Genomic DNA, 172394 nt, shown 5'->3' with positions numbered 1-172394 from the left:
CTTCCCATCCCGAACAGGACCGTGAAACGACTCCACGCCGATGATAGTGCGGATTGCCCGTGTGAAAGTAGGTCATCGTCAGGCTCCTCATGCTGTAACGACTGAACCCCGGTCTCTCGACACGAGAACCGGGGTTCTGGCGTTTACGCCCTCGTTCCGGGGCGTCATACGGTCGGACTGAAACGCTCAATCCGGCGGCCTCCGGAGCCGTTCACGTGCGTCCTTCAGCGCGTCCCGATGCGCAGCGCGCCCGCGTAACCCGTCAGCTCCAGATACGCCCGCCCGGCATCCACACCTGCGCGGCTTACCCGCTCCGCTCCTTCCCAGTACACCGCACCGGTTGACTGCCGTGAATCGAGTTCCTGATCGTCCATGAGCGGATTGAGCTGCCACGTCAACGCGCCGGTCCTGACCACCATCGCGACCGGATACGACGCGCCCGTATGCGGCGAGCGCCATGTGCGAACGGGCGTGAAGTCGACCTGATCCGGACCAAACGTCGTTACCTGTCCATCGGGCCTGCGAAGCGTCGCGTGTGCCCATAGTGCACGTCCATCGCGGCGACGCACCCTGAATGCCATCAGCGCCGAGCCATCCGTCAGATTGGCTCCGAGCCAATCCCACCCGATCGCATCGGCGTCGAGCAACGTGCTCGACCATTCGTGATCCAACCACGCAGTGCCCGTCACGATCGTATCGCGGACGCTTCCACCCGCGGCAGGACGCATCACGCTGCCTGTCACGCGCAATTGCGGTTCGCTGTAGTAATAGCTTGCCTGCTCGGGCCGCGGTCCTTTGCGCGAATAGCCTCGCTCGCCCTGGATCAACGGAGTTTGCGTCGGCGTCAACACGAGATGTAGCGAGAATCCGCTCGCGTCGGCGCTGACGTCGTAGTGGCCGTCTGCGGCACGAATGATCTTCCACGCGTCGAGTTTGACGTCGGTATTGGCCGGCTTCGCATATGCGAGCCCGAATCCCTGGCGAGCGATGCGCTGATCGTGAACGAGATGTCCGAGCGCCGGGTCGCTCAACGCGGCGTGCGCGATGATCAGTTGCGAAGGTGCGAAAGCGCTCGGATCGGCAGGATCGTGACCCGTCGCCGAACGGAAGAACGTGATCTGAAATCCGAGCGGCTGATTGTCGGGCGTGTTGAGCCAGCCGGTCGCGTACCACCACTCGGTGCGAAAAGCCGGATGCGCGCCGCTGTCCAGCGGCAACGAGATCGGATGATCCGGTGTGACTGCGGCAAATGTCGCAGACGCGGAAGCCGATAAATCACCACTGCCGGCAAACGCGGAAGACGCAGCGGCCACGCCGAGACAAAGCCCGCTTCGCAGAAGCAGGCGAGACCATCGCCACCGTGAGTCGGTCCTGCACGCCATAGCGAGGGACGCTCCGAAGAGCGTTGCATGCGCACACCGCGTCACGCGAAGCACAGTCGCCAGCGGCGCCGCACACCGCACGCGTCCGATTCGCGCCGCGTATCCACGCAGCGCAATACAAAGCCCGCCAGCCACGTCGAAACGCAGCGCCGTCTTCTGAGCCGGCGGCTTTCCCCACTCACACGCGCTTCGCCGGGAAACGGCCGGCCGCGTGCGCGTAATTCTCGCAGCCCGCATTACCAGTCCTCCTTCACCGCGCGCACCGCGTCCACCGACACCGCGCCGCGGCCAGCCACCACCGCCGTCGTGCACGACAAAACCAGCATCACCCACGCGACTGTGCCGAGCACGATCCACGGCACGTGCAGCGACATGCTCCAATGGAATGACTGCGGATTGACGACGAAGACGAGAATGAGGCTGATCGCAAAACCGAGCGCGAAGCCGAGCGCAATCCCGCAACCTGTAAGCAGGCCGCCTTCTGACGCGAGGATCGCGAGGATCTGCGCGCGCGTCACGCCGACGTGCCGCAGCACGCCGAACTCTCGAGCACGCGCAAGCGTCTGCGCGGAAAACGTTGCGGCGACACCGAACAGCCCGATCACGATGGCGACCGCTTCGAGCAGATAAGTGACCGCGAAACTCCGGTCGAAAATCACCAGCGTGTGCGCGCGGATCTCGCCAGGTTGTGATAACTCCAGCGACGCGCCGAAAGGCAGCGCGCGCAATCCATCGATGACGCGTTCGACACTCATGCCCGGCTCGACAGTCACGGCAACGTCGGTTGCGCTGATGTCGCCGGTCAGCCGCCGATAGTCGGCGAGCCGTATCTGGATGGCGCCGCTCTGACGCGCGTAATCGCGCCAGACGCCTGCCACGACGAACACCTCGCCGTGCGCGCCGAGCGGCAACCGCACGCGTTGGCCCACCCGATATCCATACAGATCGACCATTGCTTCGGACACCCAAACAAGTATTTCGCCGGCGTGAAATGCGGAAGGCGGCAGCGCCGCGCCGGTCATCTGCAGATTCGCACCCGGATCCGCTGCGTCGATTTCGCGTGCGAGCAGGGCGATGTCCGGCCGTGCAGGGTCGAGAGTCAGATGCGTGATGCGCGCGAACGCGGCGCTCCGGATGCCGGGAACCGCCGCAATCCGTGCCTGTTCGTCAGGCCGCAAGCCGCCGCTGTCTCCGCTATTGCCGCTCGACGCCACGCGTACGTACAAATTCGCGGAAAGCAGATGCGTGAGCCAATCGTCTACGGACACCCGGAAGCTCGCCACCATGATGGCCATCGCGACGATCAGCGCGAAGCTCGACAGCACGCCGCCCATTGCGATCGACGCCTGGCCCGGCGCATTCGCGAGACGCGCGATCGCGAGTGTGCCCGCGGCGCCGATGTGGCGTCGCGTGCCGTATGCCCGACTCGCCGCGCCGAATATCAACGCGGTGACGCGCGGCATCAATGCTATGCCGCCGACCAGCAGCAACGCGACGGCGAGATAGCCGGCAATCGGCGTATCGAACCACGCCGGCAAGCGTGTGAGAACGACGGCGGCGAGCAGGCAGCTGAGCGCAGGCCACGGCGTCGCGAGCCGCGCCAACGCGCCTTCTTCAGCGCCCGCTTTGAGTGCCGCAGCCGGATGCGCACGCGCCGCATCGACAGCGGGTGCAATGCTGCCCAATACCGAAACCGCGACGCCGAGCGCCAGAAACAGCACGCTAGCCAGCGGCTCGAAACCGACCTGCGGCTGCACGCCGGGAAAATAGCCGCCGCCCAGATCGCTGCCGAAAAAGCGCAGCGCGCCGCTTGCCATCGCATAGCCGAGCGCAAGGCCGCACAGCGAGCCGAGCAGACCGAGCAACGCGCCTTCCAGCAGAATCTGACGCAATAGCTGAGCGCGTGTGAGTCCGAGCACACGCAGCATCGCGAACTGCGAACGGCGTCGCACGACACTCAATGCCTGCGTCGAAAACACGAGGAATGCGCCCGTGAAAAGCGCTACGAGCGCGAGCACATTCATGTTGATCCGATAGGCGCGCGACAGGCGGTCGGTGCGGCTTCCCGTGTCGCGCGACTCGGAGATGACCCACGTATTGCCGAGCCGCGCCTGCAGATCGCGTTTGAAGCGCTCCCGGTCGACGCCGCGCTCGAGCTGCACGTCCACGCGCGACAGCTTGCCTACCTTGCCGAACTTCCACTGCGCGGCGGCGATATCCATGACGGCGAGTCGCTGACCTGGCCGCGTTCTCACAAGGCTGCCCGCGACGCGCAGACGCACGCTCGACGTGCCGCTTCGCAGCGTCACGGCGTCGCCGGTTTTAACGTTCAGCCATTGCTGTGCGGCCGTCGACAGAAACACCGCATTGGAGGCGAGCGTATCGAACGGCCGATCCTGCGACGGCACGCCGGTCAGATCGGGCGTGATCCGGCTTGCCTTGAAGACGTCGATACCGAGCACGGGCAGTGCATTTTCGCGGCCCGGCACCACGACATCGAGCGCGAGCACGGGGTTCGCGAGCGCCACGCCCGGTTCGTTGGACAGGCGCGGATAGATCGACTCGTCGACGAACGGCTGTGCGCCGCGCACCTGCAGATCCGCTTCGCCGGACAGGCTGCGCGCGGCTGCGGAAAATTCGTTGAAGGCCGCGCTGTTGATGAGTTGTACTGCGTAACCGAGTGCGACGCCGAGCGCGATCGTTGCAATGGCAACCAGGGCTCGCCCCCGATGGCTGCGCCATTCGGCTCCAAGCAGCCAGCGCGCGAGAACGCGGTGTCCTGCGATGCGCGGCGGTGGGCGAAGGTCAGCGGGCATCGTCGGTCGAGCGGGCGGGGGACGCATGCGCAAGCGGGCCGCCGGCTTGTGCGAATTTCGTCGACGCGGCATGCAGCCCGCCGTCGCTCAGGACCATGACACGGTCGGCTACGGCGGCCGCGGCTTCCGAATGCGTGACCATGATCGTGGCCGCGCCGGTCGCCTTGCTTTGCGCGCGAAAGAGACCCAGCACGTCGTGCGCGGTCGCGGGGTCGAGATTGCCGGTTGGTTCGTCGGCGAGAATCAGCGTAGGGCGATGCACGAGCGCACGAGCGATCGCGACGCGCTGCAGTTCGCCGCCGGAGAGTTCGCGCGGAAAGTCGTCGCCGCGGCTGCCCAGGCCGACCGCGGCGAGCATGTCGAGCGCGCTGGCGGTCGGCAGATCGTTGAGCAGCAGCGGCAGCGCGACGTTCTGCGCGAGCGTCAGATGCGGCAGCACGTGAAAGGCCTGGAACACGAAGCCGAGCTTTTGCCGGCGCAGGCGCGTCGCCGCGTTGTCGTCAAGTTGATCGACTGCGCGGCCGTCGATCATGACGCTGCCGCTATCCGCGCGGTCGAGACCGGCAATCAGGTTGAGCAGCGTCGATTTACCGACGCCCGAATCGCCCATGATCGCGACGAACTCGCCGGGCGCGAGCGTGAAATCGAGCTGCGCGAGCACGATGCGGCCGGTGCCGTACCGTTTGCTTAGTCCACGGCATTCGAGTGCGGGAACGGCGATATCGTCACGAGGCGCCATGCGAGGAGGTCCGGAAGAGGTGACCAGAGAACGGAGTTGGCCGGGCGAATTGAGTGTGCCTCGCCGCGCGAATTTGTGCAGCAGCTCGCGTGAAATGCATCGCGTTATGAAAGGAGAATGGAAGTTCCACGCCTCGCCAGACGAGCGATCAGGCCGCCTGCACATCGAGCCGCGCCTCACGTTCTCCGTGGCGCTCGCAGGGCGATTCAGAGTTTCGGCACAAAATTTTTTTTGCCCGCTATTGGCAAAAATTTTTATCTCCGGTGCCGAATCGCCATCATGAAGCGTCAGGGTGCGAGCACGATCTATTCCAGCTGAGCGGACCCTAAAAAAGCAGACGCTTAAAAGTTGTCAATTCACTGCCAATTGCCAGCTTTTGCCGTGAAGTTTTCCGGACCTTCCGGTTGATCTGTAACAATGTGCAAACGCACATTTTTATGCAATTTGCAAGAGTCGACCCCACAACAATATATTGCCGCGCGGATTTCCGCGCTGTTGCGCTGCAAAATTATTCTTATCTTGGTAATCTCCCACCCTTGGTCATTCGGCTACGGGTAAACGTGTAGCGGAAAACCCCGTTCGCACGCCAATTTCAGCGAACTCCAGCTTACATATCCATTTCATCGCCCGCTGTTTTGTAGGGCGTTGACGCGGCGTTTTGTACTTCAAGTTTTGACAGAGCACATGCCATTGCCTCTCCTAAGTCTTCTCATCTGGATCCCCATCGTCGCCGGGTTCGTGGTTTTGCGCGCCGGGTCCGACGCGGCGCGTAACCGCACGCGCTGGCTCGCGCTGATCGGCGCAGTCGCGGGTTTCCTGCCGGTGATTCCTCTGGTGGCGAATTTCCGCAACGACGTGACGTCGATGCAGTTCGTCGAAAACGTCCGCTGGTCGCCGACGTTCGATATCGCATGGCATGTGGGCGTGGACGGGATTTCGCTGTGGCTCGTCGCGCTGACCGCGCTCACGACCATCATCATCGTGATCGCGTCGTGGGAGTCGATCACGCAGCGCACCGCGCAGTACTTCGGCGCGTTCCTGATGCTGTCGGGTTTCATGCAGGGCGTGTTCACGTCGCTCGACGGCATGATGTTCTTCGTCGCGTTCGAGGCGACGCTGATTCCGCTGTATCTGCTGATCGGCACCTACGGGCATAAGAACCGTTCGTATGCGGCCGTGAAGTTCTTCTTCGTGTCGTTTCTCGGCTCGCTGATGATGCTGATGTCGCTGCTCTATCTGTATAGCCAGACGCACAGCTTCGACCTCGCGGTGTGGCGCGAGACGAATCTTGGCATGGTGCCGCAGTCGCTGATTTTCCTCGGCTTCCTCGCCGCGTTCGGCGTGAAGGTGCCGATGTGGCCGCTCCATACGTGGCTGCCCGACGTGCACCTCGATGGTCCGACCGGCGCCGCCGTGATGATCGGCATGCTGAAGATCGGCGGCTATGGCCTGTTGCGTTTCGCATTGCCGATCGCCCCCGAGGCGAGCCACTTCTTCGCGCCGATGATGATTACGCTCTCGCTCGTCGCCGTGATCTATTCGAGCCTGCTCGCACTCGTGCAAACCGACATGCGCCGCCTGCTCGCGTATTCGACGGTCGCGCACATGGGCCTCGTCACGCTCGGTCTTTTCGTCTTCAACCGCTTCGGCCAGTCCGGCGCGATCGTGCAGATGATCTCGTACGGCGTCGTGTCCGGCGCGATGCTGCTGTGCACCGGCATGCTCTACGACCGCACGAAGACCGCGTCGATCGCCGAGTACGGCGGCGTCGCCAATACGATGCCGCGCTTTGCCGCATTCGTGATGCTGTTCTCGATGGCGAACATCGGCTTGCCGGGCACCTCGGGTTTCGTCGGCGAATTCATGGTGCTGATGGGCGCGATCCGCTTCAACTTCTGGATCGGCGCCATTGCCGCGACCACGCTGATCCTGAGCGCGGCCTACACGCTGTGGATGTACAAGCGCGTGATTTTCGGCGCGATCGCCAACGCGCGCGTCGCGAAGCTCAAGGATCTCGGCAAGCGCGAGTTCGTGCTGCTCGGTGCAATGTCGCTGCTCGTGCTCGCAATCGGTCTCGATCCGAAGCCGTTCACCGACGCGATCGATCCGTCGGTCGGCACGCTGCTCGCTCAGTCCGAACGTTCTTCACTTCCTTCGGATTCCGTACCGGCGGACAGTAACGAACACCTGCAAGCCGCGGCGCCGGCACCGGCCGCTACCGCGCTACACACCCCGGGCTAAAAGAACGAAGCGCAGAACCGTTGCCGCCTCCGCACTCGGGGATGCGGCAACGCTCGTGCGCTTTTGCGCATTGCTATTCATTCCTTTTGCAGAGAACACACGCGGTGCAATTCATCGAACTCGCTTCGAGTCCAGTGCATTGTCAGTGCTTTTTTTCAGGGGACTTTGCGATGCGTCAACGTTTCGGTGCTTCGTTCCGGAGCATCGCAAATGACGCTTGCAGATGGGTGTGCGGCAACGTGTCGCACAGCGTCGCGACGCAATAGATCGTTGCTAAATCGAGTGTTTATCGACACTCGGCGCGCCCCTATTATGCGAGCGCTTATTTATGGAGAGCCGTCGAATGACGTTCGTTGAAGTCGTAAAAAAGAGGCAGTGGATATGAAGGGACGGGCTCTGCGAGGGTCGGCAAGCTTACTTTCCGCCGCTCTCATGTTGCTGCTCTCGGGTTGCAGCAACCTCGATATTCTGAATCCGAAGGGGAGTGTGGGGCTCGCGGAGCGTGATCTGATCGCGACGTCCACGTGGGCCATGCTGATCGTGGTGATTCCGGTCATCGCGCTGACGCTGCTGTTCGCATGGCGTTACCGCGCATCGAACAGGAACGCCGAATACCGTCCGGGATGGACGCATTCGACCGCGATCGAAATCGCCATCTGGACGATTCCGACGCTGATCATTCTGTTCCTCGCCGTGTTGACGTGGAAGAGCACGCATGAGCTCGATCCGTATCGTCCGCTCGAGTCGCAGGTCAAGCCGATCAACGTCGAAGTCGTCGCGCTCGACTGGAAGTGGCTGTTCATCTATCCGGATCTCGGCATCGCCTCGGTGAACCAGCTCGCGTTCCCGGTCGGCACGCCGGTGAACTTCCGGATCACGTCGGACACGGTGATGAATTCGTTCTTCATCCCGCAACTCGGCGGCCAGATCTACGCGATGGCGGGCATGCAGACGCGCCTGCACCTGATCGCCGATCACGCCGGCGACTACGCGGGCCTCGCGGCGAACTTCAGCGGCAAGGGCTTCTCGGACATGAAGTTTCGCGCGCTCGCCACCTCGCCCGAGGACTTCAACGCATGGGTTGCGAAGGTGCGCGCGTCGTCGGACCGGCTCGACATGGACCGCTACCACGCGGTGTCCACGCCGAGCGAGAAGGACCCGGTGCGGTACTTCTCGACGGTCGATCCGAAGCTCTTCAACAACATCATTGCCCGATACAACAACGGCAACGTCCTCGACAACATGAAGGACGCCAACTGTACGCCCAAGGGGTAACGCATGTTCGGAAAACTCACGCTCGATGCGATTCCGTATCACGAGCCAATCATCGTTACCGCGGGCGCCGGCATGATGCTCGCCGCGCTGGCTGTGCTCGGCGGGATCACGTATTTCGGCAAATGGCGCTACCTGTGGAGCGAATGGCTGACGTCCGTCGACCATAAGAAGATCGGCGTCATGTACATCGTCGTTGCATTCATCATGCTGCTGCGCGGCTTCGCCGACGCGATCATGATGCGTATGCAACTGGCGCTGTCGTACCTGAGCCCAGGCTTTCTACCGCCGCATCACTACGACCAGATCTTCACCGCGCACGGCGTCATCATGATTTTCTTCATGGCGATGACGTTCATGGTCGGTCTGATGAACCTCGTCGTGCCGCTGCAGATCGGCGCGCGCGACGTCGCGTTCCCGTTCATCAACTCGCTGAGCTTCTGGATGACGGCGGTCAGCGCGATCCTGATCAACATCTCTCTGGTGATCGGTGAATTCGGGCAGACCGGCTGGCTCGCCTATCCGCCGCTGTCCGAACTGAAGTTCAGCCCCGGTGTCGGCGTCGACTACTACCTGTGGAGCTTGCAGCTCTCCGGTATCGGCACCTTGCTGACCGGTGTGAACTTCTTCGTGACGATCGTGAAGATGCGCGCGCCGGGCATGTCGTTCATGAAGATGCCAGTGTTTACGTGGACCGCGCTGTGCACGAACGTGCTGATCATGGCGTCGTTCCCGATCCTGACCGTGACGCTCGCGCTGCTTGGTCTGGACCGTTACCTCGGCATGCACTTCTTCACGAACGAAGCCGGCGGCAACGCGATGCTGTACCTGAACCTGATCTGGGCATGGGGTCACCCCGAGGTGTACATCCTGATCCTGCCGGCGTTCGGTATCTTCTCGGAAGTCGTCGCGACGTTTGCGAAGAAGCCGCTGTTCGGCTACAAGACGATGGTGTGGGCGACCTGCGCGATCATGGTGCTGTCGTTCCTCGTGTGGCTGCACCACTTCTTCACGATGGGTTCGGGTGCTGACGTCAATGCGTTCTTCGGTATCGCGACGATGGTGATTGCGATCCCGACCGGCGTCAAAGTGTTCAACTGGCTCTTCACGATCTACAAGGGCCGTCTGCAATTCACGACGCCGATTCTGTGGACCCTCGGCTTCATGGTCACGTTCACGATCGGCGGTATGACCGGCGTGATGATGGCGATTCCGGGTGCGGACTTCGTGCTGCATAACAGCCTGTTCCTGATCGCTCACTTCCACAACGTGATTATCGGTGGCGTGCTGTTCGGCTATCTGGCCGGCTTCAACTACTGGTTCCCGAAGGCATTCGGCTTCAAGCTCAACGAGAAGCTCGGCAAGGCCGCATTCTGGTTCTGGCAGATCGGCTTCTGGGTCGCGTTCACGCCGCTGTATGTGCTCGGCTTCATGGGCATGACGCGTCGTCTGAATCACTACGACAATCCGGCATGGCATCCGTGGCTGATCGCCGCAGCGTTCGGCGCGGTGCTGATCGCCATCGGCATCGCGTTCCAGTTGCTGCAACTGTACGTCAGCATCCGCGACCGCAATCTGCCGGAAAACCGCGACCTCACGGGCGATCCGTGGGACGGTCATACGCTCGAATGGGCGACGAGCTCGCCGCCGCCGGCGTACAACTTCGCGCACATTCCGACCGTTCGCAAGCTGGATGCATTCTCCGACATGAAGTCGCGCAAGGGTGCGCAAACCGTGCCGCAGTATCGCGACATTCACATGCCATCGAATACGTCCGCGGGTCTGCTGGTGGGTCTGTTCTCGCTGGTGCTCGGTTTTGCAGGCGTGTGGCACATCTGGTGGCTTGCGATCGTCGGCTTCGTCGGCGCGATCGCCACCGTGATCGTCTACAGCTTCCAGGACAACGAGGGCTATTACATTCCGGCCGACACTGTCGCGCTGATCGAAGAGAAACGCAGCGGCGGCGCTGGTGCCGTGGCCGGTGTCGGCGCGGTTGCCGATGCTCAGGTCGCGCTGGAGGTGGACTGATGTTACAGAAGACTATTGCGATTGAACCGCAACTCGCGCCGGACCACGTGCCGTCGCACTCGGTATTCGGTTTCTGGTTGTACCTGATGACCGACTGCATCATCTTCGCGGCGCTGTTTGCGGTGTTCGCGGTGATGAGTCATCAGTTCGCGGGTGGCCCGAGTGGCAAGGATCTGTTCGAGATTCCGGGCGTTGCGCTCGAAACGGCGATGCTGCTGCTTTCCAGTATCACGTATGGTTTCGCGATGCTCGGCGCGCACAAGAACCGTAAGGGCGTGCTGCTCGGCTGGCTCGGTGTGACGTTTCTGCTGGGCCTCGCGTTCCTCGTGCTGGAAATGCGCGAGTTCTCGCACCTGATCGCCGAAGGCGCGGGTCCGAGCCGCAGCGCGTTCCTGTCGTCGTTCTTCACGCTGGTCGGCACGCACGGTCTGCACGTGACGTTCGGCCTGATCTGGATGGTCGTGTTGTCGATCCAGGTGATGCGTCATCGCGACCTGACCGAGCGCGACATGATTCGCCTCACGTGCCTGAGTCTTTTCTGGCACTTTCTCGACGTCGTGTGGATCGGCGTCTTCACCTTTGTCTATCTTGCGAGCGTGATCTAAATGGACCATAGCCATAGCGCCCATGGCGCACACTCGGGTGAAGGCCACGGCAGCTTCGGCAGCTATACGACGGGCTTCGTGCTGTCCGTCATTCTGACCGCCGCGGCGTTCGCGATCGTCATGACGGGAACGTTGACGGGGCAGAGCGCGCTGTTCGCCATCGCGGGTCTCGCGTTCGTGCAGATCATCGTGCATCTGGTGTTCTTCCTGCATATGAACGCGTCGTCGGAGCAACGCTGGAATGTGATGGCGTTTGCGTTTACTGTGTTGACTGCGGTTATTGTGGTTGGCGGGACGTTGTGGGTTATGCATAACGTTAGTATGCATATGATGTCGCGGTAGGTGGATAACGCGTTAGCGTTTTAGCCCGTTAGAAAAAGCCCCGCGGGACCGAGGTCCTTGCGGGGCTTTTTTCCTCCGACGCCGCCAGGTGCGCTCGTCTGCCGCGCGGGTGCGATGTTCTTCAGGCGTGCCGCGTCACTCCTCGGTAGAAAAGCCAGTACGGTTTTCATGGCGTAGATGACGATCAGCGTGTCGATACACTTTTTATCGGTGCTCGCTGTGTCCGAAGATATCACGGACGCCACCGTTCAGTGTTCGAGAAGATGTTGGATTTCACATTTGAAGGTTCGACTCCGCAACTTCGAGGTGCGAGCCACTTCGTGACGGAACAGATGTGCGGTACCCTGACATGCGAGGCGAAGTCTAGTACGCGCGCAGGCCCGACGAACAATGTGGCCAATTGCCGCCGGTCTTGCCAGCCCAACGCGCGGCGCCTGCATGTGAAGGACGGCCCGTCGTGATGCGCTCGCGCCGCGATCATCGTCGGGGTACATTGCAAGCGATAGATTCGACGCGCGGAATTCGATGCATGTGATGACATGTCGAGAGTACGCAATTCCTGGATGATCGCAGTTCGATCGCGGCCTCAGCTAGAACTTGCGTCGGCCAGTCGCCTGGCGTAATTGAGCGGCAGCAGGTCAGTGACGCAGGCATCTAACGGGCGCTGGGGCAATTCGGTCAGAACCTGCAGCAATGTGGCGGGCCGGCAGTCCGTCTGATACGCTGACTGTGTGCGTCGCCTTCATTTGCTCGGCGATCACAAAAGGACATGATCAATGTCATCAGTGACCTTGACGCGGCATAATCCGGGAGTCGGCATAACTGAGTAGGAAATCAGATGCGTCCATGTACTATCGACAGAGCTATGATGGCCGTTGGCACGCGATAGCATTGGAATACTGTATAACCAGGAGAATCAGCAGCTCGGCTAAGATGAAGCCAGTGTAATCTGGAACATCGGCAAGATAGTACAAGGAGGATCTCCAATGACTGCTTTACTTGACTGGTTCGCAGCGGCAAGGTGGCGCATGTCCCTGTCTCACTGCCTTGAAGGATTGCTGGTCCACGTGCCTGTCGGGCTGTTATTCAACTTCCGAATTGGGGCGCTTGCCGTAATCATCTGGTATTGGTCGCGCAAGAAACTCGAGTGTGAACTCGAGACTTTGGATGATGAGGAGGCGCTCGCTTTTGAGTCACATGCTTATACCTGGGCGATCGGTTGGCTCCCATGGCACTGGGACGCCTACAAAGTACTGGATTTGGTCTTGCCGACGCTGTCTGCGATGTTGATCGCCATGGCCATGCATGGCTACAGAGGGCCGCTATCGGTAATTTAGCGGTAATCCATGCGTGTAATGCCGAAGAGAAAATTCGTGCTGAAAGAAGAACTTATCACGTGGTACAGGGTTTCGGGCGAAGGTATCAGTCGCGAACTATTCAACCAGACGCAGGTGGCGCTTCCCTGCGAGTGCAGGGAGTATGGCTGCTTTGGATGGATACCGATTCGTGCCCACAGTGAAACTGTAGGCACCCAACGAAAGCTCCCGCGCTAGCCTTAAAGATATGGCTAGATAGCTTCAGCGTAGCCGGTGAACCGTACTGTGCAATTCCGGCTTGCTGCGTCCGTTATAGCATCGTGATGTCTCTGAAATTAACAGCTTCAAATGCACGCGGAATGCCGATATTGTGAGCGCATCCGTGCATCACATCAGCGGCTCGTAGACGGTGACAGCAAAGCTCCAGAGGCATGAGTTCCAACCGTTCCAATCGCTGAACAAATCATCTTCGTCTAATTGAATTCCATATTTCTTTTTGAACTTACTTCTTTCATACGCCTCGAGCATTGCCGTCTTTCTTTCCGGCGACACATTGAATCGATACGCCGCCTTTTGCACAGGAATATCGATCAACCCTAGTCGCTCCACCAGATCGGATCTGACTTTGTCTCGACCTATCCTCGGATCCTCGATGTTCTTCCACTCCTTCGGCATAGACACTGTGATGTCCAGCATATCGTGGGTCAGGAACGGGAAAAAAACATCCTGAAAAACATCCGCCATTCTGTGAATACTTTCCCCCCTTGTATTGAAAAAGCTACGGGCATAAAGCCATTTGTCGTAAGGAACAGAATATGTTTCCTGAGCACCCGACAGTAGCACGTATTCTCTGGGATCAAGATCGCCCCAGAAGTCAAGCTGATACGTATACGGATTCCAGCCCTCGCATGGAATATCGAGCCGTCCGATGTTGTAGACGTCAGGCTGGCTATCGTCTACAAAGGAAACATTGGTCCAGCCGTTCGCGGCCATGATCTCGCGGAAAGAATTCACCTCAAAACTGCACCAGCAATGAAACAACACGTTATCAAACGACATTTTTCCTTGGCGCTTCAGGCGTGCCATGGTTCCAGAAATAATCCGACTATCTGATCCCGAGGAATGTGCCATCAGATACTTCTTTGCAGGATCCATGCGCAAGAGCACCTTCTCAAGTGTATTTTCCAGTTCTTCCAGATAACTCTCGTACGGTCCAGAATACGCGGGAATCCGTGTTGGCAGAACGTCAGCGCAATATTCTTCCGGTGCTGCTCTCCATATTTCTTTGAATGGTGTCTCGATTGTGTTCCTATAGCTCTTGTCCAGGAAAGACTCGTTAAACGTCAAGGTTTCTTGTGCCTTAGCCAACAAATGAAAGTTATCTGAAAAAAATTCATTTCGGTCTTTAAAAACACATCTATTAAAAAATATGTCTGTTTTTAACTTTGAGCGATAAAGATATTTCATAAAGAACCGTGGTTGAAAATAGTGTGCGCGGCGTAACGATGGGACAGAAGAGGGCGGTAGCGATTGAGGGAGGATGTACCTGAGGCGACGCCCTCAGACAATCGGATGCGCCGAGCGTAGCCAAACATACTGACGAAGCGAACGGAAGTCAAACGGCTCACGCAGAAATCAACGGAATGCGGGGCTTGGACAGGCTCATCAAGAAGGAGAGCGCAAAGCTCACCGTACAGTAAGGAAGAAAATAGTAACTCATGTTCTATCTATCAAATAACTGTGCATAGACACCCGACTTTTTCGCAGACGGAATCGGCGGCCGTTCACATGGTTTTTGCGGTTTATGGAGGTTGTACTGGTCGACGTTCCGTTGGATGTTGAAAATCAATTGACGCACACGCTCTCGAATGATCCCCGACAAATTGCCTTTTTGGGTGATCAAGCCGAACCAGCGCTCGGCTTGATTGACCCAAATTGAGCACGTCAGTATGAAGTGCATGTGACAACGAGCCAGTCTGGCCATGCCTTGACCTTCAGATGCTTGTGGGTCGAATAGTTGTCGACGATGACGCGGCTCGCATTGAGGAATGACTTCGCCGGTCGCAGCGTTGAGAGCAGCAAACGGCGTCGTTGTTCCGTAGCGAACGTAATCGTGCGTGACATCCTCGACGTAACCAAGTCCCATCTACAACAAAGGTGAGGCACGCTTCGGTGCCTGGCATTGGCTCTCTTCATCGACACATAGCACCAATGCGTTGGTCGAAGGGCTCAGGTACGTGCCGACGATGATGTGTGTACCTTCATGATAGAGAACGAGTCGTTGGGCAGCTTAAGCTCTCTGTACGATGAGCTTGCACACCGAACAAGGCGAAGTGGCAGGTAAAGGAGCTCTTCGATATTCCCGTTCCGTTGGCCGCTGCACGCCGGCTCCAATGCGTCGAACCCGGAGGCGTTTCACGCAAAACCTTGCTGAGCAACTCTATAACGGCCTCATCGTCATACGTGCCGGGGCGGCCAGTTTTCGCTTTACCTGCGCTACGAGAATGCGGGCGTGAGCATCGGCGCGCCCACCATCACCTGCAACCACGACAGCGCGGACAGGCGCCGCACGATCATTGAAGACAGCCTCTAGAAGGCGACCTGTTGGCCGTGCAGAAGTTCGCGGGTGCCTATGTGATCGGCGTCTTGCACACCATCAGCCGTATACGATGGTGGGCACAAATGCTGGTTCGCTGATCGTGGTGGGTTATGGCGACGGCGAGAGCTTCATCGCCTCGGACGCGCTCGCCATCGCGGCAGTGCGGAGCTATCAGCTACCTCGAGGAAGGCGACGTGTTCAGGAACATCGACAGCATCCTGGTTCTCGCCTGCGACACGAGCTATTACGCGGGTCTCACAGCGAAGTACTGGTTCGGATCGATAGCAAAGATCCGCACCGATGTCGAAACCGTGAGTGAATACCACTATCTTGAGTCGGTGTCTAGTCCGCGCGTTCGTCGTGACGATCTCGCAGTCGGGCGAAACCACCGACACGCTCGTTGCGCTCAAGTATGCGCAGTCGCTCGGCATGACGCGCGCGCGATGTGCGGCGTGGCAACGAGCGCGATGGTGAGCCTCACGGAACTCGGGTTCCCCACGCACGCGGGGCGTGAAATCGGAGGGACCTCGACGAAGACGTTCACCACGCAGTTCGTTGGCCTCTTCATCCTCGCCGTGACGCTCGGCAAGCTGCGCGACAGCGTGAATGTGGAACAGGAAGCCGCGTACCTGAAGCCGCTGCGCTACCTGCCGGTTGCGCTCAACGGCGTGCTCGGACTGGAGCCGCAGATCATCGCTTGGTCGGAGGAATTCGCGCGCAAGGAAGGCGCGTTCTTCCTCGGGCGCGGGCTGAGTCGTTGCGGTGTGTTCCAGCCATACCGCTAGCTCACTGCGTGCAAACGGGCTGGCGCCTCATAGGAAGGAATTAGGCTTTAACCTATTTCGCTTGATAGCGGGTGCCATTCCGGCGAATCTATAGCATGCACCGGCGCAACGGCACGGCACCCTCGGGCAAGTGCGAATTTGACGCGTTCAGATCGTTGCCGAGCACTGGATGGCGCTGTCAACAAGAAGAAGTTGCGGCCCGCTGAATCGGTAAGGTATTCGCCTGCCAACAATTGTCGCGATTTGAAGTATTTTTCGTTTCGTCTGAAGATAGCAAAGGTTTGCGGCGCAAGCGCGGTTAAGAGAATATCAGGCGCTACCTTAAAGATAATCCCTGTGGATCGGCCAGATACTCCATTGATTTTCAGTAGAAAAAGCCTGCAAATGACCTGATTCCGCAAAGCAGGACAGCTGAAGGTGCATGCCTTCTGCAGCAGACTAATATAGACGACGAAGGCAGGAAGAAATCTTTGCTCCTCACGCGATGGCGGCGATTGGGCTTGAAATAATTGGTAATTGCCATCTGTTGCGAAGGTGCGACTCTCAAAAAGATTGTCAATTGTAATGGCCTGAAAGAATTCTCTTGCGGTATCATTGCGCCGGCACGCTACCGGCTTGCCATTTCACCCCTTTCAGTGCGCCTGTTGGCTCTGCACTGGTCGTGTTGCGCTGAATTTATTGTTCCCCACGCCGATCGGAGGCCGTGAAGGGAAGGGGCGGTGTTGCACGCGCGGATTTTGCGACTTCAAAGCTTTGATCGGCGCAAATCGATGTTGGCGGTAGTTGTAGGCGCTCTGACCTCGCATTTTTTCAATGGTGGTCTGCGCGTCCTATTTCGCGGGCGGTTGCTGCAAAAGAAGCAAATAACTCTATTTACAGACCATGCAAAAACAACATCGCTTGAAATCGGGGGGCGAGTGAGCACGATTGAGCCACGTGCAATCGTTATCACGGGCGGGAGTGCCGGACTCGGGCGTGCACTGGCCTTAAGTTATTGCGCGCCTGGTATCACACTGGGATTAATCGGAAGAAACGCTGAACGTCTTGAGGCCGTCGCTGCGGAATGTCGCGCGCGCGGCGCCGAAACCATGGTCGGTTGCATGGACGTTCGTAATGCAGCGGCGCTCGAGGCGTGGATTTTCGATTTCGACGCGCGACACCCAATCGACTTGCTGATCGCCAATGCCGGCGTTGCCAGCACGCTCCGCTCATCTGACGACTGGGAAGGCGCTGGTCGTACTGCCGAAGTCGTCGATATCAATCTCTACGGTGCCTTGCACGCGGTGCTGCCTGCCATCGAGCGTATGCGCAATCGGCGGCGCGGCCAGATCGCGATTGTCAGTTCGCTCGCTGGATTGAGGGGGATGGCAATCTCGCCGGCCTATTGTGTGAGCAAGGCCGCGCTCGTCGCGTACTGCGATTCCGTGCGTCCCGTTCTCGCACGCGACCATATCGGCATTTCAGTCGTGATGCCCGGCTTCGTGCGAACTGCGATGAGCGACGTTTTTCCTGGCAACAAGCCCTTCATGTGGAGCGCCGAAAAGGCCGCCTTGTTTATCAAGAGACGCCTGACCCGGCGCCGCGTGGAAATCGCTTTCCCTTTCAGTTTGACGCTCGGCCTCAAGTTGTTGCGTCTGCTGCCAGCGACTGTCGCCGACGCAATCCTCGGTCTCCTGTTTCAGATCCCTCGTCGGAATATGTGAAGTGCTGCCCGGTTTTACAGTCGCGGCCGCGATGGTCGCATGCTCCTTCGCCGTTGAATCGATCGCTGTCACGAGATCGTCGCTCCGTCGACCGCCAGTTGCGCTGATGCTGCATCTGGCGGCGCTCGCTGTCGTGACGGCGGGTTGCATCGCACTGACGGGGCGGCCGCTATTTTCGGCGGGCGTCGCGCTCGTGTTGATTGGCTTGCTCGCGGTCGTCGGCAACGCCAAATATGCCTCGTTGCGAGAACCGCTGGTCTTCAGCGACCTGAGCCTTTTCAGCCAGGTCTTCTCGCATCCACGGCTGTATTTGCCGTTTCTTGGTTTTGGCAAGCTCGCCATGGTGCTCATCGGCATAGCGGCTGCGGTGGGGGCGTTCATTGCCGAAAGTCCCGCGACATTGAGGCAGCGATGTGCAGAGGCCGTCGTTACGTTGATTTGTCTACCCGTGTGCATCGCGCTTTCCCGTCGCTTGCCGCTCACGCTGCAACCTTTTTCGGACCAACGTCAATTCGGTTTTTTCTCCGCGTTCGTTGCCTATTTGATCAACGGGTTGAGCGGCGCGCAATGGCGCGCGTTCACTCGCGCCGCCAGTGCCAGCCCGTTTTCGGCCGGTCGTCCAGACGTCCATCCGGACGTCATCGTCGTTCAGAGCGAGTCGTATTTCGACGCTCGCCGGCTTGACGACTGCGTGTCTGGCGCGCCCTATGCGCATTTCGATCGTGCAAAACGCGAGTCGTTCGAACAGGGCGAATTGGCGGTGCCGGCCTGGGGCGCAAATACGATGCGCAGCGAATTCGCAATGCTCACGGGCTTGACGTCTCCTGAGCTCGGTTACGCGCGCTTTTACCCGTACATGTTCGTGCGCCGGGCGTGCGCGTCACTGGCGGGTTATTTCAGTCGCGGTGGATATCACACGGTGGCCGTGCACCCGTACCACGCGAACTTCTTTGGCCGTCGCCGGGCATTCGCGCACATGTATTTCGACCGCTTTCTGGACATTGAGCATTTCGAAAATGCGTCTCGTGTGGGGCCATACGTCGGGGATCTCGCGGTGGCGGACAAGCTCATCGCTCTCCTGCAGACCGGTGATGACAAACCGCTGTTTGCGTTTGCGATCACGATGGAAAATCACGGACCTTTGCATCTGGAGACGGTTTCCCGCGGGGAATGCACCTCGCGGCATACGCTCGGAGACGACGCGCGCTGGCGCGATCTGACCGCGTACCTTCGGCATGTGGAAAACGCAGACGCGATGATCGGCAGGTTGACCGGTTATCTGCGCGAGCGTGATCGGCCGACGGTCCTGTGTTTTTATGGCGATCACGTTCCTGCTATGTCTTCCGTATTCGATGCACTCGAAACAGAACCGACTCACAGTGATTACTTTATTTGGCGCAATTTCGGGCGTGACATCGGCACGCGCCGAGACGTTGGCATCGAGACCCTCGGTTCCACGATACAGCGCGCGATGATGCATGCGGATGGTGTCGACACCGATTCGCGAAACGAGTTGCAGCAGATGCCGGCATGAAGATGGAAAGGAAAATCGCAATTATCGGGATGGCATGTCGCTTTCCCGGCGGAGTAACTGGGCCCGAAGATTTCTGGCAACTGCTGTGCGACGAGCGCGACGCAGTGACCGTCGTGCCGCCCGATCGATTCGGCACGTCGTTCTACCAGCATCCGTCCAAAAAGGAGCCGGGGAAGAGCTACACGTTCTCGGCGGGCGTACTCGATAACGTAGCCGGTTTCGATGCCGCGTTCTTTGGTGTTTCGCCGCGCGAGGCGAGCCAGATGGACCCGCAACAGCGCCTCCTGCTCGAACTCGCATGGGAAGCGTTCGAGGACGCTGGCGTGCGTCCGGCCGCGATGCGTGGTCGCGACTGCGGCGTGTACGTCGGCGCCGCGAGCATGGACTATGGCAACCGCAGCATGGACGACCTGAACTGGATCGATCCGTACTCGGCTACGGGCAACACGCTCAGCATTGCGTCCAATCGCGTTTCCTATCTGTTCGATCTGCGCGGCCCGAGCATGTCGGTGGACACCGCCTGCTCGTCGTCGATCGTCGCGTTGCATCAAGCCGTGCAGGCACTGCAGTCGGGCGAAACCGAAATGGCGCTCGCGGGCGGCGTCAATCTGCTGCTCCATCCGTTTGGCTTCGTGAGCTTCTCGAAGGCGTCGATGCTGTCGCCGCGCGGCCGCTGCCGCGCATTCGACGCGACCGGCGACGGTTATGTGCGCGCCGAGGGCGGCGCTTTTGTGCTGCTCAAGCCGCTCGAGCGCGCGCTCGCGGACGGCGACACCATTCACGCCGTCATCGCCGGCTCGGGCGTGAACTCCAACGGCCATTCGCACGGCGGCATCAGTGTGCCGACGACGACCATGCAGGCCGAACTGCTGCGCTCGGTCTACCGCCGAGCGGGCATCGATCCGCGTTCGCTCGCCTATCTGGAAGCCCACGGCACGGGTACCGCAGTCGGCGACCCAATCGAGGCGCGCGCGCTGATAGAAGCGGTTGCGAGTGGCCGCCCGGCCGACGATCCACTTCTGATCGGCTCGGTCAAGACCAACGTCGGGCACCTCGAAACCGCCTCGGGCATGGCCGGTCTCTTCAAGGCGATCCTCTGTCTGAAGCACGGTGCGGTGCCGCGCTCGCTCCATTTCGAAACGCCTAATCCTGCGATCGATTTCGAAGGCGGTCGCCTGCGCGTCGTCGATCGCTTTACGCCGCTCTCGCGCCGCGAAGGCGTGCCGCTGACGATTGGCGTCAACTCGTTCGGCTTCGGCGGCACCAATGCACACGTCGTGCTCGCCGAGGCGGTGCGCCCAGCCGCGCCCGCAGCGCCTGTCATGGCCAGCATGCCGGACGCGGTCTTGCCGCCGCTCGTCCTCACGGCGCGCTCGCCGGCTGCGCTTGCCGCACTCGCCGCACGCTACCACGCGCGCCTGCAGAACTGCGCTGACTGGGCAGTGCTCGCAGCCAGCGCCGCGCGCCGCCGTGAATGGCTTGAACAGCGCGTGGTCATTGCGCCACCGGATCTGCAAGCGGGCCGCGCCGCACTTCTGATGCTCGCGGATTCGTCCGATCAGACGCTGCCGGCATACGTCGCACGCGGCCAGTCCGTGACGGCCGCCAAAGTGGCGTTCGTCTACGCTGGCAACGGCTGCCAGTGGGCCGGCATGGGCAAGCAACTCTATACTGAAGACGCCGTGTTCCGCGCGGCGCTCGACGAAGTCGACGCGCTCTGGCGTGCCGACGGCAGCGACTCGCTCGTCGACGTGCTGCGCGCCGGCGCGAGCGCCGAATGGCTCGCCGCAACGGAGAACGCGCAGCCGCTGCTCTTCGCGATCCAGGTCGGCATCACGCGCGCACTCGAAGCGCGCGGCATCGGTTTCGATGCGGCGGTCGGTCATAGCGTTGGTGAAATCGCGGCCGCGTGGGCATCGGGCGCGCTGACGCTCGCCGAGGCCGTGCGTGTGATCCGCGTTCGCAGCAGCGCGCAGGGCCTGACGCGCGGCAGCGGCAAGATGGCTGCGGCGGGTATTGGCGAAGCCGAGGCGCGGGAGTTGATCGCGCGCCTTGGTCTCGCGGAGACGGTCGAACTGGCCGGCACCAACAGCCCCGAAGCCGTCACGCTCGCCGGGTCGCTCGAAGGGCTCGAAGCGATCGGCGCTTCGCTCGCCGCGAACGGCAGCTTCTTCCAGTTGCTCGATCTCGATTACGCGTTCCACAGCAGCCGCATGGACGCCATCGAGCCAGTCGTGCGCGCCGGTCTCGCCGATCTGGCGCCGCGAGAGGGCACGAAGCGCTATGTCTCGACCGTCACGGGCGATACGCTTTCCGGCACCGCGCTCGACGCAGGCTACTGGTGGCGCAACATCCGCGAGCCGGTGCGTTTTGGTGAAGCACTCACGCGTCTCGCCGATACAGGCGTGCGCATGTTCATCGAAATCGCGCCGCACTCGATTCTGCGCCACTACGTCAAGCAGACGCTCGCGAGCCTGAATCTCGCTGGTGCCGTTGTGCCCACGCTCAAGCGTCATCACGACAGCGCGCAGATGCTCGCGCATTCGATGCTATCGGCGGTCGCGCACGGCGCGCACGTCGATCTCGACCGCTTCGTACCAGTGGTATCGCACGGCTCACATGCGGCGCTGCCGACCTACCCGTGGCAGCGCGAACGCCACTGGCAGACGGCCACCATCGAGGGCTACAACCTCGTGAATCGCCGCGTCGATCATCCGCTGCTCGGCTACCGTCTGCACGAGCATGCGTTCGCTTGGGAAAACCAGCTCGATCCGCAGCGCGTACCGATGCTCGCCGATCATGTCGTCGATGGCGGCGTTGCCTTCCCGGGCGCAGGCTACGTGGAAATGGCGCTGGCTGCTGCGCGCGTGTTCTTTCGCACGTCGGACGTCGCGTTCGAGAACCTCGAGATCCGCATGCCGGTCGTGTTCCAGCCGCAGCACGCGAAGCTGTTCCGCTTCGTGATCGATGCGCGCACTGCGTCGTTCACGATCGAGACGCGCGACCGGATGACCGACGGTCCGTGGAATCTCAACGTGACGGGGCGCCTGCTCGAAAGCGGCAGCACGCTAGGCGTGCAAAGCACGGCCGACGAGTCGGTGCTTGCGCGCCTCGAAGCGAGCCCCGCGGTGCGCGGCGATGCCCTCTACGCAAGCACGACCGCTATCGGTCTGAACTACGGTCCGGCGTTTCGCTGGGTGCGCAAGGTGCAGGTGCAAGGCGACGACGCGCTCGCCGACTTCGAAGTGCCGCAGGCGCTTGGCGATGCGCAGGCGTTGGATGGCTGGCTGCTGCATCCTGCACTGATGGACAGCGGTTTTCATCCGCTCTTCGCCGTGCTCGGTCAGGCTGGCGCCGCGCCAGGCGACGTGCGTGCCGCGTTCGTGCCGGTGCAGATCGGCCGCGTCGACTTTCTGCGCGGCGAGTCGGTGCGCCGCGTGCTCGCGCGCGTGCAGCGCCGCAGTCCGCATTCGATAGTCGCATCGTTCGAATTCCTCGACGCCAACAGTGCGATCGTCGCGCGCCTTTCAGCGTGCCGTTTCCGCCGCGTCGACCTCACTGGCCGACGCCACGCCGCACCGGCACGCTTTGCCTACGTACTCGAAGCGCGTCCGCTGCCTGAGGGTTTCACAGCCGCCGCGCTGCCCGCGCCAGCTACGCTCGTCGGACGCGGGAGCGCGCGTCTCGCCTCGCATGAGGACAGCATGCAGCGTGCGCGCCACTTGACCGAAACGCTGCCGTTGCTCGACGTGCTCGCGGGCCTGTACGCGTTGAACGCGCTAGATGCGATCGACGCGTTCGCGCAGCCGAGGTTGCCCGCTCTCGCCAATGCGCCACTGCTCGCGCGCCTTGCGCAGATCGTCGTGGAAGACGGTCTCGCCCGTTTCGAGGGCGAACGTCTCGTGCGCGATGACGCCGCCTGCGCGGCGATGCCCGCGCTCGACGCGCTGTGGCGCGACGTGCTGGCGAATTCGCCGGCGCATGTCGCCGAACTGACGCTGCTTGCACACGTCGGTGCGGCGTTGCCGCGCGTGCTCCGCGACGGAGCATCCGGTGCCGCTGCGCCCGCGGTGCTCTCGCCGACGGGGTGCAGCCTCGTCGAGCAGTTTTTCGATGCCTCGCCCACGTGGTCGCATGCCCGCGCGATGCTCGCTGCCTGCGCGAAGGAAGCGCTGGCAGCGTGGCCGCGCACTCGCCGCCTGCGCGTGTTGGAAATCGGCGCGACGAGTGGCGAAGTGCTCCAGCCGCTCGACATCGATATGCCGGCGTCGCAGTGCGAGCACGTGCTTGCGGGCACGCACCAGCAGCTCGCCGCGCTCGATGCGCAAGCGTACGCCCATGTTCAGACGCTGCTGCTCGGCGAAAACGAACCGCTTTTCACCTATTGCCGTGACGCTGCGCCGTTCGACGTGATCGTCGTCAACCGCATGATCGGCGAACAGGCCGATCCGCTCGCTGCACTGCAGGCGATTGCCGAACGGCTCGCGCCGAGCGGGATAGTCGTGCTCGCCGATGCGCGCCGCAGCCGTTTCGCCGACATCGTCTTCGGCGTGGCGGGCCACGAGGTCGCCGCAGAGGCCTACGGCGCGCTCGCGCCGGCCGCACTTCAATCGCTTTGCGAGCGCGCCGGTCTGAAGGACGTCGCACGTTACACAGAGCAGGGCCTCGATCTCGAAGGTGCGCCGACGCTGATGGTCGCGCGCAAGCCCGCCTCTGTGCAGCAGATGCAACCCGGTTCAGCCGACGTACAGCCCTGGCTGATCGTGCAGACCGGCAACGACGCGTTCGGCCCCGCGCTCGCACAGGAACTTGCGCGTCATGGCTGTCAGGTCGAATCGACGGGCATACGCGAAGCGGCCGCGTGGCTCGAACGCAAGAACACGCACGCGCAGATCGTGTTCGTCGCGCCGCTCGTACGACTCGACGACGCCAGCGGCGCTGACGTGATGCACGCGCAGCAGGGCGGTGCGCTCGCGCTCGCCACGCTCGCACGCGAACTCGACGCAGCCGGCGTGGCCGCACAGGCGAGCCTGTGCGTGGTGACACGCGGTGGCGCGCCGTTCGGTCAAGGCGCGGCCACAGCGGCGCAGCCCGACCAGGCGAGCCTATGGGGTCTCGGTCGCGTGATGGCGAACGAATATCCAGCGCTTGCGCTGCGCCTCATCGACGTGGCGTGCGCCGATGGCGAGGCCCTATCGCAACTGGTGCACGCGCTCACGCACGACGACGGCGAGGAAGAGGTGCTGCTCACGACGCAGGGCCGCTACGTGCCGCGCATGCTGCCGGCGCAAACAGCCGAACGGCAGATTCCCCGCGACGAATCCATGGCTGAGCAGGTGGCGGACCCTGTGCCTGCCGTGCTGGCGTTCGATATGCCTGGCTCGCTGCGCAATCTCGAATGGTTCGCTTTGCCCACGCGCGAATTGAATCCTGGCGAAGTCGAGATCGCGCCGATGGCGACCGGCCTGAACTTTCGCGATGTCATGTATTCGATGGGCCTGCTCTCCGACGAGGCGGTCGAGTCCGGCTTTGCAGGCGCGACGATTGGCATGGAACTCTCGGGCCGTATCGTGCGCGTCGGCGCTGACGTCAAAGGTTGGGCGCCCGGCGACGCGGTGCTCGGTTTCGCGCCGGCTTCGTTCGCCACGCACGTGGTCACACGTGCGAGCGCGGTCGCGCGCAAGCCCGAAACGATTTCCTTCGAGGCAGCCGCTACGATTCCCACCACGTTCTTCACCGCGTACTACGCACTGTGCGAACTCGCACGACTGCGCCGCGGCGAGCGCGTGCTCGTTCACGGTGGTGCAGGGGGTGTCGGCATCGCGGCGATCCAGATCGCTCGTCATCTCGGCGCGGAAGTGTTCGCCACCGCTGGCACCGACGAGAAGCGCGAGTTCGTGCGCTTGCTCGGCGTCAATCACGTGTTCGACTCGCGCAGCCTCACGTTCGCCGACGACGTGCGCGCCTGCACGAACGGCGAGGGCGTCGACATCGTGCTCAACTCGCTCGCGGGCGAGGCGATGGTGCGCGGCATCGACACGCTGCGTCCGTTCGGCCGCTTCCTCGAACTCGGCAAGCGCGACTTCTACGAGAACAGCCAGATCGGCCTGCGGCCGTTCCGCAACAACATCAGCTATTTCGGCATCGATGCCGACCAGCTCATGGGCGCGCTGCCTGAGCTCACCACGCGCCTCTTCGAGGAAGTGATGGCGCTCTTCGCGAACGGCGTGCTGCACCCGCTGCCGTATCGCGCTTTCCCCGCCGCACGCGCGGAGGAGGCGTTCCGTTACATGCAGCAGGCGCGCCAGATCGGCAAGGTGCTCGTCACTTATGCGTCGGGCACGCCCGGGCCCACGCGTGGCGCTGCGCAGCTCGCGCTGCGCCTCGACCCGGAGGCGGCGTATCTGATCGTCGGCGGCACGGGTGGTCTCGGTTACGCGAGCGCGCGCTGGATGATCGCGCGCGGCGCGCGTCATCTCACGCTCGCGAGCCGCCGCGGCGAGCTCGACGCGGCGAAGCTGCAGCAACTTGAACGCTGGCGTGCCGAGCACGGCGTGACCGTGACGGTAACGGCCTGCGACGTGACCGACGCGGCGGCGCTCGATCGTCTGGTCGACACCATCGAGGCGCGCGGAACGCCGCTCAAGGGCGTGCTGCACTCGGCGATGCGCATCGACGATGGCCTGCTGCGCAACATCGACGACGCGCGCATGCTCGCCGTGCTCGAACCGAAAGTTGCGGGCGCATGGAATCTACACCGCGCAACGCAGCGCTGCGCGCTCGACTTCTTCGTGCTGTATTCGTCGGCCACGACTTATCTCGGCAATCCGGGCCAAGGTGCGTACGTGGCGGCCAACAGCTTCCTCGAAGCGCTGGTCGCGCATCGCCGCGCGGCCGGGCAGCACGCCGCCTTCATGGCGTGGGGGCCGATCGAGGACGTCGGCTTCCTCGCGCGCAACAGCGCGACGCGTGAAGCGCTGCAGGCGCGCATCGGCGGTGCTTCGATCACCTCCGGCGAGGCGATGGCGGCACTCGAGCGCGCTCTGGCAAGCGGTGCGGCCGGCGAGGCCGTGGTGCGCCTGGACTGGGCAGCGATCGCGCGCGGCATGCCCGCAGCGCAGGCGCGCCGCTACATGGCGCTGCAAGGCGGCGCAACCGAGACGACGAGCGACGACGGCGCGCTGCTCGAACAGCTGCGCGCGCTACCCAGGGCCGAAGCCGTCGCGCTGGTCGAGACCGCGCTGCGCGGCCACATCGCGCGCATCCTGCACATGTCGCCGGAGCGCGTCGTGCTCGACCGCTCAGTACTCGATCTCGGCATGGATTCGCTGATGGGCATGGAGCTCGGTATGGCGGTGGAGGAATCGTTCGGCGTGAAGCTGTCGATCATGGCAATCGCCGAAGGGGCGACGGTGCACACGCTCGCCGTACGCATCGTCGACATGCTCGATGACGAGAGCGGCAAGAACGCGCTCGGAACGAAGGGCACGGTGAATGACGCGAACGAGGAAATCGCGGCGCTGGCCGAGCGACACGCGCTCGACGAAAAGGAGGCGCGCGCGCTGCTCGAACGCAGTCGAAACAACGGCAGCAACGATCAGGATCAACAGGGAGACGAGCCATGTCAGTCGACGCCGGCGTTTGCGGAGTGAAGCTGCCCGCGGGCTGGCAGGCGAGCGAAGGCACGCTGGCGCGCCCGCTCGAACTGTCGGGGCGCGGCTTGCACACCGGGCAGCGGGTGAACGTGCGCATCCTGCCCGTCGCGACCGCGACAGGCGCGGGCGAGCGGCACGGCATCGTGTTTCGCCGCACTCACAAGGGCCGAGCGCTGGGTACGGTGGCTGCCGATCCGTCGCTGCGCCGGGGCCAACCGCTCTGCACGATGCTGCACGGGAACGATGGCCTCGGCGTGCGCACGGTCGAGCACCTGCTTGCCTCGCTGCTCGCGTGCGAGATCGATCACGCGATCGTCGAACTCGACGCCGAAGAGGTGCCGATTCTCGACGGTAGCGCGCAGCCGTGGATCGACGCGATCCTGGCGTGCGGGCGCATCGCGCTGCCGCAACCAAAGCGCTTTTTGCGGGTGCTCAAAAGTGTGAGCGTCGCCGACGGAGAAGGTGAAGCGCGTCGTGAGATGCGTGTCGAGCCTGCCGACGACTATGCGCTCAGCGTGCATAACAACGACCTCAAGGGGTTCGGCGACATGGAGTGGCACGGCGTGCTCACGCCGCGCGCCTTCGCCGACGAAATCGCGTCGTCGCGCTCGTATGGGCAGATCAAATGGGCTGTGCCCGCGATCGTCGTCGGCTATCTCCGCGGCTGGCCCATTCTGCGTGGCGCACGGCTGTCATGCACGGCGGCGATCATCGGCAAGCGGGTCGTCGGCGGACTGCGTCAGCCCGACGAGTTCGTCCGGCATCGCGTGCTGGATCTGGTCGGCGATCTCGCGCTCGCAGGCGCGCCGTTGCTGGGCCACGTGAGCGCGCGGCGGCCGACACATGAAATGAACTACCGGCTGCTTGCCGCGTTGCTCGGTACACGAGGCGCGTGCGAGTGGGTTGAGGCGCACGCGTAAGGCAGGGTACATGGGACTCGGAGAAACACTACGGCAGCAGTTGGCAGCCAAAGCACTGAAGCGGCAACTGGAGCGCGCGACTGATGCGGCTGCGGCGCCGGGCGTGCCTGACGGCCAGGCCGCGCAGGCGCTGTCCGCGCGCAGCCGCTTCGAAGCGATGCCGCAATTCCAGCAGGTCAAGCTGATGCGCGAGATGGGCGAGACACTGCGCGTAGAGTCGCCGTTCTTTCGCGTACACGATGGCGTTGCGGGTGCGACGACGCAGATCGGCGGTCGCGAGTACATCAATTTCGCGAACTACAGTTATCTCGGACTGGCGGGCGATCCGACTATCGCGGCGCGTGCCAAGGCGGCTATCGATCGTTACGGCACGTCGGCTTCGGCGAGCCGCATCGTCGCCGGCGAGCGGCCTGTGCATCGCGAGCTTGAACGAGCACTCGCCGCCTTCTACGAAACGGACGACTGTGTTGCGTTCGTGAGCGGCAATGCCACGAACGTCACCGTGATCGGCGCGCTGTTCGGACCGGGCGACCTGATCGTTCACGACGCGCTCGCGCACAACAGCATCGTGCAGGGTGCGCAGCTGAGCGGTGCGAAGCGCCTGAGTTTCGCTCACAACGACTGGCAGGCGCTTGACGAACTGCTCACGCGAGTGCGCCGTGAATACCGCAACGTGTTAGTCGCGATTGAGGGCCTCTACAGCATGGACGGTGATCTTCCCGATCTGCAGCGTTTTTGCGAGGTAAAGGAGCGACACGGTGCGTTCCTGCTGGTCGACGAAGCACATTCGCTCGGTGTGCTCGGCGCGACGGGCAGAGGCATTCGCGAGCACTGTGGCGTGACATCGGACCGCGTTGATCTGTGGATGGGTACGATGAGCAAGACGCTGGCGGGTTGCGGCGGCTTCATCGCCGGATGTCAGCCGCTCGCCGACATACTGCGCCATCTCGCGCCCGGGTTTCTGTACAGCGTGGGGCTGGCGCCGGCGCTTGCCGAGGCTTCGCTCGCAGCGCTGGAATGCTTGCTCGCGCAACCTGAGCGTGTCGCGCAACTGCAAGCGCGCGGTCGCCAGTTCTTGAGCGAGGCGCGCGCGGCCGGACTCGATACGGGGACGAGTGCCGGCTACGCGGTCGTGCCCATCATCACAGGCAGTTCTTTGAAGGCTGCGCAGTGGGCGAATACGCTATTCGAAGATGGCATAAACGTACAGCCGATTTTTTATCCGGCCGTCGAGGAGAAAGCAGCGCGCTTGCGCTTTTTCATTTGCTCGACGCATGAGCCGGAGCAGATCAGCCAAACGGTTGCGGCGGTGGCAAGGCTCGTGGGGCGGTGAACACTTAAGTGCGATGTATTGGTTATTTTCTGCAGCGATAGTGTCGTCTATGTAAAGGCGCAAATGTTTGCGAACACCGTTTTGACTGTATTCAAATTTCAACAGGGCTAAGAAAAGTTATCTTATGCGATAAATACTGGCTAAAATGTTCACTGTCTTAGAACGTTGTCAAACGCACCGACGATGATGGTCTGCGATAAGAGGACACACGCTTGCACGAATTGCAGCGTGGATCCGTTGTGGGCAGAAGGTCGTTCGCTGCGTGCCGTGTACTGAGGGGCGAAAACGCGACCCTGCATCATCACGACAATTCGATTCGGACCCAACCAGATCGCAAGATTGAAACAACAATTGCAGGAGCGCCCAGCCGAAGTGATTGGCGCGACCGCTTGGTCGACGAGAACCGCCGGTGGATTTATTTCCATTCTTAACAAGAGTTGATCGGCTGACGTTCCAGAATGATTATTAAATGATGCGCTCACCGGGGCGAGGTCGCGAAACGCAATGAATGATCGGCTGTGGCCGTGCATTTTCAGCATCGTGACTGGTCCGATTGGAAGGCAGCGCCAGATTCAGGTTTTACGGGTCATGAAAAAGAATTTTTTTGCAATTTGCCTTCCTGCAGTTTTGACCCTTACAGGGTGCGGAACATTTCCTGACTGGATCCCGACTTCAGGAGCGAGTCGTCAGCAGGTTCTGGAGCAGCACGACTCGGGACGGATCAAAGGCATTCAGGTGGTGGACGTCAACGATGTGCTGGCGCGAGAACTCGCAAAGGCGAAACAGCGGGGACAGTTCTCGGACATCTTTACGAGCAAGGCGGGCAACAATTACGGTGTCGGTCCTGGTGATGTGCTCGAAGTGACGATCTGGGAAACACCGCCCGCGATGCTGTTCGGCTCGACGGCACCCGTACCGTTGCCGTCGCTCAGCTCAGGCGTGGCGACCAGCGTGACATTGCCCACGCAAATGGTCGCCGCCGATGGCACCATCACGATTCCATTTGCGGGCCGCGTCAGCGTGGCGGGCCGCACTACGGAGCAGATCGAGGCCATCATCGTCAGCCACCTCAAAGGCAAGGCGAACCAGCCGCAAGTGCTCGTGACAGTGGCGAAAAACAATGCTTCGAATGTCACGATCGTGGGCGAAGTCAATACCAGCTCCATGATGCCGCTCACGCCGAAGGGCGAGCGTCTGCTGGACGCACTCGCGTTTGCGGGCGGATTGAAGCAGCCGGTCAGCCATATGGCCGTGCAACTCTCGCGGGGGAATACGACGGACGCAATGCCGCTTGACTCGGTGATTCGCGATCCGAAGCAAAACGTGCTGCTTGAACCTGGCGACGTGGTGACGGCGCTTTTCCAGCCGCTGACCTTTTCAGTGCTCGGCGCGACGGGCAAGAACGCCGAGATTCCGTTCGAAGCTCAGGGCATCTCGCTGGCTCAGGCGCTGGCTCGCTCTGGTGGATTGAACGATAACCGCGCGGACGCACGCGCCATCTTCGTGTTCCGTTTTGAGGACGCGAAGTTAGTGAAAAACATGGATCCGTCGGTCAAACCCAGCAACGATAAAGTGCCAGTAGTGTACGAGGTCAATTTGCGCGATCCGGCGGCGTTTTTTGTGACGCAGAATTTCCCGATTGAGAATCATGACTTGATCTATGTCTCGAACTCGCCTGGAGCGGAGTTTAGAAAGTTCCTTTCGTTTCTCGCATTGGTGGCGAATCCGGCTTTGACTTTTACTAACGATTTCAGTAATTAATCATGACCGGGAGAAGTCGTACACCCCTAGAAGTAACGATCTCCGTCTGGTGGGCGATGTTCTTGCGAGAGGCATTGGATCGCCTATTTGAGGCGCGTGCAGCGTGGCTGTGGCTCTTGTTAGAGCCTATCGTCTATATCGCATTGCATGCGTTTGGATTCGAGACGTTCCGAATTCACCAAGTGGGAGGGCTGGCGATCAACATGTGGATCGTCGCTGGGTTCATCGGATTTCTGCTTTGGCGCCGAACTTGGATGCAGGTTTTGCACGGGGTTGATTGCAACAAGGCGTTTTTTGCTTACCGACAGGTTAAGCCATTCGATGCAGCAATCGTCCGGGCTGTACTGGAAATATTTTTGATGGTGCCGGTTTCGATTGTCATGTTTTCGATAGTACTCGGGTTTGGCCACGGGATGACGCAGAATACGCAAAATCCCATCTGGTTGCCGCAGGATCCGTTACTGGTAATCGCAAGCGTTCTAGGGCTATGGTTGTTGGGACTGGGGTTTGGCCTCGTTACTTCAGTCCTAATGAGTTATGTTAGGGAGGTTGATCACATCTTCAAGATGCTGTATTTGCCACTCTATTACATCTCAGGTGCTCTAATGCCAATTTCGATGTACATTCCACTTCCGTATCAGTATATTTTTGTGGCGAACCCAATTGTCAATGGGGTCGAAATGATGCGACTTGGCTTTTTACCGGAATACCATGTGCTCAAGGGGGTGAGTCTCGAATACCTATACGCTTGGGCACTGGGTCTTCTGTTGCTCGGGTTGGCGCTTTATAAACGGTTTTCCCGAAAGCTGGTGATGCTGTGATACTGATTGAGAACGTCCACAAACGTTACACGACTGAGCATGGGGTCGGAGAGTGGGTGCTGCGCGGCGTCGATATGGCGATTCCATCGAAGCAAAGCGTTGCGCTGATCGGAAAAAATGGTGCGGGCAAATCTACTCTACTTCGGATTATTGGCGGCATCGATTTTCCAACGAAAGGGCGCGTAGAGCGACGTTGCAGGGTGTCTTGGCCAATGGGGGCGGGTGGCCTGGAGGGGACACTGACGGGGAAACAAAATGCAAAATTTGTGTGCCGGGCACATGGTCACCAGAATGAGCTTACGGATCGTCTTGCATTTATCCAGGATTTCGCCGAATTGGGCGATGCATTCAATGCTCCTGTGAGGACGTATTCCTCTGGTATGCGATCGCGTCTGCAATTTGCCTTGTCATTGGCCTTCAATTTTGACGTTTATATCTCGGATGAGGTGACTTCTGCCGGCGATGCCAGGTTTAGAAAAAAAGCACACGATGCATTCAAAAACATGGCGAATCGGGCAAGTGTGATTATGGTGTCGCATGACGAGACGACGCTCAAGCAGTTCTGTCAATCTGCCATATGGATCGATGGCGGGCGGGCTCATTGGTTCGATAAAATCGATGACGCATTGAAAGTGTATAAGGATAAGATTTTGTCATGAGCGAAACATCGATAAGTAGCGCTGATTTTGCGAATCGCGTGAGTGGATTTTATGGGGTGTCGAAGAAGTGGATATTTTCGGTTAAAGTCTTTCGTCTTATTGTTAGGCTAATTGTCGTTTACGCGATTTTGTCTATACCATATTGGTTGTTTTTTTCCTCCAATCGATATGTTTCTAGTGCAACCGTCGTTCTGCAGAGCACGGACCAGCTAGGTGGTTCGGGTGGAAGCTCGCCTATTGGAATTGCCAGTATTGCGGGAATCGGTAGCCAGAATAGCGGCGATCAGCTTTTGTTAAGTTCATATCTTTTGTCGCTCGATATGCTCAACAAGCTCGACGCTGCTTTCGACCTGCGTTCCCACTACAGTAACTGGCACAAGGATCCCTTCTCGCGGATGTGGTTCAAGGACGAGCCAATCGAGTGGTTTTATAAATATTGGCTATCTCGTGTCGATGTCGAGTACGATGATTACAATGGTGTGCTAGATATTACAGTTCAGGCCTATGATCCTGAAACTGCGCAAAAAATCGTGCAATTTATGATTCGCGAGGGTCAGGCACATATGAACTTGATAGGACATCAAATCGCGCAGTCACAAGTCGATTTTTTGACGAAACAGGTGGCGCTCACACATGATCGCCTTTTGGAAAGTACGAGAAACCTGATTGACTTCCAGAATCGTCAGGGTTTGGTTGCCCCGCAAGCTACCGCTGAAAATCTCAATGCAATTATCGCCAACCTTGAGACACAGAAAACGGCTATCCAGACACAACTGGCATCTTTACCTGCCACGTTGAATCCAAATCAACCTACTGTAGTGATGCTCAAAAAGAATCTCAGCGCAATTGAGGGACAGATTTCTCAGAAGCGCGCTGAATTGGCGTCTCCCTCAAGAAGAACACTCAACTACACCGTCGAAGAATTTCAGCGTCTGCAAATGCAGGTCAGCTTTACAGGGGATTTATACAAGACGGCGCTCTCGGCGTTAGAGCAAGGTCGCATGAATGCCGCACGTACGCTCAAGATGGTGTCGATTCTGCAAGCTCCGACTCTGCCGGGCTATCCGATGGAGCCTACACGCTTCTACAACGCGTTCGTTACCTTGCTAGTGGCGCTAGCGACGATCGGTGTTGTGAAATTGGTCGAAAGTATCGTCCTTGATCACGTGGATTGAGAGCGGAATGAAGACCCTGATTATCGCGCGCTGGCGATTTGTTCACGTCATCGCCGGAAGAAGCTAATGGCAGGCTCGAGCGTGCTGCCTGGCTGTCATATCGCCCCAGACGGACCGCGCTAGGCAATTCGTTGCATGAAGAAAGTAGCGGTTCGAATATTCATGTAATGGGTAACGCGGTCATTGGTGCGCTGCTGGATACAGTCTCAAGTGTGCGCATCTGCTTGACGTTGAGATTGCCGATGCTTCGATTTCGCGGGCAGCAAATCCCTGCCGTGACTGCAAGGTTACCCCGCGGACTCGCAATGTTTTGATGAAAGCATGTTAGATACAATATCAATAATTGGGCTAGGTTACATTGGCTTACCTACTGCAACGTTGTTCGCGTCGCGCAGGCATCGGGTGATCGGTGTCGATGTTTCCCCGTATGTCGTTGATACCATTAATCGGGGAGGTGTTCACATCGAAGAACCTGAACTGGATATTCTGGTTCAGGCGGCGGTTGGTTCTGGGTATCTGCGGGCGACGATGCGACCTGAGCCAGCCGACGCTTTTGTCATCGCTGTGCCGACACCATTGACGGAGGATCAGAAGCCCGATGTGAGTTACATCGAGGCTGCCGCGCAGTCAATTGCACCAGTGCTGGCGGAAGGTAATCTGGTCATTCTGGAATCTACATCGCCAGTGGGCACGACCGGGCAACTCGCGCAATGGCTGGCGGAACTCCGACCGGATCTCACGTTTCCCCAGCAGACCGGGGATAACTCTGACATTCGCATTGCTTACTGCCCCGAACGCGTTCTACCTGGGCGCATCGTGCATGAATTGGTCGCGAACGATCGCATAGTCGGTGGAATGACGCTGAAGTGTTCAGAAGCAGCAAGTGCGCTTTATAAATTATTTGTTCAGGGTGAATGTGTGGTCACGCAGGTGCGCGTGGCAGAAATGTGCAAGCTGGCTGAAAACAGTTTTCGAGACGTAAACATCGCCTTGGCGAATGAACTTTCGATGATTTGTGACGGGCAGGGCATCGATGTATGGGAATTGATCCGTCTTGCTAACCGGCATCCGCGCGTTAACATTCTGCAGCCGGGCTGCGGGGTGGGGGGGCATTGCATTGCCATCGATCCTTGGTTCATCGTGCATGGTGCGCCGGATGATGCAAAGCTGATCCGTTCCGCGCGTGAGGTCAATGACGCCAAGCCGGCTTGGGTGATTCGAAAGGTTGAGCGGGCGGTTACCACACTTGCCACGTTGAATATTGCGTCTGAAGACATCCGTATTGCGTGCTTGGGTGTTACCTACAAAGCAGATGTCGATGACCTGCGCGAAAGTCCGGCGCTAAAAATTGCCTTGGCTCTAGCGGATCGCCGCGAGGGGAGAGTCGCAATTGTCGAGCCCAACCTGCAAACATTGCCCGAGGAGCTGACAAGCTCGGAAGTAATTCTGATGTCCCCAGACGAAGCTGTCGCTTGGGCACACATACTCGTTTTGCTCGTCGATCACGCTGAATTCAAGTGTATGGAGTTCGGGCTCAATAACGGACAGGTACTCATCGATACCCGTGGCATCTGGAAAGACAAGAAATGACGAAAAACCAGAATAATCCGGCTAATTTCGAATCCCGTCTCAATGAGATGGAAGAGAAAAATGAACGGCTGCTTCTTCAACTCCACCGAGTTCAGGAAGAACTGGAGCATTACTACTTGACGAGCCAGGATGTCGAAAAGGGGCAGCCAACGAGTTCGCAAAGTGGCAGCGCGCTTGGTAAAGCTTGGATTGATGACGAGATCATCGATGTCCTGGCAGAAGGCCAGCGTTTGCGCGTTCTGGTAGAGATGCAGCGCAAAGTCCACGAAATTCAAGCGCAAAATTCCCTGAACGCTAGGTTGGGGAGCATCTTGATCGAAGGCGTGGATACGCCGGCCTCACTGCTCTCGATGCCGGGCAAGCTCGGAAAAATCTGGAGGGAGTCGACACGGAAAACGCCGCCTGACTCGCTGGGCGGGAAAGGGTTCGACAAGGCCATAGAGGTGTACCGCGAAGGTGGCTTTGACGCAGTCGCAAAGCTACTGGCCAAGGTTTCGATCTCACCAGCAATGCAGGCCAATGCCTATACGGTATTAGCTCGGCAATTGATGAACAGCGATCGCGCCAATACGGCCGAAGCCGCGCGTCGTGCGCACGCGCTTGATCCGAAGCCCTACCGGTTGAAATGGCTCGCCTTCAGACTTCACGAGGCGGGCAACATCATCGAGGCGGAGGCCGTGCTGGATATCCTGTCGCCGGATACACAATTCAGCGATTCTGAAGCTCGCCAGGCCAATCAGTTGCGTTACGAGGCAAAGCATGTCCGTCAACGAGAGGCAAGGGAGAAGTCTGCCTTTGCCGAACGTCGTGCCGAGGTCGAGCGGCAGTTGAACAGTCTGACAAGAGAACGAGATGTGCAATCGAAGCTGGCGGAGGAGCGCGGCCGGGAAGTGGCAGCGCTGAAGCAGGCGATGGTGCAACTGGAGCAGGAAAAGACGGCGCTGGCAGAACGGCAGGACGAGGCGGCAAAGCTGGCGGAAGAGCGCGGCCAGGAAGTGGCAGCGCTGAAGCAGGCCGCAGTGCAACTGGAGCAGGAAAAGACGGCGCTGGCGGAACGGCAGGACGAGACGGCGAGGCTGGCGGAAGAGCGCGACCAGGAAGTGGCAGCGCTGAAGCAGGCGATGGTGCAACTGGAGCAGGAAAAGACGGCGCTGGCGGAACGGCAGGACGAGACGGCGAGGCTGGCGGAAGAGCGCGACCAGGAAGTGGCAGCGCTGAAGCAGGCGAAGGTGCAACTGGAGCAGGAAAAGACGGCGCTGGCGGAACGGCAGGACGAGACGGCGAGGCTGGCGGAAGAGCGCGACCAGGAAGTGGCAGCGCTGAAGCAGGCGATGGTGCAACTGGAGCAGGAAAAGACGGCGCTGGCGGAACGGCAGGACGAGACGGCGAGGCTGGCGGAAGAGCGCGACCAGGAAGTGGCAGCGCTGAAGCAGGCGAAGGCGCAAGTGGAGCAGGAAAAGACGGCGCTGGCGGAACGGCAGGACGAGGCGGCGAGGCTGGCGGAAGAGCGCGGCCAGGAAGTGGCGGCGCTGAAGCAGGCCGCAGTGCAACTGGAGCAGGAAAAGACGGCGCTGGCGGAACGGCAGGACGAGGCGGCGAGGCTGGCGGAAGAGCGCGGCCAGGAAGTGGCGGCGCTGAAGCAGGCCGCAGTGCAACTGGAGCAGGAAAAGACGGCGCTGGCGGAACGGCAGGACGAGACGGCGAGGCTGGCGGAAGAGCGCGGCCAGGAAGTGGCGGCGCTGAAGCAGGCCGCAGTGCAACTGGAGCAGGAAAAGACGGCGCTGGCGGAACGGCAGGACGAGACGGCGAGGCTGGCGGAAGAGCGCGGCCAGGAAGTGGCAGCGCTGAAGCAGGCCGCAGTGCAACTGGAGCAGGAAAAGACGGCGCTGGCGGAACGGCAGGACGAGACGGCGAGGCTGGCGGAAGAGCGCGGCCAGGAAGTGGCAGCGCTGAAGCAGGCCGCAGTGCAACTGGAGCAGGAAAAGACGGCGCTGGCAGAGCGGCAGGACGAGGCGGCAAAGCTGGCGGAAGAGCGCGGTCAGGAAGTGGCGGCGCTGAAGCAGGCCGCAGTGCAACTGGAGCAGGAAAAGACGGCGCTGGCGGAACGGCAGGACGAGGCGGCAAAGCTGGTGGAAGAGCGCGGCCAGGAAGTGGCAGCGCTGAAGCAGGCCGCAGTGCAAGTGGAGCAGGAAAAGACGGCGCTGGCAGAGCGGCAGGACGAGGCGGCAAAGCTGGCGGAAGAGCGCGGTCAGGAAGTGGCGGCGCTGAAGCAGGCCGCAGTGCAACTGGAGCAGGAAAAGACGGCGCTGGCGGGGCGGCAGGAAGAGACGGCGAAGCTGGCATCAGATCGCTCAAAACAAGTAGGCGACTTGCAGCAGCAGATGAACAGCCGTCAGGCCAAAGAAGCTGAGCTTACGGCGCGTCAGCAACTGATGCATGAGGAACTGGTCAGGGCCGAGGCACAGCTTGACCTGATCAAGGACATGCTGTTTAGGGAACAGAGTCTATGAAGTTAGAGAACCTGGTCTATGAAGGCATCTTCGAAAACTACTCGCCGACGCAAGGTCTTTGCCAGGAATGCGGTCATGGTTATTGAACTGCAGTTGGAATCGGTCGTCGTTCCCTATGACGAGAACTTGCTGGAGCGCGCTCGCACTCAGTGGCAGTTTGGCGATTGGGAGAGGCTCTCGAAAATCGATAAAGAGATGCTCCGGCATCATCCGGAACGGGCTAGGCTAGCCATGCTTGTTGCGGCTAGCCATCTTCAAATCGACAACAACATCCTGGCGAGGCAGTTTCTGCAGCTTGCCCGTGAATGGGGTTGTAGCAAGAAGCTCATTGCGCAAATTCTTACCGCGGGCGCCTTGAACAGTCTTGGGCGCGCTGCTGTGTTGGCGGGCGATATGCCCCGCGCACTTAGGCACTTTGAGTCCTCAATTCAGGCAGGCACCCCTGGTGCAGACACGCGCCTGATCGCCATGGCGCGTTCGTCCGAACAGCTTGCGCAAGTCCAGAGGTTGAATACTTGCGCCGCGCATAATGCGACAACTTCGCAAGATGTGCACGTAACGCAAGTAGATAGCAAAGCTGATAATTCAGTGCGAGCCGTTGAATCGGTTCAAAAATCGGAAATTTATAACAAGGCCTTCTACGACGAACAGAGGCATGGCAGTGAGTCATCTGCAAGAGAGGTCCTGCCCGCCTTATTTCGCTACTTCAAACCACGCACAATGATAGATATTGGATGTGGCGTTGGAACATGGGTAAAGGTGGCAAAAGAACTCGGGGTCGAGTTTGTTTTGGGTGTCGATGGCAGCTATGCAATTGCAGGACTCGTTATACCCGAGGCCTCGTTCGTTCCACACGACTTAGGTCAGCCTTTGGGAAATCTTGGACGCTTTGATCTTGCAATGAGTCTGGAGGTTGCTGAACATCTTGATGCTAGTCGGGCGGATGGATTTGTAGCTGATCTGTGCGGCTTGTCCGATGCGATCCTATTTTCAGCGGCTATTCCTCATCAGGGAGGGGCAGATCATCGAAACGAAAATTGGCCGGAATATTGGGCGACAAAATTCGAGAAGCATGGATACGTACCATTAGATTTTCTACGTGAAATTTTGTGGACGAACAGCAAAGTCGAGTGGTGGTATCGTCAAAATGTTCTCGTATTTGTACGTGAGGTCGTACTGGAGAAAGTATTCGGCAGGATGGAGCGGGCTCCTTCGCAATATCTGACAAGAATTCACCCAGATTTGCTCATCAAGCGGGCTACTAGGCGCTGATCCTGATATTGACCTCAGTTTCGAGCTCTCTGAATTCAAAAAATGACAGATGAGTCGCTTAATTTTTTGATTTTGCGACTGTAGACAAAAATCGACATATCACGTAACCAACGCTATGCAATGTTCAATCAATCGATACCCGACCAAATCGATGATGCCGGCCCTCCCATTTGATAAAGTTATCGTTTCGCTGACAACCATTGCGTCTCGCGAACAGTCACTTCGTGAGACGGTCGCTTCTCTAGTCGAGCAGGAGACAAAGTATCCATACGAGGTTCGTATTCATGTTTCGCGCGATGCGTATCTGTTGGACACAGGTTTCGCCTGCGAACCCACATGGGTTTCGTCTCTTTCTCTTGGTAGTAAATGCACAGGAATCAACGTAGTTTTCACACCGAACACCGGACCTTACCGAAAGCTGTTGCCCGTGCTCGAAGAGGCGTTCAGCACAGGTAGCGACCCGGTGATCGTTACCTGTGACGACGACACGATCTATCCCGACGACTGGCTTGATCGCATCATCGACGTGTACCTGACATGTCGTTGCATTGTAGCCTATCGAGGGCACACGATTGCCTTGACGGAAAGCGGTGACTTTGCGCCTTACACCAGGTGGATCACCGAACCTAAACCATTGCTTTCGCTTCGGAATCTGCCGACCGGAAAGGATGGCGTTTTGTACCGCGCCAGCATGTTTAACACCGCCGTGCACGATATCGAGGTGGCAATGAAATATGCCCCGACATCGGATGATCTCTGGTTTAGATGGCACACAATAGGTAGTTTCATCCCGTGCCGGATCATCAATACCCAAAATGACAAATTCCGTAGCACTACATCGTTTCAGGACGAGGTATCACTGTGGGAGCGTTTCAATAGCTCGGGTGGCAACGACAAAGCCGTAACGGCACTGGAAGAAATATTTGCGCAGCGAACGGGTGAAGCTAATATTTCGCGGCTTCGTGCTGTAATTGCGGAAGCTTCGCGGCTGTCGAAAATTGATGGAGTAGAAGCTTACGCACCGAACACCGCATACATCGACCAGGCATTGAACACGGCCAAACGAGAAAGGTCGTTCGAACGTCTCTTTAATGCCCCGGACGGATTGAGGCGCATCTCGGCCGAAACGTATGAGTTTCTTCAGATTGGTCTCGGACTCAGCTTGCAGAGACGTGGTATCCCCGCCAAGGCTCTTCCATATCGCAAGTTGATCATGGGTGTGAAGACCTGGAACCGTGTTGACTACGTGCGCGAGTTTGTAGAGACATTTATCAGCACACGCAACCCACGCTATGACTGGACGTTGATCATTGCTGATGACGGGTCGACAGACGGCACGCTAGAGTACCTGCGCAACCTTCAGTCTCCGGTACCCATTCGTGTTATCGAGAACCAATCGGCCTACGCTTGCGGCCAGTTCAACTCGATCAATGATGTCGCCGTGGAACTGGGCTTTGACGTTTGCTTCCATGCTGACGACGACATCATCTTCGTCAAGCCTGGTTGGGATGATCTCTACCTTAACGCAATGGAGCGCAGTGGTTTCCAGCACCTAGTCTACAAGAACCATGAGCAGCACCTCGAGCTGACCCGGCGCCAGCGGGATGCTAATTTCCAGCTGCCGCCGGAGCAGATCGATGCTAGCGGCACCTGTAGTTCCATTGTCGACGCTGAATCGTGCGGCGGTGCGTTCTACACGGTCACACCGGAAGTGCTCAATCGGGTGGGATATGCAGATGAGATCAATTTCCCGATTCGTGGCCAGTGGCACATCGACTTCACGATGCGTTGCGTACGGGCAGGCTTCAACGGAAGTGCTCACCTGTATGACGCTAGGGGCAGTAACGACTACATCACATCGTGGGAGTCGCGCGAGGGCTATCGCTGCAGTCTGCCGTGGAACGACCAGTACAAAAAGACGAAGAATGAAGCCGAACTTGCGCGCCGCTGGGCGGTGGTGCGTGAGCCGCACCGAATCTATGTGCCCCAGAGAACGAGCAAGCGGAAAGTGAATGGACACGCGTCGCCGGGACTCCCGCGCGGGTTTATACATCTCAACGATGTGTTCGATCGTGTCTACGTCATCAACCTGAAGCGCCGGCCTGACCGGTTGGCGGCGTTCTCGCGGCAAGCTCGTGCATTAGGGATCGAGTTCGTCGCCTTTGAGGCCGTCGATGGCTCCCGGGCAGATCTCGCTCGTACGTACGCGGATTATGTGGCGGGCGGTGTGGTTAAACCCGACGGCGAACGACAGATTCAGTTCTCGCGACAGTTCTATCTCGACCGCTCATTCACCGAGGCCGACCGTGTCGCGTACCTGGAGCGCAACGGCAAGAAGGCCGTGGCCTCGCAGGGTGCCCGAGGTTACCTCGAGACCTACATTGCCATCCTTAAACATGCCCTTGGGAATGGTTACGAGCGAGTGATGATCTTCGACGACGATGCATTGTTTCACCGTGACTTCGTCGTCAGGTTCTCGGTCACGGCCTCCCGTTTGCCGGCCGACTGGCGGGTCTTCATGTTGGGTGCAATGCAATTTAATTGGGATCCTACATGGGTGAAGTTCGTCGGCGACGATCTCTATCACTGCATGGGTAGCAGTGTGGCCTCGCACGCCGTGGGACTCACGCGACCCGCTATGGAGGAACTGCTACAGCACAGCCTGAGACGGGACATGCCACTGGATATCGGCGCGCTTTCGTATCTGCAACGAGAACATGCTCACGAGTGTTTCGTGGCCTACCCAAACCTCGTGATCCAGGAAAGTACCGAGTCGGACATCAACACATCCTCGCACCTGGACGAGGGCAATCACAAGAGCAACAGATTTCGCTGGACACTCGAGGATTTTGAATGGACAAAACAGCTAATAGAACAGTAGCCATGCGCGCCTGCTTGTGGGCGCTACTGGCTTTTTGCAGCCTGCCGGCTCGGGCTTTCGTCTGCCCTGTTCCGCCCCCGACGATCGTAACCGTGACGGGCATCGACTTTTACATCGACAACAAACACTCGGTGATCGATCCGCGACTCGAACAGCGAAGCGTGGAAATGAACAAGCCGTTGCGCGATGCGATGTACGAACTCGGCGAGATGGCCGACGGAACGGGACGAGCACGTGATCCGATGTCCGCGGATTGCGCGTTGGGGTGGTTGAGGCAATGGGCTCGCGATGGCGCTTTCACGAAGCTCGGCCGCGGCGGCACCGTGGAACGCGCGGTGGCGGTGGCCAGTGCTAGCGACGCCTACTGCACGGTACTCCGTCGCATGGACGTGTCTGCCGAGGACCGTGCGCTCATCGGCGGGTGGTTCGTTGGGTTGGCCCGGTCGCTTGTCGAACTGGAGAACTCAGTGCGGCCCGGTGAGCAGCAAAACAACGTTACCTTCTGGTCGGCGCTGGCTGTGCACAACATTGGCACGCTACAACACGATGAGCATCTGAAGCGTTGGGCCGGGGAGGTCTATCAACGCGGACTAGACTCAATCAACGCCGACGGCTTTTTCGCGAATGAGATAAAGCGCGGCAGACAGGCATTGCGCTACCAGTGGTTCGCGCTGGCCCCGCTGGTCGTCATGTATGTGGTCTCGGGGGATGACGACGGTTTGCGCAGCAGCGACGACACGGCACGGCTGCGTAAGGCGTTGGCCGCGGCGCAGGCGTCGCTGGTCGATGTGGGGCCGATCAGCCGGGACGCCGGAACCAATGTCGATGCGGCCGGAATTCGCGACTACACGCTGACGCGTACGACCGCGCGGCTGTCACGCTGCGTGAGCCCCTCTTTCGCGGCGATGAATCTGGACGTGCCGCCGGACCGCGATATTGCCCGTGACTGGCGATTGGCGTCGGCATTCGCGTATCCGACCTGTGTCGATGTCGCCAGATGGGGTGACCCTGAGGGGAGGCATGGCCGCGCAAATTAGGACATTGGAATAAGGCAGTATGACTTTCCGTTAGGCAGGTGTATATCGCCGGGCGTTCTATTGGCGAATACATTGTGCTGTACAACCGGAAGCGGCCCATTCGACTTTGATGGATCAGACGCTGGATGAGGCATACTTCGCGACGCTGCCTGCGATCAAATCGGCAGCATGGTTGCCTCGGACGTTTAACTAAAAATCTTGGAAAACTGACCCAACAAGTGAGCTCTCCTCTATTGGGTTATGGAGAGAAACGCCGAGGGGACCTGAGGCTTGCAGAGAATAGAAGGAAATGAAATGCGGGAGCAGTGCGTTGCTGTAATTGGTTTGGGATATGTTGGCTTGCCGCTTGTCGTTGAGTTCGGTAAGAGAGTCAAGACGATCGGGTTCGATATCGATGCTTCAAAGGTGGAGTCTTGCCGTCGCGGCGTGGATCCGTCGCGCGAGTTGAGCGAAGCGCAACTTCAGGCGAGTCTCCACGCCGTCTATACGGATGAGCCTGCGGCTTTGGCAGAGGCCGACGTGATCATCATCGCAGTACCGACGCCCGTGGACGATGCGAATACACCCGATTTCGGGCCGCTGGTCGGGGCTTCTGCCGCTGCGGGGCAGCACATGAAGCAGGGAGCCGTCGTGGTATATGAATCGACGGTGTATCCCGGAGCTACCGAGGAGATGTGTATCCCGGTGCTGGAGCGCGAGTCCGGACGCAAATGGAAGAAGGATTTTTTCGTTGGCTATAGTCCGGAACGCATCAATCCAGGTGATCGGGACCGCACGCTGACGAAAATCGTCAAGATTGTTTCTGGCGATACCCCGGAGACACTGTCCACGGTGGCGACCTTGTACGAGTCGATCATCGAACCAGGCGTTTTTCGGGCCAGTTCCATCAAGGCCGCCGAGGCTGCCAAGGTCATCGAGAACACTCAACGAGATCTCAATATCGCGCTGATGAACGAACTCGCACTCATCTTCAACAGGTTGGGCATCGATACCAACGAGGTGCTGGATGCGGCAGGCACCAAGTGGAATTTCTTGAAGTTCAGGCCTGGGTTGGTGGGTGGGCACTGCATTGGAGTGGACCCCTACTATCTAACGCATAAGGCGGAGGTCGTGGGGTATCACCCGCAGGTGATTCTTGCGGGGCGACGAATTAACGACAGCATGGGGAAATACATTGCCGAGCAGACCGTCAAAAACATTATCGCAACCGGAATGTTGGTCAAGGGGGCGCGAGTCAACGTCCTAGGGCTGACATTCAAGGAGAATTGTGCTGATCTTCGTAACAGCAAGGTCGTCGACGTGATTCGTGAACTCCAGAGTTACGGGGTGGAAGTTCATGTTACGGATCCGCACGCTGATCCTGATGAGGCGTTAGATGAATACAACGTCTCCTTGAAACGCCTGGAGAACCTGCCACAGGCCAATGCGGTTGTTGCAGCCGTTTCTCATCAGGAATATACGCGTCTTTCGCCGGCCGACATCGAGCGGCTACTGGTGCCGCGGGGTGTTTTTGTCGACGTAAAGTCGGTTTTCGATGCCGCGAGGTTGCGGGAGTCGAGCTTTACTGTTTGGCGGCTGTAATTTTGAACACCGTCCTTTTCCTTTGCACAAATGGTGCCGGACTAGGCCACATGAACCGTTGCCTGTCCTACGCGCGGCAAATGCGCAGTCGGGTGAAGCCAGTGTTCTTCTCGTTGGCAGCAGCGATCGAGATCATCGAAGAGATGGGTTTCGATGCGGACTATTTCGTCTCTTCCAACTGGTCGCGCGCGAGTTCACGGGACTGGAATCGCGAGTTGTGTGTACGCTTGGGAATGATGCTGGAGCGGGTGGCACCGGAGGTAGTGGTCTTCGATGGAACTTGGCCTTACCAAGGCTTTATCGCGGCGTGCGAGAGGTACGGGAAGGCAAAGCTGGTGTGGTCGAACCGAGGCTTGTATCGGGCGGGCAAGGAAAAGTCATTTTCCAGACGCGATATCTTCAGCCTGATTGTGCGGCCAGGCGAGGTGGGTGATTCGTTTGCCGTCGAAGATGGTGAGTTCGCCCGGGCGCAGGTTCGTGTGCCGCCTGTCTGCATTCTGGACGAAGACGAGTTGCTTGACCGGGAGCAGGCTCGAAGTGCTCTCGGGCTGCCCCTGGCAGGGCGCTATGCGTTGTTTTCCCTCGGTGCTGGGAACATCAATGACGTGGAGAGCGTGGCGGCGGGTTTGATCCGGCAATTGCAGGATGCGGGCTTCGAGATTGTCTGGGCCAGGAATCCGATATCGGTGAAAGAAGTTGTATTGCCAGATGGGATTCGCTCGATTTCGGCTTATCCGCTTGTGCGTTATATGCGCGCCTTCGATGTTTTTGTCGGTGCGGCGGGGTACAACACTTGTTGCGAGGTGGTGCAAACCCAGGTTCCGTCGCTTTTAGTGCCGAATACGAGTGCGACACTAGACGACCAGCTTCGCCGCGCGCAATTAGTAGCCGGGCATGCGCCGGTGGTGGTCTCGCCGTGTACGAATGAAACCGAGCTTCAGGCGGCTGTTGTGGCTGTCTTGGATCTCGTAGCACTGGCAGGGATGCGCCAGTGTCCAGTACCGATGAATGGTGCTGAGATGGCAGCCGAGGAAATGTTAACGCTGATAGATGGCGGACGGCGATGATCAACAGGGATGAGTTGCTGTCCGTGCGCTGCCAATGGAAGGCTCTGGCGCGTGCCTTCGACCGCCGGACCACATTGCGTTACCGACTGGTGCCATATGGATGGCGCGAGACGCTCCTCGCTAGGCTTGCCGATGCGCAGGCGCTACTGGGCATTAAGCACGGGTTTGTTCCGCAGGGCGGGTGGCCGGTGGCGCTGAAGCATGCCGAGCGATCCGAGGAGGGCACAGTGGTTGTGCTTTGGGCGCTTGGGAGCACGCGCGAGACTATTTACCAGGTATGTGATGAGATCGCCCGATTGGAGGGGATGTCGGCACAGTTCACCCCCGTGTTGCTTACGGACGTGGCCGATTTCGCATACTATGCGCGGCTGGGGTGGTTGGTGGAGTACTTGCCGAACTGGACAGGCCCGGCCGCGCGCCACCGTGAGCAGAAGCTGGCCTACCTTGCGTGGCGCTATCGGCATGCGTTGGTTGTACCACTCTCGGCCGCTGTCGCTACTCTGTTGGAATGGGGCGCGGTGCCATGAAAGGAAGTCGCTATGCCGTGGTAACTGTGGATACGAAGGCGCAGCCCAAGCGCGCGCCGGATGATCACGTCAAGCGGCTGATGTGGGGCGAACACGAACGCGGAATGGCAGGGATCCGCGAAAAGGCTGATATCGGGGACGAGGCGAGAATGACGCAGAGTGGGAATCGGCATGAAATTCCTGCTCGATTCTCTTCAGATTTTGCCGACCGAATCGTGGTTGGCCTTCACCCGTTCGGTCACGGCGCGGGCGCTGGAATTCGGGGTGCGGAGGGCGACGACGCCGTACACGCCGGAACCGAGAGGCCTGCTGTACGTGGCCGCCAGCACCTTGTCTTATCACACCAGTGGCTACATGTCCTGCACCCATGAGGTCATTGATGCCCTGGCGGCGGCAAGAGTGCGACTGCGAGCTGCTGAAAATATCGTACTCGGAAAAGAACTGGAGCTCTATTTTGATGTTGCTTTCAAGGTGCGATAAAGAACTGGAGCGGCACTGAAGTTTATAGCGTGATTGAAGAGCAACGGTTGTGAAAAATTCTTTTAGAAGTAATTTATCAGGTATCTATGATGAACATCGCGGCTAAGCTATCACACTTTAGAGACGCGGGGAAACTTGATGCTGCGCCTATTTCAATTCATGATATTGAATGCCATGGGATTAGAAGGCAGTGTGCGGGCAATCTGAATTACTGCTACTTCGAAGATGGTGCACAGTTGAGCTCGCCGGTAATCGCTTCATCTCGTTGCTCATTCATCGGAGCATATAGTTATATGAATGATGGCGGTTATATGCGAGAGAATGTGTTCATAGGGCGGTATTGCAGCATTGGGAGAAGAGTAACTATAGGAGCCGGGATGCACTCGACTACTGGCCTAAGCAGCTCACCGGCAATTAGAAATGGCACCGCACGGCCATACAATGAGGAAGAACGGAAGTTTCTGCTGGGGGAGAGGGAAGTCCGAAGTCGCTTCACAGTCGTTGATAACGATGTTTGGGTTGGCGACGGCGCAATTATTATGCCTGGCGTGTATGTTGGCGTTGGGGCTGTCGTTGGGGCAAACGCAGTTGTTACAAAGGATATTCCGCCTTATGGAATAGCTGTTGGAGCGCCGGCTCGTGTAATCAAATTGAGATTCCCTTCGGATGTTATTAATGGTTTGTTGCGATCTGAATGGTGGGAGCTTACACCAGATTGCCTTCAGCAGCTTCCTACCGGCAACGTGTTTGAGTTTGTTGAGTCAGTTATGGATTGCGACCACCTCGAACGCCAGAGTTTTGATACATATATATTGACAAACCCTTGAGGTAACTCTTTGGGAAACTTGGGCGAATATTTGCCCCGTCGGGATTTGTTAGCGGAGTATCTACCGGAACTGAGTGGCGATGGGCGTTCTTATCGAGAATGAAAGTGCGCCCTTCTGGCATGGCGTTGTCGCACTGCCAGCATCGATCCGCCGGCAGCGGAGTTGGTGAGTGAGGGCGAGTGGAAAGTTTTACTGGAAATGTACAGTCTATGATCGGAAAGAATCGTTATGCCCTGTTGACGGTGGATACTGAGGCACTGCCCAGGCGCGCGGCGGACGATCACGTTACGCGGCTTATGTGGGGGAGGCACGAGAAAGGCCAGGCCGGTATTGCGGAGATGGCCGCAATCGGTGATGAGTTCGGCGTCAAGCACGTTTTCTTTGTCGATGCGTGCGGGGCCTATTCCCGGCTGGATGAGACGCGCGAGGTGATGCGCTGGCTTGATGCGGCGGGGCAGGATGTTCAATTGCATACTCATCCGGAGTATTTGCCTGATGCCTTTTGGGACGAACATGGACTGGCCCGGCATCCGAAGCACATGAATCAATATGCGGAAGATAGTCGAGCCGAACTTGTGATCAAGCATTTCGGCACCCTACTTTCGGAGTGCACCGGCAAGCCCGTGCTTGCGCACCGGGGAGGATCGTTCCGCTGGAATGCCGGCACGATTCGAGCGCTCAAGGTTGCGGGCATCCAGCTGTCGTTCAATAATTCGATGAGTGCCGTGCATGTGGGGCAATGCGTCTACAGCGAACCCACGAATCTCCCGTTTCTCTGGTCCAACGGTGTGATTGAGGTGCCCACGACTGAGAAAAGAATCAAGTCCAAGGTGGGCAAGAAGGAGTGGTGGGCCCGCCTGACGTATCCGGAATCCTCCTATTTCCGGGTTCGTCCTTGGTGGAGAAAATCGCTGTTCGATGTTTTTAGCGGCAGTCCCGAATTGTCGGTTTTCCTATTGCATTCTTGGTCCCTGTTGTATTGGGACGAGCAGCGCCATGCCACATACCGGGACGATCAGCGCTTGGAAGGATATAGAAAACTGCTGTTCCGCCTGACCAAGGACTACGACGTTATCACTACTACGGACTTTCTGGACCTCCATGCACGGGGCAAGATTAAGACAACGCATACGGTCGAGCTTGCCCGAGCGGAATTGGCTGCGTACAAGTAGGCAAAAGCGTCCCGACCAATCCTATTCAACGCCTGGCGGCTGAACTTCGGTTGCTGGCTGCCCGTTCGCTCGCTTGAACGCAATGCGGGGCAACGTGCCGACGGAATCGCAATGCATACATCGTGCCGCTGGACCGTAGGACTGGCGAGCGAGCTGGAGTGGAAGGCGTTGCTTAAATTGAACTGATAATGATGTACAAGAATCGTTATGCGATGTTGACGGTCGATACGGAGGCGCTCCCCAAGCGCGCGCCGCACGATCACGTCAAGCGGCTCATGTGGGGCGTGCACGACCGCGGTACCGCGGGGATTCGTGAGATGGCCGAGATCGGCGATGAGTTCGGCGTCAAGCATGTGTACTTCGTCGATCAATGCGGCCCCTGGTCGTATCTCGACGAAACGCGCGAGGTCGTACGTTGGCTCGACTCGGTCGGGCAGGACGTGCAACTGCACACGCATCCCGAGTATTTGCCCGATTCGTTCTGGGCTGAGCACGGGTTGGATCGCCGGCCCCAATACATGAACCAATATACCGACGATGCGCGCGCCGAATTCGTCATCAAGTATTTTGGCGATCTGATTTCCGAGCAGACGGGCAAGCCGGTGCTTGCGCATCGTGCAGGTTCATTTCGGTGGAATGCGTGCACGATACGTGCGCTGGAAGCTGCAGGCATACCGTTGTCGTTCAATAACTCGATGTGCGCCGTGCACGCAACTCAATGCTTGTTCAGTGAGCCCACGAACCATCCGTTTGCCTGGTCCAATGGCGTGATCGAAGTACCGATGACGGAGAAGAAGATCCTGCCGAAGGTCGGCAAGGACGAGTGGTGGGCGCGCCTCACGTACCCGGAATCACCGTATTTCCGGTTTCGTCCGTGGTGGGGAAAGCTGCTTTTCGACGCATTCAGCGGCAGTCCGATGTTCTCGATTTTCCTGCTGCATTCGTGGTCGCTGCTCTACTGGGACGAAAAGGGCTACGCGACGTATCGCGATGACCAGCGCGTCGAGGGCTACCGCAAGCTGGTGTCACGTCTGACGAAAGACTACGATGTGATCACGACCGCCGAGTTTCTCGATCTGCACGCGCGCGGCCGCATCAAGACGGCGAAGACGGTCGATCTCGCTCATGCGGAGATCAAGCCGCAGGGGAAAGCGCGAGCATGAGCGGCCTACTCAATTCTCTGCAGACGTTCGTGACCGAGCCCTACCTCGGTTTCAGCCGATGGCTCACCGTCCGGGCGCTGGAGCACAAACTGAAACGCTCCGCGAATACACGGGCGTTCCAGGCGGGTTCGCCGAACCTGCTTTACGTGGCCGCAAGCGCATTGCCGTACCACACGAGCGGTTACACCACGCGCACGCACGAAATCATCCGTGCAATGCGATCGGCTGGCGGCAGCGTGCATGCGTTGACGCGTCCGGGCTATCCGTTTGATCGCGTCGACCGTTTGCGCGATGCCGAGGGCGACGAAACACAGGTTGGAGAAGTGCGCTATCGGCACGTAGCCGGACCGGCCAACAACCGTCCGGTGCTGCTTTATGCAATGCAAGCCGCACGCGTGCTGGCGCAGTGGGCGAAGCAGCATCGAGTGTCGGTGATTCACGCGGCGTCGAATCACGTCAATGCGTTGCCCGCACTGTTGGCCGCGCGGCAATTGGGCATCCCTTTCCAATACGAAATGCGTGGCTTGTGGGAACTCACGCGCATTTCGCGTCTGCCGCATTTCGAGGGACGTCAAGGGTTCAGGCAAGGTCTGGAATTGGAAGGCCTGGTCGCACAGCACGCGGACCGTGTCTTCGTGATTTCGGAGCAACTGGGTCGCTTCGCTCGTGAGCGCTGGGGCATTGCGGAAGAACGGATGTTTCTGCTGCCCAATTGCGTGGAGCCCGAGCGGTTTGCAATGATCACGCCACGCGAACTCGAACCGAACACGATAGGCTACGCGGGTTCGTTGATGGGCTACGAAGGCCTCGATACGCTGATCGACGCGGTGGCGCAACTACGTGCACGCGGCGCGCAGCCGAACGTGATGATCATCGGCGACGGCGAAGCGCGTGCGGCGCTTGAAGCGCAGGTGCAGCGCCTCGGCTTGTCGGAGCAGATCCGCTTTTTGGGCCGCACGTCGCCACAACAGGCGCATGAGGCGTTGAGCCGTTGCGCGCTCGTGTGCATTCCGCGCAAACCGTTCAAGGTTTGCGAGATCGTGCCGCCCATCAAGCTCGTCGAGGCGATGGCGATGGGTAAACCGGTCATCGTGCCCGACCTGCCGGTGTTCCGCGACGAAATGGGCGCACGCCCCGCAGGCTGGTTCTTCAACGCGGGCGACGCGGCGGATCTCGCGCGCGTGATCGAAACGGCATTGGCCGATCGCACGGCGCTCGCCGCGCTCGGCGAGCGAGCAAAAGAATACGCGACCACGCGGCGTTGCTGGCGCGATTTTGTCATCGAGGCACTACCCAAGAGTGCGGGGTGAGGGGAATGGTTGGCAGAGTCATTAGAAGGCTGGGTTCACTGGTCTACGACTATCCGAAAGTATCGGAAGATGTCGAACGGGCCGGCCGCTTTGGCCGGCTGAAGATTGCGCTCGTCACGGACTATTTCACGGCAGACTGTCTATCCGCCGAATGCCGTGTGCGCGTGATGACGCCGTCGAATTACCGCGACGTCATCGGCTACTGGAAGCCGGACCTGGTGCTCGCCGAATCGGCCTTTCACGGCGTGAATGGAAGCTGGCGCTATGAACTGGCGAAGCAGCCAAAAATGCTTCGCCTCACGAAGCCAAAGGCGATTTTTCATCTGGTCGATTTCGCGCGCAAGGCCGGAATTCCCACGGTGTTCTGGAACAAGGACGACGGTCCGTTCTTCGAAGCGTTCATCGACGTGGCGAAGGCGTTCGATTACGTCTTCACGACAGACGAAGAATGCCTCGAACGCTATCGCCGGCAAGTGCCCGCGCATGTGCCTGTGAATACGCTGGTTATGCCGTTTCAGCCGGCTTTTCACAGCTTCACAGGCTTCAATTTCACGCGCAACGAAGTCTGTTTTACGGGCAGTTATTACCGCCGTATTCTGAATGAGCGGCGCCGTTTTCTCGACATGGTGTTCGAGATCTGCGAGCACAACCAGATGCCACTCAATGTGTTCGACCGGAACCACGACCGGCTATCGCGCCATCTCGAGTTCCGCTTTCCGAAGACGAGCCAGATGCGCCTGCACGGCAAGGTGCCGCACCGCGAGACAGCGAACGTCTACAAGTCGCACGTGGTTTCTCTCAACGTGAATTCGGTCACGAGTTCAGAAACCATGTTTTCTCGCCGCCTGCTTGAGATTCTGGCGTGCGGGGGCATTGCGGTAACGAACCCGAGCCGTGCCGTGGATCGCTATTTCCGCGATTTCTGCCACGTTGTGAATACTTACGAAGAGACGCGTGATCTGTTAGCACGACTGCGTCACGGACCGTCGCAGGATGATCTCGATCGTGCCGAAGCCGGTGCGAAATATGTGCGAGAGAACCACACCTGGGCACAGAGGTTAGAGCAAATCAGTGCGGTCGTGAAGTTGTGAGGAGTTGATCGCTATGCCAACGTTGCTGTCCTGGTTTTGCCAGGCAATATTCCTCGTTGTAGTCGTCTACTTCGCGCTGTACGTGCTCCTTGAACTGCGGGTCTTTCTGATTTCGCGAAAAGTGGAGCGACGCAAACTGACCGAGCTCGCGCATTCGGCGGACGAAGCCGACATCGAGCGCTGGCCGTCAGTGAGCGTACTGCTGCCCATCTACAACGAATCCGAGGTGGTGGAGCGGTTGATCGACGCCGCTTGTCGCCTGCGTTATCCGTCGCAATTGCTCGAAATTCTGGTGCTGGACGATTCGTCGGACGGCACCACCGAACTCGCGCGCCGGAAAGTCGAGCATTACGCTGCGCAGGATTTCGATATTCGTCTGCTCAGGCGGCGCGACCGCAAGGGCTACAAGGCCGGCAATCTGGTCAACGGCATTCAGCAGTCGCGTGGAGAATTCTTCGCAATTTTCGATGCGGATTTCGTGCCACCCGACAACTTTCTACTGAAGACCGTTCCTTGTTTCAGAGATCCCAAACTGGGATTTCTGCAAACGGGCATCGGTTACGAAAATCGCGACGTGTCATTTCTCACGCGCTTCCAGGCGATGGAGATGGGCCATCAACAATACGTGACGGTCGGCCTGAGCGAAGATGGCGACATGGCATCGCTTAGCGGCAGTTCGTGCGTATGGCGCAAGGTGTGCGTTGATGCGCTGGGTGGCTGGAATGCATCGACGGTGACAGAAGATGTCGACCTCGGCTACCGCGCACAATTCGGCGACTGGAAGTACGCTTATTTGCGCGACGTGGTGTCGATGTCGGTGCTGCCCGAGACCATCAGCGCATATCGCATTCAGCGCGAGCGTTGGGGGCGTGGCCTGATTCATAGCGCCTTCAAGCACCTCAAGCAGATGCTGCTGCAGCGTATGCCGTTGATGAAGCGCATGCATGCGATTTCCGTAATGTTTTCCTCGGTGCTGCTTGCGTCGATTTATGTGCTGATATTGCTGAGTTTGCCGCTCATGTACCTCGTGCATTTCGACAGCGTGGGCATGCAGTGGGGGGCGCTCGCATTCTTCAGCCTCGTTGCGCTTTGGGGTATGGAAAACGCATTTGCCGCACGCAGGGGAGCGCGATTCAATAGCAAGCCGAATGCCCTGAAAGCACTGTGGGATACCTACCGATATATCGCGATGTTCCTGCCGATGGCTTGGTATTACTTCGTCGGCGGTGTGCGCGCATTGCTTGGCGTGCACGGCGATTTTCACCGCACGCCGAAGGGCAAGGACGGCTATCGCGCCATCGTGCCGCGTATCAACTCCGTGTTGCTCGCGGGCGAGATTTTCACGTTCCTCTATTCGGCACTAGCGGTTTGGGTGGGGTTTCAACACGGGAATTACTTCCTCATTCCACTGGACGTGACCGTGTGCGTCGGCTTCGGGATGGTGATCTACTGGTCGTGGCAGGAGAGACAGGCGCATAAGCGCGTGTAGGCAGGCGAAAATCCCATATTACTACGGTTGCCGTGGCGCAAAGTCGCTGCCATCGAATCAGGATATCGAGCATGACGATGAATTCCGTCTCCGCAAATACGAAACCGGACACGGCGCAGGAACTTGCGACCGCATCTCCCTGCTTGTCGTTTCGCCCGGCGCGTGCGAGTGATGCGACTGCGTGCGCACCGCTCGTGTTCGCCTCGGGCGAGCACGAGTTCGAGTTTTTTATCGGTGTACCGGCTCATCAATGCATTGCGTTTCTGGAGCACGCGTTTGCGCTCTCTGGCGGACGCTTTTCGTGGCGGCGCCACGAAGTTGCCGTCGATGCGCGTGGCCGGATCGTAGCCGTTCTCGCGGCCCACGACGGCCGCCGCATACTGAGTGACGACCCGCACGTCGTCTGGACGCTGCTGCGCTACTTTGGCCCGCTGCGCGCGGTACCGATGCTGTTGCGCGGCCTCGTGCTCGAAACCGAGCTGCCGAAGCCAAAGCGCGCGCAGACGCTTGTTGCGCATTGTGCGACGCTAGCCGAAGCGCGCGGCACGGGCGTTTTTTCCGCGTTGTTCAAACATGCAATCCGCAGTGAGGTCGCACACCAGCACGGCCTTGAGACGGCAGACCGCGAGATAGTGCTTGACGTGCTCGTGAGCAATTCGCGTGCGGCAGCGCTTTATCACCGACTAGGCTTCGTCGATTTGCCGCGCCGCAAGCCGCGTTCGCCGCGTCTGCCCACGGAACTGGAATCGGTGCGTATGCGCTTCGATGCGGGCGCACATGCTGCGCCCGCATCGAAGCGCGACCCGAAGTCAAAGCCGTCTACGACGACATCAAAGCGCCCCACCAAGTCGACGACGTGAACAACTTCTGGAGGTACATCGCGGAGCATCCTCCGACGCTCGCTCGCAGGTGGGAGTCAGAAGGACGTGATGGCTCCCGACGCGCTCGATCTACTGATGAAGGAACTGCTATATGTCACGATCAGCGTGACGAACAACTGTGGCTGCGTCGCGAGCCATACGGCCGCGGCAAGACGTCGACATGACCGACGAGATGTTCGGTGAATTGCTCGCAGTCGTTGGAATGGCGAACGAAACGACCCGGTTCGCGGTCGGATATCGTGTACCGATCGATCCGGCTTTCGAATAAACGCATGAAATGCGCGATGCAGCCAGGTCACACCAACCCTGGCCGCATGCCAGATTGCGCCGTTCAGCGAAGCGGCGCGAGGCGTCGCTCTACAGCGGCACGATGTGGCCAGGCTGCGGATGGCAGACCGGGGTGTAGACCGGCCCGCAGCCGAAGTGCACCGGCGGGCAGGGGTTGTAGTGCGGCGGGTAGCAAACCGGCGGCTTGCTACCCTGGCATGACGGCGAGCTTTCGCGCGTGAAGCACGAGCTGCCGCCGCGCATGGACTGTGCAACGGCGTGGTCGAGTTCGTCGCAGCGCGACAGGTCGGTGAGGGTCAAGGTGGTCATGATGAATCTCCGGCAACGTTGGCTGGGTATCGAGCGCGCCAATGCTTTGCGCTCGGGCGTTCCAGCTGCACGCAACATGCCATGCGGCGCAATTCAACGCCCGTGCCGGTTCGAGCGTTGATCGACTGCATCTGCGCACCCGCAAACTGATCGCCGTCGGCCAACTTGCGGCAGGCCGGTGTCGTTCAACCGCCAACACGTCGGCGCGATCAGCGCGTGACCCATCCTGCGAGCAATGCGGGCAACTCGGCCATCTCCCGGAATACGTGCACCGCCCCCGCACCATGCAACGCGGTCGCGCTGCTGTGCCCAAGCTCCACCGGGCAATAACCAAACACAGTCGCGCCAGCCGCGACACCCGCGGTGGCGCCCGTCACCGTGTCCTCGATCACCGCACAGCGTTTCGGATCCACGCCAAGCCCCGCGGCCGCGGCGAGATAGACATCAGGAAACGGCTTGCTGCGCGGCGTTTCGTGACCGCTGTAGATGCGCCCCGCAAAGCAGTCGAGAATGCCGGCCTTTGCGAGCTGCAATTCGACCTTGACGCGGTCCGCACCCGATGCGACCGCAATGCGTCCGTCGAGCGTCCGATGCAGCGCGCGCACTGCGGCGGGCGCGCCGTCGATCGCCTGTAACTCGTTATCGAGCGCCGCGTTGCGCCGCGCGCGAAACTGCTTGAGCCAGTCGGCGGTGATCGCGAAGCCGGTGCGCGCCTCGATCAGCGGGGCTTCGTCTCTGACGGTCTTGCCGACGAAAATGCGCATCGTCTCTTCGACACTCAGGTGCCAGCCCAGCTCGCCGAGCATCTCGGTGAGCACGCGGTTCGTGATGGGTTCGGAGTCGACAAGCACGCCGTCGCAGTCGAAGAGCACGGCATCGAAGGGAAAATCGGCCATTGGGCAGGTAGGAATAAAGGTCAGGAAGCCACCAAGAATACCTCAGCGGCTCACGCGACGGATTTCTGCCGCTGCTGCGTTAAAGAGAAAACGGGGCCGTTCCTGGCCCCGGCCTCTCAGGGAGATACCGACATGACCTCGAACCGGACGGTCCGTCTGATGAATGCCACGCTCGCCGCCGCGTTGTGCTGCGCCGCCACGTTGACGGCCGCGCCCGCCTTCGCCGAAGTGATCATCGCGCCCATGGCGCCGCCGCCACCGCGCGTCGAAGTCGTACCCGCGCCGCGTGCGGGCTATGTGTGGGATCAGGGCCGCTGGCGCTGGGCGCACGGCCGTTACGTGTGGGCGCCGGGGCACTGGCAGCCGGTTCGCGTCGGCTATCACTGGGTGCCCGGGCATTGGGCGCAGCGCGGTCCAAGCTGGCGCTGGGTCGAAGGGCATTGGGCCTGAGCCGCGCATGAGTGACGCGTGTGCCGCGTATTCGAACAACGTGCTGCGCGTTTGCCGACGCGAAGCCTCATTCAGTCACCGAACCAGGTTTGCGATGAAAACGCTCGTGATGATTCTGCTGGCCGTCTCGCTCGCCGGCTGTGTGGTGTACCCGGCGCGGCCGGCCTATTACCGGCCGGCGGTCGTCGTATATTGATCGGGTTGGCGGTACAAGGAGCGGCGGCAAGTGAATGACCTTCATCCCGTGAGACGGTCCACGCAGGTACGCGTCAGGTCGCGATGGAGCCCCTCGCCTTGAGCGAAGCCCCACACGATCCCGATGCCGAGCTGGTCGCGCAGGTCGGCCGCGAGGAACCCGGCGCGGTTCGCTCGCTCGTCGCGCGCAAGCTGCCGCGGCTGCTCGCGCTCGCCACGCGCATGCTCGGCGATCGCATGGAGGCGGAGGATGTCGCGCAGGAGGTGTTCGTGCGAATCTGGAAACAGGCGGCGCGCTGGCGTGAGGGCGAAGCGAAATTCGACACGTGGATGCATCGCGTCGCGCTCAATCTTTGCTACGACCGTCTGCGCGGCCAGCGCGAAGACCCGTGCGACGAGTTGCCCGACACGGCCGATCCCGCCGCGCCGCCCGAGGCCCGGCTCGAAGTGCGCGCCGAACACGCGCGGGTTCGCGCGGCGCTCGCCGCATTGCCGGCACGCCAGCGCGAGGCGCTCGTGCTGACCTATTACCAGGAGATGTCGAACATCGACGCAGCGGCCCTGATGGGCGTCAGCGTCGATGCGCTGGAAAGTCTGCTGGCCCGTGCGCGCCGCAATCTGCGCGCTCAACTGGCCGGCAGCGGCCTTACTAAGGACAACTAATGACGCCCGAAAGATTTCATCAGATCGTTGCGGCGTACGGCGCCGATGCGCGCCGCTGGCCGCCGCACGAACGCGCGGCGGCGCAGGCGTGGGCGCAGTCGCATCGTGCCGAAACCGACGCCGCGCTTACGGACGCGGCCGGTATCGACGCGTGGCTCGCCGCCGACGAGGTCGAGCCGCCCAGTCCCGATCTGCAGCGGCGCATCGTCGAGCGCGCGCCGGTGCGCCGGCCGCTCGCGCGCGGGCGCTGGTGGTGGTCCGGCGCGGCGGTCGCCGGCGTCGGGCTGCTCGGCGGCGTGGCCGGCGCATTCGCGGTGTCGTTCTTCGTGCTGACCGAAAACGCGCCGGTCATTCATGAATCTTCTTATCTGACTTCGAGCTTCGGTGGCACGGCCGCCGATTGGAGCGGCGAATGAACGGACGGTCGTGGAAATTTGCGCTGCTGGGCTCGGTCATGCTCAACGTGTTCCTGCTCGGCGCGATTGCGGGCGGCGCGTATCAATGGTTCGCGGCGCATGGCGCAGGCCAGCCGGCGGTGGCACAACAGCGCGCGCTGCGCTTTGCCGCCGAACCGTTGCCGGCCGAGCGGCAGCAGGCCTTTATCGAAGGTCTGAAAAACGCGCGCCGCGAAGGGCGGCAGTATGCGCGCGAGGGCCGTGAGGGACGTCGCGAGGTGTTGCGTCTGCTGGCGGCGCCGCAGTTCGATCGCGCGGCGCTCGATGCCGCGCTCGCGCGCACGCGCGCGGCAGACAGCAGCCTACGTGCGCTGGTGGAGGCGAGCGTCGCGGATTTTGCGGCGACGCTCTCGCCCGAAGAACGGGTCGAGTTTGCCGACAGCCTCAAGCTGCGCGGACAGTGGCGCGAAGCGCAGCCTGTACCGAACGCGAAGAACCGGGCAAACGACAAGAGTCAGACGAATGCGCCGGCGAGTGTTCCGGCCAATGCGGCGCCGGCCGACGCGGCATCGGACGACTGAAAAAAACGTGGATTGCCGCGACGGATTGCAACGCTTCGATCGTTTAACGGACATGCAGAGGTATCCAACGCCGACGAGGATCGCATGACCTACTCACCGAACCTGAATGCGGCGGCGGTCGCACTGAACCGCTTCGGTCTCGGCGCGCGCGCTGACGACGCGCCGCCCGCCGATCCGAAAGGCTGGCTAATCGCGCAGTTCGAGCAGTATCAGCCGCGGCCGGCTGCGTGGGCGAGCCAGCCCGATTCGGTGGCGTTGTCGACGGAACTCATGCAACTGCGCATGCAGATCAATCAGCAGGTGAAGCGCAACGCGGGCGAGGGGACCACTATCGCCAGTCACGCAGGCAACCCGGCAGCCGATAACACCGGCAATTTTGCAGGCAACAACGCAGCCAACCGCGCGGCCACGAACCCGGCCGCGAGCCAGAGCGAAGCCCAGAGCAGCGACCCCACTGCGAAGCAAGCCGAACGCAAGGCGCTGCGCGCCGAAATACTCGGTCTGTACCGATCATCGGTGAATGCGCGCGTCGCGAGCGCACTGACCACCTCGACGCCTTTCGTCGAGCGGCTCGTGCATTTCTGGGCGAACCACTTCGCGGTGTCGACGGAAAAGCCCGGCGTCGCCGTACTCGCCGGTTCGTTCGAAGCGGAAGCGATCCGCCCGCACGTGCTCGGCCGTTTCGAGGACATGCTGGTGGCCGTCGAGCGTCACCCGGCGATGCAACTGTTTCTCGACCAGACCCGCTCGGTCGGACCGGACAGCATGGCCGCGCTGCGCGCCGCGCAACGCAACCCGGAAAACAAACGCGGGCTCAACGAGAATCTCGCGCGCGAGATCATGGAGCTGCATACGCTCGGCGTGCGCAGCGGCTATAGCCAGGACGACGTGACCGAATTCGCCCGCGCGCTGACCGGCTGGACCCTCGCCGGCAATCCGGCCCGCGCGGGCGCGAATGCAGTGAGCAATGCCAATGCCAATGCCAATGCCAATGCTATTGCCAATGCCGGTCGCCGCGCACCCGGGCAGGACGCCGAGCCCGGCAGCTTCGTGTTTCGTCCGGCGCTGCACGAGCCCGGCGCGCGCACGATCATGGGACGCCGCTACGACGAGCCCGGCGAGCAGCAGGCACTCGCGATCCTGATCGATCTCGCGAATTCGCCGGCCACCGCGCAGCATGTCGGCACGAAGCTCGCCCGTCATTTCGTCGCCGATAATCCGCCGCCCGGCGTGAGCGAGCGTCTCGCCGCCGCGTTCGAGCGCAGCGGCGGTGATCTGCCGACCGTTTATCGCGCGCTGATCGACATGCCGGAGGCCTGGGCGCCGCAGGCGGTGAAGTTCAAGACGCCGTGGGAGTGGACCATTTCGTCGATGCGCGGACTCGGCTGGCAAGACCTCGGCAATCTGCAGAGCGCGCCGATTTTCACGCAGCTCGGCCAGCCCGTGTGGCGCCCGGGTTCGCCCGCGGGCTACGACGATATCGCCGCGAGCTGGGCCGCGCCCGATGCGCTCGTGCGCCGCGTCGAAGTCGCGCAACGTTTCGCGGCGCGTGTCGGCGACCGGCTCGATGCGCGCACGCTCGGTCACACGCTGCTCGCGGGCTCGCTCAGCGAGCCGACGGCGAGCGCCGTGTCGCGCGCGGAAAGCGCATCGACGGCGATCGCGCTGTTGCTCGTGTCGCCCGATTTTCAACGGAGATGAACGCCATGCTGTCACGCCGTCAATTTCTCGGCGTCGCCGCCGCCGGTGCCGGCGCGATGCTCGTCTCGCCGTGCATTGTGTTCGCGCACGTCGCGACCGATCGCCGCTTCGTGTTCGTGATCCAGCGCGGCGCGGCCGATGGTCTGAACATCGTCGTGCCGTACGCGGAACCGGCTTATGCGACGTTGCGCGGCGCGCTCGCGATCGACACGTCGAATGCGCCGCGTCTGAACGGCACGTTCGCGCTGCATCCGTCGCTCGCGCAGATCGCGAAGATGTATGCGGACCGCGAGGCGCTGTTCGTGCACGCGGTGGCTTCGCCGTATCGCGACCGCTCGCACTTCGACGGACAGAACGTGCTCGAGACCGGCGGTACGTCGCCGTATCAGATGAAGGACGGTTGGCTCAACCGGCTCGCCGCGCAATTGCCGGCTACGCGCGAAACCGCGATCGCGTTCGCGCCGACCGTGCCGATGGCACTGCGCGGCCCGGCGGCGGTCACGTCCTATGCGCCGTCGGCCTTGCCGCAGGCGCCCGACGATCTGCTCGCGCGCGTCTCGCAACTCTACGAACAGGACGCGCAGTTGCGCCCGCTTTGGGAATCGGCGATGGCCGCGCGCGGTCTCGCCGGCGACGCGGGCGCGCGTCAGGACCCGGCGAGCCTCGGCAAGCTCGCGGCGAGTTTTCTGTCGCGCGACGACGGTCCGCGCATCGCGATGATCGAAACCGGCGGCTGGGACACGCACAGCGCGCAGAACGCGCGCCTCGCGAATCAGTTGAAGGCGCTCGACACGATGCTCGCCGCGTTGCGCGACGGTATGGGCGCGTCGTGGAGCAAGACCACGGTGCTCGTCGCGACCGAATTCGGCAGGACCGCCGCCGCGAACGGCACGGGTGGCACCGATCACGGCACCGGGTCGGTCGCGATGCTGCTGGGCGGTTCGGTACGGGGTGGCCGCGTGATCGCGGACTGGCCGGGGCTCGCGCCGCATCAGTTGTACGAGGCGCGCGATCTGAAGCCGACCGCGTCGCTCGATGCGCTGATTGCGGGCGCGGCCGGTGAAAGTCTCGGGCTCGACCCGGAGCGTACCGCGGCCGCGCTGTTCGGACGAACGATGGCGGCGCGGCCGCTGACCGGTGTGGTGCGCGCCTGATGAGGCAGCGGCTGCAATCGCCGCGTCTATTCAGCCAGAACTGAAGCAGTGCGAAATATTTGGCGTGCCGATTGTGCCGATTGTGCCGATTGTGCAGGTTCTGCAACGAACGCATGGGCTGGCGTGTCGATCGCCGCGGCGAGCAACCTGACTTGCCCGCGCTGCGGCAAATGAATCAGCATGCCGACCTCGCTGCGCACACACTCGCCGCCACCGCCTGCGACGCATGCACCGAACGCTCGCCGACACGATGATAGCGGCGGCCGTAGTAGATCAACGCATCGCCCTCGGTCTGCGTGCGCGCGGCCTTCACCGCGCAGAAGAACACCGTGTGCGTGCCGACTTCGGTAACTGATTCGATCTCGCAGTCGAGCGAGGCGAGCGCGTTGCGCAGCACCGGCGCGCCGGTCGCGAGGCTGTCCCATTGCGCGGCGGCGAAGCGTTCATCGATCGCGAGCGCGCTCGTTGCGAAGTGCGCCGCGAGCGCCTGCTGTTCCGCGCTCAGCACGTTCACGCACAGCTTGCCGTTCTCGCGGAATGCCGCGTTGTTGCGGCTGCTGCGGTTGATGCAGACGAGCAGGGTAGGCGGCTCGTCGGTCACGCCGCAGACGGCCGACGCGGTGCAGCCCGCGAGACCCGCCGCGCCGTCGCTCGTGATGATGTTGACGGCCGCGCCAAGACCGGCCATGGCGTCGCGAAACGTGTTCTTGTCAACCATAGGTGCCTCTTCTGAAAAGTCCTGCCGCCGCCGGATCGTGATACGAGTGATACGAGTAATGCGGGTGATACGAGCGATGCGGGCGCTGCAAGCCGCGCGCATCATGCGCATGGCTCGCATGACGCCAGCGGCACGAATCGAAAGCGCCGAAAACCTGCGTCGCGGCGTTAGCCTCGCGCATCGTCAATCGGCGCCGCCGCGCAGGCCGGCGAGCGGAAGCGCGCCGCCGTGTGGTTTTCCGGCAGACGAGCATGACCGAACAGCTTTTCACGCAACGTGCCGTCGCGATACGCGCGCTTGTACGCGCCGCGTTCCTGCAGCAGCGGCACGACCAGTTCGATGAAATCGTCGAAGCATTCGGGCACGACGGTGCGCGACAGATTGAAACCGTCCACGCCGGTTTCCTCGGTCCATGCGATCAGCTCGTTCGCGATTTTTTCGGCCGAACCGACGAGCGGCTGCTGACGGCTGCCGAGCACCATCTGTTCGAGCAGCTTGCGTTTGGTCCATTGCGGACCGGCGGCGCGTGTCATCGCTTCGACGTTCGACACGATCGCCTGGCTCTTGCCGGTTTCGATCGGCTCGTCGAGGTCGTAGCGCGCGAAGTCGATGCCAAGCGACGCCGCCGCATGCACGAGCGCGGCCTCCGAACTCACGTAACGCCGGTACTCCTCGTACTTGTCCTCGGCCTCGCGATCGGTGCGGCCGGTAATCACGGTCTGGCCGAGCAGCACCTTGATGTCGTCGGCGCGGCGGCCGCCCGCGACCGCGTGCGCGCGGATGTCGTCGACGATCGCCTTGACCGCGGGCTTCGCCTGGCCGTTCACGAACACGCATTCCGCGTGTGCCGCCGCGAACTGCTTGCCGCGCGCGGAGGAGCCGGCCTGGTAGAGCACCGGCGTGCGTTGCGGCGACGGTTCGGCGAGATGCATCGCGTCGACGCGGTACTGCTTGCCGTGGTGATGGATCACGTGGACTTTCGACGCGTCCGCATAGACGCCGCGCGCCTTGTCGCGCAGCACCGCGCCGTCTTCCCAGCTGCACTCCCACAGCTTGTAGACGAGCTCCATGTATTCGTCGGCGAGGTCGTAGCGGTCGTCGTGCGCCATCTGGCCGGTGAGGCCGATCGCGCGCGAGGCGCTGTCCAGATAGCCGGTCACGATGTTCCAGCCGACCCGGCCGCGCGTCAGATGATCGAGCGTCGACATGCGCCGCGCGAACAGATACGGCTGCTCGACCGACAGATTCGACGTGACGCCGAACGACAGATGCCGCGTGACAGCGGCCATCGCCGGAATCAGCAGCGTCGGATCGTTGACAGGCACCTGCACGGCGCCGCGGATCGCCGCATCGGGGTTGCCGCCGTAGACGTCGTAGACGCCCACCACGTCGGCGAAAAAGATGCCGTCGAACAGGCCCGCTTCGAGCTTGCGCGCATAGTCGGTCCAGTACTGCAGGTCCGTGTAGCGCGCGGACTGGTCGCGCGGATGGGTCCATAGGCCTTGCTGGATGTGGCCTACGCAGTTCATGTCAAATGCGTTGAGAACGATTTCCTTCGGCATGGTGTGTTCCGGCTGGGATGGGCGAGTTCGAGCGGTGGTTCAGTCTCGTTGCGAACGGGATTCGGACGATGGGTCGAAAGACCTTGCCGTGTCCATTCGTTCAATATAGTGGACGAAAAATTACTATGCAAGACATTGTTGGCGGATGGGGTTGCTGGCTTGCTGGTGGGAGTCGGGCTGGACTGTGCATCGGGCTGGTTCGGCGCGGCAAGGGGGAATCAAGGCATTGCAATTCTCGAAAATAGTTCTTGAAACCCCATTCTTGATTACATACCATCTCAATGAGTTTCGATAAGGAAGGGTGACCATGCGACCGTCCGTTGCGCTTGACATGAAACGAAGCGCGGTGCGCGAAGCGGCAGGCCGCTTCCGTATCGCGAATCCGCGCGTCTTCGGCTCGGTGCTGCATGGCACCGACCAGGACGGCAGCGATCTCGATCTGCTGGTCGATGCACTGCCGGGTGCCACGCTGTTCGACCTGGGCGGTCTGCAAGACGAACTGGAATTACTGCTTGGTGTCCATGTCGATCTGCTGACTCCGGCGGATCTGCCGCCGAAGTTCAGGGCCAAGGTGCTCGCGGAGGCACAGCCGGTATGAGCGAGAGCCGCTTGTCCGACTACCTCGGCCACATGCAGCAGGCTGCGACGGATGCGGTCAGCTTCGTGGAAAACATGGGGCAAAACGGCTTCCTCGAGGACAAGCGTACTCAGCAAGCCGTCATCATGAGCCTCATCATCATCGGTGAAGCGGCCACGAAGGTGATGGATGGCTACGCCGACTTCACTCACGCGCATCCCGAGGTGCCTTGGCGCAGCATGCGCGGCATGCGCAATCGCATCGCCCACGGCTACTTCGACATCAACCTCGAGGTGGTGTGGAACACTGGATTCAAATCATGTTGATCGGCTATGCCCGTGTCTCGGCGCAAGACCCAAACCTCGAATTGCAACGCAAAGCCCTGGCCAACGCTGGATGTCAGAACGTCTTCGAGGACAAGGTGAGCGGCACGCGTGCCGATCGTCCCGGCTTGGCCTGTGCCCTTGAATTACTGCGCGAGGGAGACACCCTGGTCGTCTGGAAACTGGATCGGCTGGGCCGTAGCGTCAAGCAACTGATCGATCTGGTCAGCGAGTTGCATAAGCTGGGTGCCCAGTTCAAGAGCCTCACCGACGCTATCGACACCGGTACACGGTCGGGCAGGTTCTTCTTTCACGTTATGGCCAGCCTGGCCGAGATGGAGCGCGAGCTGACCGTCGAGCGCACCCGCGCCGGGCTCGAGGTCGCCCGACAACTCGGCCGCAAGGGCGGACGCAAGCCCAAGATGACCGACAGCAAAATCGAGTCAGCCAAAAAGCTGTTGGCCAGTGGCGTGCCGCCCAAGGACGTGGCCAAAAACCTCGGCGTGTCCATTCCGACGCTTTACCGCTGGCTGCCGGCCTCCGCTCATGCTTAGCGTACTTTGCGATCCGTTTTCTGAGACGATCCCCTCGAGACCCGCTGGTCCATCGCCCATTCACGCACGATGCGCATGAACGGCGGCTGGCGGCGCCAACGCATCGATATAATCTGGCGGAACTCACTTTGTTGCGATGACCTAACCATGTCCGAATCCTCCGCCATCGATCTGACCCAGGCGATTTCCGCGCGCGTGAAGACCGAGCGCGAGGCGCGCAACTGGTCGTTGAGCGAACTGGCGGAGCGCTCCGGCGTGTCGAAGGCGATGATCAGCAAGATCGAGCGCGGCGAGGCGAGTCCCACGGCGACTGTGCTCGGGCGGCTGTCGGGCGCGTTCGGGCTAACGTTGTCGACCTTGCTCGCGCTCGCCGAGCAGACCGGCGAGCGGCTCGTGCGCCATGCCGATCAGGCGCTCTGGCAGGATCCGGAAACCGGCTATACGCGCCGGCGCGTTTCGCCGCCCACGGGTGGCGTGCTCGAATTGCTCGAGATCGAACTGCCGCCGGGTGTGAAGGTGCCTTATCCGTCGGATGCCTTCGTGTTTCAGCATCAGCAGATCTGGGTGATGCAAGGAGTACTGACTTTCCGCGAGGGCTCGCAGACGTACCGGCTCGAAGCGGGGGATTGTCTGCAGCTTGGTGCGCCGGTCGAGTGCGAGTTCTTCAATGCCGGCGATGAGGTGTGCCGTTATGTCGTCGGGCTGGTGCGGCGCTGAGCGTCACAGATAGCAGGACGGCGGTCGGCGCCGCGTGCCGCGAGGCTCGCAACGCTAACCGCCGTCAGTTGATCAAAGGACGCTTGAACAGAACGGTTCGAATGACGAAAACCGTTGCCTGGCGCTCAACCCCCACCGCCGTTTCCACCGCCGCCGCCGGAGCGCACGCCGAGCGTGATGCGGTTAGCCACCGACGTCACGCCGGGAACGCCTTTCGCTACGTCGGCCGCCTGCTGGATCTGTCCGCCTTGGGGCACCGATCCGGTCAGTGTGACCGCGCCGCCGCGCGCCCGCACGAACACGTTCGACACATTGAAGCCCGGCGTTCTCGCGAGCGCGCGCCGTACTTCGCGGCCCAGCTTGCGATCCGCCTGACGCGTCGCTTTGGCATTCGTGGCCGGCGCCGCCGCGTTGTTGGCGGGGGCCATGGCGTCGCTCGCCTGGGCATAGGCGCTGGATGCGGTTGCCACACACAATGCAATACCAAGCGCTTTCAAAAGGTTGACTGTTTTCACGTTTTCACCATCCTCGAGGAGTTGATGTCGCTTCGTTGCATCTGAAAAGAACGGTGCGCTTTCGAGCAGGTCTTGACTCTGGGAACCGCCTGTCTTGTATAGGGATGTCGCTGCGGCGTTTCCGGCGCGCTTAAACAATACTCCAGCCAACGCGCCCATGCTAAAAAAATAGGGGTTGGGGTGATGTAACAAATATACAGACCCCGCTAGGGAAAACACCTGGATCGATATAGCAACGCCCCTCGCCATCAACGCTTCCAATCCCACAATCTGCGATTTGCCTGTAAGCTGGAGTTAGCGGGTGCGTGAAAAAGCGCAATCCGGCTTGGTGAACCACGATTCGCAGATGGGCTTCAGCACTATTGCCAACTCTCCAGAGGGGATATCAGTTATGAAGAGCTTCGCCATTAAACGGATCATGCTTGGAATCTCGGTCGCCGCACTGCTGGCCGGCAACATTCCACTTGCAGTCGCGCAGAACGACGCCACCGCTCAGCCGGACACGAGCACCGCGAAGCCGACCAAGGCCGAGCGCAAGGCGGCCCGCAAACAGGCTCGCGCGAAGAAGAACGCCGAGCTGAAGAAGCTCGAAGACGCGGGCTACCAACCGTCGCAAAACGATCCGAATTATCCGAACAAGCTTCAGCAGGCCGAGAAGAAGGCCGGGGTCGGCGCGGGCGCGAGTCAGTAGCGCCAAGATAGACCGCCCGGCGCGCTCGTCCTGACCCAGGGGCGCCGGGTGTTATCAATCTCTTCGCTCATCCGTCATATCACACCACGCATTTCACGCATACCACGCATATCACGCGATATTCGCGTTGAACCCGCGAACCGCATCCTCCACTGTCTTCGCATTGCCGCTCGAATGAGGATGCGAACGGTAGCGTTTCTCGCTCATCCCATGCTTTAGGGCCTTTCCGATCCGGAGGCCTGAATCGGTTACGCTTTGCCGTCAGCAACGCAGCCCGCCGGGCACAAGATCATGGCAACAAAGCATGAAGTGAAGCGCTACAAGGCGAATCTCTCCGACGAACTCCACAGTGCCGCTCTCTACGAGACGCTCGCGAATGTCGAAAAGGACGAGACCCGCAAGCAGGTCTATCACGATCTCGCCCAGTCCGAGCACAGTCACGCGCAGACCTGGGCCGACAAACTCAGGGCGAACGGCGTCGAGCCGAAGGGCGAAGGCCGTGCGCTAAAAACGCGTCTCATGAAGGGGCTCGTGCGCCTGTTCGGCGCGGACTTCGTGCTGCCCACGCTCGCCGCCGCCGAGTACGCCGACCGCAACAAATATCAGGGCCAACAGGACGCGGGGCGCATGTCGGCCGATGAGCGTCATCACGCGGCCGTGGTGCAGGCGCTCGCGCGCGACGGCGATGCGCATCTGCCGCCGGGCGCGCGCATCGCCGCGGCGGAGTCGTGGCACAAGGGCGCCGCGTCGGGCAATGATCTGCGCGCGGCCGTTCTCGGCGCGAACGACGGTCTCGTGTCGAACTTCTGCCTGATCATGGGCGTGGCGGGCGCGGGCACCGGCAACAAGGCGATCCTGCTGACGGGGCTTGCCGGGCTCATCGCGGGTGCATGCTCGATGGCGCTCGGCGAATGGCTGTCGGTCACGAATGCGCGTGAACTCGCAAGCACGCAGATCGCGAAGGAGGCCGAAGAGATCGACGAGCAGCCCGAAGCGGAGGAGCACGAGCTTGCGCTGATCTACCGCGCGAAAGGGCTCGACGCCAATGAGGCAAAACGCGTGGCCTCGCAGATGATGCGCGACAAGGACAAGGCGCTCGACACGCTCACGCGGGAAGAACTCGGACTCGACCCGGCGGAGTTGGGCGGCAATCCGTGGTCGGCGGCGGGGGTGTCGTTCTGTCTTTTCTCGGCCGGCGCGATTTTTCCGGTGATGCCGTTTCTCTGGACTCACGGCGTCAGCGCGATCGTGCAGTGCGTCGTGCTGAGCATGCTTGCGCTCGCGTCGATCGGCGTGTTTACGTCGTTGTTCAACGGACGCAGCGCGGGCTTTTCCGCGTTGCGCCAGATCGTCATCGGCCTGATCGCGGCGGCGTTTACGTTCGGCGTCGGGCGGCTGCTGGGCGTATCGATTTCCTGAACACGCGAAGCAGGTTCGCGCCGGATGCGCATGCTCAAATGGCCCGCGCCCGCCCCGGAAACGTTTCGTCGTAAATCAGTTCATGCCGCGCTTGCGCTGCCACCGTGCCGCGCTGCTCGCGATACATGATCGGCGGCAGGCCGAACTGCTTGCGGAATTCGCGGCCCAGATGCGATGCGTCGGAAAAGCCGCAACTCGATGCGATATCGGCGACGGTCTTGTCCGAACTCGTCAGCAGCCATGCGGCTGTGCGCAGACGCACCTGCTTTGCGTAAGCCTGCGGCGCCTTGCCGGTCTGCGCCTTGAAGAGCCGCTCGAGCTGACGCGGCGACAGATCGAGCGGCAACGGGCGTCCCACGTGCTGCTCCATCAACAGAATCGCGCGCTTGATCTTCGGATGCGTGGCCGGAGCGAGACCCGGCGGATGCGGCTGCGGCGCGTCGTCCTTGTGCAGCTCGTCGACGAGCAGGATGCGCAGCGCCTTTTGCACCGTCGCGGTTTCGAAGTGACGCAGCAGGATCGCGGCGGCCACGTCGATCGACGCGCGGCCGCCCGAGCAGGTGATGCGCCGCCGGTCGATCACGAACATGCGGTCGGCGACGAGCGCTTCTTCATTCACCGATGGAAAGCGCTCGATGAAATCCCAGTAATGAAACCAGCTCACGCAGATGCGGTGGCCGCCGAGCACGCCCGCGCGCATCAGCGAGAACACGCCGGTGCAGATGCCGACGAGCGTTGCCTCGCTCGCGGCGGCGCGGCGGATGAACGCGAGCGTCGTCTCGCTCGCGGCCGGCCCCGCGTGCAGCAGCCCGCCGACCACGACGATGTAGTCGAACGGCTCGGCGCACTCGAAGGTTTCCCACGGCGCGATTTCGATGCCGCAACTCGCACGCACCGGCGCGAGGGTTTCCCCGATCACGCTCCACGAGCAGCGCACGGGCTTGCTGAAATCGCCTTCGTCGGCGGACAGGCGCAGTAAATCGACGAAACCCGAGAACGCCGTCAGCGTGAAGTTCGGCAGCAGGATGATGCCGAAGCGGATGCGCTGCTTCGAGGGGCTGTCGGGCGATTGCAGGGGATGCGGCTCTGCGGGGTTCATGCGCGCGGCGGGTCGGCGAAAGGGAATGGAAATGGAAACGGAAAAGAAAACGTAAGTTAAAGCGGTGGCAGCAAGCATAGCACCGCGGACCCGGCGGACCGGTGGCCAGAATTGCGGTGTCCGCCTGAAAATACACCGACTGCGACACCGCACCGCGGCGCTACATCGTGGCACTGCACGCGACGCGCAGCGCACAACCATAGTCCGTTCCAGAGCCCGCTTGACGCAGCCATCCCATTGCGATGCCGTTTTTATTCTATCGATCCCGCTTGCGGTACGGTGCAATATCGGCACGCCGCCGCGACAGCCCGATCGGAGCGCCGCGGCGCGCGAACCACAACACCGCCTGGGACACACGATGAGCCGCTATTCGATATTCAGCCTGCTGCGCAACGGGATGTCGTATCACGAGAACTGGGAGCGGCAGTGGAAAAGCCCCGCGCCCAAGAGCGAATACGACGTCGTGATCGTCGGCGGTGGCGGACATGGTCTCGCGACCGCGTATTACCTCGCGAAAGAGCACGGCGTGCGCAATGTCGCGGTGCTCGAGAAGGGCTGGATCGGCGGCGGCAATACCGCGCGCAATACGACCATCGTGCGCTCGAATTATTTGTGGGACGAATCGGCCGCGCTCTACGAAAAAGCGATGAAGCTGTGGGAAGGGCTCGCGCAGGATCTGAACTACAACGTGATGTTCAGCCAGCGTGGCGTCATCAATCTCGCGCATACGCTGCAGGAAGTGCGCGACACGCAGCGCCGCGTGAACGCGAACCGCCTGAACGGTGTCGATGCCGAATTCCTTACGCCCGCGCAGATCAAGGAGATCGAGCCGGCGATCAATCTGCATAGCCGCTATCCGGTGCTCGGCGCGTCGATCCAGCGGCGCGGCGGCGTCGCGCGGCACGACGCGGTGGCCTGGGGCTTCGCGCGCGGCGCGGACCAGGCGGGCGTCGATATCGTGCAGAACTGCCAGGTCGTCGGCATTCGCCGCGACGGCGGCCAGGTGAGCGGCGTCGATACGACGAGGGGTTTTATCCGCGCGAAGAAAGTCGCGGTGGTCGCGGCGGGCAATACGTCGACACTCGCCGACATGGCCGGCGTGCGCCTGCCGCTCGAGAGCCATCCGTTGCAGGCGCTCGTCTCGGAGCCGATCAAGCCGGTCGTCAATACGGTCGTGATGTCGAATGCGGTGCACGCGTATATCAGCCAGTCCGACAAGGGCGATCTCGTGATCGGTGCGGGCATCGATCAGTACACCGGGTTCGGACAGCGCGGCAGCTTCCAGATCATCGAAGGCACGCTCGCGGCGATCGTCGAAATGTTCCCGGTGTTTTCCCGCGTGCGGATGAACCGGCAGTGGGGCGGCATCGTCGACGTATCGCCGGACGCGTGCCCGATCATCAGCAAGACCGATGTGAAGGGACTTTATTTCAACTGCGGCTGGGGCACGGGTGGTTTCAAGGCGACGCCCGGCTCCGGCTGGGTCTACGCGTACACGATCGCGAGGGACGAACCGCATCCGCTGAACGCGCCGTTTTCGCTCGAGCGTTTCTATACCGGCCATCTGATCGACGAGCACGGCGCGGCCGCCGTCGCTCACTGATGCTGCGCGCTAAACGACAAAGCGACAAAGCGACAAAGGAGCCTCTCATGTTGTTGATCGAATGCCCGTGGTGCGGTCCGCGCGCCGAAACCGAATTTTCCTGCGGCGGCGAAGCGGATATCGCGCGCCCGTACGACGCCGACAGGATCACCGACAAGGAATGGGGCGACTACCTGTTCATGCGCAAGAACCTGCGCGGCGTGCATCGCGAGCAGTGGCTGCATGCGCAAGGGTGCCGCCGCTGGTTCAAGGCGCAGCGCGACACCGTGAGCTACGCGTTCCTCGGGTACGAGACGTTCGAGCGTCCGTTGCCCTCGCTGGATAGTCACACTCCCGGCAACGCCGGCAACGAAGAGGGCAAACCATCATGAGCCAGAAAAACCGGCTCCCGAACGGTGGCCGCATCGATCGTGCAGTTGCGCTGAACTTCACGTTCAACGGCGTCGAATATCAGGGCTATCAGGGCGATACGCTCGCGTCCGCGTTGCTCGCGAACGGTGTGCATTTCGTTGCGCGCAGCTGGAAATATCACCGGCCGCGCGGCATCGTCACCGCGGGTGTCGAAGAGCCGAATGCGGTCGTGCAGCTCGAAACCGGCGCGTACACGGTGCCGAACGCGCGAGCCACGGAAATCGAGCTGTATCAGGGGCTCGTTGCGACGAGCGTGAACGCGAAGCCGAGCATCGAGAAAGATCGCTTGGCGATCAATCAGAAGATCGCGCGCTTCATTCCGGCGGGCTTCTACTACAAGACTTTCATGTGGCCGCGCAAATGGTGGCCGAAATACGAGGAAGCGATTCGCGACGCGGCCGGTCTCGGCACCGCGCCGCAACAGCGCGATGCGGACCGCTACGACAAGTGCTTCGCGCATTGCGACGTGCTGGTGGTCGGCGGCGGTCCGGGCGGGCTCGCGGCTGCGCATGCGGCGGCATTGTCCGGCGCGCGCGTGATGCTCGTCGACGATCAGCCCGAACTCGGCGGCTCGTTGCTGTCGTGCCGCGCGGAAATCGATGGCAAGCCCGCGCTGCAATGGGTGCGCAAAATCGAGGACGAACTGCGCCTGAGGCCCGACGTGAAGATCCTGAGCCGCAGCACCGCGTTCGGCTATCAGGACCACAATCTCGTCACGGTCACGCAGCGCCTCAGCGATCATGTGCCTCTCTCGCAGCGCAAAGGCACGCGCGAACTGCTCTGGAAGATTCGCGCGAAACGCGTGATTCTCGCCACGGGCGCTCACGAGCGGCCGATCGTGTTCGGCAACAACGACCTGCCTGGCGTGATGCTCGCGTCGGCGGTGTCGACCTATCTGCATCGCTATGCGGTGCTGCCCGGCCGCAACGCGGTCGTGTTCACGAACAACGACGACGGCTATCAATGCGCGCTCGACCTGAAGGCGGCCGGCGCCCAGGTGCGCGTGATCGATCCGCGCGAGGGTGAATCGACGGGCACGTTGCCCACGCTTGCGCGGCGCGGCGGTATCGAAGTGATGCGCGGCGCGGTCGTGACGGCGGCGCACGGCAAGCTGCGCGTCGCGTCGGTGGAGATAGCGCCGTACGCGAACGGGCAAACCGGCGCGCGGCAGCGCGAGCTGCCGTGCGACCTGCTCGCGATGTCGGGCGGCTGGAGCCCGGTGCTGCATCTGTTTGCGCAGTCGGGCGGCAAGGCGCAGTGGCACGCAGACAAGGCCTGCTTCGTGCCGGGAAACAGCATGCAGGCGGAGGCGAGCGTCGGCGCGTGCGCGGGTGACTTCTCACTGGGTCACGGCTTACGCTGCGCCGTCGATGCGGGTGTCGAAGCGGCGCGCGCGACCGGATATACCGTCGCGCGGCCGTATCCGCTGCGGGTGAGAGAACTGGCCGAGGCGAAGATGCTGCCGCTATGGCTCGTCGGCGGACGCGAAATGGCGACGCGCGGGCCGAAGCAGTTCGTCGATTTCCAGAACGACGTGTCGGCGGCGGATATTTTCCTTGCCGCGCGCGAAGGCTTCGAATCGGTCGAGCACGTGAAGCGCTACACCGCGATGGGCTTCGGCACTGACCAGGGCAAGCTCGGCAACATCAACGGCATGGCGATTCTCGCGCAGGCGCTCGGCAAGACGATTGCCGAGACCGGCACGACCACGTTCCGGCCGAACTACACGCCGGTTTCGTTCGGCACGTTCGCGGGCCGCGAACTCGGCGAATTTCTCGACCCGGTGCGCAAGACCGCGCTGCACGAGTGGCATGTCGAAAACGGCGCGTTATTCGAGGACGTCGGCAACTGGAAACGTCCGTGGTATTACCCGAAGGCGGGCGAGGACATGCGGGCTGCGCTCGCGCGCGAATCGCTCGCGGTGCGCACGAGCGTCGGCATACTCGACGCGTCGACGCTTGGCAAGATCGACATTCAGGGCCCCGATGCCGCGAAGCTGCTGAACTGGGTCTATACGAATCCGTGGAGCAAGCTCGAAGTCGGCAAATGCCGCTATGGTCTGATGCTCGACGAAAACGGCATGATCTTCGACGACGGCGTGACCGTGCGCCTCGCCGAGCAGCACTACCTGATGTCGACCACGACCGGCGGCGCGGCGCGCGTGCTCACGTGGCTCGAACGCTGGCTGCAGACGGAATGGCCGGATATGCGCGTGCGGCTCGCGTCGGTGACGGACCATTGGGCCACGTTCGCGGTGGCCGGGCCGATGAGCCGCAAGGTGCTGCAAAAAGTTTGCGACGACATCGACTTCGCAAATGCCGCGTTTCCGTTCATGAGCTATCGCGAAGGCACCGTCGCGGGCGTGGCGGCGCGCGTGATGCGCATCAGCTTCTCGGGCGAACTCGCGTATGAGGTCAACGTGCCCGCGAACGTCGGGCGCGCGGTGTGGCAGGCGCTGATCGACGCGGGCGCGGAGTTCGATATCACGCCGTACGGCACTGAAACGATGCACGTGCTGCGCGCGGAGAAGGGCTACATCATCGTCGGGCAGGATACGGACGGCTCGATGACGCCATACGACATCGGCATGGGCGGTCTCGTCGCGAAGTCGAAGGACTTTCTCGGCAAGCGTTCGCTGAGCCGTTCGGACACGGCGAAGGCAGGGCGCAAGCAACTGGTCGGGCTATTGAGCGACGATGCGTCGTTCGTGATACCCGAGGGCTCGCAGATCGTCGCTGGCCCGTTCGAGGGCGATACCGCGCCGATGCTCGGTCACGTCACGTCGAGCTATTTCAGCCCGATCCTGAAGCGCTCGATTGCGATGGCCGTCGTGAAGGGCGGCCTCGACAGGATGGGCGAAACGGTCACGGTCGTATTTGGGAACGGCAAGAGCGGTAAGCAGATTGCGGCGAAGATCGCGAGTCCGATGTTCTACGACAGCGAAGGAGCACGTCAGCATGTGGAGTGAAGTAGGCGCAATGGTGTCGATCACGGACCGCGCGAGCGGCGGACGTACAGATGTGTGGAATGAATCGCCGCTAGCCGGCGCGGACGCGTTGATCCGGCAGCATCAGGCGAGCGCGTCCGCCGCATTCAGGCTCGGCGAGCGGCCGTTTCTCGAACTCGTGAACGTGCGCGGCGATACGCGTGACGCGGCATTCATGCGCGCGGTCGAAAGCGTGGCCGGCTGCCAGCCGCCGGAGAAAGCGAACACCGTTGCGCGCGGCGACGGTTACGACATGCTGTGGCTCGGGCCGGACGAATGGCTCGCGTGTTCGGCCGCCGCGCACGACGCGAAGCGCGCCGCGCCGCTGCAAGCGAAGCTCGGTGCGGCGTTCGCGGGCGTGTTCGCATCAGCGGTCGATGTCGGCAGCGGCTATACGGTGCTCGAAATCAGCGGCACGCACACGCGCGAGGTGCTCGCGCGCGGCTGTCCGCTTGATTTGCATCCGAGATTATTCGGCGTGGGGCAGTGCGCGCAGAGCCACTATTTCAAGGCATCGATAATCTTGCTGCCCACTGGCCCGGACAGTTTCGACATCGTCGTGCGCCGCAGCTTCGCGGACTACTTCGCGAGGCTCATGCTCGATGCCGCCGAAAGCGTCGTGAGGATCCGATAGGCGGCGCTCACACGCGCCTCGATCGGAAAATTGCGGTTGCCGAGGATCACGATGCCCACGCGCTGCTGCGGCACGAACGCGACATACGAGCCGAAGCCGTTGGTCGAACCGGTCTTGTTGATCCAGACGTCCTGTTGTGGTGGCAGCGGCGGTTTGATTTCGGTGGCAGGCGTCGCGTTGAGAGCGATCTCCGAGCTATTGCCAGCCCGCAATGTCTTCAGTGCGACGGGGTACGGATACTGTTCCCAGATCAGATCCTGAGTCAGCACGCTGGCCTGGAAGTAGCCGGTATGCGTCGCGGTGATCGCGTGCTGGAGCTTGTCGTCGATTGCGATCATGTTCATGTTCGCCTGCACGAAGCGCAGAACGTCCGCGGCGGTCGACTTGACGCCGTAAGCTTCGGCGGAGAGCACGCCGCCTGCCAGGCGTATCGGCGCGCCGTCTCTCGTATAGCCCTGCGCGTAGTCTGGCATTTTCGTGGCGGGAACGTTGATATAGCTGTTCTTCATGCCGAGCGCGGGAAACATGCGCTGCTCGATCAATGCGGTGAAGTCCTGCCCCATGCTCTTCGCGGTAATCATCCCGAGCGTGCCGATGCTGGGATTCGAGTAGGTGCGGTAAGTGCCGGGGGCGTGCGCGGGTTGCCAGTCTTTGAAGTACTGGAGCAATTGCGCGTCGTTATGGATCTCGTCCGGCACCTGAAGCGGCAGGCCGCCAGGCGTATGCGTGCCGAGATTCAGCAGACTGACCTTGCCGAAAGGGCTGCCGCGCAGCGTGGGCAGGTACTGGTCCGTGCTGTCGGATAGCGAAAGTTTTCCGTCCAGCTGTGCATAGGATGCGAGTGTCGCCGTGAACGTCTTGCTGACCGAGCCGAGTTCGAACAACGTATCACGCGTGACCGGCTTGCCGGTTTGCGTCGACGCCACGCCATAGTTGAACACGTAGGGCTTGCCGGCCACGATCACACCGACCGCCATGCCGGCGATGTGGTACTTCGCCATCAGGGGCTGGATGGCGGCGTCAACGGTGGACTTGATCTGGGCGGGTGCGGCGTTGGCTGTCTGATTGGCAGCGTGGCTCGCGGGCGAGAGCGCACACAGCGTGAACATGGCGAATGCAGCGGTGGTGATGAGGCGGAGCGCCTTGGGCTTCATGGGCAACGGTCCTTGAGCGTGTGTCTGCGGATTGAGGAGGCCGCAGTATCCAGCTTTTGGCGGACCGCTGACAAGCGAGGATTAGTTGGGTGAGGGTAAAGAAAATGTTGTGGGCGAGGGCGATGTGGAAAACCGGCAGCCCGTTTTCATTCGCGATTTCTGCACGCAGGCTTCGGCGTGACAGCGACGAAGCTTCATGCCCCATTCCTGCCGAGCCGGTAAGACACGCCTAGCCGGGTTGCCAGTTGCCATACATATACTCTGGAATACGAAATACCGAACTGGCGGTTTATCAGCTCCCGCATTCGCGCATTGCTCCAGCCGTCGGTGTCGAAACCATAGTCGCGCGCAGAGCCCTTGAACGCCTGGGCGATCCAGTCGAGATCGGCCACACCGAGTGCGGAATGGCGGCCGCCGAAAATCGTGAACTGTCGCACTGTTGCCTTCGCTGAACGAGCGCTGAGGTCGCGCCCTAACATCGACGAAATCCTGGTTCACCACGAGCAGTAACCCCCATCTCCGGCAGCCCGCGCTGATCCGTGCCCGTCTCCGGCACCACTGTGTTATGAACGACGTCGATTTCAGTCTTGGTCGTTCGAATGGCATGGTGAAGGTCGGCATGCATACCGTACGCACGGACAACCGGCTTGAAATCCTCGCGACGGCGAGTTGCGTCGACGCCATTTGCTTCGGCCCAATTCGTACGGGAGTCGATGCGAGCCAGAGCGAAGCCGCAAACGAATGCGCCTGGACCGGTCGGAGCCAGTGACCGGGTTGCGAGCGATGCTTAACCATTTGCTCAACCGGAACGCTGTCTTATTCAATTTACCCACCAGCACCATGCTGGCAAAATTTCAGTGCATTACAAACAAATACGCGAAGAAGCGATTCACGACCAGCACAGCGGATGTCTTCGGTGCCCTACTGCGGTCAATCGTGGACCACAAGGAGACAGAGACAATCATGAAATAGAAGGCGGCAGAGTGTGCCTGTGTCGCGTTGATGTGCGTTGCGCCCGCGTGGGCGCAGGCCGAGGAAGCAGGCTCAGCCTCAGGGAATCCCACTGGCGCCAGTACGGTTACGCTGTATGGCTGATCGATCAGGGCATCGAGTTCGTCAACAACGCGGCCAAGAGGAAAACCGCTACAGCCAATTCATGGCGCACGGGGGACGGAACCGCAGCTTCCTATTTTGGACTTCGCGGCAGCGAGGATCTTGGGCCTGGCCGACCAGATTTATGTTTTCAGACGGCTGAAACTGAATCTCACCATGCAGATAGCGCAATGGAAATCGTGGCTCTCACCGGCGCAGTGGGCGAGCTTCGCGGGCGACATCATGCCGGTGCGGTTGATTTCAGGATTTTTCAAAGGGATTGATACGAAAATCTGAACAGGAAATCCACTGTTTCATACTCGATGGCCCTGCGCTGAATGGCCGCAGCTGTGACGAATTAGGACCCGTCTGACTCACTTGTCATCTCGAAACTGCGATCGTGAAATCTATCTGATCACGGGAGAGAGAGATGAAAACGGTTCTGGTTATAGCGGCGGTTACTGTGTGCCTGAGCGGACTGGCTGCTTGTGGCACCACGAAAAGCTACAGCGAGATGTATGTGCGCGGCTGGACGCGTGAAAGCATGGACAAGCGGTTCCCGGCCGGGACAACCGAGCGGCAGGTTGTCGATCGGCTTGGCTATCCGTACCGGGCCCGCAAGGCTGACGGTGTGGAACGCTGGGACTATACCGGCGGCAAGACCAGCAAGCAGACCGTCTCGTTCGTTTTCCGGGATGGCAAGCTCGTCCAGAAGATGTACGAAAATTTCTGACCGGTGCCTTGCGCACCAGGCGCGCTCAGGTCCGCAGGAACAGCCTGCTGTTACCTCAGCGCGCTTTCTGCCTCATACAAGTACGACGATCTTCTGAAGAGCGATCACACCGTGCTTGCGCAGGACCTGCAGGACAGCATGGCGGTCGTACTGAACCCGGGCGCGTCCGCAAGCCTGTCGCAATCCATTGACGCGCTGGACAGCAAGATTCACCTTGTCAGCGTCAGCGAGGGCGGACCACCGGGTTTCCCAAGTGGTCTTCAGTTAGCCACTTTATTTGACATAATATAAATTATCAACAAAATCGTTGTCAGAGATTTTTAGTAATGTCCGGTTCTGGCTCATCAGAAATGTCCGGTTCCCGGCTCAGCCGAACTTGCGACTGCCCAGAAGCCCGGCGCGTTCGTCGGCATAAAGCTTGTGGCACGGTTCATTGTGCCGTTCCACCAGCGATGCAAAAATCCGCGCGCCACTGCGCGAGATGACGCGCAAACACACCGCGCTGCCAGCGCCAACCGTACAACGCTTCGTCGACTTGCCGCCGTACTTGCGCACGTTCTGACCGAAGAAATCGAAACCCACCATGCCCGCGCCATAACCGGGATTTCCCCAGGCTGACACACGGTTGTTTTCGACATTAAATAAATCAACTTGATTTATTTAGTCGCCGGCGCACTGAACCCGGCCGCTGGCGTAATCGGAGAAATCGCGTGAGAAGTCCGCATGTCGGCCAAGGCAGCAACTCGGCCAATGTCCGCCGCTTCAACGAGCGTCTGCTGCTGCAGGCGCTGCGGCGCGCCGGCGAGGCCTCGAAGGCCGATCTCGCCCGCCTTGCGAATCTCACCAGCACGGCCGTGGGCAGCATCATCACCTCGCTCACGGCAAGCGGCCTGATCGAGATGAGCGGACGGCGTCTGGACGGCGGGCGCGGCCAGCCCGCTTCACTTCTGCGCCTCTCGCCGCGCGGTGCGTTCGCCATCGGCGTGCGTCTGGACCGGACCAACATCGAAACCGTGCTCGTGGACTTCGCGGGCCGGATGATCGAGCGCCGCTCGCACGACATGCTGCTGCCGCAGCCCGCGCTCGCGCAGGAAATCGTCGAGCACGACATCCGCGAACTCTCAGGATTACTCAACAAAGCCGAGCGCAGCCGTCTTGCGGGCATTGGCGTCGCGCAGCCGTACAACCTCGGCAGTTGGCTGAGCGAGCTGGGCCTGCCTGCCGACACGTTCCGTGTCTGGAGCGACGTCGATTTCGCGGGCGAGCTGAGCCGCGCGCTCGGGCTGCCGGTGTTCAGCGAAAACGACGGTAACGCCGCCGCCATCGCCGAGATCTTCTATGGCTGCGGGCGCCAGCGCGGCGATTTCCTCTATCTGTTTCTCGGCCCGGCCATTGGCGGCGGCATCGCCATCAACGGCGACTGCGTGCGCGGCCTCACCGGCAACGCGGGCGACTTCGCCGTGATGCCGGTGCCGCCGAGCGCCCTGCCCTCGGCGCACAAGCCGGCCGGCAAGTGGGACATCCTGCTTTCGCGCGCCTCGCTCATCGCGCTGCGCCGCCATCTGCAGTACAGCGGCGAGAAGGTGGACAATCGCGCCGATATCGAGGCGTGCATTGCGCGCGGCCATCCGGCGGTCGGTGAATGGCTCGACGACTGCATCGACGCGCTCGCGCCCGCACTGCGCTCCGCGCTGTGCGTGCTCGACGTGCCCGCCGTGGTGCTCGACGCGGACGTGGACGCGGGCCTCATCGACACACTCATGCAGCGCCTGCGCGCGGCCGTGGCGGCCACTGCGCCCGAGGCGCGCGGCACGCCCACGCTCGTGCGCGGCACCTTCGGCCCCGATGCGGGCGCGCTTGGCGCCGCCACGCTTCCGATGTTCTTCAACTTTTCGCCACGTGCGGGCATCCTGATGGGCGCCGGTGCACAAACGCAGGAGGTGAGCCATGTCGCGCTCTGAGTCGACGCCCCCGCTGCTGGAAATGCGGAGCATCAGCAAGACGTTCCCCGGTGTGCGCGCGCTCGACAAGGTGCGGCTCTCGGTCTGGCCCGGCGAAGTGCACTCGCTGATGGGCGAGAACGGCGCGGGCAAGTCCACGCTCATGAAGATTCTCTCGGGCGCCTATCAGGCCGATCCCGGCGGCGAGATCCTGCTCGGGGGCAAGCCGGTCGTGATCGACGGCCCGCTCGCCGCGCGCGAGCTTGGCGTGGCCGTCATCTATCAGGAGCTGAGCCTCGCGCCGAATCTTACCGTTGCCGAAAACGTTTACGCGGGGCGCGAACTGCGCAAGGGCGGCCGGCGTTTCGGCCGGGTCGACCGCCCTGCCATGGAGCGCGGCTGCGAAGACGTGCTCAAGCGGCTCGGGGCTACTTTCGGGCCCAGGACACTGGTGGGATCGCTCTCCATCGCCGAGCGCCAGCTCGTCGAAATCGCGCGCGCGGTGCATAGCGACGCCCGCATCATCGTGATGGACGAGCCCACCACGCCGCTCTCCTCGCGCGAAACAGAGCGCCTCTTCAAGCTGATCCGCCAGTTGCGCGAGGACGGACTCGCCATCATCTATATCAGCCACCGCATGGCCGAGATCTATGAGTTGTCCGACCGCGTTTCCGTGCTGCGCGACGGCGCCTACGTGGGTACGCTCATGCGTGAGGAGCTCAATGCCGAAAGCCTCGTGAGCATGATGGTGGGCCGGGATATTTCGGGCTTCTACAAGAAAGAGCATGCGCCCTACGATCCGGGCCAGGTCGTGCTCACGGTGCGCGATGTCGCGGATCACAATCGCGTGCGCGGCTGCAGCCTCGACCTGCACTCGGGCGAAGTGCTCGGCATCGCGGGTCTGGTGGGCGCGGGCCGCACCGAGCTCGCGCGGCTGATCTTCGGCGCGGAACCGCGCGTGCGCGGCGAGATCGCCATCGACGGCCGCACGCTCCACGTGCACAGGCCGCGCGACGCCATCGAAGCGGGCCTCGTCTATCTGACCGAGGACCGCAAGCATCAGGGTCTCTTTCTCGACATGAGCGTGCGCGACAACATCAACGTGGCCGTGGCGGGCCGCGACGCGCGCTTCGGCGTGCTCGACCTCGCGCGCGGTTCTTCCCGCGCGAAGGATTCCATCCGCGCCCTTTCGATCCGCGTGCCCAGCCCCCGTGTGAACGTCGGCGCGCTTTCGGGCGGCAATCAGCAGAAGGTGCTGCTCTCGCGCCTGCTCGAAACGAAGCCGCGCGTGCTGATCCTCGACGAGCCGACGCGCGGCGTGGACATCGGCGCGAAGTCGGAGATCTACCGCATCATCAACGAACTCGCGAGGACCGGCGTGGGCATCATCGTGATTTCGAGCGAACTGCCCGAGATCATCGGCGTGGCCGACCGGGTGCTCGTCATGCGCGAAGGTGTTTTCGCGGGAGAACTGGGCGGCTATACCGGCAAGCCCATCACCCAGGAAGCCATCATCGAACTTGCCACCGGCTCGCAGGGCACGCTGGACGAAGCCGCCTGATTCCGACGCACCCGTCGAAGAAATATTGAGGAGTACGACATCATGAAGAACATGCTTCCCCGCCACGGCGTTGCGGCGTCGCCCACGCAACCGGCCCAGGCCACCCGAGGCAGCAGCGCGCAGGATGGCCATCGCGCACGCATGAGGTCGCTCATGCGCACGGCGGGCATGCTGCCCGTGCTGGTGCTGCTGTGCATCGGCTTCGGTCTGCTCACCGATGGTTTCTTCACGCTTCAGAATCTCTCGATCGTCACGCAGCAGGCGTCGATCAACATCGTGCTCGCCGCCGGCATGACCTTCGTGATTCTCACAGGCGGCATCGACCTCTCGGTGGGCTCGATCCTCGCCGCATCGGCGGTTGCCGCCATGCTCTCCTCTTCCATCGTGGGCTGGGGCTGGCTCGGCATCCCCGCCGCGCTTGGCGTGGGCCTCGGCTTTGGCCTCATCAACGGCGCGCTGATCGCGCTGTTGCGCCTGCCGCCCTTCATCGTCACGCTCGGCTCGCTCACGGCGGTGCGCGGCATCGCGCGTCTGATGGGCCACGACACCACGATCTTCAACCCGCAGCTCTCGTTCGCCTTCATCGGCAACGGCACGGTGTTCGGCGTGCCCTGGCTCGTGATCATCGCGCTCGTCGTGGTGGCCGCCTCGTGGTTCGTATTGCGCCGCACGGTGCTCGGCCTGCATATCTATTCGGTGGGCGGCAACCGCGAGGCGGCGCGCCTCTCGGGCATCAAGGTCTGGGGCATCGAGATGTTCGTCTACGCGATCTCGGGCCTGCTCGCCGGCCTCGGCGCGGTGATGTCGGCCGCGCGCCTCTACGCGGCGAACGGCCTGCAGCTCGGCCAGTCGTACGAACTCGACGCCATCGCCGCGGTGATCCTGGGCGGCACGAGCTTCGTGGGCGGCGTGGGCTCGATCGTCGGCACGCTGATCGGCGCGCTCATCATTGCGGTGCTCTCGAACGGCCTCGTGCTGCTGGGCGTCTCGGACATCTGGCAGTACATCATCAAGGGCCTCGTGATCGTCGGCGCCGTGGCGCTCGACCGCTATCGCCAGCGCGGCTCGGCGCGCACCTGATACGCCCTGCTCACGTACCGACTTCATACCCGACAGCGGGCGCAGGCAGGTCCTCCTGAGTCCGCACTGCACGACACACCCCAACTGGACCCTTTGGAGACATACTCATGTTCAAGAAAAAGGCCGCTATCGCTGTTCGCGCCGCTGCCGCACTTACGCTCGGCTTCGCTCTGCAAGGCGCGCACGCCGCCGACAAGCAACTGAAATCGATCGGCGTCACCGTGGGCTCGCTTGGCAATCCTTACTTCGTGACGATCGTGCAAGGCGCGGAAGCGAAGGCGAAGCAGATCAACCCGAACGCGAAAGTCACCGCCGTATCCGCCGACTACGATCTGAACAAGCAGTTCACGCAGATCGACAACTTCATCTCGGCGCACGTCGACATGATCCTGCTGAACGCCTCCGATCCGAAGGCGATCGAGCCCGCCGTGCGCAAGGCGCGCGCCGCGGGCATCGTGGTGGTGGCCGTGGACGTGGCTGCCGCGGGCGCCAACGCCACCGTGCAGACCGACAACGTGAAGGCCGGCGAGATCTCGTGCGAGTACCTCTCGAAGAAGATCAACGGCAAGGGTAACGTGATCATCGAGAACGGACCGCAGGTTTCGGCGGTGATCGACCGCGTGACCGGCTGCAAGCAAGTGCTCGCGAAGTCGCCAGATATCAAGATCCTCTCCGACGACCAGGACGGCAAGGGCTCGCGCGAAGGCGGCATGAACGCCATGCAGGGCTATCTCACGCGCTTCCCGCAGCTTGCCGGCGTGTTCACCATCAACGATCCGCAAGCTATGGGCAGCGATCTGGCGGCGAAGCAATTGCACCGCAACGGCATCGTGATTACCTCGGTGGACGGCGCACCCGATATCGAAACGGCGCTGAAGTCCGATACGCTCGTGCAGGCCTCGGCAAGCCAGGATCCGTGGAAGATGGCGCAAACGGCCGTGCAGGTAGGCTACGACATCATGAACGGCAAGAATCCCGCCAATCCGATGATCGAAATGACGCCCACGCTCATCACGCGCGACAACATCGGCAGCTACAAGGGCTGGTCGTCGCCGCACTAAGCGGCTTTGATTGGCTTTGTCGCAGTCAGGATCAAAGGGCGGCAGCGATCGATATGCAAAGTACCGCGTATATTGCGAGACTATGGAATTGATCAGCGGCGGACGGATGGGTGCTGAGAGTGCACTCATCTGTCCTTTCGCGATCATGTGCATCACTTAAACCAGGCCGATAAATCGTCGAAGCGAACGCACGGATGCACGGCCTTTTCCTGCGCGCGGGTCAACCTGCTTTCAGGGTTGTCTTTCCAGGCTGATCTTCACCGGGCGAATATTCCAGATCCGCTCACAGTATTCGCTGATTGCGCGATCGGACGAGAACTTGCCCGCATACGCGGTGTTCAGGATCGACATGCGGGTCCAGCGCCGCGTGTTCTGCCAGGCGACGCTGACGTCCTCCTGGCGCGCGACGTAAGCGGCGTAATCCGCAAGGACGAGAAACGGGTCCACGTGCAGCAGATTGTCGACTAGCGGACGGAACATCCCGGCATCTCCACGCGAGAAGCATCCGCCTGCGATCAGATCCAGCGCTTCTCGCAACTCTTCGTTCGCATTCACGTACTCGATCGGGCGGTAGCCTGCTCGTTTGACGCGTTCCACCTCATCCGCAGTCAGGCCGAACAGGAAGAAGTTTTCGTCGCCGACTTCATCGCGTATTTCGACGTTGGCCCCGTCCAGCGTGCCGATGGTCAGCGCGCCGTTCATCATGAACTTCATGTTGCCGGTTCCCGAGGCCTCCTTGCCGGCAGTCGAAATCTGCTCGGACAGATCGGCGGCCGGGTAGATGAAATGCGCATTCTTTACATTGAAGTCCGGAAAGAACACGACCTTTAGCCGCCCGCCTACCGCCGGATCGTTGTTGACGACTTCAGCGATGCCGTTGATCAGGCGAATGATGAGCCTGGCCATCGCATAGCCGGGCGCGGCCTTGCCGCCGAACACGAAACAGCGCGGCGTCAGTGCGAGTTGAGGATTGCGCCGTAAGCGCAGATAGAGCGTAACGATGAAGAGCGCGTTTAAGTGTTGCCGCTTATATTCGTGGATGCGCTTGACCTGAATGTCGAATAGTGCGGCCGGGTCGACGACAATGCCGGTCGCGCTGCTGATACGCGCGGCGAGCCTCTCCTTGTTGGTCTGCTTGATGCTGCGCCAGCGGTCCTGAAACGCGATGTCGTCGGCGTGCCCATCGAGTTTGCGCAGTCTCGCGAGATCGGTCACCCAGCCTTCGCCGATCGTTTCGTCCAGCAGGGTTGCAAGGCCCGGGTTGCTGAGCATCATGAAGCGGCGAGGCGTGACGCCATTGGTCACGTTGAGGAACCGCTCAGGCCATAGTTCGGCGAAATCCCGCAGCACAGTCTGCTTGAGGAGTTCCGAATGGAGCGCGGCCACGCCGTTCACCGCATGGCTGCCGATCGTTGCCAGATGCGCCATACGCACGCGCTTTGCACCGGTCTCGTCGATCAGCGACATGCGGGCGACGCGTTCGTCATCGCCCGGATAGCGTTGCCGGACCTCTTCGAGGAAGCGGCGATTGATCTCGTAGATGATTTCGAGCAGTCGCGGCAGCAGGTTCTGAAACAGCGGCAACCCCCACGTTTCGAGCGCTTCGGGCAGCAGCGTGTGATTCGTATAGGCGAGCGAGCGTCGCGTGATCTCCCAGGCTTCGTCCCACGGCACCTGTCGTTCGTCTACCAGCAGACGCATCAGCTCGGCGACGGCAATCGACGGATGCGTGTCGTTGAGTTGAGCGGTGAACACGTCCGCAAAGCGGCTGATCGGTTCACCCTTGAGCGCGAGCAGGCGCAGCATGTCCTGCAGCGAGCATGAGACGAAGAAATATTGCTGCGCGAGCCGCAAGCGCTTGCCAGCTTCCGGCTCGTCGTTCGGATAGAGCACCTTCGACAGCGTTTCGGACCTCACCTTCTCGTGCACGGCCTCGTAGTAATCGCCGGCGTTGAAGTCCTGAAGATTGAACGACTCGACTGCCTCACTCTTCCAAAGCCTCAGCGTGTTGCACGTGTTGACGCGAAAGCCCGGCATCGGCGTATCGCAAGCCACGCCCTTGACAGTGTATGCCGGAGTCCATCGCACGCAAAAACGACCCTGCGCATCGGTCACGTTTTCCGTGTGGCCGCCGAAGTTCACGTAGAAGGCAACGTCAGGCCGCAGGATCTCCCAGGGGTTGCCCTTCTGCAGCCACTTGTCGGTGACTTCCACCTGCCAGCCGTCACGGATCTCCTGGTCGAAGATGCCGAATTCGTAGCGGATGCCATAGCCAATAGCCGGAATTTCGAGGGTGGAGAGCGAGTCGATATAACAGGCCGCGAGGCGTCCCAGCCCGCCGTTGCCAAGCCCCGGTTCTTCCTCGATCGCGAGCACGGTGTCGAGGTCGACATCGAGTGCCTGCAACGCATCGCGCGCATTGGTGCCGATGCCCAGGTTGATCAGGTTGTTGCCGAGTTGCGGGCCGATCAGGAACTCGGCGGACAGATAGCAGGCGATCTTCGCACCGCGCGCCACATAGGCGTACGTCGTGGCGACCCTGCGTGTCATCATCCGGTCACGAACAGTGTAGGCAAGTGCCATGTACCAGTCGTGCGGGGTTGCAATCTCCGGATACCGGCCCTGCAAACAGATCAGATTGTCGACGATATCGCGCTGCAGCGCGGCGACACCAGGACCGCTGCGCGCAGGTTCCGCGCCGGACGGTGATTTCAGGGGGAGCGTGTCGGTCATGAGCTGTCCTTGTCCTTGCCGTGAACTGGCCGTGTCGCCCGCAAGGGCAATGCCCAGCCGGCGATTTCGGCGCGCCCGGTACCGTGCCTGTGCACAGTTGCTGCGCTTGCCTGAGTTATTAACTTAAATACAACTAAATATTCCGCCTTCGAACCGATGCACTTGTCGGCGTACCACGACGTCTGTCGTGCCTGACACTCGGCCTGACACTCGCGAAGACGATCTCGCAAGCGTCCGCACCGTTGAGCTGTTCTCGCGGACACATCGAAATCCGTAGAAATGTATTGTATTTTGTTAGGACGATTCGCAGTGCTGCTCAAACAGGTCGAATCCGGAATGGCTGTCGCCGGGCCAATTCGGCATGTGAGGATATCAAGAGTCGTACAACAAGTTTTTCCTTGATCCACGGCATCGAATTCTTCATAAAAAGCGGATCCGGGTCATACTCTATGAATGTACTGCCCCCTCTACCAGAAGCGGTGAGGTCATCATGCTCGAAGTTCACAAGGCTGTATTTCCGGTAGCGGGAATCGATACGCGCTTTTTACCGGCAACCAAGGCGAGTCCTAAGGAAATGCTGCCGGTTATCGACAAGCCGCTCATTCAATACGCCGTTGAAGAAGCGATAGCTGCCGGCATTACCGAGTTGATATTCGTGACTGGCCGCGGAAAACGTGTCATTGAAGATCACTTTGACGAATCTTACGAAGTCGAACACGTTCTGAAAGCACGCGGAAAGCAATGCCTCGTTGACCTCGTGCATAGCATCACGCCACCTGAGGTCAAATGCATTTATGTGCGGCAAGCTGAGCCGCTCGGTCTCGGTCACGCGGTGCTCTGTGCAGAGAAACTGATCGGCGACGAGCCATTCGCGGTACTTCTTGCCGACGATCTGCTTGACGGCCAGCCTCCCGTTCTCGCCCAAATGGTGCATCTTTTCAGCCATTACGATTCGTCCGTGCTGGCTGTCGAGGAATTCGAGTCATACGACGCGTCGAGTCATGGTGTGGTTGGTGGCCAGCACTGGGACGAACGGGTGATCAGCGTTAGCAGCATTGTCGAGAAGCCATCACCCGAAGCAGCGCTGTCGAGCTTCGGCGCCGCCGGGCGCTATGTGCTGATGCCCAGCATCTTCGAACATTTGCACTCGCTGAAACCCGCTGCGAACGAAGAGATTCAGTTGACTCTCGCCATTCATTCCATGCTCAAAGACGAGCAGGTGCTCGCTTATGAGTTCGTCGGCAAGCGCTATGACTGCGGCACCAAGCTGGGTTACCTCCAGGCAACGGTCGATTTCGCGTTGCGGCATGCGGAAGTGCATGACGCCTTCGGCACGTGGCTGCGCGAGCGCGTCCGTGGCATGCAGCCGGATCCCGGCGTTCAGCCGCAGGCACACTAGCACCGCTGGATGCCGGCGGCCAGGTGACTCAGGACAATCTACGGGCAACCATGTCAATCTCTTCCCGGAGGCAGAATGGCTGATTGGATCTACAGGATACGGGAGCTCGTCGACGAAATCGCCGCGAGTGTTGCAACAATTGGACGCGACGAGCGGGGCCAGTTTGTTATTTCGGCCTGCAACGATCAATTTATCCAGATGACCGGCGGCAGGCCTGGGAGTATCAGGTCCTTTCCGGCGCCGCTCGACACGCTTGTTCCCAATTATGCGCGTACCGAATTCAGGCAAAAGATTCACGAGTGCTTTGATTCGGGAGTCGCGCAGGAACTCGAGCAGGCTTATGACCTGAGAGACGGGACACACTGGTGGCGCCTGTCGTTGAAGCCGCTGCGGCCCACGCGCACCGAAGGCGATCCTTCAGCGCCTGAAATACTGGTGACAGGCCTTGAGATCACCTCGAAGATGCTGTTGTCCCACGAATTGGAACTCACCACCTCCCGCTTTCGGTCTGTCGTGGACGCAGCCTATGACGCCATCATCACGATCGACCAGCAACACTGCATCACGTTGTTCAATCGTGCCGCCGAGAACCTTTTCGGCTACCAGGCAAGCGAAATGCTGGGACAACCTGTTACGCAACTTATCCCTGAGCGCTATCGGGCGAATCATCCTCAGTACGTTCATCAGTTCGCCCGATCTCCTGTGCGTTCACGGCAGATGGACGAGCGCAATCGCGTCTATGGACAGCATCAGGACGGTTCCCTGCTGCCGGTAGAGATCGCGATATCGAAAATTAACGTAGGTGGACTGATCGAATTTACCGCTGTCATTCGCGATATCACCGATCGTGTTCGACTGATGGACCTGCTTCAGAAGCAGGCCGTGACGGATGAGCTGACCGGACTGCCGAACCGCAGAGAGTTCATCGAGACGGTCGAGACACTTTTCGGAACCGACATCAAGCTTTCGGTATTCATCATGGACATCGATTTCTTCAAGAAGATCAACGACACTTACGGCCACGATATTGGCGACGACGTGCTGCGCGCACTCGCCAAGGTCATGATGAGTGCCGACAGGCGCATTGGCGTGTTTGCCCGATGGGGAGGCGAGGAGTTCGTCGCGGCCATGCCCGGCGTGGATATCCGGGAAGCGGCAGGCATCGCTGAAACCCTGCGCAGCACGATAGAGCAGCAGAACTTCGAGCATAACTGGCGGCTTGGCAAGCCGGTGTCATTCACAGTCAGTATCGGCGTGACCGAGCAGTTGCCTGGCGAGCATGACGTCGAGGCCATCGTCAAGCGTGCGGATCTGGCTCTGTACCGGGCCAAAGATGGCGGGCGCAACCGTGTTGAAATTGGCTGACACCACACGCCCGAAAACGGTGAATTATTTGAAATGCATATCAGTTGAATATAAATCGGCATATTGCTGACGAATATCCTATCTTTAGTGCGAATAGTTCCATCAATCCATGCAGTGACTACGTCAATCGAGGTTTTCGATGCGCGTATTCATTCACGTCGGTCTGACCGCACTGTGCACGAGTCTGCTCCTCGGTTTCAACATCGCCGCAACTAGCGCCGCGCCCTCACCCGCTACGGCAACGTCCGATACGCAGCCTCCTTCTTCAGCGCCCTCGCCGCAATCAACCGGTACACCGCCAACTGGCCCAACCCGGACTCGCGTGTTGACCCTGAGCCAGATGGGCAACTTCGGGCCCATGGCGTTGCGCGGCGAGTCTCCGAACGGGACGCTGAATGTCGGCGTACGCACCGATGAGGTGGTGACGTCCGCCAGGCTCAAGCTCGATATGGCCTGGTCGCCGTCGCTGATCCCTTCGCTTTCGCATATCAAGGTGCAGCTCAACGGCGTGGATGTCGCAACACTGCCGCTCGACAAGGACGATGCGGGCAAGGAGGTAACCCGCACCATCGATCTCGACCCGCTCCTCTTTACCGACTACAACCAGATCAAGCTGCAGATGGTTGCGCACTACACCACTGACGCGTGCGAGGATCCTTATCATTCGTCGCTGTGGACCGATATCAGTCCGGCGACGTCGCTCACGCTGACCACGTCGGGAGTGGCGCTGCCCGACAACCTCGCGCTATTACCGAGGCCCTTCTTCGACCGGCAGGACAACCGGCCGCTGAGCCTGCCGTTCGTGCTGCCGCCCAACGCGCCGCTGTCGACGCTGCGCACAGCCGGCGTCGTCGCATCGTGGTTCGGCGAGCTCGCTGATTACCGTCATGCGCACTTCAGCGTGCTCAACACGCCCCCTGCCGACTCGCAGGCAATCGTGCTGGCCATGCCCGGCGCCGTGCCGCAAGGACTCTCGCTGCCGCAAATCAATGGCCCAACAGTCACGGTGATGGCGAACCCGGCCAGCCCGCCGCAGTCGGGACGCAAGCTGCTCGTGCTTGCCGGCCGCGACGAGAAGGAACTGCAGACGGCTGCCTTTGCGCTCGTGCTCGGCCATGCGGGCATGACAGGCAGCAGCGACCAGATCAGGTCCGTGGATCCAGGCCCGGTCCGCCGGCCCTACGACGCACCGAAGTGGGCGCCGATAGATCGCCCGGTTCCGTTCCTGGATCTCGTTGACGACCCGCAGCAATTGCAGGTCTCCGGCTTCAACCCGCCGCAGATCCGCGTCAACCTGCGCGTCCCCCCCGACCTTTATGCGTGGGCGCGCCAAAGCGCCCCCCTCGACGTGCACTACCGTTACACCGCACCGTCGACCTACAACGACTCGATGCTCAACGTCAGCATCAATGACCAGCTGGTGCGCTCGGAGCGCCTGCGGCCCTCGCACGACGGGTCGGAGGGGTTCCGCCTGAATGTCCCCTTGCTGACCAGTACCGCGGTGGGGGCATCCGACGAAGTGCCGGTGCCCGCGTTCCGGGTCGCCGACAACAATCAACTCCAGTTCCAGTTTCATATGGATGCGCAGAAAGCGGGGTTGTGCGCGTCCACGGCCGCCGACGTAGCCCGTGCGGCGATCGATCCCAACTCGACGATCGATTTCAGCGGCTTCGTGCATTTCACGGCGATGCCCAACCTCGCGTACTTCGCAACCAGCGGCTTCCCCTTCACGCGGATGGCCGATCTTTCCGATACGGCGATCGTCGTTCCCGATGCGCCGGACGCCGCTGACGAGGCTGCCGTGCTGACGTTGCTCGGCAACATGGGTGCGTGGACCGGGTTGCCGGCTCTGCGCGTCGAGGTGGTCCCGGCGAAGGATGTCGCTTCTGTCGGCGGGCGCGATCTGCTCGTGATCGGCACGGGCTCGGCGGCCGATCTGCTCGCGAAATGGGGCAAGGGCTTGCCGTTGCTGATCAGCCAAGGCGATACCGCGCTGCGCATGCGCGAGCAGCGCAAGGAGAGCTGGACCAACTGGCCGGCGGACGGGGACCACCGGCCCCGGACGCCGGATGGAGAAACGGTCATGAGCACCTCCGGGCCACTCGGCGCGCTGATCGGCTTCGAGTCTCCGCTCGAGGCTGGACGCAGTGTCGTTGCGCTCGCAGCGACTTCGTCCGGTCAACTCGCTAGCGTGCTCGACGTGTTGCAGGACGACCGCCGGCCATCGCCGGTTTACGGTGACCTGACGCTCGTGCGCGGCGCGCAGATCGACAGCCTTCTGCTCGGCAAACCCTACTTTGTCGGCGAAGTGCCGTGGTATGCCCGGATCTGGATCTTCGTCTCGAATTACCCGTCTCTGCTGGCGATAGCCGGCATTCTCGCGGGGCTCGCCGTCGCCCTGGCGGTGTTCTGGGCGCTTTCCCGCCTCGCCGTGCGCCGCACCGGCGGGAGCTAGGCATGCGTGCGATCCACCTACACCCGGCTTGCGCGGCGCGGCGCCGGGCTGCGGCCCAGGACGCCGCGCCATCGCACGCGTCGTGCAACTGGTCCGACTGGACTCCTTTCAAAAGCGCGACGGTCAGCGCGGTCGCTCGCGTGATTGACGCGAACAGCCGGCGGGTGCCCGCGTGGATGCCGACATGTCCCGCGCCATGTTAGCTGCATGCGCCGCGCCAGCGACGATGCAGCAGCCATTCTCCACGGTCGCAACGCTCACGATGGTTGCCACTACCCTCCTCGCCGTCATGAGCGGCATGGCGCACGCGCAGGCACAGCAGCAAGCCGCCGCGCCGGCAGGTTCGGCGGAAACTTCGACGGAAGCGGCCGCGCCCGCAGCACTCAGCCCGCAGCTTGCGCAACTGCTCGCCTCCGCGCGCAAGTGGGAGGACATGAACCGGCCGGACATGGCGCGCGAGGTCGTGCAAAAGGCGTTACTGATTTCGCCGCAGCAGCCGGAAGCGCTTGCCATGATGGGCGAGATCGACCTGAAGTCAAACCGGCCCCGCGACGCGGCCCGGGTCCTTCAGCAGTTGCGCCAGATCGCGCCCAATCATCCATCCACGCAGGAGCTGGCCGACGCGTATCACGTCGCCACGACCGGCAAGGGCGAGGTGACGCAAATCGAGAAGCTGGCTTCGGCGGACAAGAATGCGCAAGCAACACAGCGCCTCGAGGCGCTTTTCCCGAACGGTGCGCCGCGCGGCGATCTGGCTGACTTCTACTACCGGATTCTCGCCGGCACGCCAGAGGGACACGCCCGCGCACTCGCCGAACTGCAATCGCGCATCCGCCAGAACCCGAACGACCTGAATCAACAACTGATCCTCGCCGATGTACTGACCAACGAGTGGAGCACGCGCCTCGAAGGGCTGAACCTTCTCTATCGTATCTACCAGCAGCCGGAGAGCAACCGCGCGATGGCGCTCGGTCTGTGGCATCGCTCGCTCGTCTACTCGCCGCACGACGATCCGGCTTACTACATCTGGTGGAAACGCTATTTGCAGGAAGTGCCTGGCGACAGGCAGGCACAGAGCGTCGTGGCCGAATACGAGAAGAACGGCGTCAGCGAAGAGACCGCGGCGCGCCTCGCCACCCGCGGCAACGCGAGCGCTGCCGCACCCGAAACGCCCGCGCAGCGCGCGCGGCGCCAGCAGGGTGAAGCGCTCGGCGAACAGGGCCTCGCACGCCTGCACGAAGGCCGCCAGGACGAAGCGCGGGCGCTCTTCGAGCGCGCGCTCACGCTGAATCCTGAAAACGCCGGCAAATGGCGCAGCCTGATCGCCACCGCCACGCTATGGGGGACGATCGCGAAGGCGAACGCGGCGAACAGCCAGGGCCAGCCCTCAGAGGGCGAAGCGCTGGCGCGCGAGGCGCTGAAGCTCGATCCGTCCAATGTCGACGCGGCGCACGCGCTGACCGACGCGTTGATCGCGCAGCAGAAGTGGCCGCAAGCCGAGGCCGTGGCAAGACCGCTTGCGACCGGCCCGAAGCCTGATGTCGACGCGCTGCGGGAGCTTGTCACGATCCTGCGCGCGACCCATCGCGATGACGAGATCGAGCCGTTGATCGCAAGCGTTTCTCCGCGCCTGACCGGCTCGCAGGCGCAGGTGGCGAGGATGCGCGCGGAACTGCTGTCGTTGCAGGCCCAACAATCGATCTCGGAGAACGACGAGAGCGCCGCCACGGCGAAGCTGGAGGAAGCCGTACGCCTCGCTCCCGACGACCCGTGGCTGCGCTATTCGCTCGCCCAGCTCTACGCGAACCAGAAACTGCCCGCGCGCGGCCGCGCGGTCATCGAGGAAGGATTGAAGGTCGCGCCATCGACGCAGATGCGCTATGCGAGCGCGCTCTACTTCGACTATGTGCTTGGCGACGTCGACGGCGCGAACGCGCAGATGGAGCAGATTCCGCCGCAAGCGCGCACGCAGCCCATGCGCGAGCTGGCCGATAACATCGTCGCGCAGCGGTTCGTGCGCGACGCGCGGCAACGGGCGGCCGAGGGCCACGAAGACGAAGCCCGCGCGTTGCTTGCGCAGGCCGAGGCGGTCGCGAAAAACGACCCGCAGATGCTCGCGACGATCGGCGACGAATGGATCACGCTGGGGGACGCCGATCACGGCCTTGCGCTCGTCAAGGACTGGCTCGACGCGCATCCGCAAAACCCGGCCATCCCCGTGCGGCTGCGCTACGGCGACCTGCTCGCCTCGGCCCGCCGCGACGACGCGCTGGCCGCCTGGATCGCCGCATCGCGGGCGCTGCCGGGCGTGACCGACGCGCAGCGCGCGCAGTTCGACGACCAGTCGCTGCGGCTTTCGTTGCGCGTCGTCAATCGCCAGCTGGAGAACGGCGACGTGCACGGCGCGCGCCGCACGCTCGCGGCCGTGCCCGCCACGCAGCAGGCCGACCCGCGCTGGCTGCTCGCGCAGGCAGACGTGGACGAAGCCGCTGGCGACTTCCGCGCCGGCGCGCGCGCCGCGCAGCAGGTGCTGGCAACGCAGCCCGACAACGCCGACGCGCGTCTCACCCTCGCGCGGATGGATGAACACATGGGGCAGCGCGCGCAGGCCACCGCGATTGTGCGCGAGGTGCTGGCCGACACGCCCGCGGACGACGTGAACACGCGCCTCGAGATCGCGCAGCGCCTCGTGGCGGAAGGTCAGGATAACGAAGCGGCGGCCGTCGTCGATCCGCTGCGCGCCGGCTATGCGCAACGCCCGGACGTGACGCTGCAGGCGGGCCGCATCGACGAGGCAGAGGGCCGCTACAACGAGGCGGCCGCGCTGTACCGCGAAGCCGGCACCCAGGAAAGTGCCGGGGGGCCGCTGCAACCGGGCACGGATGGGCTGACGCCGGCCGGCCGCGCTTTCCAGCAGTTGCAGGACCGCCGCCAGCCGGAAATCTCGACCGAGGTGATCCAGTCGAACCTGACCGGCGATGCCGGCACCTCGCGCCTGAATGCCACGCAAGTCCCGTTCTACGTCCGCATTCCGGACGGCTACACCGGCCACTACTTTTTTCACGCCGATACGGTCTACCTCGACGCGGGCTCGCTGCCGGGCAGCGACTTCAACGCCGCTTCACAATACGGCAAGATCGCGGCGCTCGGCAACGCGGGGCTCGGATCGATCCGCGAGAGCGCCACCGGCGTCTCGCTCGCGGCCGGTTACGAGTTCAAAGGCGCGAAGGACAGTTGGCGCGCGGACATCGGCAGCACACCGCTCGGTTTTCCGGTCGAGAGCATACTCGGCGGCCTGCAATACGAGCACCAGTTCCAGAACGCCTCGGTAGGCATCGACCTGTCGCGCCGCTCCGTCACGGACAGCCTCGTGTCGTACGCAGGTGGCGTCGATCCCGTGACCGGCGAGAAGTGGGGTGGTGTCGTGCGCAACAGCATCACGTTGCGCGGCTCGCAGAACATTTCGAGCGGCAGCGTGTACGGCAGCATCGGCTACGGCGTGCTCACCGGCGAAAACGTGCCGAGCGACAACGAATTGCGCCTGCTCGCGGGCTTCAACTGGCCGCTTTTCCAGACGCCGAACCAGCGCGTGACGAGCGGGCTCGTCGGCCTCTTCTGGCATTACTCGCGCAATCAGCACTTCTACACATTCGGCAACGGTGGCTACTTCAGCCCGCAGCGTTTCACGTCGATCGGTCTGCCAATCGACTGGACCGGGCGCTACGAGCGTTTGTCGTGGGAGGTGCGCGGCTCGGTGGGCTGGTCGTTTACGCGCGAGGACACCGCGCCGTGGTTCCCGACCAGCAGCCTGCTGCAGGATCAGGCCGCCGCGCGTCTCAGTGCGGCGAACCTCGGTACGCCATTTTTCGGTGCCGGCAACAGCAACGGATTCAGCTACACGGTAGCGGCCGCGGCCGAGTACCGGATCACGCCGCACTGGATCGCCGGCGCCCGGCTCGAAATCGATCGTTCGCACGACTATGCACCGAACGTCGGCATGGTATGGGTGCGCTACCTGTTTACGCCGCAGCACGGCCCGGTCCCGTTCCCGCCGACGCCGGTGACGCCGTATTCTGCTTATTGAGTGGAGCCCGAAACCATGCTTCATCGTTCCCGCCCACGACGCCTTGCGAATCAGGTGTAGCCATGAACGCGCCCTCTCCCCCATCCACGCCCTCCACGCCATCCGGACGACCGCAGCTCGCGATCGACGGCTTGCCGCCCGCGCTCGCCACGCTCGCCGCGGGCCAGGTATGCATTGTCTATGCGAACGAGTCGCCGGCGCGCGCCGCGCTCTTCTGGAACACGGCCGCCGCGGCGCTGCACAACGGGCCGGCCAATGTACTTTCGACGCGCAACGACCTGCAGATCGTCGATGCGCTGCGCAGCCACGGCCTCGACATCGACGGCGTTGGGGCGCTTCACGGGCATGCGAACCTCTGCACGCTGCGTCCGTTGCCGGACCGCGATGGTGGCGAAGTGCTGCTCGAGGCCCTAAAAGCGCTGGCTGACCAGTGTGCGCAGCCGGAAAGCGAATTCCTGATCGACGGCGCCGACGCTTTCTTCAACTGGCATGATGCGAGCGCGCTCGCGCGCCAGGGCGCACAGCTCGCGGCCTGGTGCGCGCATCACGATCATGGCGTGCTGCTCGTCGTCAGCCTGCCCGATGACGGGGGCGACAGCAGCATCGCGCAGGCTTCGGCGCTCGCGGGTTTTCATGTCCGCTTCGCGGGCGCGGCGCATTTGCGTCAGACGGGCGGTCAGTACGTCTGGGAAGCCATGTTCTGGGGGCAGCATGGCGCCATGCTCGTGGACGAATCGTTACCGCTGCGCTTTCTGGACGACAGTGACCGGCTCATGGTCGCGGGCGGCACGTTCGCAAAGAGCATCGGCGAAGGAGGACGGCTCGCGCCGGACGAAGCGCGCGTCATCGTTTCGCGTGATGCGGTGGCCCGCGAAAGCGGGCTGCCCTCGCACTGGGAAGTGGTGGACGACAATGACGCCGTCGTCGCGGCCGCCGCGCACGCGGTCGCGGCAACCGTCCTGCTCGCCTACGGCGACAGCGCGCAGCTCGAAAAGCTCGCCGAACAGGTCTACACACTGCGCCGAAGCGCCGGACCCGCGCTGAAGATCGCCGTGCGCGAGGACCGCATCGCGCTGCGCTATCAGGCGGTCATGCGCAGTCTCGGCACGAATCTCGTGGTGCCGCAGCAAACCTCGCTTGCCCGGGTCGAAACGATGCTCGACGAACTCCAGGGCCAGGTGTTCTCGCGTCCGTTGCCAGCCGACTACCTGTCGGTGCTCGCGGCTGTGCTGCACAGTCCGGAGGTCGGCTACGTGAGTGCGTCACGCTTCGTCGAGCTCGTGCGCGATACGGTCGGACGGGCTCGCGCGATCCGCCTGCCGAATGTGCTGCTGCGCCTGCCGCTTCTGCCTGAGGTGGCTCACGTCGATGCGCTGCAGGCATGCCACATGGGCCGCGCGGGCGACCTGTGCACGGCCTGCGGCGACAGCGTCTACACGTTCTTTTTCTCGTGCCGCCTCGCCGATGTCACGACCGTATTCCAGCGCGTATTCCAGTTGCCGCCCGGCGACCTCTTCCGCGGCGAAGTGCGCTGCGGCGACTATGATTCAATCATGTCGATGCTCGAAACGCTCGAACGCGAAATAACGCACGAGCCGCCACTCGACTATACGCAGTGGCTTGCTCAACAGCGCCGGCCGGTTGCTCCAGCGGCGACGGCGGCAGGGGCGCCGGCGTCCGGCGGCCTGGCTCCTGTCAGCGGGGATGGCGGCGGCGCAGCCTCCGCTGCAACGGCGCACGAACCCGAGGCCGCACCTGTTAATGCAGCCATGCCGCGAGCGGCGCCGACGCCCGCGAACCTGCCGTTCAAGACACGGGGGTAACCGGCCATGGAGATCTTCTTCGGCTACTTCGTCTGGGGCGTGATTCTCGCGGCGCCGCTATCGTGGCTCGTGTGGCGTTTCCGGCTGCAGCGGTTCCTGCCGAGCTTCACGCTGCCCGCGCGCGAGCGCACCGTACATCTGCCGCCGCAGCTCGGCGCCATCGTCATTCGCGGCGCACGCCGCGCCACCAGCGCGGACAGCCGATGAAAACGATCGCCATCGTCTCGCCCGTCGGCGGCGCCGGCCGCACCACGCTCACGGCGGAGCTTGCCAGCCTGCTGAGTGCGCGCGGGCACCGCATGCTTGCTGTCGAATGCGATCCGCGTAACGTGCTCGCCCTGCACTTCGGGCTGAAGGAGCCGGCCCGCGCCGGTCTGACGTCCTATCTGGAGAGCGCCAATCCGGCGAATACGGCGCTCAACACCGACGACAACGTGCTGCTGCTGCCTTGGGGCGGCGGCGACACGGCGCGCGGCGCGCCAGCCGGGGCTCGTGCGCAGTTGCTCGCGAGCCCCGGCTGGCTGCGCGAACTCCTCGCCCGGGTGGACATGCCGCCCGACGCGCTCGCGCTGATCGACACGCCGACCTGGCCTTCCGTCGAAACGAGCCAGGCGATCGCGTCCGCGGATCTGGTGCTCGCGGTGCTACCGCCTTCGCCCACCGCATGTGCTGTGTTGATGCGCTTTCGCGAGGCATTGGCCGGAACGCCCTGCGTCTACGTCATCAACGCGGTGATACCCGCGCGGGAACTGCACGTCGACGTGGTTGCGCTACTGCGTACGAGCCTCGGGGACGCGTTGTTGCCCTATCAGATCCACGCCGACGCTGGTCTGCCCGAAGCGCTTGGGCGCGGCGAGAACTTCTGCGCGAGCGCGTCCGGCTCGGCCGCCGCGCACGACCTGCAGGGGCTGGCTGCGTGGCTCTCGCGATGGGCCAGCCGTGCCGGGGAGCCGTTGCGATGAACTCCTCACGGTCATGGCTGCGCGCAAAATGGGATGCCTGCCTGCAGGCGGTTCGTGCATCGTTTGGCCTCGGCTCGGACGCAACGTTGCATGCGTGGCTTGTGCGGCTCGTGTTCCGGCCGCCGCGGCCTGGCAAACCCGATCTGCCGATGCTCTGGTCCGACCGGCTCACCCGCTATCTGGCCGCGCAACTGGGTATCGGCCTCGACCATCGCTGGAACGTCTGGCTGTGGCGGTTCGTTTTCCGCACGCGTTTCCGTCGTCCCCGCTTCGCCGCCGACCTGCGCAAGCTTCACAGGCTTCGCGAGCGCAGGCGGCGACGGCGCGCCGTCATGCTCCGCTGGCTCGCCTTCCTCGCGGCGCCGTTCGTCTGGCTCCTCGGACTGCTGTGGCGGCCTGCTGCGCGCCGGCTCGAGGCGGTCGACTGGGAAGCGCTCACCGCCCGTATCGAGGACGGCGCGGCGGCCGTCGACCGCGTGCCGTACCTGCGCTATCTGGTGCTCGTCGCGGCGCTGATCATCGGCATCGTGATCTGCACGACACCGATGACACTCGGCGAGCAGACGCGGCTCTTTGCGCTCGTCGTGGTCACCGTGCTGCTGGTGCGCCGCGTGCCGGGCCGGCTCGCGACGCTGATGATGGCCGGGCTGTCCCTGCTGATGGCCGGGCGCTATATCTGGTGGCGCACCACCCAGACGCTGCACCTGCCGGATCCGCTGGACGCCGTGATCGGCTATGTGCTGTACGCCGCCGAGTTCTACACCTGGGTCGTGCTGCTGCTCGGCTACATTCAGACCGCGTGGCCGCTCAACCGCAAGGCGTGCCCGCTGCCGGAAGACCGTTCGCTATGGCCGGACGTCGACGTCTACATCCCGACCTACAACGAACCGCTCTCGGTCGTGCAACCGACCGTATACGCCGCCGCGGGTATGGACTGGCCTCGCGACAAGCTGCATGTCCATCTCCTCGACGACGGGACCCGCGAGGAATTCCGCCGCTTCGCGGAGGAAGCCGGCGTGGGCTATATCGTGCGCAGCGAACACACGCACGCAAAAGCGGGCAACATCAACCATGCGCTCACGTGCACGCACGCGCCATACATCGCGATCTTCGACTGCGACCACATTCCGGTGCGCTCATTCCTGCAGACGACCATGGGCCAGTTCCTCGCCGACCCGAAGTGCGCGCTCGTGCAGACCCCGCACCATTTCTTCTCGCCCGATCCGTTCGAGCGCAACTTCGATACGTTTCACCGCGTGCCCAATGAGGGCAGCCTCTTCTACGGGCTGATCCAGGACGGCAACGACTTCTGGAACGCGACCTTCTTCTGCGGCTCCTGCGCGGTCATCAAGCGCGCGCCGCTCGAAGAAGTCGGCGGCATCGCGGTGGAAACCGTGACGGAGGACTGCCACACGGCGCTACGGCTGCACCGGCTCGGCTATAACTCCGCCTACCTGCGCACCGTGCAGGCGGCGGGACTCGCGACCGAGAGCCTCTCGGGGCATATCGGTCAACGCATTCGCTGGGCGCGCGGCATGGCGCAGATCTTTCGCGTCGACAACCCGTGGCTCGGCAAGGGGCTCTCGTTCTTCCAGCGCATCTGCTATGCCAACGCGATGCTGCACTTCTTCTATGGCATTCCGCGGCTCGTATTCCTGCTGATGCCCGGCGCCTATCTTTTCTTTGGACTGCATATGATCAACACGCAGGCCACCGTCATCCTCGCGTACGTGCTGCCGTATCTGATTACGGCGAACCTCGCGAACTCGCGCATCCAGGGACAGTTTCGCCATTCGTTCTGGGCCGAGGTGTATGAGTCGGTGCTGGCGTGGTACATCATCCTGCCGACCACGATGGCACTCATCAACCCGAAGCTCGGCAAGTTCAACGTGACGGCCAAGGGCGGCCAGATTTACGAGGGCTACCTCGACTGGGCGATTTCGAAGCCGTACCTGGTGCTCCTCGGAATCAACGCAGCCGCGATGCTCGCCGGCATGATACGCATTGTTTTCCTGCACAGCACAGAGCCGCAAACCTCGCTGATGAACATGGTATGGGCCGCGATCAACATGATCGTGCTCGGCGCGGCGGTTGGCGTGGCGCAGGAGGCACGCCAGGTGCGCGTCTCGCACCATATTCCGCTGCACGTCCCCGCCACGCTCCTTCTGCCCGACGGCCGCACGCTCGCCTGCATGACGATCAATTACTCGATTGGTGGCCTTGGCCTCGAGCTTCCGCCAGATGCAAAAGTGTCGCAGGGTGAGCGCGTAGGCGTCTGCCTCGCGCGCGGCCACGCCGAGCATCACTTCCCGGGCGTGATCGTGCGCGCGGCCGCACGCTCGACCGGAATCCGCCTGGAATTGACACCGGAAGCGGAACGCCAGCTCATCCAGTGCACGTTCGGGCGCGCTGACGCATGGATCGGGTTCGAAAAGGAGCCACCGCAGGACGTGCCGCTTTACGGGCTCAGGGAAGTCATCGGCCTGGGCATCCAGGGCCATCTGCGCCTCATCGACGCGTGCGTGGAAGCGCTCGAACGTCTCGTCATGCGACGAAAGCCGCGGCAGCAGTAAGCAATAGGTCAGGACACTTTACGGGACTTTACGGGACACTTCGCACCATGGGACTGTGGAATCTCTACTTCATCGTCAAGCTCTATCTGGGCGGCACCAGGACACTGCAGCCGGCATGGTGGCTGAACCTCCTTTTCGCCGTCGCGCTGCTCGTGCCGTTCGGCGATCGCCGCTTGCGTATCCTGCGTAACGTCGTGGCGACCGTCATTGCTATCGCGCTGCTCTATTACGAGGTCAGCGTGCCTGCGTTGAGCGCGGCGGGTTCACCGTTACCGTCGCACGCCGCGCTTACGCCACATGGCGTGCTGGAACTGATCGCACGCACCGTGCCGCTATCGGCGCTGTATACGATCATTACACTGATCGTTGCGTACTTCCTGATCAACCGTTGGGTGCGTGTGACGACATTCGTTCTGGCCGCGTTGATCGTCATACCGTTGTGGCAGGGTGTCGGCGCGCTGACCGCCCACGCCGGCAGCAACCTGGAGCACGCCAACGCATGCGCCCCTGCCACAGGCCAGGTGCGTTCCGAACCCACAGTCAACACGCACGGCGGCTGAAAGGAGGCTAAGCGATGCCACAGCGAGAGCAGGCGTACGACGAGGCGTCGGCTGGCCCCAACGACATCGACCAGCTTGCGCGGCATCTCGATGGGTTCGACCCCGCACGCTACTTCGACCGTCAGGCCGACGACGCCTGGCGCAACGCCGCACGACGCTGGCCCGTGATTGCAGCGGTATTGCGGGTCGACGAGAAATCGCGCAACAACACGTAACGCAAGTGCTTGGCGATTGCTGACGATGGCACGGCCAGGTCATCGTCAGCATGGGGCTGAGCTTCGGGCACGCCAGTCAGTAGTACGAAAATAAGTACAGCCAGAAGGCCCACGCAAATGCCGTGGCTCAAGATGCATCTGTCGATCGACGCGGACATGAACGTTCACGAGACGCGCATCACCACCACGGAAGTATCGGATAGCGAAGGAATGGACGCCGTGCTGCCCGCTGATGTGCCGCTGGATCGGGTGATTGCCGGCAGATCGTAAGCTGCGTCGGTTGGAGCGAATCAGCTTTTCAAGGCAACGGGGGTACGCCCCCCTCCGGCAGACGCACATCGGATTCGCCGTTTGACGCTCGCTCGGACGAAGACACCATGCCGTTCTCCATAGCGTAGCGCAGTAGATCGACGTCCCGGTCAATGCCGAGCTTTTCCATCGCCTTCGATTTTTGCGAGCTGATGGTCTTCTTGCTACGACACAGCCGGTCTGCGATCTCATTGACAGTCAAACCAGACGCAAACAGGCGGACAACTTCGGATTCGCGCTGGCTGAGAACGTCCGTCGAGCCGCGGCCGCGACGATTCCAGTCGATCGACTGAACGATTTCGTCGACTCTCGGTGAGTAGTACTTGCCACCGCTATTGGCGGTATGTACAGCAGGAACAATGTGGCTGACAGCATCGGATTTACTGACGATGCACGATATGCCTTGCATCACGAGCGCGCGCAGCACCGCCGGATTGTCCAGCATGGTAAGCACTACGAGCTTGACAGACGGATAGCGCCGCTGGATCAGGGAAAAAAGCGCGATGCCGTCGCCGTACTCGCCCGCCGGCATCGCGTAGTCGGAAACGACAACGTCGCACGGCGTTGTATTGAGGAATGCGATCAATTCCGTCGAACTGTGCGCAGAGCCCATTAACTGGATCGAGCTGACCACCGACAACTCGTGTTCGACACCCCTGAGCATGGCCGGGTGATCGTCTGCGAGTAGAACACGGATCGTGAGAGAAGCCATATCGACGTCCTCTATACCGCGTGCGGTATGGGAAGGGGTTACCTGGCGCCCGGGCTGCCAATCACTTTACTAATTATTTACACGCTGACACAAATCAGCAAGACTGCCAACCAATCAGGCTTGGCAAACGGCGCGTGACCACTCTCCACATCGACGCGCCAATGGGCAGATATTTCATACTACATGATAGTGACAGGCAGGGGCATCCGCCAATGCCAGTTCGCCATGGCCCTGATTGCACCGACTTCGACTGGTTGCTCAACGATCAGGAACAGAACCAGAAAACCGTTCGGAGAAGCTGTATGAAAATACGTTGACCTGAACATGTTGCCGGAGTCCTGTTATCCATATCGCTGCGCAGACGGTTCAATTCAATTTGCCCACATACCCTGGTAAAAAAAAGCACGGTCTGCCGTGACCGGCAAGACCGTGCAACATTACCCTCTTGCGACTTCTTACGTGCTTATTTGTCGTTCCTCGTTCTTTGTCAGAACTCGTATCCGACCTGGGCACGCACGCCCGCATCGCCCGTCGACGTGACCGATACCGCGCCGTTCATCAGCCACTTGCCGTTCCGGGAACGGTACGTGGCGCCCACTGCCGCAGCGCTACCGCCCTTGTAGGTGGCCCCGCCGGCGGCGACGATCGTACGGCCAGGACCGGACGGCGTCATGTTCGGCATGGCCATTGCCGCAGCGATACCGGCATAGGCGTTTTTGGCTACGTTGTTAATCGCCTGGTTGGCATCGTTGAACCGCTGATCAGTGTAGCTGTTGGCCTGCTGAACGCCTTGCGCCACCGAACTGTTCATCTGACCCACGTTCACCGCGTCGGTCGCCGCCGTACCTGCTGCGACATTGGTGATCTGACGCTCGTTACCCACCGAGCCCACCGACACCGAGTTGTCGCGGTCCGTCACCGAACCCTGACCCAACGCGACCGAGTTCGCATTGGCAGCCTGCGAGCCCGCACCGATTGCCGTCGAGTTGACACCCGTCGCCGCTGCGTTGGCGCCGACTGCCGTGGCGTTGTCCGCTGCCGCACTGGCGTTCGCGCCGATCACCGTGGCGTAGTTGCCCGAGGCAGCCGCTCCGGCACCGGCGGCCGTGCTGCCTGCGCCGGTACCAGGCATTGCTGCATTGACCTCAGCGCCATCGCTGCCGCTCGCCGACGGAGCATCGGTTGCGTCGAAGTACGGGCTTCCGGGCTGGATACCCGACACCTGTCCGGTCAGGTTCGACACCTGTCCATTGAGATCCGTCACCTGGTCCTGCAACGCCGACAACTGGCCGAAGTTCACCGCGTCGTACTGGCTCTTGCCATCCGCAACGTTGGTCAGGACCACGGGAGCTGCGCTCAGGCTTCCGCCCAGCGTGACCGAATTGAAGTTCACCGAACCGTCGACGTTGCGGTCGTACTGCACCGCGCCCGACAGTGACGTCCCGACATCACCCATCTGGTCCTGCAACTTCGTGATGTCCGTCGTGTTCTGCGCAATGTTGCTTTCCGCCGTCGTCACACGGGTGTTGGTCGCGAACAGCTGCGAACCGTTCACCGCTTCCGTGCTCGTATCCGACAGATTGCCCGCCGCAACGCCGCTCAGCGTACGCGCACCCTGCATACCGCTGAAGTCCACCGACGTGCCCGCTTTGTCCGACGCCACCGTGATCGCGTTCGTCACCGCGTCCTGCTTTACCAGGCCCACTTCGCCTGTGCTCAGTTGCTGCGTCAGGTCCGTCACCGAGCCTTCAACGGTCGTCACGCGGCCGTCGATGCTGGTGACGCGGTTGTCCACCGTCGTCACGCGGCCGTCCAGGCTGCTGATGTTCGTCGTGTTCGCCGCCACGTTCTGGTTGGTCGCGTACAGCTGCGAACCGTTCACCGCTTCCGTGCTGGTGTCGCTCAGTGCACCGGCTTTCACGCCGCTCAGCGTACGCACGCCATCGGTACCGGTGAAGTCCACCGTCGTGCCGTCCAGGCTCTTGGCCACCGTGATGGCCTTGCTGGTCGCGTCCTGCTGCACCATGCCGACGCTACCGCCGTCCAGCAACTGCGTCAGGTTCGCCACCGAGCCTTCCACGTTGGTCACCCGGCCATCGATGCTGGTGACGCGGTTGTCCACCGTCGTCATGCGGCCGTCCAGGCTGGTGATCGTCGTCGTGTTGTTCTCAATGCTGGCCGTGTTGGCCGCCACTTGCTGGTTCGTTGCGTACAGCTGCGAGCCGTTCACCGCGTCCGTGCTCGATGCGCTCAGGCGCCCGGCTGCCACGTTCGTGATCGTGCGCTCGCTACCCACGCTGCCCACGCTCACCGTGCTCGTCGGATTCGCACCCGCGAAGGAGTAAGCCGTCCCACCGATGGTCGCACCGCTCGTGCCCACCACCGCAGCCGTCGTCGAACTTGCGCCTAGTGCCACTGAGTTCGCCTCCGTCGCATTCGAACCCGCGCCCAGTGCCACGGCGGTAGTCCCGGACGAACTGGCCGCCGAACCAATCGCTACGCCGTTTCTCCCTGCCGCAGTAGCCGACGAGCCAAGCGCCGTGGCACCGTACTCTGCCGACAGAGCGTGCGAACCAAGCGCCATGCCGTAGTCTGATGTCGAAGTAGCCACATTACCAAGTGCAATTGACTGTGCGCCTGTGGCGGTAGCATTGGTACCCATTGCGGCCGAGAAGTCACCCGAGGCAGCAGCCTGGTTACCAACTGCGGATGATCGATCCCCCGATGCAGTCGCCTGATTGCCGAGCGCTGCAGCGTTCGCCGCGCTGGCCGTGGCCGCGGTACCCAGTGCAATCGCTGAGGTCCCCGACGCCTGAGCGACCAGACCAAGTGCAGTGGACTGGGCTCCTGTCGAAGTGGCGCCCAGACCTATCGCCATGGAGTAATCCCCTTCCGAAGTAGCAAACTGACCAATTGCAATGCTCGCGCCACCTGCGCTGGTTGCACCGAACCCCAAAGCGGCTGAGTCTTGACCCGATGCGGTCGACCCATAGCCGAGTGCTGTAGCCCCATCCGCGTTAGCCAAGGTTCCTGCACCGATCGCTGTTGAATTACCCCCGCTAGCCGTGGCAATTGCGCCGATAGCGGTAGCTCCAGTAGATGCAACCGCGCCAGCCCCCACAGCCGTCGCATTTTCGTCTGTAGCCGAAGCACCAGTGGACGCATTCTTCCCTCCGTTCTGCGCTTGGACTGGCGTTTCAATAACGGCAGCCTCTGCTGCCGTGCTGCCCAGCCCACCCAACACCAGCGCAACGACCGCGCCCGCAACCACCTTCGAACTGGCGCGCTTGCCACGTGCCCGTGAAGTTTCGGCGGCAGCCACCCAAGTCTGATGCACTTCACTCCAGATACTGATAAAAGACTTGTTCATGATGTGTTCTTTCCTCAAGAGCTAGTTAATCTATATAACGTAGGATTACTTATCTTATGGAGACCATTGCTGTCTGACGGATCAGCAATTTCTCGCTAGAAAATCGTGACGGTTACGCACTCGCCAACACCGGACAGCCGGTGACGGTCGGTCATTAACGGTTGAATTCCGGGAAAGTCAAATCGCCCTGATCTCTTTAACTGAGTCCAGTTTATATTTCTGAGACAGAACGAAAATAGACACAGTCCGAATATCAAATCAGGGCAATTGCATGACGTGCCAGATCACCACATCGCTTGCCAAAAAAGGGATTTAGCGCGATAAACATCGCTCGTGCGGACCTTCAGGCGATGGTTTTTCGGTCATGTCCTAGTGATGCGTTCCTGGCACAGCAGGCTTATGACGCGATGCGCCTCACGAAGGCGAAGGTCTGAGCGGCGTTGTCCACACGGACTCGACATCGCAAGCAACGAACACAGCCAGCGACGTGAGCGAAATTGCGTCGCCGTCAAAGTCAGCGAGAATCGACATCGACATGGAACCCGTGGCCACCATCGCGATACCGATTTCCATGCCCACTGATGAACTGGTGGCCTGCAGCACAAATCCACTGCGGGCGTTCCTCCAGAATGTGATGAGACGCGCGAGCTGCGCCCAGCGGGTCGAGTCGAACAGTGGCGAACCGTTGGGCTTCACGAGCGTACAAGTCAATGCCGCCATATTTCATCGCGGCCTCCCTCTGGTTAAAGCAGTTGGCAAACTCACTTTAACCCCGCCGTTCCCATGACGACGGTGGGAGGCCCGCTAGATGACTCTCAGCGCTCTAACACCTTGACGACCGTCGCAACCTATAGCGCCAGGACGCGTATTTCGACGCGGCGATTGAGTGCGCGGCCTTCGGCAGTCGCATTCGATGCGACGGGATCGTCCATACCCCTGCCCTCGGCGACAAACGTCTGCGCCATCACACCACGGTTACGCAGGTATTGCAGGACCGATTGAGCGCGCGCCTCCGACAGTTTCTGATTGTGTGCCCGCGAGCCGGTCGAGTCGGTGTAACCGGTTATCACAACGCGCTGGAAACTGACACCTTCATTCGCGCGCACAAAATTGTCTAGGGCCGCCTTCGCTGCGTTGCTCAATACGGCGCTGTCGGTGGCGAAATTCGCATCGCCTTGCAGCAACACCTGGCGCTGCTCCTGGGGTTTCGGTTGTGGCTGTTGCTGCGATTGAGGTTGTGGCACAGCGGCGAGTTGTGCCTCAGCCGGCTTACCGCACATGAAGGTGATCTCGCGCGGATCTTTTGTATTGACACCGGACCTGACTCCGTCAACTGCCTCTAGCACCGTGACAGGCTTGTCCTTGCAGATTTCGTCCGCGACTCTAAAACACGTTTGCGAGTTTTCGAGAAGACCGCCGCATTCGACGCGATACGTTGGCGCCGTCTGATTCGGAACGGTGATTGCATGTGCTGTAAAGGTCGGACCCGATTGCGTCGTACATGCCGACACAAGCCCAAATACTGCGCCCAGCAATACCAGGCGTGGATGAATTAGAGAATGCTTTTTCATGTTTATAGATTCGCCCAAAGCGAAAGCAGAGAATTGGAAAATTCGAAGCGGCGGAGAGAGCGCGCGCACGCCCTCTCTCCTGCTAAACGCTTACCACTGGTACGAAGCACCTACGCCGGCAGTCGTACCACCGCTGGACAGGCCGACACCCGCTTTCATCTTGATGTTTTGCGTGATGCGAGCCGTACCGCCGATGGCGACAGCCTGGTACCCCTTGTAGGTCCCTCCGCCAATACCGAGCGACAGCGTCTTGTCCTTATCGACGTCCGGAATCATCGTCAGCGCAGTGGCTGCCGCGATACCCGAGTAAGCGCCCTTGGCGACGTTGTCGATCGCCTGATTGGCGGCATTCACCCGGCTGTCGAGGTTCGAAAGCGCGTCGCCAACGTTCGAGTACGTACCGCCCGAGAGCTGATACGACGGACCAGTCACCGAGCCGTCCGGATTGACGCTGGCGCCACCGCCCATAGCACCGACCGCCGACGTCAACTGCGAGACGTTGACCGCGTCCGTGGCCTGCGTACCAGCCGCCACATTGGTGATCTGACGCTGGTTCGTCTCCGTGCCGACCGACACCGTGTTAGCACGATCAGCCACCGAACCCTGACCCAGCGCAACCGCGTTAGCCGCCGTTGCCTGTGACCCCTGGCCGATTGCTACCGAACCTGATGCTGCCGAAGCACCCGCGCCCACCGCGACTGCGCTGTCTGCTGCGCTGGAGTTCGAACCGACGGCCGTACCATAGTCACCTGCGGCGGTCGCACCGGAACCCGCTGCGGTGCTGCCCTTACCGGTGCCCGGCACCGCTTCGTTTACCACCGCTTCGTCGTCGGAAGAAGTATCGGTTGCATTGAAGTAGGGATTGGATGCCCCACCGCCGTTGTTCTCGATACCTGTTACCCGATTGTCGATATTGGACACCTGGTCCTGCAGGGCCGACAACTGACCGAAGTTCACAGCATCGTAGGTGGACTTACCGTTGGCTACATTGGTCAACACCACCGGTCCGGAGGACATACCGCCACCCAGCGTGACGCTGTTGTAGTTCACGGTGCCGTCACTGTAGCGGTCGTACTTGACCGAGCCCTGATCCAGATTCGTGATGTTGCTGTTGATCTGATCCAGTGCCTGGTTGGTCGCGTACAACTGCGAGCCATTGACCGCGTCCGTGCTCGCCTCACTCAGCCGGCCAGCCGCCACGTTCGTGATCGTGCGCTCGTTACCTTCGCTGCCCACGCTCACCGTGCCGTTCGGCTTGGCACCCGCGAACTGGTGATCCGTGCCACCGATGGTCGCGCTAGCCGTGCCCACCGCCGCTTCCGTGGTCGAGCCTGCGCCCAGCGCCACGTCGTTGGTGTTCTTCGCCACCGCACCCATGCCGATCGCCACCGAGTCCTGACCATCTGCCGACGAATCGACACCCGTCGAGTTCGCGTGGAAGTACTTCGTGCCCGTGTTGTACACGTTGCTGATCTGGTCGCCCGCCTTCGTCACCTGGTCACCCAGGTTCGCGAGGTTGTCGTTCGTCTCTGTCAGCTGCGACATGTTCACTGCGTCGCTGGGGTTCACACCGTCCGCCACGTTCGTGATACGCGTGCCGCCGACGTGCGTCACGGAGTCGTACGTGTCACCGGCCAGCGTAATGCTGTTGCGGTTCACCGTCGTGCCATCAGCATTGGTGTCGTACTTCACCGAACCTGCATCAAGGTTGCCCAACTTGTCGTCCACCGCGTTGAGTTGCGACACATTGACCGCATCGCTGTCAGCCACGCCATTGGCCACGTTCGTGATCGTCCTGCCACCCGCGTTGATGCCACCCGTGGTGATGCTCGGGCCGCCCTGGATGGTCACGCCGTTGTTGTTCACCACCGTGCCGCCCGTCGTCACGCTGTCGACCTTCAGGTCGCGTGCCAGGTCGAAGCTCACGTCGTTGCTGGTCGCGTCCTTGCTCACCGCGATGTTGCCATCGGTGTTCTTCAGGTCGACCGTGGCGCCCGGTGCCACATTGGTCGCGTTTGCACCCTGCGCGCTGACGTTCCAGCCCGCGTTCGCCGACTGGCTCACCTCGTCCAGTTGCCCCTTGTTCACCGCGTCGTCAGCGTTCACGCCGTTGACCACGTTCGTGATCGTCCTGCCGCCCGCGTTAATGCCGCCCGTGGTGATGCTCGGGCCGCCCTGGATGGTCACGCCGTTGTTGTTCACAACCGTGCCGCCCGCCGTCACGCTATCGACCTTCAGGTCGCGTGCCAGGTCGAAGCTCACGTCGTTGCTGGTCGCGTCCTTGCTCACCGCGATGTTGCCATCGGTGTTCTTCAGGTCGACCGTCGCGCCCGGCGCAACATTGGTCACGTTCGTGCCCTGCGCGCTGACGTTCCAGCCCGCGTTCGCCGACTGGCTCACCTCGTCCAGTTGCCCCTTGTTCACTGCGTCGTCAGCGTTCACGCCGTTGACCACGTTCGTGATCGTCCTGCCGCCCGCGTTGATGCCGCCCGTGGTGATGCTCGGGCCGCCCTGGATGGTCACGCCGTTGTTGTTCACCACCGTGCCGCCCGTCGTCACGCTGTCGACCTTCAGGTCGCGGGCCAGGTCGAAGCTCACGTCGTTGCTGGTCGCATCCTTGCTCACCGCGATGTTGCCATCGGTGTTCTTCAGGTCAACCGTCGCGCCCGGCGCCACATTGGTCGCGTTTGCACCCTGCGCGCTGACGTTCCAGCCCGCGTTCGCCGACTGGCTCACCTCGTCCAGTTGCCCCTTGTTCACCGCGTCGTCAGCGTTCACGCCGTTGACCACGTTCGTGATCGTCCTGCCGCCCGCGTTAATGCCGCCCGTGGTGATGCTCGGGCCGCCCTGGATGGTCACGCCGTTGTTGTTCACCACCGTGCCGCCCGTCGTCACGCTGTCCACGTTCAGGTCGCGGGCCAGGTCGAAGCTCACGTCGTTGCTGGTCGCATCCTTGCTCACCGCGATGTTGCCATCGGTGTTCTTCAGGTCAACCGTCGCGCCCGGTGCAACATTGGTCGCGTTTGCACCCTGCGCGCTGACGTTCCAGCCCGCGTTCGCCGACTGGCTCACCTCGTCCAGTTGCCCCTTGTTCACCGCGTCGTCAGCGTTCACGCCGTTGACCACGTTCGTGATCGTCCTGCCGCCCGCGTTGATGCCGCCCGTGGTGATGCTCGGGCCGCCCTGGATGGTCACGCCGTTGTTGTTCACCACCGTGCCGCCCGTCGTCACGCTATCGACCTTCAGGTCGCGGGCCAGGTCGAAGTTCACGTCGTTGCTGGTCGCGTCCTTGCTCACCGCGATGTTGCCATCGGTGTTCTTCAGGTCAACCGTCGCGTCCGGCGCCACATTGCTCACGTTCGCACCCTGCGCGCTGACGTTCCAGCCCGCGTTCGCCGACTGGCTCACCTCGTCCAGCTGCCCCTTGTTCACTGCGTCGTCAGCGTTCACGCCGTTGACCACGTTCGTGATCGTCCTGCCGCCCGCGTTGATGCCGCCCGTGGTGATGCTCGGGCCGCCCTGGATGGTCACGCCGTTGTTGTTCACCACCGTGCCGCCCGTCGTCACGCTATCGACCTTCAGGTCGCGGGCCAGGTCGAAGTTCACGTCGTTGCTGGTCGCATCCTTGCTCACCGCGATGTTGCCATCGGTGTTCTTCAGGTCGACCGTCGCGCCCGGCGCCACATTGGTCGCGTTTGCACCCTGCGCGCTGACGTTCCAGCCCGCATTCGCCGACTGGCTCACCTCGTCCAGCTGCCCCTTGTTCACTGCGTCGTCAGCGTTCACGCCGTTGACCACGTTCGTGATCGTCTTGCCGCCCGCGTTGATGCCGCCCGTGGTAATGCTCGGGCCGCCCTGGATGGTCACGCCGTTGTTGTTCACCACCGTGCCGCCCGTCGTCACGCTGTCGACCTTCAGGTCGCGGGCCAGGTCGAAGCTCACGTCGTTGCTGGTCGCATCCTTGCTCACCGCGATGTTGCCATCGGTGTTCTTCAGGTCGACCGTGGCGCCCGGCGCCACATTGCTCACGTTTGCACCCTGCGCGCTGACGTTCCAGCCCGCATTCGCCGACTGGCTCACCTCGTCCAGTTGCCCCTTGTTCACTGCGTCGTCAGCGTTCACGCCGTTGACCACGTTCGTGATCGTCTTGCCGCCCGCGTTGATGCCGCCCGTGGTGATGCTCGGGCCGCCCTGGATGGTCACGCCGTTGTTGTTCACCACCGTGCCGCCCGTCGTCACGCTATCGACCTTCAGGTCGCGGGCCAGGTCGAAGCTCACGTCGTTGCTGGTCGCATCCTTGCTCACCGCGATGTTGCCATCGGTGTTCTTCAGGTCAACCGTCGCGCCCGGTGCCACATTGGTCGCGTTTGCACCCTGCGCGCTGACGTTCCAGCCCGCATTCGCCGTCTTGCTCACCTGTGTAATCTGGTCACCCAGATTGGTGATCGACGTGGTGTTCTGGTCCACCTGCTGGTTCGTCGCGTACAGCTGCGAGCCGTTCACCGCGTCCGTGCTCGACGGCGACAGATCGCCTGCGGCCACGTTCGTGATCTTCGTGCCGTTGATGCCGCCACCCAGCGTGATCGTGCCCTTCGATGCGTCGTCGTAATGCACCGCCAGCGGATCCGTTCCGTTGCCAGCCGCGTTCTGGATGTCCTTGCTCAGCTGGTCCACCTGCTGATTCGTCGCGTACAGTTGCGAGCCGTTCACCGCGTCCGTGCTCGTCGCGCTCAGGCGGCCGGCCGCCACGTTCGTGATCGTGCGCTCGCTACCCACGCTGCCCACGCTCACCGTGCCCGTCGGATTCGCACCCGCGAAGGAGTAAGCCGTCCCGCCGATGGTCGCACCACTCGTGCCCACCGCCGCGGCCGTCGTCGAACTGTTGCCCAGTGCCACCGAGTTCGCCTCCGTCGCATTCGAGCCCGCGCCCAGTGCTACTGAGTTCGTCCCCGTCGCCTTCGAAGCCACGCCCATTGCCACCGAGCTATCCCCCGTCGCCGTCGCCAATGGACCGATCGCCGTCGAACCGGAGCCCGATGCACTAGCATTCATGCCCTCTGCGATGGAACCCATCCCGGAAGACACCGCACCCATACCGATCGCCACCGCGTCCGCACCCACCGCCGACGAATCCGCACCCGTCGAGTTCGCGTGGAAGTACTTTGTGCCGGAGTTGTACACGTTCGTCACCTGGTCGCCCAGGTTCGTGATCGACGAGGTGTTCTGTGACACCTGCTGGTTCGTTGCATACAGTTGCGAGCCGTTCACCGCGTCCGTGCTCGACGACGACAGGTCGCCCGCGGCCACATTGACAATCTTCTTGTTGTTGACGTTTGCCGCGCCGTTTGCGCCGTTGAATTGCACGGTTGCGCTGTCCAGCGCCGTCAGCGCCGCGCCAACGCTCTTCTGCGTGCCGCCCGCCACGTTGTAGCTTGGTGCGCTAATTGCACCGGTGCCCGCGTTGTACGTCGCACCGCCGCCCAATGCCGCCGCAGTGTCCGAGCCCTGCTGGTTAACCTTCGCGTCTTCCGATTGCAACTGGCTGACGTTCACCGCATCCGTCGCGGCCGAACCGGCAGCGACGTTGGTCACGCGACGTTCGTTGCCTGCCGAACCCACCGACACTTCGCCATTCGCCGCCGACGCGGTACCCGACAACGCCGTCGAACCCGGGTTGTAGCCGGCCGCGCTCAGGTCTGCCGTCGTCGTCGAATTCGCGCCCAGTGCCACCGAGTTCAGTGCCGTGACACTCGCCCGGGCACCGATTGCCGTCCCGTTGGTCGCTGACACCGATGCCAAGGTACCAATGGAGATGCCGTTGGTCGTTGCAGCAGACACGTTAGCAGAAGCACCGAGCGCCAGGCCCTGAAGTCCATCGCTAGTCGCCCGTGCGCCAATCGCAGTGCTGAGGCCCCCGGAGGCAGTCGCATTCCAACCCAGAGCGACCGCCCCCGAGCCGGACGCTGTCGACAGAATGCCAATCGCAGTAGAGTTCTGTGCGTTCGCCACGCTAGCCGCGCCAATCGCGGTTGTTCCCAGCTCCGATGCAGACGCTTTCGACCCAACCGCTGTCGCTTCTTCGCCCGTAGCAGAAGCGGAAGTCGTATCCGTTCCCGAGTACTGCCCGTTTTGCGCCTGAACCGGCGTGGCGATGAGATTGGCTGCTGATGCCGCACCCGACAGCCCGGCCAGCACAACGACAGTGGCAACCGCCCCAGCCACTGCCCGTGACTTGCTTCGCTTGCCGCGCGCAACCGTATGCTCGGAGGCCGCTACCCACGACCCAAGCGCCTCGTTCCAGACGCTGATATATGACTTGTTCATGATGCGTTCCTATTGCAATAGTTAGCTAAATTTAAATCTACTTAAATAACTTAAAATAAATCAGATAATTAGTTATACGAATTTTAAAAAGATGATCGCCGCCATCAGATCAGTAAATCGTCACCACTAAATTTGGCGATCACACGCATCACCGATACTAGACAGCCGGCGACGCTCAGAAAATGGTCGTTGAATTTATGGAGAGTCAGATCGCTTCGCGTCTATCTCTCCAACTGATTCCATCCTATATTTACGAGACAGGATAAAAATAGGCCCAGTCCGAATCGCAGATGATCACCATCTCAATCGGCGAAAATCTTATATTCTCAATATTGAATTGAAATAGGACTGGTCCGAACATAAAGTCATAATTTTTAAAAATTTGCCATTCCGTATCCCACGCCCCATGATGGCTGGCAGGTTCAGTCTGGCGTCGCTATTCATGAGATCGCAGTACAACTGAGGCGCAGCAAGAAGATGATCAGTGCGCAAAATCCTGAACGATCGAAAACTCGGCATCGACTGGGTAGTCGATCGGCTGCCCTATGTGACGGAAAGCTAATGGTCGATCCGCCCCAGTAGACGTTCAGCAGCGAATCCCAGTGCGTCGGCCAGAAAACAGCAATTTATCGCGGCATATGACCCGTAACGGTGGCGATATTCGTGTCAGCTACTTCTCTACAGATAATGGGTATGTCCCTCCCATTCACGCGACATCTTTTTTACGCTGCGGAAAACTTAGATACATAAAATGCCGCTCTGCTGTGGCGCAATTTTTTCTTCCATCGCAACCGTTAAATTATTTAGGGATATAGTGGATGACACCAGTCCGCTCTCGATTCCGTAACGGACCAGATCGGCGTCCCGCGCGATGCCCAGTTTGACCATTGCCGTGGTTTTTTGCGCACTGATCGTCTTTTTACTGCGATGCAGTAGCATGGCAATTTCCGTGACCGACATTCCAGACACAAAAAAACGTACCACTTCTAGTTCCCGCTTCGTTAGCGGGGAACCGGCCGCGCTGCCGCGGACGCCGCGTTTGATCGATGCGGCAATTGCCGCCATGCGCGGTGACAGATAACGACCATTCGAGTATGCGCTATGAACGGCCAGCGCCAGATGGTCGACCGAATCAGCTTTGCTCAGAATGCAATGAATCCCCATATCCAATAGCGAACGCACGACCGCCGGACTCGCCAACATGCTCAACACAACGACCTTGAGATTCGGATAACGCTGGCTAATTAACGAGAAAAGCGCCAGGCCGTCACCATAGTCGCCTCCGGGCATCACATAGTCTGACACCAGCACATCGCAGGGAAGATGGTCCAGCGTTGCGATAAGTGCTGTCGAGTTTTGCACAGTGTCGATCACAGAGATCGTGCGGCTCTTCTCCAGGCCATGACGCACGCCATCGAGAATCACAGGATGGTCGTCAGCGAGAACTACGCGGACCGTGAATGAGTTCATGGTTGATGTCCATAGAAGGATGCGGCTGGAATTATTCGGATAGTCCAATCAACAGCGGGCCACTCCAGCCATCAAGATCGCCTTCAAAACCGCAACCGGCCCTGGGATGGACATACTCCGGAATGAGCGCCGACGTCACGATACGGACGCTAAGCGCCACAGGTCGCCACAACTCCGTCACCTCACTGGAAGCTCACCGCACTACGCATCATCACCAAGGGCAGGTTCAGACAGTTGCCGTAAGTCGCAAGGTAGATGAATCGCAAGTACGATTACGTTTGGCCCGAGCCAATACCGACCTCACAAGATGCCCCGTTCGAACGCCCGCGCGATACCCCTTTCAGTACTCGCCAACGGCATCGCGAGCGCTCGCGTCAATCCGCACTGCGCGGCATATATGTGAAACCATGATCGGGATATCTGACAGAAATGCTCGCCTTAGCCGTGCCTCACAGCCCATCCTGATACCATCGCTCCGGGATGCGCAGCCAGAATCGGGGCAGAACCACACCTCATCGTGTCGCACTCCTAATGTCATCTTTCTTGTATCGACGACGCGAGGCAGATTCTATTCATGCGGCATCCCGTCGGTAATAGGCAAAGTCCTAGAAAATCGTAAGAAATTGACAAATAAGCCTAATCCTATATTTTTCGATCATAAATCCAGCTGATTTTCATATCTCTTTCCATTGAAATAGGTCAAGTCCTATTTTTAGAAATGTTTTCATTCGAGTGAGAGCAGACGGAAAATCATCCAGGAAGAGCGAGCCTGACGGCATCGCCGTGCTGACTAGCTACACGTCTTCATCCAGCCGTCGCCTGGCCCGCGATTACCGCAGTCACGTATCGATCTGCGCATCTGTCGCCCGCTTCGCGAGCGCTGTCCAGGCAAGCGGCTCGAAACGGGCCAACGCCTCGCTCAACCCGGTGGTGTCGTTGCTTCTGGCGAGCTGCTCCATCCGCTCGCAGGCGCTCGCCATCTCCGTCTCGTGGATCATCGCGAATGAGCCACGCACCGAGTGAAGGTGATCAAGCATCGTTTTCATGTCGCCCGAATCGAGTGCCTCGTGCAGCGTCGCCAGCGATTCGCCGAGCGCGCGGTTCAGCGCAACATACACACGCTCGGGCAACGGACCCTGCGCAATGTCCTGTCTCGTGGACACGCTGCTAACGGGACGCCTGCCAGCCTCGTTGACCAGCCGCCGCAGGGTCTGATCGATTGTGTCGAGCAGAACCGGCTTGAGCAGGACCGTGTCGATTCCAGCGCTCTCACATCGCGCGCGCTCCTCCGCTGCGGCATGGGCGGTAATCGCGATGATCGGCACAATTGCCTTCTGGGCCCGCAGGCATTGCGCCAGGGTGTAGCCGTCCATCCCTGGCATATTGAGATCGGTCATGACCGCGTCATAGTGCCGCTCGCTAAAGCACCGCAGCGCCGCGCTTCCGCTGTCGGCCATATCTGCTTCGTATCCAAGCGTAGCGAGTTGCGCCACGATCAGTTCACGGTTCGACACCTGATCGTCGACGACCAGGACGTGAACCGCTTGTGCGTCGCTCAGCACAGACTCCGGCCTGACAGGCTCTTCGCCGGCGTGATCAGCCGGCGCGCCTGTGTCAGCCCGGATCGGCAGCGTCACAACGAAGGTGCTTCCCCTATTGGGCTCGCTTCTGACCAGAATCGTGCCACCCATCAGCTCTGCGAGACGCCAGCACAGCGCCAGTCCAAGGCCGGTTCCGCCATAGCGCCGGGTGATCGTCGAATCCGCCTGGGTGAACGCATGAAACAGCGTCGCCTGTTGGGCAGGTGTCATCCCGATACCGGTGTCGATCACGCCGATCATGACCGGCGAGTCATCGGCAGTATCGTCCTTGGGGTATACCTCGAGCAGCACTTCGCCGGTGCTCGTGAACTTGATAGCATTGCTAACCAGGTTGACCGCGATCTGCCTGACCTTCGTCGGGTCGCCAAGGTAGTGCGGCGCGAGCGAGTCGTCGATGAAGCACTCGAATTCGAGCCCCTTCTCACGCGCCATCGGAGCAAACATCGCAGCGACCTGACGGATGGTGTCGCCGAGATCAAAGCGGATGGTCTCGAGGGTCATCTGGCCGGACTCGACCTTCGAGAAGTCGAGAATGTCGTTAATGATGCCAAGCAGCGCGGTGGACGACGAGGTGATGACCTGCAACCGCTCGCTCTGTGACGGCGACAACGGCGAACGGCCGAGCAGTTCGAGATTACCCAGAATCGCATTGAGCGGCGTGCGTATTTCGTGGCTCATCATGGCCAGAAAAGCCGACTTCGCCTGATTGGCCGCATCGGCTGCAGCACGCGCTTCATTGAGTTTTCGTTCGGTGTTCTTGAGGGACGTGATGTCGGAGAAGCTGCATAGCAGCACGTCATGCCCCTGGTACTTCGTTCGAACCAGACTCACCAACAGGTCGTCGACGCGATCGTCCTTCAGTCTGAGAGGCAACTCGAGATCGGACTGCCACGCGGGCGCCTCTTTGGAGCCGTCGTAGAGGTCATGCAACTGGACATGCAACGGCCGCTCATTCGGGTGTGTGTTCGACTCGAAGGTTCGCATCAAATCGTTCTGCAGCAGCACGTCGCCGCGATCGAACGATAGCAGTGCGAATCCCGACGGCGCCGCCGCGACCATGGTGCGGTTCAGGTTCTCGCTTTCGAAAACCCGCTGTGAGCGCACATAGCCCGGAGTGAATATCCTGTGATCGAGCAGGAGCAGGAGTGTCCACAGGAAAACTGTCACGAGCAGCATCGCCGCCGTGTATCCCACAAGGCGCGGCCAAAGTTCGACCATAATCGTGCGCCACGTAAACGCGTAGACGAGCTTCCAGCCCGCGCTCGTCACTGGTCCACTGGCAATGAAGAGACCCCTCAGATACTGGCGAACCACTCTCGTGGACTGCGTGGCGTGCGATTCCGTACTGAGAACCCGGTCTGCCAGCCCACGGCCGCCGCCCGTCGGACCAGTGCTAAGGAGGATCACCTTGTCTGCGGAATCGACGATCATTGAGGCTTCGGCATGACGTGTCGCGGCGATGCCTTCCAGCAGCAAACTCACGGGCACGTTGCGAACGACGACGAGAAATGGCTTTCCTTTCGCAAACGCGGGCAGTACCAATCTGAACGCGCGCTCCCCGCCGAACGGATCCGCAGCCGGCGGGAACCACACTGGATCGCGGTTGGCAAACAGTCTGGCCTCAACCACCGGGTCTGCCAGATCGCCAACGTCGGGCGCGATGCGGTCCACGAGCTTGTCGACACTATCCACACCATTCGATGTGAGCGGGTCGCCAACCTTTGGGGCCGGAAAGATGAAAATGAGCCGATGATCAGGCGTATATGCATATGCCGACGCACCAGCAGGCTGCACCTTGGCGAAGGCGCCAAGGCGGTAGTTCAACTGGTTGGCAAGCGTCAGATACCGGGCAACTTCCGCGTCGGGCGACGGCTGTGTAATATCGCCCAATAGCATCACCGCGTCGAACCTCCGGCTCTGCTGCAGAACGATACGTCCATGTTGCGTGACAAACCTGTCGACAAGCCAGTCTGGCGCGCCGGCGCTCGCATCCCAGATCTCTTCCCCGTGCATGACAAAGGTTCGTAACAGGGTTTCGCCTTCGAGAAACTCCTGTTGCAGGCGCGTTCTCCGGACGGCGAAGTCGGTGTAGCGATACTCGATGTAGTCGTTGACTATCGAGTACAGCATAACGCCGGTGAGCAGCACGATGATCAACGAAATCGCGACGCCTGCGCTGTAGAGAAACGTGCGCTGATAGCGGCTCAGAACACTGGGTTCGTGATCTCCTGGCTCGCTTGTGGGTGCCCTAAGCGCGCCGTCGTGCTCTTTGAGTTTCCTGATCTGCGATGGCATGATTGCCTTGCATCCAGAGAAAAATGGGAAAGGCTTTCAGCATAATAAGGCCATTCTCACCGTTCTGTCGCGGTATGCATTTCACCGGTTTGCCGGAGGCGTTCCGCAGGTTCAGCAGGTTGGTGACCATCAGGCCTTCGCCTTGCTGCGACACAAGCTTGTGCGTCAGCAGGCGTTCGCTGATGCGGCGAAATAACAGTTCACAGTTTGATTAGGAATGCTTTTTGTGACCAATGGTTAGAATTGCTCTGCTGAGGATTTGCCATCGCCGTCGTTATCCCCATTGCGCATCTGCCCCTTGCGGATCATGTGTATGGTCTCGATGCCGGCAAGGATGATGCGCGCGTACCGGGAGTTCTTGACGCAAGGCGTTTTGACCGCCGTCGGCAAGTTAGTAGCCGGTGTCCCCTTTCACGAACCCCACCTCCGAGACTTTCAACCTGCTTTCCCTTGCTGAATCGCGCCCCAGTTTTTCCCGAACCTCACGGAATTGACGCAATTCAACGCTACCGCATATCTTCGCAAACCGAGAACCTATCTAGCTTTCGCCAAACTCCAGACAAAACCCGCACAGGCAAATTAATATTCAAACAGCCGCGCAAAACTCCCGCCAAACTACGGCAGAGAAACTCTCAGGTCTATTGGAATTACATCGCCATGCAATCTCTGACAGACATGCAAGGCCATACCGGGGTGAAACGGATTCGAATCGACAAAGGTGTCGCTTTGAAGTCTTTTCACGACGTGATTCCTTTACAGACGATCGCCGAAGTCAACGAGGCTATCAATCGTTCGTTTGGCAATGTGCCGCGGCGCTCGCAGTCCGGCGCGATGATCGCCGAGATATTGCGTCGCGGCGAAGCGTTCCGCAGGCTCGAGCAGACGATCTGCGCGAACGCGCGCGCGCTGGCGGCGAAGGCCGGTCAGACGGAGCTGCCGGCAGAGCCTTTCCACGTGCTGCGCTGTGCGAGCCCCTCGACGCTCGCGGAAAGTCACTGCCGTCATTACGATTCACATTTGCTCACGCTGCTGATTCCGCTGCAACTGGCCCCGGACGGTGTCCACAACGGCGACCTTGTGATGTACCGGAACCCGCGCCTGTCGGTCTCGACGCTCACCAACGTGATCTGCAAGATACGTCACGGCCTGCTGCGCAGCCTGCCGTTCGCCTGCCGCAACTGGCACACACTCCACGACCTGCGCACCGGCAACTGCAAGCGCATCCCGGTGCAGGTCGGCAGCGTCTATGAGTTCAACGGCTTCGCGCTTCAGCATGCGAATTTCGACGTGCAGGACGGTCAACGCCGCACCTTGCTGATTCACTACTACGACCCAGGCCACTCGCTGGGTTTGAGCGCGGTGCTGCGCCGCGGGCGCATCCGCTGATCCCGGCATGACAGGGCCGCAAGCACCATCCTTTCCCGATGGATTCCGCAAGCGCACATCGCAGTTCCTTTCTTAATCGATAGGAACCCTTGCGATCGCAGTCCGCGAATCCCGTGCCTCGCGGCGCATCCGATGCGATGCGAGCAGGCATGCTCAACGTCTCTTCGCTGTCGATAAAATCGGCCGGATATTTCCCTTTGCTTTTAATCCGGCCTACACTGAACCCAGTCTTCTTCCGCCAGGCGCTCTTGCGCTTTGCCGTTGCCGGTCCGGGGCAACGGGTGTTGTTTGCCGTGCTTCGCGAGCCGACACAAGCCGAACCGGTTCGTGCCCAATCACCACTTGAACGGGACGACTCATCATGGCCGATACGAGTTACATGGCACGGAAAACCGTTGCCGATATCGTCGGAAGTGCGGATGCGGAAGGAGGCCACGCGCTGTCGAAAACGCTCGGCGCCGCCAGCATCACGGCGATGGGCATCGGCGCGATCATCGGCGCGGGCATCTTCGTGCTGACCGGCACGGCCGCGGCGCAGTTCGCAGGCCCGAGCATCACGTTGTCGTTCGTGCTGGGCGGCATCGCGTGCGCGTTCGTCGGGCTGTGCTACTCGGAACTCGCGGCCATGCTGCCCGTGTGCGGCAGCAGCTACACCTACACGTATGCGACGCTCGGCGAGATCTTCGCGTGGATCATCGGCTGGGACCTGATCCTCGAGTATGCGATGGGCGCGGCGACCGTCGCGGTTGGATGGTCGGGCTATATCGTGAGTCTGCTGCACAACGTGGGCATCGAGATTCCGCCTGCCCTCGCAGCCGCGCCCGGCACCGTCGTCAAGCTCGCCGACGGCTCGACGATCACCGGTCTCATCAATCTGCCGGCGGTGCTCATCATCGCGATTCTGACGACCATGCTCGTGCTCGGCACGAAAGAGTCCGCACGACTCAACAACGTGATGGTCGCCGTCAAGCTGGTCGTGGTGGTTGCGTTCATCGCGATCGGGGTGTTTTTCATCAAGCCGGAAAACTGGCATCCGTTCATCCCGGCCAATACCGGCCAGTTCGGCAACTTCGGCATGAGCGGCATTCTGCGCGGCTCGGCCGTGGTGTTCTTCGCGTTCATCGGTTTCGATGCGGTGTCCACCGCCGCGCAGGAAGCGCGAAAGCCGCAGCGGGACATGCCGATCGGCATTCTCGGTTCGCTGATCATCTGCACGGTGCTGTACATCCTCGTCGCGGGCGTGCTCACCGGGCTCGTGCCCTACACGGAGTTGAACGTCCCCGATCCGATCGCCAGGGGCGTCGACGCGATCGGCCTGAACTGGTTCGCCATCCTGATCAAGATCGGCGCGCTGACGGGACTGACCACCGTGATTCTCGTGCTGCTCTATGGGCAGAGCCGCATCTTCTTCACGATGTCACAGGACGGTTTGCTGCCGTCGCTGTTCGCTCGCGTGCATCCGCGTCTTCAGACTCCGCATCTGAGCCAGATGCTGATCGGCACGGTCGTCGCGGTCGTCGCCGCGTTGACGCCGATCGGCGTGCTCGGCGAGATGGTCAGCATCGGCACGCTGTTCGCGTTCATCCTTGTATGCGGCGCGGTGATCTATCTGCGTCGCAGCGATTCCGACGCGATGCGCCCGTTCCGCGTACCCGGCGTGCCGGTGGTGCCGGTGCTCGGCATCCTGTTCTGTCTGCTGCTGATGGCGGGCTTGCCGCTCGTCACGTGGTTGCGGCTCGTCGTATGGCTCGTGATCGGGATGGTCATTTATCTGTCGTACGGGCGCAATCATTCGACGCTGCGGCATCCGGAGCGGCGCAAGGTGTGAATTATCGGGGGGGCTGGGCGATTGACGAAGCCCCCCACCGCCCTTCCCCTTTGCCTCTTGCGGCATCGATCGTCCACCGAAATTTGCAATCACTACCGGTGACCCTGATGCCCTCGTACAAGAGGACGACCTCCGTGTGCGCAAGTGCGACGGCTACAGCCGGGAAGCAGGCGCAGCTCAAAGCTCATCGGCCAGACAAGGCAACAGACTGCGGTCCGGCAACTCCCCGATCCCCGTCAATCGCTGCGCCATGAACTCGCGCAGCACGCGCACCTTCGTCGAGAAACGCCGGTTCGGCAGATAGGCCATATAGATCTGCCGCCCCGTCAGCGCGTTTTCGAGCCGGTAGTCGGGCAACACGACTTCGAGCTCGCCGCTCACGAGCAGATCGCGAATCAGCCAGATCTCGAACTCGGCAATGCCGAGCCCCGCGCGCGTCGTCTCGAGCAGCAGTTCCGAGTGATCGGACTGCAGGTTGCCCGACGGCAGAATCGACTTCACACCCTCGCCGTTCGTCAGATGCCAGCGCGGATCGCCTTCCGGATGCAGATAGCGCAGGCAGTTGTGCTGCGCGAGATCGGCCGGTGTGCGCGGCCGGCCGCGTCGCGCGAGATAGGAAGGCGCGGCGCACAAGATGCTGTCGTTGCGCGAGATCGGCTGCACGATCAGGTTGTCGAGATAGTTCTCGCCTTCGTGGATGTCGAGATCGAAGCCGCCCATCACCATGTCGTTGTGGTTGTCGGTCAGACGCAGATCGAGCTGCACGGCGGGATAAAGCTCGAGGAACGGCGCCACGAGCGGCGCGAGGTAGCGCCGCCCGAACGCGACCGGCGCGGTCAGCTTGAGCGGGCCGCTCGGCGCGGCGTCCAGTTCCGCGACCACGCGCAGCGTGTCGTCGAGGTCCGCGATCATCGACACCGCGCGCGCGTGATACAGGCTGCCGGCCTCGGTCAACGCCACATGATGCGTCGAGCGATGCAGCAGCGGCACGCCGAGCATCGCCTCGAGCGCCGTGATCTTGCGCGCGATCGTCGAGGTCGCCACCTTCAACTCACGCGCGGCCGCCGAGAAACTACCGAGTTCGACGATCCGCACCAGCGCGCGCATCGCGCTCAGATGGTCGAGGCCGGCCTCTTTTGCATTTTTTGAGGGCATGTCTGTGTTGCGTCCAGTGCAAAACCATTTTCGAAATTACGGCCAAATGCTTTTTTTTGCAATAATTAAACTCGCCTTTGTCTGATCTACCCGAAAAGCATGCAATGACCCTCCCTTCGCACGTCCCGCTCGTCATCGCCACCCGTAACGCCCATGTGGAGCGGATCCACTGGGGATCAGTCGCCGTGGTCGATGCTTCCGGCGCGCTGCTGGCCCATGCGGGCGATCCGCACGCGTGGGTGTTTTCCCGCTCGACGCTGAAGCCGTTTCAGGCCCTGCCCTTCGTGCGCGATGGCGGCCCGGAGCATTTCGGCTTCACCGACGCCGAACTCGCGCTGACCTGCGCGAGCCACGGCGGCGAGGATATCCACGTCGATGCAGTGACCGCGATGCTCGCGAAAATCGGCATGGCCGAATCCGACCTGCGCTGCGGCGTGCACATGCCTGACTGCTATGGCGAAGACAATCTGCCGCCGCGCGGCAGCGTGTTCGACCAGCGTCATCACAACTGCTCGGGCAAGCACACCGGCTTTCTCGGCTATTGCTGCATGCACGGCTATGCGCGCGCGAGCTACCTCGAACGCGACCACGAATTGCAGCAGGAGATCGGCCGCGAAGTCGCACGGCTCGCCGATGTGCCCGCTTCGGAACTCTGGTTCGGCATCGACGGCTGCAGCGCGCCGAACATCGGTATGCCGCTGTCGCGCCTCGCGACGATGTGGGGCAAGCTCGCCACCGGCGCATCGGGCGCCGGCGCGGCGAGCGACGCGGCGCTCGCGCGCATCTTCGCGGCGATGACAGCGCATCCGAAAATGGTGTCGGGCACGGGCCGCTGCGATCTCGCGCTCGCCAACGCGTCGAACGGCGACTGGGTCGCGAAGGTCGGCGCCGACGGCGTGCACACCGTCGGCGTGCGCAGCCGCGGCATCGGCATCGCGGTGAAGATGGCCGACGGCGACTTCAGCGCGGTCTACGCGACCACGATCGCGGTGCTGCAACAGCTCGGTCTGCCGCTCGAAACCGAAGGCACGCCGCTCGCGAAATGGGCCAACCCGGTGCTGCGCAACGTGCGCGGCACGGCGGTGGGGCAACTCGAGGCCACACTGCAACTGACATGGGCATGAACCTATGGGCATGAACGACAGCGCGCTCGGCCGCGCCGCGGCGCTCGTGTCGCTGCGCGGCGTGAACAAGTCGTTCGGCGCGCAGCAGGTGCTGTTCGACGTCGACCTCGATGTCGCGCCCGGCGAAGTCGTCGTCGTGATCGGGCCATCGGGCTCGGGCAAGTCGACGCTGTGCCGCTGTATCAACCGGCTCGAGACGATCGACTCCGGCGAGATTCTGCTCGCGGGCGCCCGCCTGCCCGAAGAAGGCCGCGCGCTCGCCGCGATGCGCTCGCAGATCGGCATGGTGTTCCAGTCGTTCAACCTGTTCTCGCATCGCACGGTGTTGCAGAACGTCGCGATGGGGCCGCGCAAGGTGTTGCGCCAATCGCGCGGCGAAGCCGAAGCGCTCGCGCGGCGCCTGCTCGCGCGCGTCGGTCTCGCGCACAAGGCCGACGCGGTGCCCGCGGAACTGTCCGGCGGCCAGCAGCAGCGCGTCGCCCTCGCCCGCGCGCTTGCGATGCAGCCGAAGGTGATGCTGTTCGACGAACCCACATCCGCGCTCGACCCGGAGATGGTCAGCGAAGTGCTCGCCGTGATGCTCGAACTCGCGCAAAGCGGCATGACGATGGTCGTCGTCACGCACGAAATGGGCTTCGCGCGCCAGGCGGCGGACCGCATCGTTTTCATGGACGGCGGACGCATCGTCGAAATCGCCGAGCCCGACGCATTTTTTAGCGCGCCGCGCTCGGAGCGGGCGCGCGATTTTCTTTCCAGGATTCTGGAGCACTGATTTTTTGTCGATCGACCCGACAGGGCCAGCCTGTCACTGTCACGCCTGTCACTGTCACGTATAACAGAGGAGATACCAACATGCGCTCGAAAGCGAATCTGAAAGCGAATCTGAAAGCGAGTTTGAAATCGATTGCGGTCGTGGCTTCGTGCGTTGCCGGTACGTTCCTCGCGACTGCCCTGCCGGCCCACGCGGAAACCTTCCCGGCCGATTCGACGATGGCGAAGATCCAGAAGAAAGGCAAACTCGTGGTGGGCACCTCGCTCAATACGCTGATGTTCTCGGTGCGCAATCCGATGACGGGCCAGACCGAGGGCTTCGAAGGCGATCTCGCGCGTCTGCTCGCGAAGAAGCTGACCGGTTCCGAGGACAACGTCGAATGGGTCAAGACCACCACTGAAAACCGTCTGCCGTTCGTGCAGAACGGCCGCGTCGACGTCGTGATCTCGACGCTGACGATCAACGACGCGCGCAAGAAGGTAATCGGCTTCGCGGGTCCGTACTACATCGCCGGGCAGGACATCCTGACCAAGCGCTCCGACACCTCGATTCACGGGGTGACCGATCTGAACGGCAAGACCGCCTGCGTGCTGAACGGCACGACCGTCGAGGACAACGTGAAGAAATTCGCGCCGCAGGCGAAGTTCGTCACGTTCAACGACACGGCCGCGTGCGTCGAAGGCGTCGCCGATGGCCGCTTCGACGCCTACGTCGACGACGGCGCGACGCTCGCGGGCGAATCGCTGCGTCAGCCGAACAAGTTCCGCATCGTCGGCAAGCCGTTCACGCAGGAGCCGTACGGCATGGGCGTCGCGAAGGACGACGCGGTGTTCCGGCAATGGATCGACGCGCAGCTCGAGCAATCGATCAAGGACGGCACCTGGAACAAGCTCTACGCGAAGAACCTCGAAGGCACGCTCGGCAAACCGCAGGTGCCGGCGATCGAACGCTGATCCTTCGTTGACGCTGATCGACCCGCCTATCCATGGACTTTCTGCTTCCCCTGCTGCCGTTCGCGTGGCGCTTCATCGAGGCGATGGGCGTCACGATCGAGCTGACCGCGCTGTCGTTCGCGATGGCATTCGTGCTCGGCATCGCCCTGACCGTGATGGCCGTGTGCCCGCTCGCGCCGTTGCGCTGGTTCGCCGCGACCTACGTCGAGATCATGCGCATGACGCCGCTGCTCGCGCTGTTGCTGCTCTTCGTGTTCGGCCTGCCGAAGCTCGGGTTCATGTACTCGCTGACCGCGTCCTCGGTGCTCGTGCTCGGCTTCTACACCGCGGCGTGGGTCGCCGAGGTGCTCAGGGCGGGCGTCAACGCGGTGCCCTCCGGCCAGGTCGAAGCGGCGCGCAGCATCGGCATGCGCTTTGACCAGGTGCTCTCGAACGTCGTGATTCCGCAGGCGATGCGCACGGTCATTCCACCGCTCGGCAATCTGTTCGTGAATCAGATCAAGGCGTCGTCGATCGCGGCGGCGATCGGCGTGTTCGACATCACGTATACGGCGCAGCGCATCAACTTCGAGACCGCGCAGGCCGTGCCGACTTTCGCGAGCGCCATGCTCGCCTATATGGCGCTCACGATTCCGCTCGGCCTGCTGATGCGGCGGCTCGAACAGAAAATGGCGGTGGCGCGATGAACCGCTCTCACACGCTGTACGAACCGCCGGGGCCGCTCGGGCGCAAACGGCAGCGCATCTTTTCGATCGTGAGCGCGCTGGCCGTGTGCTGGCTGCTCGTCGCGATCGGCATGCGCCTCGAAACGAGTGGCCAGTTCGACGCCGACAAGTGGGCGATCTTCCTGCATTGGGGCACCGCGAAGTTTCTGTTCGACGGGCTCGTCTCGACGCTCATGGCGGCGGCGTGCTCGGCGCTCGCCGCGTTCGCGCTCGCGTTGCCGCTCGCGCTGTGGCGGCTGTCGACGCGGCCGCTCGTCAGCCGGCTCGCCGGCGCGTACATCGAGTTTTTCCGCGCGATTCCGCTGTTGTTGCTGATCCTCTTCATGGTGATCGAGCTGCCCTCGCTCGGCTTCGACTGGCCGGCGCTCGGCTTTCTCGTGTTTGCGATGGCGCTGCATCACTCGGCGCTCACCGCCGAGGTGGTGCGCGCGGGCATCCTGTCGCTGCCGCGCGGACAACGCGAGGCGGCGCTCGCGCTCGGCATGCGGCCGTCGCAAGCGATGCTGCACGTGGTGCTGCCGCAGGCGCTGCGCGCCATGCTGCCGGCGCTGATCAGCTCGGTGCTCGCGATCGTGCAGGACACGTCGCTCGGCTATGTGATCCCGTACGACGAACTGCTGCACCGGTCGCAGGATGTGTCGAGCTATGCGCCGCAATCGCTGCTGCAGGCCGCGTTCATCGTCACGATGATGTATGGGCTCGTGAGCGCGGCGCTGCTTTATCTGAAGCGATGGGTGTTGCGGCGGCAAGGGCGGGCTGTGGCAAGGAGTGTGGCGAAGCGCGCCGATGGCGCGGCGGCCGACCTGCCCGGTGAGGTGCCGGCTTCTGTTGCGGGAGCGAACTCACGGGAGTGAGGACCGTTTCAAAGCGCTCCGATTTTATTGATCTTTGCATTGCCGTAATTGGTCTCGCTCGGAGTAGCGCATTGCGCTCGTACGGAATCGTCAAAGTGAAATGAAAACTTTGTCACAAAGCTTTTGAATAGCATGGATTTTGTCGTTGTATCCGTTATTGGCGGCGGCTTCCTTACCTTATCTTCCCGGTCTAAACCCACGCGGAAATATCGTCGACGTGTTTCCGGGCGGCAATATGCCGGATTCAGTAGATTGCGCATGCCTTTAATTGAGCCGCCCATACTCACGCTGACGGCCCACCCTCTATAGCCTGAAACCCACCCCCCGTTCGCCGTGAGTTTATTCCACTCGCGGTGCCCAAAATAAATTGACAAGTCATCCAGACGCTGTAGGATCAACGGAAATCTTTTCCGGGTATTGCCGCGCCCGTCGGTTTAATAGTGACTGACAGTGACTGACGCCGCAAACCAAAAGGCCGTTAAACCGTAATCGATTTCACGCGCAAAAAAGAGTGCCTTCACCAAGGAGTTTCTCTTGCTCTGCTCAGCATCCCGTCTGCGTAGTCATGCCGTACTGCTTCTGATCACTGGTTTGCCGTTCCTGCTTGCCGCGTGCAACAACCGGCAGGAAGCGCCCACCGCCGCATCGATGCCCCCGGTTCCGGTCCTCGTCGAAACGGTCTCGACCACGCCCGTGGCCGACGTCGTCGAATTGCCCGGCCGTATCGAGGCCGTGCGCACCGCGGAGATTCGTGCCCGGGTCGACGGTATCGTTCAGCGCACGCTCTATCAGGAAGGCACGGACTTGCCGGCCAACGCGCCGCTGTTTCAGATCGACCCAAGCGACTATCGCGCGCAATTGCAGCAGGCGCACGCCGCACTCGCGCGTGCGACCGCCGTGCGCGACAACGCGGCCTCGGTCGTCGACCGCTTCAGGCCGCTCGTCGGCCGTCATGCGGTGAGCGCCCAGGAATATGACGCCGCGCTCGCGACCATGCAGCAAGCCCAGGCCAATGTCGCCGATGCTCAGGCGGCCGTATCGCTCGCGCAATTGCGGCTCGACCGCTGCACCGTGCGCACGCCGATCGCCGGCCGCGCGGGCCGCGCGCTCGTCACCGAAGGCGCGCTCGTGAGCGCGGGCGCGGCCACGCTGCTCACCCAGGTCAACCAGCTCACGCCGATCAACGCAGTCTTCACGCAGTCGAACACCGCGCTGCTCGACGTCGAGCAGCAGATCCAGTCGGGCACGCGCCAGCCGCTCGACATGAAGCATGTCGAGGTGCAACTGATCCTCGCCAACGGCCAGGTCTACAACGAGCGCGGTTTTCTCGACTTCACCGATCTCGTCGTCGATCCGTCCACCGGCACGCAAACCGTGCGAGCACGGTTCGCCAATCCGGACCGTACGCTGCTGCCCGGGCAGTTCGTGCGCGGGCGCATCATCGCGGGGGGCAATCTGCGCGGTATCCGCATTCCCGAGCGCGCGGTGCAGCTCGATAACGGCGTGGCGAGCGTCGCGCTCGTCGCCGACGACGGCACCGTGGTCCGCCGCAACATCGATCTCGGCGAGCAGGGCGAAGGCCGCTGGACCGTGCGCGATGGGCTGAAGCCCGGCGAGCGCCTGATCGTCGACGGCTGGCAGAAGGTGCAGCCGGGCCAGCGCGTCGAGGCGCGGCCCGTGACTGATGCGCCGTCGGCCGCGAGCCCCGCTGTCGCCGCTTCGACCGCGCACTGACGGGCCCGCCGATGAATCGATTCTTCGTCGCCCGTCCTGTCTTCGCGTGGGTCATCGCCCTCTTCACGGTGCTGTTCGGCGGGATCGCGGTCGCGCTCCTGCCGGTCGAACAGTATCCCGATGTCGCGCCGCCGTCGCTGAGCATCACCGCGGTCTTTAGCGGCGCCGACGCGCGCACGCTCGAGCGCTCCGTCACCTCGATCATCGAAGACGAGATGAACGGCATCGAGAATTTTCTCTACATGTCGTCGGTCAGCCGCTCCAACGGCACCATGCAGATCACCGTGGTGCTCAAGCCCGGCACCAATCTCGACATCGCGCGCACCCAGGTGCAGGACCGCCTGAGCCGGGTCGAGCCGCGTCTGCCGCTCGAGGTCCGGCAGGTCGGCGTGAGCGTGACCAAGGCATCGTCCGGCTTTCTGATGCTGCTCGCGCTGCAGGCGACCGACGGCACCACGAACGCGGTCGCGATGGGCAACTTCGCGTCGAACAACATCCTCAACGAGCTGCGCCGCATCGACGGCGTCGGCGACGTGCAGCTCTTCGGCTCCTCGTACGCGATGCGGATCTGGCTCGATCCGCGCAAGCTCGCGGGCTTCGGCCTCTCGGCGAGCGAGGTGCTGCAGGCGATCCAGGAGCAGAACAGCCAGACCGCGGGCGGCGGTCTCGGCGACCAGCCGATCGCGCCGGGCTCCGAATTCACCGCGCAGGTCGTCACGCAAAGCCGCTTCTCGACGCCCGAGCAGTTCCGCGAGATCATCGTGCGCGCCAACCCGGACGGCTCGACCGTGCGCGTAGGCGACGTCGCGCGCGTCGAACTCGGCAACGACAGCTACGGCAACCGCCTGACCGTGAACGGCAAGGCATCGGCCGGCATCGCGATCCAGCTCGCGAGCGGCGCGAATGCGCTCGCCGTCGCCAACGCGGTGCGCCAGCGCATGACCGAACTGCAGCCGACCTTTCCGCGCGGCGTGACTTGGACCGTGCCGTTCGACACCACGCCGTTCATCACGACGTCCGTGCACGGCGTGATGCAAACGATGGTCGAGGCGCTGCTGCTCGTGACGGTCGTCGTGTTCCTGTTCCTGCAGGACTGGCGCGCTACCGTGATTCCGACGATCGTCGTGCCGATCGCGCTGATCGGCACCTGCGCCGGCCTCTATCTGTTCGGCCTGTCGATCAACATCCTGTCGCTGTTCGGCATGGTGGTCGCGATCGGTATCCTCAACGACGATGCGATCGTGGTCGTCGAGAACGTCGCGCGCATCATGCGCGAGGAAGGACTCAACGCGCCGCGCGCAACCGTGAAGGCAATCGGCCAGATTTCTGGCGCGGCGATCGCGAGTACGCTGGTGCTCGTCGCCGTGTTCATTCCGATGGCGTTCTTCCCCGGCTCGACGGGCGGCATCTACCGGCAGTTCTCGGTCACGCTGGCCGTATCGATCACGCTCTCGACACTGCTCGCGCTCACGCTCGGCGCAGCGTTGTGCGCGGCCATGCTGCGCAGCGAAACCGCTAATGCTCCGCCCAAAAACGCGGCCGCGCGCTTGATGCATCGTGTGTTCGACGGCTTCAATCGCGGGCTCAACGCGGGCACCGACCGCTATATTGGCGGCGTCGACGCGATGCTGCGCTCGCCGCTGCGCTGGCTGCTGGTTTTCATCGCGGCCTGCGTCATCACCGCGTATTTCTTCGTACGCTTGCCAACCGGCTTTCTGCCGACCGAAGATCAGGGGCACATCTTCATCACCTACACCGGCGCGCCGGGTTCCACCGAACAGCGCACGCAGCGTGCGATCGACCAGGTCGAGGCGTTTCTGCGGCAACAACCGCAGGTGCGCAACGTGGCTTCGGTGACCGGCTTCAGTTTCTTCGGTCAGGGGCAGTCGGCGGCGTTGTCGTTCGTCGATCTGAAGCCCTGGAGCGAGCGCTCCGGCGAAGCGAACTCGGCGAGCGCGCTCGTGCGCCGCGCGAATGCCGCGTTCCGGCAGATTCCCGAAGCGATCATCTTTGCGCTCGACCCGCCGCCGATTCCATCGCTCGGCAACGCCACGGGCTTCACGATGAAGATCCAGGACCGCAGCGGCGTCGGCGGCGAAGCGCTGCAGCAGGCCGCGCGGCGCATCATGATCGAAGCGTCGCAAAGCCCCGTGCTCGCGGGCGTGCGCGCCGAGGGCATGCCCGAGGCACCGCAGCTCTACGTCGATATCGATCGCGTGAAGGCGCGCGCGCTCGGTCTGCAGATCGGTCAGGTCAACCAGGCGCTTGCGCTCACGTTCGGCTCGAACTACGTGAACGACTTCGTGTTCGAGGGCAACGTGCTGCGCGTGCTGCTGCAGGCGGATGCCCAACAGCGCATGCGCGCCGAGGACGTGAGCGCGCTGCGTCTGCGCAACGACCGCGGCGAAATGGTGCCGTTCTCGGCGTTCACGCGGGTGCGCTGGATCTCCGGGCCGCAGCAGCTCGAACGCTATAACGGCTTTCCGTCCGCGACGCTGTCGGGCCAGGCCGCGCCCGGCCGCTCGAGCGGCGCGGCGATCGCCGAGATGGAGCGCATCGCATCGCACGTGCTGACCGGCAACCTCACGTACGAGTGGACCGGCACCGCGTTCGAGGAAAAGCAGGCGAGCGGGCAGATCGGCATGCTGCTGGGGCTCTCGCTCGTCGTCGTGTTCCTGCTGCTCGCGGCGCTTTATGAAAGCTGGGCGATTCCGGTCGCGGTGCTGCTCATCATTCCGTTCGGCGTGATCGGCGCGGTGCTGCTCACGCTGTTGCGCGGCCTTTCCGCGGACGTGTACTTCAACATCGGGCTCGTGACGATCATCGGGCTCGCGGCGAAGAACGCGATTCTGATCGTCGAGTTCGCGATCAAGGAGGAATCCGAGGGCAAGGACGCGATAACGGCCGCGAAGAATGGCGCGCAGCAGCGCCTGCGCCCGATCCTGATGACGAGCGTCACGTTCGTGCTCGGCATGCTGCCGCTCGTGCTCGCGACCGGCGCGGGTGCGGCGAGCCGGCGCGCGGTCGGCACGGGCGTGATGGGCAGTATGTTGACCGCGACGCTATTCGGCGTCTTCTTTACGCCACTGTTCTATGTGGCCGCGCGGCGCTGGTTGAGCCGCAAGAAGCGCAGCATCGATCTCGACGATGACGATCTGCCGACGCCCACACCGGGGGCGGGAGACCTGGGCGGAGGACAGCGCGATGCATAAGAGCCTGCCTACGAGCCTACCTAAGCGTCTGCATGAGAGCCTGCGTAAGAGCCCGCCCGGGGGCCTGCATAAGCATCTGCTGTTGCCCCTGCTCTGCTGCTCGCTCGCCGCCTGCAATTTCGCGCCGAAGTACCAGCAGCCCGATCTGCCCATCGCCGATCATTTCGACATGACGGAGTCCGCCAATCCGACCACTGCGCGTCTCGCCAGCGAAATCGACTGGCAGACCTTCTTCGCCGATCCGCAACTGAAGCTGCTGATCGAAACGGCATTGCAGCACAACCGCGATCTCGCAGCGTCGATGGCGCGCATCGAACAGGCGCGCGCCTTCTACCGGATCCAGAACGCCGCGCGCTTGCCGCAAGTGAACGTGAACGCGGGCGCGACGCGCACGAAGGCGCCGCTCGGCTCGATCGACCCCGAGTTCGACAACACCGACACCTCGATCAAATTCAACCAGTACAACGTGCAGGCGGCGGTCACGTCGTTCGAGCTCGACTTCTGGGGACGCGTGCGCAACATGAGCGAAGCGGCCCGCCGCCGCTATCTCGCGAGCGTCGAGGCGCAGCGCGCGTTCCGCCTGTCGCTGATCGGCAATGTCGCGGCGAACTATTACGCGATCCGTTCGGGCGAGGAAGGCATCGAGCTCTCGCAGCGTACGCTCGCAACGCGCCGCTACGCGCTCGATGTCGCGAAGCTGCGGCTCGACGCGGGTGTCACGTCGATGGTCGATTACGAGCAGGCTGCGGTGCTCGTCACGCAGGCGAAGACGCAGCTCGCGGAGTTGCAACGGACCACGGCACAGCAGCGCAATCTGCTCGAGGTGCTGGTCGGCGGACCGCTCAGCGATACGCTGCCGCATGCGTCGCCCATTGCCGACACCGCGCAGTTCGGCGACCTGGACCCGGGGCTGCCGTCCGCGCTGCTCGTCAACCGGCCGGACATCCAGCAGGCCGAGCAGCAGTTGCGCGCGGCCGACGCCGATATCGGCGCGGCGCGCGCGGACTTCTTCCCGCGCATTGCGCTCACCGGCAACTTCGGTTACGTGTCGCCTGAACTGGGCAACCTGTTCGTGCCCGGCATGCAGGCGTGGTCGGTCGGCGCGCTGGTCGGCATGCCGATCTTCGATGCGGGGCAGCGTCAGGCGCAGCTATCGCAGGCGCGCGCGCGGCGCGATGAACTGGTCGCCGATTATCAGCGCACCGTGCAGAACGCGTTTCGTGAGGTGTCCGATGCATTGATCGGACGGCAACGCTACAAGGAACAGATTGCGGCGCAGGAGCAGGCCGTGGAAGCGCAACAGCAGCTCGCCGAAACGGCGGAGCTGCGCTATCAGAATGGGATCTCGATCTATCTCGAGGTAGTGGATGCGCGACGCAGTCTCTTCGCGGCCGAGCAGCAGCTTATCCAGTTGCGTGCGACGGCGTTGCAGAATGGGGTGTCGCTCTATGTTGCGCTGGGCGGTGGACCCGATGCGCCGCACGACATGCAGCAAGATACCTCGCAAAACACGTCGCAAGCGAACGGAGCCCACCCGCCCAATTGAGGCACGACGCACCTTTACTTCGCGTCGTGCCAGCCGCCGGCATTGCGCCGGCGGGTCAAACTCATCAGCCGAGCGTCACGTCGACCGACGCTTGTTCACCGTCGCGCACGACGGTGATGGAGACGCTGTCGTCGGCCTGGGTAATGATGCGCTTCAGTTGCGCGACACCGTGAATCACCTTGCCGTCGACCGCAACGATGATGTCGCCCGCCTGGATACCCGCTTCGGCGGCCGGACCGGTGACTTGCTGCACGACCACGCCACCCGGCAGCGACGCTTCCTGCTGCTCGTCTTCGGTCAGCGGACGTACGGCCACGCCGAGACGCGGACGGCTCTGCTGCTGCGGCTGCTGTTGCAGTTGCTCGCGCGGCGCAGCGGACGCCATCTCGGACGACTGCGTGCCCACCGTGATCGACAGCTTGCGTTCACCGCCATTGCGCCACACGTTGAGCGTTGCCTCGGCGCCCGGCGACAGTTGCGCCACCTGGCCGATCAGCTCGGTCGTGTTGTTGATCCGCTTGCCGTTCACGCCGACGATCACGTCGCCCTGACGCAGACCGGCCGCCTGCGCGGGGCCGCTCGGATCGACCGAGCCGACCAGCGCGCCGCCCGCCGAGTCGAGGCCGAGCTTCTTCGCCTGCTCCGCGCTGACCGGCTGCACGCCCACGCCGATGCGGCCACGGGTCACGTGACCGGTGGCGACGAGCTGATCCTTGACGTGCATGGCCGCGTCGATCGGAATCGCGAACGACAGGCCCTGGAAGCCGCCGGTGCGCGAATAGATCATCGAGTTGATGCCGATGACTTCGCCGTTCAGATTGAACAGCGGACCACCCGAGTTACCCGGATTAACCGGCACGTCGGTCTGGATGAACGGGATCGGGCTGTCGTCGGAGAACGAGCGCGATTTCGCGCTGATGATGCCCGAGGTCACCGTGCTGTCGAAGCCGTATGGCGAACCGATCGCCACCACCCATTCGCCGACCTTGCTGTTGTCGGGATTACCGATCTTCACGGTCGGCAGATTCGTCGCGTCGATCTTCACGACCGCGACGTCGGTGGTCTTGTCCTTGCCGATCACGCGGGCGTGGAATTCGCGGCCATCGGTGAGCTTCACGCTCACGCTGCTCGCGCCGTCGACGACGTGATTGTTCGTCAGAATGTACCCATCCGGGCTGATGATGAAGCCCGAGCCGAGCGCTTCGCCGCCGCTCTTGCGTTCGCCGTTTTCGTCGATGGACGCGGCTTCTTTCACGCCGATATGCACAACCGCCGGGCTATAGCGCGACACGATGCCGGAGAAATCCGGCGCAGACGAGCGCGAACCGACGATATCCGACGCCGCGTGCAGCAAAGACACCGGGCCGTGCGCATCGCTGACGGACGCATCGGCATTGCGATGGCTGAGCACGTACGCGCCGCCGATCGCGAGTACAACGCAGACTGCAGCGCTGCCGCGCCAATATTTTCTGGTGGTCATAGTGGGGGATGGTTGCGATGGGTTACGTGGTGGATGCGTAATGTAGTGGCCTCCACTTAAAGCAGGCTTAAAGATGGTGAGCGATCAGAAAGCTCGCGCAAACCCTGATTTACAGGGGCATTCGTGCGTTGCACCCGCTTTCGGCGCGGCAGGCGCCGCTTCGCGCGCCACCCGCACGAGAATCGCCCCCCGTTTTCGCACGGGCTCGCGGAGGCCCGGCAGGCACGGCGAACGCGGCAATCGTCGCAAATGTTGTACAGAGGCCGCAGATGGACCGCGCGAAGGCCACAGGATGCCGCCGCGCTGGCCGAAACTGCTATTCTTCCACTCGCGCGGCCCGATCCGGCCGCCCGCCGCCAGCAAGCGGCAGACCCCGACAGCATCCCGGCGGCGCTCGCGCGCCCGATCCCCTTGACAGGAATACGCATGTTCGGTTTTCTGCGCGGCTACTTTTCCAACGACCTCGCCATCGACCTCGGCACGTCGAACACGCTCATCTACATGCGCGGCAAGGGCATCGTGCTCGACGAACCGTCGGTCGTGTCGATCCGCCAGGAAGGCGGGCCGAACGGCAAGAAGATCATCCTCGCCGTCGGTCGCGAAGCGAAGCAGATGCTCGGCAAGGTGCCGGGCAACATCGAGGCGATCCGCCCGATGAAAGACGGCGTGATCGCCGATTTCAACATCACCCAGCAGATGATCAAGCGCTTCATCCAGATGGCGCACGAGTCGCGGCTCTTTGCGCCGTCGCCGCGCATCATCATCTGCGTGCCTTGCGGTTCGACCCAGGTCGAGCGCCGCGCGATCAAGGAGGCGGCGCATAGCGCGGGCGCCTCGCAGGTCTATCTGATCGAGGAGCCGATGGCCGCCGCGACCGGCGCGGGGCTGCCGGTTTCGGAAGCAACGGGCTCGATGGTCGTCGACATCGGCGGCGGCACGACCGAAGTCGGCGTGATCTCGCTCGGCGGCATCGTTTACAAAGGCTCGGTGCGCGTCGGCGGTGACAAGTTCGACGATGCGATCGTCAACTACATCCGCCGCAACTACGGCATGCTGATCGGCGAGCAAACCGCCGAGGCGATCAAGAAGGAAATCGGCTCCGCGTTCCCGGGCTCCGAAGTCATGGAGATGGAAGTGAAAGGCCGCAACATGTCCGAGGGCATTCCGCGCAGCTTCACGGTGTCGAGCAACGAGATTCTCGAAGCGCTGACTGACCCGCTGAACCAGATCGTGTCGGCGGTGAAGATTGCGCTGGAGCAAACGCCGCCCGAACTCGGCGCCGATATCGCCGAGCGCGGCATCGTGCTCGCGGGCGGCGGCGCGCTGCTGCGTGATCTGGACCGCCTGCTCGCGGAAGAAACCGGGCTGCCGGTGTTCGTCGCCGAGGCGCCGTTGACCTGCGTCGTGCGCGGCTCGGGCATGGCGCTCGAGCGGATCGAAAAATTCGGCAGTTCGTTTTCCTATGAGTAATGCGCACGTGCGTACGCATCTGAAAGCGCACCGCCGCCGGCGCAACGACTGAGCTAACCCAAACACGAATCCACACCCAATCGCAACCCCGCGGACCGTCCGCCTCGGCAACATGACGACCCTGCCTGCCTACGAGCCCCCCGTCGACGAAAACGAGCTTCTGTTGAAATGGATTCGCCGCGCTCGCGAATCGCAGATGAGCCATTACGACATGGCGGATCTGCTGTCGGCGCGCGAGCGCCGCATCGGCTGGCTCGTGACCGTGCTGGCCGCGTTTGTCGGCACGGCGGTATTCGCGTCGCTGAGCACGCCGCCGCTGTCGATCGAGATGAGGATTCTCGTCGGGCTCGTCAGCGTGACGGCCGCGGTTTCCGCGGCGTTGCAGACGTTCCTGCGCTATGCCGAGCGCGCGGAGAAGCATCGCGCGGCTGGCGCGCGCTACGGCGCGGTGCGTCGCAGGCTCGAAGCCGTGTTTGCCGGTGACGCCGATGCCCGCGAAGCCCACTACCTCACCGCGATCCGCACGGAACTCGACCGGCTCGCCGAAGACTCGCCGAATGTGCCGCCGCGGATTTTCTATCGCACGCAACGCACGCTGTTCGCGGACCGGCCGCACAGACGCGATGCGTGAATCGCGCGCGTCATCGCGTTTCAGCCGCCCCCTCGCGCTGTATTCACAGATCGTCCGCGCTGATCCCCAACTCCGTCGCCATGCGGCGCACCACGGTCTGCAGCCGGCTCACCTCGTCGGCAAGACGCTTCTGTTCGGCTTTTAGCGATTCGAATTCGGAGAGCGGCACGCTGTCGTCATCGGCAGTGGACGGTGCTGACTCGCTTATGCTGACCTCGCCGCACAGCAGATGCGCCCAGCGATGCTCGCGCTCACCCGCCATGCGCGGCAACCTCACGACGCGCGGCGGGTCGTTCGCGGCCAGTTCGTCGAGAAACGCCTCGACCGACGAGATATCGGCGAAACCATGCAGACGCGCGCTGTTCAGGCGCAATTCAGCGGCGGTTTGCGGGCCGCGCAGCAACAGCGTGGTCAGGAGCGCCACCGACTGCCCCGGCAGCCCGAGCACGCGGCTCATGTTGTGCTCGAAGCGCGGCACGCGGCTGCTGCTGCCTTCGTTCACGAGGCTCAGGCGCTTCAATCCGTCGATGGCGCTCAGCACCTCGGCTTCGGTCACGCTCATGACCGGCGCGCGGCCGGTTTTCTGATTGCAGCCGAGCGTCAGCGCGTTCAGCGAAAGCGGATAACTGTCCGGCACGGTGTGCTGCTTTTCGACGAGCACGCCGAGCACACGCCCTTCGAGCAAGGTCAACGCGCGGATCGAGGGGCGGGAGGAAGCGTCGGGAATCGAATTCATGGAGGATGCCGGGTCTCGTGGTTAATTCGTGATCGTTGCGCGCGCCCGTTACGATCAGCCGCGCGCTATGTCAGGTGGGCAATATGATAAACGGCCCGGGCCTGCGCGGTACGTCCCCGTAGTGCGCCCTCGTCACGCAACCAATCTTTCAGCATCAGACCGTTTTCGAATACTTGAACGTGCCCTGCGCGCTCGCGATCAGCAGTTTGCCGTCCACCCACGCTTCGCTGCGCGAGAAGAAAATCGAACGGCCCGCGCGCTCCAGAAAACCCTTCGCCGTGACCGATGCGCCGAGGCCCTTGTCGAGATAGTTCGTGGTCAGCGACAACGTGAAGCCATGTCGCGCGGGCTGTCCCGGCGGCGCGTAGAGGCCCGCGTAGCCCGCGGCCGCGTCGAGCAGCGTCGCAATCGCGCCGCCTTGCAGCACGCCCTGGCGATTGAGCTTGCTCGCGTCGATCGGCATGAACAGTTCCGCGTAGCCGTCGCGCCATTGCGTGAGACGCACACCGAGCGATTCGAGGAAGGGGTTGTCGATGGGAAGGTCGGACATGATGCAGGCCTGTGCTGTTCTGGAACGAAACGTGAGCATACCCGCGATCCGCCGACGGCTGCGGCGACCCGCGCATGGATCGCGCATGGATCGCGCAATGTGCGCTCAGCGGGCAAAATCCGCCGCATCTGCTAGTGTTTCTGCATCAGCGATTTTTCCGTGGAGAACCCATGTCGTCCTCGCGCTCCACACCACGCAAAGCCAGCCGTCTCAGCGACGCGCAAATCGCCTTCGAAGCAGCGCGCCGCCTCGCATGGGACGCCGCGGTCCCGAGGCACGCCGTGCAGGTGAAGGTTTCGCGCGGACACCTCACGCTCTCCGGCGAGCTTCAATACACGCGGCAACAGCTTGCGATGCTCGAAGACGTCACGCGCCTGTTCGGCGTAACCGGCGTGACGGACCATACGGTCGTCAGAACGAGCTGGCCGGAATGATCCAGCGCGGCCCGGCATCGAGCGGCATCGAGCAGCATCAACCCGCGCCGTCTCGCATCAGCGCCCGGCAATGCCGCGCAATCTGCTTTTCCTCCTCGGTGTGCAGCACCCTCACCTTCCGCGCCGGATCGTTCTCCACCAGCCCGAGAAACGCGAGCCCGCCGCACACGAGCCGCCGCACCTGCGCGCTATGCTCGCCGATGCCGCCCGTGAACACGAGCAGATCGATACCGCCGAGCAACGCCGCATAGCCGCCGATCGTCTTGCGCACCGCGCTCGCGAACGCATCGATCGCGAGCGCCGCATGCGCGTCGCCGGCCGCCGCGCGTTTTTCGAGCGCCTGCATGTCGCTCTCGCCATCGGCATAACCGGCGAGGCCGCTGTGGCGATTGAGCAGCGCCTCCAGGGCGTCGGCATCCAGATGTTCCGTGCGCATCAGATACAGCAGCACGCCGGGATCGAGATCGCCGCAGCGCGTGCCCATCGGTACGCCGCCTGTCGGCGTCAACCCCATCGACGTATCGACCGATTTCCCCTCGAGCAGCGCGCACACGCTCGATCCATTGCCGAGATGCGCGAACACCGCGCGCGACGGCAACTGCGCGCCAAGCTGTGCGACGAGCGATTCGTACGAGAGTCCATGAAAACCGTAGCGAATCACGCCCGCGTCCGCGTAACGGCGCGGCAATGCGAGTTGCGCCGCGCGCGGCGGCAGCGTCGCATGAAACGCGGTGTCGAAGCACGCGAAGTGGATGGCGTCGCCGAAGATTTTCGTCGCTTCGCCGATCAGCGCGAGCGCCGGCGGAATATGCAGCGGCGCGAAGTGCAGCGCGTCGCGCAGATGACGCAGCACGTCGGCGGTGAGGCGCTGGTGCGCGCGCAGATGCGGACCGCCATGCACGACCCGATGCCCCACCGCCACGGGCCGTGCATGGTGCTGTTGCGCGAGCACCTGCGAGAGTTTTTGCAGCGCATCGGTTTGCGATTCGAGCATGCGTTCCTGCTGCAACAGCACGCGGCCATCGGGCGTGCTGATCCGCAAGCGGCCGTCGCTGCGCCCAATGCCATCGGCGGCGCCTTCGAGCAGCAGCGCTTCGTCGTCGGCATCGGCGGCATGAGCGAACAGCCCGAACTTCAGCGACGACGAACCGCTGTTGAGCACCAGAATCGTCTGCTCCTGAGCATCGGTGTGCATGGCAGCCTCGCTCAGCCTTTCCACGTCCAGTTGCGGATTTCTTCCTTGTCGATGCCCTCGGCATGCGCATACGCGAGATGCTCGATGATCTGCCCGCGCAGCCATTCCTTCGTGTGATCGCCGACGCCACGCAACGAGGGGACACGATCGATCGCGTCGATCGCGAGCGTAAAGCGGTCCACCCCGTTGATGATCGCGAGTTCGAGCGGCGTGTTGATATTGCCCTTCTCGTGATAGCCGTGCACGTGCATGTTCTCGTGATTCTCGCGGTTGTAGGTCAGCTTGTGCACGAGCGACGCATACGAGTGGAAGTTGAAGATCACGGGCTTGCTCGTCGTGAACAGCGAATCGAAATCGCGGTCGGACAGCCCGTGCGGATGCGCATGCTCGGGCATCAGGCGGAACAGATCGACCACGTTGACGAAGCGGATCTTCAGGCTCGCGAAACGCTCCTTGAGAATCTGCACGGCGGCGAGCGCCTCCATCGTCGCGATGTCGCCCGCGCAGGCGATCACGACGTCCGGCTCGACGCCCTGATCGGTCGACGCCCAATCCCAGATGCCGATGCCCTTCGTGCAATGCGTGACGGCCGCGTCCATGTCGAGATACTGCAGATGCGGCTGCTTGTCGGAGACGATCACATTCACGTAATCGCTCGAACGCAGGCAATGGTCGGCGACACTCAGCAGGCAGTTCGCATCGGGCGGCAGATAAATGCGTACCACGTCCGGGCTCTTGTTCGTCACCACGTCGAGAAAACCGGGGTCCTGATGCGTGAAGCCGTTGTGATCCTGACGCCACACGAGCGACGTGATGAGCAGATTGATCGACGGCACCGGTTGCCGCCAGCCGAGATCGCGCTTGGCTTTTTCGAGCCACTTCGCGTGCTGGTTGAACATCGAGTCGATCACGTGGACGAACGCCTCGTAGGTCGCGAAGAGCCCGTGGCGGCCGGTCAGCACATAGCCTTCGAACCAGCCTTCGAGCGTGTGCTCGCTGAGCATTTCCATCACGCGGCCATCGGGCGACAGATCGCCGCCGTCCGCGTCGCTCGCTTCGAGGTCGGCAAGCCAGGTCTTGCCCGACGCTTCGTAGACCGCCTGCAATTTGTTGCTCGCGGTTTCGTCGGGGCCGAACAGGCGGAAGTTCGTCATGTTGTTGCGCATCACGTCGCGCAGGAACGTGCCGAGCACCGCGGTCGGCGACGTGTACGATGCGGCGGGCTTTTTCACCTCGACCGCATAGTCGCGAAACGGCGGCATGTCGAGCATCTTGCAGAGCAGCCCGCCATTCGCATGCGGATTCGCGCTGATGCGGCGCGCGCCTTCGGGCGCGAGCGCCCGCAGTTCGTCGACGAAGCGGCCGTTGGCGTCGAACAGCGTCTCGGGGCCGTAGCTGCGCAGCCAGTCCTCGACGATCTTCAGACTCTTGCGGTTGGTTGCCGGATCGAGCACCGGCACCTGATGCGCGCGCCACGAGCCTTCCACCTTATGGCCGTCGACTTCCTTCGGCCCGGTCCAGCCCTTCGGCGAGCGCAGCACGATCATCGGCCAGCGCGGCCGCGTCGGATCGTTGTTCTGGCGCGCATGCTGCTGAATCGCGCGGATTTCGCCGATCGCCTGTTCGAGTGTCGCGGCCATCTGCTGATGCATCGTGTCGGGGTCGTCGCCCTCGACGAAATACGGCTTGTGCCCGTAGCCGATCATCAACGCTTCGAGTTCTTCGCGCGGAATCCGCGCGAGCAGCGTCGGATTGGCGATCTTGTAGCCGTTCAGATGCAGCACCGGCAACACCGCGCCGTCGCGGATCGGGTTGAGGAATTTGTTCGAATGCCACGACGTGGCGAGCGGGCCGGTTTCCGCTTCGCCGTCGCCGATCATCACGGTAACGATCAGATCGGGGTTGTCGAACGCGGCGCCGTAACCATGCGAGAGGCTGTAGCCGAGCTCGCCGCCTTCGTGAATCGAGCCCGGCGTCTCAGGCGTGCAATGCGAGCCGATGCCGCCCGGGAACGAGAATTGCCGGAAGAAGCGCCGCATGCCGGCTTCGTCCTCGCTGCGGTCGGGATAGATCTCCGAATAATGGCCCTCCAGATAACAATGCGCGAGGCTCGCGGGCGCGCCGTGACCGGGACCGGAGAGATAGATCACGTCGAGATCGAGATCGCGGATCAGCCGGTTCAGATGCACGAGCACGAAGCTCTGCCCCGCGTCCGATCCCCAATGGCCGAGCAGCCGGTTCTTGATGTGCTCGGGTTTCAGCGGTTCGCGCAGCAGCGGATTGTCGCGCAGATAGATCATGCCCACCGACAGATAGTTGCACGCGCGCCAGTAGCGATCCATCTTGCGCAACGTGTCGGGGTCCAGAACTTGTGGCGGTTTGGGATGCGAGCTTGCTTCGGCCATGGCTTCACTCCTCGAAAAGGACTGTCAGGCAGGTTGGCGGGTTCAAGCAGGTGTTGCGGCAGGTATTGCGTGGATGCAGCGGATGTTCGCGAGGCGGCCGGCGTGAAGCGTGAAGCGGGCGCGGAACCGCGCTGTCGTATGTTGTTCGTCAGCGATGTGACAGGTTCAGCATCACATCGTTCGGCGCAACTCATCTCAATCGCGTTGAAGCTGCCGTGCATGACGCGAATGTATTAAGCTGCTCAAACCGGATCGGCGCACGCTGCGGATGCTTCATGTGCCGGACCTTCGTGCTGCGCGCATTCCTGCGGTATCTACGGTATCAGGTGTTCGCCCTCTCTCCTCTTTCTCTTCCTTGTCCCAGATCAACGCCCGCCATGTCGACATCCCCCGGTCCGCTCAAAGTGCTCATCATCCTTGTCCTCGCGCTCGTGTTGCCGTGCGCGGCGATCGCCGTACTGATCGGCGTGTTCGGTCTGCTGGTCAAGCTGTTCGGCCACGGGTAACGGCGTCTCTTTTCGCGCCTGCCTACGCGCCCTTCGCGCCGCGCAGCAGCCTCTCCACATCGATCTCCGCCAGCTCGCCGATCCGCTCGACCGTCACGTCCGCGGGCGGATTGTTCGCGATCTCCTTCGGATCGAGCGCATAGTGGCCCTGGCGCGGAAAGACGGTGGTCAACGTCGCGCCCCACGTCTTCTTCATCGCGCCGAGAATCCGCAGCTTGTCGTCGATCATCACGTAATGGCGCGCCGGATAACACTCCATCACCTGATCGAGCATCAACTCCTTGTGAATATAGATCAGCACGCGCCCTTCGACCTCGTCCCATAAGCCTGAACGCGCGATCTTGCGCGGCTGGAACACGACGTCACCATCGGACAGGATCACCGTGGGCCCGCGCGCCGACAGATGCCGCAGCGCATCGAGCGCACCCGGATAGAGCCGGTTCGCAAACGGATAGTCGATCAGGAACGACGACATCAGCAGCAATCGCGTATCGCGCGGATGCTCGGTCCGGTAGCGTTGCAGCGCGCCGAGGTAGTCGGCGTAACCGAGTTCGCTGCGCAGGTTCTCGAAGATTTCCCAGTAGCGTGCACTGTTCTCTTCGCCGAACTCGTGCGTCATGTGCTTGCGCAGATCCTGCAGCACGTGATCGTTGTCGAGCAGCGTGTTGTCGCAATCGAACAGAAACACGACGTCGTGCGGCGTGACGGTGGCGGCTGGCATCGCAGCTCCTCGTGACTGGGTTTTGCGTGGACGGCCTGGCGGCGCCGGATGTCGTGGCGCCTTCAGGCCGTGTCCTCGCGTGGGCGTGGGTGGTGGGCGGGCTCGATGGTGGGTCGATGATGGTGGGTCGACTACGGCCTCGATTACAGCCTTGATTCGCGGTCTTGATTTGCAGCCTTGACTCGCGGCCTCGATCGCCCACTCGCACTCGCGGGTTGCGCCGGCTAGCGCTTCTGCTCGCTGTCCGGCGTCGCGCTTTTCTCGACGTGGCCACCGAAATCGTGCCGCATCGCCGACAGCACGCGGTTCGCGAAATCCGCGTTGCCGCGCGAACTGAAACGCGCGAACAGCGCCGCGCTCAGCACCGGCGTGGGCACGCCTTCGTCGATCGCCGCCGCGACGGTCCAGCGTCCTTCGCCGGAATCCGACACGCGGCCCGTGTAGTTCGCCAGTTCCGCATCGCCCGCGAGCGAACCCGCGATCAGATCGAGCAGCCATGAGCCGACCACACTGCCGCGCCGCCAGACTTCGGCGATATCGGCGAGATTCAGATCGTACTGATACAGCTCGGGGCGGCGCAGCGGCGAGGTTTCCGCATCGGTGTCGCGCGCGTGCCGGCCGGCGTCGGCGTGGCGCAGAACGTTGAGCCCCTCGGCATAGGCGGCCATCATTCCGTACTCGATGCCGTTGTGGACCATCTTCACGAAATGCCCCGCGCCTTGCGGGCCGCAATGCAGGAAGCCCTGCTCGGCCGTGCTCGCGCTGTTGGCCGAGCCATTCGCCGAGCCCGTTCCCCGGCCCGGCGTGGGCGGCGCCGCGCCGGCGCCTGGCGCGAGCGTCGCAAAGATCGGTTCGAGCCGCTGCACGACCCCGGCCTCGCCGCCGATCATCAGGCAGTAGCCGCGCTCGCGGCCGGCCACGCCGCCGCTCGTGCCGACGTCCACGTAGTGAAGCCCGCGCGCGCCTAGCTCCTCGCTACGGCGAATGTCATCGTGATAGTAGGAATTGCCGCCGTCGATCACGATGTCGCCCGGATCGAGCAGCGGCACGAGTTTTTCGAGCGTCGCGTCGACCACCGCGGCCGGCACCATCAGCCACACGGCGCGCGGTTTATCGAGTTGCGCGACGAAGTCTTCGAGCGTCGTCGCACCGGCCACGCCCTCCTGCTTCAGCCGCTCCACCGCCGCGGGCTGCACGTCGTACACGACGCATTGCTGAGCGCCCTTCGTGAGGCGTCGCACCATGTCGGCGCCCATCCGTCCCAATCCAATCATGCCTAGCTGCATAGCTCGCTCCGGAGTGTGCTGCGTTGCGCTGTCCGATTCTCAGGCCGTGGTGCTGCGGCGAGGTTGCCAGCGATGTCGCCAGCGGGGTTGCCAAGGTTACCGATATTGCCTTTGCGCGCCCGGCGCTGCCTCGCTTTTCTGGTAGTGGACCGCTGGCAGAGGCCATGCGGTGTGACGAAGTCGCGTGGTTACTTCACTCACTGTAGTCGTGCCGAGGCGCGCATGCCAGACAACGTGGCCACTCTCAGGCAGCGTCGCCATGAAGCGCTCATTTCCGCACGCGACGAAAAACGTCGCACCTTCCTGAAGAGGCGCGGCGCGGCGTAAAGTTCCGCGCACCTCACTCGCTACGCTCGGGCACGCGCGCGCCCCGCCGCGTGGCCAGCTTCGCATACAGCGCCGCCATGAAGCGCTTGAGCGCGCGCCACATCAGCGGATAGCGATACCCCGGCACCGCGAACAGCACGAGCGCGCATAGCGCGAGCAAGCCGCAGAACAGGAACGTGCCGCGATAGCTGAACGCCTGCACGAGCAACCCGGACAGCACGCCCGACAGGATCGAGCCGACCCGCGCCGCGTTGAAGAACAGCGCGGTCGCACGGCCCGGCGAATGCGGCATCAGATCCTGCACGTAAGTCATGCCGAGGCACGAGGTCACGGCGACCACGAATGCATTGAGCATCTGCATCGGGATCAGCATGCTGACGTTGCCCGCGAGCGACATCGCGACGAAGTACACCGCGTGGACCGCCGCGCACGCGGCAAGCCAGTTCGGCTTGTGCAGCGACGACGACTTCGCGCCGAGCGCGAGCATCATCGGGATTTCGGTGAGCGCGCCGAGGCCGAGCATCACCGAGACGTCGAGGTGCGAGCCGTTCAGGCCGTGCACGATGTAGAGCGGCAACACGATCATCGTCGCGTTCGCGGCGAGGCCGAGCAAGGTCAGCGCGGTCACCGAGCGCATGATGTCGTTCGCCGACGCGGCGGGCAGCGTTTCGTGCGCATCCTCGCCGGGCTGCCTCAGCGGCGGCACGGTGATCGACGCGGACGGCTCCGAAGCGGTGTCCTCGACCGTGTGATCGCCGAGGTGGCTTTGCGGCTCGCGCATGCGCCAGACGATAAAGCCGCAAGTCGCGAAACTCGCGGCCGCGAACAGGAAGAGCCCGTAGAAACTGGTCGCGGCGAGCACGAGCGCGCCGACCGACGGCCCGAACACCCATGCTGCCGACAGAATGGTCCGCAAGGTCGCGCTCGCGAACACGCGCTCGGCGGGGTCCGGCACTGGCAGCGCCGCGCGGCTGAACGAGAACACCATCGAGATCGCCGAGCCCCCCGCGCCGATGAACACGATGCCGACCACGAGCAGCAGCCGGTAGTCGCGCACCACGCACAGGCAGAGGTAGCCGAGCGCGGCCGCGACGAGCGCCGCGAGCAGCAACGGACGATGCCGCCCGCTCGCATCGCTCCAGCGCCCGGCCAGCGTGCTCGCGAGCACGCCGCTCGCGGCGATCAGCGTCATGAACACGCCGAGCCGAAACGGCGTCATGCCAGCGCGCTCGACGCCGAAGAGCGACAGATACGGGGCGGTGAACGACATTGCCACACCGAGCATGAGGGTGGCGGCGGCCAGCGGCTTGAAGCCAGGAATGCGAAGCAGGTCGAAAAAACGCGAAGTTTTCAACACGGGGGCGGTGGGTCAGATGGAGCGAGCCCGATAGCGCCTGAAGGCGCGATAGGGGCCGGAACGACCGGGGCATTATCGACCCGGAGCGCGGCCCGCGTAAACCCGTGGCGCAAGCGTCCCAAATCCGTGGCGCGGTCATCGTGCGCGGGCGCATACGCGCACAGAAGCGCAAGCGCGCAGCAATCTCCGCTCCCTCGCAGGCATGCGCATACGCGCGCTTCGTCCTTCCCCGCGTGCGTTACAGCGCGACGTAGCCGCGCTGCTCGAGCGTCCAGCGATGCCACCGGTTGCCATACGCACCGCACGCGACGCCGAACAGAACCGACAGGACGAGCCCGATCAGATCGGCCGTTTCGCCCCACAGGCCCATCGCGAACAGGATCAGGTTGATCGCGAGCATCACGAACGCGGCAAACCACATTTTCTTCGACAGCGCCCAGATAAAGCCGAGCAGGCAGGCCCCCCAGCTGAAGCCGGTCGCGACCGCGACGGGTTCCTGCGCGCCGGGGCGTTGCAGATAGATTCGTGCTCCCATATTCCTTCCTGGATCGTTTCTTCGAGTGTGAGCGGCCGTGGCTTCGCAACGGCACGCGAACCGCTTTTTAACACGCGGCGGTGACAAGGAGCGTAGTTAAAGCGCCATGTGCGCCGCTCGTGCCGCCCGTCATGACGACCCGCGGCATAGCTGCTACTCTTGACGCATTCCCGCGCGAACAACGCCGCATGAGACACCGCATGAGACGCCAAATGACGCACCGGACGAGCGGCGCGCGCCATCCATCTATCTGAACCGCACCGGAGCACGCATGTCCGCCGCAACCGCTTATTCCCCTAAAGCCCCCACGCGCGCCGAGGTCGACGCGCTGCCGGGCGCCACCGTCGTCGAATTCGGCGCGAACTGGTGCGGCTATTGCCAGGGCGCGCAGGCGTCGATTGCGAAAGCGCTCGGGCCGCACGCCGGGCTCAGGCATCTGAGGATCGAGGACGGCCCCGGCCGACCGCTCGGCCGCTCGTTCAAGGTCAAGCTGTGGCCGACGCTCGTGCTGCTGCGCGACGGCGCCGAAGTCGCGCGCGTGGTCCGGCCGAGGAGCGCGGCGGACATCGAGGATGCGTTCGCGCCGCTCTGAGGCGCCCCGGACGCGCGGTCGGGCTCACTGCCGGGATCGCTGCCATTTCTCTTCCATAGCATTTCTCCCATGCGCCAGGCCATCCACCATCTGAGCATCCAGGCCCGCAGCCGTGGGCTTGTCGAATTTACCGGCGAAGTGCGCCGCTTCGTCGCCGATCAGGGCATCACGACCGGTCTGCTGACGCTGTTTTGCCGCCATACGTCCGCGTCGCTGCTGATTCAGGAGAACGCCGATCCGTCCGTGCAGCGCGATCTCGAACGTTACTTCGCGAGCCTCGCGCCCGAAGACGCCGAGCGCTACGAGCACGACACCGAAGGCCCGGACGACATGCCGGCCCATCTGCGCACGGCGCTCACGCAGGTGCAGCTGTCGGTGCCGGTCGAACATGGACGGATGGTGCTCGGCACCTGGCAAGGGCTGTATCTGTTCGAACATCGCCGGCACACGCAGTCTCGCGACATCGTGCTGCATCTGCTCGGTGAATGATGCGCCGCCCGCGCGGTCCAATCACGATACGCGAGCACGGCACCGATAGTTCGCCGGCTCGATAGCAAGCCGCTTTTTGCCGCGTTCCGGCTCTTTTCGTACAGACGCACACGCATCGCGCAAAGGAAACTCTCACCGCTTCTTCATCACCCGCTGGATCGAACGGAGTCAACCTAAGGGAGCACATCTCATGGACACCCGCAGCGAGCTGCAAGCCACCGTCGACGCAATGGTTCAACCCGGCAAGGGTCTTCTCGCCGCCGACGAAAGCGGCCCGACCATCGCCAGACGCTTCAGGACGATCGGCCTCGAATCGACCGAGGAAAACCGCCGCGCCTATCGCAACCTGCTGCTCACGACGCCCGGCCTGGGCGAGTTCGTGAGCGGCGTGATTCTCTACGAGGAAACGCTCGGCCAGAAAGCCGACGACGGCACGCCGTTCCCGCAGCTCGCCGCCGCGAACGGCATCGTGCCCGGTATCAAGGTCGACCTCGGCAAGGTGCCGCTCGCGCTCGCGCCCGGCGACGAAATCACCGAAGGGCTCGACGGCCTCGCCAAACGCTTCGTCGACTACAAGCGGCAAGGGGCGCGCTTCGCGAAATGGCGCGCGGTCTACAACATTACGGCGAGCCTGCCGAGCCGGCTTGCGATCGAACTCAACGCCGATTCGCTCGCACGTTATGCGGCGATCAGCCAGGAAGCGGGCATCGTGCCGATCGTCGAGCCCGAAGTGCTGATGGACGGCGAGCATACGATCGGGCGCAGCGCGGAAGTCACCGAGGCCGTGTTGCACGAGGTATTTCATGCGCTGCACCGGCATCGCGTGGTGCTCGAACATATTCTGCTCAAACCGAGCATGGTGCTTGCCGGCTCGGAGCACGCGCAGCAGTCGACGACAGCGGCGATCGCCGCGGCAACCGTGCGCGTGCTCAGGCGCACGGTGCCTGCGGCGGTGCCGGGCATCGTGTTCCTGTCCGGCGGGCAATCGCCCGAGGAAGCTACCGCGAATCTCGATGCGATGAATCGGCTCGGCGCGCTGCCGTGGAATCTGAGCTTCTCGTATGGACGCGCGTTGCAGGAGCCGCCGCTGCAGGCCTGGGGCGGCCAGGCCGCGAACGTTGCGGTGGCGCAGCAGGCGCTGCTCAAGCGCGCGCGGCTCAATGGAGCGGCGGCGTTGGGGAGGTATGAGGTGGCCCAGGAGAAGGGTTGATCTAAAGCGGGAGCTAGAGGTTGAGCTAGGTCCCGCAGGCCACCAGCGCATGCAGTTCGTCGATGTTGAACGGCTTCGCGAGAATCGCCACGCCGAGCCGGCGCGCGCGTTCGAGTTCGTCGGCATAGCCGGTCATCAGCGCGATCTTCTGCGACGGCCATGCGCTGCGGACTTTTTCCGCGAGGTCGATGCCGCTGAGCTTGCCCGGCATCTGGATATCGGACAGCACGAGTTCGAAGCGCGCGCCACCGCTCAACACGTCGAGCGCCTGATCGGCGGTCGGCTCGTGACGCACCTCGCAGCCGAAGGTCTCGAGCACCGCCGTCACACCCGCCGCGACGTCCTCGTTGTCCTCGACCAGCAGCACCGCGCCGGCCGTCGCCGGCGCGCTCCGTGGCGCACCGGCACTGGCCGCCGTCGCGCCGCGCTCCCGATAGCGCGGCAGATAGAGCCGCACGGTCGTGCCGCTGCCCGGCACGCTATCGATCTTCGCCGTGCCGCCCGCCTGCTCGCACATCGACAGCACCTGAGCGAGCCCGAGGCCAGAGCCCGGGCCTGAGCCGGAACCGCGCAGCCGGGTGGTAAAGAGCGGTTCGAACGCGCGCCGCGCGACCGCCTCGGGCATGCCCTCGCCGTCGTCGGAGCAGGCGATCAGCACGTATTCGCCGTCGGGCAGCAGCGTATCGCTGCCGACGAGGCGATTGTTCTGGCAACGGATCACAAGGTGTCCGCCGCGCGGCATCGCATCGCATGCGTTCACCGCGAGATTCATGATCGCGAATTCGAGGTCGGTCGGATCGGCCAGTACTTGCCACAGATCGTCGGGCATGCGCAGCGACAATTCGATCGTGTCGCCGAGCGCGGCATCGAGCAGCGGCGCCGTGGCGGCCAGCCAGCGCGCGAGGTCGACGGGCTCCTGTTTGAGCGGCTGCTTGCGCGCCACGCTCAATAAACGCCGCGTCAGCGATTCGGCCGTGGCGGTCGCGCGTTTGACCGCGAGCATCTCCTTCTCGAGATCGTTGAAATGCTTGAGCCGCGCAAGCTCGATGTTCGCCGAGACCACCATCAGCAGATTGTTGAAATCGTGCGCGACATGCGCCACGAGATTGCCGAGCGCGCCCATGCGCTGCAGTTGCCGGCTCGACGCTTCGGCCGACAGCCGCATCGCGACCTCGCCCTGCCAGCGCTCCCACGCGCGGCGCTCCGCTTCGAGGCGGCGCAACGAATAGAACACGAGCAGCCAGATCGCAATGCACGGCACGGCCGTGAGCGCCGCGATCATCAAGAAGTGGCTGCGCCATGCGGCCGCGATCGCCGACACCGCATACGCGCTCATCACATAGAGCGGATAGTCGCCGACGCGGCGAAACGCGACCAGCCGCTCGACGCCGTCGACCGTCGAATTCAGGCGCACGTGGCCGAACAGTTGCCTCTCGCGCAACACCGAGATAAACGCGCTATGCGCGCCCGGCCGCGCGCCGGCCGGCCACGGTGGATAACGCACCAGCAGATTGCCGTCCTGGCGATACAGCCCGAGCGCGAGCGACGGATCGCCGTCGGTCAGCTCCCGGTAGAAGCGCGAAAAGTACTCGTTGCGCAGCGCCACGGTGACCACGCCGAGAAACTGCCCGTTCGCACCCGAGCGGCCGATCGCGGTCGTGAACACATCGGTCTTCGAAAGCGTGCCGAACATCGGCAGCGAGAAATACGATTGCGGGCGCATCGCTTTCGCGGCGAGGAAGTCGTCGCGCCGGCCGATCGACATCGCAGGCGCGGGATACGCGAGGCTCGATACGAGCAGATCGCCGCTCGCGCCGAACAGCGCAATCGACGACACCTGCGGAAAATCGCCGCCGATATCGCGCAGGCGCTGGTGCAATTCGTCTTGCCGCGCGCGAATCTGCGCGTCGTCCGAATCGCCGAGCAGCTCGATGATGCGCGACGCCATCTGCCGGTTCAGGTCGAGCACCTTGACGGCGTGCTCCTCGGTCACGCGCGCGAGCCGGCCGGTCATGTCGTTGGCCTCGTCGATGCGGCGCTGGTAATCGAAATAGCCATAGCTCGCGAGCCAGGCGAGCGGAAACACGATCGACGCGACGAGCACGATCAGCAATATGCGCCGCGTCGCCCCAAAGTTGCGCAACGGCATCGGAAAATCGACTGCGACATGATCTGCATGCTGCACGGTCACTCACTCCATGACGTTGGCATACGGTCAGGAAGCTCTGGAGTTGTGGTCTCGATCATCATGGAAAGTCATCAGGAACTCGTGGCGGCCGCGTCGCCCTCGTCGGACGTGAGCTGTTCTTCGAGCCGGTCGAACACGCGCTGCGTGGCGCGGCTCGGCGCTTCGAGCGCGAACAGCAGCAGCGAGCGGCCTGTCACCTGATAGGCGTCGCCCGCGCTGAATTGCGGCAACTCAGCGCGCACCGGCATGTTCGTGTCGACGAGGCAGGTCCAGCGCTCGCCTTCGGGCATCTCGGGCAGCGTGAAATTGACCACGTCGTGATGCGCATTCAGCACGATCAGCAAGGTCGCGTCGGACGCGAGGCGGCGGATGCCGCTCGCCTGCGCGCGGCCGTCGATCACGACGCCGAAGCAGCGCATCGACGGATCATCCCACTGTTCGGCCTTCATGTCAGCGCCATCCGGCGACAGCCAGCGCGAGTCGGTCACGTCGAGCGCTTCGTTGTATTCGCCGGTCAGGAAGCGGCCGCGCCGCAGCACGGGCAAACGGCGGCGCAGCGTCGTCAGATTGCGCACGAAGTCGGTGAGCGCGCGGCCATCGTCGTCGATCGCGTCCCAATCGACCCAGCTGATCTCGTTGTCCTGGCAATACGCGTTGTTGTTGCCCTGCTGCGTGCGGCCGAATTCGTCGCCCGCGAGCAGCATCGGCGTGCCTTGCGAAAGCAGCAGCGTGGCGAGCAGGTTGCGTTTCTGGCGCTCGCGCTGCTGGCGGATGTCGGGGTCGCTGGTCGGTCCTTCGACGCCCATGTTCCAGGACTTGTTGTCCGAGTGGCCGTCCTTGTTGTCCTCGCCGTTTGCTTCGTTGTGCTTGTCGTCGTAGGACACGAGATCGTTGAGCGTGAAGCCGTCGTGCGCGGCGATGAAGTTCACGCTCGCCCACGGGCGCCGGCCGCGATGATTGAATTTGTCGCCCGATGCGGTGAGCCGCGTCGCGAGATCGGCGGCCTTGCCCTCGTCGCCCTTCCAGTATTCGCGCACGGTGTCGCGAAAGCGATCGTTCCATTCGGCCCAGCCCGGCGGAAAGCCGCCCACCTGATAGCCGCCGGGGCCGCAATCCCACGGCTCGGCGATCAGGCGCACGCTCGAGAGCACAGGGTCCTGGCGGCAACTGTCGAGAAAGCCGCCGCCTTCGTCGAAGCCGTGATCCTCGCGGCCGAGTATCGTCGCGAGATCGAAGCGAAAGCCGTCGACCTTCATCTCGGTCACCCAATAGCGCAGGCTGTCGGTCACCATCTGCAGCACACGCGGATGCGAGAGATTCAGCGTGTTGCCGGTGCCGGTATCGTTGATGTAATAGCGCGGTCCAACGGTTTCGTTCAAGGGCATCAGACGGTAGTACGACGCGTTGTCGATGCCCTTGAACGAGATCGTCGGGCCGCGCTCGTTGCCTTCGGCCGTGTGGTTGTAGACGACGTCGAGAATCACTTCGAGGTCGGCCTGATGAAAGCGGTCCACCATTTCCTTGAACTCGCCGACCGGATCGGTCGACGAAGCGAAGAAACGCGGATCGGCCGCAAAGAAGCCGATCGTGTTGTAGCCCCAGTAGTTCGTGAGCCCCTTGTCGAGCAGATAGCTGTCGTTGACGAAGGTCTGGATCGGCAGCAGCTCGACCGAAGTCACGCCGAGGCTGCGGATGTAGTCGAGCACGGCCTGCTGCCCGAGCCCCGCGAACGTGCCGCGCAAACGCTCGGGAATCTGCGGATGACGCTTCGTAAAACCGCGCACATGAGTTTCATAGAGAACGACGCGCTCCCACGGCAACGCATTGCGCTCGGGATGGCTCCACGAAAAATTCGCGTCGACCACCTTGCACTTCGGCACGAAGGCCGCGCTGTCGCGTTCGTCGAACGACAAGTCACCTTCCTCGGAATCGAGCGTATAGCCGAAAATTTCCGGCGCCCATTTCAGCTCGCCGATGTGCGCTTTCGCATACGGGTCGAGCAGCAGCTTGTTCGGATTGAAACGATGCCCGCGTTCCGGCTCGTAAGGACCATGCACGCGATACCCATACACCGTACCCGGCTTCAGATTCGGCACGAACACGTGCCACACCTCGTCGGTGTATTCGGGCAATTCGATCCGCTCGATTTCGTGCTGGCCGGTTTCATCGAACAGGCACAGTTCGACTTTCGCCGCGTGCGCCGAGAACAGCGCGAAATTGACGCCGCTGCCGTTCCATGTCGCGCCGAGCGGAAAAGGCGTGCCTTCCGAAATACGCGTCGAGTAGTTGACATGGGATGACATACGAGCGGGTTCCTGTGAACGCAAGAGACGTTGGCATGCATGCTGTTTACATGTCTGCTGCGGTGTCTGCTGCGATGTTTTTCTCGCCAGATTTTCCAGTGTAGACAGTGAAGCGGGCGATGCGGGAATTCCACCACGCCTCGCCGCCAACCCGCTGGAGTAGCAAATTACGGACCTGAGCCGGTTCGGGTTGCGATTTGCGCCGCGCTTGTGGTTGCGTCCGCGGTTGCACTTGCGTCTGGTGTTGTGCCTGACGTTGCGCCCGAGGTCGCGATTCGCTCAGACGAATCGCCCTGCGTGCTGCATCAATGCAGCAACGCTGGGCGATCACGACGCGGTAACGGGTAGAAGAGTGGAGGTTTTCAGCTATCGGCGGCCGGCGGCTTTCGCGTTCCTGCGAGGAGCGTGCTGCAACGCGCGCAGCAGCAGACCCCTCATGGCGCTCCCGCCGCATGCAGCGCCGCCGCCGATTCCAGCACACGCAACAGGCGCTCCGGCGTCAACGGCTTCGCGCAATGCGCGTCGAAACCGGCGGCCTTGGCAAGCGCGCGGTCCTCACGTGAAGCGAACGCTGTACACGCAACCAGCAGCATGTGCGAAGTCTGCGGATGAGCGCGCAGACGGCGTGCGAGTTCGAGCCCGTCGAGCCCAGGCATCTTGATGTCCAGCACCACCGCGAACGGCTGCCATTCGCTCGCCATGTCGCACACGACAAACGGGTCGTCGAGTGCGCGGCACTCGAATCCATCGGCGATCAGCAGCATCTGCAAGGCCTCGGCCGCCTCGCGGTAATCGTCGACCACCAGTACGCGACGATGCGCGGCCATCGCGTAGCGAATCGGCCGCCACACGAGCACGTCATCGTTACTGTCCACGCTGTCGTTGAACATCGTCATTTTTTCCTGCCCTATTCCATTTTGCCTTCACGGGCATCCCGCGCCACGCGCGCAAGATTTGCTCCCGTCGGTATTCTCTAACTGCTGTATTTTCCTGCCGCCTCATTCAAACAGCGCGGCCAACGCAACAACACCGCATGCCAGCCTGGAATACGGGGTTTCAGTTTGCTAATTCACCACGGCGTTTAAATGACAGCGCTCGTGATACGTGCATGCGCGGCATCGATTAAACGCACTGCCCTCGTGCAATTCGCCTCGCTCACGGGCACGGTACGATGTTGGTTCTTCAAACGAATTGAGGGGATGTTGTAATACATGCCGCTCGCGCTTTTTCAGGCGCGCATCGATAACGCGGTCATAACCAAAGAATAATCGACGATGCCGATAAAAAAATGCTTTACGTGTTAGGGGTTTGCGCTCTGCGGGTTATCCCGCACGATTATCGATAAATGCTTTTAGCATTGTTTTTAGCATTTAGCGGTATCCGGTAAACTGCTTTTCCACCGCGACACGGGCGAGCACATCGGGCTCTTACATGTGCGCGGCGCGTATGGCTGCATTCCGGCTTACGGTATATAAAACAGGAACGCGTGTCGGGACCGGCTGCCAGCCGGCGGCCACGGCACGCACCGCGAGACTTCATGCCGATCCTCTTCGACCAGCACGCGCGGTATATCGCGAAACATCCCGGCCGCTTCATATTGCAAACGCTGAAAGCATTCCGCGCGAACCAATGCCTGCTGCTCGCGGGAGCGGTTGCGTATTACGCGTTGCTGTCGATCGTGCCGCTCCTGATCCTGATCGTCATCGTGCTCTCACGCGTGGTGCCGCAGCAACTCGTGCTCGACGCGCTGGCCCATCTGTTGCGCTGGCTCGTGCCGGGACAATCGAACGCGCTCGTGCGCGAGCTCACCCATTTTCTCGATCATCGCGCGGTAATCAGCTGGGTGCTGCTGCTCACGATGATCTTCTTCAGCTCGCTCGCGTTTACCGTGCTCGAAAACGCGATGTCGTTGATCTTCGCGCATCGCGTCGTCGTGAAGCAGCGGCACTTTCTGATTTCGGCGCTGCTGCCCTACTGCTACATCCTGTTTCTCGGCGTCGGGCTGCTGATCGTCACGATCGTTTCGAACGCGCTCGAAACGGTCGGCGCCAGCGGCATCGAACTGCTTGGCCTGCACGTGCCGCTCGAGGGCTTCTCGCGCGTCGCGTTGTATCTGCTCGGGCTCGCGGGCGAGATCTTCGTGCTGACCTCGGTTTATCTCGTGATGCCGGTCGGGCGTCCGTCGATCAAACACGCGCTGATCGGCGGCGTGGTGGCCGGCGTGCTGTGGGAGATCACACGGCACGTGCTGGTCTGGTATTTCGCCACGCTCTCGCAGGTCAGCGTCGTGTACGGATCGCTGACGATGGCGATCGTGATCCTGTTGAGCTTCGAATGTCTGGCTACGCTGCTGCTGTTCGGCGCGCAGGTGATTTCGCAGTACGAGCGCTTCGGCCATGAACTGCCTGATGCGCCGCAGCCCGGAATAGAAGCCGGCTGAACGAACCGGCTGCGCAGCCCGGCGGCGTGGTGTTGCGTGGGCATCGCGACAAGTGACTTCAAAGCAAACCACATCGGAGCCACTGGTTTCGCTGGTTGGTGATGCAGCGGTTCTGGGTGGAGACGTGGCTGTTAAAATGGCGCGCGCTGCCGACCCTTGCTTGACCTTTGCTTGACCCTTGCTTGACTCCTGGTTATTGCGCGCCGTTACCCTGCCCGCCCCCACATGCCCGAACATCTCCTCGCTGTCGCTGATGCGATCCGTGCCACACCGTTGAGCGCGCTTGCCCATGCTTGACGAAGCCCGCATCACGCGTGCGCTCGACGCGCGCGGCATCAAGCCCGATGCCCGCCAGCGCGAGGCGATCAGCGCGCTCGCCGCGCTGATCGGCGCACAACGGCATGCGCGTCACGCATGGTCCACCGCTGCGTTCGCACCACAAGGCGTCTATTGCCACGGGCTGCCTGGACGCGGCAAGAGCCTCGTCGTCGATACGGTATTCGAGCTTGCGCAATGCCGCAAACGGCGTCTGCATTTCCACGAATTTTTGCGCGAGATGAACCGGCGGCTCGTCAACGCGCCGCGCGGAGACGATCGCCTCGGGGATGTATCGCGGCAATGGCTCGACGGCATCGAACTGTTGTGCTTCGATGAATTCCACGTGCATGATATCGCCGACGCGTTCCTGATAGGCCGCTTCCTCGACACCGCGATCGGCCTCGGCACGCGCATCGTGCTCACGTCGAACTACGCGCCTGACGATCTGCTGCCCGACCCCGAGTTTCACGAGCGGTTCCTGCCGACCATCGCGCAGATCAGGCGCTGCTTCACGGTGATTCATTTCGACGGCGCGCGCGACTATCGTTTCGGCGGCGAAGCGGCAGAGGTGCCGCGTTTCTTCGCGCCGCTCGACGCGTCGAGCAAGGTCGCGTTGCGCGACATCTTCGTGAGCCATGAAGGCACTACGCGCATCGAGCCGGTCACGCTCAGCGCGGCAGGCCGGCCGCTCACCGCGAGTGCGGCGGGCACCGCCCTCATGTGGGCGGACTTCGAGCAATTGTGCGTGGCGAGCCGATCGCACCTCGACTACCTCGATCTCGCCGAGCAATGGCAGGGGTTGATCATCGACAATTTGTACACCGCGTCGCTCGAACAGTCGCATACGTTGCAGCGTCTCGTGTGGCTCATCGACATCTTCTACGATCGCAAACGCGCGCTCTTCATCGCGTCCGATCAGCCGATCGAAGCAACGCTGATTGGGCTCGAAGGCGCGCATGATCTGTCACGCACCCTGAGCCGGCTCGCCGAGATGCAGTCGCGCACGTATCGCAGCGCGCTCGATGAGGCCAGACACGGCGGCAACGCGAGCGCTATGGATGCCTCATGAGCGAGCCTTACGACGGCGCATAGGTCCGCCCAGATCATAAGCGCGGCACACGCCGCCCTTGCACGCTTCATGCAAATCTTGCAACGCGAAAGCAAATCCTGCCGACTGACTACTGCGCGAGAACAGGCTCAATGCAATAGGCTCAATGCCACGATTCCTCCGCGTGGTGCTGCAGCGCGGCTCTTCAACGCTCCTCTTCAACGCAGTTCTTCGAGTAAAGCCAACCATCCAACGTCATGGCCCGCCGCTTGCGCGGGAATGGGTTCTGCTACCGCCGACGGCAGACTCCATTCTTCAGCGGATTACCGTCCGCTCGCGCCGCTGCCATGATCCGAACCGCTTCCGTCGCCGCGGCGTTGTGCGCCGCCTGCCTCACGTCCGCCTGCGTGCATATCGGACCCACGCGCCTGAAGGCCGACCAGGTGGACTATGCGCGCGCCCTCGGTGACGCGAAGAGACGCGAAATCCTCGCCGCCGTGATCGGTCTGCGTTACGGCGATGCACCGGCCTTTCTGACCGTGAGCAGCATCATCGCCGCCTACACGTTCGACACGACCGGCGGCGCCACCGTCAATACCGGTTCGGGCAGCATGCCGAACTACGCGCAAGCGAGCGCGAGCGTGTCGTATTCGAATCGTCCGACCTTCACGTTCACGCCGACCACCGGCGAGGCGTTCGCCTCCGCCTATATCCGGCCGCTCGCGCCAGCGCTCGTGTTGCCACTTGCCGAGGGCGGCATTCCGATCGATCTGCTGTTGCGCATCACCGCGCAATCGGTAGGCGGGCTGCAGAACGGCAATGCGCTCGGCGGCGAAAACAGCGCGGGCGCACCGGGCTTTTTCGAACTGATCCAGGCGTTGCGCCGCCTCCAACTGGCAGGAGAACTGAACGTCGAATCGCGTCAGATCGACAACAAGGCCAGCGGCAAACCCGGCAACCAGGCCGACAGGAACCCGCAGATGGGCGTGTTCCTCGTGATCGGCGCGACGACCAGCGGCGAGTCGCCACAAACGGCCGCGGACCTCGCGCGCGTGCGCCGACTGCTGCACCTGTCGGCGAAAACGCGTAGCTACGAGATCGTGTATGGGCCGTCGTCCGGATCGAAAAAGGGCGAGCGCATTCCGATGGTGACGCGCTCGGTGCTCGGCATCCTCAGCGATCTCGGCGCGCAGGTGCAGGTGCCGCTCGATCAGATCAGTGACGGCTCGACCAAGCCGACCGTCGGCCTGATCGGTGGCGAAACGCGGCCGACGATCATCGTGCATTCGGGCCCGGCCGCACCGGACAATGCGTACGTGGCGATCGCTTATGGAGCGTCGACGTACTGGGTCGAGCGCAACGACTTCGATTCGAAATACGCGTTCACCGTCGTGCAGAATCTGATGGCGCTCGCGGAAGCCGATACGAGCAGCAAGGCGCCGGTGGTGACGATTCCGGCGAACTGACCGGGCGCGGGGACGGATTCACGCTAATGACACGGTGGGTTCGTCCTTCTCTATGAAAGACACTTATCCATGAGATATTTCCAATCCTTGTCTCCCATAGTGTCTTGAAAGTGACTTGCCTCATGAATGAGCGTAGAAACGGTCGAAACCCTGTCCCAGCAGAAATCACGCATTGGATAAAAATCAATCGTAGCAGTGCTGTTTGCCTACGCGACCTGGCGTTGCATGGCTCCGCTGAAGCGGGATCGTATTCGCGTACTTACGGGTCGATAGGCGTGCCAGGCGGCCAAAGCCTTGGATCATCGCACATCCACTCGCAACTCCCTTCTTTACAGATCGGACTCAACTCGATTTCGATTTGCTGGACGCGAATCGTGCCGTCGGACAGTTTGTGCGCAAATACATCGGTAAGCGTTTTAGGTTCGATATAGATGTTTTTGCTCTTGATGCCGAGCTTTCTCAGATACGCTTGCACGTTTTCACCACGGCGCTCCTGCAGATCATCCAGATCGCGTTCGCCAATATATGCACCAGCAATCACGATTGCTTGAATCTGGACATCGGGCCATCTTTTCGCCCTACTTACCGCGTTCGCAATCACGCGGCGATCTTCCCTGGAAAGCGCGGTGGTGTTGAATGGCAACCGCAATTCCACGTTCTCCAAGAAGCGGCATGCGTGAGCCGATCCACAAAGACAAGCCGACAAGGCGAGCGCAGCGACCAGCGCGTTACACCAGGACTTCATTTTCTTTTTTTCATTGTAGCTCGTCATCGAAAGTTGCTATGTATCCGGTTATGTTATCTGCGTTTTCAATCGCTTTTTCGGGATGATTCGCCGCGAATATCCGCGCCCCCATTTCCTTATCGGTATATACATGGTCTACAGAATAAAAAGTGTCTGTGAAGTGGGTACATTCATGGATTATTGTTTTTATCTTGCAGCCGCCCGATAAGTGGCCAAATGAACTGCTGCAAAACTTCGAATAAATGGCGATAACCCGCTTTTCCGAATCCGGTTTGCAGACCGCGGCGTGATTGTTTCCGGTATCAGGTTTGACTGCGCATGAGAGTTTCCTGTTTGTCTCGCTGTCCCAGCGTACAATCTTTTCAGGCACCAGTTCCTGCATTGCTGCAAGCAATCGCGGCAGACCATCGCCGAGCACTCTTCTCGTAGATTCATCCGCGCGCGCAAAGAAGGTCTTCACACGGTCCTGCTCTTTCACGTCCCAACGTATCAAACCCTTAATGCGCCTTTTGATTAACTCGACGCCGATGTCGCGTGCCCGCATGGCCTCCTTTCTAAATTCCTTATTGCTCATATTCGGACAGATAGGCGTCGTATTGATTACGACATCGACCATCGACTCAGGAGTCGTATTGGTAACAGCTGTGTGCACCTCGACCCATTCCTCATCTTCATCGTTCTTGAAGACAGAACTATTTCTGTAAAGAAATTCATTTTCCATCTGTGTTCCCGTAATGAAAAGATTTACTTGCTTCTCCCTACGACGTAGCGACGTCGATAGAAAGTCGCTTTGCGTCACCTGTCGAAATACGCTGCGTGCGCCCCACAGAATCAGTTACACCTTTCGCGACGACTCTGGAACCGATGCGCAAGCGGTAACGAATCCTCGCCAATTGCTTGCCCGTGGCGTCTCTCAGCGTGAACTGTTCGTCGAACCGATTAGAGGCACGCTCGCGACAATTGCATGCCCACGCGTAACCTTGGGCGTCGGCCATTTCGTAACCGGTTGAATACGACCGCAGCGTATCCAGCGGAAAGAACTCGTCAGTTTCGATGTTCAGCGCCATTGCGGATGGCATGGGTGGGAAAGTGGAGAATATTGAATATGTCACGCGGCAAAGCAGGCATTCTTCCTTGCCCCCGGCGTCGTCCTGTTTCTGTTGCTCCATTTGCCCTCTTCTGATTCTGCAAAAACACCCGACGAATTAACCATCCAGACGGGGCACCGTCAACAGCTTTAAATTGCGATAGAGCGGTTTTGACAAACATTAACGATCACTGAGGCAATCTGATTCATGAAGCGTCAACACGGCTTCTATGGGCATCCGCCGATAAGAATCGTGGCAACCAGAACAGCGTACCGCAGGGATACATGACCCATTCACACGATCTGAGCACATCGACAATGAGCGTGAAATGGATGAAAGCGAGGAACACGATGTCTAGCTTGTCGAATCGGGAAAGGATGCGACGGAAGCCTGCCACGCGGTCACGCCGCTCTGGTCGGCGCGACCCGCCCGCCGACCAGACAACGTCCGTTGTTATTTCAACCTGCTTGACGGGCACGGGACAAATGCCCCGCTTTTTCGTCAAGCAGGAAAAATAAACTCTGAAGAAAAAACCATCATCCCTTCGCCCGCACCCGCTCGATCTGCTGCTTCGCCGCTTCATACACGTGCTCCGGCGTGAAGCCGAACTTCTTCTTCAGATCGGCAAGCGGCGCCGATGCGCCGAACGTATGCATCACGACCAGCGCGCCGAGCCTCCCCGCATAGCGATCCCAGCCGAGCGCCGCGGCCTGCTCGACCGCGACGCGCGCCTCGACGCCGGCGGGCAGCACCGACTCCTGATAGGCGCTGTCCTCGCGCTCGAAGATGTCCCACGACGGCATCGACACGACGCGCGCCGCGATGCCCTCGCCCTTGAGCTTCTCGTACACGTCGACGCAGATCGACAACTCGCTACCCGTCGCCATCAGAATGACCTGAGGCTTCTGTCCGTCGGGCGCATCGGCGAGCACATAAGCGCCGTGCCTGACACCGCTCGCGGCGGCATAGCGATTGCGGTCGAGCGTCGGCAGCGGCTGGCGCGACACGACGATGCACGACGGCCGGTGCGGATGCGACAGCGCGATGCGCCACGCCTCGGCCACTTCGTTGGCGTCGCCGGGACGCAGCACCGTGAGCCCAGGCACGCCACGCAGCGACGCGAGCTGCTCGATCGGCTGATGCGTGGGACCGTCTTCGCCGACGCCGATCGAATCGTGCGTGAACACATAGATGGCCGGCACTTCCATGATCGCCGAGAGGCGGATCGGCGGCTTCATGTAGTCGCTGAAGATCAGGAACGTCGAGCCGAACGGCCGCAGGTTCGATAGCGCGAGACCGTTCACGATCGCGCCCATCGCGTGCTCGCGAATGCCGAAGTGCAGGTTGCGGCCGCCATAGTTGTCGGCCTCGAAGCTGCCCGCGCCCTCGAATTTGAGGTTGGTTTTCGTGGACGGAGAGAGATCCGCCGCGCCGCCGAGCAGCCACGGCACGCGCGCGGCAATCGCGTTGAGCACCTTGCCCGACGACTCGCGTGTGGCAATGCCCTTCGCGTCCGCGTCGAAGCTGGGAATGTCACCGTCCCAGCCTTGCGGCAATTCATGCGCTTCGATCTGCGCGAATTCGCGCGCGTACTCCGGATACTGCTTTTTATAGGCCTCGAATTGCGTCTGCCATTGCTCGCGCGCTGCCTTGCCGCGCGCGCCGATGCCCTGCGCAAAGCGTTCGTGCACGCCGTCCGGCACGTAAAAGAATTTGTCCTCGGGCCAGCCGTAGGCTTTCTTCGCGAGCGCAACTTCCTCGACGCCGAGCGGTTCGCCATGTGCGGCCGAGGTGTCCTGCTTATGCGGCGCGCCCCAGCCGATGATGCTGTGCACTACGATCAGCGTCGGCCGGTCGGTCACGCCTTTCGCCTCGACGAGCGCCGCGTCGAGCGCGGCCGTGTCGTTCGCGTCGTCGACGTGCAGCGTGTGCCAGTGGTAGCCACGAAAACGGCTCTCGACGTCGTCGCTATACGCGAGGTCCGTATGGCCTTCGATGGTCACGCGATTGCTGTCGTAAATCCAGATCAGGTTCGACAGTTTCAGATGCCCCGCAATCGACGCGGCCTCGTGCGAGATGCCTTCCATCATGTCGCCGTCGCCGCACAGTGCATAGACGCGATAGTCGAAGAGCGGCGCGTCCGGCTGGTTGAACCGGTTTTCGTACCAGCGCGCAGCCATCGCCATGCCGACGCTGTTGCCGAGTCCCTGCCCAAGTGGACCCGTGGTGGTTTCCACGCCGGTCGTCATGCGGTATTCGGGGTGGCCCGGCGTTTTGCTGTCGATCTGGCGGAAATGCTCGATGTCATCGAGCGATACGGCCGGCGCGCCAGTGGGCTTGCCGTCGTGATCGACGGCCTTCACGTTCGCGAGATGCAGCAGCGAATAGAGCAGCATCGACGCATGCCCGACCGACAGCACGAAGCGGTCGCGATTCGGCCACAGCGGCTCGTCCGGGTCGTAGCGCAGATGGTGCTGCCACAACTGGTACGCAACGGGGGCAAGCGCCATCGGCGTGCCGGGGTGGCCGGAATTGGCTTTTTGCACGGCGTCCATCGACAGCGTGCGGATCGTGTTGATGCACAACTGATCGAGGGCGGGATCGTTTTGCATGGGACGCTCCTTGTTCGGCAATTCGGAAGATGGCCGGCACGCACGGCGCAGTTCGAGCAGACCGCCGCATCGGCTTGGCATGGAAGCATGCGTGGGCAACACACCTGAGCACGGACTAGCACACGCATGAGAAATTGTGGCGAAGCTCCCAGATGATGCGCCGATATGCGCAAATCTGCACGATATGTTGCGGCGCGCGCGGTATGCGCGGGTGTTCGAAAGCTGCCCAAGATAAGATAGTCGGCAAATCGGCCTGAGCCAAATCGCAACGCATTGTGTTATTCGACATTTTCTGCCATGAGCGCGCCTGACCTGATTGAAAACGAAGACGGCAACAAGGACGAAAACCTCGGCCTCTATCTGCGTGCGACGCAGACCGGCGCCGAATGGTGGCGCGTGAGCGTGGCCGACCGGCCCGAGACCTATCGCCTCGAACATGGTGTCGACGATGAGAACGGCGCGGGCACGGTCGATATCGACCTCGTCGTCGATGCGGAAAATCTGCGCGCGAAGCAGAAGAAATGGCGTCGCGAAGGCTTCGCGATCGACAGCGGCAACGCTGCGAGCGAACTCGATGCACCGGCGCGCGTTGCGTTCATGCCGGAGTTGCAGCGGGCTGCTTCGACAATGCTGGCGGAGAAGCTGCGCCGATCCGAGGGGGCCGGTGAAGCAGCGAAGGCGCCGGCACGCAGTGCATCGGGCGACGCGTCGAGCCCTCCTTCGGGGCACGCCCCAACACGCACCCCAACGCACACCCCGCAGCACGCGTCAGGCAACACCGTGCGCATCGGCAGCGTGGACGTGCCCTGCGGTGCATCGCACCCGCTCGTGCCGCGCGAGAATCCCGCCTATCTGTTTTCGCCGCGCTTTGACGACATCGTCGAAGACATCGTGGAAAACCGTCGCGTGATGCTGATCGGTCACACGGGCGCGGGCAAGACGAGCCTGATCGAACAGGTCGCTGCGCGTTCGCGGCACGGCGTGTTGCGCTCGAACATGAACGGGCAGACCACCGTCGGCGATTTCGTCGGCTTCTGGACCGTCAAGGGCGGCGAGACCTTGTGGGTCGACGGCGTGCTGCCCACGGCAATGCGCGAAGGCTTGTGGCTGATCGTCGACGAGATCGACTTTGCCGAGCCATCGATTCTCGCCGCGCTGACCGCCGTGCTCGAACCGCATGGCCGTCTCGTGCTGAAGGAGAAAGGCAACGAGATCGTGGCGCCCCATCCGGCGTTCCGCCTCTTCGCGACCGCGAACGCGGTCGGCGCGATGAGTCAGTTCCGGCATCTGTATCAGGGCGCGAATCTGATGAACGAGGCGTTTCTCGATCGCTGGCGCGTGTATCTGCTCGACTATCTGACGCCCGCGGAAGAAACCGAGGTGCTGATGCGCACGCTCGCGCCGTACATGACGCGCGCGCTCGCCGTCACGCTGGCCGCGATCGCCGCCGACTGCCGCGCCGCGTTCGCGCGCGAGGACCTGTCGAGCGCATTCTCGACGCGCCGCCTGCTCGACTGGGCCGAGCTGATGCTGCGCACCGGCGACCCCGAACGCGCGGCGGGCCCGGCCATCTACGCGAAGGTGAGCCCCGAGGACGCCGCGCTGATTCGCGGCATCATCCGTCATCACATCGCACCGGCTGGTTGAGTACGCAGCGATGAACGCAAGGCACCCCGCCCCGCGCAACGCGCAAGGCTTCGCGTTCGAATCGACGCTCGGCAAGGTCGCGCGCGTGTTGACCGGGCAATACGGCGTGACGGTCGTGTTCAGTCCCGACGGCCCGCGCGTCGAACCGGGCCGCATCGTGATTCCCGATGACGAGCTGAACGGCGGAGTCGAGCGCGACGTGTTGATCGGCTATCTCGACCTGCTGGTTGCGCGTGCGAAACATGCGTCGCTCGCGCAACTCGATGCGTTGCCTGCGGGCATCGCCGCAAAGCTCGCCCAGGTGATCGACGATCGCCGCGTGTGCGCGCAGCTGCTCGACGAATATCCGGGTGCGCGCTGGTTCATCGGCAAATTGCGCGTGCATGCGGCCGAGCGCATACGGGAGCGCTGGCCGAAACTGCATTGGCGCGACCGGCTCGCGTGGCTCGTCGAGCGTGCGTTGTGGGACGAAGCGCCGACCCGCGCCGAGGCGAGCCATTCGCTGCTCGCCGCGCTGCATGCTTCGCAGGACCTTCTGCTCGAAGCGCGCGCAAGCGGGTCGACCGCGCGCAGCATCGCGCTCGCGCACGATCTGGTCGCGCGCGTGCGGGCCTTGTCGGCGGGCGACGTGAACAGCATGGTGTTCACCGCCGATCCGGTCGAGGACATCGACACCGATACCGCGCCCGCCGCGTCAGCGCCATTCAGCGACGACGATAACGTGCTGCCCGATCACGACAGCACAGCGCCGCCGCCTTCCGAACGCGGCGGCGGCGCGCAGGCCGACGACGCCGTCGGCATGGGCCAGTCGCTCGCCGATGCGCAGGCGCCGTCCACGCGCACCGAAGGCGAGGCGGGCGCGGCCGCGACGAACGCCGCGCGCATGCTGCTGTCGATTCCGCTCGCCACCGAATTCGACGTGCTCGCCGACGTGACCGGCCAGGGCGACAGCGCGGCGTGGCGCACGCTGCGCGCGCAAGCGCGTGCGGACACCGCGCCGCTCAAGGAAAAGCTCGAGCGCGCGCTGTCCGCCGACGAGCGCATCCGCTGGCGCCGCGAACAGGAGCGCGGCGAGATCGACCGCACCGCGCTCGCAAAGCTCGCGACCTCGCCCGGTTACCGCACGCCGTTTCGTACGCCGCGCGCCGCGAAGGGACGCGACGTCGCGGTGAGCCTGCTGATCGACCGCAGCGGTTCGATGGCCGGCCGCAAGATCGAACTCGCGCGCCTATGCGCCAGCGCGCTGTGCGATGCGCTCACGCAACTGTCGTTCGATTGCGAAGTACTAGGCTACTGCTCGCTCGAGTCGACGCCGATGAAACAGCTCTACGAGCGGCAGCTCGCGGCCGGCGCCGATTTGCGGCGCTATAACCGCTTCGTCGAGCGGCTCGATCTGAAGGTCTACAAACGGTTCGGCGCGACCGACCTGAGCGGCATCGCCGAAATCGACTGCGGGCACGAAAACCCGGACGGCGAGGCACTCGCGTGGGCCGCGACGCGGCTTGCCGATCATCCGGCCGCACGCCGCATCCTGATGGTGTTTTCCGATGGCTACCCGTCCACCGGCGACGGCGATCCGCAGGTGCTGCGCAGCGATCTGCGCGAACGCGTCGCGGCGATCGGCAAGCGCGGCATCGAACTCGTGGGAATCGGCGTGCTGACCGACGCGGTGGAAGACTTCTATCCGCGCAACGTGGTCATCAGCCGGCTCGCGGAGCTGCCCGCGACGGTGTTCTCGGTGCTCAGTTCGATGCTGCTCACGCGTTAGCGTCGGGAATAAAGTCAGAACGCGTTCAGCGGAATCTTCAGATAACGCACGCCGTTGTCTTCCGGCTCGGGCCAGGCGCCCGCGCGGATATTGATCTGGATCGCCGGAAGGATCAGCGTCGGCATGCCGAGCGTGCGGTCGCGCGCGGTGCGCATCGCGACGAACTCGTCGGCGCTCACGCCGTCGCGCAGGTGGATGTTGTCGCGCCGCTGCTCGGCCACCGTGGTCTGCCAGCGCGCTGCGCGAGATGACGGCGGGTAATCGTGGCACATGCAAAGCCGCGTGTCCGGCGGCAGTTCGAGCAGCGTGCGCACGGACTCGTACATCGTGCGCGCGTCGCCGCCGGGAAAATCGCAGCGCGCCGAGCCGAGGTCCGGCATGAACAGCGTATCGCCGACGAACACCGCATCGCCGATCCGGTACGCCATGTCGGCCGGTGTATGGCCCGGCACATGCAGCGCTTCGCCGCTCAGTCCGTCACCCACATCACCCGCCTCACCCACCTCACCGATCTCGAAGCGCTCGCCCGGCACGAACAGATGGTCGAACTGGCGGCCATCGACAGGCAGGTCCTCGCCGAGATTGAAGATGCGCCGGAACGTGTTCTGCACGGTGCGGATGCTCGCGCCAATCGCGATCCTGCCGCCGAGCGCCTCCTTCAGATACGGCGCCGCCGACAGATGATCGGCATGCGCGTGCGTCTCGAGCAGCCACGTCACCCGCAACCGATGCTCCCTCACGAACGCGATCACCCGCTGCGCCGACGCCGTGGACGTGCAGCCCGACTTCGGATCGTAGTCGAGCACCGGATCGATCACCGCGCACGCCGAACCCTCCTGCGCATACACGACGTAGGTGAAGGTGCAGGTCGCGGTGTCGTAAAACGCTTCTATGCGGGGTGTCATGGCAGGCTCCCTACGCTATTTCGCCACGGGGCTCATCGTCGCAATCGGAATCAGGAATTCGGATACGCCGGTCAGTATGATCTGCACGCCGATGCACAACAGCAGAAACGCCGACACCCGCAGCGCGACTTTCGTGCCCTCCACGCCGAGGTAGCGCGCGAAAACCACCGCACGGCTATAGATCAGATAAACGGTCACGGCCACCGCGCACGAAATCGCCACCGACGCGATGCCCGACATCACGAACGCCGACAGCTTGTGCGTGCGATTCGCGGTCAGCGCGATCGCGGTGGCGATCGAACCGGGCCCGGTAGTAAGCGGTATGGTGAGCGGAAAGAAGGCGAACGACTTCGCGTTGTCCGCATCGACGCGCTTCACGCCCGCCTGCTCGGCTGGCTGCGTGTCCGGCGCATTGAGCATCTGCCAGCCGCCCACCGCAAGCGCGAGGCCGCCGCCGATGCGCAGCGCTTCCATTGAAATGCCGAAGAAATGCAAGATCGGCGTGCCGATGAAGAACGCCACCAGCAGCACGCAGGCGGCGTTGACCGCGATCTTGCGGGCGAGCGCGGTGCGCTCTTCGGTGGTCAACGCGGCGGTCCGGTCAAGGAAAACAAAAGCGCCGCCAATCGGATTGATGATGCTGATCAACCCGGTAAAGCCAAACAGAATGTCCGAGATCAGGCTTGCGACCATATTGCGTGTCCGTATCGGCACGCGCCCCTGGCGGCGCGGCAACGCGCCGCGCACCGGGCGAGGAACACGGTGCCATGTTGATGAACCCGGAGCGCAGGCCCGGCGAACTGCGACGCGAGCTGCGCCCTGGTAAATGCCGCATTGCTGGCAGATGATATCGCGCCGCGCCAGCGAGACCACAAAAAAACCGCACGCCGCGGCAAGCGCGACAGCGTACGGCAACTCGAATCATGCTCCGCGCCATGATCCGCGTCCCGCCTTGCAGTGCAGCAATCCATGCCGGAAAGATGCGCCTGCAACTTTGGGAAATCTCCCATTTATTTTGAAGCCCTTTACGGGACCGAAGTATCAGGCATAAAGTCTTCAGCGGAGCCGGACTTTCAACAACACATATTCACTGGTTCGAGGAGTTGCCTACATGCTGCTTCGTGTACTTGCCGCACTGCCGTTCATCGGCATCCTGGTCGGCATTTCGTTTGTCAATCGTGTCGAGCCGCTCGTGCTCGGCATGCCGTTCGTGCTGGCCTGGATCGTCATGTGGGTGGTGTTGAGTTCGATCATCATGGCGATTGTCTACCGCCTCGATCCCTCCAACCGTCAGATCGCCGACGAAGGCGAGGAGGTTCGCCCATGAGCGCACTCGTCATCATCGCGGCCGTCACGCTCGGCGCGCTGCTCCTCGGCATGCGCGCACGGCGCGGCCATGACATGAGCCTCGAGCAGTGGAGCGTGGGCGGCCGCAGCTTCGGCACCGCGTTCGTGTTCCTGCTGATGGCCGGCGAAATCTACACGACCTTCACGTTCCTCGGCGGCAGCGGCTTCGCGTACGGCAAGGGCGCGCCGGTCTACTACATCCTCGCGTACGGCACGCTCGCCTACATCCTGTCGTACTGGATGCTGCCGCCGATCTGGCGCTACGCCAAAACGCACCGGCTCGTCTCGCAGCCGCACTTCTTCTCGCGCAAGTACGACAGCCCGGCGCTCGGCACGCTCGTCGCGCTGGTCGGCGTGGCCGCGCTGATTCCGTATCTCGTGCTGCAACTGAAAGGCCTCGGCATCATCGTCGCGACCGTTTCGTACGGCGCGATTTCGTCGACGGCGGCGATCTGGATCGGCGCCTGTGTCGTCACGGCCTACGTGATCGTGTCGGGCGTGCGCGGCTCGGCGTGGAATTCGGTCGTGAAAGATCTGCTGATTCTCGCGATCGTGCTGTTCCTCGGCATCTATCTGCCGCTGCACTACTACGGCGGCATTGGCGAGATGTTCCGGGCGGTCGACGCCGCGCGCCCCGGCTTCCTCACGTTCCCCGCAAAAGGCCAGAGCGTGATCTGGTTCCAGTCCACCGTGCTGCTGGCCGCGCTCGGCTTCTTCATGTGGCCGCACACGTTCGGCTCGATCTTCACCGCGAAGGACGAGCGGATCTTCCGCCGCAATGCGGCCGTGCTGCCGCTCTATCAGCTGATCCTGCTGTTCGTGTTCTTCGTCGGCTTCGCGGCGACGCTGCGCGTGCCGGGCCTCACGGGCGCCGACATCGACCTGTCGCTGTTCCGCCTGTCGCTGCAGACGTTCGACCCGTGGTTCGTCGGCGTGATCGGCGCGGCCGGTGTGCTGACCGCGCTCGTGCCGGGCTCGATGATCCTGACGTCGGCCTCCACGCTGCTCGCCAACGACGTGTATCGCGGCATGCTGAACCACAAGGCGTCGGATGCGACCGTGGCCACGCTCGCCCGCATGCTCGTGCCGGTGGTGGCGCTCGTCGCGGTCGGCTTCACGCTGCACGGCGGGGAGACGATCGTCGCATTGCTGCTGATGGGCTACAACTTCGTGACCCAGTTGTTCCCGGCGGTGATCTGCAGCCTGTTCCCGCGCAACCGCGCGACCAAACAAGGCGCGTTCTGCGGCATCGTGGCCGGCGTCGCGGTGGTCGCGCTCACCACGCTACTGCACTCGAGCGTCGGGCAATTGATGCCGTTCCTGCCTGAGCCGCTGAAGGACGTCAACGTCGGCATCCTCGCGCTCGCGGTCAACCTGATCGTGTTCGTCATCGTGAGCGCGGTGACGCAGCCGCGCTCGGCCGAGCAGACGCAGTCGGCGCATTGAAGTGGGGGCGCTGAGCGGGCTTTGAGGTTTTTGCCCGCGACGCGCCCGGGTTGAAAGGGGACCAGTCACACCATCCCACCATCGATGCCCGGAGCCCTGCATGTCCTACGTTCTCTACTACTCGCCCGGCGCGGCCAGCATGGCCGTGCACTGGATGCTGATCGAAATGGGCGTGCCGTTCGAAGCACGCCTCGTCGACATCGACGCGGGCCAGCAGCGGGACCCCGACTATCTGCGCCTCAATCCGGCCGGGCGGGTACCGACGCTGATCGTCGACGGCGTGGCACGACACGAATCGACCGCACTGCTGATGCTGCTCGCCGAGCGGCATCCCGACGCCGCCCTCGCCCCGGCTCCCAGCTCGGCCGATCGCGCCGCGTGGCTCGAATGGATGATCTATCTCGCGAACACGC

131 protein-coding genes, 1 rRNA gene and 4 pseudogenes (1 of these 136 running past the window's edge) are annotated in these 172394 nt (G+C 62.3%); 94 read left to right on the top strand and 42 right to left on the bottom strand.

From position 1 onward, the window contains the following. Nucleotides 1-84: ribosomal RNA gene (rrf, locus tag B9Z01_RS37070) — 5S ribosomal RNA — on the top strand; the annotation flags it as partial. A 140-nt stretch (nucleotides 85-224) separates the two neighbouring features. On the opposite strand, the gene B9Z01_RS23630 is transcribed toward rrf, so the two are convergent. The 3 genes from B9Z01_RS23630 to B9Z01_RS23620 all read right to left on the bottom strand — a co-directional run bounded on the left by B9Z01_RS23630 (nucleotide 225) and on the right by B9Z01_RS23620 (nucleotide 4937). Further along, entirely contained in the window at nucleotides 225-1382 is a 1158-nt protein-coding gene (locus B9Z01_RS23630) for a lipocalin-like domain-containing protein (protein WP_085487497.1), read from the bottom strand. A 236-nt stretch (nucleotides 1383-1618) separates the two neighbouring features. Then, complete coding sequence (locus B9Z01_RS23625) at nucleotides 1619-4198, bottom strand: FtsX-like permease family protein (RefSeq protein ID WP_085487495.1); 2580 nt, start codon at nucleotides 4196-4198, stop codon at nucleotides 1619-1621. Then, a complete protein-coding gene (locus B9Z01_RS23620) occupies nucleotides 4188-4937 on the bottom strand; it encodes an ABC transporter ATP-binding protein (RefSeq protein ID WP_085487493.1) in 750 nt (249 codons plus the stop codon). Before B9Z01_RS23620 ends, B9Z01_RS23625 begins: the two co-directional genes overlap by 11 nt. Nucleotides 4938-5621: 684 nt before the next feature. On the opposite strand from B9Z01_RS23620, the gene B9Z01_RS23615 reads away from it, so the two are divergent. The 6 genes from B9Z01_RS23615 to B9Z01_RS23585 all read left to right on the top strand — a co-directional run bounded on the left by B9Z01_RS23615 (nucleotide 5622) and on the right by B9Z01_RS23585 (nucleotide 12762). Next, nucleotides 5622-7178, top strand: coding sequence for an NADH-quinone oxidoreductase subunit M (locus B9Z01_RS23615; protein WP_085487491.1), 1557 nt, complete (start codon nucleotides 5622-5624; stop codon nucleotides 7176-7178). A 381-nt stretch (nucleotides 7179-7559) separates the two neighbouring features. Next, the gene (gene cyoA / locus B9Z01_RS23610) at nucleotides 7560-8453 is read left to right on the top strand and encodes a ubiquinol oxidase subunit II (protein ID WP_085487489.1); all 894 of its coding nucleotides are present in this window, start codon (nucleotides 7560-7562) and stop codon (nucleotides 8451-8453) included. A 3-nt stretch (nucleotides 8454-8456) separates the two neighbouring features. Further along, the gene (gene cyoB, locus B9Z01_RS23605; RefSeq protein WP_085487487.1) at nucleotides 8457-10478 is read left to right on the top strand and encodes a cytochrome o ubiquinol oxidase subunit I; all 2022 of its coding nucleotides are present in this window, start codon (nucleotides 8457-8459) and stop codon (nucleotides 10476-10478) included. Beyond that, nucleotides 10478-11083, top strand: coding sequence for a cytochrome o ubiquinol oxidase subunit III (gene cyoC, locus B9Z01_RS23600; RefSeq protein WP_085487485.1), 606 nt, complete (start codon nucleotides 10478-10480; stop codon nucleotides 11081-11083). Before cyoB ends, cyoC begins: the two co-directional genes overlap by 1 nt. Beyond that, the gene (gene cyoD, locus B9Z01_RS23595) at nucleotides 11084-11425 is read left to right on the top strand and encodes a cytochrome o ubiquinol oxidase subunit IV (RefSeq protein WP_085487483.1); all 342 of its coding nucleotides are present in this window, start codon (nucleotides 11084-11086) and stop codon (nucleotides 11423-11425) included. It abuts the gene before it with no gap. Between the two features lie 986 nt (nucleotides 11426-12411). Next, a complete protein-coding gene (locus B9Z01_RS23585; protein WP_085487479.1) occupies nucleotides 12412-12762 on the top strand; it encodes a hypothetical protein in 351 nt (116 codons plus the stop codon). A 366-nt stretch (nucleotides 12763-13128) separates the two neighbouring features. Here the strand turns inward: B9Z01_RS23585 and B9Z01_RS23580 are convergent, their stop codons facing one another. Continuing rightward, the gene (locus B9Z01_RS23580) at nucleotides 13129-14208 is read right to left on the bottom strand and encodes a hypothetical protein (protein ID WP_244196143.1); all 1080 of its coding nucleotides are present in this window, start codon (nucleotides 14206-14208) and stop codon (nucleotides 13129-13131) included. A 256-nt stretch (nucleotides 14209-14464) separates the two neighbouring features. Beyond that, a complete protein-coding gene (locus B9Z01_RS35085; RefSeq protein WP_143809042.1) occupies nucleotides 14465-14887 on the bottom strand; it encodes a hypothetical protein in 423 nt (140 codons plus the stop codon). Between the two features lie 563 nt (nucleotides 14888-15450). On the opposite strand from B9Z01_RS35085, the gene B9Z01_RS23575 reads away from it, so the two are divergent. The 27 genes and pseudogenes from B9Z01_RS23575 (at nucleotide 15451) to B9Z01_RS23445 (ending at nucleotide 54832) form a co-directional block, all read left to right on the top strand. Next, nucleotides 15451-16125: an SIS domain-containing protein gene (locus tag B9Z01_RS23575; protein ID WP_085487477.1), complete on the top strand. Its 675-nt coding sequence runs from the start codon at nucleotides 15451-15453 to the stop codon at nucleotides 16123-16125. Nucleotides 16126-17042: 917 nt separating this feature from the next. Continuing rightward, the gene (locus B9Z01_RS23570; RefSeq protein ID WP_085487533.1) at nucleotides 17043-17828 is read left to right on the top strand and encodes an SDR family NAD(P)-dependent oxidoreductase; all 786 of its coding nucleotides are present in this window, start codon (nucleotides 17043-17045) and stop codon (nucleotides 17826-17828) included. Between the two features lies 1 nt (nucleotide 17829). Further along, complete coding sequence (locus tag B9Z01_RS23565) at nucleotides 17830-19362, top strand: LTA synthase family protein (RefSeq protein WP_244196142.1); 1533 nt, start codon at nucleotides 17830-17832, stop codon at nucleotides 19360-19362. Between the two features lie 2 nt (nucleotides 19363-19364). Then, on the top strand, nucleotides 19365-27014 hold the full coding sequence (locus B9Z01_RS23560) for a type I polyketide synthase (protein WP_085487475.1): 7650 nt from the start codon (nucleotides 19365-19367) through the stop codon (nucleotides 27012-27014). Further along, the gene (locus B9Z01_RS23555; protein WP_143809044.1) at nucleotides 27011-27937 is read left to right on the top strand and encodes a UDP-3-O-acyl N-acetylglycosamine deacetylase; all 927 of its coding nucleotides are present in this window, start codon (nucleotides 27011-27013) and stop codon (nucleotides 27935-27937) included. Before B9Z01_RS23560 ends, B9Z01_RS23555 begins: the two co-directional genes overlap by 4 nt. A gap of 10 nt (nucleotides 27938-27947) precedes the next feature. Beyond that, nucleotides 27948-29270, top strand: a complete 1323-nt coding sequence (locus tag B9Z01_RS23550; protein ID WP_085487471.1) for an aminotransferase class I/II-fold pyridoxal phosphate-dependent enzyme — start codon at nucleotides 27948-27950, stop codon at nucleotides 29268-29270. Between the two features lie 588 nt (nucleotides 29271-29858). Beyond that, nucleotides 29859-31031, top strand: coding sequence for a polysaccharide biosynthesis/export family protein (locus B9Z01_RS23545; protein ID WP_085487469.1), 1173 nt, complete (start codon nucleotides 29859-29861; stop codon nucleotides 31029-31031). A 2-nt stretch (nucleotides 31032-31033) separates the two neighbouring features. Beyond that, on the top strand, nucleotides 31034-31852 hold the full coding sequence (locus B9Z01_RS23540; RefSeq protein WP_085487467.1) for an ABC transporter permease: 819 nt from the start codon (nucleotides 31034-31036) through the stop codon (nucleotides 31850-31852). After that, entirely contained in the window at nucleotides 31849-32511 is a 663-nt protein-coding gene (locus B9Z01_RS23535) for an ABC transporter ATP-binding protein (protein WP_085487465.1), read from the top strand. The genes B9Z01_RS23540 and B9Z01_RS23535 overlap by 4 nt, the downstream gene beginning before the upstream one ends. After that, nucleotides 32508-33686 (top strand): KpsE/RkpR family capsule polysaccharide export protein, encoded by a 1179-nt coding sequence (locus B9Z01_RS23530; protein WP_085487463.1) that lies wholly within the window; start codon nucleotides 32508-32510, stop codon nucleotides 33684-33686. The genes B9Z01_RS23535 and B9Z01_RS23530 overlap by 4 nt, the downstream gene beginning before the upstream one ends. Before the next feature lie 321 nt (nucleotides 33687-34007). Then, the gene (gene wecC / locus B9Z01_RS23525; RefSeq protein WP_085487461.1) at nucleotides 34008-35276 is read left to right on the top strand and encodes a UDP-N-acetyl-D-mannosamine dehydrogenase; all 1269 of its coding nucleotides are present in this window, start codon (nucleotides 34008-34010) and stop codon (nucleotides 35274-35276) included. Continuing rightward, nucleotides 35273-37786: a coiled-coil domain-containing protein gene (locus B9Z01_RS36675; RefSeq protein WP_085487459.1), complete on the top strand. Its 2514-nt coding sequence runs from the start codon at nucleotides 35273-35275 to the stop codon at nucleotides 37784-37786. The genes wecC and B9Z01_RS36675 overlap by 4 nt, the downstream gene beginning before the upstream one ends. Nucleotides 37787-37861: 75 nt before the next feature. After that, nucleotides 37862-39058, top strand: a complete 1197-nt coding sequence (locus tag B9Z01_RS23515) for a methyltransferase domain-containing protein (protein ID WP_167387562.1) — start codon at nucleotides 37862-37864, stop codon at nucleotides 39056-39058. A gap of 151 nt (nucleotides 39059-39209) precedes the next feature. After that, nucleotides 39210-41939 carry a glycosyltransferase gene (locus tag B9Z01_RS23510; RefSeq protein WP_167387561.1) on the top strand — a complete coding sequence of 910 codons (2730 nt, stop codon included), beginning with the start codon at nucleotides 39210-39212 and terminating at the stop codon, nucleotides 41937-41939. Nucleotides 41940-42031: 92 nt separating this feature from the next. Next, a complete protein-coding gene (locus B9Z01_RS23505) occupies nucleotides 42032-42976 on the top strand; it encodes an alginate lyase family protein (RefSeq protein ID WP_167387560.1) in 945 nt (314 codons plus the stop codon). Between the two features lie 294 nt (nucleotides 42977-43270). Then, nucleotides 43271-44557 (top strand): nucleotide sugar dehydrogenase, encoded by a 1287-nt coding sequence (locus tag B9Z01_RS23500; protein WP_085487451.1) that lies wholly within the window; start codon nucleotides 43271-43273, stop codon nucleotides 44555-44557. Between the two features lie 50 nt (nucleotides 44558-44607). Beyond that, nucleotides 44608-45624 (top strand): glycosyltransferase, encoded by a 1017-nt coding sequence (locus tag B9Z01_RS23495; protein ID WP_085487449.1) that lies wholly within the window; start codon nucleotides 44608-44610, stop codon nucleotides 45622-45624. Further along, nucleotides 45621-46151, top strand: coding sequence for a hypothetical protein (locus B9Z01_RS23490; RefSeq protein WP_085487447.1), 531 nt, complete (start codon nucleotides 45621-45623; stop codon nucleotides 46149-46151). The genes B9Z01_RS23495 and B9Z01_RS23490 overlap by 4 nt, the downstream gene beginning before the upstream one ends. Nucleotides 46152-46322: 171 nt before the next feature. Then, the gene (locus tag B9Z01_RS23485) at nucleotides 46323-46631 is read left to right on the top strand and encodes a hypothetical protein (RefSeq protein ID WP_085487445.1); all 309 of its coding nucleotides are present in this window, start codon (nucleotides 46323-46325) and stop codon (nucleotides 46629-46631) included. Between the two features lie 377 nt (nucleotides 46632-47008). Beyond that, a complete protein-coding gene (locus tag B9Z01_RS35680) occupies nucleotides 47009-47458 on the top strand; it encodes an LbetaH domain-containing protein (protein ID WP_167387559.1) in 450 nt (149 codons plus the stop codon). Nucleotides 47459-47667: 209 nt separating this feature from the next. Continuing rightward, nucleotides 47668-48630, top strand: a complete 963-nt coding sequence (locus tag B9Z01_RS23475; RefSeq protein ID WP_085487441.1) for a polysaccharide deacetylase family protein — start codon at nucleotides 47668-47670, stop codon at nucleotides 48628-48630. 188 nt (nucleotides 48631-48818) lie between these two features. Next, a complete protein-coding gene (locus B9Z01_RS23470) occupies nucleotides 48819-49793 on the top strand; it encodes a polysaccharide deacetylase family protein (RefSeq protein ID WP_338047409.1) in 975 nt (324 codons plus the stop codon). Then, nucleotides 49790-51103 (top strand): glycosyltransferase family 4 protein, encoded by a 1314-nt coding sequence (locus B9Z01_RS23465; protein ID WP_085487439.1) that lies wholly within the window; start codon nucleotides 49790-49792, stop codon nucleotides 51101-51103. The genes B9Z01_RS23470 and B9Z01_RS23465 overlap by 4 nt, the downstream gene beginning before the upstream one ends. Beyond that, nucleotides 51055-52194, top strand: a complete 1140-nt coding sequence (locus B9Z01_RS23460) for a CgeB family protein (protein ID WP_244196140.1) — start codon at nucleotides 51055-51057, stop codon at nucleotides 52192-52194. Before B9Z01_RS23465 ends, B9Z01_RS23460 begins: the two co-directional genes overlap by 49 nt. Nucleotides 52195-52207: 13 nt before the next feature. Continuing rightward, nucleotides 52208-53683: a glycosyltransferase gene (locus B9Z01_RS23455; protein ID WP_085487435.1), complete on the top strand. Its 1476-nt coding sequence runs from the start codon at nucleotides 52208-52210 to the stop codon at nucleotides 53681-53683. A gap of 77 nt (nucleotides 53684-53760) precedes the next feature. Continuing rightward, on the top strand, nucleotides 53761-54543 hold the full coding sequence (locus tag B9Z01_RS23450) for a GNAT family N-acetyltransferase (protein WP_420814715.1): 783 nt from the start codon (nucleotides 53761-53763) through the stop codon (nucleotides 54541-54543). Further along, a pseudogene (locus B9Z01_RS23445) lies at nucleotides 54474-54832 on the top strand (carboxymuconolactone decarboxylase family protein). The gene B9Z01_RS23450 and the pseudogene B9Z01_RS23445 overlap by 70 nt, the downstream one beginning before the upstream one ends. A gap of 89 nt (nucleotides 54833-54921) precedes the next feature. Here the strand turns inward: B9Z01_RS23445 and B9Z01_RS23440 are convergent. Together B9Z01_RS23440 and B9Z01_RS23435 are read right to left on the bottom strand one after the other, a co-directional pair. After that, complete coding sequence (locus B9Z01_RS23440; protein ID WP_085487433.1) at nucleotides 54922-55161, bottom strand: hypothetical protein; 240 nt, start codon at nucleotides 55159-55161, stop codon at nucleotides 54922-54924. Nucleotides 55162-55370: 209 nt separating this feature from the next. Further along, nucleotides 55371-56057 (bottom strand): HAD family hydrolase, encoded by a 687-nt coding sequence (locus B9Z01_RS23435; RefSeq protein ID WP_085487431.1) that lies wholly within the window; start codon nucleotides 56055-56057, stop codon nucleotides 55371-55373. A 132-nt stretch (nucleotides 56058-56189) separates the two neighbouring features. Between B9Z01_RS23435 and B9Z01_RS23430 the strand changes: the two genes are divergently transcribed. The 6 genes and pseudogenes from B9Z01_RS23430 to B9Z01_RS23405 all read left to right on the top strand — a co-directional run bounded on the left by B9Z01_RS23430 (nucleotide 56190) and on the right by B9Z01_RS23405 (nucleotide 61196). Beyond that, nucleotides 56190-56507: a YXWGXW repeat-containing protein gene (locus B9Z01_RS23430; RefSeq protein WP_085487429.1), complete on the top strand. Its 318-nt coding sequence runs from the start codon at nucleotides 56190-56192 to the stop codon at nucleotides 56505-56507. A 276-nt stretch (nucleotides 56508-56783) separates the two neighbouring features. Beyond that, a pseudogene (locus B9Z01_RS23425) lies at nucleotides 56784-57365 on the top strand (RNA polymerase sigma factor); the annotation flags it as partial. Then, nucleotides 57365-57781 carry a hypothetical protein gene (locus B9Z01_RS23420; protein WP_085487425.1) on the top strand — a complete coding sequence of 139 codons (417 nt, stop codon included), beginning with the start codon at nucleotides 57365-57367 and terminating at the stop codon, nucleotides 57779-57781. The pseudogene B9Z01_RS23425 and the gene B9Z01_RS23420, both read left to right, overlap by 1 nt. Further along, the gene (locus tag B9Z01_RS23415; protein WP_085487423.1) at nucleotides 57778-58341 is read left to right on the top strand and encodes a periplasmic heavy metal sensor; all 564 of its coding nucleotides are present in this window, start codon (nucleotides 57778-57780) and stop codon (nucleotides 58339-58341) included. The genes B9Z01_RS23420 and B9Z01_RS23415 overlap by 4 nt, the downstream gene beginning before the upstream one ends. Before the next feature lie 84 nt (nucleotides 58342-58425). Continuing rightward, nucleotides 58426-60042: a DUF1800 domain-containing protein gene (locus B9Z01_RS23410; RefSeq protein WP_085487421.1), complete on the top strand. Its 1617-nt coding sequence runs from the start codon at nucleotides 58426-58428 to the stop codon at nucleotides 60040-60042. Nucleotides 60043-60047: 5 nt separating this feature from the next. After that, entirely contained in the window at nucleotides 60048-61196 is a 1149-nt protein-coding gene (locus tag B9Z01_RS23405; protein ID WP_085487527.1) for a DUF1501 domain-containing protein, read from the top strand. A 175-nt stretch (nucleotides 61197-61371) separates the two neighbouring features. On the opposite strand, the gene B9Z01_RS23400 is transcribed toward B9Z01_RS23405, so the two are convergent. Continuing rightward, entirely contained in the window at nucleotides 61372-61914 is a 543-nt protein-coding gene (locus B9Z01_RS23400; RefSeq protein WP_085487419.1) for a flavin reductase, read from the bottom strand. Between the two features lie 167 nt (nucleotides 61915-62081). Continuing rightward, nucleotides 62082-63476: an LLM class flavin-dependent oxidoreductase gene (locus B9Z01_RS23390; protein WP_085487415.1), complete on the bottom strand. Its 1395-nt coding sequence runs from the start codon at nucleotides 63474-63476 to the stop codon at nucleotides 62082-62084. Between the two features lie 307 nt (nucleotides 63477-63783). On the opposite strand from B9Z01_RS23390, the gene B9Z01_RS23385 reads away from it, so the two are divergent. The 4 genes from B9Z01_RS23385 to B9Z01_RS23370 all read left to right on the top strand — a co-directional run bounded on the left by B9Z01_RS23385 (nucleotide 63784) and on the right by B9Z01_RS23370 (nucleotide 65647). Further along, a complete protein-coding gene (locus tag B9Z01_RS23385; protein WP_085487413.1) occupies nucleotides 63784-64074 on the top strand; it encodes a nucleotidyltransferase family protein in 291 nt (96 codons plus the stop codon). A gap of 11 nt (nucleotides 64075-64085) precedes the next feature. Further along, the gene (locus tag B9Z01_RS23380; RefSeq protein WP_476704044.1) at nucleotides 64086-64379 is read left to right on the top strand and encodes a HepT-like ribonuclease domain-containing protein; all 294 of its coding nucleotides are present in this window, start codon (nucleotides 64086-64088) and stop codon (nucleotides 64377-64379) included. Continuing rightward, nucleotides 64373-64930 (top strand): recombinase family protein, encoded by a 558-nt coding sequence (locus B9Z01_RS23375; protein WP_085487409.1) that lies wholly within the window; start codon nucleotides 64373-64375, stop codon nucleotides 64928-64930. Before B9Z01_RS23380 ends, B9Z01_RS23375 begins: the two co-directional genes overlap by 7 nt. A 147-nt stretch (nucleotides 64931-65077) precedes the next feature. Further along, nucleotides 65078-65647: a helix-turn-helix domain-containing protein gene (locus B9Z01_RS23370; protein WP_085487407.1), complete on the top strand. Its 570-nt coding sequence runs from the start codon at nucleotides 65078-65080 to the stop codon at nucleotides 65645-65647. 125 nt (nucleotides 65648-65772) lie between these two features. On the opposite strand, the gene B9Z01_RS23365 is transcribed toward B9Z01_RS23370, so the two are convergent. Continuing rightward, a complete protein-coding gene (locus B9Z01_RS23365) occupies nucleotides 65773-66162 on the bottom strand; it encodes a BON domain-containing protein (protein WP_085487405.1) in 390 nt (129 codons plus the stop codon). Between the two features lie 391 nt (nucleotides 66163-66553). Between B9Z01_RS23365 and B9Z01_RS23360 the strand changes: the two genes are divergently transcribed. Together B9Z01_RS23360 and B9Z01_RS23355 are read left to right on the top strand one after the other, a co-directional pair. Further along, nucleotides 66554-66853: a DUF4148 domain-containing protein gene (locus tag B9Z01_RS23360; RefSeq protein ID WP_208626150.1), complete on the top strand. Its 300-nt coding sequence runs from the start codon at nucleotides 66554-66556 to the stop codon at nucleotides 66851-66853. A gap of 291 nt (nucleotides 66854-67144) precedes the next feature. Continuing rightward, nucleotides 67145-68272: a VIT1/CCC1 transporter family protein gene (locus B9Z01_RS23355; protein WP_085487401.1), complete on the top strand. Its 1128-nt coding sequence runs from the start codon at nucleotides 67145-67147 to the stop codon at nucleotides 68270-68272. A gap of 34 nt (nucleotides 68273-68306) precedes the next feature. Here the strand turns inward: B9Z01_RS23355 and B9Z01_RS23350 are convergent, their stop codons facing one another. Then, the gene (locus tag B9Z01_RS23350) at nucleotides 68307-69371 is read right to left on the bottom strand and encodes a GlxA family transcriptional regulator (RefSeq protein ID WP_085487399.1); all 1065 of its coding nucleotides are present in this window, start codon (nucleotides 69369-69371) and stop codon (nucleotides 68307-68309) included. A 358-nt stretch (nucleotides 69372-69729) separates the two neighbouring features. On the opposite strand from B9Z01_RS23350, the gene B9Z01_RS23345 reads away from it, so the two are divergent. From B9Z01_RS23345 to B9Z01_RS23330, 4 genes are read left to right on the top strand one after another with little or no spacing between them, the layout of a single operon-like run. Then, nucleotides 69730-70974 carry a sarcosine oxidase subunit beta family protein gene (locus B9Z01_RS23345; RefSeq protein ID WP_085487397.1) on the top strand — a complete coding sequence of 415 codons (1245 nt, stop codon included), beginning with the start codon at nucleotides 69730-69732 and terminating at the stop codon, nucleotides 70972-70974. 47 nt (nucleotides 70975-71021) lie between these two features. After that, entirely contained in the window at nucleotides 71022-71345 is a 324-nt protein-coding gene (locus tag B9Z01_RS23340; protein WP_085487395.1) for a sarcosine oxidase subunit delta, read from the top strand. Continuing rightward, on the top strand, nucleotides 71342-74353 hold the full coding sequence (locus B9Z01_RS23335; RefSeq protein WP_085487393.1) for a sarcosine oxidase subunit alpha family protein: 3012 nt from the start codon (nucleotides 71342-71344) through the stop codon (nucleotides 74351-74353). The genes B9Z01_RS23340 and B9Z01_RS23335 overlap by 4 nt, the downstream gene beginning before the upstream one ends. Next, entirely contained in the window at nucleotides 74343-75005 is a 663-nt protein-coding gene (locus tag B9Z01_RS23330) for a sarcosine oxidase subunit gamma (RefSeq protein WP_085487391.1), read from the top strand. The genes B9Z01_RS23335 and B9Z01_RS23330 overlap by 11 nt, the downstream gene beginning before the upstream one ends. Here the strand turns inward: B9Z01_RS23330 and ampC are convergent. Both ampC and B9Z01_RS23320 read right to left on the bottom strand, forming a co-directional pair. Next, nucleotides 74951-76159 (bottom strand): class C beta-lactamase, encoded by a 1209-nt coding sequence (gene ampC / locus B9Z01_RS23325; protein WP_085487389.1) that lies wholly within the window; start codon nucleotides 76157-76159, stop codon nucleotides 74951-74953. The genes B9Z01_RS23330 and ampC overlap by 55 nt on opposite strands. A 194-nt stretch (nucleotides 76160-76353) precedes the next feature. Further along, nucleotides 76354-76596: a winged helix-turn-helix domain-containing protein gene (locus tag B9Z01_RS23320; RefSeq protein ID WP_244196137.1), complete on the bottom strand. Its 243-nt coding sequence runs from the start codon at nucleotides 76594-76596 to the stop codon at nucleotides 76354-76356. A 128-nt stretch (nucleotides 76597-76724) separates the two neighbouring features. On the opposite strand from B9Z01_RS23320, the gene B9Z01_RS23315 reads away from it, so the two are divergent. The 3 genes from B9Z01_RS23315 (at nucleotide 76725) to B9Z01_RS23300 (ending at nucleotide 77984) form a co-directional block, all read left to right on the top strand. After that, complete coding sequence (locus tag B9Z01_RS23315) at nucleotides 76725-76928, top strand: hypothetical protein (RefSeq protein WP_085487387.1); 204 nt, start codon at nucleotides 76725-76727, stop codon at nucleotides 76926-76928. A 446-nt stretch (nucleotides 76929-77374) separates the two neighbouring features. Beyond that, nucleotides 77375-77548, top strand: coding sequence for a hypothetical protein (locus B9Z01_RS35675; protein WP_167387558.1), 174 nt, complete (start codon nucleotides 77375-77377; stop codon nucleotides 77546-77548). A 133-nt stretch (nucleotides 77549-77681) separates the two neighbouring features. Next, nucleotides 77682-77984 (top strand): hypothetical protein, encoded by a 303-nt coding sequence (locus tag B9Z01_RS23300; protein ID WP_143809040.1) that lies wholly within the window; start codon nucleotides 77682-77684, stop codon nucleotides 77982-77984. A 366-nt stretch (nucleotides 77985-78350) separates the two neighbouring features. Here the strand turns inward: B9Z01_RS23300 and B9Z01_RS23290 are convergent, their stop codons facing one another. Beyond that, the gene (locus tag B9Z01_RS23290; RefSeq protein ID WP_085487377.1) at nucleotides 78351-78569 is read right to left on the bottom strand and encodes a hypothetical protein; all 219 of its coding nucleotides are present in this window, start codon (nucleotides 78567-78569) and stop codon (nucleotides 78351-78353) included. Nucleotides 78570-78694: 125 nt separating this feature from the next. On the opposite strand from B9Z01_RS23290, the gene B9Z01_RS23285 reads away from it, so the two are divergent. The 4 genes and pseudogenes from B9Z01_RS23285 (at nucleotide 78695) to B9Z01_RS23270 (ending at nucleotide 83626) form a co-directional block, all read left to right on the top strand. After that, nucleotides 78695-79945, top strand: coding sequence for an ROK family transcriptional regulator (locus B9Z01_RS23285; RefSeq protein WP_085487375.1), 1251 nt, complete (start codon nucleotides 78695-78697; stop codon nucleotides 79943-79945). Further along, nucleotides 79932-81485 carry a sugar ABC transporter ATP-binding protein gene (locus tag B9Z01_RS23280; RefSeq protein WP_085487373.1) on the top strand — a complete coding sequence of 518 codons (1554 nt, stop codon included), beginning with the start codon at nucleotides 79932-79934 and terminating at the stop codon, nucleotides 81483-81485. The genes B9Z01_RS23285 and B9Z01_RS23280 overlap by 14 nt, the downstream gene beginning before the upstream one ends. Before the next feature lie 126 nt (nucleotides 81486-81611). Continuing rightward, a pseudogene (locus B9Z01_RS23275) lies at nucleotides 81612-82565 on the top strand (ABC transporter permease subunit); the annotation flags it as partial. A gap of 107 nt (nucleotides 82566-82672) precedes the next feature. Then, nucleotides 82673-83626 (top strand): ABC transporter substrate-binding protein, encoded by a 954-nt coding sequence (locus B9Z01_RS23270; RefSeq protein ID WP_085487369.1) that lies wholly within the window; start codon nucleotides 82673-82675, stop codon nucleotides 83624-83626. A 231-nt stretch (nucleotides 83627-83857) separates the two neighbouring features. Here the strand turns inward: B9Z01_RS23270 and B9Z01_RS23265 are convergent, their stop codons facing one another. After that, on the bottom strand, nucleotides 83858-86359 hold the full coding sequence (locus B9Z01_RS23265; RefSeq protein ID WP_085487367.1) for a glycogen/starch/alpha-glucan phosphorylase: 2502 nt from the start codon (nucleotides 86357-86359) through the stop codon (nucleotides 83858-83860). Between the two features lie 490 nt (nucleotides 86360-86849). On the opposite strand from B9Z01_RS23265, the gene galU reads away from it, so the two are divergent. From galU to B9Z01_RS35670, 11 genes are all read left to right on the top strand, one after another. Further along, the gene (gene galU / locus B9Z01_RS23260; protein ID WP_085487365.1) at nucleotides 86850-87758 is read left to right on the top strand and encodes a UTP--glucose-1-phosphate uridylyltransferase GalU; all 909 of its coding nucleotides are present in this window, start codon (nucleotides 86850-86852) and stop codon (nucleotides 87756-87758) included. Between the two features lie 75 nt (nucleotides 87759-87833). Continuing rightward, complete coding sequence (locus B9Z01_RS23255; protein WP_085487363.1) at nucleotides 87834-89123, top strand: sensor domain-containing diguanylate cyclase; 1290 nt, start codon at nucleotides 87834-87836, stop codon at nucleotides 89121-89123. A 322-nt stretch (nucleotides 89124-89445) separates the two neighbouring features. Then, the gene (gene bcsB, locus B9Z01_RS23250) at nucleotides 89446-91578 is read left to right on the top strand and encodes a cellulose biosynthesis cyclic di-GMP-binding regulatory protein BcsB (RefSeq protein WP_244196136.1); all 2133 of its coding nucleotides are present in this window, start codon (nucleotides 89446-89448) and stop codon (nucleotides 91576-91578) included. Nucleotides 91579-91762: 184 nt separating this feature from the next. Further along, complete coding sequence (locus tag B9Z01_RS23245; protein ID WP_085487359.1) at nucleotides 91763-95662, top strand: cellulose biosynthesis protein BcsC; 3900 nt, start codon at nucleotides 91763-91765, stop codon at nucleotides 95660-95662. 62 nt (nucleotides 95663-95724) lie between these two features. Continuing rightward, a complete protein-coding gene (gene bcsE / locus B9Z01_RS23240; RefSeq protein ID WP_085487357.1) occupies nucleotides 95725-97485 on the top strand; it encodes a cellulose biosynthesis protein BcsE in 1761 nt (586 codons plus the stop codon). Between the two features lie 6 nt (nucleotides 97486-97491). Further along, complete coding sequence (locus B9Z01_RS23235) at nucleotides 97492-97692, top strand: hypothetical protein (RefSeq protein WP_085487355.1); 201 nt, start codon at nucleotides 97492-97494, stop codon at nucleotides 97690-97692. Further along, complete coding sequence (bcsQ, locus tag B9Z01_RS23230) at nucleotides 97689-98447, top strand: cellulose biosynthesis protein BcsQ (protein ID WP_085487353.1); 759 nt, start codon at nucleotides 97689-97691, stop codon at nucleotides 98445-98447. Before B9Z01_RS23235 ends, bcsQ begins: the two co-directional genes overlap by 4 nt. Further along, nucleotides 98444-101020 (top strand): UDP-forming cellulose synthase catalytic subunit, encoded by a 2577-nt coding sequence (bcsA, locus tag B9Z01_RS23225; protein ID WP_085487351.1) that lies wholly within the window; start codon nucleotides 98444-98446, stop codon nucleotides 101018-101020. The genes bcsQ and bcsA overlap by 4 nt, the downstream gene beginning before the upstream one ends. 47 nt (nucleotides 101021-101067) lie before the next feature. Continuing rightward, nucleotides 101068-101580: a cellulose biosynthesis protein BcsG gene (gene bcsG, locus B9Z01_RS23220; RefSeq protein ID WP_085487349.1), complete on the top strand. Its 513-nt coding sequence runs from the start codon at nucleotides 101068-101070 to the stop codon at nucleotides 101578-101580. Nucleotides 101581-101594: 14 nt separating this feature from the next. After that, complete coding sequence (locus B9Z01_RS23215) at nucleotides 101595-101795, top strand: hypothetical protein (protein WP_085487347.1); 201 nt, start codon at nucleotides 101595-101597, stop codon at nucleotides 101793-101795. Nucleotides 101796-101912: 117 nt separating this feature from the next. After that, a complete protein-coding gene (locus B9Z01_RS35670; protein WP_167387557.1) occupies nucleotides 101913-102065 on the top strand; it encodes a hypothetical protein in 153 nt (50 codons plus the stop codon). Nucleotides 102066-102093: 28 nt separating this feature from the next. Here B9Z01_RS35670 and B9Z01_RS23210 read toward each other — a convergent pair whose 3' ends face one another. The 7 genes from B9Z01_RS23210 to B9Z01_RS23180 all read right to left on the bottom strand — a co-directional run bounded on the left by B9Z01_RS23210 (nucleotide 102094) and on the right by B9Z01_RS23180 (nucleotide 119447). After that, nucleotides 102094-102816 (bottom strand): response regulator, encoded by a 723-nt coding sequence (locus tag B9Z01_RS23210; RefSeq protein WP_085487345.1) that lies wholly within the window; start codon nucleotides 102814-102816, stop codon nucleotides 102094-102096. A 487-nt stretch (nucleotides 102817-103303) separates the two neighbouring features. Continuing rightward, nucleotides 103304-106186, bottom strand: coding sequence for a YadA-like family protein (locus tag B9Z01_RS23205; RefSeq protein WP_085487343.1), 2883 nt, complete (start codon nucleotides 106184-106186; stop codon nucleotides 103304-103306). A gap of 414 nt (nucleotides 106187-106600) precedes the next feature. Further along, the gene (locus B9Z01_RS23200) at nucleotides 106601-106906 is read right to left on the bottom strand and encodes a hypothetical protein (RefSeq protein ID WP_085487341.1); all 306 of its coding nucleotides are present in this window, start codon (nucleotides 106904-106906) and stop codon (nucleotides 106601-106603) included. A 128-nt stretch (nucleotides 106907-107034) separates the two neighbouring features. Next, entirely contained in the window at nucleotides 107035-107757 is a 723-nt protein-coding gene (locus B9Z01_RS23195; RefSeq protein WP_085487525.1) for an OmpA family protein, read from the bottom strand. Nucleotides 107758-107847: 90 nt separating this feature from the next. Beyond that, a complete protein-coding gene (locus tag B9Z01_RS23190) occupies nucleotides 107848-114081 on the bottom strand; it encodes a YadA-like family protein (RefSeq protein ID WP_085487339.1) in 6234 nt (2077 codons plus the stop codon). A 738-nt stretch (nucleotides 114082-114819) separates the two neighbouring features. Continuing rightward, nucleotides 114820-115551 carry a response regulator gene (locus B9Z01_RS23185; RefSeq protein WP_085487337.1) on the bottom strand — a complete coding sequence of 244 codons (732 nt, stop codon included), beginning with the start codon at nucleotides 115549-115551 and terminating at the stop codon, nucleotides 114820-114822. A gap of 839 nt (nucleotides 115552-116390) precedes the next feature. Then, nucleotides 116391-119447 carry a sensor histidine kinase gene (locus tag B9Z01_RS23180; protein ID WP_244196135.1) on the bottom strand — a complete coding sequence of 1019 codons (3057 nt, stop codon included), beginning with the start codon at nucleotides 119445-119447 and terminating at the stop codon, nucleotides 116391-116393. Here B9Z01_RS23180 and B9Z01_RS23175 point away from each other — a divergent pair. Beyond that, on the top strand, nucleotides 119446-119643 hold the full coding sequence (locus B9Z01_RS23175) for a hypothetical protein (protein ID WP_085487335.1): 198 nt from the start codon (nucleotides 119446-119448) through the stop codon (nucleotides 119641-119643). The two genes, B9Z01_RS23180 and B9Z01_RS23175, sit on opposite strands and share 2 nt — an antisense overlap. A gap of 41 nt (nucleotides 119644-119684) precedes the next feature. Here the strand turns inward: B9Z01_RS23175 and B9Z01_RS35910 are convergent. Beyond that, nucleotides 119685-119807, bottom strand: a pseudogene (locus tag B9Z01_RS35910) (IS6 family transposase); the annotation flags it as partial. Between the two features lie 90 nt (nucleotides 119808-119897). On the opposite strand from B9Z01_RS35910, the gene B9Z01_RS23170 reads away from it, so the two are divergent. Together B9Z01_RS23170 and B9Z01_RS23165 are read left to right on the top strand one after the other, a co-directional pair. Next, a complete protein-coding gene (locus B9Z01_RS23170; RefSeq protein ID WP_244196134.1) occupies nucleotides 119898-120833 on the top strand; it encodes a hypothetical protein in 936 nt (311 codons plus the stop codon). Between the two features lie 361 nt (nucleotides 120834-121194). Next, on the top strand, nucleotides 121195-122661 hold the full coding sequence (locus B9Z01_RS23165) for an amino acid permease (protein WP_085487331.1): 1467 nt from the start codon (nucleotides 121195-121197) through the stop codon (nucleotides 122659-122661). A gap of 177 nt (nucleotides 122662-122838) precedes the next feature. On the opposite strand, the gene B9Z01_RS23160 is transcribed toward B9Z01_RS23165, so the two are convergent. Then, nucleotides 122839-123816 (bottom strand): LysR family transcriptional regulator, encoded by a 978-nt coding sequence (locus tag B9Z01_RS23160; protein WP_085487329.1) that lies wholly within the window; start codon nucleotides 123814-123816, stop codon nucleotides 122839-122841. A gap of 104 nt (nucleotides 123817-123920) precedes the next feature. Here B9Z01_RS23160 and B9Z01_RS23155 point away from each other — a divergent pair, with 104 nt between their 5' ends. The 8 genes from B9Z01_RS23155 to B9Z01_RS23120 all read left to right on the top strand — a co-directional run bounded on the left by B9Z01_RS23155 (nucleotide 123921) and on the right by B9Z01_RS23120 (nucleotide 134736). Further along, nucleotides 123921-124940 (top strand): asparaginase, encoded by a 1020-nt coding sequence (locus tag B9Z01_RS23155; RefSeq protein WP_085487327.1) that lies wholly within the window; start codon nucleotides 123921-123923, stop codon nucleotides 124938-124940. Nucleotides 124941-124950: 10 nt separating this feature from the next. Then, the gene (locus B9Z01_RS23150; protein WP_085487521.1) at nucleotides 124951-125712 is read left to right on the top strand and encodes an amino acid ABC transporter ATP-binding protein; all 762 of its coding nucleotides are present in this window, start codon (nucleotides 124951-124953) and stop codon (nucleotides 125710-125712) included. 80 nt (nucleotides 125713-125792) lie between these two features. Continuing rightward, the gene (locus B9Z01_RS23145; protein ID WP_085487325.1) at nucleotides 125793-126665 is read left to right on the top strand and encodes a glutamate ABC transporter substrate-binding protein; all 873 of its coding nucleotides are present in this window, start codon (nucleotides 125793-125795) and stop codon (nucleotides 126663-126665) included. Between the two features lie 32 nt (nucleotides 126666-126697). Next, nucleotides 126698-127351: an amino acid ABC transporter permease gene (locus B9Z01_RS23140; RefSeq protein ID WP_085487323.1), complete on the top strand. Its 654-nt coding sequence runs from the start codon at nucleotides 126698-126700 to the stop codon at nucleotides 127349-127351. Next, a complete protein-coding gene (locus tag B9Z01_RS23135; RefSeq protein ID WP_085487321.1) occupies nucleotides 127348-128244 on the top strand; it encodes an amino acid ABC transporter permease in 897 nt (298 codons plus the stop codon). The genes B9Z01_RS23140 and B9Z01_RS23135 overlap by 4 nt, the downstream gene beginning before the upstream one ends. A gap of 534 nt (nucleotides 128245-128778) precedes the next feature. After that, on the top strand, nucleotides 128779-129978 hold the full coding sequence (locus tag B9Z01_RS23130) for an efflux RND transporter periplasmic adaptor subunit (RefSeq protein WP_085487319.1): 1200 nt from the start codon (nucleotides 128779-128781) through the stop codon (nucleotides 129976-129978). Nucleotides 129979-129989: 11 nt separating this feature from the next. After that, nucleotides 129990-133190: a multidrug efflux RND transporter permease subunit gene (locus B9Z01_RS23125; RefSeq protein WP_085487317.1), complete on the top strand. Its 3201-nt coding sequence runs from the start codon at nucleotides 129990-129992 to the stop codon at nucleotides 133188-133190. Further along, entirely contained in the window at nucleotides 133183-134736 is a 1554-nt protein-coding gene (locus B9Z01_RS23120; RefSeq protein ID WP_244196133.1) for an efflux transporter outer membrane subunit, read from the top strand. The genes B9Z01_RS23125 and B9Z01_RS23120 overlap by 8 nt, the downstream gene beginning before the upstream one ends. A gap of 64 nt (nucleotides 134737-134800) precedes the next feature. Here the strand turns inward: B9Z01_RS23120 and B9Z01_RS23115 are convergent, their stop codons facing one another. After that, nucleotides 134801-136216: a trypsin-like peptidase domain-containing protein gene (locus tag B9Z01_RS23115; RefSeq protein WP_085487313.1), complete on the bottom strand. Its 1416-nt coding sequence runs from the start codon at nucleotides 136214-136216 to the stop codon at nucleotides 134801-134803. A gap of 426 nt (nucleotides 136217-136642) precedes the next feature. On the opposite strand from B9Z01_RS23115, the gene B9Z01_RS23110 reads away from it, so the two are divergent. After that, nucleotides 136643-137686: a rod shape-determining protein gene (locus B9Z01_RS23110; protein ID WP_085487311.1), complete on the top strand. Its 1044-nt coding sequence runs from the start codon at nucleotides 136643-136645 to the stop codon at nucleotides 137684-137686. Between the two features lie 112 nt (nucleotides 137687-137798). Continuing rightward, the gene (locus B9Z01_RS23105; protein WP_085487309.1) at nucleotides 137799-138317 is read left to right on the top strand and encodes an SLATT domain-containing protein; all 519 of its coding nucleotides are present in this window, start codon (nucleotides 137799-137801) and stop codon (nucleotides 138315-138317) included. A gap of 43 nt (nucleotides 138318-138360) precedes the next feature. Here B9Z01_RS23105 and B9Z01_RS23100 read toward each other — a convergent pair whose 3' ends face one another. Continuing rightward, a complete protein-coding gene (locus B9Z01_RS23100) occupies nucleotides 138361-139053 on the bottom strand; it encodes a YceH family protein (protein ID WP_085487307.1) in 693 nt (230 codons plus the stop codon). A gap of 154 nt (nucleotides 139054-139207) precedes the next feature. After that, a complete protein-coding gene (locus B9Z01_RS23095; RefSeq protein ID WP_085487305.1) occupies nucleotides 139208-139603 on the bottom strand; it encodes a PaaI family thioesterase in 396 nt (131 codons plus the stop codon). A gap of 170 nt (nucleotides 139604-139773) precedes the next feature. On the opposite strand from B9Z01_RS23095, the gene B9Z01_RS23090 reads away from it, so the two are divergent. Beyond that, entirely contained in the window at nucleotides 139774-140037 is a 264-nt protein-coding gene (locus tag B9Z01_RS23090) for a BON domain-containing protein (RefSeq protein ID WP_085487519.1), read from the top strand. A 37-nt stretch (nucleotides 140038-140074) separates the two neighbouring features. On the opposite strand, the gene B9Z01_RS23085 is transcribed toward B9Z01_RS23090, so the two are convergent. Beyond that, on the bottom strand, nucleotides 140075-141232 hold the full coding sequence (locus B9Z01_RS23085) for an acetate/propionate family kinase (protein WP_085487517.1): 1158 nt from the start codon (nucleotides 141230-141232) through the stop codon (nucleotides 140075-140077). 11 nt (nucleotides 141233-141243) lie between these two features. Next, on the bottom strand, nucleotides 141244-143637 hold the full coding sequence (locus B9Z01_RS23080) for a phosphoketolase family protein (RefSeq protein ID WP_085487303.1): 2394 nt from the start codon (nucleotides 143635-143637) through the stop codon (nucleotides 141244-141246). 377 nt (nucleotides 143638-144014) lie between these two features. On the opposite strand from B9Z01_RS23080, the gene B9Z01_RS36670 reads away from it, so the two are divergent. Continuing rightward, nucleotides 144015-144143, top strand: coding sequence for a hypothetical protein (locus B9Z01_RS36670; protein WP_275937516.1), 129 nt, complete (start codon nucleotides 144015-144017; stop codon nucleotides 144141-144143). Between the two features lie 22 nt (nucleotides 144144-144165). Here B9Z01_RS36670 and B9Z01_RS23075 read toward each other — a convergent pair whose 3' ends face one another. The 4 genes from B9Z01_RS23075 to B9Z01_RS23060 form a co-directional block, all read right to left on the bottom strand. Next, nucleotides 144166-144864, bottom strand: a complete 699-nt coding sequence (locus tag B9Z01_RS23075; protein ID WP_085487301.1) for an HAD family hydrolase — start codon at nucleotides 144862-144864, stop codon at nucleotides 144166-144168. Between the two features lie 224 nt (nucleotides 144865-145088). Continuing rightward, on the bottom strand, nucleotides 145089-146150 hold the full coding sequence (gene gnd, locus B9Z01_RS23070) for a phosphogluconate dehydrogenase (NAD(+)-dependent, decarboxylating) (RefSeq protein WP_085487299.1): 1062 nt from the start codon (nucleotides 146148-146150) through the stop codon (nucleotides 145089-145091). Between the two features lie 340 nt (nucleotides 146151-146490). Continuing rightward, nucleotides 146491-147834: a sugar efflux transporter gene (locus B9Z01_RS23065; protein ID WP_085487297.1), complete on the bottom strand. Its 1344-nt coding sequence runs from the start codon at nucleotides 147832-147834 to the stop codon at nucleotides 146491-146493. 238 nt (nucleotides 147835-148072) lie between these two features. After that, nucleotides 148073-148369 carry a DUF2628 domain-containing protein gene (locus tag B9Z01_RS23060; protein ID WP_085487296.1) on the bottom strand — a complete coding sequence of 99 codons (297 nt, stop codon included), beginning with the start codon at nucleotides 148367-148369 and terminating at the stop codon, nucleotides 148073-148075. Between the two features lie 271 nt (nucleotides 148370-148640). Between B9Z01_RS23060 and B9Z01_RS23055 the strand changes: the two genes are divergently transcribed. The 3 genes from B9Z01_RS23055 (at nucleotide 148641) to B9Z01_RS23045 (ending at nucleotide 150660) form a co-directional block, all read left to right on the top strand. Then, nucleotides 148641-148961, top strand: a complete 321-nt coding sequence (locus B9Z01_RS23055; protein ID WP_085487294.1) for a thioredoxin family protein — start codon at nucleotides 148641-148643, stop codon at nucleotides 148959-148961. A 69-nt stretch (nucleotides 148962-149030) separates the two neighbouring features. Beyond that, nucleotides 149031-149450: a secondary thiamine-phosphate synthase enzyme YjbQ gene (locus B9Z01_RS23050; protein ID WP_085487292.1), complete on the top strand. Its 420-nt coding sequence runs from the start codon at nucleotides 149031-149033 to the stop codon at nucleotides 149448-149450. Between the two features lie 190 nt (nucleotides 149451-149640). Further along, nucleotides 149641-150660, top strand: coding sequence for a class I fructose-bisphosphate aldolase (locus B9Z01_RS23045; protein WP_085487290.1), 1020 nt, complete (start codon nucleotides 149641-149643; stop codon nucleotides 150658-150660). Between the two features lie 25 nt (nucleotides 150661-150685). On the opposite strand, the gene B9Z01_RS23040 is transcribed toward B9Z01_RS23045, so the two are convergent. The 3 genes from B9Z01_RS23040 to B9Z01_RS23030 form a co-directional block, all read right to left on the bottom strand. Continuing rightward, complete coding sequence (locus B9Z01_RS23040) at nucleotides 150686-152845, bottom strand: hybrid sensor histidine kinase/response regulator (RefSeq protein ID WP_208626147.1); 2160 nt, start codon at nucleotides 152843-152845, stop codon at nucleotides 150686-150688. A 74-nt stretch (nucleotides 152846-152919) separates the two neighbouring features. Then, entirely contained in the window at nucleotides 152920-155151 is a 2232-nt protein-coding gene (glgX, locus tag B9Z01_RS23035; protein ID WP_085487288.1) for a glycogen debranching protein GlgX, read from the bottom strand. 434 nt (nucleotides 155152-155585) lie between these two features. After that, nucleotides 155586-156047, bottom strand: a complete 462-nt coding sequence (locus B9Z01_RS23030) for a response regulator (RefSeq protein WP_085487286.1) — start codon at nucleotides 156045-156047, stop codon at nucleotides 155586-155588. A gap of 641 nt (nucleotides 156048-156688) precedes the next feature. Between B9Z01_RS23030 and B9Z01_RS23025 the strand changes: the two genes are divergently transcribed. The 3 genes from B9Z01_RS23025 (at nucleotide 156689) to B9Z01_RS23015 (ending at nucleotide 160423) form a co-directional block, all read left to right on the top strand. Next, on the top strand, nucleotides 156689-157591 hold the full coding sequence (locus B9Z01_RS23025) for a YihY/virulence factor BrkB family protein (protein WP_085487284.1): 903 nt from the start codon (nucleotides 156689-156691) through the stop codon (nucleotides 157589-157591). A gap of 289 nt (nucleotides 157592-157880) precedes the next feature. Beyond that, nucleotides 157881-158978: a cell division protein ZapE gene (gene zapE / locus B9Z01_RS23020; protein ID WP_085487282.1), complete on the top strand. Its 1098-nt coding sequence runs from the start codon at nucleotides 157881-157883 to the stop codon at nucleotides 158976-158978. Nucleotides 158979-159304: 326 nt separating this feature from the next. Continuing rightward, nucleotides 159305-160423, top strand: coding sequence for a hypothetical protein (locus tag B9Z01_RS23015; RefSeq protein ID WP_085487280.1), 1119 nt, complete (start codon nucleotides 159305-159307; stop codon nucleotides 160421-160423). A 259-nt stretch (nucleotides 160424-160682) separates the two neighbouring features. Here the strand turns inward: B9Z01_RS23015 and B9Z01_RS23010 are convergent, their stop codons facing one another. The 4 genes from B9Z01_RS23010 to tkt form a co-directional block, all read right to left on the bottom strand. Then, nucleotides 160683-161195 carry an OmpA family protein gene (locus B9Z01_RS23010; RefSeq protein WP_244196132.1) on the bottom strand — a complete coding sequence of 171 codons (513 nt, stop codon included), beginning with the start codon at nucleotides 161193-161195 and terminating at the stop codon, nucleotides 160683-160685. After that, nucleotides 161179-161889, bottom strand: a complete 711-nt coding sequence (locus B9Z01_RS23005) for a M35 family metalloendopeptidase (RefSeq protein WP_085487278.1) — start codon at nucleotides 161887-161889, stop codon at nucleotides 161179-161181. Before B9Z01_RS23005 ends, B9Z01_RS23010 begins: the two co-directional genes overlap by 17 nt. 37 nt (nucleotides 161890-161926) lie before the next feature. Continuing rightward, entirely contained in the window at nucleotides 161927-162337 is a 411-nt protein-coding gene (locus B9Z01_RS23000) for a hypothetical protein (RefSeq protein ID WP_085487276.1), read from the bottom strand. Nucleotides 162338-162792: 455 nt separating this feature from the next. Next, a complete protein-coding gene (gene tkt / locus B9Z01_RS22995; protein WP_085487274.1) occupies nucleotides 162793-164868 on the bottom strand; it encodes a transketolase in 2076 nt (691 codons plus the stop codon). 297 nt (nucleotides 164869-165165) lie between these two features. On the opposite strand from tkt, the gene B9Z01_RS22990 reads away from it, so the two are divergent. Continuing rightward, a complete protein-coding gene (locus B9Z01_RS22990; protein ID WP_085487272.1) occupies nucleotides 165166-166515 on the top strand; it encodes an AAA family ATPase in 1350 nt (449 codons plus the stop codon). A 10-nt stretch (nucleotides 166516-166525) separates the two neighbouring features. Then, on the top strand, nucleotides 166526-168283 hold the full coding sequence (locus B9Z01_RS22985) for a cobaltochelatase CobT-related protein (RefSeq protein WP_085487270.1): 1758 nt from the start codon (nucleotides 166526-166528) through the stop codon (nucleotides 168281-168283). Nucleotides 168284-168297: 14 nt separating this feature from the next. On the opposite strand, the gene B9Z01_RS22980 is transcribed toward B9Z01_RS22985, so the two are convergent. After that, a complete protein-coding gene (locus B9Z01_RS22980) occupies nucleotides 168298-169188 on the bottom strand; it encodes an MBL fold metallo-hydrolase (RefSeq protein ID WP_085487268.1) in 891 nt (296 codons plus the stop codon). 15 nt (nucleotides 169189-169203) lie between these two features. Continuing rightward, a complete protein-coding gene (locus tag B9Z01_RS22975) occupies nucleotides 169204-169881 on the bottom strand; it encodes a MarC family protein (protein WP_085487266.1) in 678 nt (225 codons plus the stop codon). Nucleotides 169882-170299: 418 nt separating this feature from the next. Between B9Z01_RS22975 and B9Z01_RS22970 the strand changes: the two genes are divergently transcribed. From B9Z01_RS22970 to B9Z01_RS22960, 3 genes are all read left to right on the top strand, one after another. Next, complete coding sequence (locus B9Z01_RS22970) at nucleotides 170300-170515, top strand: DUF3311 domain-containing protein (RefSeq protein ID WP_085487264.1); 216 nt, start codon at nucleotides 170300-170302, stop codon at nucleotides 170513-170515. Beyond that, nucleotides 170512-171981, top strand: coding sequence for a sodium:solute symporter family protein (locus B9Z01_RS22965; protein WP_085487262.1), 1470 nt, complete (start codon nucleotides 170512-170514; stop codon nucleotides 171979-171981). Before B9Z01_RS22970 ends, B9Z01_RS22965 begins: the two co-directional genes overlap by 4 nt. A 100-nt stretch (nucleotides 171982-172081) precedes the next feature. Then, nucleotides 172082-172394, top strand: partial view of a glutathione S-transferase family protein gene (locus B9Z01_RS22960; protein ID WP_085487260.1) — the 5' portion only. It continues 338 nt past the right edge of the window; the window shows 313 of its 651 coding nt (coding positions 1-313); its start codon is at nucleotides 172082-172084; its stop codon lies off the right edge, out of view.

This window comes from Paraburkholderia susongensis, from assembly GCF_900177725.1.
Lineage (GTDB): Bacteria > Pseudomonadota > Gammaproteobacteria > Burkholderiales > Burkholderiaceae > Paraburkholderia > Paraburkholderia susongensis.
The sequence above is the reverse complement of the archived record's forward strand: the minus strand, read 5'-3'. Positions and strand labels throughout refer to the sequence as shown.

Coding starts and splice junctions, on each gene's coding strand:
- B9Z01_RS23195 (WP_085487525.1), bottom strand. CDS start 107,757: ATGAAAAAGCATTCTCTAATTCATCCACGCCTGGTATTGCTGGGCGCA.
- B9Z01_RS23345 (WP_085487397.1), top strand. CDS start 69,730: ATGAGCCGCTATTCGATATTCAGCCTGCTGCGCAACGGGATGTCGTAT.
- B9Z01_RS23280 (WP_085487373.1), top strand. CDS start 79,932: ATGTCGCGCTCTGAGTCGACGCCCCCGCTGCTGGAAATGCGGAGCATC.
- B9Z01_RS23030 (WP_085487286.1), bottom strand. CDS start 156,047: ATGACGATGTTCAACGACAGCGTGGACAGTAACGATGACGTGCTCGTG.
- B9Z01_RS23355 (WP_085487401.1), top strand. CDS start 67,145: ATGGCAACAAAGCATGAAGTGAAGCGCTACAAGGCGAATCTCTCCGAC.
- B9Z01_RS23055 (WP_085487294.1), top strand. CDS start 148,641: ATGTCCGCCGCAACCGCTTATTCCCCTAAAGCCCCCACGCGCGCCGAG.
- B9Z01_RS23010 (WP_244196132.1), bottom strand. CDS start 161,195: ATGACGAGCTACAATGAAAAAAAGAAAATGAAGTCCTGGTGTAACGCG.
- B9Z01_RS23340 (WP_085487395.1), top strand. CDS start 71,022: ATGTTGTTGATCGAATGCCCGTGGTGCGGTCCGCGCGCCGAAACCGAA.
- B9Z01_RS23120 (WP_244196133.1), top strand. CDS start 133,183: ATGCATAAGAGCCTGCCTACGAGCCTACCTAAGCGTCTGCATGAGAGC.
- B9Z01_RS23290 (WP_085487377.1), bottom strand. CDS start 78,569: ATGGTGGGTTTCGATTTCTTCGGTCAGAACGTGCGCAAGTACGGCGGC.
- cyoB (WP_085487487.1), top strand. CDS start 8,457: ATGTTCGGAAAACTCACGCTCGATGCGATTCCGTATCACGAGCCAATC.
- B9Z01_RS23105 (WP_085487309.1), top strand. CDS start 137,799: ATGACGACCCTGCCTGCCTACGAGCCCCCCGTCGACGAAAACGAGCTT.
- B9Z01_RS23235 (WP_085487355.1), top strand. CDS start 97,492: ATGGAGATCTTCTTCGGCTACTTCGTCTGGGGCGTGATTCTCGCGGCG.
- B9Z01_RS23430 (WP_085487429.1), top strand. CDS start 56,190: ATGACCTCGAACCGGACGGTCCGTCTGATGAATGCCACGCTCGCCGCC.
- B9Z01_RS23265 (WP_085487367.1), bottom strand. CDS start 86,359: ATGACCGACACGCTCCCCCTGAAATCACCGTCCGGCGCGGAACCTGCG.
- B9Z01_RS23215 (WP_085487347.1), top strand. CDS start 101,595: ATGCCACAGCGAGAGCAGGCGTACGACGAGGCGTCGGCTGGCCCCAAC.
- B9Z01_RS23100 (WP_085487307.1), bottom strand. CDS start 139,053: ATGAATTCGATTCCCGACGCTTCCTCCCGCCCCTCGATCCGCGCGTTG.
- B9Z01_RS23405 (WP_085487527.1), top strand. CDS start 60,048: ATGCTGTCACGCCGTCAATTTCTCGGCGTCGCCGCCGCCGGTGCCGGC.
- ampC (WP_085487389.1), bottom strand. CDS start 76,159: ATGAAGCCCAAGGCGCTCCGCCTCATCACCACCGCTGCATTCGCCATG.
- B9Z01_RS23630 (WP_085487497.1), bottom strand. CDS start 1,382: ATGGCGTGCAGGACCGACTCACGGTGGCGATGGTCTCGCCTGCTTCTG.
- B9Z01_RS23000 (WP_085487276.1), bottom strand. CDS start 162,337: ATGGAGCAACAGAAACAGGACGACGCCGGGGGCAAGGAAGAATGCCTG.
- B9Z01_RS23530 (WP_085487463.1), top strand. CDS start 32,508: ATGAGCGAAACATCGATAAGTAGCGCTGATTTTGCGAATCGCGTGAGT.
- B9Z01_RS23390 (WP_085487415.1), bottom strand. CDS start 63,476: ATGCCGAAGGAAATCGTTCTCAACGCATTTGACATGAACTGCGTAGGC.
- B9Z01_RS23165 (WP_085487331.1), top strand. CDS start 121,195: ATGGCCGATACGAGTTACATGGCACGGAAAACCGTTGCCGATATCGTC.
- B9Z01_RS23155 (WP_085487327.1), top strand. CDS start 123,921: ATGACCCTCCCTTCGCACGTCCCGCTCGTCATCGCCACCCGTAACGCC.
- B9Z01_RS23200 (WP_085487341.1), bottom strand. CDS start 106,906: ATGGCGGCATTGACTTGTACGCTCGTGAAGCCCAACGGTTCGCCACTG.
- B9Z01_RS23115 (WP_085487313.1), bottom strand. CDS start 136,216: ATGACCACCAGAAAATATTGGCGCGGCAGCGCTGCAGTCTGCGTTGTA.
- B9Z01_RS23005 (WP_085487278.1), bottom strand. CDS start 161,889: ATGGAAAATGAATTTCTTTACAGAAATAGTTCTGTCTTCAAGAACGAT.
- B9Z01_RS23490 (WP_085487447.1), top strand. CDS start 45,621: ATGATCAACAGGGATGAGTTGCTGTCCGTGCGCTGCCAATGGAAGGCT.
- bcsQ (WP_085487353.1), top strand. CDS start 97,689: ATGAAAACGATCGCCATCGTCTCGCCCGTCGGCGGCGCCGGCCGCACC.
- B9Z01_RS23625 (WP_085487495.1), bottom strand. CDS start 4,198: ATGCCCGCTGACCTTCGCCCACCGCCGCGCATCGCAGGACACCGCGTT.
- B9Z01_RS23255 (WP_085487363.1), top strand. CDS start 87,834: ATGGCTGATTGGATCTACAGGATACGGGAGCTCGTCGACGAAATCGCC.
- B9Z01_RS23210 (WP_085487345.1), bottom strand. CDS start 102,816: ATGGCTTCTCTCACGATCCGTGTTCTACTCGCAGACGATCACCCGGCC.
- B9Z01_RS23415 (WP_085487423.1), top strand. CDS start 57,778: ATGAACGGACGGTCGTGGAAATTTGCGCTGCTGGGCTCGGTCATGCTC.
- B9Z01_RS23360 (WP_208626150.1), top strand. CDS start 66,554: ATGAAGAGCTTCGCCATTAAACGGATCATGCTTGGAATCTCGGTCGCC.
- B9Z01_RS22980 (WP_085487268.1), bottom strand. CDS start 169,188: ATGACACCCCGCATAGAAGCGTTTTACGACACCGCGACCTGCACCTTC.
- cyoA (WP_085487489.1), top strand. CDS start 7,560: ATGAAGGGACGGGCTCTGCGAGGGTCGGCAAGCTTACTTTCCGCCGCT.
- B9Z01_RS22970 (WP_085487264.1), top strand. CDS start 170,300: ATGCTGCTTCGTGTACTTGCCGCACTGCCGTTCATCGGCATCCTGGTC.
- tkt (WP_085487274.1), bottom strand. CDS start 164,868: ATGCAAAACGATCCCGCCCTCGATCAGTTGTGCATCAACACGATCCGC.
- B9Z01_RS23500 (WP_085487451.1), top strand. CDS start 43,271: ATGCGGGAGCAGTGCGTTGCTGTAATTGGTTTGGGATATGTTGGCTTG.
- B9Z01_RS23465 (WP_085487439.1), top strand. CDS start 49,790: ATGAGCGGCCTACTCAATTCTCTGCAGACGTTCGTGACCGAGCCCTAC.
- B9Z01_RS23050 (WP_085487292.1), top strand. CDS start 149,031: ATGCGCCAGGCCATCCACCATCTGAGCATCCAGGCCCGCAGCCGTGGG.
- bcsG (WP_085487349.1), top strand. CDS start 101,068: ATGGGACTGTGGAATCTCTACTTCATCGTCAAGCTCTATCTGGGCGGC.
- B9Z01_RS23400 (WP_085487419.1), bottom strand. CDS start 61,914: ATGGTTGACAAGAACACGTTTCGCGACGCCATGGCCGGTCTTGGCGCG.
- B9Z01_RS23410 (WP_085487421.1), top strand. CDS start 58,426: ATGACCTACTCACCGAACCTGAATGCGGCGGCGGTCGCACTGAACCGC.
- B9Z01_RS23350 (WP_085487399.1), bottom strand. CDS start 69,371: ATGAACCCCGCAGAGCCGCATCCCCTGCAATCGCCCGACAGCCCCTCG.
- B9Z01_RS23140 (WP_085487323.1), top strand. CDS start 126,698: ATGGACTTTCTGCTTCCCCTGCTGCCGTTCGCGTGGCGCTTCATCGAG.
- B9Z01_RS23160 (WP_085487329.1), bottom strand. CDS start 123,816: ATGCCCTCAAAAAATGCAAAAGAGGCCGGCCTCGACCATCTGAGCGCG.
- B9Z01_RS23335 (WP_085487393.1), top strand. CDS start 71,342: ATGAGCCAGAAAAACCGGCTCCCGAACGGTGGCCGCATCGATCGTGCA.
- B9Z01_RS22985 (WP_085487270.1), top strand. CDS start 166,526: ATGAACGCAAGGCACCCCGCCCCGCGCAACGCGCAAGGCTTCGCGTTC.
- B9Z01_RS23495 (WP_085487449.1), top strand. CDS start 44,608: ATGAACCGTTGCCTGTCCTACGCGCGGCAAATGCGCAGTCGGGTGAAG.
- B9Z01_RS23175 (WP_085487335.1), top strand. CDS start 119,446: ATGATTGCCTTGCATCCAGAGAAAAATGGGAAAGGCTTTCAGCATAAT.
- B9Z01_RS36670 (WP_275937516.1), top strand. CDS start 144,015: ATGTCGACATCCCCCGGTCCGCTCAAAGTGCTCATCATCCTTGTCCTC.
- B9Z01_RS35680 (WP_167387559.1), top strand. CDS start 47,009: ATGCACTCGACTACTGGCCTAAGCAGCTCACCGGCAATTAGAAATGGC.
- B9Z01_RS23015 (WP_085487280.1), top strand. CDS start 159,305: ATGATCCGAACCGCTTCCGTCGCCGCGGCGTTGTGCGCCGCCTGCCTC.
- bcsE (WP_085487357.1), top strand. CDS start 95,725: ATGAACGCGCCCTCTCCCCCATCCACGCCCTCCACGCCATCCGGACGA.
- B9Z01_RS23060 (WP_085487296.1), bottom strand. CDS start 148,369: ATGGGAGCACGAATCTATCTGCAACGCCCCGGCGCGCAGGAACCCGTC.
- B9Z01_RS22990 (WP_085487272.1), top strand. CDS start 165,166: ATGAGCGCGCCTGACCTGATTGAAAACGAAGACGGCAACAAGGACGAA.
- cyoD (WP_085487483.1), top strand. CDS start 11,084: ATGGACCATAGCCATAGCGCCCATGGCGCACACTCGGGTGAAGGCCAC.
- B9Z01_RS35085 (WP_143809042.1), bottom strand. CDS start 14,887: ATGGGACTTGGTTACGTCGAGGATGTCACGCACGATTACGTTCGCTAC.
- zapE (WP_085487282.1), top strand. CDS start 157,881: ATGCTTGACGAAGCCCGCATCACGCGTGCGCTCGACGCGCGCGGCATC.
- B9Z01_RS23420 (WP_085487425.1), top strand. CDS start 57,365: ATGACGCCCGAAAGATTTCATCAGATCGTTGCGGCGTACGGCGCCGAT.
- B9Z01_RS23315 (WP_085487387.1), top strand. CDS start 76,725: ATGAACGACGTCGATTTCAGTCTTGGTCGTTCGAATGGCATGGTGAAG.
- B9Z01_RS23185 (WP_085487337.1), bottom strand. CDS start 115,551: ATGAACTCATTCACGGTCCGCGTAGTTCTCGCTGACGACCATCCTGTG.
- B9Z01_RS23080 (WP_085487303.1), bottom strand. CDS start 143,637: ATGGCCGAAGCAAGCTCGCATCCCAAACCGCCACAAGTTCTGGACCCC.
- B9Z01_RS23580 (WP_244196143.1), bottom strand. CDS start 14,208: ATGAAATATCTTTATCGCTCAAAGTTAAAAACAGACATATTTTTTAAT.
- B9Z01_RS23180 (WP_244196135.1), bottom strand. CDS start 119,447: ATGCCATCGCAGATCAGGAAACTCAAAGAGCACGACGGCGCGCTTAGG.
- B9Z01_RS23615 (WP_085487491.1), top strand. CDS start 5,622: ATGCCATTGCCTCTCCTAAGTCTTCTCATCTGGATCCCCATCGTCGCC.
- B9Z01_RS23085 (WP_085487517.1), bottom strand. CDS start 141,232: ATGCACACCGATGCTCAGGAGCAGACGATTCTGGTGCTCAACAGCGGT.
- B9Z01_RS23540 (WP_085487467.1), top strand. CDS start 31,034: ATGACCGGGAGAAGTCGTACACCCCTAGAAGTAACGATCTCCGTCTGG.
- B9Z01_RS23550 (WP_085487471.1), top strand. CDS start 27,948: ATGGGACTCGGAGAAACACTACGGCAGCAGTTGGCAGCCAAAGCACTG.
- B9Z01_RS23620 (WP_085487493.1), bottom strand. CDS start 4,937: ATGGCGCCTCGTGACGATATCGCCGTTCCCGCACTCGAATGCCGTGGA.
- B9Z01_RS23450 (WP_420814715.1), top strand. CDS start 53,761: ATGAATTCCGTCTCCGCAAATACGAAACCGGACACGGCGCAGGAACTT.
- B9Z01_RS23470 (WP_338047409.1), top strand. CDS start 48,819: ATGATGTACAAGAATCGTTATGCGATGTTGACGGTCGATACGGAGGCG.
- B9Z01_RS23135 (WP_085487321.1), top strand. CDS start 127,348: ATGAACCGCTCTCACACGCTGTACGAACCGCCGGGGCCGCTCGGGCGC.
- galU (WP_085487365.1), top strand. CDS start 86,850: ATGCTCGAAGTTCACAAGGCTGTATTTCCGGTAGCGGGAATCGATACG.
- B9Z01_RS23090 (WP_085487519.1), top strand. CDS start 139,774: ATGTCGTCCTCGCGCTCCACACCACGCAAAGCCAGCCGTCTCAGCGAC.
- B9Z01_RS23475 (WP_085487441.1), top strand. CDS start 47,668: ATGATCGGAAAGAATCGTTATGCCCTGTTGACGGTGGATACTGAGGCA.
- B9Z01_RS23560 (WP_085487475.1), top strand. CDS start 19,365: ATGGAAAGGAAAATCGCAATTATCGGGATGGCATGTCGCTTTCCCGGC.
- B9Z01_RS23150 (WP_085487521.1), top strand. CDS start 124,951: ATGAACGACAGCGCGCTCGGCCGCGCCGCGGCGCTCGTGTCGCTGCGC.
- B9Z01_RS23545 (WP_085487469.1), top strand. CDS start 29,859: ATGAAAAAGAATTTTTTTGCAATTTGCCTTCCTGCAGTTTTGACCCTT.
- B9Z01_RS23435 (WP_085487431.1), bottom strand. CDS start 56,057: ATGGCCGATTTTCCCTTCGATGCCGTGCTCTTCGACTGCGACGGCGTG.
- B9Z01_RS23145 (WP_085487325.1), top strand. CDS start 125,793: ATGCGCTCGAAAGCGAATCTGAAAGCGAATCTGAAAGCGAGTTTGAAA.
- glgX (WP_085487288.1), bottom strand. CDS start 155,151: ATGTCATCCCATGTCAACTACTCGACGCGTATTTCGGAAGGCACGCCT.
- gnd (WP_085487299.1), bottom strand. CDS start 146,150: ATGCAGCTAGGCATGATTGGATTGGGACGGATGGGCGCCGACATGGTG.
- B9Z01_RS23370 (WP_085487407.1), top strand. CDS start 65,078: ATGTCCGAATCCTCCGCCATCGATCTGACCCAGGCGATTTCCGCGCGC.
- bcsA (WP_085487351.1), top strand. CDS start 98,444: ATGAACTCCTCACGGTCATGGCTGCGCGCAAAATGGGATGCCTGCCTG.
- B9Z01_RS23575 (WP_085487477.1), top strand. CDS start 15,451: ATGGCGACGGCGAGAGCTTCATCGCCTCGGACGCGCTCGCCATCGCGG.
- B9Z01_RS23075 (WP_085487301.1), bottom strand. CDS start 144,864: ATGCCAGCCGCCACCGTCACGCCGCACGACGTCGTGTTTCTGTTCGAT.
- B9Z01_RS23245 (WP_085487359.1), top strand. CDS start 91,763: ATGTCCCGCGCCATGTTAGCTGCATGCGCCGCGCCAGCGACGATGCAG.
- B9Z01_RS23515 (WP_167387562.1), top strand. CDS start 37,862: ATGGTTATTGAACTGCAGTTGGAATCGGTCGTCGTTCCCTATGACGAG.
- B9Z01_RS23330 (WP_085487391.1), top strand. CDS start 74,343: ATGTGGAGTGAAGTAGGCGCAATGGTGTCGATCACGGACCGCGCGAGC.
- B9Z01_RS23205 (WP_085487343.1), bottom strand. CDS start 106,186: ATGAACAAGTCTTTTATCAGTATCTGGAGTGAAGTGCATCAGACTTGG.
- B9Z01_RS23300 (WP_143809040.1), top strand. CDS start 77,682: ATGAAAACGGTTCTGGTTATAGCGGCGGTTACTGTGTGCCTGAGCGGA.
- B9Z01_RS23440 (WP_085487433.1), bottom strand. CDS start 55,161: ATGACCACCTTGACCCTCACCGACCTGTCGCGCTGCGACGAACTCGAC.
- B9Z01_RS23375 (WP_085487409.1), top strand. CDS start 64,373: ATGTTGATCGGCTATGCCCGTGTCTCGGCGCAAGACCCAAACCTCGAA.
- B9Z01_RS23125 (WP_085487317.1), top strand. CDS start 129,990: ATGAATCGATTCTTCGTCGCCCGTCCTGTCTTCGCGTGGGTCATCGCC.
- B9Z01_RS23585 (WP_085487479.1), top strand. CDS start 12,412: ATGACTGCTTTACTTGACTGGTTCGCAGCGGCAAGGTGGCGCATGTCC.
- B9Z01_RS23455 (WP_085487435.1), top strand. CDS start 52,208: ATGCCAACGTTGCTGTCCTGGTTTTGCCAGGCAATATTCCTCGTTGTA.
- B9Z01_RS22975 (WP_085487266.1), bottom strand. CDS start 169,881: ATGGTCGCAAGCCTGATCTCGGACATTCTGTTTGGCTTTACCGGGTTG.
- wecC (WP_085487461.1), top strand. CDS start 34,008: ATGTTAGATACAATATCAATAATTGGGCTAGGTTACATTGGCTTACCT.
- B9Z01_RS22965 (WP_085487262.1), top strand. CDS start 170,512: ATGAGCGCACTCGTCATCATCGCGGCCGTCACGCTCGGCGCGCTGCTC.
- B9Z01_RS23110 (WP_085487311.1), top strand. CDS start 136,643: ATGTTCGGTTTTCTGCGCGGCTACTTTTCCAACGACCTCGCCATCGAC.
- B9Z01_RS23095 (WP_085487305.1), bottom strand. CDS start 139,603: ATGTCCGACCTTCCCATCGACAACCCCTTCCTCGAATCGCTCGGTGTG.
- B9Z01_RS23385 (WP_085487413.1), top strand. CDS start 63,784: ATGCGACCGTCCGTTGCGCTTGACATGAAACGAAGCGCGGTGCGCGAA.
- B9Z01_RS23270 (WP_085487369.1), top strand. CDS start 82,673: ATGTTCAAGAAAAAGGCCGCTATCGCTGTTCGCGCCGCTGCCGCACTT.
- B9Z01_RS36675 (WP_085487459.1), top strand. CDS start 35,273: ATGACGAAAAACCAGAATAATCCGGCTAATTTCGAATCCCGTCTCAAT.
- B9Z01_RS23510 (WP_167387561.1), top strand. CDS start 39,210: ATGATGCCGGCCCTCCCATTTGATAAAGTTATCGTTTCGCTGACAACC.
- B9Z01_RS35670 (WP_167387557.1), top strand. CDS start 101,913: ATGCCGTGGCTCAAGATGCATCTGTCGATCGACGCGGACATGAACGTT.
- B9Z01_RS23045 (WP_085487290.1), top strand. CDS start 149,641: ATGGACACCCGCAGCGAGCTGCAAGCCACCGTCGACGCAATGGTTCAA.
- B9Z01_RS23025 (WP_085487284.1), top strand. CDS start 156,689: ATGCCGATCCTCTTCGACCAGCACGCGCGGTATATCGCGAAACATCCC.
- B9Z01_RS23485 (WP_085487445.1), top strand. CDS start 46,323: ATGAAATTCCTGCTCGATTCTCTTCAGATTTTGCCGACCGAATCGTGG.
- B9Z01_RS23190 (WP_085487339.1), bottom strand. CDS start 114,081: ATGAACAAGTCATATATCAGCGTCTGGAACGAGGCGCTTGGGTCGTGG.
- cyoC (WP_085487485.1), top strand. CDS start 10,478: ATGTTACAGAAGACTATTGCGATTGAACCGCAACTCGCGCCGGACCAC.